Genomic DNA, 230,686 nt, shown 5'->3' with positions numbered 1-230,686 from the left:
TGGAATAGTCTTCCTCACCAAAGGCTGCTAAAAACAGCTTGTTATAGGCCGGGATAGCTTTCAATTTTGGAATCAATTTGGTCAGCTCCATATTCATTTCATGATGTGCTTCAATAGGACCGAGCGCCTGCTCTTCCAGCGACTTGGATCTTCCATCCCAGAACAATTCTTTCCGCGCATACACATTCAGTAGTGATGGTGTATTACGCGTCCCCTCCAAATGATCATTGCCAACCGGAACCGTCAATTTATCAGCCCATGATGTTTGGGGATTGTGACAGCTGCTACAGGAAATCTGATTACTACCTGACAGTATCGGATCAAAGAAAAGATATTTTCCCAACTTGACATCCGGCTTTTCCATCAAAGAAAAATAACTTGAGTCAACCTTGGGCAGTGACTTAAATTCCTTCCAGCTGACACCAGCATCAATCGTCGGTTTAGGCCACTCGCTTATCGGTCTTCGATAAAGCAACTGCAGTTCTTCATACAATGCTTTTTGTTGATCTTTCATAGATAATAAACCAACAAGTCCAATGATACTGACCAATACTGCAAAATGTTTTTTCATGATTATACAACCTTAAATATGCTCAAAAAATGCCTGCTGTTCCTTCACTTGGGGGTATGATTGCATCAGAAAATATACGCAACACCCAATTTGCCTAGAAACCTATCTTTACCGGGTAAGGCAGACAAGTCATAATTCAATGACATCAGATCGCCCCGGTGCTGATAATCCAACTGAAACTGTACACTCCAGTCTGTTTTGTCCCGATGGGTCATCCATACCCATGATGTTGTCCAAGTGCTGCTTGAAGCGCTCTCATAAAGGTAATCCCGATAAAGAATCTGCTTCGCAAAATTACCTGTATTCAAATCCGATACACTTAAATCGTTCGCGGGAGACCATTGCCTGAGATAATAGACAGAACCCAATAGATCAGATCGCTCATTTATCCGTAATCTGCGGTTTAGACCAATCCCTGCTTTGATCTGATCGACATCCATTGCATTGCCCGTCACTCCATCTTTTTTTCCAATATTTCGTAGCGCTATACTCCCTTCGGTCTGAAACTGACGAAAACCAAACAAGCCCTTGATTTGCATCTGATTTTGCTGATAGGTATAATTATTGGATAAATAGGTATAGTTAAAATCTTTCCCTTCTTCAATCCGCCCCGTTAATGCCAGTTTCAATGATTTTTGGTTCTGCATCTGACGGCTCCATAAAAAATCTATTGAGCTGATATCCTTTGTATAATCATTTAGCAATAAATAAGTCTGTTTAGAATTATCATTTCTTCTGAAAGATTGCTTTTCATTTATATAGCGTCCGTTTAGGTAGATCTTATCCGCTCCATTAGGTTTTAGCAGCAGATGTCCGCCAATTCCAGTCCGATTGATGATATCATTGTAGTTGATCTCGCTTATCCTTTCGTGAGCATTTCCAAAACCGTTCATTATCCAATTGACATACAATGGATCTTCGGTATTTTTGGTATATTTTTCATTTTTATAGCCTACATTTACCCGTTCAGAACCGTAGCCCCAAATACCCGAAAGATGATAAGAAATCTTTGAGAGATTGTGTCCTACACTCAGTTCAAACTGTAAATTCATGTCTTTAACATCACCCCTCGGATCATTATTGGAGTAATGAGAACCTAACCTATAATCAATCGCCAAGGAAATGGGTAGCCGATTATTTAAGAATGGATGCTGAATCCCGGCATCCAATTTATATGTTTCCCGATTATATTTGTTTTTTTTCAGGGAGCCAAAATAAACCGGAGCGTCTTCATTCCATCGGGATTGATGACGCATGGCAGTGCTATCCTCCGAACTCCGGTCGTAGGAAAATCGTCCCCAAAAATTAGTCTTTTGCCATTGTGTTTTCCCTTCTGTATAAATGCCGGTCTGTTTTAGTTCATTGGCGCCCTGAGCAGGCTGAAAACTTCCTTTAGCAACCATCTGTTGAATCCCCAGTATAGAAGACTTATTCTTCATTTCCTCAGAAATCCACACCCTATTTCGGGCGGCCATATCATGAGATAGAATAGATGAAGGTTGGTACCAGTAAAGTGTCGCTGTCAATGAATCCACCGCTGCACTTGATTTCATCTGTCCTTGCACAGCAAAGGAGCTAAGGAAAAATACGATAGCGGAAGTAATAGTTTGAATACTTTTCATCTATTTCATTGTTTTATTGATGACCTTTTCAAGCTATAAGTGAGCGTTTAGATGGAAAATCATCTGGAACGGTCATCAGCTATTAGTTCAAATTCCATCCGCTTGACAGTAAGCAGATGGAATAGAATTGCATCGCACATTTTAATCCCCAAATCCGAATGGGTTTGCTTTTATGACAACAAAATCCGCTGTAGAATTATTCGTATCCTTCAACTTTCGAACGCCATTAGTGGTTTTATCGGTTTTTCGAATCACGGATTGTGATGAGTAACCGCCGAGTGTTACGAATGTAAAGCCTGCATCTAAAGCTGGTGGTAGTTTTTTAGGGATTCTTTCATCTGTCGTATTGGGTTGCACATCCACAGCATCCATAATCCAATTGACAGGCAACTGTCTATATTTTTTTACTGTAGCACCTGGTGGATTTATGGACGGTTCAGGGTAGCTAGGAAGATTCGTTACTGCGGCGCGATCAGCATGTTTAAATATCACGTAAGCATCCCGTCCTAAATTATCTAAAATCCAATCGTTGCCCACATAATCTAAAATTTGCACATTAGGGACCTTTAGGTTGTCAATATCAGACGCGAATGGTTTATTCCCTGGAATATCACCATAATATACTTCGAAGCTTGCGTTGCTCAGATCAACTGTCAGTTCAGGTCTTTTAATGGTCACTTCTTTTCCGTTATTTCCGACAAACGGTACTTTATGGTTTAAAGCATTCTGCGCAATCACAATACTTTTACCAGGTTCTACAGGATAACTTTTCCCATTTCCCGGAATCATAAACAGATCTCTTAAATAGACATAGTCTGTATTCGCGGTTTCGCCGACAGTCATCCCCATTGATTTACTCCAATCCAATTGTCCATTGTTCTGATAGTAAACAGCTTCGTTTGTATTCCGTTGTCTTCCCCACAGACGGCCAAAATAAAGGCTATCAGCATATAAAACCCGGTCGGTATTATTATAAACTTCAAAAAACTGATCTCTATAAAGAGCACCATCTTTATTGTCTGATCCGGCATAATAGATCTGTTTTATAACAAAATTGCCCAGAAGGCCGGCAATTAGTTCAAGATCCAAACTCGAGGAGCTGGTTAGGTTCACTTTTTTTATCGCCGCATTAAATGTGACATCCTCAAAAATTGCTTCCCCCGTTGAGTTAAAATATTGGTCTTTTGGGATTGTAATGGAAGCATCTATATCGTATTCGCCTGGCATAATGGATACCAGATTAACCACCCCTTGGGTCGGCGAATAGGTCATACTGGTCTTTGTCGACAGATTGGTCACTTTAACAACCACCTTGCTCAGATCTAACTTGCCATTTAGTTCCGCTGATGCGTATTTTAAATTTAATTTAATATCTAAGGGTTGTACACCGGGTGTATTATCTTTTTTACAAGATATAAAAGGCAAAAATAAAAGAGGAATCAAATAACGTGTTTTCATATTGTTTAGTTTTTGAGTTTAGAATTTATAGGTAACCTGCGCGCCATAGTTCGGCGACGAATTGGGGGCCTTTACTCCGGTCGCCCCTTCTCTGTAAAACCTCGGCTGATAATCCAGGAAATTATACACATTAAAAGAGAGATAGATATTCTTGCCTATCTCCTTGGCCATATTGAGATTAAAGTTCCAATACACATAATTATTATCGGCATTGACACGATCCGCGTCGACTTTTCTTTTCTCATAGAGTTCGAAATGTTTTGGATTCGTTATATCAAATTGATCAATCACATGATATTCATAGTCGCGGGTATAATATCCTACGGGTATAATATCCCTATAGGCAGTTTTGCTATAATTATACAATTCACAGTCGGCACTCAATTCGATAATCAATCGCAGCGCCGGAAAATGCGTTGAGCTCCGGAGCTGCGCTCTGCTCAAATAACTTTTAGTAGATGTAGCCGGAAAAAAACCGATTACAATATCATCCAATGCTGTGCTTTCGGAATTAAACGGTACACTGTTTAATGTCGAAGAACTTGCATTCGCAAACGTAAATGCAGCTGTTGCCGAAAAAGTTGTCATGAGAGATGAAATGCGAGGAGTTGAATACATGACCTCAGCACCAAAGTTGGATGAACTATTCCTATTGTCAAAGTATAAATTGGACAACAGATACCGCTTTGTCCCGGTCTCCCTGATAATTGGTTTAGCGCCCGGAACCGGGGTTGCCGAATATGCAGGTAAGTCTTTCACTTCATATTCAGTAGCGGTATTGATACTACGTGCATTTTTTTTATAGAAAAGATTAGTTCGTAAATAATGTCCATTTTTGTTCCAGGACAAGGAAGACTCTAAGGTCTGTCCCATACTGCTTTTCAAGTTGCTATTATCTTTTTCATACCGTCTCAGATAAATCAAAGCGGTACTCTCATCCTCCCTTCCATTATAAGCATTCAACAGAACAATCTCATCAAATGTAGGTCCGGGATACAATTGAGCTAATCCAGGAGATTTAAAAGACAGACCATAAGCCAGTCCAATGTGCGTGGATTTGGAAAGCGCGTAATTGATATTCGTTCGGGGGGAAAATGAAGAATGCCCATTCATTAGGTCCCAGCGAAGCCCCGCTCTTATGGTTAGCTCTTTATCAAATAATTTCGTGCGTGTAGCATCCTCAGCATAGAAACCGAAATTTTGTAGGGCATGCAACAACGAGAAGTCGTAATATCGATCTGATCTGCTTCCTAGGTCCTTTTTTGGCATAGAAGGATCCGCCAGACGCCCCCTGCCCCGATTAATATCGTAGCTATAATTTGCCCCAAAATTTATTTTGTGTGTCATATGCCCTGTGATTGCAAAAGCATTCGCTTCGAGCCTCCCATTTAAATTTAAAGGTCTATTGTCCACAGCATCTACTGCAGTGTATTGCCCTGGTGCATATTGTCCTTCCACAATTCCTGTTCGGACAGAATCGGTATAGAGCACAATGGCATCATTATAATAATGTTCCCTATAGGTGTTCTGTTGGCTGGAACTTATGCCTGCATTAAAATTGATGTTTTTGAGAAATCCATCATCCAATTTGTAACTTGTACGGCTAGCTGCATTCCATCCCCAACCACCAAATGAAATTGCATTGGACTGTGGATCATCCGGATCTTTGTTCACCCGGTCAATCACTTTATTGTAAGATCCTGAAAAAGTTTGTTTTAACCTTTTTTCGGTCCCAAAGTAATTTGTCCAGATCAATGTCCCATTCACACGGTCATATTGCTTCAACTTATCCCTATTATCCGCATAGGATTTGACATAACCTATATCCGTATTGATCGTCCCCAAGTTCTTCCCGAGGCTCATACCTTTGGATAATCCATAGGAGGTGGCATTACTACGAACCTGAAGCCGGAAAAAAGCAGGGGTCTTTCCTGCCTGCCTTTCAATGATTACAGCTCCGTTGGATAAATCACCATAACGTGCCGGTGCGACCCCCGATATTACCTCTAGGCGCTCGATATTTTCTACAGGGATCTGACGTAGGTCCACACCGCCAAAAACATTCTCACCGGAATAAGATTTTGTCGTTCCCGGACGCCCTGTCAATCCATAATCTGAAGGTTTGATCGAATTGGTTGCTCCTGACATTCCAAATATACCGGGGTTACGTCCTTGTATATTTCCATTATTTCCAAGGGTAATATCATCCATAACGATTGCAACTCCAAAAGCATTATTGAGTTCATCTGCATTCCGTGTGCCGCCAATAGTTTCTTTAAAGGCACCACGCAAAGTCAGCATTTGCATGTCCTGTACGGAAGGTGCTGTGTTTTTGCGGTTAGGAAGGCGGTTTAATAAATCATTTACACTTAAGGCGGGATACCTTTCGATCATTTCGCGGTCAAATACTAAGGAAGAATTACTTAGTTCCCCCTTTTTCGCCTGTACAGCCACCTCATCGAGCGCAAGGCTCATGTCTTGCAAGACAAAATTCTCAACCTTTTTTACTGAGTCCAATAAAATTGTCCGCTCTATCCCCTTTTTCCCTAAATAAGAGACCGATAAAATAATCGATTTCCCAAACTGCTCGGTTGGAATTTTTAGACTATATTCGCCTCGATTATTAGTTATGCTAGACAGATCCAGTTGATTCAACATTACGGTGCTTCCCGATAATAGACTTTTCCTACTATCGGTAACTTTTCCCTGAATTAAAACGGATTGCCCATACACATCCATAACAAGACAAAGCGAGGCAAAAAGAGTCCAATATTCCTTTTTCATAAGCACGAACAAAAACGCATTCAAAAATACGCTTGTTTAAAATCGTTCTAAACAGATGCAAATATATGCTATTTAAACGCACTTATTCAAATTATTTTTAATAAATCTAAATTACATAACACAATTTAAACCACAAACAAATACAAAAACGCATAAAAACGAACACACCAGCTGAACTATTCACTAATAGTTTATAAATGGATAATCGAAGGGAAATTAACGGGGGAGATTCAGTATTAAAGAAAGTCTTTTTGATGACAAAAGCAATCCGAAAACTTTGGCAAGAAAAAAATACCATTAAAAACGGGGACATCACAGGAAAAACACGATATACTTATCATCAAGTTAAAAAATAGGGTTGCTGATCAGCAACCCTAAAATATGGATATTCTTAATTCCCCCAGCCTGGGTTCTGCTTTAAGTTTGTATTCAATTGAAGTTCCTGTACAGGTATCGGATATAAATAGTCCTTATTTTCATCAAATACCTTTTTAATCAGCGGGTTGACAATCACATTTCCGCTATTTCCAAATTCCAGCGAAATCTCTGACCCAAGTTTCAGCAATTGTACTCCCGGAGCAGTAGGCTTTTCCCCTTCATAGATCCAGATATCATCTTTGCCATCATTATCCAAATCAAATTTGCCTGTCCCCGGAAAGTACATTCCTTTAAACTGCCTTGTCACTAATTTTCCGCTTTTCCAACGTAAGATATCATCCCAACGAAAAGATTCCATGACCAATTCTATACGGCGTTCCCTTCTTATTTCAAGTATCACACCTTTCAGATTACCACTTACATTTTTGTAATCTTCTTCCAAAAATGGGTCCGGTTTTAAATTAGCCTGTTCCATGTTCATGTTAGGCATACCCACCCGGTCACGTAGCAACTTGATTGACATATCTAAGTCGCTTTGGTTCAATTTCCCCAGTTCCGCTTTAGCTTCAGCATAGTTTAACAGCACCTCTGCATATCGAAATATAGGCATATCGTTTTCAGACCGGTTAAAATTATCGTATTTGACATCCCCTACAAATTTAATCAGTTGATAACCCGTAACCGAATTTCCAAAACTAGGTGCGACTGGTGCCGCACCACCGATACGTTTATATCCCGGAGTACGTATAGTCTGGCTCAAACGAGGATCGCGATTTTGCACTTCCTCTTTAAAGGTCATCGTCCGATAATTTGGTTTATCGGTGAATCTACTTCCATCATTCATCAGATAGGAATCCACTAAATTTTTATCTAGTCCCGGCTTTCCATAGGAAGCAGTAATCGTATAATAGTTGACATTATGCCAAATCTGCAAAGCATCCGAAAACTTTCGAGCAAGGATGATTTCGCTGGGAATACTATTCACACTATTGAACAGTGCGCCATAAGAATTCGTACCGGCACCATTATAAATACTATATTGTCCGCTTTTTATCACCTCCAATGCGGCATCTGCAGCTATTTCCAGTAATCCATTCGCCCCGGGCAAATTAAATTCAGTATGGTATTTTCTAAAGGTACCTTCAAAAAGAGCTACCCGGGATTTTAATGCCAGCGCAGTCCACTTCGTTGCCCGTTCCGTATTTGAATCTTTCTTTTCAAAGGGTAAATATTTAATAGCGTAGTCTAAATCTGCAATAATATTGTCAACGATCAGTGCCCGGGGATCACGGGGTTTCTTGAGTTGTTCCTCATCATCTTTATCTATGACCTTATCATACCAGGGTACATCACCAAAACGCTTCAATTTATCGAAATAGAAATAAGCCCGAAAAAACCTAGCTTCTGCGGCATAAGGCGCTGCAGCAGCCTCAGGAACAGTATTAAAACAGTTTTCCAAAAAATAATTAATGTTGCGAAGATTAGTCCAGGTCCATCCGCCGCCACTGATAGGTACCTGCCTTTTTCCTGTCAATTCGTCGTCCAATGTTGTTTTAACAATATTATCAACCGACTCATTATAAACCCCTTCGGCCGATGGCAGTGCATCGTAAAATGATTTTGTAAATAATGCCAGATCTTTTTCTGTTTTAAACGAATCTTCGGGCCGCACAGCAGACTCGGGTAAACGTTGCAGATAATCTTTCGTACAGGCTGTCATGCCTATACCCAACAAGATGTATATAAAAAATATTTTTTTCATGATATTAAAAAGTTAAATCTAGACCAAAAGAAAATGTTTTAGAGACAGGATAGGATCTGCCATTTGCTTCCTGTGCAGACTGTTCAGGATCTATGTATTTGGAGCGAAGCTTAGTTGCAGTCCAGATATTTTCACCCGAGACATAGATTCGTGCGTTGGCTAATTTCACACGTTTCAACCAAGCTTGGGGTACGGTATACCCTACTGTTAAGTTCTTGAGACGGATATAAGCCAAATCCTGCAAGTAGCGATCTGATTTTACATTTAGAGAGCCGCGATCATTCAAAGCGATATAACCCCTTAACAATGGAAAGTACGCATCCGTATTCTCAGGCGTCCATACATCATTTTCAAAGTCTTTAGGCACAAAAGAGTAATAAGGCCTAGAATAGGGTCCCCAGAATTTGTCTGCATTGGCACCAGGCCACCAATGCTGCCTGCCGATTCCCTGAAAGAATGCCGACACATCAAAACCCTGCCAATTTGCTCCCAGATTAAAACCAAAATTATAACGTGCCCTGCTGTTACCTATGATCACCTGATCCCCTGGATTCATCAGGGTGTTGTCACCTGCATCCACTTTGCCATCCGGAACACCGTCTTTACCCGAGATATCCAAAAACCTCAGGTCCCCGGGATGTAATTTCACCCAGTCTCCCGGTGCTGCTAACCTTTGTTTATCAACGTAGTCTTGATTGACCTTCCAACTATCAATTTCTGATTGGGACTGGAAGAAACCATCTGTTTTATAGCCCCAAATATCACCCAATGTCTGACCAACATAATAATTGCTCAATAGCATTTCTTTATTATCAAAGCGTGTGATCTTTGCTTTGGAATCAGACAGACCGATTCCGATATTATATCCAAAAGGTTTACCATCCAGTTCAACCTGATCTCGCCAGGCCACGGCCAGCTCCCAGCCCTTATTCCTTAAATCTCCGGCATTTGTTTTTGGCGACGCGGAACCATACACCGCAGGCAACGTTTTGCCCGGAATTAACATATCCAATGTATTTCGGATAAAATAATCCGCAGAAACCGTCAGCTTACTTTTAAAGAACTCTAGATCGGTACCGAAATTCAATGTATTTGTTCGCTCCCATGTCAAATCTGGCGAGATCGGCGTAGGCGCACTCAGATACTGTGTTTTCGTACCATTGGTTATATAATTGGATAGCCCTGAATTCAACAACAAGATGTAACCATATTCTGCTGCCTCCTGCGCATTTCCAAGCGCTCCATAGGATACCCTAAATTTTGCTTCGTTCAAAACCGGCTTCAAACCCTCCATAAAACTCTCTTCTGACAAACGCCAACCGCCGGAAAAAGATGGAAAAAATCCGTAACGCTGATTCGAAGGAAATTTAGAGGTACCATCATAACGACCATTAACCTCCAGTAGATACTTTCCTTTATAATTATAATTTAACCGTCCAAAAAAACCACGTAATGCCCATGTATTTGCTCCGCCGAGTAATTGCATTTGCCCGGTTCCCAGCGCGAAATCATTCAAATCTTCCAAAAGCAAATTATTGTGCGTCCCACCAATGCGTTTATAACCGGTAGTCTCCTGATTAAAGCCCAATGTAGCACCCAACTGATGATCGCCCAATTGTTTATTATAATTGGCAAAAAGATTCAGCGAATGTTTGGGCTTGTTTATTATGGTTTCGGTATATGTATCATTACCCAAGTAATCAATTTTGCCGGGAAAAATTGACCATGGTGCCACTGTTCTTCTATTCCAATTATGAATGGGATTGTGGGTGAAGGTGTAGTTTCCGGTGACTGTCAAATCCCTTGTCAGCTGAAATACGGCTTCAAACATGTTGATAAACTCATATTTATCCTCTCCCCCTTTTGATTTCCCATGCAATAAGTCTGCATATATTCCATCACCGATATTATAATTATTCAACTCGGTCCGGTACGTTGCTGTACCATCCGGATTCATCGGCACATAGGATGGCAGCGCATGCACCGTCGTTGAAATAAAATTATTGTTATTATCCGGATTAGTAGCCCAGCCTGGATAAGTATAATTTTGATAATTAAGCTGTGTATTGGCACTGACCTTTAACCAAGGTGTAACTTGTGCATTTATTCTCGACCGCACGTTGTAGGCATCAAATTTATCCTGATTTATTTTCATCAGCCCACCTTTTTCATAGAGTCGTCCGGAAATGTAATAATCAATTTTTTCAGTACCGCCTGAGAAGTTTAACGAATGCTCCATCGACGCCTGTGTCTTACGGTACATCTCGTTCCACCAGTCTGTATTTCCGTAGTATACATATTGATCTTTGCCCTTTCTGTTCTGAATCACAACAGAAGGCAAGGATGGATCGGTTTTCCTCTTTAACAGTTCTGCATAATCCTCTTCGGTATATCCAGTATAGCTATTACCTGTAGCCCGGATGAAAGCCTCGTCATTTAATCTGGCAGCGTCGTATCCACTAGTGATAAAATCGGTCCTGACAGTAAGTCCCGACCAACCGAAATTATTGCTATAATTGATATTCATTTTCCCAGCCTTTCCTCTTTTCGTTGTCACCAGCATGACACCGAATGCGCCTCTTGCACCGTAAATTGCCGCTGCGGACGCATCCTTTAAGACGGAAATTGATTCGATGTCCCTGGGATTGATGGTGTTGATGTTACCCGGCACTCCATCAATAAGAATAAGTGGCTGTGCATTCGCCGAATTGATCGAAGCGAAACCACGGATATTTACATTTCCTTCACCACCAGGTCTTCCGTTCGTAAATGTAATGTTCAAATTCGGAATTGCCCCCTGCAAGGCTTGCGTTGCATTCGCAACAGGTCGATTTTCAAGTATCTTTGAATCAATTTGTGTCACAGCACCCGTGAGGTTGACTTTCTTCTGTCTACCGTAGCCCACAACGATCACTTCGTCTAGCGATTGATCCGTCGATACCATTTTTATCGTCAATGCCGTTGATTCGATTTTCAGTTGCTGCGTTTCAAATCCGACGATTGATACTTTTAAAAGTTGTCCAATTTTTCCTTGAATTATAAAGGCACCACTAGCGTCTGTCTGGGTAGATTTTCCCGTAGACGTGTTCAATATTGAAGCTCCAGCGATAGGTTCGCCCGCTCCATTTTGTACAAGTCCACGGATAGACTCTTGAAATTTAGTGGGAATTTCGGCCGGAGGAAAAGCTGTCAGGAGGAGAGGCCTGCTCTTCGCCCATCCACTCAAAGACATTCCGATCATTACCGGAAGTAATAAATGTTTCGTTTTCATGGTTTTGGTTTTGTTTTTCTTCGGTTACAAAGAAAGGTTATTTAATATTTGTAAATTATTAATAAAGTATTACTAAACAATTAAATGACAACTGGTTATGTAAATGTTAAGATAATATATTTTTAACACAAAAAAGAGTACTACTTTTTATTTATCTCGATAAAATTTACCTAAAACAGTTAATAAAAAATATAATCACCTTAAAAACAGACACATAATTAAAATAGAATTCACAACTTAATAGCCGATTGATTCAAAATAAAATGTAACATATTTGACACAAAAAGAAATAAATACAAATAAAAAACAAACAAACCCGAAGCTATTAAAAATATTAAACAGGAAATTTAATAACATATTTATTTATTAACTTAGAATAGATAATCAAATTATGGACAAGTTCTTATTTGTGTTTACTCTCCCGCTTCTTGCAATCAGCAATAATTATGGCCAAAATATTCGGTTAAAATTTAAAGTTTATGCGGATACCTTACCCACATATAGTTACCTATTGATGGATGAGGATGTCTTCAAAACGGGAATTAAAAATGAAACTGGCGAGTTTGTAATAAACAAGATTCTTGATGAAAGGCATTACAATTCTGCACAATTAGCTCCTTCGCACAGCAGTACGATCCAATTTTCAGATTGATCAACTGCGTGCTATCTTAAATACGTTGTAGCTATAGTTATAGGAAACAGTAAAAAATGGAAAGCAAACTATAATAAAGTAGATTATCAAAACAGACTATCCCGTAATCCATATTGCAAACACAGCGATTTAGCTTTTTCTGCAAAAGCTTGCCGATAATAGTCCGGTAAATGGCCATCTGCGCCAAATAGTCGCTGATATTTTGGCAATAAATGTGGATAATGCCTTTCAATTGCCCGCATGACCAAGGCTCTGTTGTCCACCGGATCACTTCCGTACAATGAAAGGGTGGCCGGAAAGATATAGCTGGCACCGATAGTCTGAAAAGTCTGAAATAGCAGTTCCAGGTTCGCTCCGGTATCCGATATATAGGGCAACAGTGGCATCAGACTAACTCCGCTATGGAGCCCCTGTTCACGTGCTTGCGCTAATGCTTTCAATCGCAGGGAGGGCGATGGAGCTCCAGGTTCAAAAATTCGCGCGACATGATCGTCTATTGTGGAAAATGAAAAGGTGACAAAGGTCTTATGTGTTAATTTTGAATGGAGATCTTCAGGAAGTATTGCTTCTGTATCAATCCGTTTCAACAAATCAAAATCTCGGGTAACTAAATCCGATTTCGTAATAATATGTACTGGGAAACGATAATATAGGATTACTTCCAATAATTGCCTGGTGAGCAATTCAGTACGTTCCATTTGGAGATAAGGATCTGTTACAGAAGAAAGAACAATAATGCCATACTGCTTTTTTCGCCCACGCAATGCGAGCTGTTTTTCCAGCAATTCGACAGCATTGCTCTTCATACTTAGCTTTTCAGCCATGTTGATCCCATACTTGCTTCCCCTGATATAGCAATATAAACAATTAAAAGAGCAACCACTATAAGGATTCAACGTATAATCGTCAAGAAACCAAGGATCTCTTCGTTTGGTCTTATTGAGGATTGATTTCGTAATTATACGGTGCATAATAGCCTATTCATTTTAAAACTTTCTACCCATACCTCTCGATGCGGGCCACACTTCTTTAAAACCATATTGCGCATAGAGCTTGAAAGCCGGACCATCAGCAATCAAACTGACAAAACAACTATCTGGCAGGTTCGAATTCATGTATTCATCAAGTTTCTGCATAATCAGTTTTCCAAGCCCCTTTTTCTGATGTTTGGGGAGCACACAGATGTCAACAACCTGACAATGGCAAGCCCCATCGCCAACAATCCTACCCATACCTACTATTTCATTATCGTTGTCCTCATCCAAAATAGCCACACAGCATAGGGAATTTTCCATTCCTAGACGTGCAGCTTCCTCCGTTTTTGGAGATAACCCTGACTGTTCTCTTAAAAATTGATAGCGTTTATAATCTATCTTCTGATATACGGCTTGATAAGGCATAGTAGAATGATGAGTTTATTTGTTATGAAATTATTCATAATAATACATTTTTCAAAACCACATTGATGATACACTAACAAAAGACACATACATAGCTTTTGTAAAACTCGAATTCCAGTCAGGGATCAACAAGCTATTTGTCCATAAATCAATCAATTGACTTGTTTTGCTGTATTCTAACCGCCAGAAAATCATTTTAGATGAGCTAATGCCCTAAAAAATCTCTTTATTCATCGGATAATCGCAAATATTTAATTTTCAATGCCTAATAAATATTTTTAATTCACTACCTTTATAACATTGAAACAAAACTCAACATCAGCCATGTTTATCGGCGCTGTCAAATGGTTCGACAATAACAAAGGATTTGGTACCCTTGCGTTACCTTCCGGAGAAGAACTCTTTGTGCATATACGCAGGTTTAAAATTCCTCCAGAGCATATTATCCAGCCCGGTGAGGTTATAGTCGGAGACAAGAAACCAGATCCCAAACGGAATGGTTACTTAGCCCATAACTGTAAAATCCTCAAAAGGCCTGAAGACTGGAAATTTGTCATCTCCCTTCTTGAACAGGATCATATCATACTCATCCCCGATAGCCACGGGCACGAACAAAAACACAACCTCACCTCATTAGCAGCAAGACAATTACTACGAACCCAAGGCAGAGACAACGTAGTTTCTATGTTGACTTCTCACTTTGATTTCCGATTCAACTGTTCCGTATTCATGGCTTACGCCGAATTACTTGACAAAAGCATTTCAGGTACCTTCGAAAAAGAAACAGCAGCTGTGCTTCTTTCTCAAGTATATAAATACTTCGGAGACCACGTCTCCCATCAGATTCTATTTCAGGTATGGAAGGAAAGAATGTTTAGATATATAGGCTATCCAGCTGATGGTGACTATGAGATCCCAGAAGAAGTGTTGAACCTGAATGCAACAGAAATCAACTATGATGATTTAGCACGAATCAAAGACTACAGTTTTGGTAAATCCTTCTGTAACGAATTTGTCGAAGCATTATTTGATGATTTAGAAACAATGGACAAAGAAGATATTGAGCCGCTGATTCCTTATATTGATTTTCTGGAAAACGAAGACTCTATTGAGAAGATCAATCTGATCTTGCAATAATAAAATTGAATTAAAGCAGCAATAATACGGCTATTCTAGCTGGCATTGGCCTAGGGTTTATTTTTTGGTACAGACTTAGGTTTACTTACCTTTAAAAACCATGGCTGGACTAATCCGGTCTTCGACGAGTAAGTACCGAAAGTAATACCCATCTCCGCCCTCTTCCTATTCTACATATTTAAACCGAAGCGCAGTCAGGCTCGCCTTATCACCATTGCCTTCGATCAACGAAACAGTTATTTTATATCTTCCAGCCTTCTCAAATTTCATCCAGCCCCAGGGATACCAGTTATAGACATGGGCCGACTCTTGTTGGTTTTGAACAAGCTCGCCCGCAGAATTTTCAATACGCCATACCATCCTTCCTTCGCCTGCATAATTCATGTCTACTTGATAATAGCCAGGCTTTTTGACAGCTATTTCATAGGAGAACTTACTTTTTTCTGTCCAATTACTGACCTGAACAACATGTTTCCATTCACCAAATTTCTCCATCCACGATTTTCCATCTTTATTACAGCCCTCCACCTCTCCAAAATCAACAGGGATAACGGTTTCCAGTGCTGGATCAACCCCCAGCATTTTTTCGACCTGAGGCGTACCGTTTAACTTAACCTCGATGACAGATACCATCTTTTCGGGGGCAATTTTCGGAATATCAATTTTAAGCCAGTCCTTTTCAAGTGTATAATTCAATTTTCCTTGCTCTTTCGAACCCCGGAGTTTAATCGACTGAACCCCTTTGGTCAAGCCCGGAACGTATAAGGTTCCATCTGCAGGCCAATGATAGACCAGTAAGGAAATGCGATCCCCTTGTATGGTAGCATCTCCCCAAGGCAAAGCATGCTTCCATGGTGAGGCTTGCGCACCATAAACCGTTTCGGGATAACGCTTGATCCAAGCACCTGCATTGCGCAGAGCCAAACCTGCCTGATCCGGAATAGAACCATCCGGCTTAGGTCCCACATTCAGCATATATGTTCCCCCACGTGCAACAGTTGACAGTGTGCGTTGCAGTATCTCCTGGCTACTCTTCCAATTGTTGTCATACCAGGCGTAGCCCCAGGAATCATTGGTCACATCAACAGTTTCCCAAATGCCATCCACATTCTCCCGAGGTACTTCCATGTCCCCGAGTGTAGAATAATCTCCCAACCCATGCCCTACCCTTCCAGATACATATGCTCCCGGTTGATTTTTATGCACCAGTTCAACAAGCTTCTGTGCATATTTTTTATCCATTCCACCCGGCGTATCAAACCATACCAGTTCGATAGGACCATAGCCTGTTGTAATTTGCTGTACCTCAGGATAGCATTTCTCCCAAAAGTAATCGTCAAAAGATTTCGCTTTACCCTGTGCATCAACCTTTGGCCCACCGTTTCCACCGGGATAAGTCCAATCCTGGTTTTGAGAATAATAAAATCCAAAACCGATGCCGCCTTCTTTACAAGCTTGCGCCAATTCAATCATTGGATCGCGTTTAAAATCCGTCGCATCGACAATATTGAAGGGGTTTACTTTCGAATGAAACATCGAAAATCCGTCATGGTGTTTACTGGTAATAACGATATAACGCATTCCGGCATCTTTTGCCAGCTTTACGACCGCTTTGGCATCAAAGTGATCCGGATGAAAGGAAGATGCTGCCAACTTATATTCTGTAGGTGGAATATTTGCCATGCTCTTGTTCATAAGCCATTCTCCGATTCCATAAAAGGTTTTTCCCTGCCATTTATTTGCTAATTGGGAATAGATCCCCCAATGAATAAATAGGGCATATTTTCCCTCTCGAAATAGCTTTCCCCTATTTTGTGAAACAGCACTTTTCCCGCCAGCACCATCCCACATCTCTTCCATGCCTTGCGCAAGGGCCTCATGCGCGCATAGCGCACTTATCACAGCCCCCAATACGACCGTTTTAAAACTCATTTATAAAAGCTTTTGATACATCCTGTTATGAGGTTACACTTTAGGCATGCTATACCCATTTTGATAACTTTTAGCCAGATAGCTGTCGGCATCCCTATCGTTGAAAGTTCGCTTATTTTTATCCCAGAATAATTTCTTCTTGCTGCGATAAGCTATATTACCCATTTGGGAGAAAATGGCAATGTGGGCACCTGCTTCGATCGGCGCGTGCAGCCCTTCACTGGATTTATTTCGAACTGCCGTTATAAAATTGACCATATGCTTATCGAGCCCATTATCTTTTGAAGGTTGGAAAGCAACAGCTTCCATACGTCCTTTTTCAGGAATGACCTCCCAACCTTCACGATTAACGACTAATGTACCGTTATTACCGATAAAAGCGACACCATGTGTTTTTTGATAGGGACCTAGATCTATTCCTGTTGCCTGCTCCCATTGCACATTGAATCCATCAAACTCATACACTGTGGTTAAACTATCCGGTGTTTCGGCTGCATCATCGGGATAAGCAAACTTTCCTCCGGCAGCCATAATGGATACCGGATCAGAAACCTTCATCCCGATCAAGGCATAATCCAACATATGGACTCCCCAATCTGTCATCAAGCCACCTGCGTAGTCCCAGTACCACCTAAAATTGAAATGAAAACGATTGGGATTGAAAGACCGCTTTGGTGCAGGTCCGAGCCACTTATCATAATGAACACCTGCAGGCACCGCAGCATCTGCCAACACAGGAATACTCTTCATCCAACCTTGATAAGCCCAAGCTTTGACCAAACGGATTTTACCCAGTTTTCCACCATGTACAAATGCCATTGCATCTCTGAAATGCTGTTGACTACGTTGCCATTGCCCCACCTGTACAACACGATTATATTTTTTCGCAGCGGCAACCATGACTTCACATTCCCGAATGGAGTTTCCAATAGGTTTTTCAACATATACGTCCTTGCCTGCTGCAACAGCATCTACCATCTGCAAGCAATGCCAATGGTCGGGTGTGGCTATGATCACAACATCCACATCATTCGCCCGGAGTAAATCTTTGTAATCAATATAGGTTTTGACTGTAATATTTCGTTTTTTTAATTCCTCCACTCGGTTGCTGAGTATATTTTCATCTACGTCACAAAGTGCTGTACATTGGACACCGGGGACTTTCAATATCGCATTTAGATTGGACCAGCCCATACCGTTTACACCAATCAGTCCAACACGGATAAGTTCAGATTGAAAACCGAAAACACGTGTATTGGCAAATAATGTTGAGGCAGTAAGAATCCCTGCATTACGGATAAAATCTTTTCTTTTCATTGCTTAGTTTGGTTTATTTTGATTTTGCTCTATTATCTTTTTAGTAAAGACGATTCATGCAGCACTTTCCCTAGAAATAACTAATATAAGATTTAATCTTGAAGATTAGGCAAAATAACGACAATCCTTGTTTCATCGTTAAGGTTTTGACGGCATTAACGAGAAACTACTGGGTTATGGGCGATTGGCTTTACCAGCAATATGTCTCCCCGCTTTCATGCCCGAAAAAATGCAACCACCTAAAAATGTCCCTTCCAGTGCTCTGTACCCGTGCATACCACCGCCTCCAAAACCTGCTACCTCGCCTACAGCATACAATCCCTTGATAGGATTGTCATCGACTGTCAAAACCTGCGCGTCAAGATTGGTTTTAAGTCCGCCTAACGTTTTACGCGTCAGCACATGGAGCCGTACGGCAATCAATGGTCCATTTTTCGGATCCAATATTTTGTGCGGAGCTGAAACCCGTCCGAGTCTATCGCCAAGATATTTCCGCGTACTACGGATATAATTGACCTGCGTATCTTTAGAGAATTTGTTATCCAATTCACTATCTCTCGCTACGATCTGTGATTCAATAGATTCATAATTTAACAGATCGTCACCGGAGAGGAGGTTCATCTTGCGTATCAATTCCGATAATGTGTCAGAAACGATAAAATCCACACCATTCTCCTTGAAGGCTTCAACTGGGCCTGGCGCCTTTTTACCAAAAATTCGTTTGAGGAAGAGTTTATAATCTCTATTGGTGATATCTGGGTTTTGTTCGGAGCCAGAAAGTGCAAATTCTTTTTTAATGATTTTTTGCGTCAGAATAAACCAAGAATAGGAATATCCACTATCTTGGATATGCTTTAGGGTACCTAATGTGTCAAACCCAGGTAAGAATGGTGCTGGAAGTCTATTTCCTTTTGCGTCAAACCAAAGTGAGGACGGCCCAGGCAGGATACGGATACCATGATTCGGCCAAATCGGATTCCAGTTCTCAATCCCCTCTGTATAATGCCACATCCGGTCTTTATTGATCATATGTGCACCGACTTCTTCGGCTATACCGATCATCTTTCCATCCACATAGGCTGGCACGCCTGAAATCATATGTGCGGGTGCTTTCCCCAATCGTTCCGGCCAGTTCTTCCGAACTAGCTCGTGATTGGCTCCAAGTCCGCCCGAAGCAATGATAACATCTGGAGCACGGTACTCAAATGTGTTGACCACATTTCTATTGGTCGCTGCTCCACGTTCCTGATCATCATCTTCGAGAATATCACCAGACACTCCTGTTACAGTGTTATTTTCCGTTATTAGCTTCATAACACGATGCCTGAATTTAAACTGTAATAGCCCTTTTTTTTCTGCTGCATAAGCCTTTTCTATAAATGGTTTAACAACACCTGTACCTGTTCCCCAACTGACATGAAATCTAGGCACCGAATTACCATGGCCATGAGCAGTACCATCTCCTCGCTCAGCCCAGCCAACCATAAACATGAATTTAATACCCAACCTGGTTACATAGGCGTATTTCTCATCAGCCGCGAATTTCAAATAGGCTTCTGCCCATTGACGGGGCCAATAGTCTTCGGTTCGATCGAATTCAGCAGTGCCAAACCAATCTTGTTGCGCCAACTCCAAAGAATCTTTGATTCCCATACGACGTTGTTGCGGTGAATTGATGAGAAATAAACCGCCAAAGGACCAGAATGCCTGTCCTCCGATATTTTTTTCAGTCTCTTGATCCAATAGAAGTACCTTTTTTCCAGCATTGGTAATTTCCATTGCCGCAGTTAACCCTGCCAGACCAGTCCCGATAATGATGGCATCAGGTTTAAATTCTTCTTCTATCCACATAATTTATTTAACAATGGGTTCGATTTTTCTTTACTGCTTCTTGTGCCTAAGTTCACTTTTGGTCCCTTTAATTTACCTTTTATCTTCTGATATACAAAGGGAAATAAAATTCAAGCTAAGAAAAAGGAGTGTAAACTATAATAATTATTATACATAAATGCAATTTAACTTATTTTAATAATAGAAAGAACACTTCTACCTTTGTTGCAATCATTCAAATCATTGGATTGGGGAAGTCACTCCTTTTTATTTTTATAAAATATGCGGAGGATAAACCAAAAATTAAAATAATAAGAAATGGAATACAGAAAATTAGGAAAAACAGATTTAGAATTATCAGCAATTACTTATGGCGCTTTTGCCATTGGTGGAAATATGTGGGGTGGCAATGAGAAAAAAGACTCTATCGAGTCGGTACGAGCTTCCATAGATCATGGTGTTACCACGCTCGATACAGCTCCTTTCTACGGTTTCGGTTTAAGTGAGGAGATGATAGGCGAAGCGATAAAGGGTTACGATCGTTCTAAAATTCAGTTGCTAACCAAATTCGGACTGGTATGGGACGGAAGTAATCAAGGTAAAGGTGAATTTTTCTTTGATGCTGAGGAAAATGGAAAAACGATCCCTATTTACAAGTATGCATCCAAAGCGAGCGTGATCAAGGAAGTGGAAGACAGTCTAAGACGGCTACAAACAGACTATATTGATCTATTACAAATCCATTGGCCAGACAATACTACAGCTATTTCTGAAACAATGGAGGCATTAGATCTCCTTTTACAACAGGGGAAAATTCGTGCTGCAGGTGTGAGCAACTACAGTGTTGAACAGGTTTCGGAAGCTCAGCATTCAATCCAAATCGCAAGCAATCAGGTCGGTTACAGCATGCTAAACCGTGGCATTGAGCAAGATCTTGTGCCTTATGCACAACAGCATGATTTAGGCATTATTGTGTATAGCCCAATGGAACGTGGCCTGCTTACAGGTAAATACTTTAGTGAAGGTAAATTGAAAGAAAATGATCATCGCAATGGCTATTTCCAGCAATTTGATCTCGCCAAAGTAAAAACATTCTTAGATACCATTAGCCCTATTGCTGTCGACAAAGGTGTCACTCTTTCACAGCTTGTATTACGATGGACTAGCCTGCAGCCAGCAATTACCGTTGTATTGGCCGGTGCCAGAAACGCAGAACAGGCCATAGCAAATGCACAGGCTGCAGCAATCGATCTGGCTCCAAATGAATTGTCATTGATCAACGACGCCCTATCAAAAATCTAAAAAACAAGATGAAAAAAATAAATCAGATCACAGCATTCCTTTTAGGAATGCTGTCCATAGCAGCCTTGCAAGGCAAAGCTCAAAAACGCTCACTTCTCATAGACCCCAATGATCATAGTTGGTATGAATCTTTCTATGGCAAAAGCGATGAAATAGGTGCGGCAAATTTAATAAGCAACGCTTCCGTTCTTCAAGCGGTTAAACTTGTTAAAAAAGGGATTACAGTACCTCTAGCTGTACCTGTTAGTAAACAACTACCCGCTTTTCGTCACCGTAGTTTCAATTTGTACAATATACAACCCGGAGAGCAGGCCGGCACGACATTGGGCCGCAATAAATTCAGTTTTAATGATGAATTGGTTAATGCCTGGACGGGAGTAGGAACCCAGCTAAACGGCATCGGACATATCGGTATCGACAATGTTTACTACAATGGAAATAAGGCCCAGGATTTTGTTTCAGTGGAAGGAGTGAAAAAACTAGGCATAGAAAAAGTTCCACCATTGGTGGCCCGCGCAGTTGTATTGGATATGACAACCTATTATGGACAGAAAATTGTGCCGGGTGGTACGGAATTTACAGTTTCTGATATTCAGGCCGTATTAAAAAAACAGGGAATCCGTATCGAAAGAGGTGATGTTGTGCTGTTCAATACAGGCTGGCTCGAACTCATCGGACATGACAATAAACAATTTTTGGAAACTGAACCGGGTATTGGCATGGAGGCAGCAAAATGGTTAGCGGATCAAGGCATAATAGCATTCGGCGGAGACACTTGGACATCGGAAGTATATCCTAACCCAAAAACCAATGAAGAATTTCCAATCAATCAATTCTTATTGGCCAAGTGCGGAATATACAATCTCGAGCTGATCGATACGAGGGCATTGGTAAAAGAAGGCGTATGGGAATTTCTATTTGTTTTGGGTCAGCCTCTTTATGTTGGTTCTACACAGGTAAACGTAAATCCCGTAGCCATCTATTAATTGTATCCTTGCATTTATTTGCGCGTATGAAATGGCTTAATTTCTTTCTTTGAGAAACAATCCATTATTTCCATTAGGGTCAAAGCCTCCTCCATTGAGGCAGGGTTTGGCCCTTTACCCTCAAAAAAGGCAACTGTACTTGCGATCATTGGATATTGGATATGATCAGGATGGTCAAATACGAATTCTTTTTCTCCCTGATCAGATCTTAACAAAATAGAATTGCCAAATATCGAAAAGGTGATTTTTCCCTCGCTACCCACAATTTCACAGCGATCTATGTTGTCTTCTGATCGGACATTAAAACACCAGCTCCCATTAAAGATGATCTGATTCTCAAACAAGATGGTTCCAGTCGTGTGATCAACAACATCACTTGCCCCGTCCTGAACTTGGCTAAATCCATCATAAGAAAGCGGGGTACCAAAGAAATACAGCATCAGATCCAATTGATGTGGAGCAAGATCAAAAAAATATCCGCCTCCAGAGATAGTTGGATCTGTACGCCAATCTGCTGCGCCTGTAGTCACCAGTTCTGGTGATCGGCTCTGCCATAGTCGAAGCTGAACAGTTCGGATCGCTCCAATCTGTCCGACCTTCAGCAATTCTTTTACTTTGAGAAACATGGGCAATTGTCTGCGGTAATGCGCAACAACGAGTTTGCCATTTGTTTTTCTAACAGCCTCCAATAGCAATCTAGCTTCCTCCGCATTTAATGTAACGGGTTTCTCAACATAGACATTTTTCCCAGCTTTTAGCGCCTTCAATGCATAGTCAAAATGCGAAGATGGTGGGGTCGCAACATAAATGGCATTCAACGATGGATTGTCCAACAAGTCTTCGACCTTCGAGTACCAATCAGGAACCTGATGCCTCTGGGCATAATCGGCGGCTTTAGCGGCGTCTCTGCGCATGACAGCAAGCAATTGACTATCTTTAACTTTATTGAACGCAGGTCCACTCTTTTTTTCTGTAACATCCCCACAGCCAATGATTCCCCATCTTACCTTTGCTTTTTCCATTTTATTTTTGTTGATCCAATCTTCCAATAAATTCTTTTTATCAAGGTTTTTCACGCCCAATAAATCTGTTGTTACCAAGCAAAAATCCGATTGCCTTTTCAATATTTTTACGTCGGCTGTCATCGGTCTTTAAAAAAGAAATATAACGGATAATCTCTTTTCTTTTAGATGGTGCCAAACGGTCAAAGACTGTTTTAGCTTCTTCATTTTCTACTAATGCCTGCTCTAGTTTGGGATGCGGAAGCAGACTTCGGTCTTCCGGATCAAAAACAACAGATAACTCCAAGATTTCACCGATTCGTTTAGGTGAATTTGGCAATATCTCCGTATTGATATACAATCGCCAAGCTCCCTGATAACGCAATAAAGTCTGTTTGTAATCTTTTCCATTTACTGTTCCTTTAATAGGGATATATCCCTTGTCGACCCCAGCTTCTTCAAAGAGCAGATGCAATACATCATCGGGGACAAAAACAAAAGGATTGATTCCTATTAGCTCCAGTTTAGCTTTAAACACCGACATACACGTTGAAATTTACCATCCATCAAAAAAAATTAAGTTGTAGTAAGAATAGCTTCTATCCGCTTAAGCTCCTCCGGACTAAAGCTCAAATTGTCGAGCGACTTTAATGAATCAGTCAACTGTTCACTGTTTCGTGCTCCAACCAGAACCGAAGTCAGGCGTTTATCCTTCAATAACCATGCAATTGCCATTTGAGCCAGCGATTGTCCGCGTTGCAATGCCAGTTCGTTCAAAGCAGACAATTTTGTTATCAGATCCGACGTAATTGCAGTACTCTTTAAAAAGTGTTCTTTTGAGGCCCGGGAATCGGTTGGAATATTACCTTGCAAATATTTATTGGTCAGTAATCCCTGTGCCAAAGGAGAGAAAGCAATCATGCCTACCCCTTCCTCGTCCAGCACGTCCAACAGGCCCTCTTCTGGGTTACGCACCAACATCGAGTACTTTGGTTGATGGATCAGACAAGGGCATCTAAGATCCTGCAATATAGCAATTGCCTTCTTTGCTAAATCCGCAGGATAGTTTGATAAACCGACATACAGGGCTTTCCCCTGCCGTACAATATCACTTAATGCACTCATCGTTTCTTCAAGTGCTGTATGTGGGTCAGGTCGATGATGATAGAAAATATCAATATAGTCAAGTTTTAGACGTTTTAAGCTCTGATGAAGGCTTGCCATCAAATATTTACGGCTTCCCCAATCGCCATAAGGACCATCCCACATGGTGTATCCCGCTTTGGTCGACAGCAAAAGTTCGTCGCGATGTCCAACAAAATCTGAGCTCAGTATAGCGCCAAAATTTCGCTCCGCACTACCGGGAGGTGGACCATAATTATTGGCGAGGTCAAAATGCGTGATACCATTGTCAAAAGCCGTACGTAGGGTCTGCCTAAACACTTCTGTTTGATCGATATCGCCAAAATTTTGCCATAATCCTAAGGAAATAGCCGGTAATAGGATCCCACTTTTCCCACATCGCCTATAAGGCATTATCGTATATCGGTTTGGATTGAATTTCACCTTATCAAGTTTATGTATGCAAAATACAAAACTATTTTGAAGAGTCTACACAAACGCAATAATCAATGTCCCTAAATATTTCGAGACATAACAATTTAAACTAAAATTTATACCATTCCCTGCCATCGATATCGTATTACTATCGCAAATATTTTTATACTTTTGATTACATTCCAATAATAGCACAAATTGAAGAGCGCATCATGATCAGTAAATTCTTAAGAAAATTCTATTTACACCTAGTGATATGGACCATCCTGCTATTACTCCCTTTTATTACTTATCTCTATCAGCCCGATAAAATTGCAGATTTCAAAATCTACTCAGCGCTATCACATCTCAGCAATATCGTCTTCCTCGCAAGCAACTTTTATCTGCATTGTTATGTTGTTGCACCGAAGTACTTCTTTGGTCACCGAAAGATTTTTATCCTATTCATCGCACTAGGTTTTGTGGCCTACGTCATGCTCAATTATGCCATCGTTTATTTCAACCCAAACGGAGAATTAGCACATTTTAAAAAAGAGAATATCCTATTTGTGCGACTTGTAGTAGGTCCAGGTATTATCTACTCTCTGTGTATGATCACTTCGTCCATGATCTTCCTTTATAATGAACAAGCTAGACAGAAGGAACTTAATAAGCAAATTGCATTAGAAAAGACAACAGCTGAACTGACTATTTTGAAACTCCAAATTAGTCCACATTTTTTATTCAACACGCTCAACAATATCCGCTGGCTGATCCGCAAACAATCTCCCGATTCCGAGGGCACAATCGTCAAATTATCCGAAATGCTGCGCTATATTCTTTATGAAGTTGATGGGCCAAAAATCGAACTATTCAAAGAAATTGACCACATGCACAACTTCATTGCCTTGCAGACATTAAGGCTTCCTATTGCTGGTGAAGTTGACCTGCAAACCGAAAGTACCCTTAAGAATAGAATGATCCCGCCTTTATTATTTATTCATTTTGTAGAAAATGCGTTCAAATATGGTGTGAATAGTAAAGATGCACCCTATATAAAGTTTCAATTCATCGATATTCAAGGTGGACTAGTTTTTAAATCGGTTAATAAAATATTACAGCATTCCAAGCCTCCAACCAATGAAGGTATTGGATTGGCAAACGTAAAACGACGTTTACAGCTGCTTTATCCCAATCGTCATGATCTCTCCATTAATAGGACAGCGGATGATTATTTTGAAGTTGCACTCAGACTAATGACAGATGAAGATTAGATGTATACTTATTGATGACGAACCATTCGCGCTTAATTTGCTGGAGGACGATCTATTGAGTTTTGATCAAATTGAAATTCTAAAGAAATTTAATGCCCCTGTGGATGTTGCTGACTACCTAAAAAATCATTCGGTCGATCTCATTTTTCTGGACATCCAGATGCCAGAACAACTAGGAACACAATTTGTCAGGGAGCTGAAAAACCCGCCTTTAATCATATTTACAACTGCCTACCATCAATATGCTGTTGAGGGGTTTGAATTAAATGCAGTAGATTATCTTTTGAAGCCTATTTCAAAAGAACGGCTCACGGCTGCGGTTCGAAAAGTAGAGGATATGATGACGCTACGAAACAAACACCATATCGAAAAAGACCATATTGTTGTGCATGTAGAGTATAAAAAAACCAAGATCTTTCTCCAGGAAATCAGTTATATCGAAGGTCTAAAAGATTACGTAAAAATCTATTTGATTGACCGGCCGGCTCCATTGTTAACCCGAAGCAATTTACGTGGCATGGAAAAATTGTTGCCAACGGGAAATTTCCTCCGAATACACAATTCCTTTATCGTCAACAAAAATAGGATCGAGCATTGCACAGTTGCAAAACTTATATTACCTGAAGTAGAACTGCCGATTGGCAAAAAATATGTCAAAAATATGGAGCAATTTCAGACAAAAGGGCCTGTGGGCAAAGATAACAGCATTCGATAACAGCCATTCGTCTACACATTAGGCCCGTCGGTCTACAGATAATTGTGTAGAATAAAAATCATTTACAAATTTGCTTGGGGTCAATTTGTCCAACACCAGCTATTGATCCGCATAGCAAAGAAAAAATGAAAAAAATTATATCAGCACTCTTATTGGCAACCGCTGTTGCCTCATTACATGCCCAAACAGCTCCCGGTGGCCGTCCCGGCAGTTTCTCCGTTGCAGAAGGTAAACTCTCAGGTCAACTGATAGACCTTCAGGGCAAACCAATCGCACAGGCTTCTGTCAATCTGCTACGGGTAATCCCGGAACAATCTACGGGCAAAGAGCGGGAAATCTTATTCAAAAGCACGAGTTCACTTGAAAATGGAAAATTTAGTTTTACCGCACTTTCCCCCAAAGACAAATGGAAATTAAAAATAAGCTCAGTAGGTTACACCCCTAAAGATATTGTGGTCGAGTATGGATCTGATAGCAAAGTGCTGGATAAGAACCTTGGCACAATCACCTTGGAGAATGATAATCGAAAGCTAGACGAAGTCACGGTCACTGGTCGTAAAGCTTTACTTGAAATGGATATCGACAAAAAAGTCTACAATGTAGAAAAGAATATTGTAGCAGCAGGTGGTACTGCTATCGATGTCATGCGCAATATGCCTTCTGTACAAGTTGATATAGATGGGAATGTCAAGCTCCGGAATGCCGCACCGACTATTTTTGTCGATGGCAAACCGACCACACTAACGCCAGACCAAATACCTACTGACGTGATCGAAAAGATCGAAATTATCACCAACCCTTCCGCTAAATACGATGCCTCGGGGAGTATGGCCGGAATTTTAAACATTATCCTGAAAAAGAATAAAAAAACAGGTTACAATGGTATGCTTACCCTTGGAGCGGATCGTTTTGGCGGAACCAATTTTATGGGAAGTCTAAATTTGCGTCAAAACAAATTCAACATATCCCTAACGGGAATGAATATGCGCATGCGGACGAATACCGAAGGTGATAGCTATCGGGAAAGCACAATTGATGGCGTTAAATCTACCGTTAATCAGGATATCGAAGGTAAAACAAAAGGAATGATCAGCTTCGGTAGGCTCGGGGTAGACTATGACCTTAGTCCCCGTACAACTGTGTCTGTTGCTGGTGTCCTAGTTCAGGGCAAATTTCGCCCCAATGAAAACACCATGATAAAGACGGAATCACAAGGCAATAGCAATAGAATTTCAGAATCCGAACGTAGTTTCAAACCTAGAGGTTTACAGGCGGGCCTTGTTCAGAAATTCAAAACCGAAGGTGAAGAGTTGACCGTAGACTTTAATTATTTCGGTGGAACAAACAAATCTAACGGAACCTACACGACTAATTATTTAGAAGATAATAATGGAATCATTGGTTCTCAGATCCAAAAGAACGTTGGATCTGGCGACAATAAATTTATGACCGTACAGGCTGATTATGTTAAACCATTCAAAAATGGGATGAAACTTGAGACGGGAGTTCGTGCACAGATCAACAAGCTCAAAAATCTGAATAGCAACACGCTTAAAGCCCGCGATGAAGATGAGTATAAAGATATCAGTGCTGCGTCAGCCAATTACGATAATAAAAATACGGTCTATGCCGCTTATGCCTCAATTGGTGGCGACCTCAAGGACTGGGTATCTTATAAAGTCGGTTTACGTGTAGAAAATTCCACCTATGACGGTGAGCTAATCAATACAAAGCAAAAATTTCATAATAAATACCCACTTAGTCTCTTTCCATCCCTATTCCTGAGTAAGAAACTGACGGAGAAAGATCAGCTACAGATGAGTGTAACACGTCGTGTCAATCGTCCTAACTTCTTTCAGCTAATTCCATTTGTTGATTATACTGACAGCTTAAATATTACACGTGGTAATCCTGACCTCGTTCCAGAGTTTACAACCTCGGGCGAATTGTCTTATAGCCGGACACAGGGCAAAGGCACCTTCTTAGCCTCAGTCTATTACAAAAAAACCACTAATCTGATCACCCGGTACCTGACACAGGAACTCAATCCCATTACAGATAAAATGGATTTCATCAACACCTATATTAATGCAAATTCTAGCAGGAACTATGGGGCTGAGTTTACCTATACCAATAATTTAAAAACATGGTGGGATCTGACAGCAGATCTCAATTTCTACAATTCAAAAATTGAAATCGACGACAAGACAGCAACAGAAGGTATGTGGACCGTATTTGGGAAATTGAATAATACGTTCAATCTCAAAAAGAACTGGAACCTCCAACTCGCTTTTGAATACCAAGGAAAAACAAATATGCCGGTCACACAAAATCAAACCTTTGGTCCACCGATGAATCAGGCCCAAAGTTCCTCTCAGGGGTACATTAAGCCTTTTTATGGAATCGATTTTGCCATCAAGAAAAGTTTCTTGAAAAACCAGGCCGCTTCCGTGACATTGGCAGTAAACGATATCTTTAGAACCCGTGGAAATACCATAATCTCTTCGGGCGATGGTTTCTACCAAGAGTATTACCGTCTCTCCAATCCGCAGCTTGTCAAATTGAACCTATCTTATCGTTTTGGCAAAATGGATATGAATATGTTCAAGAAAAATAAAAACCAGAATTCCATGGAAGGTATACAAATGCAATAGATGATCAAATTTGGATCGATCTATTGAAGCAGAAAGAGACCGGTTATCCGGTCTCTTTCTGCTTTATTTCATTTTATCCTTTCTTCATTTCCTTAAACCACCTGACTTGAGATATTGTATTTTTCTATAATGGGTACAATTTCCAATAGATCATCTATGATGTAATCCGGATTAGCTGACTTTAGCTGATCGGCATGATGGGCTCCTGTCGTAATACCGATACTTAAAGCACAACCAGCATTCTGGCCTTCCTTTATATCAATAATCGAGTCTCCTATTTTCACCACACCTGGGGAGTCTGCCATTGCAAAATTTGCTCTTGCAAGATCAATCATATCCGGATATGGTCTATTTTTAGGCACATCGGATGCCGTAATCAATGCATCAATATCTCGTCCGACAACCCAATTAAGCTTTTTCAAAAGGGATTCCGCTGTTTTGCGATCATATCCCGTGTTTAATACCCGAAGTATATTCATTTCCTTCAAAATCGCAAAAAGTTCATTGGCATTTGAATTCGGATAAATGTCTGCTACCTCATAGGCGTTTTCAAGTGCTTGCAAAAATGATTGGAACATCTGCTCCGCCAATCGGTCGTCAACAATATTGAGGCAATTTTTTAGAACGGTTTTAATGGCCTGTAATTTCTCTTTACCTGCCCCATGCTCCAACACTTCAGTCAATGTAAGTTGATAGCCACCGACCTTATTTATCGCCTGCTGAAGGGTTTTATAAACTATATTATCCTCATTTACAGTAGTACCTGCCATATCAAATACCACCATCTTAATCGCTTCTCTCATTATTCACCTTTAAATGTTTAGCAAAAATAAAACATTGTTAAATAAAACTAAACATTCTAATATTAATTTATTGCTATCTTTAGGTTAAGAGTAGCGTAAATTAACGTAAAACAAAATAACAAGTCCAGCCGATCAATAGCAATTGAAAAGGAATCCTAAACCATAGATAAGCCGGACCTCTCCCATCAAAAGTTGCAGTTTCATAGTTCAGGTGCCTCATAGTCGCATATATATTTGTCGGTAGTATCAATATAAAAAAGACAATTAAAAGCATCCCCGTAAGACGACTTAAAGATGGTATAAATAAACCGAAAGCTGCCATGACCTCCAATAATCCGGTCGCATAGATTAATTCCTTCTTTAACGGGATGAAATCAGGGAGCATCAACACCATACCCTTTGTGTAGATGAGGTGTCCAAGGGAAGTAAACAGCAATGTTATGGCAAGGGCTATTTTTCCAGCCAAATGGTAATCCATATCGCCCTTAGACTGTCGTATAGCGAAATTGCTGATGAGAAATACTGTAAGTAAAACAAAAAGTGGTTTCATAATCTTTTTTATTTAAAGTTATGAGCCTTTCTATTCCCTATCAATGAACAATTGTTAAGAAATTTCCTTCCTGATTCTACTCAGCGATTGTGGTCTGATTCCAATATATGAGGCGAGGTATTTTAATGGAATATTTTTAATCAGTTCAGGCTGCTCCCGCATTAGATTGAGATATCTTGTTTTAGCGGAATCCTCCAATAAGGTAAATTCGCGTTTCATTTTTTTCAAAAAGATATCTTCGATTGCCTTCCGCCCGATAAAATTTCCCACCTGTGTCGTTTTATATACCGTATCCAGGTCATCAAATGAAATCCGCCATAAAACACAATCTGTAATCGCTTCAAGATTATAAGACGACGCCGTTTGGGTAAGGAATGAATCATAGGCACTCACAAAAGAGTTCTCAAAAGCGAAGCCAAAGGTAAAATCGTAATCCAATTTGGGAATATTGAACCGCACAATACCACGTTCAATAAAAGACAGATAACGCTCTGTTTTACCCATTTCTAAAATTAATGAACGTTTTGGAAAAGCGACTTTGGTAAGTTTTGAAGAAAAAATATCCCAGTCCTTCTCCTCCATCGCAATAAGCGAAGCGAAGTACGTCTTGATTTTATCCATGCTGTTCATATTTCAAAAAAAGACAAAAATTTCCGACGAGGCAAGAAAAACAACTTAGAAATAGCCGTTCAAATTACAACTCATCAAATCAGGAATTCAAACTTTGATAATAATCAACTTTTTTATAGTACTAAAGTTAGAAAAAATAGTACAAAAGATGTTTTCTCATTTTTGTTATTCAACTTTTTCATATACTTGAACAACACATAACCATATTTAACCTCAAAAAAATGTTTGATAAAGATATCACCAGAAAAATTGGAGGTCCACGAAAGGATAACGAAACCTGCTATACTGAATGGGAGGGTTTATGCCATAGTACGAAAAAGCTCCAGAGCAATGACTTTATTATCACGCTGTCCAAATCAAAAGGCGGTGTTCACTGGATTGATTCGAATGAATATTTCATGCGGGGACATCAACTACATCTAGTTTTTCCGGGACAGCAAAGTCATTTCAGCATTTTGGACTATACCGTTATCTATCAACTAAGAATTTCCAAAATAAATTTTGACAAGATTTGTTCCGCCTTGCGTTTTAGACAACATTTTTACAGAAAACACCCCATACAAGACCTGACACCGACGGAATTTGAAATATTTCGTTATGAGCTATCAACTATTGGGAATGAATTAGGGATGGATCGACCGCTACTTGAAATTATTTGCTCAAGAGCAAGAATTATTTTACAGGAAATCAGTAGGATTTTAGAAAAACGTATTGAGGATATGAGCGTATTTAGAGTACTATCTGTTTTAGCTGATTTTTTGCGACTGGTAGAACTCAATTACAATCAGGAGCATACTGTTACTTACTATGCAAAAAAATTAAATGTATCTTCAGATTATCTCGCTATTCTGACGCGATACCATTTAAATATAACGCCAAAACAAATAATCAGAGATCACATATTGGTAGAATCCATGCGCCTACTGGCTGTTGTTCCCATGACAATCAAACAAGCCACCTACCAACTTGGATTTCAAGATCAGGTCGCCTTTACTCATTTCTTTAAAAGCTTGACAGGCATGTCTCCGGGTCAGTTTCAAAAGAGGCAATAACATTTTAACAAAAAAAGGCCCCTGTAGCGATTTCTATTCATCTACAGGAGCCTTTCGTTACTACCCAGTATATAAGCCACTGTCGCTCCTATTTTCTCTTTAAGGTAATATTGTCTAAATATGTCATCTCTTTACCTATGTTTGTAAAGGCGATTCGCAGTATTTTTTTATTCGGTTTGATTTCCTGACCGGTCACAAAGCTTATTTCGTGCTTTTTACCCTGCTTACCTAAATACTGGCTCTCTCGCTTTAGAGTTGACAGTTTCCCAGTCACTACTGTCACATCGTCCACTGCTACCGCTATACGATCACCTTTCCCCCAATAGGAAAGGTTAAATTGTTGCTGTGGATCTAGATAAACATATTGTTCTATCTTTTTTCCCGGAGCGAGCACGAGCGCCTTACTTCCCTTTTCACCTAAGCTGTCTCCAATCGTCCCTTCACCTTCCCAGGGTATAATACCAGATTTTCCTTCAAAATCCGGGTTCGGAAGTTCATTCCCTTCTCGCAAAGGCCAGTTATAGGCACGAATATAATCGACCTCCATATTCACTCCACCTTCCGATCCATATGCACCCAAAAACACATTCATAAAGTGATTGGGTGAGTAAATCTGGTTTTTATTGTTGTATTCTTTAATTAAATCACCATTGATATAATGCTTAATACTCGTTGGAGTCCACAGCACCCCATGGGTCACCCACTGACCGACATGTTCATAGCCCTCAGCAATATGAGTGGCCAGATTCCGTTGAAATACACCTTTCGCATCAACATGACCATGAATGACAAATTGTGCCGTGATATATTCAAACACATCTATTTCAAACAGTTGCCCTTTTGGACGTATTCCTTTTATTCCATCCACCTCAGTCCCTTCCTGCAGATAGTAACGAATATCAGGTCCTGGCGAGTCAAACCAAAATGCAGTATTTGTTCCTTTCGGATTGCCCTGACGATTGCGTCGCACTTTTACCTCAAAATAACCACCTTTACTATTGTCCAACAGATTTTCATTCGTTTTCCAATCATAAGTCTGAATAGACGAAATCTTTTGATTTCCACCTTCCGTAAAAATTCGCTTTGGAATGGTATCGTTTACGTAAAGATTAATTGCAGATCCATTGAGCGTATAGGCAGGTTGAGGTAATTTATCCTGCAACATCTCCTGCTTTGATTTATCATTTAAATAGTTAAGCGATGAAAAGTAATTGGTAGTCCATTTATTCCTGTTCAGCAACTGGTCATTAAACTCATCCTGCCAAAAAATTTCCATGCCAGGAGGAACAACGCCTGAACTTGGATTTCTTTTTACTTCTTGGAGTTCAGCCTCATCTAATACCCAGCTTTTGGAGGTATATGACTTTCCTTGAGCCAAAGGCTTCCCTGCTGCAGATTCTACCCAAACATAATAGGTTGTCTCAGGATCCACATGCTGTATATAATAACGCTCAACAACGTCGCTTACGACCTCATTGGCTACTGCAGGCTTTTTATTAGTTTTTGACCAAAAAATCCTCGCTCCCGCAAGACCCTTGTCTCCATCTTTCATATCAACCCGGATCCAACTTCTTGTACCCAACAATTGTAGGGATACATCAGATTTGGTCGTTTGTGCCGGCAATAATAGAACAGACAGCATTTGAGCCGCCGCAATTGATATATATCTTTTCACAGTTTATCTTATTTAATTACTCATTTACTATAGTATACGATAATAATGAGAATTATTAGCATTGACAACTCTGATCAAAACGCAACCGTTTGTTCAATTTATCACTCCATACATGTTTGCCCTTGTTTCAAAAGTAGGTTTGATTTTCATGCTTTTCGCCTTTATTGGGTCGCAACAGTATACTTTTATTCAAGGAAAATAGTTACTGTTGTAGGCTCATTGTCTACTTTCACCTGCTTTTCCACCGTTCCTTGTTTATTATTATATTTAAGCGTATATATTTTGTTTTTTTCCACTGCAAACTGCAACCTGTCGTTTGCATCTTGTCTTGCATCTTTGGTTGAACCTCCCCCTACTTGATCCTTTCCTTGAAAAATATCGACATTACACTTTTTCCTATCTTCCGGTGTCGTTTTGTCCTTACTCTCATAAGCTATAACATAAATTGCCGTATGCTTATTATCTATGTTGATTTGTTGTTGTTGCTCCTTATACAAAGCTTTATAAGTAGGTGTTACATTTACTCCATTCACATATTTCAATTTTGTATCCCAAGCTAATGGAAAGTACGTTTCTGCCGCTTTGAAAGAAGAGGCATAAATAGCATGCTCGCGGTTACTTGCATCCGCTTTACCAGCATCTGCCAAGAACCAAGAACGATTCAACTCTTTATCGGGGTAATATTCTGTAAAATACCATTTCCCATCTATCCAGACCTCACACCAGTTGTGGTTTCCACGATTGTCAAACCAATTTAGAGTTCCAGCCACCCGGGAAGGGATACCGACCGCGCGAAACGCGTCAGTCAACAGAATTGACAGGCCGCTACAGGAAGCCATTCCTTGGTCAATGGATTCGGAAGGAGATTGATCGGGTCGTTTTCTTTGCGTATTATAATCCACCCTGACTTCGTCCCGAATATTTTTATTAACAGCGGCAATAGCCTCACGGAGCGTCTTACAAGACTCCACATACTTCGAAAACCTATTAAAGAGTTCTTCACGCCATTCATCCCGGTTTTCGTTAAGTACAGCATACGGTAATACCTCATTTAAAAAAATCGAATCCGGCAGTTGTTTTGTCCAGGGGAACTTCTCCTTTGCCCGATAAGCGAATTCGATATTACGCAATAAGAAATCACTACTCAAGGATTCCAAATCGCGTTGTGGCATATAGGAAATTAAGAAGACTGCACCTTCCTTCATATTTTCGGGCACGTCTTTGAGCACTTTTTCCAAGGAAGCCCTATTTTTCCCCGCTTTGGAAAGGGCTATTTCAAGAGGTTTGTCATCCTGTTTAGCATAGTCACGCGTATCTGCAGGCTGGGCTAGACATAAGTTAAACAGCGATACCGATAAGGCAAAAAATAAAGCGCGTAGTTTCATCATGATTCAAAAAAATAAAGCTACTAATTTTTACGGAGCTATAGTAATTCACAAACGTTTTAAAAATGGAGCGAAATCTAAGTACGTTGTTGTCAACATCATAGGGAGGTAGTTCAGTATAACCAAGGAACGAAGACAGCAAAGCGGTCCAATAAATTATAAAAAAAACGATTCAGAAAAACAAGTAGAAGTACTCCAAATCAAAAGGATAACATTATGGGAAACTGGGCAAAATAAAATTTTTGGACTTCGCTTTACTAATTGCCTTTTTCCTCACGAACAAGAAAATCATAGGAATACCAAAATTTCAAAAGTGAAAAATCCGTTAAACTTCTGAGCGAATAGCTAATTGGGAAATCAAATGAATTACTTTGTTTTTCAAACTCTTTTTTAAATTCTGCTATCAGATTCGTTATTCCTTGCAGCCCACTTTCGCGTCTGATAAAACTTTCCCTTTTACCACCACGGAGGTAGATAAGCAGATCCGAGGCGCTCAAGATAGATTCTTCTTTTTCAGTCAATGGTTTACCGTCCAACAATTTATCGATCGCATTCTTGAAATCGATCCGAGGATAATCGCTTTCTCCCATCATAATCAAATGTGTACCGTAATTCACGATATTGGTATAATAGGGTTTAAACCCAGTTTGTTTTAGCTGCGCCAAATCTTTGCCATCAAAGGCAGAAGAAAACTCATTGAATTGTGCAGTTAATGAAAATGCTATATCTTCACTACGCATCAAACAGCTATATGTCCTTTTGATTGTTGTTGAATCATGATGTTCAACAAGCTTTAAAACACTATCTACGTCCGAGCTATTATTGAGATGATAACGGATAGATTCATAATCAAAGAAATCAGTTATGGAAAAACCTGACATCGTGCGTTCAGTACTTTTATTTTTACGGGCATACGAACGAATACCGTCAAAACTTGGAAGGATCTTCGTATTTGATACTGTGGAAGTAGTCGGTACAATTGTAATTTTAAACGGTCTATAATGCTTACGTAACGACATTAGTTGCACGGTAGGTAAAGTATCTTTTAATCCCCATACTGTCCCTAGATAAAAACTTTTGTCTATAGTTTGATCCACATAGATCTGATTGACCGAAAAACCTACGGAACGACCAATAAATTGAAACTTCTTCGCTGCTGCAGTACCATCCATCTCCAAAGCATCTGGATCAGCTTCTTCCTTGTCACAACTGGACAATAAGAGTAGACCGAGCAATAGTGCAAAAAGATATTTCATAATTCAAAAATTACCCGTTCCCCAAAAGTTGATATCTCCAAGTTAATGGTGGAAGGCTAAAGGCTTTTGGTTCTATATCAAAGATAAAGAAAAATACTTTTCCAACCTATATAAAATTCAGAATAACAACGCAATAAAATAAGATGATCATTATTGGAGCATCGGGGCAGTACTGGTACTGCGTGCTCGGTAATAAAAAGGTTGATTTGCTTATTAATTGATAAAAAGCAAAAGCCGTTGGAATGGGGAATTCCTAACGGCTTTCTTCTAACCTAATGAAAAACAGCTATAGCCTGATGGGTACATGTGTTGATCTCCTAATTCCAAATATATTAAGTCAATTTCTTCAGTATATCATCCATTTACAATCCGTACTTATAATTTACGATTCGTGAAGATATATAAAGCTGTAAAGGACCTAACGATACGCCCAAAATAACGTCATCTTGCAGTGACCTTAGTTCAACAAGGATTATATAAAAATTAAGGTGTTATTTTTTATTTTAAATGAGTCTAAATAACTGAAAATAATTGTATGTTTGCAGCGACAAATAATTTAGACTAATTCAATATTAACAATGAAAAGATCTTTTCTGGGACTTATTTTAAGTCTGGGATTGGTGGGAGCTACACATTTAGATGTTTCAGCTCAAAACAATGGGGTATATGGTCGTGTCAAAACCAAAGATGGCGCTGCAATCGAGTCAGCTACAGTAACGATTCCTACACTAGGTAGATCTACGTCAACTTCCCACGATGGCAGTTTTCATTTCTCCAATCTTCCCGATGGGACCTATACCATTCGAATCAAAAGCATAGGCAACGCTGTTGAAGAACAAACAATAACTGTTAAAGATGGTAAAGCGCAAACAGTTATCGTAGCGATGAATATTTCAGAGTCGCAATTGGAGCAGGTTGAAGTATTTGGGTATAATTCCCATAATAATAAAACAGTCAATGTTGGCAAAGCTGGCATTATAGATAAAGACTTGCCACAAAGCGTACAAATTATTAATAAACAGATTATCACAGATCAACAAGTCAACAGATTGAGCGATGCACTCAAAAATGCGAACGGTGTGGCGATGGGCGCAAATCGTGGTGGTGTAAATGAAAACTTCTATGCGAGAGGTTACAGCTTGGGGGCAAACAATATTTTTAAGAATGGTGCACGCACAAACAATGGCGGTTCTATAGAAGCAAGTACCTTGGAATCCGTTGAAATTCTTAAAGGAAGTGCTGCTTTACTATATGGTGGTGTATCCGGCGGTGCGGTAGTTAATCTGGTTACTAAAAAGCCAAAGTTCTACTACGGTGGAGAAGCTTCAATGCGTGTAGGCAGCTATGACTTCTACAAACCTACAGTCGATGTTTATGGACCGATTTCAAATAAAGTTGCATTTCGCATGATAGGCACTTATGAAAAAGCTGGAAGCTTTAGAGATCAGGTAAAGTCAAAACGAACCTATGTAAACCCATCGGTATTGTACAAAATTTCTGAGCAAACAGATCTAAACTTCACATTTGATTACCTGAAAAGTGATTTTACGCCAGACTTTGGAATAGGCACCGTAGATGGCAAATTAAATCAATCTGTCGGAAGAAATACATTCTTAAATGTACCTTGGGCTTATAATAATACAAATACTTCAAATGGGCAGGTCAATTTCAACCATAGATTTAACGAATCCTGGAATTTAAATGCGATCGCAAGTTATCAAACCTATGATCGTGACTATTACGGATCCGATCGGATCCAGGCTGACAAAAATGGTATTGCGCCAAGAAATTTGACAAGATCCAAATCAAACGAATTTACGGCCAACCAGCAGTTAAATCTAACAGGCACCGTAAAAACCGGTGCTATTAAACACAAGATTCTAGTCGGTGCCGATGCTGACCAATCACATGCAAATGCGTACGCATTTTTTATGGAAGGGATCAATTATTACGATAACAAAAATGTCTTAAAGGCGAATGCCTATGATTCGATTTACGTTTTCAATCCGGGCCAAACAGCACAGCATATGCCAACGGGCAAGGGATTGAGAACTGATATCCCTGAAGCTAATTTGTTGACAAAAACCACGACAGATATTTATCGGTACGGCGTGTTTTTGCAGGATTTAATTGAACTGAATGAGAAGTTTAAAGTTTTGGCCGGAATACGCTATTCGTACCAACGTACACCTAATTCAGAGCGGTTGACTTACGCGGAAAATAAAACCGAAGAAGTTATTACAAAAGATGGTCAAGGGAATCCAATGGCAGCCAAAGTTGATAAAGCATGGTCACCGAAATTCGGCTTGATTTATCAACCGATACCTTCATCCAGCATATACATAACTTATGCGAATAATTTTACCTCAAACGCCGGTTACGATAGCAACTATCAACCTTTGGCGCCGTCCATCATCGATCAATATGAAGCCGGTATAAAGAATGATTTTTTCAATGGTCGTCTATCAGCAAATCTTGCCTGGTATAGAATCAATAACAATAAATTCGCTCAGCAGCTGCTATTGAAACCCGACGGCAGCGAAAACGGTGATGCCAACATGAAGGAGTTCTCCGGAAAAACAGCTTCTGATGGTGTCGAAGCTGAGCTAACAGGAACTTTATTACCTGGCCTGAATGTGACAGCTGGTTATTCGTATAACTATATGCGCTATACACATACAAATCCCATTTCAAGCTATACAACAACAACTGGAAATGAAACAAAAGTTGTTGAAATTTCAGGAAATGAGGAAAACGTACGCTTGGTGGGAACCACTGCACATACCGCAAATGGAACAGTATTTTATACCTTTCAACATGGAACTGTCAAAGGATTAAAACTAGGCTTCTCTTCTTTTTACACAGGCAGACGTAACGCAGGATGGAACAATAGCAAAATTAATGTTCGAGACGGTGTAAATCGTCTGATTTCCGTCAGTCCATTTACCACAATTGACTTTTCGGCTGGATACAGCTATAAAAATTGGAGCATACTTGGAAAATTGTCCAATATCAACAATGCATTTAATTACTATATCCATGAAAACTATAGTGTAAACCCTATCCCACCCCGCAGTTTTATGGCAACGCTTTCGTATAAATTCGAAAAAAGATAAGGTGAATTGTCCTATTTACACCAAAAAAGGGAGCTTTTGGATAAGAAAGCTCCCTTTTTCGCTCCTTCTAAAACGGTCTAATTTACATCTATTTTGTATTACGCTTCATTTTTTCTATTTTTCGTCAGATCCCCCGATAGTAAAGCGGTAATAGTTGCTGCAATTAATGCCGAAATCCCCATATTCATCGTGCTAATTAACAGGTTATCAGCAAGGGAATGCTTGATGCTATAATAAGTAATCACGTAAGTAAGCAGATAAGTGATAAATGTTTTAATAATTTCCATAAATTAATACGTGGGATACAGCTAAAATAATTTCTATATACAAATATAAAGTACCGCTTATAGCTGTCTTTCTACCTCTTACAATTCGTCACAACTGATTTATGATTCGTTGTTCTATCAGTATTTATTGCATATAATTTTAACCATTCGAGTAAATAATATAAAATATAATACCTATTTTCAACTTAAATTAGAAACAAAACGATGACGTCATTCAAACAATATTCTCTTTTGTTACTGCTGCTAGCATTTGGTATGACAGCACTTTCTCAGAGCCGTTAGAGACAGGCCTATTTGTTGGCTGGCCAGAGAAAAAGGCAGGGAAATAAATTAATGAAAATGATAAGAAAAAAGTTACTTCTGCTTGCGCTGATATCATTGACAACTTTCTGCTATTGTCAACGACAGCTTGAAGATGGGGGATTAGATGTGGAAAAGGTAAATTTTAATAGCTTTAACACAAAAAGTTTTTATGGAACTGCCTTAAAAGCCGAATGGTCGGATTATCATAAAAAGAGAAATGCCGGTGTAAAACCGATTTATTTTTTTAGGGCGGAAACGGATACCATAGACCGGACAGGACAAAACTTTAACATTGACACGGCATTTGCTATTCAATATCGGCAAACTGGTGTTGGAAGAAATGAGTGGGAAAAGGATTATACTGTGGGTTTTTTCCGAAATTTAAAGTTCAAGGAAATAAATGCCATTACAGACCTCGACAATAAGCTGCTGCTTTTGTCCGGGACAACAGACAGGATAGAACCCGAAAAATTGAACAGCTTTATCGTCGAATTAAATAAAGCATTTGGAAACGCATATTTAACAGATTTGTCAAAGGGCCTTTCTTCCTATCAACTACGAAAATGGGAACTTGGAGATCGCATCATCGTATTGGCCTCTGCTGGTGTAATAGATTACAAAGGGCTTGTCTTAACAGAGAAAGAGAAGGCATTTATAAAAAGTATCGAAAATGACAACTTACTATCCGCTACCCTTTTCAGCTGTAGAAAAGATGTCTACGATACTTTCAAACAGATGAGTATGCGTACTGGATTTATGACTTCCTTTGAAAAATGAAGAAGATTAGCAAATACGTCTTTTATATTTTCGTTTGATCGTTTTGATAAAAAGACTTTAGGGATAAAATACCAAAGATAGCCATCTTAAGAGATGGCTATCTTTGGTATTGGGAGATTTAGGGAAAGCCCCCTTTCAATCGACTTTATTAGAAAAGGAAAATTATGCGAAAGCCAGAATATCTTCCCATGCAATATCTAATTGCATCTCAGAATAAAAATAAGTTCAACAAGATTATCAGATCAGTACTTCTCCTTCTATTCTTTTGGTCTGGGCTTATCTACGGGCAACAATCCTCAAAAATCACCATCAATCCCCTAGCGCTCGAGTACCGTTTCATGCCAGAAAGTCCAAGCCGACGTGAAGCAGCAGACCCTGTCGTCCAACTCTATAAAGGTCAATACTATCTATTTGCTTCCAAATCTGGTGGATATTGGCGCTCTTCAGACCTAAAAGACTGGATTTACATTTCATGTAAAACTATCAAAAGCATAGAAGCTTATGCACCAACGGTACTGAGTTATGATGGTGCGCTTTACTTTCTTGCGTCAGGAGGAAAACCTCAGATCTATAAAACAGTCAATCCGGATGAGGATCAATGGGAACCTGTACCCACCAAATTTACCATAGGAATGACTGACCCCGCCTTTTTCATGGATGACAACCAAAAAGTCTATCTATACTGGGGATGTTCCAACGTAGATCCCATTATGGGTGTGGAGGTCGATCCAAAAGATGGGTTCAAACCCATTGGTGAGCCAAAAGTATTGATCCAACATCATGAAAAACAATATGGATGGGAAGTACAGGGGGAGCATAACGAACTAGGGACTCCAGGCTGGAATGAAGGTCCCTCTGTAATTAAATACAAAGGCATATACTATCTCCAATATGCATCTCCTGGGACTCAATTCAGGAGTTATGCCGATGGTGTCTATACATCGACATCACCCTTAGGACCTTTTCGCTACGAAACGAATAGTCCCTTCTCCTATAAACCGGGGGGATTTATTGCTGGAGCAGGTCACGGTCATACATTTCAAGACAAACTTGGCAATTTTTGGCACGTTGCAACCATGAAAATTTCGGTACGGGACTGGTTCGAACGGCGTATCGGTCTTTTTCCGGCATTTTTTGACAAGGAAGGTAAACTTTACGCACAAACAGTATATACTGATCTCCCCTTTCAGATTCCCAATACTAAAGTTAATCTCGAAAAGAAGGACCTTTCTCTTCCGTATAACCTGTTATCTCGCAATAAGCCCATTATCGTATCCAGTGCATTAAGTAAATTTCCACAAGGCAATGCGAATGATGAGCGTGTAGAGAGTTGGTGGTCAGCAAGATCAGGAGCCATCGGTGAGTACCTTCAAATCGACCTCGAGAAGAAAATGGCCATCAACGCCCTTCAGGTTAATTTTGCCGATCAGGACTTCGAACTTAAAGCTCCACAATCTTATAGTTATCAATATTTGATCGAATACTCCCTAGATGGAAAAAAATGGTCTCCCCTCATTGACCAGCGAAAAAACACACAAGATCACCCACATGAATTGTTCTGCTTGGATCACAAAATTCTTGCACGTTACGTACGTATCACCAATAAGAAAAAGATCCCCGGAAAATTTTCACTCTATGATTTCCGCATTTTTGGCAATGGCCTTGGACAAAAACCAACAGCGATCAATGGCTTAGAAGGACAACGGGATACAAAGGATCCTCGTCGGATAACCTTACAATGGCAAGCAAGCCCAAATGCTAAAGGCTATATCCTACGTTGGGGCGTTACTGCCGAAAAATTATATAATGCCACCGTGATCTACGACAACAGATTTGAAGGACGTATTTTCAATAGCGCTCAGGACTACTATTTTTCAGTCGAGGCTTTCAATGAAAATGGGCATTCAAAGCAGAGTAAAAAATTGCTCCATATTGAATAACATATAGACCAAAATATCCCATTAAGTAGACGTCAAAAGAAATCCGAGAAGATAGGTGCTGGAATCTTTTCAATCATGCACAGGTACACAACAAGCAGCAAATAAGGCTGGGGGCAAAACAGGGAGTCTTCTCACCAGCATGACGAGAAGACTCCTTAAAAATTAAAATCTCGATCCGAGACCTTTACCAGACGGCTTACTTAATCACAAGCCAAGTTTGACTCTTCACCGGTATATGACCTCAAAATTGCTTCTGATGTGGCATTTAATGCTACTGTCCTACTATTTTGATCCTGTTCCAGCACTTCCACATTTCCTTTCGGGCTGCTATAGTATAAGTTGGGCTTGATTTTTCACTTTATCTGTCCTACCATCGGCTAGGCACAGGAAATAGATCTTCTTTTTAAGTATTTTGTCTTTTTATTTTGACAATACATTTACGGACGCGACTTTCAACCCCTTGCTTGATGCCTTGATCCGGATTGCACCCTGCTCTCCTTTTTTTGCCTTTACGATGACCAATGCCATTCCATTATATGCTTTACGCGAATGACTTTGGAACGAAGTAAAATCAATCGCATTCCCATTATCGGTAGAAACAATTTCACCCGCACCTTCGACCGAAAAATCAATCAACGCGTCCGATTGAGGCACTAAGGTTCCTTTTTTATCAGTCACTTTTACCGAGACAAAAACTAGCTCCGACCGTCCGCCATCGATTGTAGCACGATCCGCTTCCATCTGGAGCTTTTCGGCCTTTCCAGCGGTTTGAATTTCTGCTTTGGACCATTCCTTGCCGTCCTTATAAGCAATTACCTTTACCGTTCCCGGTTCGTAGCGCACACTATCCCATTGCAATCGAAAATCCTGTCCCGCAACCTTCTTCTTACGTCCTTGACTTTTTCCATTGACGAACAGTTCTGCTTCCGTACCCGAAGTATACACATGCACCGGTGTAATCTCCCCTTTTCTGCTTGCCCAGGTCCAATGTGGCAGGATATGCGTCACTGGCAATTCAGGTCGCCAATGGGATTGATATAGGTAGAACCGATCTTTTGGAAAACCGGCAAGGTCGATAATACCAAAATAGCTGCTTCTTGAAGGCGGATTCTTCTTCTTCAATTCTTCCAATGCAGCTTCCAGTTCAGCACGTTTTGCGGGATCCGTTCTAAAATTCAACAAATTGGTCTCCGCTGAATTATACGGTGTCGGTTCGCCCAGATAATCAAAACCTGTCCAAACGTATTCTCCCAGCAGATTTGGATATTGAGCCAATATCCGAAACTGTACATCCGGTGAGCAGCCCCATCCCGGAGCAGCACGATCGTAAGAGGTGACCTGCCAGCCATCGTAATCGGTTCCAAAAAAATATTCTCCACGGGAAGAAACACAGGAAGAAGTTTCGCTACCAATCGTCGGCATGTTCCGATAACGCGCATCTTTATCCCAACGACCTTGTTGACTGAAGAAATAATTTACACCCATGATATCCAAAGCAGTTGCAGCCCCCGATTCGCGGCCGCCATCCGGGTCATTATAACCATTGGAAACTGGTCGTGTTGGATCTGCCCGGCGAATAATATCGGCCAGATGCCGAGTCATGTTGACATCCTGTTGTTCAAGCACCTCATTACCAATGGACCAAATGAATACCGACGGATGATTTCGGTCGCGATGCACCATAGCCAATAGATCGCGCTCATGCCACTCATCGTATAATTTATTGTAATCTTTTGCGCGCTTACCTGTTTGCCAAGCGTCAAAAGCCTCGTCCCAAATCAAAATCCCCATTTTATCAGCCAATTCCAATAGTTCCGGTGCTGGTGGATTATGTGATGTACGCAGGGAATTCATCCCCATGGTCTGTAACATTTTGAGCTGACGTTCCAAGGCTGTTTTATTAAAAGCAGCCCCTAATGATCCTAAATCATGATGGTTACATACCCCCTTTATGTCTACACGACGGCCGTTTAACTTGAAGCCCTCGTTCGCTGTAAACTCGATTGTACGAACACCGAAAGGACTATAATAAGTATCGCTAAGTTGACCGTCAACGATGACTTCAATTTTTTCTACATAACGGTTGGGCGATAGAATATCCCAGTGCTTCGGTTGATTGATACGCGTTTCAAGATTGAGTTTGCCACTTGCATTGGCGTGCAGATCAACAAATCCACGGGCAGTAGCCACCTGTTTTCCAGGCTTATCTTGCGCATCCACCTCGAAATAAGTAGCTTTAACCTCAGCGTGTACCGGAAGAAAACGGAAGTTATCCAATGTTACTTCATTCTTAATCGTTGCGTATTGGTCGTTGATCACCGGAGTTGTAATCGAGGTTCCCCAATGTGCGACATGTACTGCAGAAGTACGAACCATCCATACATGACGATAAATTCCGGCTCCGCTATACCATCTTGATTCCCAATTTTCCGTATCCAAACGTACCGCCAAAACATTCTCAGCATCTTTTTTTAGATGGGGCGTCAAGTCCATACGAAAGGAACTATACCCATATGGCCAAGTGCCCACATAGCGGCCATTTAACCAAATTTTGGCATTCGCCATGGCGCCATCAAAATCCAGATAAACCCGTTCTCCGGCTTGAAGATTTTCCAGTTTAAAATGCTTTCTATACCAACCTATCCCTTTATAGGGCAGCTTTCCAGATTCACTGGCCAATTCAATACGGAATGGTCCCTCAATAGCCCAATCATGCGGCAGATCTAATTTACGCCAGGAATCATCAGTAAACTCGGTCTTATACACGTCATTCGGTTCAGCCAATTGATTACCGTCCGCTTGCAAACCAAAGCGGAAAAACTTCCAATCCCGATCAAAAAGTTCAACACGCGCATTTCCCATGCGTGTAATTTCCTGCTGTTGTCCAAATAAAGAGAGGGATAACATGGCTAGGATCATTCCAAAAAGTACTTTCATTTAGTATTGTTTATTCGTTGATTAAATAAAGTTATGAATCTATACAAGCCTTTTTCTATTTTGTCTTAATAAGGTCGATACGCTGTTCCATGCATTGTAATTTCACGCTCGACACCCACAGATTTCCCTGGCTGACCACCACCAACATATATTTTGACAGTCCCACCTTTTTGTATCAGCTCCCCCTTTTCACTCACTAGGGCAAGATCTTCAGGTGTCAGTGTAAAAGTTATCTTTTGAGAACGTCCTTTTTTAAAAAATACACGCTGAAAACCTTTTAATGCACTATTAGGCACCTTATAGTTTCCTTCTTTTGGATGAACAACATACAATTGAACGACCTCATCACCATCACGCTCGCCGCTATTTGTCACCTGTACCGTGACCTCAAAGTCAGTGCCTGTTTCGACGGTCGTAGGTGCCTGCAATTGTTTATATTCAAAATTTGTATAGCTTAGTCCATAACCAAATGGATAACGTACCTCACCCGTAAAATAACGATAAGTCCGGTTTGCCATGGAGTAATCCTCAAAATCGGGTAAGTCTGCATCCCGTTTATACGTTGTCAACGGCATACGTCCTGCAGGATTATAGCGACCAAATAGCACATCTGTAATAGCATCTCCAGCCGCCTGTCCGCCATACCATGCCTGTAATAGGGCATCTACATGCTGGGATTCCCAGTCGAAACTCATCACCGACCCCGACATATTGATCAAAACAAGTGGTTTCCCTACTTTTTTCAACTCTTTCAGCAATGCGGTCTGTACTTCCGGAGAGGCCATCGTCGAACGGTCGCCATTGACAAACGCACCATAACCTGCCGCTCCGGCATCGCCCGCTTCACCTTCGTAGTCTGCCGTTATCCCACCAACGAAAACAATAACATCTGCTACCGCAGCCTTTTTAACAATTTCTTCAAATGAAGGGCCGCCATCAATTTTTTTCATGATTTCTGTTCCCGGAAGATAGTCTATCGCGATTTGCTTTCCATAACGCTTTTGCAGACTACTCAGCGGTGTGACAATTTCTGAGGGCGTACCAAAATAATTTGCTAACTGCGCATGTCCATTATTGGCATTGGGGCCGATCAACGCAATTCTTTTTATTTTATTGGGATCCAGGGGCAGAATGGCATGCTCATTTTTCAACAGCACCATAGATTCCTGCGCCATTTTATAAGCATGGGCCTTATGCGATTTACTTTCGATCACTTCGCGACCTATCTTTGCATAAGGTACCAGTTCTTGTGGATCGAACATGCCCAATTGAAACCAGATTTGCAAAAGTCGGGCTAGCGAAACATCTATTTCCTTTTCGGATAATGTCCCTTGTTTTACCCCCTGTTCCAGCAATTGATAGAGATTACCACATTCCAGATCTGTTCCGGCCAAAACTGCCGCACCGACGGCCGCTGTATTATCCGGATGTGTATTATGTCCGCTAGCAAAATCATTGATACCCCCGCAGTCCGAAGTTACATAGCCTTTAAACCCCCATTGCTGCCTCAAAATATTATTAAGTAGCACATTATTCCCACAACATGGCATCCCTTCCAAACGGTTGTAGGCACACATGATCCCATGCACTTTAGCCTTGGTTACCAATTGCCGAAATGCAGGGAGATAGGTATCCCAAAGGTCATAAGCTGATACTTCCGCGTTAAAAGAATGTCGATTATGCTCGGGACCACTGTGCACAGCGTAGTGCTTGGCTGCTGCTACTGCTTTCAAATACTGCGGATCACCACCTTCTAGTCCGCGTACGATAGCTGTTCCAATCTGACCTGTCAAATAAGGGTCTTCACCATAAGTCTCCTGCCCCCTTCCCCAACGTGGATCGCGAAAGATATTGACATTCGGAGTCCAATAGGTCAGGCCCCGGTAACGTTTACCTGTTTTTCCAGCTTTGAGATCTTCATTGAATAATGCGCGACCTTCTGTTGCCGTGAAGTCCCCCATCTGTCTGACCGCAGCCGTATTAAAAGTAGCCGCCATTCCTATTGCCTGTGGATATACCGTGACTTTTTCTTCTGTCCTTGCAACACCATGCAGCGCTTCATTCCACCAATCGTATGCCGGAATGCCCAATCGTGGAATGCCCTTAAACTCGTGCTTCATCATCTGCACTTTCTCCGATAAGGTCAATCGCGCAATCAAATCTTGAATACGTTCTTCCCGGCTTCTTTTCACATCGCGAAAAGCGTAATCTTTATTTTGAGCTGTCCCCTGTTTTCCTCCACAAACAAACAGCAGAAGAAGAACATTCAGCCTCAAAAAACATCGGTTAACTTTCATTTCTATATTTATTTTTATCAGGTATATTTTCTATATCCAAACTTCATCTTGGCCAATAGCCTGTTATAATCTTTTAAACGCCAGCAACCAAGTAAACACGGTCGCCCTTTGTTGTCTTGATATGCAGACGATTTCCCTGCATTGTTTCCTTCATTTTACCATTCTTACGACAAGATACCTTTTGTCCAGGCCAAGGATTATCCAAGATCAAATTGCGGCCCTGTTCGCTTAAAATTTCAACATAAGCAACAGCTCCATTTTCAAGTTTTGAGGAGACTAAAAAAGCACCATCTACACGCAGATTGGCGAATTGTGCAGCTTGCTGTTTGTTCCATACCGGAAATAATTTTATCACCTGATGATGGACACCACACAGCATCTGGTTGATGGTTGTCGGTACAGTACTACAATTTTCTATACCATGTGGGTTATTCAGTTGAAATCCATTCGGGTAAGTATGCCGACTATATTGGTTCAAATGATACAAAATACTATCTACGTTATAACCTACGCGAACCGCTGCCGGGAAAAAACTATTGGTACCATTATTATCAGTCCAGCGCCCCATTTGACTGATCGTATTACGCGCAATGTCAATCCAATATTGGTCACTGCCGAGGTCAAGCTGCATCGCCGGAAAGATATGTTGTATACCCAGTGAATTATCGTTCCACCAAGCAGGCCCCTTTTCAGTATAACGGAAGACTGGTTGACCATCTCTTTCCTGAACCGGAAAAGTGGCAAGATTCTCCTTTACCTGTATCCAATTCGCCGCCAACTGACGGTCCAAATCCAAATAGTCACTCAAATCGGCAGCCAGCTGCAGTGTCTGCCTTACCAGTCCAAGACTTAGAATTGGATTACTATCCCCAACAGTACCTTCATGAATTGCATCGTTAAAAATCACATAACGCCCTTTTGCGTCTTTCTTTACATAATTGCTCCAAAACACAGCTGCGCCGCGCACATAAGGGTATATTTTTTGTGCATAATTGCGATCATAAGTCGTGTAAAACGCCGTTGCCATATTGGTTACACCATAAGACACATTACTTTTTTGACCAAAGAACAAACCTTTATGCTCCACCTGTCCTCCTTGGATATAACCACCAAATGCACTTTCCATGATGGCATTTTGACGGGTTGTTTCCATTCCTTTCGGACCTATTCCCACTGGATACAGCAATCCATCCGAAATCCCAGTTATTTCTTTTGAATAGAACTTTCCGCGTTCCATGAAATCGAGCAAAGGTTGCTCATACGAACCTGCTGCACCAAGATGATTGGAAGAGTAAAGTCCATAGTAAGGTGCCATATAGTTATAATTCAAATGATAATCACCATTCCAATTGGGAATCTCCTGGGTAATCCATGTTCCAAAAATGGGTGGGGCAAATTGCGGATCGCGGCTACAGGATCCCATCACATAGTGAGACAGGTAATATTGTTTTTCGATCACTTTATCAGGAATTTCAATATAAGACTCGGCCCAAAAATCTGCCCACCATTTTTTATGTTCGCGTTCGAGCAGTTTTACATTTTTTAGATCTAAACTAGCTATGGTCTTAAGCACCTTTTCTACACAATCTTTATTTTTGAAATTGGAAGATAAAGCACATACATAGGTTAGCGATTCGCCTGCATCTAAGTTGAAAGCAGGTTGCTGCTGTGTGATTATTTTTCCAGCGGCAGCAGCCTTTGTCGGAATATCTACCAACTCCTCAAAGCCCCTACTGATCAATATTGTTCCATTTCCTCTCGTCTCCTGCTGAGTGACAGCTGGAAACAGTGATTCAGCTGGTGGATTATTTTTAAATTGTTCATCGGCTGGGAGAAGCAGATTTATCTGCCCACTGATTTGTTGCTTCCCTTTGTTTTGAAATTGTAAAATCAAGCAGTCATCTTTCTCGGAAACAAATGATCGGATCTCCAGCGCCTTATCTCCCGTCTGAAAGGTTGAGGTTGCAACTGCTGTATAGAGATCTAAATCAACCTTGTAACTAGCCGTCTTTAACATTGGAATGGCGACTTCCACCTTACCCAATACAGCAGGATAAGATTCATTAAATCCAGATTTTAAACGCCAAAAATCATTTCTTGCCAGGTAGTAGGTCTGCCTATCGGAAGTACCACCAATGGCAACTCCTGTACTGCCGTTCCCCAACAAAGGGGCATCCACAGCTACTTGGGATGGTATCCGTACCGCTGGTCGATCGAATTTAGCAACATATTGCGACACAATAGCTTTACTTTTTTGCAATAATACTTGTTGTACGGCGTTTTGCTGAGCCTGACCTGGTAAATAAGAACTAAAACCAAGGAAACAGGTAAAAAAAACTAGCTTAAGATTTGGCGATTTCATCATGATGCTTTTATTAAAAGACGACTCACTACCACCGTTCCCTAGAACAATTGTAAGAAAATGATTCGGCCAGCTTTTTAGAAGAAATAAAAGTAATTCGGCTTAATCTACTACTGCACAACAGTTATTTTTTTGTTACATAAACGCAGTTCCTCCCTATTTCTCTTTTTAATTTTTAGTGGCAGCAAATTGAAATCAAAGAATAACTAAATTCGTTTTCTTGACATTACTTATTCAGTGCTCGTTCAGTGCTTGTTCAGTGATGACTCAGTAACAACTGAATAACTAGTGACTGATTACTGTCTAATAATTGATTGAATATTGTAATTAGATCAAAATTGGTATTAGGATGTTTCCCTTTTAATGTTTATCTTGATTATTTGTTATCTTCTGTTGGCCTATCTAACTGTCTTGCCCATATCCTGACAAAACGCAAAAAAGGATGCTCAACAGCATCCCACACGACTTTAATTGTATTATTAGATTTCTATTCATAAATCAACCTTATTTTTTTATTCTTTTTCCCAGTATATTCAAACGGACCTGGCGACGGATTGGATTTTTTTCGAGCATGACCGAAATAGTCCCGGTCAATCCGGAAAGGTTGCCCATTTCGATCTTCAAATGGCAGACTTGGTATAGCAGTAGCTTGCAATGATCGTGATGTCACCAAATCTCTACTATGTTGCAACCAATTTGCTTGAAACGGAAAGTCCAAATAGACCTTACCTAGCTTTTCCACTAAATTGACCAGAATAGCCTGGTTCGTATCAATCAATGCTTGTTGTTCCACCGCTCCTTTCACGACATAGGCTTTCATACGCTGTTCGGCATCGGCATGTACCTCGCCCATACGCGCATTCTCCTTGTGTGCTGAAATGCCGACACTACCTTTTAAGTAAACATTGCCATTCAACAATACCGGTAAATAGGCCTTACTATAATCACTAACATCCCCCCCTTTTGCAAAAATATTATTGATAAACTGTACATCTCCACCCGGATTATCCTTTAATGCCGTAATCCTCGTTCCATGCGGTTTCAAATAGGGTGTCAATCGGCTATCGTAGGCAACCACATCTATTTTTCCGGCAAAAAGGTTATGGGCAAAAGCAGCCCCCTGCGCGTTCATTAACAAACTTTTAGGAGAAAGCATAATATTATTGGCAACGAATGCCGGCCCATGTGTCACTTCAAGAAATACATCAAGATCGTTCTGATACAATAAGTTGCCCATAACCTCTGCTCCCTGAGCCATCCAGTCCAACCAGATTGCCTTATCTGTGCGAAAGATTCGATTATTTCGAATGCTAACATCTACAGCGCCATGAAATTTAATCCCTGCCATTTCCGCTCCTGTAAACAGGCGATCGATATGGATATCATGGATGGTATTCTTGTCTATCGTACTGAAAGAACAGCCCATACTGCCCACAATACCAGCCTGCTCACAATAAGCAACCTTATTGTTGCCCACATAATGACTACCGACGCTGTCCTTGTTCCATCCGAAAGCCAAGGCTCTTTTTATCGTACCGACATAACCTTCAGCCGACTCGGTATCTTTATTATCATAGGCATCACCATATTTTCCTAGCGCAATCCCGACACATTTGGAATATTGTATGGTATTATTAATAATCCGCCAGCCCTTACTCCAATGTGTACCGATAAGACCTTCCTGTTCGGCAGTGGGTGGTGCCCAATTGGTAGCGGCCTGTTCCATGACGAAACCATCGACCGTGATAAAATTGACAAATGGACGATCGGGATAGAAAACCCTGCGCCGTACATTGATTTCGACATTTTCCTGATTGGGGTTGACCTGTGGGAATCGCGCCCATATAACGGTATTTTCTTTGTCTACCGAAGCCCACCACCCTCCTTTTGGGGAACGGTCGGCCAACAACTGCTCTTTAGATGCAGCTTCCATTAGCCAATGACCATTTAGATAGACCGCGCCACGATGATATTTCCTTTCTTTAGGAGTCGGCCAAAACCAATCCCCACGGATCTCCTCAGCATAGGGATTAAATGTACCAAAAAATGTATTGGGTAAGTCCAATTGCCAAATATCGTCATGCACTAACTTCCAGCCCCTCACTTCTTCGGAGCCTTTAATAATTACTTTCTCACCCTTTGCTGCACGATAGGTAATGGGCTGTTTTACCGAAACGCCACCGCGTGGCGGAACAACACTTTCCCGGTATACCCCCTCATGGACTGTAATAATATCACCGGGCATCGCAAGCTTTGCTGCAGCCATAATGCTGCGGAGTGGTTTTGCTGGAGTGCCGGCCTGCGTATCACTTCCAGTGATCGCAACATGGTATTCCCTAGGCTTCGATTTAATCTGTGCCGACAAGGTTCCAAATCCCAAAAAGAAAATACAGGTTAGAAAAAAAGTAATTTTCATTTTAATCAATTTAATGCCATAAAAACTATATCCGGCCTAAATGGGCCGGATATAGTTTTTAATATTCTTTTGCTCTTGTCAATTTTGTTAATAGTTGCTTACCCGAACCATCTTTGTTGATCCGATAAAGATTCCAATGATCTTTATCCAATTCTTCGAGTCTAAAACTCTGCGTAGGATCCACTAGATTTTCTTTCACCCATCGCGGGAATGCATTTGCCGCACGGGCGTTCTCCCAAGTGCGAATTGCCTTAAAAATAGCATCTTTCTGCGGACAGCTTTCCACCTGTTTTTGATTCAGTTTTAAACTGTAGGTCGATCCCGTACCCACGGACATGGCCTGGATATGCTCATATTCTTCTACAGTAGACTTTTCTGTAATAGGGAAATTCCCACCCATTCCTACAGGAAAGAAATTGGCTTGGCACACATCCCTTAGATCCTTCCCTTGACTTGTTGTACTACCCCATTCTCTTGTTTGCGCATCATATAAATTTTTTCCCCCACCTACATTCCAGATACTTTGATAATGCCATGACCCCTCGGACAAAGTAGCCCCTGTAAATCGAATGTCAGCTAGGCCATGCTGCTTCGCGCGATCAAACATCCTGCGGAAAAAGCGTTTGGCCGAATAGTAACCATGACCATTATTGAACAAGAATTCCTGACCGTCAAAATCATAGTAGCCCAAACCATTGATTGCGCACACATCGGCATAATATTCGGCTATTTTATCCTGCAGCTGAATATTCGGAATCAGACCATCATAACCATAGTCAATGGTAACCTGTAGTTTGTACAAGGTATCCTGTGCTTTATGCGCAGTAGCTGTTGTTTTCCAGTAGCCTCGTTTCACATTGAGTAAACGATAAGGTTTGGTATCGCTCACACCTAAATAATGGATAAGCTCTTTCCCGATTTTAATAATATTCAGGCTTTTAACGTGTCCTTCCCAACTGCCTATTTCATCCAAATGCGTCGGATCATCCACATAGATGAGTGTATCTGTAGCACTAATAGCCTTTGCTAGCGGACGTTTTTGTTGATACCAGATACTATCGCTTGGAACCGGACTTGCATCTTTCGTGCCCGGAGCCAGGGCATTCGTTATCGGAGTACGACCGATAACAAGATTGTGCTTGGCTGCCAGGACCGCATATTCCTTATGAGAAAGTGCTTTCCCATCGGAGAATTTCAGCGGCTTATGCTCAAAGTTTTTACCGTCAATATAGCCTGCATTTCCGCGATCAGGCCGTAAAAATCCTTGGTCATACAAGCTGATAGCCTTAAATCCCAACCGGTCAGCATATCCTATCATATTGTCATATTGTCCACCCTCGGTCAATACATCTGGTACAAAGGCTGCTGGATCTTTGATCCATTTTCCATTGACGGTCGGATATGGCAAGCCCTCTTTTAGGACAATATCTTGAATCACATCCATCAAAGCCGTACTATCGGGACTTCCCCAAAGGGCTATCGACGAACCGATATAATCGATACCGGGCAAGGGTTGAACCTGCAAATGGTTGGGCTTGTTTGAAGGCATATTGGGAATCAACGAATAATACACCTCACGCGGACTTCTACGGTCCCGAGATTGGTAGGTAATGGATATCCGTCCATTTTTATCCACCTCAGCTGCATTGCCGTACATAATCCGATAATAAGGTTCTTTGTGCGCATAGAAGGCAACATCGCTGATACCATTTCCACCTAAAGTAAATATTTGACCTTCATGCAGGTCATTTGGCAATGGAAAACGCGCAGCGTCCGGTGAATGGATAATATACTGAAATGGTGCTGCATCGCCTTGAATATCTGCTGTTCCGCCCAATGTATTGTCATTGAGTGCCAGCATACCAATCGCGTAGTTGACTGCCTTGCTCGTATCCCGGCTGACACCAATAATCTCGCCCAGTAAATTGGTTATATTGGTATGATATGATCCCCATTGTATAGCCTCAATTTCTTTCGAGTTTGTCAAAGAAAGAAGTTTCATCTTGAAGTACTTCGACTGCGGTAAGATGCTGATGCGTGCGGTGGAACCGTTAGGATAAGCCAGAGTCATGATTTTATCGCTTGCAGAGTAGTTCGCCCGATTTGGATAGGTATAAAGCCTTTTCTTCGCATTATATAGTACCATCAACGGGGATGGTTTATCAGCGGGACTAAATTCCGGACTCGATTTTTTTGTAATGTTCTGCATGCTCGTGATGTAACCTTTTTGGTCGATCACAATTTTAAAATAATTGGTCTTTAATGTCGTTTGGCCATACCCCATCGTTGACAAGGCAGTCAATCCGAGACATAGCAGTTTAGCTTTTAGAAATTTCATTCCCTTTAATTTTAAACGTATCGTATTTAGTTCTCATTTATAGGTCAACAGCCAGGGATTCTCCAGCTTTTATGTTGACTTTGTTCTTCCAATCCCAAAAAGCATTCTCTCCCAGAGGCCGAGCCGCTTGGGCAGCATCTTCTGCCAATATTGTGATATGAGCGTCGTAGGCTGTTGGATTGTGAAGTGTCAAAGACAAGCCCCGAGCTGTTTTCTTTATCGTCTTGATAACAATATGATCAAAGGCATAAGCTGCCCCTTTGTCCTTGCGGACGTAAAGTCCTGGTATCTCTAGCGCCATCAATGCGCCATTGGTTTCATTCCATCCTGTTTTACCACCATCGCCACGTGATCCCCGACTATCTGCATCACAGTAGGTTAGACGTTCGGTGATCTTACCATTGGGTTGTACACCTTCGGCATGCGCATGGATAACGTCACGCATCAGGTCAGCATACAAGCTTACGCCGGTTTCCCGGAACAACTTGAAGAGGACATCGCCAGACTGCGTACAGAATCCCGGAGCACCATGTTTGTTTTGTGTACTCGCCCAAACTGCCCCTGTGAGGTTGGCACCCAATTTTGCCAAGGCTGTATTTTCAGGCAGCCGATACGGAAAAGAGACTGTCCAGGACGCCGTATAATTCGCTAGATTTCTAGCCTGTTCCAAGTATTCGCGTTGGCCTGTTTGTTCAAAAAGTGTCATTAACGAAGTCGTCAATGCAATTGCAGTTTCGGAATCTGCATTCTGCAAAATATCGCCACAGGCTCCCGAAGTAAATCCGACAAGCGCAAACTCATCGTAATATTTTTTTGCAGCCTGCTTTGCAATTGCTAGATAATTATCATTATGAAAATAGGAAGCGGCCAATGTCAAACCAGCAACAGCCATCGCTCCGCCTGTTGTATTATAAGCTGCAACTTTACCAGATTCAACAGCCAAATAATTACCCCAGGTTCCTTCTTCTTGCCAAGTCTTTACAAATGCATCCGCAAGTTGCCGGGTTGAGTTTCCCCATTCTTGGGAAATCAAAGAAGATTTGCCCTGTTTTTTCAATAACATAAACTGTTTCACCATCCAGTACAGTACATCAGCATTTTTACGCGTCAATCCGATCCCTGGATTTAGTTTGGCACCATCACGGTAAATAACCTGGCCATCTGCTCCCAATACATCATAGTAGTATCCGCTTGCTCCGCGCCCCTGTGGCAAAGCAAAGTTAAACGTATGACTTACGCGATTGAAATGGGCAGTATCTGCCAAAGCCAACATAGGATAGGTATTGATCAATCCGCCTACCCAACCATAAGACATCCAATCGGCATTTTCAGGACAGTAAAACCCAACCCCATCTTTTGCATAATAGCGTTCATCAATATTTTTTGCCATACGCTTAAAAACCTCGCTCATGGGCATCAGATTACGCGGAGTTGTTTCCATGACATGCGATTTTCGTTCTTGCATAAAACGTGCGTACAACTGTGAAACATCATCTGCTTGAAACTCAATTCTTGTCACTCGAATCTGTAATTCATCCCCCCTAGCTACAGATATCCCCCGATCGGGACTTTCACTAAAGCCAATAAACTCGGGCTTACGTGACCTTACTCCGGGAGCGCTAATGACAAAGCTTGCAAGACTCCGATCTCTGCTCTCTTCAATAATGAGTGCATGATCTTTCACTTCATTCTTCCATTTAATCCCTTGATCGGTAAAAAGAAAAACTCCCTTTTGTTGCTTCCGATCCAAATAGGCCATCAGTGGTGTGCTGGTATTACTGATGTTTACTTCTAATCGAGAATTAGCACCAAATTCCGGAGAAAGCTGTGGTATGGGGTTAGAGGTAAGGGCCAGATCTTTGCGGTAATAATCTGTTTTGTCCAAACCCGTTGCATATTCCCGATTAACGATCCGTTGGCGATTGCCATTATAAACAACCGCAGGAATCATCACGAAATTGTCGCTCGACCAATCATAAGCATCAAACGCAACCGCCGCCCCCACATCTTTCATGGCCTTTTTCGCCTTAAAGGTAAATCGGTAGGTCACCTCATTGGTCCCCTTCTTTTTTAGGATCTCCTGCTTAACATCCCAATTGTCCGAATACGCTCCTATAGCTGAACTCCGTACCAATTTCGCGCCCTCGTATTGGCAATCCAACAGACGGAATAGAGATTTCCTATCCCGACGCTCTGGGAGCCAATCCTGCGAAAAGCTATTCAAAGCCAGTACACAAAGTAGAAAACTTCCTACTATTTTTTTCATTCCTTTTATTTATTTTAGTTTGACAAACGATTCTTTTTTTTAAAAACTCAAAAAAATCTGTTCTCAAATATTATACTTACCCCTGTCCTTCAAATGTAATTACTTTATATAGCAAAAGAGTTGGACTGGCTATGCAGTCCAACTAAAAAACATTAATGGATACACCTAAACCACGCTATGTTAATTTTCAAATTGTAGTTATTTTAAAGGGTCAAAAGTTCCACCCCATTCTATATTTTGTTCAATTTTTGAGTTTCTATCTATAACTTCTTTATGGATTGGATAAAACCAATGCTGTAGATCCACCTTAAATTGATACTGGTTATCACCATCTAAATTTTCGACATATTCGAAACGGAATAGCTTACGCACCGCTGGATCATACATATCTTTGGTCCAATCGAAACCTACTAAACTGCTTTCATTTTTAATCACAGCATTTAATCCTGAGCGATATTTCAGATTATTCAAAATATCATACCGCTTCCACCGACGTAAATCTGCGAACCGCTTCCCCTCGTAAGCGAATTCAATAAAACGTTCATCCATATAGGCTTGACGAATATTTGCCTGCGAGCTGGCTGTTATACCATAATTTCCGCTGCCTGCTTCGATTCCGGCCCTTTTACGGATATCATACAGAACACCCAGCGCTTCCGCTGACTTTCCTGTTTCATTGGCACATTCACCATAATTCATTAGCACCTCCGCAAAACGAATTTCAATCCAGTCGGTTTTCCCTTCATAAACTGTAGGAATTGTCAAATCTCTATCCACTCCTTTTAATTGAAAATAACCTGATGAACTGCCGCCAACACCTTTTCCAAGCTCATTAAAGATCAAGGTTGAATACTTAAATCCAGTAGGTGAAGTTGGGTCTGCTATTTTTTTCCAGGCATTCCAATATTTCATTCCACCAGTCAATACATCTTTTGCGGGATATGCGGTACCTGGACTAAAAATAGTTGCGTAGAACCGTGGATCACGTCCAACGTAAAAATCAGTCATAAATTGCTCATTATATACTGGATCATTAACCAAGCGATTGAGATCCAATTTTAACGGCGTTCCGTCCTTTTTAGGATAGGCCATTAACAGAGGAAAAATCGTTTGATTATCATTTGCACCATCCTTCGTCAGTGGTTCGGGACGAATGTTTTTTTGATCAAGCTTATGATCAGGCATATAATATTGGTTTAGCATAATCACTTCTTTATTGCGTTCATTATACCAAATATCTTCAAATTTACCTTCATACAAGCCCTTACCCATTCTCTTTAAGAAATCAACAGCATCCTTATTCGCCTTATAGGCGGCTTCCCATCTCTTTTGATCGTTATTCGGGTTGAACAAAGGACTGGCATAACGTAATAGTACCCTGCCCTTAAATGCCATTGCCGTCCCTTTATCTATGCGACCATAGTCATTTCCCGTCCAAACATCAGGAAGATTTGCGATGGCATCATCAAGGTCCTTCAAAATCTGTGTCATACATTCCGTTGTTGAATTACGGCTTACAAATAACGAGGGTACATTCGTTACATCCTGAAAATGTAGAATTAAAGGAACTCCCCCTACGTTCCAAACCTTACCCCAATAATCCCAGGCTCGCCAAAAGAGGGCCTGACCGACCATTTGCTTCTTTTCAGCATCGGAAAGTACGCTTACAGTTTCCATTTTATCCAAGAAAAAGTTGATCCGGTCTATATTGGCATAATCCAATTTTTGTCCCTGGTTATCGACAGTAATCAATCCGCGTGCAAAATCGCCCATACTTGTCGGTCCGTTCATACCTTCGTCGGTACCGTTGGCCGAAGGAGACCATCCAGGCATCATTTTTCCGTAAACATCTGTCAAATAAGAATTAATCATGGTTTTATCCATCCAGACATTGTCCGGGTTGATTGCACCTGTATTTTTATAATCTAAACTACAGCTGGTCAAAAATGCCAGACAGAGTCCGTATATTAGTTTTTTAGATTTCATTTCTCAAACATTTAAAATTTAACATCGATACCAAAATTGTAGGAGCGCAGCACAGGGAATGCATTTCCACCCCCAATCTCCGGATCATAGTATTTATTAAAGGGACTGATCACAAAAAGATTCGTTCCCGTTGCGAAGACCCTTACGTTATCAAAAACTTTGCTGTAAAATTTTCCCTTCGGTAAATCATAACTCAAAGTCAAGTACTTCATCCGCATAAAGCTGCCATTTTTCAACCAGTATGAACTATTTGTTTGATAGGTATTAGAATTATTGGCACTTACGCGTTTTGGCAATGTCGCATTCGGATTCTCTGGTGTCCAGCTGTCCGAATACCATTGATCCCACATGCGGTTCCACTCTACCCCACCAGCAAGATCGTTCATCCATTTTTTCTCGCCTAAACGCCCGGAAAGCATCATGTCCAGATGAAATCCCTTCCAACTTCCGCCTAAATTAAGTCCATAGACGATGGGATAATTATTTGGTTTTAACATTACACGGTCCCAATCATCGATATTTCCATCAGGTTTGCCATTGGGTCCACTTAAATCCTTATAAACCATCATCCCCAATGCGGGTGATAATCCATTGTGTTTATAATTCGGATTGGCCCCAACAAACGCATCCACATCAGCCTGGGTACGCAAAATACGATCGAATTCCCAACCTTTGATTGTGCTTAGCGTCTTGCCCACCGGAATATCGATCCATTGCGCATTTTGCGCATAATCTTGTGTAATTACTTTATTCCAACCATAGGACATCGTTAAATTAGCATGATAAGAAAAGTCCGGCCGATCTTTACGGTACCCTAACTGCAGATCGAAACCTTGGGCCTTAACTTTTGCATAGTTTTCGGCTGGCATAGACAAACTAAATGTTGATGGCAAAGTCGTTTGACGATTCCTTAAAATATCATAGGAGTTGCGGTACCAATAATCCAGTGAAATATTCCAATTTTTCAAAAAGTTCATATCTACCCCCGCATTGTAGCTTAATGCTTTTTCCCAGGTCAGATTAGGATTAACTACGCTACCATAGCCAAGTCCAACGAATTGTGAAGGACTTGTGCCAAAATAAGCCGAACTTCCAGCTTGATAAGATTCTTGCCATTGCCAACCGCCAACGGCATCATTACCTGTTAAACCGACTGACCCCCTAAATTTTAAAAATTGGATCAATGATTTATTGAAGAATTTTTCTTCTGACGCTACCCAGCCCACTGATCCAGCAGGGAAGAATCCCCATCGCTTGTCGGGAGCAAAATTCATCGAACCATCTTCACGGAACGAGAAATTAAATAAGTATTTATTTGCATATGTGTAGTTAAACTGTCCAATATAAGACATCCGACCACTGACCCAATCAGTATCTCCATTGGCCCATCCATCGGCACGCGCGCTGCTGGCTGCCCAGAACTGGTCGGTTAAGTAAACTGGAAAAGTTTCTCTTCCTCCAGTAATACCAGATCCCGCGCCTTCATACCATTCTGTCACCAAAGCCCCAGAGACGCTATGCACATCATTAAATACATGGTCATAATTTAACTGGACATTGAATTGTTTGTCATCACTATAGGTTGATTTTCGCTCAATATAATCCTTCCCAACCCAGCTCGACTTTCTCATGCTAATGATGTCCGCGTCCGCTGTAGAAATAATACGGTTATTCGGACCGCTTCTTTTCATTGAAAACACGGGGTAATTCTTGTAAAACTTCCTATTTAGTTCGTTCGCCCAACTTCTTGCATAAGATACTTTAGCTTTTAATCCTTCCAAAAATGGAGCTTTATAGGTTCCGCTCAAGATTAATTGTGGTTTCAACATTTGAGATCTATTGTAACCTGCTGTACCGTCCACACTCGCTCCCATATTAGCGATCCATCCATAATCCACATATTGACCGTTATCTGTATACACTGGCTGATCGGGCTGCCAAACTCTCAACTTACCATAATTAGCCTGAGCATCTTCAAAGACAGCATTGCCCGTAAAATTATTGTATAATGCAAACCCCGAAAAGATTTCCAGATCTTTGGTAATATCTGCAGTTACGTTCATCCGAATATTATACTTATCGTACTTCAACGGATCCAAAAATCCCGTTTGCTTAACATAGGATGCCGCACCGAAATACCGAACCTTATCGCTACCACCATTTACACTGAGGTTATGTGTCTGTGTGGATGGATTACGCCAGACTGTTTCCAGTTGATCGTACCCCCAGCCATTATTAATCGTTTTATAATGATCTAACTCCTCCTGTGACCATGCCCACCCAGCAGGGTCAGCTGCCCCATTAATACGATTATAAAGTTCACCGGCCTGTACAGCACTCGTCAGGTTTACATTTTTAGTTCGCGTATCAACGCTATAGCCGGTAGAGTAATTAAATACTGGTTTGCCTTGATTCCCCTTTTTTGTAGTTACCAGGATTACCCCTCCAGCAGAACGTGAACCGTAGATCGCTGCCGATGCAGCATCCTTTAATACCGAGATCTCATCAATTTCATTTGGACTTAGGTTATTAAAATCGCCTGCACCTCGAACGACGCCATCAATCACATAAGTAACATTCTGGTCATTGAGTGAGGACCTAGTACGAATGCTAATACTTGGTTGTGATCCCGGAATAGCATTTACTGTACTCACATTCACTCCTGGCAATCTACCGATAAGAAGATTTCCAGCAGAAGTTGTTGGAATAGCATTCATCCGCTCATCGACCTTCATTGTCGAAATCGCCCCTGTGAGCAGTGATTTTTTCTGCGTGGTATATCCGACTACTACAACCTCATTCAGATCGCTCCTTCCTTCTTTCATTGAAACATCGTGCGTCCGTTGTCCTCCAACAGCTCGCTCCACTGTTTCATGTCCAACATAGGTAAAAACCAATACTCCGGATGAAGATACTTTGATCTGATAACGACCATTTTTATCCGTAGTCTGTTGATTTCGCTTCCCTTTTTCAGAAACGGATACACCGATCATAGGTTGTCCATCCTTGTCAACTACGCGACCATTTACAATGATGTCTTCTTGAGCATGATCAGATGCAACTATTTCCTGATGCTCACCCTCCATTAAAATTGCTCTTGCTTCCGCTTCCATGGGACTGGAGGCGACAGCCAAAGCACAAAAGAGCACGGCATTCTTTGTGCTTTTGTGCCAATTTTGAAACTGTGTTAATTTCGCTTTTTTCATAATTATCTGTATTCAGGGTCCCCTAGTCTCAAAAGAAAAGACAATAGTGAACTTGGTTATTTATAAGTCTTTATTTTTCATAATTGATGACAGGAATAAATCTCAGGATAATAAATAGCGAGAACCACCAGTAATTTGCTCTTTTGTAATGTTTTTTTGCATTAAACATTTTACATACAAGATGCGCTAATTTTATACTTTCATATTTTTTTTTCTTACCTTTAACTACATTATGCAACCGGTTGCTACAAATTATGATTTTTAAACCTATTTAAGGCTTTTATTATGATGCAGCATATTTATGAAAACTTTACTTTCCCCCCGGATCAGTCGTTTACTGTCCGTAGTGAAGAACTGGAAATCAAAAAATACACTTCATTAAAGTCGCATCTCAACTTTGAGATTGTCTTACTGGGCAACTGTATGGGGAAACGGTTTATAGGCGATCACATTGAGGATTTTGAAGGTGATGAATTGGTATTGTTAGGAAGCTATCTTCCGCATTGCTGGCAATATTACAATACAATCGATAAGGATAAACCCGCTACGGCATCCATCGTGCATTTTTATCCTGATTTTTTGGGTAAAGATTTTCTGACCAAGCCCGAAGCAATTCTTCTGAATCAATTGTTTATCAATGCTGCAAAAGGAGTGCTATTTTCTGGACCAATAGTTAGACAGGCAAAAGATATTCTCAATGAGATGTTGGTTGCCACAGGGCTGTCCCGCGCAGTATTGATGCTACAGCTCCTAGACAAACTTGCCTTATCCAATTCCTATAAGACATTATCTTCACCATCTTTCAATATCATTGAAAATTCGACAGATGCCAATCGTATTAACCGGGTTTTCGACTATATATTCAAGCATTTTAGAGAGGATATAACGCTACAAGATGTAGCCTCTATAGTGCCCATGTCTTCCTCAGCCTTTTGTAGGTTCTTCAAAATGCAAACCAACAGGACCTTAGTGGATTTTATCAAAGAGATACGCATTGGTCATGCGGCAAAATTATTGATGGAAGGAAAGTACAATATTACAGAGACCTGCTACAAAAGTGGTTACAATAATATTTCAAATTTCAACAAACATTTTAAAGATGTTAAGGGGAGTTCACCCCGGGATTTTCTAAAGCAATATCGCACACCGGAAGCTATTTATGTTTAAATTCATAAAATAGATTCGTTTCGGCCCATTTTTGTCCGGCTGCGGTACCGCTGACACCTTGTTGATAGGTATCCATCAACACGTTCCATTCGGCGCATTTAGGACTGTAGGATTCGGCAAGCTTACCCATCTGATCAAGGTTGGCACCCACTGGGACACGAACTGTCATGACAATGAGCTTATCGAAACGATATAATGCGATCCGTTCATAGCCTGCTTTCTTAAAACCTGCCTCTACTTCTGGCCAAACATGACTGTGGTAAGTCAGATATTCCTTTAATTTTTCTGAATTGTCGACAATATTGACAACAAAGACATGCTCTTCATATTGCGGCGGTACATTGAGTTTTGACCCCTCCCCTTTGCACCTAACAAATGCCATTGAAGTGCATAATATAATTAAGCGAACCAACATTTTCATCTTCACTTTCGTTTAATATTTTTACTAAATGAGCTTTCTTCCATTCAATCTTTACTTCGCCATGTTATTCATTGGCTAGTGATATTTTCCACGAATAAGGTCAATTAAAATAAATATAAATCATGATCATGACGAAGGCCAGTCCAGCCCAAGTCAACCAAACTGAGCGAGATTGACCAGACTCTTTTGCATTCGATCCATCGAATAAGGTCGGCAGCTCCGAATTTACAGTGGATTTGGTCAAGAAAGATACCACCACAATGATCAGACTCAAAGCTACAAAAATATAAAAAGAAAGCATCAGAAAATGTGGCCAGAAGCCTCGGTATGGATAATTTAGGACATGACAAACACCCAGAATCAAACAAATTAGACCACCTCCGTATAAGACAACTTCGGCTGCTGTCCCGTTAATTCCACGCCAGATCACTCCCCATAAAAAAACGACGGCCAAGGGTGGTGCCAAAATGGAAACCAAACCTTGCGTTAAGTCAAAAAAACCTTTTCCAGAATAAGAAAATAGCATCGCTATGCCAATTCCCACCAGCGCAACTAGGACCGTCACCCATTTTCCCATACGCCGCTGCTGATTATTATCTAACACTTTAAATTGCGGAACAACATCTAACGTAAACACGGTACAAAATGAATTCAGGCTTGATGATACCGTATCGACTAAAGACGCAATCAGCGCGGCTATGCTCAATCCCAAAAGACCATGTGGCATCAATTGTTTGATCATAGTAATGTAGGCATTATCCGGAGCAGTATCCTTAAATAATACGAAACACATGATACCAGGCAAAATAAATATAATCGGCATGATTATCTTAAGTGCGCCGATAAATAAAGCGCCATATTGCCCCTCTTTTAAATCTTTCGCAGCTAAAACCTTCTGTACGATCGTCTGGTCAGCACACCAATAATATATGGCAACGACAGGATAGCCCAAAACGATGCCAACCCATGAATATTCGGGATTTGAAGCAGGTAGAAATAATTTCCAATACGATGCCGGAGTTTGGTTGATCAACGCATCGAGATGACCAATCTTCTGAAAACCAAGGAAGGTCAAAATAATCGACGATACAATAATGATAATGGACTGGAAGACACCAGTACGGACAACAGCTTTCAATCCACCTATCGCAGTAAAACTTGTTGCGACAATACCAATAATGACGATTGCCGTAAATAACTGACATCCGAAAATACCTGAGATAAGCAGCCCTCCAGCATACAGGGCGCTGCCCAGCCACACGACTAAAATGGAAATCAGGCTATAGACGATCAGAAAATTATAAGACCTTTTGCCAAAACGAATCAGCAAAAACTGCGGTATGGTACTAATCTTGGTTTTTAGATAATAAGGCAAGAAAACCATGGCCAATAACATCAGAAAGATCCAAGCCAATAATTCAAAGTTACTCGCAACAATTCCATGCGAAAAACCAATGCTGGCAAATCCGATCAACATCGTTGGTCCGGCATTAGCTCCAAAAATAGAGAATCCAATCTGCCACCATTTTAAGGAACGCCCCCCCAGAAATATATCCTGTTGATTTTTCTCTTTTCTTGAAAAACGAAAACCTACATATAAAAGAACTAAAGCATATATTGTTAAAACCAGGTAATCAATATAATTAAATGTTAAATTCATAATCAGGTTCGCTTTTTATTGTATTACATACTGACCAAAGGATTGTATCCCGGGACATCCTGCTTTAACCAGACCTGCTCCCTAAGCACCTTATTTTCCTTTAGGCAATAATCCCAATTGATACGTACGGGCAATCCATCCGATTCTGGTAAATGGAACTGTCCATTTTCCAATGATGGTCGAATCAAAAAATACTTTTCCAAGCCATACATCAGTGAATACAGGTATTCTATCATGCCAGTTTCTTTGGCTGTAGTCATTAAAAAGCTCGAATATAAGGAATAACCGCCAGAAGATAACTGCAAATTGCGATCCGCACATAAATCCCTAACTTCCATCCATTCTTTTATTCCACCAAATTGGGTCGGAACGGGCTGTAAATGTTTAATGCCGCAATTGGCCAGCATCGGAAATATTTTAGAGGTCCGCTCAGATTCGCCATAAGCTACGGGAACTGACGTACGCTTGCAAAGCTCTTCAATCTGATCATAGGCCGCTGAATGTAACGGTTCTTCGAGCCAAGCCAATTCATCCTCACCAATAGCATCCAAAAATCTAAATACCTCTTTGCAAGACCATATCTGATTGACATCCACCGCTACCCGCATGTCTTTTCCCGCCATTTTGCGCACATGTTTTACACGTTCGATGTCAGCCGCCAAATTTGTACCGAAGTCCTTTCCAATCTTCATCTTATAGCAATCCACTCCAGCATCCAAAAAGAGCGCAACTTCCTTTTCCAGTTCCTGTAATGTATAGTTAGTTCCACCACCACTTCCATAGATTTTTACGCGGTTCCGATTGCCACCAATATAACGATATAATGGTAGATCACGACGCCTGGCTGCCAAATCATATAAAGCCATATCCACCTGTCCTAAAAGAGCTGATGCCGCACCTTTAAACCCTTCATTTCGAATAGACCAGTACAACTTAGGAAAGAATTCTGCATAGGTTAAACCCTCACAATGGAACAATATGGGAAATAGGCAGGTTTCCAAGATATTGGTATAACTATTATAAACAGGTGCTTCTCCTACAAATCCCTCAGCATCTTCGATGCGAATAACGGATATGCCAAAACTTGGAAACGGCCCCATCGTCGCATCCTGAAAAGGAGTTATGTTGGCAACAGGTTCCAAAACTCGAATACTGACTTTTTGGATATTAAAAATCTCCTGATCTATTCTATTCATTTATTATCATTAAACGTTTGAAGGATTTCGTTATAAATATTGACTGGCAGCACGCCTTGTTTGATTGCGTCTAAAGAATTCTGCAGTTGTTGCCTGTTAGCTGCCCCCAGGACTATTTTGAATACAGCATTCATATTCAATAAAAACCGTAATGCGAGCACTTCCAATGATAAATTATGCCGTTCTGCAATAGCCTGAATTCGTCGCGCTTGCTCAACCGTCCCAACGTCGAGCCATTCAGGTATGCGCTGTGAAAACTCCTGAAACTTACAGCCTAAAAGCCCCATATTCAGCGGACTCGCCGCATAATATTCCGTTTGGGTCTGTCCGCATATCGGTATACTATTTTGGAGCGCCTCTATACTACATGCGTTCAGCTTATTATACTCCATCAGAATATCAAATCGACCTTCTTTCAGAAATGGTAGGAACCAATTAGGGGGATTTCCGCCGATGCCAATTTTTTTGGTCAATCCTTGTTCTTTAAAATGCTCTATAGCTGAAATTACCCTTTCAGCGTTATCTACCGTCAATACCGCAGGTTCATGTAAAAAAAGCACATCAACAGTTGATACCCCAAGTGTCTTTAAACTTTCGTCAACACTACGCTGCATGCCAGCAGTGGAGTAATCGTATTTGGCTTCGGTAGCGACATAACTTTTTAATCGGCCAACTTTTGTGCTAATTAAAGGTCTTTCACCGGTCCATAGTTCCAGAGCCTGCCCAACTATGGACTCCGCATCTCCATAAGCCGGCGCAGTATCCAAAGCACGTATACCATGAGATAATGCTTCATGAATTGCCTGTATAGATTCTTCAGGATCTACGCCCCCCCATACACCACCCAATCCCGCTGTCCCTAATATTACTTTATCTATTCCCAGATTACCCATCGCATTTTAGTTGAATTATAAGATCTAAATTACTAAGAAGCAACCATATAATCTTTAAGATTTACAGTGAGCACTTTTAGTGCTTTCGTAATATGATATTCCACCCCTTTTAGCGAAATTCCCATTTGTCGAGCAATATCTTTACCACTGATGTATTGATGCCGGCTCAGTTCAAAGACTTCCCGGGTCTTAATAGGCATTGTGTCCAACGCCTGCTCCGTTATTTTCTTAATTTCTTTCAGAAAAATTCGCTCTTCATTTATTTCATTGAGATTATCGATCTGCAATTGCAGCTCCCATTCGTTCCAACTATCTAATGGTTCTATCAGTTGACGATGGATTCGTTGGTGTTTCAAATAGTCTAAGGCCTTATTTTTTATAACTTTTAACAAGAAACATCTCGGAGACAACAATGTTTCTTCTTGCATACGTTCCCATGTTGCCATTAAGGCATCAGCTGTAATATCTTCCGCAACAGCATCAATGCGAACAAAAGATTTGGCAAACAAAAAGGATCGTTGATGATACTCTTTAAATAATTGATCAAAATGCTGTACTATCTGTTTCATTACATAATTAGGTAATAGGAAAAGTCAAATCATTTCCCATCTATTTTTATGTAAAGTTTAAAATCTACCAGCGACACAACTAGTTCAAATTTGACCATTATCGGTGTTTTATTTGCAAGGCTATTCTTCCATACGACTTTCGATGAACAATACTCCTCCTACAAATATCACATTCATTCCAAAGAATAGGTAATGAAACAAAAACAGCTGCGAACAATAAAGTCCACAGCTGTTTTACATTGTTAAAGGTTGTAAGTTCTTATTTTATCTTATCCAGAATCAATACAGCACCTGCATTAGGCTCTAATGTTGTTGTAAAAACCTTGGACTTAAATCTAAATTCTTTCAAATCGACTACATTTTTTGCAAGTCCTTGTGCATCCTGACCCCACAACTGCGCTTTGAAACGATCAGCTGTCTCAATAAAGGAAAGGTCTATCTTGATATCCTGTTTTACTTTTGCCCCAAGCATGGCAATATACCAGCGATTACCCGATCGACGTGCAATAACACCGCATTCACCAATGTCCGATTTTAGTACCTTTGTTTCGTCCCAAGTGACAGGTAGACCACGATAGAATGCTGCCGCATTTTCAGACTCATCGATGAGCGTTTCGTGCTCTCCACCCGCTCCTCCGGCTTTATGTGGTGCATCCGCCGGACGATCGTACCAATAAATAAACTGCCATGGACTGTACAACATCACTGCTTTAGCCATTTGGGCAGCCTTCCCTCCCATTTTGGTATTTACACGAACGGCATGATAACAGTTGGTATAATCACCAGCACCTGCAATGGCACGTGTAAACATTGTGATCAGACTCTGTTCAGAGCTCGGCGATTCCTCATCGCCACGAATGCCCTCCTGTGTAATCAGATTTGGAAAGGTACGGGAATACCCCGTAGGCCGATATTCATCATGCACATCAACCATCAATTTATATTTAGCGGCCTTACGAACTGCCTCATGAAGCCATACTGTCGCTTGTTGGCTACCCACATTAACAAAACCAAATTTAAGCCCTTTGACGCCCCATTTCTGATAAATGGGTAGAATTTCATCCAACTGCTTTTCCAAGGCCTTTTTATTGACATAAAGTAAGATACCTACATTTTTTTTATTCGCATAATCAATAATATATTGCAGCTCCAAAGGCCCTTTGGAACGTGCAGGATCAACGTTTACCCGAGAGGCATCCGAAGTGGTCGACTCTTCAGGTCCATACCAGCCTGCATCAAATTCTACATAAGCAATCTGATTACGTGCTGCAAAATCAACTGCTGCAATCCCACCATCAGTGGTTAACGTCACCTCACGTAGCACTTTGCCGGGCTTTATCCATGAGGTATCTTTAATTGTGTTAGGCGTATTGAGGTTAAGAATAAAATAATTATTCTCAACCAACTTACCCGCGGACTTCCCCACCATAACATAACGCCAAGGGCTTTCATATCCAGCTTTGTCCAAATCAACCGTTCCGGATAGTGCGGATTGAATGACATGGCTTTGCTTTTCTGCCTGATAAGTAAATTTCATACGGGCATAATCCACCAAAGCTGCCTCCCCAATCGCCATAAATAAATTTGGTGCTGGATTAACCACTAAAGGTCTTTCAAACTCTCCTTTAAGCTGGCTTAATGTCGTTTTTGTGTAAGCGCTTTGCGCTGCGCCAGCGATCCAAGTTGTGGCGTCACTGCCAAATTGGAAAGCCGTTTGTTCAGAATTGATAACGGATCCAGCAAAATCATCGGCGTCAAAGCCGTATCTTAATGCAATTCCTTCGTCGTACAAGCGAATATAGAGCTGCATTTTTTTATGATTTCCACTGGACTGTAATTGTAACTCAAGTTCATTATAGTTGTCTTTGATAGCGTTGCGTTCACCAAAAAAAGGTTTCCATTGATGACTTACAGTCCGTTTATCGCTCTTGATGAGCTGCCAGTTACCTTGAACTATATCTTCGTTCCAGTCAAAATTTAAGATCTTGATGTCCGTCAACCTTTGAGAGACTGAAGATAAATGTATCTTATTGTTACCCAAAGCAAGATAGACCTCAGCCGATAGAACCTTATTCGGGCTTTCCAATCTTAATTTTTGACCTTGTACAATTATAGTACAAGATATAAATAAGGTTATTAAAATAAATCTAAACATACAATAGCATTGAATATATTGATGTACATTTCTAATAATAAAAGATTCTTCGTGTTAAGACATATTTACTTATTGGTAAATCTAAACCAATTAAAATCAGCATAACCATCTACTCCTTCTGCCGTTTTACTATAGTTGAACAATGCAAAACGATTTGCTGTCCAAGGTAGTCCTAACTGCATCTTTAAATCATTTCCAATAGCATAAAAGTTCTCTCCATCGGTGCTATAATAGAATTTTGCTATAAACCCCTTATCAGTAACACGTGCCCTTACCCACAGCTTATCACCTTCAAAGTTCTCTTTACTCTCGATAATCCTATCATCATTACTCATGATAATTTTACGTTTACCGTTGACCTGCTCCACAGCCACAAAAGCATATGGGAATTCAAAAACACCAAATCCAGCCACATTGCCATTTTTTAATCCTTTCAAATCGATTTCAACAGTGCCTTCGGAACTTGGTCCCTGCACCCGTTGTGACAAGGTATTGCGGGCAGTTTTTAAAGAATCTGCTCGAGAAGCGTGTAAACGCATATACCCTTTCCGTTCCTGAAGGGACCACTTGCTATTGTCAGGGTTGTGGTTCCATTGCCATTGTAAGCCCAGTTTTGTCCCATTGAACTCATCAGTCGTAGCCGGAGTTTTTATTGGGTAAGTCTTTCCGACATTTGGTTTCTTGTAGGTAATCACGTCCTTATTACCGGTTCCCAGCATTGGCCATCCATCCTCCCACTTGACAGGCAAAAGATGGGGAACCCGACCTATCGCACCACGATCTTGCATAATAATAAACCACCAGTCCCCGTTTTTCAGCTGTACCATACCACCCTGATGTAGACCGTTGTCAGGATAGGAACTGTTATCATTGAGAATCAATTTATGCTCATAAGGTCCATAGATATTATCTGAGCGCAAGCAGATCTGCCAGCCCTGTGTTCCACCCGCCGGACAGGTGATATAGTACTTGCCGTTGATCTTGTACATATGCGCTCCTTCCATTCCAAAATGACCACCAAGCTCGTTCGCATTCTTGAAGCTACCTTGCCAGATTTTGACTTTATCACTCTTGACCGATTTAACATCTGCATTCAGCTCTGTTAGGTATAATGTACCTTGACCATGTACCACATAAACTTTACCGTTATCATCAAAGAACAAACCCGGGTCATACAGATATTCAGGAAAGATTGTCCGCTTCCATGGCCCCTCAGGTTTATCCGCTTCGCAGATCGAGAAATTCCCCTTTTCACGTCCCCAACCATACGGCGTACAGAATCCAGCATAGAATTTCCGATTGTGATGCTTTAAAGTTGCAGCCCAAGAGCCATTCAAATACAATGTTCCGCCTTCCATATTGTAACGGGGGTCTTCCTCATAATGATCCACGGCATAGCCTACCATTTCCCAATTGACTAAATCTTTGGATTTCACAATCGGAGCTCCAGGCACATAATGCATACTCGTCGAGATCATATAAAAATCGTCCCCTACACGGATCACATCGGGATCCGGCCAATCACCCCAAAGCAAAGGGTTGGTAAATGTTCCATTGCCATTGTCAGGGCTCCATACCTGCTGTGCCGACACTTGTCCAAAAAGTGATAGTTGTCAAAGCCAAAGCAAGCCCCAGCTTCGTGGACGGCTTACCATAGCGTTTCGTTATAATCGTATTCATCTTAGAGTTATTCGCTTTTATCAAGTACAAAGCAACTTCAGTAATCTATACCATACTGCAATGCTCGCTATATTCATGATAACTATTTGTATTTTTATTTTTTAACTAAATTCAATGTTTCCCCTTTCATACGCGTATTATATCGCACAATAACTTCGGGTTTTTCATCGCTATTTGTGTCACAAGAAAATGCAACTGCAGAGCCACCTTTTGGTAAAACCGCCGTTCCCTCCACAGATAAAGCAGCTATTAAACGATAATTTTTATCCGTCAAAGTTGCTTTTCCCTTATGATCTAATAAGATGTATTGATCCTTTTCCAGTTTACCCAGGATTTTGACAATTCCCTTATCCGTTTTAAAAGATGGATTTTCAATGGTACCATCTCCTTCAATTTTCATACGTAAGGCAAAAGTGCTTTCTTCTGGCGACTCCCATGACCAATCTGCTCCCCCCGGTTGTCCCGGCTGCATCGAAGATAGGTCACAATGGTATTTTTTAGAGACAAATAATGGATATAACATAAATTTCGTCTCGTCAATCTTCTCCAAATGCCATTCGGTCTTTGGATCCTTCAACCTGAGTTTTTGTTCAGCCGTAAAAACATCGGCAAGCCGCAATTGATCCCAATTCTTCATGCTTTCTAATAACAGGTCTATCTGTCCATGTTGTTGCAAAGTCTTAATATCAATACTCATGGCGTATCCTGAGTCAAAACCTGCAGATTCGGAGAGTGCCCATTCGAGATCCTCGAGGGAAGTTGCCTCAAATTTACGATCCGCTAAACGTACCAAAAACCAACCCAGCATTCGCGGAAACAGATTCCGCTGAAAGTAATCCTGATTCTTGATTCGATTTTCCACCTGCCCTGCGCGCATTTCTTCTCCCCATGGCTCCCCCCAGTTCATTCGCGTATGAATATGCCATAGGTAATGATCGAGACGACTGGCATCGTTGATCAGATCAGCCTTGTTATCAAGTCCTCTATAAAAATCAGAAACAAATTTCCCCGTTGCATAGTAGTCCTGCCCCGTATACATACAACCTTCAAGACCATCAAACGAAATCTGTTTAATACCCGTTTTATTGAAAATAGCGGCTAATCGTTTAGCGTATTCATCTTGAAGCGTCAAATCAGGGAATAAAGTCTTATAGGGATAGTCCCATAATTTATAGACTATATTCTCCAGTCCATGACTCGCCCTTTGTGTGCCAAAAGCCCCACGCACACAGTTTGTCAATACCCATTGTTCCCCCTTTTTCTCGGCCTTATCATATGTAATCAGTTCGTCTTCAATCTGAAGCGTGTTGAGTGTAAGCGGTAGGGAAAATAATTCACTTTGCTGAACCGCAATTTCTTGTTGATTCGCATCCAATGCCCCAACAAGTTTCAATTCACCTTGTTTTAGCAAATGCTTACTCGGGATCGGTGTCACATAAGGATCGTTTGTTGTCGTAAAATTTGACAAAGTATGGATACCGATATTGATGCCCTGTTGCCCAGCCCTATCCACCAGCTTCTTCATACCTGCATCAGCCTCGGCACTCAATTCTTTGCGCCATTCGAAATGTCCCCAGTTAAGGAAAGGATCGGGGTGATATAGATTTTTAAATCCGGCACGTTTTGTTTTTTCCAATGCAAAATCCAGATTGGCAGCTGAGAAATTGGTGATCAAATACGAACGCATGGCATTACGAGATACCTTGGCCCATTCACCGGCAATCATTGGATGAGGTAAACCCTGCTCAACTTCTACTCTTCCTATACGTGTTAAGATCTGGCTTCTTTTATCTCCGAAAAGCGCCACTTTGGCCCCTGCGATCAACCCATCGGCACCTTCGACAGGCAAAGTTACCATATGATTTAGGCCTTTGACATTTTGCACTTCTTTGGTATTTCGGTTCTTGGCCGACAGCTGAAACACTGCTCCGTTCCCGGCATCCACAGCAGCAAAATGACCAAAAGAAATACTAGCTACCGAAAGATTACTATTTTGCCCTTGATAATTGAATGCTTTACTATATGCTCCAATATAATCCTCCGGTATACCCGCAACAGTCTTTACATGCAGCGCCTGCATACCAAATGCGAGATCCTCTCCCTGCGCGACACCCACCACTTCACCCACTACCTCATGAAGTTTGATCTTAACCGGTCCAAACACCAACAACTTATAGGCAGGAGACAACTTTAGGACTTCATATGTAATTGCTTCCTTCTTCTGGCCAACTCTCAGTTCCACAGCCTGGCCATCCTCCATCGTCAATGAAAAATGGTCCCCATTCACTTTTAATGCTTTCGGTTGTATAATTTTTTGCTCCTTATAGACTGATACGATGGGATATCGGCCCGATTCCAACAGCTCTTTGCCATCTACTTTGATCGAGGTATAAAAGCCTTGTTGATCAAAGCGCACTTGTGTTAAACTCGTTTTTAGATCCTGTGCCCATGTAGGGTTTCCAAATCCCGACATCAATAGGCCTACTATACAGGCAATAGTTTTCATTGGGTATAATTTGATTGTATTTAAATTGCTATTCATTTAATTTCGATTGGATGTATACTATCCTTTTACTTGATCTTTCTATGGAATCAACTCAACATCAAACCGATAGGTCACTGCACCACCAAACCACATGCTAAAGTTTGTTCCCCAAACATTGTTATATAGACAAAAATGCAGGCCTTCACGAAAATCAGGTTGATCTGTGGAATAATTCAACAAATCCCGTTTGCCGATTGCTACCAGCAGCGCATCTTTGCTACGGATACGAATTTTACCTGCGTTTGTCACAATATCCACATAGTGATCCAAGCCATGCAGCTGTCGATTACCACCTTCAACCACATCCAACACCCGAACGGGCTGCCCCAGCTTCTCAACAAGTATGTCCACAACCTGCTCCGGATAGAAACTTAACCAATAGGCTTCCGGAAGACGATTGGCCGGTTTATCCACCAAGGTATAACTTAACTGAATATGATTCGTTTTTTCATTAACGTGATAAGTGCTATAGACCTGTTTGGGTAGTACTGCCTGTTCAATCTTCCCTAGAGCAGTTAAGTCTAGCTGGCTATGGATTTCATTTTTGCTTTTAATATATTTAGACTTTTCAAGAGAGGCCACTAGCGTACGACTTTCGGACATTTGGGGTGTTAAACCAGGTTTACCAAAATCCCGAATTGCCCAGTCCACTTTTTGAGTGATATAGGAATCCCTAAAACGTTCAAAATCTGCTGTCGAAAAGCTTTGATAACTAAGTTCTCCCATTTTCATTCGAAAACCCTTTTTATTCAGTTGGAATGTCCCATCTTTACCAAGTTGTTGCGCAGCATCCACCCCTTCAAAATTAGGTTTAGGAATCGATGCCAATTGTTGTAAAACGTGCTCGGCCTCAGTACGAAGGTCTTTAGGCAGAAACTTTAACGATTCATTTATATGGGCTTCTTTTTCGGCCCATGACGCTTCTATTTTTTTAAATTCAGGTAAATTGAGGGCTTGATTGAAATCAGCAAAGCGATAAGTATCCCAATGTTGGAGGTGAGTTTTCACGTCCAGCCCCCAGGTATGTTCTGCCACCAGACCAAGATTAATGGCAAATCGAATAGCAGCATCGCTATTGGGATTGATACGTCCATCCTTAACCCAGGTTTCGTAACATCTAGACAACGCTCTAAAACGAGCCATCATCAAGGGTGAACTTCCAAAGCCATGAATCCATGTATCGCCAATTTCCTGTGTCATCAAAGGAAGTTTGTCCCTCATTGGACGCAATACATTAGCAACATCACTCAGGGTAGAAGCATGTAATGTAGCATTTGGATAACGCTTCTGAATCGATGCATAAATTTCCTTAACTTGTTGTACAGTATGTGGCCCATGATTATCTCCAGTAAAGGCAATGACCATGGCAGTCTTTCCGTCGGGCAGGATCATATCGCTACCATAATCTTTTTGGTACATTAATGTCACTTCACTGCCATCGGGACTCTTCCAACGACATAGTGCAGGGACATTCGGAACCTTACTTGCGGGGTTCACACCGACCTGTAAAAAATCGATGCCATTTTTTTGTAGTAAGGGAACGATTCCTCTAGTATGTCCCGGAACATCAGTCATCTTCGCGGCCTTGGTTTGTTTACCAAACTGACGATCCAATTTTCGCGACAGCTGTAGCATGGTTCCAAAAAGAGCTTTGTTTAAAGATTCCGATTCAACAGTGTAAGGGATTGCATTCCACACAATATCTCCACGGCGGATTGCAGCTTCCAATTTCATCTTATTTTCTGGACTCGCTCGCTCCAGATAGGTGGCGATCAACCAAGAGCCCGTTGTCCAGACATAACGTTCTTTGGCTCCTGAATTTCGAAGCTCCTCAGCAACTGCAATGGCCTTTGGAATAAATTCGTGGATATAACGTTGTTCCACAACGGAACTCAGTTCGGTAAATCCAATATCCAAGTGCGTTTTAAAGATCAGGTGTACCTTTTGGATAGCATCATTCTGTGTCTGTCCAATGGCAAAAAATGCGGTAAATACAAATAGACAAGAACAATAAAATTTTCTATGTTTCATGGATAATAGTAGGTTTATCTTCTGTCAAAAATCGTTTATTCTCCAATAATGACGATTGAAATGAAGTAATCCCTAGCGGGAAATCGAGATTAATAGAAAAAATATTCCTCTATCGAGAAGTACATAGCCGGCTTACATCAAATGAGGATAGAAAATAAAAAATCTTAATAAAAAAAAACACCCGATAGCATGGGGTACTCCGGGTGTTTTAGCCATATTATTAACCTATTTTATGAAAAGTGCCCTTGAATGGGCAACACTAAAATAGAAAATAATTTCATATAAACAAAATAAAAAATAAAAAAATCAGTTTTTTCCTTTAAGCTAAACCGGTTAAACATTGATTTATATGTACTACCTTTTAAACACTACTGGCTCTGCTAAGTACAGGTTATGACCTTATTCGCGTCAGCTCCTACATTAATAGGGAAATTACAGGGAGTTAACAGGGGGTTGACAGGAGTATAACAGGGGTAAATCCCTATTATACCCTTGTTAATACGGGGTAAAAATAGTCTTATATCAGTTTTAACGTAAAGGATGGTATTGACTTGGCCCTAAGATGGTCAATAGCGCTATTAACGAGACGAAAAAACTTTATTCATATAAACTGCACCAAAAAAAAATCCCTATGTTCAGTTATAAATGGATTTTCCTTAATTTTAGTCCATTAAATAAAGTAAACTATGACTGGTCGCGAAATTCTCAGGCAACATATTCATCAAACCGTTCAGTTGAATGATGAACAATTTGATTATTTCTTTTCCTTTTTCAGACCGGTATCTTTTAAAAAGAAACAATCGATTATCACTGTTGGTGATACCGTAGACTGCGAATATTTTGTCCTCAATGGTTGCTTAAAAACTTTTGTGGTAAACGATGAACAAAAAATGCATATCCTGCAGTTTGCGACTCAGACCTGGTGGGCATCTGATTATAATGCCTTACACAACAATACGAAAGCAACGGTCAACCTGGACTGTGTCAGCGACGCTGATGTATTCTGTCTATTTGGGGAAGATCGTGAACGTGTATGTAAGGAAATCCACGCGGTTGAAACATTTTTAAGATGGCGTTCGAATAGAGGTTATATCGGTTTACAGAAACGAATTCTCTCTCTGCTCAACAATGATGCCCGCAGTCGTTATGAGGAACTGATGCGGCAATATCCCCAACTTTATAATCTTGTTCCCAAACATTTGATCGCGGCTTACCTTGGGGTCTCCAGGGAAACGCTCAGCCGGCTTTATCACAGCAAATAATGTGACCTATATCACCAAAACAAACCATTCCTTAAAATGTGATGTATATCACATAGGGATCTTACGAATTATCCCCTACTTTGTACTATCGTGTTAAATGGTTAATTTTTTAATAGATGGAACTGATTGATGAAATAGCTTCATCGCCGCTTAGAACAAGTTAAGATATGAAAAAAGACAAATTAAAAGTGTTGGTTGTACTTACATCACATGATCAATTGGGAGATACAGGAGAAAAAACTGGCTTTTGGGTGGAGGAATTTGCTGCGCCCTACTACGTTTTGCATGACGCCGGAATCGAAGTAACAATCGCATCCCCAAAAGGTGGCCAACCACCTATAGATCCCAAAAGCGCACTTCCTGATTTCCAGACAGCAGCCACAAGACGTTTCGACGCAGATATGGAACTTCAGAACAAGCTTGCAAACAGCCTGGCCCTAAGCAACGTTAAAGAGCAAGATTATGATGCGATATTCTACCCCGGTGGCCATGGCCCACTTTGGGATCTTGCCAATGACAAAACTTCGATTGCCTTGATCGAATCATTCTGGAAACATGATAAGCCTGTAGCTGCCGTATGTCACGCACCAGGTGTTTTCCGGTTTGTCAAGGATACCGATGGCAGTCCATTGGTACAGGGCAAAAGGGTAACGGGCTTTTCAAATTCGGAGGAAGAAGCTGTACAGCTGACCGACGTGGTCCCTTTCCTAGTGGAAGATGAACTGGTCAAACTTGGTGGACACTACAGTAAAGGTGTAGATTGGAGCAGTCATGTGGTCAAAGATGGTAAATTGATCACCGGTCAAAATCCCGGTTCATCCGAAGAGACCGCAAAAGAACTGCTGGCTTTATTGGAACAATAGAGCACTGACAATTAAAACGATATTCCTTTTTGAGAGATACAAAGCTGCGTCAGGCTATAGCTGATACAGGCGACCTATTTGAAAATCCCATTTTTTTAGCTATTATGATAACTAAAAAATGGGATTTTTTAGTTATTGTGTTCCATCTCTCTCCCGACCAACGGTTAATACAATGGCTAAAATGCCTTAAAGACCATAAGGTTTGCTATTGTGGCACAACCTTTGTAATGGCAGAATTATATAAAGTATATGTAATAAGTTACTAACTATGAAATCAAATTCTATTTTTGTTGCTTTGGCAGCCATAGGGCTACTAGGCAGCTGCAGTAAAGACGACAATCAGTCTACACAAACAACCCCTGTAACTATCAAAATGACCGATGCCCCAGGTTATTATGATGCCATCCATCTAAATATTGATGAGATTGAAATTCGCACAAGCTCAGGTGTTGAGAGCCTGGACGTTGATGGCGACCCCTTTAACATTCTTGAATATACGATGGGAAAAGATACGGTGATTGCGGGGGATGATGTTCCTTCAGGTAGGATTCAGGAAATTAGACTGAAACTTGAAGATGAAGGAAATGAAATTTGGGTTGATGGCGTCCGTCATTCACTCAAAACACCGAGTGGTCAATCTTCGGGTGTGAAAATCAAGGTACAAGATGAGTTGATTCCGAATGTTGCCTACACCCTATTACTTGATTTTGATGCATCGAAATCGATTGTACAAACCGGTAATGGCCAATATTTACTTAAACCAGTTATTCGTGCAATTCCGGTAGCAACCTCAGGCGCAATTACAGGTACAGTTACCCCAGCAGCCTCATTGGCTCATGTATTCGCCATCAATGGCGTGGATACCGTTGGAACGTTGGCAAATTCCGTTGGAAAATTCTATTTCCCAGGTATGTCTGAAGGTACTTATAAAATACTTGTTCAACCTTCGGTTGCGGGTTACATGGAAAAAACCGTTGAAGACGTTCAGGTTGTAAAAGGAAGCGTTAAAGACGTGGGTTCCATCTCCGTACAATAACGATCTTTGGTAAAAGAAGGAGCATATTAGTAGACTGCCCCCAGAAAGTGTCTAACTTTTTTGAGGGCACTGCATGAGTATGCTTCTTTTTCATACCATCTTAAAGGTTGCGCACAGGCTCGCTATACCGAAATCTCAGATCCTCCTATTGAAAGCATATTGGCAAAAAGACGATAGGCACCAGACACCCCAGCAGGAAGCTGTCTGAACAAGGAGAGACTACTGTAAATGTAATATCCGTTTCCCTTTCTACGGACAAGCAATAAGCCATCTTCATCTCCTCTGTCGAAATTTTGGGTACGTAAGATGGGTTTAAATTCACTATTCCAGGCTTTAGGTAAAAACAGCGCACGATCCTGCACCCAATTAGCAAAATCATGCTGCCCTATTTTATTTGGATAATTCAAGATCCTATGATCGGGCTCTAGAAAGCTAACAGCAGATTCAACATCCGTAATCCGTTCGCCACTTACCGTTAAAGGATAAGCACCCAGCTCGTCTACGGATAGATCATAGGGTGTATTATATTGGCCGATAACGACCCCACCCGCTTCAATGTAATTACGCAATTGTGTATGGAAATTCACCAGTTGTGGATCAGTATTGTAAATCCGGATGCCCAATACCACAGCATCAAAAGTCAAAAGATCTGTATCTTTCAAGGCCGATACAGTTATAAGTTCGAGCTCATCCACCATCTGCTCCAGTCCAGCTACCAATTCATCCTTTTTATTGGCGATATAGGCAATTTTTCTGGCGGTGTTGACAACCGAACTATTTAAAACCCTTAAAACGGCTTTAGGAAAATATAAGATATCTTCAATATGGGGATAACTAAGTGATTTTGAACACCACTGTTGCATACCATAAGAACTTTCTATCTCAAAGCTAATCTGTTGTATTTGTTCAACGGGTCCTACGGATGTTAACTGAAAATGGATTTTTTCAGAAGCATTGCCCTGCAAAGTCAATGACTGTACTTCGGGAAATAGCTTTAATCCATCTGACCCCTTGATTCTGACGCTAATAGTCTCGGCAGAAGCCACATGGGATTGTAGGTCAACCGAGACGAGACGGCTGGAAGAATCAGTCAGAACAATAATGTCGGTATGAAAGGCTCCTGTAATAGCTGGAGAAATAGTAACCGGCCTATTGTTATTCAATACAGGTACATCGATCGCAAAGGATAAACCTCCAAACTGCAGTTGTAACTGTGCTCGGATGGGATTATCTTTTTGGGCAAGTACAATATCGCTGAATGATTGTGGGGAATAACTACCCGAGTCTCCTTCCTCCTTTAACCAGGCAGGAAATGAGGGTTCAATAGCCGGACTGAGCCGACCGGTAATCGCTATACGTTCTGTATGTGACACTTGATGCGCTTGCTGATATACTGTTTCAAAAAAGGGAATCGACACATGAGTCAATACCAGATCCGAATCCTGCGGTATATTTGCCTGCAAAAATAAGTGCACATCAGTACCTGGTACCCAACGATCGACCAGTGAATTGATTTCAAAGGATACGTCAAGCGAGCGAAGCAAAAGAAGTTCAAGATAGGCACGTTTCCCATGTATTATGCTACTTGTCGGCACCGTCCTCATCCAGATCAAAACTGTCGCGATCGCCAATGAAAATTCACGGCTCCCCCCTTGCGCCTGTCTCAGAAGCAAACCGTCAACAAGTTTCTTAAAAACAGGAATATACAGATCTTCGGTTTCAGACGAAGTATATAGCAGATCGGCAGTTTTGAGGTCAACAGGTTTTCCCTTCAATAATTCAAAATATTCAGGCGTAAGTCTATGTTGTGTTAAACTGGCCATCGCCTGGGATCGGTGTTTATTACGGCTTTCAGCTGCAATCTCACCATGATGTAAGCCCGAATAACGATTATATGTGGGGATATTTACCGAAAAATGATGCGGCAAAGGCCTTACTTGGCCACCGATATCTTTGACACCACTCTCCTGATAAACATTCCAAAACAGACGCTGTACCTGCCAAACAGCTAATTCCTCCAGCTGTTCAGGATAAGCCTGTGGATCTGCAGCGAGATCATAAGCCTTTTGTGCCAGGATTGCCGAACTCTGGTGATGTCCATGAAGATCGGGAATATCGGGTGAAAACCGCGTGATCATAATATCCGGACGAAAGTATCGGATGGCCCATACAATATCCCCAAGCACTGCCTGCTCATCCCAACGGAGCATAGTTTCAGTTGCAGACTCCACAAATCCAAAGTCTTTGGCGCGTGTAAAAAATTGTTTTGTTCCCTCCGTCTTCCGGGCAGATAAGGATTCCTGCACACGAAGGACACCCAAATCGGCACCTTTTTCTGTACCTATAAAATTCTGTCCCCCTTCACCCCGCGTAAGCGACAAATAAGCGGTATCAATAAGCCGATCCTGAGCAAAAAAGGTCAGTAGCTTATTGTTCTCATCATCCGGATGTGCACCTACGTACAAAATCCTGCCAAACACCTTCAGCTTGCATAGTTCACGCATGAAACCATTGTAATTTTTTTGCGAAGAGATGCCATTTATGGGTTGTGGTCGGGATGATTGTGCGAGAAATTCTAATGCCATATCCTTTATTTTTATATCCGTAACGGTCAAATATAGCAATAATATTTTAAAGACTACTAATTCTATAGATATTATTATAAGAATACTAATATTGACTTCACAATATTTCAGGCCGGCTAATATTCATCTGGAACGAACAGTTAAAGAGTCGAATCACTATTTCGTTACTTTGACTTTCTTGGGCAGCTTAGTCATAGCAGCAAAAGACTTGGAATATATGTTAAACTTTTGGAATTAACACTTTTTAACCGATATATACCGTAGCTTAGCACTTTATCAACAATTAGATCAACCCACAGAATGCCCTTTTTAGATCATGTACTCCAAAAACCCAGCTATGGCTGGAAAGACGACAATGGAGACCTTATTAAACCTAGCCCAAAACAAATATTAGGTGAATTTTTCAAAAGATTGAATGTTTTTAAGGACCAGCGCAACTGGTTACCTTTTTTTAGCTGGCTGAAAGTAGCTTGTCTTATTCCATTTTTCTTTGTCTTTCTCTTTGCTCACCTGAGCTGGTGGACAGTACTGGCAGCCTTTATCTATAGTATGATCATTATGGGGACGCATGGAACGATCTGGCACCATCGTTTTTCCACTCATGGGGCCTTTAAGTTCAGCAATCCCTTTTGGCGTTTTTTCACGCAAAACCTGACCATCAATGTAATACCGGAAGAGATATATGTCATTTCGCATCATGTACACCATGCAAAATCCGATCAGCCGGGAGATCCTTATAACGCGCAGGCTGGATTTCTATATTGTTTTTTGGCCGATGTCAACCATCAACCGATCGCCAAAGATCTGAATGAAAACTCTTATAACCGCGTTAAGTTACTCATGAAGCACACCGGCGTTACAGCCAATACCTATGCACAATATCAAAAATGGGGTTCTTATGTCAATCCGACCCATGCCATCCTATCCTGGGTATTGAACTGGTCATTTTGGTATGTTGTATTCTTTCTGATCGGTGGTCATGCCCTAGCCTGCTGCCTATTTGGTGCGGCTGGTTTCTGGGCCATCGGTGTACGTACCTTTAACTATGAAGGCCATGCCAAGGGTGAAGATAAACAACGGGAAGGAATAGATTTTAATGAAAAAGATAAATCCATCAATCAACTATGGCCGGGTATTGTCGCCGGAGAATGGCACAACAACCACCATCTCTACCCCAAAAGTGCGCGAAGTGGTTTCAAACCCTATCAGATCGACCTCGCCTGGTGTTACATCAAAATGATGCATCGATTAGGCGCTGTCAGCAGTTATCGCGATGATAAAAAACGCTTTAATGAACAATACCATAAGCCTTATCTTGATGCTAAAAAATAAATCTGATTATAAATATCAGATCCATTGGATTTACAAAAAACGCTCTTCGGGCGTTTTTTTTTGAGACGAGCTATTTTTAGCTGAGTTTTCAAAAGGAACAGCCTTCTTTTGGAGCTTTAAATAGTAAAAATTCGACAGCAAATACGATATAATTCACCTATTGTTACTATTAAGTAGAAGAATATAACAAATATTTTCTTTGCATATTATGCAACAATAGGCAAATCTAAATATGAAAACTGGTAATACCATCAATCAAATAATGGCATCTTGACAGTGCCAATCATATTCCAATTTACGTAAAAATGCGGCAAATTGGGTATTACTTCGGTCAACCTTAAGTCTATTCGTTCGGTTCTATCTAAAAATTCAATGGTATGAAAACACGCAACAAACACAAAGATTTACGGTCCAGAATACTTCTCTTCGTTATTACCGCTATTCCCAATCCAGATCCACGAGAACCGAGTCCCGATCTTACCAGATCGGATGAGGATTCCTTTTCCGCTGATGAAGACGATCGACCATTGGATACGGATCAGGATAATGAAGATCCCAATACGGACCTCTCAGGTATTAAAGATGACCGTACCCATGATGTTGAAGAAGCGCAGGCTGAGCAGCGAAAAAAAGACGATGATAAACCCGACCTCTCAGGTGAAATTAATGTTTAACACAGCTGCTTAGGGCCTAAATAACATTATCGAATTCTGAATAGTGGTTTGCAATTTTAAAGTCCCGCGGCATTTCAATTGGTAAAAATACGCAACGCGGATTAAATACCTAAATCACATTTTTTGTAAACGAAGCAATCCAACGGAATGTTTCTTTTTAGAAAACAAATCAAATTTAATATGGAACATAACATCAATGACCCCGCAGTTATCAATGACATTATCAAAATCAATAACGATAGAATCGAAGGCTATCAAAAAGCTATCGAACTTGCACACAACCACGGCCTGCATGAATTGGAAGCGGATTTTAGAAAATATATTGAACAATCCGAATCCTTCATTACCGAATTGACCCCTTACCTGAAATTGGAGGGAGAAGAGCCCACAGACAGCACCATGCTTAGTGGTAAACTATTTCGAGCATGGATGGGCATCAAGGTAAATGTCACCGGCAACGATAAAAAGAGTCTGCTGGAAAGCTGTGAGAAAGGTGAAGATGCTTTTAAAGCTACCTATAAAAAGATTTTGGAGGACGATATTGATACACTCTCGCCCAGTGTTAAAAATGTTTTAACCATTCAACTTAACAAACAGTTGGAAGCGCATGATACTATAAAAATGCTGCGCGACAATGCTTAATATAAGCGCAAATCATACTCCATTGGCATGTAGATTCTTGATGATTTCAAAACCGGGCGCTTTCGGGTTCCCGGTTTTGTTTTCAAGGAGCAAAAGCTATTTTTCGTTCAGATTTCTGGATTTCAACTCGTTGTCCAGCGCTTCATCCGATTTCCTCCAGCGAATAAAGGCCCAAGCGCCCATAACAATAAGCATAAACGTAAAAATAGTAATCCCCTTATTTACGACACCATAAACAATAACACCGGCACAAAATCCGACAAGTATGGCATTGATCAATTTGCTACTTTTTTGCTGCTTTTTTCTATCCAACAGTTCCTGATCGGTTAACTCGGTTAGTTCCTTTTCTTTCATAGTTTTAATGTTTTGGCCAATATTATCTGAATCAAAATTAGACAATTTGCTTTTTATAAGCAATTTAATTATGTACCATACAAAAACAATTTGCCGATCTCTCCTCAGCCATTGAATACTTTTCATATACAAACTGAAAAAGTAACTCGTCCGCCAGAAGGGGAAATGCATGTTGAAAACGATTGGCTATATAATCATGGCGATTTTAATAAAACATAGCAGCTACTTTAGCCCGTTCAAACATATTTTTGGGATCGAACGAACCGGAATTCATATACTTAAGCAATGATTTTTTCATCTGTTTTATTTCCAGCCGATTTGCCGAATCATGAAGCAGGTCTGCAGTTGAAATAATCAGTTTTCCAGCACCGACTCTGCCCTCTACAATTAATCCAAGTGACCTATTGCTAAACCAGTCATCTATTACACGTACAATAGGTTGTATATTTTCTCCAAGTTCATCCATTAACATCACGTTCGCATGAGAGACCAATCCCCACCATTGAAAATCTGAATGATAATCCGTAGGGAACAATGAAAACGCAGGATGTTTTGGATCGACCATGACACCCATCACATGGGGGGCTAACTTTTTCGTCCATGCCGTATTCCAGAAGATCGGCGAATACCCCATTACGATTTCACCACCTTTTTCCGGTTTGATAGTCCCTTTACGGGGTGAAAAGAGTACTTTTCCACCTTTCTCCAAGACCAGATGAGCTTTGCTATCCAAGGTATCGGTTATGTAAACATCTCCAGGATCAACTTCAGCCGTATGTGGATATACCCAAATCTTCCATTGATTACTATACTGGCCAACCTTTACAGTCAACAACAAAGCTTCAGGCTCGCTAATGTCAGCCAGATCATACTGAATGTTGCCAAGCATGGTTCCATTACCCAAAGGTATGGCTGTCCGCTCCAATACGCCACGACCAATCAAACTACCGTCATCTTTGGTGATTTCCCATACTGGTAAAATATCCTTTATTTCTTCCCGGCCAAAATGTGCAATTTCTACAGTGGCATTCAAAACCTCGGTGTTTTCGTAAACCATTTTCGGAAGCCTCACCAAGGGCACCGTCCCACCAGAGAAAGATTTAAATTCGTCAGGAGAAATATATCCCTTTTCTTCCCAGAATGCGTCAAGTACACCTACTAATGCTGTCCCTTGCCCTGGAAAATCACTCAGCCCCAACAGTTGAAACCCAGCGAATCCTGGCGTTCGTAAGGCAGCTTCGATATCGGCTTTGTAGGTCAGTGCCTGGTGCCGTCCACTTGCCATCAGAAAGTCATCCGCGAGATCCCCTAATTTAGCGTCTTGTAGTGTTTCCTGAAAAACTTCAAAATTATGCGCCTTCAAAACACCATCATACTTACGGATTTCCTTGAAATTGGGATAGGCACACCATTGCCCCACTTCATGAGAAATATACGGCACTTTATATTTGCCGATAATTTTAGCCCAATCGAAATCTGTTGATGGCGGATTTGCGTTGTTGTGACTTTTCAAGCCATCCCCCCACACATATAAGCGCGGATACATCGCATCATAGAATTCATTGGCTTTTATATCTGGCCAGCCTGCCCCCGCTGTGTAAAGATGCCTATTATCATATTTCTTCAAATAGTCGGTCAAACGACCAAGAAATTCACCTTGGCGATCACCATCAGGCTCATTACCATAGGTATATAAAATAAAAGAAGGATGATTGCCATAAGTATCTAAAATTAGCTCCGATTCCTGATAGATCCATTTATCAAATCTATTTCCCTCCCCAACCTTTGTCCATCCACCACCTTCTACCTGCAGATAGACACCCAATTCATCTGCTGCCTCAAAGGCTGCTTTTGGCGGACACCAGGAATGAAATCGAACATGGTTCAGACCATGATTTTTAACAACTTGAAAAATACGTTTCCACTCCCCGATAGCTGTCGGAGGATAGCCCGTTTTAGGAAACACAGCACAGTCCAATGTCCCGCGGAGAAAAGTCAAACGATCATTGATCTCAAATTGCGTCCCTTTAACTGATAACTTTCTCATTCCAAAAGTCGCATCATAGGATTTTTTGTCTTTTCCATCAACTGTACTTATTGTTAGATTATACAAAAAGGGTGTAAACTCGTCCCATTTATAGAAAGTCTCCCCCATTGGATAAATCAATTCTAATCGGCCTTTGCCAACAGGAACAGGATGTTTTTCATGTATTGGTTTGATTTGATGAACTTTCGGTGCTAATTTGGAAGAAGCATTTAGCATAAAGTTTATATTTTTTTGTGTTTCAGTCCTATTGTTAGTCTTCATGACCACGCGGATCTGCTTGTTGTCGACGTCCGGATAAACAGCAATATGCTCGATCGAAACTAGCGGAACAGCCCTCAACCCCATTTGGCCGATAATACCATTCCAATTCGTTTGTGTATGGTCAGAAACACTATGTGCATTGGCACCAACATCAATATCTTTAATTCGGTTATCTACCCGGATTGTAATCCGATGTGTACCTGATTTGAGCCGCCCGATAGCATATTCATGGGCAGTAGCCAAAGAATTTCGCATACCTATTTTCCTGCCATCAATCCAAACGGTCGTTTCCCAATGTGGTCTTTCCAAAGTAAGTAGCATCTGCTCGGTGCTCATGGACTGAGTGATCGTGAATTTACGGCTATACCATGCCGAACCAACAAAATTTTTATTAGGTTGCAGCCAAAAAATTGTCTTATAATTATCCGCTGTACGAAATTTGGCATAACGCTCGGACTTGAACCAGGTAGAATCAACGATGGCTCCAGTCCATTTGGTATGTGCGCCTATCCGATAGCCCTGATTGTTAGAAGCTAAAGATCCCGGCAAGGTTAATGACTCCTTAAAATCACTCAGCTGCCAATTGTTTTTTTCCCCTTCGTCTTCCGGATCCAACCTAAATTGCCAACGGCCCCGTAAGTCAATTTCCTGTGCATAAATAGGGCACAGACAAAAACTAAACATGACAAAAAACAATATTCTATTCATTGGGATTCTGTTTTATTTGTGTATGAAATCTGGTAGATATAGAATCAACGGGTTATAACCAATAACCCTGAAAACCGACAATCCGCAACAGTTTACAATTGTAGCTTTACGTGACATCATTAACAAAAAAACAAATATTTACTCAATTAGGCATGTAGAAAACTATTAAAACCATGTAAATAACAACTCGCTGAAAACAAAACGAGGTGTCCATTTTTTTTGGACACCTCTATTTCTCTTTGACTGTATCAATCGCCTTCGATCACCTTTCAAATATTCGATTCTTAGCGGATTTACTGATACATTTTTATAGCCTTTGTTTCAATCTATACGGTCATACCCTAGCTTGGCTATCTTCCTCAACTTCCTCTTTAGTCAGCTGCCCGTTTAAAGATTTAAGTCACCTTCCTTGCCAATATCTTCGGTATTTCCTGTTATCGTAGCTTTCAGCATTTGAAAAAGATTGACAATCATATTCGAATTCGAATCCCAATAATGAGCATCCCTGGGACTTACCCGCAATAATCTAATGTTAGGATCTTCTTTCCCTTTTTCAAACCAGCCTTCCATCATTTTGTTCCAGTAGCGATCTATTCTATCCTGATCTCTAGATAAGCTAGCCGTACCATTGATACTTAAGAAAGTATAATTTTTGGGATCAGCGTAAAAAACCGAAACTTTTGGATCCTTCTCAATATTCTTATATGTCTCGCTCTCCGCAGAGCAGATATACCAGATATTCCCCTCATTGTCCACCTCCTGCCTACTCATCGGCACACCATGTGGGTACGGTGATTCCTGACTAAAAGAACAAATTGTACCAATGTCGATCTGATCAACGATCGACTTTAACTTATCTAATGCTTCTTGGTTGTGCATATTTTTCTCTGCCATAATCTATTGTTTACTACTAAACAACTGTTCTTTTCAAATAGTTCAATTGAGTTTACATTTTGGCTGGATTCCTTGCAAGCATGTAATGGGTAACGGTTATAACGACAGTTTCACTGTATTACTTAAGTATTGTTAGTCGCTCGGCAGACATGATCGCGCTAAATCTTGTCAAGTGCCAGCATAAGCGCTTTGAGATCCTGCTTCATAAGTGTAATGCTGGATTCCAGCTGATCATACATATCCGCCCGGTTCTCCAGTTCGTCCGTTGAGTACTTGCCTCCTTCACCAAAAAAGAGTGGTGCAGAAGACTTCTTGGGATCCAGGTTGATCTGCCCCAGGTTGGTCCATTTTTCTACAATCTGTTCTCTTAGCGATTTATCCTGCCCGATAGACGGATTCTTGTATTTGAGGTAATACCAGACCAGCGGCGGAAAGATTGCCGAAGTCTCCACATTGTCCCATACATCTTTTAAGGCATTTCGTTTGTGATAAAATTCGACAGATTCCTTATTAAAAAGCATCATCAAACCCAGGCCTGCCTCACCAATACCCGCGGTAATACCAATGGTATTGCTTACCCCTTCATTTTTAATCGCGCCACCGGCAAGGATAGCACCCAAAGCCCCGACGACAATGGCTCCTTTTGTCAATTTGGACTCGCGATCCCCCTGTCTTCCTTTGAGGTAGTTAGCGACCTGACTCACTCTTTCCTCTTCACAGTCCATCTCCGAAGAGACGGCAGAAATCTCGATTGAGGCCGCATTTATCCGATGGTCGATATCCTGCTTGAGCTCTAACATACGGACCCGGGCATCCATACTGGTACTGTCTCCCCTGGTTCGCAGCTGCATATATTTATCCATCAGATCCAATATACCTATGGCATTGGCCATATTAAGCGTATTGTGATCAAATTTTTCCGTCAAACGCTTTGACAGCTGCTGCTGATGCAGTGCTACCGGAAGCTGATCAGCGGTATAGCTATAGAGGTTTCGTTGATTGCAAGTGCTATTGTATAGTGCATCCCGTATACCGGGATCTTTGATAGTCCGACAGGAGCTCATCAAAACCGCTCCGACCAGCAATATCCAACTGACCGATTTATGGTCTATAGCCAGAAAGTTAAAATAGTCCCGATGAAGTACCTTGTTCATATATTTAAGTTATCATGGTATAAAATTAGCCTGGCTTACTTTTGCAGTGCCAAACTGATCCCTGTCATCTAATTTATGAAAAAATATGGTTGTCCTGACATAAATTCAACACATTATCCAGGAGACTTTGGATAAAAACAATTTCGCTCAGATCGTATTATTTTTAGCAATATTTACTAAGAAAAATAGTAATTTTACACAAATTACTAAGATATTGATCATGATTGGATTTGATGATAAGTTGAAGATCTTAGCTGATGCAGCAAAATATGACGTCAGCTGTAGCTCAAGTGGCGGAAAACGAAAAAATACGCATGGCATTGGTGATGCATCAGCGAGTGGGATTTGCCATACCTATACAGAAGATGGTCGATGTGTCTCTTTGCTAAAAATTTTAATGACCAACTATTGCATCTATGATTGTTCATTTTGTGTCAGCAGACGCAGCAATGATGTTCAACGAGCGGCATTTTCAGTGAAGGAAGTCGTTGATCTAACGATGAACTTTTATCGCCGTAATTATATCGAAGGTTTATTTTTAAGTTCCGGGATTTTTAAATCCGCAGATTATACGATGGAAAGGTTGATGCTCGTCGTAAAAAAGCTTCGCACCGAAGAAAGATTTAATGGCTATATTCATTTAAAAGCTATCCCCGGGGCCAGCGAGTCGCTATTAAAGCAAGCCGGCCTATACGTTGATAGGATGAGTGTCAATCTGGAGATCCCTACGGAGCAAGGCTTAAAACTTGTTGCACCAGAAAAAGACCATCAATCCGTCCGCGAACCTTTGGCGATTATCAAAAATGAAATCCTTAACGTTCAGCAGCATAAAAAGATTGTTAAAAACGTTCCGCTCTTTGTCCCCGCAGGCCAAAGTACACAGATGGTCATTGGAGCCACACCGGAGACAGACCTACAGATTATGCAGACCGCTCATGAATTTTACAAAGATTATAAGCTCAAGCGCGTTTACTATTCAGGTTACATTCCCATAAACGCCACCGATAGCATGCTTCCACAAATCGGTACCACTCCACCTCTTGTGCGTGAAAATAGACTTTATCAAACAGACTGGTTATTGCGGTTCTACGGGTTCTCCCTGCATGAAATCCTAAATACACAACATCAACAGCTTGAACTGGATATAGACCCCAAACTCGCCTGGGCTTTACGTAATCCTCAGTTCTTTCCGATCGATATCAATACAGCGGATTACAATTCAATTATTCGAATTCCCGGGATTGGTAGACAGTCCGCAAACAAAATCGTGCAGGCACGTCAATACGGAAAATTAAAGGAATACCAATTGCGTAAGCTGGGAATCGCATTTAACAGGGCAAAATACTTTATGATTTGCCAAGATACCGTCATCAGTGCCGGATTCCATTATCCGGAACAGATTCGGAAATCTCTTCTTGGACATCAGTCCAGCACCAACTCGAACAGCATTCAAACGCAGTTAACATTATTCTGATGAACTATATTTTCGACGGGAGTTATCAGGGTTATTTATGTTGCGTTTTCGAAGCCTTTGAACGAAAAGAATTTGACGCTATTCCAACAACTGCACAGCAGCTGGAAATCAATATATTTTCGCAGAAACGTCAGATCCATACGAATGAACTTAAAGCCATACGTATTCTGACCGCGATGAATAAGTTAATTGGATTACAAAATACCAAGATCTTTTACCACAATTTTCTCAGCGACAGTCCATCCGAATGGACCAACGGATTCCGGCTGATCGTGGAACTTTTCAAATCCGGAAAGATGGATATGCAGAATTATGGGCGGCCGGATCTGTTGCGTATACATCAGACGATAAAGAAAGTGAGCCGGGAAAGACACCGGATGAAAGCCTTTATACGCTTTGTTAAATCCGATAATGGTCTGTATACAGCTATTGTGGAGCCCGATTTTAATGTTCTGCCATTGGTCATTGATTTTTTTAAGAATCGCTTTACTGACCAACAGTGGCTGATCTATGATATACGACGAAATTACGGGTTTTATTATAATTGCCACCACGTAGAGGAAGTAGCTAGCTGTGCTGAAAATGAAATTCAGACCCCTAATCGTTTGGAAATAGATCTGGATCCAAAGGAAAGAGAATTCCAGCATCTCTGGAAAACCTATTTTAAAAGCACGACGATCGAATCCCGGAAGAATTTAAAACTTCACTTGCGACATGTTCCCAAGCGATATTGGAAATACTTGACCGAAAAACAATAGGTGATCAATACCATGGCTCATCTTCATGTTTACTTTCGTCACCGCCAGTATACCGTTCGTCAAAGACTTTTCTGTATCAGCGCCGGCCTTCGTTTTTTTGTGCATATCAAAACAATAAAAATGAACAGAAAAGCAATTTTATCATGCGTTGTACTCTTCGCGATGATGTTAAGTAAAATGGTATTTGCACAGGAGCAGCCCCTTATTCAGATCGGTATCAAAGGTGGAAGCAGCATCAACAAGCTCAACACCGAATTGGCAGACCTGGACGACAAATATGCACTGGGGCTCCACTTGGGCGGTATGGCACGTTTCAACCTCGGAAGAGCGTACATTCAGGGCGAGGCACTTTTCAGTAAACGTAAAGCAGCACTTAAACCACAGGGACAGACCGAAACCAAACTCAAATGGAATGCAATTGATATTCCTGTGATGGTCGGTTATAAAATCTACCAACAACAGGACATGAACTTTCGGGTATTTGCCGGTGCGGTGTATAATTATACACTGAATGACAACTTATCACCTTTAAAGGCCATCAAAGAGGGAGTCAAACATTTCGATAAGTCCAATGTACAATTTACAGGTGGTCTTGGGGTCGATATCCAAAAATTCAGTATCGATGTTCGCTATGAAAGAGGTTTTTCGGATATGTCCAAATCTTTTAAATCCAAGCCACAGGCGTTTTCCATCGGCGTAGGTTACTTTATATTCTAATACAGCCCTTAACGCAAAAAACCTTTGAAGGCAATCCCGTATTCGCTTTCAAAGGTTTTGTTATATATTTGATTATTTTTGTTCCATGTTTCTCAAAAAAAACTATGTCCATCGGCACCTTTTTCTCACACTCTTCTGGCTTGTCCTCTGGTTTGCCGTGTGGATACAGGTGAAACAGGATTCGGACTCCTATAGCGCATTGGCCCATACTTCATTGGTCATGATTTGTTCCATCGTTATCTCGCAATTCCTGAGTGACAGCATTTTACCCAAAGCCATTAAGACACAAAAAATGAAGCCCTTTGTCCTCAAAGCTATCTTTTTCGTGCTTATTTTAGCGCTCCTGATCAGCGCAGTGGATGTTTATTTTATTCTGCATAGTCAAGTGCTAACGAAGGAAGATCGGGCCACACTTTTATTTGTTCAATGCTATAAATCTATCCCCTCTTCGCTGCTGATCAATGGCACAGCTTGTGGTATCCGGTTTTATCAGGAACATGCCAATATTCAGCAGGACCATAGCCAGCTGCAGCAAAACTTTCTGGAAAGCCAGCTCAAAGTTTTACAGGATCAGGTCAATCCGCACTTTATGTTCAATGTATTGAACCACATCCATATCCTGATGAAAAAAGATGTCGATATGGCTGATTTTTTATTGCTGAAATTTTCCGATATCCTACGTTACCAACTCTATGAATGCAACCAATCCTTTGTGCTGTTAAGCCGTGAACTTCAATATTTACAAAATTTTATCACAATTGAACAGATGCGCTGGGGTGATGAACTGGAGGTGGACTGTACCTGGTCCCAGGCAACAGAAGATTTACATATTGCACCACTTATGTTGATCTGCTTTGTGGAAAATGCCTTCAAACATGTGGATAGGCTTCCGGACCAAAAAGGTAAGATTAGTGTCAACTGCACCGAAAAAGACGGCTATTTTCAGTTTCATATCAGAAACAGCTATCGGAACTATCCCCTGCAAGTTTCGAACAAACATTCCGGCATTGGACTGGAAAATGTCAAAAAGCGCTTGGAGCTACAATATGAAAATCAGTATTCACTGAAAATCGACAAGCAGGACACCAGCTTCTGCGTCGATCTGACAATCAATCTTAACTGCTAAACATTTATGGAACAGACAAAGATGAAATGTATCATCGTAGACGATGAACCGCTGTTACGGCAGCATATTGCCGAGATGACCGAACAGGTCGATTTTCTGGATCTCGTGGCGACTTTTCCGTCAGCATTAGCGGCAACCTCCAGATTGCAACAAGGCGATATTGATCTTATTTTTTTAGATATCAATATGCCCTATCTCAATGGTATCGATTTTTTGGAATCACTGGAAAACCCTCCCTTATGCATTTTCATTACAGCTTATTCGGAGTATGCCCTGGAAGGATTCCGTCTCCAGGCGGTGGATTATCTGCTAAAACCTATCGTATTCCCGCGTTTTTTTCAGGCCGCAACCAAAGCCTTCCAGCAATTTGTACAGCGTAATAAATCGACACAGGAACCCAGTAGCAATGATACCATGCTTTTTGTTCGACAGGGGGACGCTTTCGTCAAAATCTCCTGGACGGATCTGCTCTATGCCGAAAGTATGCAAAATTATACGAAACTTCATTTTAAAGAACGGATTCTCACCATTCACCAGACCATGCTTGCGCTGGAAATAGCTTTACCGGATAGCCATTTTTTTCGTATCCACAAATCCTATCTGGTCAACGTCAATCACATCGATATGATCTCGGGAGGAAGAGTATATATTGCAGCGCAAGAATTGCCCATATCACGGACAAAAAGAGAAGAGCTTCTTCAAAACGTGGTTTTTAAGAAGCTCCTGAGCCGCTAGTAGGGCATATTCCATTTAAACGCTACTGATGTATAGAAGGTCGGTGAAAAGCGCGGGTCGGCCTGTTTCTTATCTTTGAAGAGACTCTTTAAGGATCGATCGTTTTCCACATACATCCTTGCGAGTGTGCTTCCGCCTGTCAACTGTAATTTAAGATTTTTACCGAGGTTAAATTGGGGCTGGAGACCGGCCGTCAACAACATAAATCCACCGAGCGTGGACTTGCCGTCCTTTTCCCTTTCAGCCGTCATACCATCCAGATTGACAACTGCACGGAGGTCCATGAACTTGTTGACCTGATAAGCAGCTGCAAGGCCTTGTGGGAAGTTTACATTGAATTTGACTTTTCCATTGGTCTTCCAGTCAAAATACAATCCCGGCAGGATCATAGGCACACCAAAACTATTGCTCAATACTGGTCCAAAGCCGAAAGCCAGATTTGGTTTAAACCGTTTGATAAAAAGTGCTCCCCCCTGCCCCAGCACATCCTTACCGTTGACTCTGACCAGATCCGAATAGATACCGACCGAAGCAAAAGTCAGCAGCGACCAGTTTTTCTTCAAGGAGGTCAAATATTGTAAACCGACCTCGGCGTTCAACATCTCAGTCGGAAAAAGCTGTTGTTCATAACCGCGGTTTTGCATCTTGGCATAAGCAGCTCCCATTTTCCAGGACCAGCGTTTGATATTACCCGTGGAATCCACTTTGGTTGATAAAGGTATTTCAAGATTGAATTGTATCCTTTTGAAATCACTTTTAGCCCCAGTCTTTACACTGTCTTCAGGCCGGATATAATTTGACAGGGGGACGTAATCGACAACAACCTGTCCGGATACTGCATTTTGGGCTTGTACCGTCAGCGTTGCTAAGCTACTGAGCAACATTGCACATAAAACTTGTTTCTTCATGTTTTTTCTGCAAAGGAAGCCCTTGGTTTCCTCAAACAGCAAACATTTTGACGTACCGCTGCTTTCCATTGACCAAATGCAAAGCTATTGCGATCTCAAAAAATCGGGACAACTTTTCTTCGGATTATAAAACATCTTAGGCGGATTGTAAATAGGCCTATTTTTCTTTATTTAATGAGTAATTTAGCGGTCTATTACGCTATCCAGCTGAAATTGACTCGATTGCATTGCTCGACTTCACCAATTGCGTAATCCCTTGTTCGCAAGAAATAGTCTCATGCTCTGTAACTACGGCTGCAGTTCCGACGGTGCCAGCCCTGAGTTGTGCCCTATTACTGTTCGATTGCGCTCCGCACGAGAAAAGTGCTAATTTGCACGGGGATCTCTAATGCTGATCGGCAATACGTTTAAAAAATGTTGTTGCTACATTGCCTTTTTGCACAACATTTCCGTCGTTATCCCAAGTAATCCGTCTCGCCCTTAAATTCAATTTTCCCTTGATGATTTCCAGTTCTATCTCGTCATTAATCCCCTGCTTAGCCGGAATAAACAATACCTTTCCTTTCACCTGTGCCTGAAAAGTTCGTGCTGGAGCTTCTCCGCTGCCGATGTCTTTAAAACTTGCATAATCTTTACCAGGTTCAAACCAAATGACGACAGTATTGGTTTGAAAGCGAGTCTTATACCCCCAGGTCCCAGTAAAAGTAGATTTGATACGATCCGGGATCTCCTGGACCTGCGCTTCCGAATGTCCGATGAAGAGCAGGAATATGATAAATAAAATCGGTCTCATGTCTTGTTGCAGGCTAATTTAGTTTTCTTTAGTTATATGGTATCTCTACCGCAAGATCAATTTGATACTGACCTTGGCTGCTGTGTAATCTTATGGCGCATACGCCCCCTTTGATTTCGTAATCCGCATTACCTTAACAAAATTTTTGCCAAAAAAAGACAGCTTACAAACTATCGAATGTTCCGGCTCCCTACCGATCCCAGCAAGACCCTTGCAAGGTATGTACGGACAAATTCGTTCACGCTTTTTATTTTTCTGAACAGATTTTTACAATACGTTCTACTAGCTTTGGAAAGGATAACAATGCATGTGTTGTCACCGGGACATTTGAAAACTTTCCAACAGCATGATTTGGTTCATGGATGATCCCTCCATATTTAGGTTCCCATACAGTTACCTGTATATTATGTCTGATTGAAAATTTTACACTGGTATTTGGATATTCAAAATTATCATCGTAATATTGCAATATAATATTACATCAATATGGGACTTACAAAGACAGAAATTTTCGCCGATGAACAGAATAAGCTTGCTGTAGCATTTAAAGTGCTAGGACATCCTGCCCGCATAGCTATCCTTCAATATATCATCGACAAGAAGGCATGTATTTGCAATGACCTGGTTGATGAATTGGGTCTTGCACAGGCGACCATTTCCCAACACCTCAAGGAACTAAAAAATACAGGGATCATCCAGGGTACCATTGAAGGCAAATCCGTCTGTTACTGCATTAATGAAATGGTCTGGAAACAAATGCAACAGGAATTTAATGCATTTTTCAATCAGGATGTAAACATATCGAGTTGTTGTAAGTAGTTTTTTTTACACATACCAATCGTAATATTGCAATATATAGTTACATACAAATAATAAAAATTAGTTTTTTATGAAATTATCAGAAATCAAAGAAATTTTAGCAACACTGGATCGTGTTGAGTTTCAATTGGAGAATGGTATATCTGTTCCCGAGCACTTTCATGTCACTGAGGTAGGTCAGATCTCAAAAAGTTTCATTGACTGCGGCGGGGTGATCCGGCACGAGAAAGTCGTCAACTTTCAGCTCTGGAATGCCGATGACCATGAACACAGACTAAAACCGGGCAAGCTATTACATATCATTAATTTGTCCGAAGAGAAATTGGGCATAGAAGACGGGGAAATAGAAGTGGAATATCAAAGCAATACAATCGGCAAATATGAGCTAGATTTTAATGGTAAGACCTTTGTATTGAAAAACAAGACCACGGCTTGCCTTGCTCAGGATGCCTGTGGAATACCATCCCAAAAACCGAAGATCAATCTGTCAACATTGCCAGTCAACGGATCCTCTTGTTGTACCCCGGGTTCTGGATGCTGCTAATCATTTAAGATCAATACCATGTATCAAAAAATAAAAGAAATATTCAGCGCGATTACCAATGAACAGGATTTGACGGAGGAACGTAAGACGCTATTGCTACCGCTGATTCAATTTATTCAGGATAAGGTAGACCGTGGTCAGGCGGTGAACCTCAATTTTATCTGTACGCACAATTCCCGAAGAAGCCATTTAGCCCAGATTTGGGCTCAGGTGGCAGCATCCTACCACAAGACTCCAGCAGTGAACTGTTACTCAGGGGGTACAGAAGAGACTGCTTTGTTCCCCAAGGTAGCCGAAACACTGGCTGCACAGGGATTTGATATTTTTAAAATCGCAGATACTGCCAATCCCATCTATGCGATCAAATATGGCGACAATATCACCCCGCTTATCGGTTTTTCAAAAAAATACGATAGCCCATTCAATCCAACCTCGGAATTTGCTGCCGTGATGACCTGCTCCCAGGCCGATAGCGGATGTCCTTTTATTTCCGGTGCTGAAAAAAGAATACCACTTCCTTTTGAGGATCCCAAGATTACAGATGGTAGCGCCCAACAGACAAGGGTATATAACGAACGTAGTTTAGAAATCGCAGCAGAAATGTTTTATGTTTTTTCACATATTAAGAAATAGCACATGCAATCGAAATTAAAATTTCTCGACCGCTACCTCACTTTATGGATATTTCTGGCAATGGTTCTTGGTATCTCTTTCGGCAATTTCTTTCCTTCTTCTGCAATTTGGATCAATAGCTATAGCAGCGGTACAACAAATATACCGCTTGCTGTCGGGTTGATTCTCATGATGTATCCACCATTGGCCAAGGTACGGTATGAACAGATTGGAAAGGTTTTCCGAAATTTAAAAGTTCTCGGCACCTCCTTAGTCCTCAACTGGATCATAGGCCCAATTTTAATGTTTGTTCTGGCGCTTTTATTTCTGAACGGTTACCCTGAATATATGACCGGATTGATCTTGATTGGACTTGCCCGCTGCATTGCAATGGTAGTTGTATGGAATGAACTCGCCGACGGCAATAGAGAATATGCGGCCGGGTTAATCGCATTGAACAGTATCTTTCAAGTGCTACTGTACAGTGTTTACGCCTATATTTTTATCACAGTATTACCGCCCCTTTTTGGTGTAACCGGACTTTCGGTAAACATTTCCATTGCTGAGATCGCAAAAAGTGTAGCTATTTATCTAGGCATTCCTTTCCTTGCCGGGGTACTGAGCAGATATGGACTAACCGCGTTAATGGGTGAAAGCTGGTTTCAGAACCGTTTTATACCTTTGATCTCCCCGCTGACTTTGATAGCGCTACTCTTTACCATTACGGTGATGTTCAGTCTCAAGGGCGAAATGATCCTGCAATTGCCTATGGATGTATTACGTATAGCAGTTCCTTTGGTTATCTATTTCGCATTGATGTTCATTGTCAGCTTTTTTGCAGGCAAACGCGTTGGTGCAGACTATACGCAAAGTACGGCCATTGCTTTTACTGCGGCAGGCAATAATTTTGAACTTGCGATCGCTGTTGCGATAGGTGTATTCGGCATCAATAGTGGACAGGCTTTTGTTGGAGTGATCGGCCCCTTGGTTGAGGTACCCGCACTGATCGCACTGGTCAATCTGGCATTCTGGATTAGAAAAAAATATTACCTAAAAGAACTTTCAGCTTCAATGTAGCTTGACAAGTAGTGCAAAAAGCCATGTTAAACAGCATGGCTTTTTGCATATCCGACAGATTCACACGAAAAATAGCTGCCGCCACAATTCTTCTTAATAATTTCCAAGCAGATCCAATGCCCTTTCTTGGCTATATTTAGCTTGTCACCGATCAGTACAGATCTTACGTTCAAAATATCCCTCCACTTTTCATCATTGAAGGAGCAAATTTACTAGCTCGAGGTCCGAGCCGATCCCCGGCAGCGGCCCAAACCCTGTATTCGGTGCTGTTCGGCTCCACATTTGATAGAAACACTAACCTCTCATTTTGATAATCCACCTTATCAAAATGAGAGGTTATTTGGTTCCCAGCCACATGAATAAAATAAGAAAAACACTTAAAATCAATCAATTACAATCTTAAAAAAGCTATTGGAATACATTTTGGCATATCGGGTATAAAATAAATAAACATGAGCAAGACAGCTTTTAAATCGCAACAGGAACAAGAGACACGATCCTTTCCAAAATGGTTAAAGCCCTATCACCTATTGTTCTTTGCAACAACGGTGGTATTGATTTTCGGTGCAATGATAAAACACTTTAGTACAATCTAATACATAGGAAAATGGTAACATTCATATTAACACTGGCCGGCGTAGCCTGCTTTGGCCTATTCATCAAATCAATAGACTTTTTTGATAAAATCTGATCGCAATGAATAAAATAAATGAACAGTCGGCAAGTCAATATCTTGCCGGTCATTATGGTGAAATAAAAGAAGAAATCAACGAGCTATCATCGCGAAGAAATTTTGCCGGAATCTTTCAGGCTATTGTAAATCACATCAATTATTTGCTTTCCAATGGTCAGGTCGAAAAAATCGGCAGCCGATTAAAATATATGGGATGGCTTTACAGAAGGGGAAATGAACAGGTACGCAATATTATTGAAAATCTCTTTGTACGTTCCTTTCGGGGAATGAAAAGAAGATGCACCTCCGAAGAATGGATCTATATGTATCAGCAGATTCCTAAAAATCTTAAACAGATTTATCTGTTACAGAGCAACAATTATATCACTCAACAATCCTTTATATGACAGCACTATTTGTGGTAGCAATCGGTGTATTTATTTACATCTGCTACGTACTGCTAAAACCCGAGAAATTTTAAATCACTAGAGTCGATGAAAGATATTCCGACCTATAGAGCAAGGAGGATTTCATCAGACGGTTTTTAGAGACATTAAGTAATAATCAACAGAAATGAATACAGAAATTTTAGGAATAATCGTAATGTTCGTCTTAACAGTATTGCTTGCAATACCCTTGGGCAAATACATTGCAAAAGTCTATGGCGGTGAAAAAACACTGCTTGATCCGATATTTAATCCCCTGGAACGGATCTTTTATAAAGTCAGCGGTATCAATCCACAGACGGAAATGAACTGGAAGCAACAGATGGTAGCGATGATCAGTATCAATATGATCTGGTTTTTGCTGGGCATGCTCATTCTAATGACACAGGGTAGCCTGCCCTTGAACCCCGACAACAATCCGAGTATGTCGGCAGACCTTGCATTCAACACGGTCATTTCATTTGTCGTTAACTGTAACCTACAACACTATTCTGGTGAGACCGGGCTCAGTTACCTGGGACAATATTGGCTGATGTTCCTACAATTTGTAAGTGCAGGTATCGGTATGGCCGCCGCTGTACTTGTATTCAGGGCATTCCGCGATCGTACAGCAAACACATTGGGAAATTTTTACAACTATTTTGTAAAATCATGTACACGTATTTTGCTTCCCCTTTCCTTGGTGGTGGCCATTATCCTTGCTTTCGAGGGGACACCAATGACCTTCGAAGGAAAAGATACCCTTACAACATTGCAAGGTGATACTGTGGCTGTGTCACGGGGCCCTGCAGCGGCCTTTGTAGCGATCAAACATATCGGAACAAATGGGGGTGGATTTTTTGGTGCAAATTCTGTCCACCCTTTTGAAAATCCTTCCTATCTATCCAACATGGTCGAAATGGTCGCACAGATGATCATCCCCATAGCCATGATCTTCGCGCTTGGTATTTTTATTAAGCGGCGCAAGCTCTCATGGATGATATTTGGTGTCATGACAGCCGGTTTCCTTTTGCTCGTTATCCCTAATATTATAATGGAAACAAAAGGTAATCCTGCGATCACAGCAATGGGAGTTGACCATACGCTCGGAGCGATGGAAGGAAAAGAAATCCGCTTCGGAGCAGCTGCATCCGGTTTTTGGAGCATCGTGACCACGGTGATTTCAACAGGTTCGATCAATGCCATGCACGACAGTACCATGCCCCTATCGGGTATGAACGAATTGCTTGCCATGATGATAAATGCCTTCTATGGGGGCTGTGGTGTCGGTATATTGAACTTCTTTATCTTCATCATCCTCGCCGTATTCATCAGTGGACTTATGGTCGGCCGTACACCCGAATTTTTAGGAAAGAAAGTCGAAGCCAGAGAAATGAAAATTGCCATGATCATCGCGCTGCTACATCCTTTTCTCATCCTTGTGGGAACAGCGTTGGCAGCAGCAGTTCCGCAATATACAAGCGCTACACTCAACAATCCCGGATTTCACGGCTTTACTGAAATGCTTTACGAATACACTTCATCGGCAGCAAATAATGGTAGCGGTTTTGAAGGCTTAGGAGACAACACCATATGGTGGAATATCAGCACCGGTTTCGTGCTCATACTGTCCCGATTCCTACCGATTATTGGCCCTGTGGCCATAGCAGGCCTGCTCGCAGAAAAGAAATATATTCCAGAGGGAGATGGAACGTTGAAAACAGATACCGCAACTTTCGGCCTTATGGTATTTGCCGTGATCGCCATAGTAGCCGCATTATCTTTTTTCCCGGCACTGGCTCTGGGTCCTATTGCAGAATACTTTTCCCTTTATTAAACATTGATTAAAGACATTAGAAATGAATAAAAATACATCACTGTTTCAAAAAGACATGGTACAGGAAGCACTGAAACAGTCTTTTGTGAAACTAAACCCGAAAACAATGTTCCGCAATCCGGTGATGTTTACCGTCTGGATCGGAACCATGGTCATGCTCATCGTCAGTTTATGGACCTTGGCTGGGGCAAAAGGACAGGGAAGTTTTGCCTATAATTTCGTTGTATTCGTTATACTATTGCTCACCCTGTTGTTTGCCAACTTTGCTGAGGCTATTGCCGAAGCAAGGGGAAAAGCGCAGGCGGATAGCCTCCGCAAAACAAGAGAAGAAACTCCGGCCAAACTTAAAACTGGCCAGACCATCTCTTCGGCCCAGTTAAAAAAGGGCGATATTTTCGTCTGCGAAGCCGGCGACATTATCCCTTCAGATGGTGAAATCGTGGAAGGACTTGCTACAATTGATGAAAGTGCCATCACCGGCGAATCGGCCCCCGTCATTCGGGAAGCAGGAGGTGACAAAAGCTCCGTGACGGGTGGTACCAAGGTACTTTCCGACAAAATTGTTGTGCAGGTCACCACACAACCCGGTGAGAGTTTTCTCGATAAAATGATTGCGCTAGTCGAAGGTGCTTCAAGACAAAAGACCCCAAATGAAATCGCGCTAACCATCTTACTGGCCGGCTTTACATTGGTATTTATTATTGTCTGTGTGACATTAAAACCATTTGCAGATCATGCCAATGTCGGTATCACCATAGCGTCCTTTATTTCTCTCTTTGTCTGCCTCATCCCGACCACCATTGGTGGATTGCTTTCAGCAATAGGCATCGCCGGTATGGATCGCGCTCTACGTGCAAACGTCATTACCAAAAGTGGTAAAGCCGTAGAAACCGCAGGCGATATAGATGTATTGTTATTGGATAAAACAGGGACAATAACGATAGGTAACCGAAAGGCTACCCAGTTTCACCCTGCACATGGTATTGATGAACAAAAATTAATAAAAGCTGCCGTACTGAGCTCCATGGCTGATGAAACGCCAGAAGGGAAATCTATTATAGAACTGGCCGGTGTCAACCCGATGAGCTATGAAGTAAAGAATCCCGAATTCATCAAGTTCACCGCAGAAACACGAAGTTCAGGTATAGATTATGACAACGTGCGTATTCGAAAAGGCGCCACTGATGCGATTAAAAATCTTGTTACAGGAGCGGGTAACAGATTTCCGGAAGAAGTCGAAGAAAGTGTTAAGGCCATCTCCCAAAACGGAGGAACCCCCTTAGTGGTTTCTGAAAATGATATTGCACTGGGTGTAATCGAACTTCAGGACATCATCAAACCCGGTATCCATGAACGTTTTGAACGTCTTCGCAAAATGGGGATCAAAACAGTGATGGTAACGGGCGACAATCCCCTGACCGCCAAATTTATTGCTGATAAAGCTGGTGTAGATGATTTTATCGCTGAAGCCAAACCCGAAGATAAAATGAATTATATCAAAAAAGAGCAATCCGAAGGCCGTTTGGTAGCCATGATGGGAGACGGAACAAATGATGCTCCGGCTTTAGCCCAAGCCGATGTGGGAGTCGCCATGAATTCAGGTACACAGGCTGCAAAAGAAGCGGGAAATATGGTGGATCTGGATAATGATCCGACAAAATTGATCGAGGTGGTTGAAATCGGTAAGCAATTATTAATGACCAGAGGAACATTGACAACCTTTAGTATCGCCAACGACGTCGCTAAATATTTTGCGATTATTCCGGCTCTTTTTATCAGTGCTATCCCAGCATTACAGGGGCTCAATATCATGAAATTGCACAGCCCGGAAAGTGCTATTCTATCAGCCGTAATTTTCAATGCCATCATAATTCCAATGCTGATTCCGTTGGCACTCAAAGGTGTGGCCTATAAACCGATCGGAGCAAGTGCTTTGCTGCGCCGAAATCTATTCATATTTGGATTAGGTGGAGTTGTCGTTCCTTTCTTAGGTATCAAGGTAATCGACATGTTCGTTGCTATATTCTTTTAATCCATAAATCAAAGGCACTGGAATTCGGTGGAACTTATTTTCGCCCGATTTTATCGCCATAAAATATAAATAAAATGAAAAAACACATTCTGCCAGCAATAAAGCTGACGCTCATCCTTATTCTGTTCTTTACGGTTATCTATCCATTAACTGTCTGGGGACTAGCCCAATTTTCCGCCAACGCGGGGAAGGGAAAAATAGTTGCGTATAATGGTAAAAAATACTACGCAAATATCGGTCAGGCATTTACGGCCGACAAATATTTTTGGTCGAGGCCCTCTGCTGTAAATTACAATGCGGCCGGTTCGGGAGGCAGCAATAAAGGACCTTCAAACGAAGAATACCTGAGCCAGGTGCAGGCGCGTATTGATACTTTTTTGGTCCACAACCCCGGTATCAAAAAGTCTGAAATACCTGTCGATTTGATTACAGCAAGCGGAAGCGGATTAGATCCAAATTTTTCTGTACAGGCGGCCAAAGTTCAGGTCAAACGTATAGCAGCGGCGCGGAGTCTCGAAGAACAGAAAATAAATCAATTGATCGAAGACAATACCGAAGGCCCTTTATGGGGAATTTTTGGTCCTCAAAAAATCAATGTATTAAAACTCAACATCGCTCTGGACAAGATGTCTAGCAAATAAAAGTGTCAGCTATCAAGTACTGTTTAAGGGCTATTTTGACTTAACAGAGCGAATAGATAATAATTCCCCTTGGCAATTTGTTTAAGGGGAATTTGTAAGTTTATAAAAGTTATCACATATTATGGATGAAAGAAAAAGTGCAGAACATTTTTTAAAGCTGATTCAGAAATCCCGGAGAGGTAAATTTAAGCTTTATATCGGGATGAGTGCCGGAGTGGGTAAGACATTCCGGATGCTTCAGGAGGCACATGCGCTTTTAAATAGTGGTATCGATGTCAAGATCGGCTATATCGAAACCCATCAGCGTATCGACACCCATGCCTTGTTGGCTGGCCTGCCTCTTATCCCCAGGAGAACTTTGTTTTATAAAGGCAAGGAGCTTGAAGAAATGGATGTACAGGCCATTTTAAATCTTAGTCCAGAAGTGGTTATTGTCGATGAACTGGCCCATACAAATATCGAAGGTAGCAAAAACGAAAAAAGGTGGCAGGATGTAATGGATATCCTTGATGCTGGCATCAATGTGATCAGCGCAGTAAATATCCAACATATTGAGAGCCTCAATGATGAAGTCAGCGCTATCACGGGTATTGATGTGCAGGAACGTGTTCCGGACAGCGTGCTGGCCCAAGCCGATGAAGTGGTCAATATAGACTTGACGGCAGAAGAACTCATCAATAGACTAAAAGAAGGTAAGATTTACGAACGCTCAAAAGTAGCTGCCGCCCTCAACAATTTCTTCAAAAGCGAACATATTCTGCAGCTACGGGAACTCGCGTTAAAGGAAGTGGCCTCGCAGGTGCAAAGAAAGGTCGAAACGGAAGTTGTCCTCAGTCGGAATGTGCGAAAAGAACGTTTCCTGGCCTGTATCAGTTCAAACGAACAAACGGCCAGAAATGTCATCCGGAAAACCGCCCGGCTGGCCAACTATTATAACAGCAAGTGGTATGTCATGTATGTACAGGTTCCCAAAGAAAGTGTAGACCGGATCGCCCTGGACAAACAGCGGCATCTCATCAATAACTTTAAACTGGCCACTGAGCTGGGGGCTGAAATTATTAAAGTGAAAGCCAAGAACACCACCAAAGCCATTATTAAAGAGTGTGAAGAACGTATGATCACAACAGTTTGTATCGGTAAACCACATATCAATCTAATAAAAATCATACTCGCAACGGATACATTCAATACCTTGTTGAATAAATTGTCCCGGGAAAATATTGATCTCGTAATATTGTCATAAAATGAAAATCAAAGCAAAATTAACATTTGGTGTGGGGCTCCTATTTATCTTGATAGTTGCCTTAGCTGTTATCAGCGGGTGGTATGTTAATCAGCTCAAAAGAGACACGAATAATATACTTGTCGCAAATTACAACACCCTGCTCTATTCACGGAATATGTTGCTCGCACTCGAAGATATCGGCAAGGATGCTGCGGCAATTGATACCTTTCAGCATAATTTGACATTGCAAATGGGCAACGTCACTGAAATCGGCGAGATCGAAACGACAAACCTGATTGTCAAACACTTCGGTTCACTTAAAAATAAACCCGATGATGCCCAGCTAAGCTCATCCATCCGTAGAGATATCACCGAATTGATGCGGTTAAATATGGATGCGATCAGCAGAAAAAGTAATATTGCGGATGATACCGCCCGCAGGGCAATACTCATTATCTCCTTTACAGGAGCATTGTGTTTTCTGATCGCCGTCATTTTGCTGATCAATCTGCCATCCAATATTGCCAACCCCATCCGCGAACTGACCGATAGTATCAAGGAAATTGCCAGTCAAAATTATTCAAAACGTGTCAACTTCGGTGGCCACAATGAATTTGGGGATCTGGCCCGATCATTTAATACCATGGCAGAGAAGCTGGAAGAATATTCGGATAGCAAATTAGAAAAAATCCTCAAAGGGAAAAAGCGGATCGAGACCTTGATCGATAACATGCATGACCCCGTTATCGGAATCGATGAAAATAAAAAGATACTGTTTGCTAACGACGAAGCCCTGAACATCTCAGGACTAAGAAAAGAGGATTTCATTGGAAAAGCTGTTCAGGATATCGCAGTAACCAATGATCTGATTCGGGATATTATCAAAGACATTTTTCTACCGCAGACAAAAACGAACAAAGCAGAACAGCTAAAAATCTATGCCGATGGCAAAGAAAGTTATTTTGAAAAGGAAGTCATCGACATTAATATCGTCCCCACCGGCGAAACAGCAACAAAATTTATTGGTCAGGTGATCCTATTGCGTAATATCACTCCTTTCAAAGAACTTGATCTCGCCAAAACAAATTTCATGGGGACGGTATCCCACGAATTTAAAACACCTATTTCATCCATTCAGATGGGGGTACAACTCTTAGAAAATGAAAAGCTAGGGCTGTTGAATGGGGAACAAAAAGAATTGGTCAATGGGATAAAAGATGACACACAGCGCTTACTGAAAATAACGGGCGAACTGCTCAACATTACACAGGTCGAAAGCGGCTCCATACAGATCAATCTGCTGCCTGCTGCCATCAAACCGATCATCGAATATGCGGTCAACGCCAATAAGTCTGCCGCTGACAATAAAAATATACAGATCGAGATTGAAATGTCCGATGAAGCTTTAACTGCTGTGACCGACAGCGAAAAATCAGCCTGGGTATTGACCAACCTCATTTCCAATGCCATACGTTATTCCTATGAGCATGCTAAAATACAGATCAAAACAGAACAGGAGAATAATAGGGTCAAATTTTCAGTTTCGGATACCGGACAGGGAATACAACCCCAATATCTAAAAAAGATTTTTGAACGATATTTTCGCATTCCGGGCACAAAGAAGGAAGGTACAGGCTTAGGCCTGAGTATCAGTAAAGAATTCATTGAAGCACAAGGCGGAGAAATTTGGGTCGAAAGCGAATACGGAGCCGGAAGTACCTTCTACTTTACACTTAATATGGATAAAAAAACGGTATAATCATACAAATCCGCCTTTGCACGACCTGTAACAGCAGTCTTATGTTAGATAAACGGGGCAGTCCAATCTTTTTGAACCGCCCCGTTTATCATTTATCTTGTTTGTCTCCCGGGCCACTCATTTTAGCTTAGCGATATACCTCGCAGGGGTTCACTCCTGTCTTTCACAAGCTTTATTTTGTGCTTGCCTGCTATTGAAGTTTTTTAGATCGGCCTACTTATTCCTCGATAAGCGTTATTCCCGTTAAATTTGCTTCGTTATTCTTCAGGAAAGCATAGGTTAGTCTATCTACTTTACAGTCGGAGAACTCCACTTTTTTAAATTTTCTATTGTATTTAAAAAAGGTATTCAAGATGATGGCGCCCTGAAATTTGACTTTATAAAAACCGCAGCCCTCAAAATGACAGTCTTCGATCCTGCCTTCAAAGATGACGTCACTGATCCCAGTATTTTTAAATGAGGTGCGTTTTAGCACGGTATTGGTCATCTCATTGCTCTCAAAACAGCCGGTATCAAATCTGGCACCTGTAAAATCCGCACCAGAGAAATTACACTTTCCGATATTGCTTCTCGAAAAATCAGTATCGATAAACGAGCAATGGTCAAATTGGTTTTTGAGTAGATTCGAAGACTGTATCCTACTGCTTTTCAGGTCTGAATAGGAGAAGTCACATAATTCAATATTGTTTTTACCAAGTATCAGCCCCGATAGATCTGCGTTTGTAAACTTGCAATTTTTGATATTGGAAGAACTGAACTGCTCACTCAGATTCTTTAAACCGGAGAAATCAGCATTTTCCCAATTGCCTTTTGACATATCCCAGCTGCGGCCAGCCTGATTTTCGGACTTCGGCTCCCTATCTGCCGGATAGGCTTGTCCATCGGCTTCGACTGACTCATACAGCATAGTATCAACAGTCCCCCGCTGAAAACTTTCAGAAAAATAATTGAGATCTACGGCGAGTATTTCCGCAAGCCTGTTTAAGGTCATGATATCCGGCAGGGATTCGCCCCGCTCCCATTTACCTACCGCCTGTGGACTGATGGAAACCTGCTGGGCAAGTTCGGCCTGTGAAAGATTTGTTTTCTTTCTTGCTTCAGCAATTTTATTGCCGATCGATTTAGAATTTAGCATCATGTTTTTATATTTTTTTTGATACCACAAAGTTATTTTGAAGGCCCACTTCGCTGCAAATAAACCGCGCTACCCCTAGTTGTATTTCCACTACTTATTGTTGTATTTGACAACAGCTGGTTGTATTTCATTATTTTAATATAATACACGTCCTATTTTCCTGAAATACTGCCCCTGCAGATCAGCGATGCTGTGTTTAATTGTCTGCATTTGAAATGTACAGATATGATTATCGTTGTCTTATGCTACCCGATACCCTAGCGAATAATAAGCCATGAGCCACGGATAATGAACCAGCTGATACGGATAACAAGTCACTATTTAACGAATTAAAACTGTCCGCTATTTTTACTGGCATACAATAACAGCATGCTTCAAAAACATGCTATGGTTTAACACAAAATAATAAAAAAACAATGAAAAAATTAATGATGAGTCTGGTAGCACTGGCGGTGCTAACTACTGCAGCTTCTGCTAAGACAACGGAAAATGCATCCCACAAAAATGCAACAGTCAAAACGTCCACTTACCGTTTGGCCAAAACAAACACCACCGTAAAGATTACCGAAGAGGTAACAGAAATGCAGGGTGGACTTACCCGCTGTGTTTTTGTGCTGACTTTTTTAAGTTCTGACGATCTACACGTTGTGGGTACGCATACTTCAGAGACCTATACCAATGGTAGCTGTGGTGAATTCTTCAGAGCTTGCCGTCAGTGGTGGGGTGTTTAACGGTGGTTTTAAGGTGTAATCAGTGTTGATAAACAGCAACTGAAGCGGAGGCCAGTCCTCCGCTTCTCCAAAACAAAATAACATGCATAAAAATTATATATTCTTTCTGTTTTTGTTCCTTTCAGGATCTTCTTTTGCGCAACGGCTTCATGCGGTATATGAATATATACCATCGGCTATGGCTACTTTTAAGGAACAGGTTTATTATGACGGAACGGTAAAGATAGCGGTCCGTGATTCGCTGCCCAAACGCAATCAGGATATCAACCAGGATATCGATGGTGAGGTTGCATCTACATTTTCGATGACTATTGGTTCGGGCAAGCTCTATAACAAAGTTGTGATACAACAAAATAATGCTGCGCAGCAACTCGAGACCGGCTCTATCGAAGGGGTCAATTACCTGATAACGGACAAATTTCCACCACTGGTCTGGAATACCGACTACAATGATGTTGATACCTTGGGCAAATATGTGTGTCACAAAGCGACAGCAGCTTACCGCGGCACCACCTTAATTGCTTATTATACCAACGATATTCCTGTGCCGGTGGGACCATCAAAATTTGGTGGATTGCCTGGACTTATCGTGATGCTTTACAACGAAAGTGCCAACCCCAACTACTGGTACCTGAAAGAGGTAAACTATCCATACGCAGGCAATTCACCCATCAATGACACCTATATCCATTCCCTGCCCAAACTTACACTGGAGGAATTTATCAAGAAAAATGACCGTATTACCGAAGAGCAAATGCGCGTTTTATATAGCAAAATACCGGTGATGGAAGGTGTGCATGTAGAAGGGAAAAAAGTCCGCGGTAGTGTAGAACAAGTGTATGAATGGGAACATCAATAAGCGGATACTAACCCTGTTGGGGTTCTGTCTGCTCTGTATAGCTGCTCAGGCACAGGTTGCGGTCCATGGAAAAGTCAGCTCAAATGGAAAAGCATTGGGCGGTGTGCGGATTGAATTGCAGCGCGATGCCGATGCCAAAATGCTGGCCTATACCTTTAGCGATGGCGAAGGAAAATATCGTTTGCAAACAGCGCAGGGAGGCAGATTTACCTTATTGTACAAAGCACTCAGCTTTGAGCCGGTCTCCCTGCCGCTGACAGCTACACAGACCGATACCCTGATCAATGTACAATTGATGGCTGGTGGTGTCGAACGATTGCAGGAAGTCATTGTCCATTCCAAACAGCCCTACCGTCGCGGTAGAGACACCATTGAATTGAGCGTGAAATCCTTTTTACAAGGCGACGAGCGCTCGGTAGAAGATCTGCTCCGCAAGATTCCCGGCATCAATGTCGGTACTGACGGGAGCATCAAAATAGGCGATAAGGAAGTCGAAAAGGTCATGGTGGAAGGAGATGATTTTTTCGAAAAAGGTTATCGATTACTGACGCAGAATATGTCTGTTCAGCCCCTGGAAAAAATTCAAGTACTGCAACGCTATTCCAACAACAAACAATTGAAAGGCATCGAAAACTCAAACAAGGTCGCCCTAAATCTGCAATTGAAGGAAGACAGCAAAGCACAGTGGCTAGGCTCGGTCGATCTACAGGGCTCTCCCGTAGGTGGCAACAAATATTATCAGGCCAATGCCAACCTCATGAATTTCGGAAAGAAAAACAAATATTATCTATTGGGAAGCGCCAATAACAATGGGCTTGACGCCGTTAGCAGCATCAATCACCTAATCCAGTCCGGTTCAGCGGATGAGCCCGGACAGATTGGAGTGGGAATAAGCACCCCCAAATTGATTGACAATACCCCGAGCCTGCCCGGATTTGACTACAGGAGGACAAACTTCAATAACGACAAATTACTGTCTCTCAACAGCATTTTAAATCCAACTTCAACATTTAAAATCAAATGGCTGGGTTTTGCGAATCCAACAAAAAAATCATTCTACCGCAATACAATACAAAACTATCAGCTGCAGGATATTCAATTTACGAATACCGAAGACTATCATTTTACCCGCAGTATTGATAATTATTTCACGAAATTGGAATTGCAGTTCGAACCTGATACGTACAACACACTGAGCTATACCGGGACATTGGGTTCACTTGGGCAAAATGACCTAGGTAGCTTACTCTTTAATGGTGACCGGAGTCAGGAGCTGGCCAAAAGCAAGGGCCGCCTGACCAACCACAACCTCAGCTATAGCCGTAAATTTTCGGAGCGGGAGGCGCTGGTCAGTTCCATCCGTTGGATAGATCAACAGTCCCCGGTAGACTACAGTATCGACCGGTACTATTACGAAGATCTGTTCGGGAAGAAAGATTTCGCAGCCGTAAAACAGCATATCGAAAATGATCTACGCTACCTCGGTGCTACAACCCATTATCTAAACCGGCAAAAAAATGGTAATTATTTTGAGCTCGCCCTGACGGCGGCCTATCAACAGCAGCAACTGAACAGTCGATTGATGCTACAGGCCGAGCAAGGAAAGACTGGGGAAAGGGACAGCTATCCTGAGAAATTTGCCAATGAAATGGACCTCTCGGTATTCCAGACCAATCTTATTTCCAAATATACTTTTAAGGGGAAGAAATGGGAATGGACACCCCGCTTGCAGATCGGTGTTGTTCAAAACAGGCTAACAGATTTTGGCAAACGCAGCCGCAAAAACAGCCTGCAGTTTTCTCCGGGTCTAATAGGCAGATGGGCCGTGCACCGTAAGGGACGCATCGAAACGGAACTTTACTTTCAGCAACAGAATGCTACACTCACCGAACTTGTCCCCCATTATTATAGCACAGGTATTCGAAATTTCATTAAAGGAATGGCGGATATGGCCACTTTAAACAGTTCTGGCGCAACGCTGACATACACCTATGGCAGTATGACGGACCGTTTTTTTGCCAACCTCTATATCGGACATCAGATTCTATTCGATTATGTAGGCATGGAGAGCAGTCCAAATCCTAATTTCAATCTCGCGCAGCAGGTATTGCTTAAAAACAAAAAAAGCAGCTTTTATAAAACCGACCTGAATTATTACCTGAAAGTAGTCAGCGGAAATTTCCGGCTGGACCTAGCTGCAAATAGCGCGGATTATGAAACGGTCGTGACCGGATTGGGCAACCGACAGATCCATACAGACACCTACGATTATGGATTGTCGTTCCGGAGTGCGTGGAAATCCCGGTTAAATATTTATACCGGATATACAATACAGTCGGTTACTTACCGCTCAGAAAACAAGAATACCCTAAAAAATAGCCGTGGATTTCTGAATATATTTGTGAACATGGGCCAAAATCTACAGTGCAATCTAAAGAACGAGTCTTATCGCTTTGGCAGTTTTCTGGGGCAAGATTCCAGGACCTATTATTTTTCGGATTTCTCCCTCTTTTATGAACTTCAAAAGCAACGTATGAGATTTAACATGACTACAAAAAATATATTTAATACCCGTTTTTTCAGAAATACTGAACTGACTGACCTTTACAATAGCAGTACGGAATACAAATTGTTGCCAGGTTACGTCAGCTTTGGAGTAGATTATAGCTTCTAGGATTTTCTCCAGAGGCTATATCATTTTTTTCACTTTCCGACCACAGGATGCAATCTATCGTTTTTACACCGCTTGTTTCCGGAACTGAATAAAATCTTTCGGATAAAATCCGGATTCTCTTTTGAAAAAATTTGAGAAATTTGCTGTATTTGCAAACCCCAGATAGAACGCAATTTCTTTGATAGACTGATCCGTTCCCAGAAGTTGGCGTTTGGCCTCAGCAATTATTTTGTTTTTTATAAACTGTTTTGCATTCACTTTAAAGGTCCTTTTACAAAGCTTATTGAGATAATTCGGTGACACATGTATCGCATTTGCATAATACACAACTGCTTTTTCGTGTCGATAGGAATCTTCCAAAATCTGGATAAATTTTTTGAGAAATGGACTTTTGATATCATCAGCGTGATATCTTCGCATAGTCATACATCTGGATTTTAAGATCAGATAGATGGTTCTGAAACGGTTTGAGACAATCTCTGTTCCTTCTTGCTCATAATTTTTCAGCAGCTTTTTGATTTCCAGAAATTCCTGAAGTAAGGAATAAAAATTACTTTCATTCAATTTGAAGGCTGTAATGGGTTTGGATCTTCCGATAGGAATGCTGCTGGCTGAAGCCATGGCTTCATATAATTCGCGTGTACACGAGACATAATGTCCCAATGTTGTTTTCTTTAAATGACAGATGACAATCTGCCCGGGAAAGACCACAATGGCCATCCGCCTGCTCAGTCTATGACGTTCATCATCAATCTTGATATAACCATTTGCTTGCTCAAACAAGATAATACTAAAAGACGCTGCAGTTTTGGGACTTGTGATTTCAATTGGACAGGTAAGCGGACTATATTGGATTTCACGGATTTTTTTGTTCTTTATAACGTCATCGAGCAAAAACAGATTAGTTATTTTCACCTCACAGTCCCGAAGATTGAATTTATGCATGTGATTTGATTTTCAAAGTTGTCAGTCCCTATTCACAGAACTTTATATCAGCACTGTTACCACCTAGGTTGCTAAGATTCTTTAGGAACCCAGGGTAATAATTTTCGCAAATAATAATGGATCGAACAGTATCTAGACCCAGAGATAATAACTAAAAATTATCTTGCTAAAGATAAGCTCCCTTTACAAATCCGAGGTTACTAAAATCATTAAAACGGTTGTTAAAATCGTGACAAAACTGTATGTTTCATTCATTATTCCGGACCAATCAGTTCAAGGGAGGCGAGAAGCAAAGGTCAATAAATTTCCTCGGTGTTAATCCCGTTTTTTCCCTAAAAAATCGTGTAAAATAAGATACATCGTCAAAACCTAAAGAGGATCCAACCTCTTTGATCGACATATTTCCAATACTAAATTTACGCTTTGCTTCCTGGATAACACGGTCCTGGATCACCTGAGTTGCAGTACAGGAAAGATATTTTTTACAGCATACATTCAGATAATTGACCGTTACATTCAGAATTTTCGCGTAGAAGGCAACCTGCTTATGTTCAGCGAAATAGTTATCGACCAGCTTCACATATTCCGACAGACGGTGATTCCTTACTTTTTCTTCCACCCGAAAATATCTAAATACCTCCCGATTAATGATTTCACCAATGATCATCAGGTGGAGTTTAAGAATTTCGGGATTAAGTTCAACTAAAATCAGTTCGTTTTTAATTCCATGAATCTCGTGCAGCATATTTCCGTAACCCCGTACGCTCAATTTGATGACCGGATAATTCTGATATAGTAAAAAAGTAAATTTAAAATGATCGGTAAACGAATTGAATAATGTATTATTTACATATAAGGTATAAACCCGAGCATCTTGCTCCAAAACGACTTCATGTTGCTGACGCGGAAATACCAGATGCAGATTTCCGGCCATGATCGGATATTTAATGGATTCGATCGTATGAATACCCCCTCCAGCGATAACAAGCATAATAATAAAAAAGTCCACTTTATGGACCCCGACTCCATCTTCGCCAAACAAATCGTAGCCTTCATCAAAAAGTACGGGTTTTGTGGGGGTATCGACGATTTGTTTAGGCGTGTAAACGGGAAAATCTGCTTTCATTTGCTTTGAATACTAATTTAGATCTCTCAAGCTTTTATCCGTTTTTATCTTCCAATAAATTGAGTTTAAAAGCACTTTCTTCATACGAATATATTATATCAAAAACATTTTTACTAACCTGCAAACGAAGCCATTTTTGCTCCAAAAAGCAAAATAAAAAGACGAAAAATAAATATAAAATATTGACAAACAACTACATAATTAAAGAATAAATTTGATACACGAAGTTTACCCCTAACGATAATAGTCATGAATTTTGTAATAAATATCCCGTATTTAACAACAATTTTAAATTGGTGAAATTGGATTATGTTACAGAAATTCTTGGATATCCGGAGACTTTCCTTCCACTTCTATTTGATAAAAACCGACCTTCATCCAAGCCACAAGCCAGATTCATTATGCACGATTATGAAAAAAAATACATCAAGCATCAGGAACAGGCTATTTGATAACGAGAAGTAATGCTTATACCGGAAATAATACCAACTATGTTCTTTTTGCACAGGTTGATAACGGAACAATCGGCAACACTTCAGTGCCCACTCGCGCACATAACGAAGGTCTTCCAATCCGCTGTGTGAGAAATATTAACAATAATTAATATTCTAATAAAACAGAGGGCAGGCCAAATAGCCTGCCCTCTGTTTTATTAGAATATATAAAGGCTATGGGCGCATCCTCCCGACGATAATAGATCTTCAATCCTCGCATAGCAATTTATTCCTAGCCGATGAGCTAGGCTTGTTCTGACGTATCGACCAGTCCACGCATCCAATTATTGAAGTCCGCATCCGAAGGGATATCAAACTTCTTACGCAACCTGTTTTTGCGGACCTGTACCGCCCTGACGGTCACAAAGGTATATTCAGCAATATTTTTTGTTGAAAAGTTGAGAAAGGCCATCGCGCAAAACTCCAGTTCGGTGCTTCTGAGATTTGAATCACGTGATTTTAAGGCTTGGATAAACTGTGGATACAGTTCGGTAAATAATGTCAGGAATTCCGGATTATTGCTTTTGGCCAGCTCCACTAGCGTATTGAATTTATTTTCACCAATTTGCTCAGTCAGTTCCCTATTCACGGATTCTGTCTCCTGCAAAGCCTCTTCTTTCTGCAACAAAGCCTTACGATTATGTCTGGTCCGCCATATAAAAAATGAGATCGCACCCACCAACAATACCAACACCAGAATTGCGATTGTAGCTACTTTTGAAACCTTAGTCTCGGATTCCTGGTCTTTTAGTTGCAAAATCTGATTGAGCACCTGATCCACAACCTGGCGATTTTCATTCTCCAAGGAATCATTGAGTCGACTAAAGGCCATTTCATAGTGATCAGCCCTGGCTTTATCCAGGTTGTTCTTCCGGTAAAAATCAGCCAACTCGCGGTATGAACTCTTTATTCCAATTCTGCTACCCGCCACCCGCTTTTTTTTGAGACTTTCTTCATAAAAGGCCGCCGCCTTTTTAAGATTACCCCGCTTCTCCTCCAATGATCCTAATACTCCATAGGTATTCAGCACAATAGGAATCTTATATTTTTCAATCAGCGCTAAAGATTTGTCAAGGTATAGCTGCGCTTTTGCTAACTCGCCTTTCTGGACATATAACTTGCCTAAATTTTCATAAACAATCTGATAGCGCATAGCTGCATCTTTTTCTGCAAACACTTTCAGATTGTCCAATTGTAGTTCAGTATATTTTTGCATCGAATCCAGTTGCCCCAGACGCTGAAACACAACGGCTAAATTCTCATAGTTAAACTGGTAGGATTTTATTTGTTTTTCACCGGTCAGCTTTCTGATCAGTCCCTGCTGCATACGTAACTCCCGAAGGGCCTGTTGATAAAGCATAAGCCCTCCATAAGCTCTTCCCCGCAACCGATGCACTTCGGATTGCATGAAAATTTCATTCTTATAAAAGTCTGTGGTTTCAATACGATCCAGCTGCTTCAATCCTTCCTTAAATAACCCTACAGTAATAAGACCTTCAGCTATATAAGAGCCGGATTTCGCCTTTCCTACATCATAGTTGACCGCACTAGCCAAATTAAGCGCTTTTATCGCCATCTCGATATAGGTGACCAGATCTCCTTTACCACCGAATTCCATCGACTTCGCTAAAAGTGAATCCACCTCCTGCTTCCGTCCATCGCCAGCAACTGCTTTAAGCGTAAATAATATTAAAATTAAAAAAAGAAGTTGTTTTTTCATTTAGTAGGTTATCATTTATTATAAATCGTTATATGGAACGAGAATTTAAGGCATTTTTTGGACCCAAATCCGCGCTGCAAAACTAACAATTTTAAATCATTATATAGATATAAAAATCATTTCCAAGGGATAGCTTCTTGTCAAATAATTTCTTTTGGCAGGACAACAATATATCAGATAACAAGATCTCTATCAATATGTTCCAGCATCCAAAACACGATTCACAACAGCTAATAGTTCATTTATCTCGAAAGGTTTAGGGAGGAAATAGTCGGCACCCGCACGGATTGCGATATCTTTACCCCCATAGAAAGCAGAAATGCATAGGATAAAGAGGTTATCTAATTCTTTATGCGAACGAACCTGTTTGATAAGGCCTTCACCATTTAGTTCGGGCATCTGCAAATCACAGATAAAAATATCAGGCTTTTCATTTATAATGTAGAATAGGGCTTTAGAACTTTTGCTTTCACTGACAACCTTCGCATCGGTCATACTCAGTATCATTTCTAAAGCCTCCAAAATGACCAGATTGTCATCACATAAAAAAATCTTTTTATTCATATAACCTAAAATCTAATGCAAAAGTCTATCAAAGATTTTTTCTGCTATTCTGCGCATCAAAACATATCTCTTCTCTCCAAAGACCACTTGAACTTTCTTGAATATCCAATATTATGAATATGTAGATAAAGTGAAACAGCAACGCTTTATCCTTAGGTAATTTTATTTGGGCTTTGCTCCTGTTCAACTGGTGGTTTTCGTTGTATCTGTTCGCGCATCCAATTGTTAAAATCGATGTCGGAAGCGATATTCAGTTTTTTGCGCAATCTATTTTTACGTACTTGTACAGCACGCACCGTTACAAAGGTGTATTGAGCAATATTTTTGGTCGAAAAATTCAGAAAGGTCATCGCACAAAATTCCAGTTCGCTGCTCCGGATTTTAGGATTTATTGTCTTCAATGAGGTGACAAACTCGGGATAAATTTCATTGAACAAAGCCAAAAATTCAGCATTATTATTCTTCGCTAAAGCTATTAAATGATTAAAGTCATTCCTTTCCATTGTACATCGTATTTCAATAAGTTTTATTCTTATATTCCGTTCCTTGAGCGAAATATTTTCACCCAAAAGCCGACAATTATTTTCGTTTTCCAGAGGAAATAGGCCGTCTTAATAATTTAAACTCGACAGGGCTCCATCTGCCCTATCGAGTAAATCCAAATATATTATCACGGACTTTCACGCATTAATCCGAGCGATAATTCAATACGGCCAAAAGTTAAAGGTGGTAAGACTGCAGATTTGTGCTGTACTTTTATCTGGTAGCTTCGCTGCTGGAATGTCCGACCTAATTCTGTTTGACAAATATTTACATTAAAAGAAAGAAACAAAAAAAAGCACCTTTCACATTGATATCACACTTTATAAAAAACTGAAAAACAAGACATTAGTATTACAAAAAAACACCTTAACTGAAAACCTACGAAGGGGACACAATTCATGCGCACTTAAAATAAAAGACAATATTGTAGAAAAAGATCGCTTATTTTTCTGTTTTCAATCGATGGTACCTCTAATCTGAAAGGAATCTATGTCACATGCTGCGTGCAAACTCTTCCTCAGAACGTATATTGTTTCCCTTGCTTAGGAAAGTGAAATCTATAATTTAACTCCTGTATCCAGTAAAGTAATCGATGCCACAAAAAACCCGACAGGAATAATTTAAACCTGTCGGGCGAACTCAGATGAATCAACCAATTTTGAACTGGAGGGATTACCAATTGATTAAACGGTTGTCATCATCGGCATTATCCCAGGATTCCTGTGGGTCATTACTAATCGTATTTCCAGGAGCAGCAGAACCTGCTGCAATACCTTGCTCCAATTCGACATTCATCGCCTCTATCTTTGGGCTGACATATATATTTTTTGACTGATTTGTTTTCATATCTTATATTCTTATTAAATACGATTGTTATGCATTTAAAATTTGGTGCTGACTATTGCGTACAGGCAACTTTCTTTCTACCGCTTCCGGCGCCCACCATTTTGGTTGCACCTTGAACCACTTGTGTAATTTTGACATTATTGGTTGTAGAGCTCCAAGGCACCGTGTTGAAAGAACCTTGCGTCAATACTAAAGGATACAATTCACCACCATTGGCTTTGCTACCATACATAGACACTTCACCTGAGCGGCTAATCACTACACGAATTACTGGGTTTGCTGAAGTACCGGTCAAACTGTAAACCTGAGGAACGGTGCCACCTTCTGTATTGGTTCCACCATAGAGACTGCCGTCCGCAAATTGAACGTTTCGTGGCGCGATGGCAATGCCTGCTTCAAACTGAATCTCCTGCGTTGCCAATTTAACGCCGTTTACCTCCATGTTAAAGGAGTTGTCCAGTTGTTGGATATCAAACACGAATCCATAGTCAGCTCCCGGAGCAGTAAGATCTTTGGTTACGACATATCCTGCCGGCCGGGTCACTCCATCAACAACAGCGCCGGATCCTGAAGCAGGATAGCTCCAGTTTAGATCTGCTCCACCTGTTACAGGTTGTGTACAGGTTTTGAAGTTCAGGTTGAGGTTGTAACGTTGTCCAGGGACGATCTTTAAGCCTGCTACAGATACATTGTTCTTGGTTTCGCCGTCAATCGTAATTGATCCAAAGCTAAATACCCCATTTGTTGCACCCGGATGGATCAATAGCGTCGGATTACTTGAAACCGTACGTAAACCTGCACCCAAAGCTGGGAATTGCACCGCAGTACTTGTGGTATTGCCATTATACGTTATTGTACCATCCGCCAGTTTTAGATTTGCACTGGCATGCGTCGGATCAATGGAGGTCGTACCCAGATTGGTAATCGCTCCTGTCATCTCAGTTGCCATGCTCAGATTAGTGGTCACTTCACTATACTGATGTTTTAATACCACAGCCAAATTGTTGTCCCCCGACTGAACCGCTAAATCCTTCTTAAAATACATCAGATCCGCGCTGATATTATCTAGGCTGGCATTTGCGATATCAGCTTGTGCTGTTACTGCAGGCACTGTTGAAGTACTATTGACCGAATAAGCGACAAACGTATAAGTCTGTCCCGCATCCAATGCGATTGCCACACTATTGTCAACCGTATTGGTATAAGTTTTTTCGGTTACATAATCACCGTCGGCATTGTACACCACGATTTTATACTTGATGTTCGCTGCCAATGGCGTTCTTTCTTCGGTCACCGCAGCACGGCTTCCGGACGAGGCCCGTAACTGGTTGCCACTCGTTACGGACGGCTCGTTCGTTAATGTCGCTTCAAAAGAACTTGAGTTTGTCAAAGGAACCACTACAGTCTGGGCTACGCCAGTAGCATTACCGCCCTTACCTGCTTTCTTTGTGGTCACGATTGGATTTTCTACCCCCAATAGCTGAATATTCACACTTGCCTTACCGCTCGCAGCTACACTGTCTTTGCTTTCCTTACAGGAATACAACGATCCACACACTAAAGCTGATAGAACGAATGCTCTCCAGCTTACCTTTGTCTGTGTTTGTAAAATCATTTTTTTAATTGTTTTTGTGATGATTAATAAACATTTTAATTAATTCGCTGCAAATATTGAAATATTTTCCTGAAAAGAAACAATAAGTATATATCACACATATATCACATATTAAAATCCCTTTCAAAATCTTATAATGTATTAAAGTGAAATATATTATCATTATAGAACAACAATGTTACAACACACAAAAACAACCTAGATGGCGGCAGTTTATTTGGCTAATAATTTTGACAAACACTCAAAAAAAATAACGCAAGAAACTGTTTACCAGAAAATTAAAAATAAAAGTGAAATATAAGTGATACTTGTGTGATAGATATGTGGTATAGCTATTCTTTTTTTCTCAATTATCTTTGAAGCAACAATTAGGATCTATTTCGATGGATCAAGCTATATATCCTGAAATGAAAGTCTTTGTTCAGCTAATTATTTAAATGAAGAGAAATTACATAAACAACAATAATACATCAAATAGACATTAACAGTACTAGCAATTGAAATCCGACTAACAAAAAGCATTTATCAACTGTAGGCAGCTGCTTCTATCCATGATTTAACCTGCCTTGTACAATAAGTGCTAAGCATAAACCAAATAATAAATAAGATAACATGAAAAAGAGAACTGAAAAAAAGATTTACGTGCAACCCGTAATCGAGCAGTTACAGGTGGTTATGGAGGAAGGGATAGCTGCAGGATCGGTTGGATCAGGCCAGCCCGGAGGCGGAAGTGGCGTCAACGAAAATGAATGGAATAATGGTGGAACAGAAACCAAAGATCCAGATGGCGGAGAATGGTGGAACTAGCAACAATCAAAATTTATTTATGACAATGATGAAAAAAATAACACAGATCACAACGATAAAACTAGCCCTGATTGTTCTTGTATCCTTCGTCGCTTCCTGTAGTAAGGAGAAGGCTGAACTTATTACTGAAGCAAATCGAGGTGGTGTAAAACTGGCTTTAACAGAAGCCCAATTTAGTGGAGATGACATTACTACAGCGAAAGCCTCTACAAAGGCCAGCGCGGCTCAACCCCTTACGTTAACGCAGGAAGTTCAGGCCGGACCATTTACCGTTACAGCAGAACTGACTGAAAATACAGCAGGTGGTACCGGGCTTAAAGCATCCAGCAGCAAAAAGGCAACCTCAAAATTGCTCTCATTGAGAGGTGCTGTAACTTATCGGGTAGTCGCTTATGAAACAGATGGTACTTATATTGACCAAGCTGTCGGTGACGCTGCTGATTCGACCCAAGTATTTTTTGGGGATAAATTGATTGCAGGCAATAAATATACCTTTGTCATCTATTCCTTGGGGTCTACGACTACTGCCCCTCCTGCTGCGCCAACAACGAACCTATACACGGCAGGTACAGTTAATTTCGCTTTTACCAGCTTTGCAGAGAATGGCGGAGACCTGATGTACGTCATCGAAAAAGATGTCACGATCCTGGGCAACAATACACCAACTCCATTGACGGCTCCCTTGCAGCATCTGTTTACCCGTGTGACGCTTCAAGTCGACAATAGTGATGCGACAGGAACCTTTGGTACAGCGAACTATAAAAAGGGCGGCTATCTTTCAGAGGTTCCGGTACAGGCAGAATGGGTTTCAGCTTTCGCTAACGCCACTGTTGACCTGAGCACTGGTGCGACTGTATCCTCCAGCAATGTAACGAATGTTCCACCGGTTTCGAACCTCAATGCGACTGGCCAGACCTTTATTGTCAACCAGAATCAGTCGTCTACTTTTTCAATTGCCTTAACTATACCAAGCGGCCAGATCAAAATCGGCCACGACGTCAATGCGCAAGCGGTTAACTTTAATTTCTCCAATGCGGGCTTAGGTTTAAAACCGGGCTATTCCTATACGATGAAATTGCGTTTTAACAGTGACCGTTATGTCAACGCATCGAATGTAACCCGAAGCAGTTCTGATGCAGATGCACGCTATGCGGTCATTTCTGGTCACCGTTGGGACCGTTATAATCTTGGTGTAACCAATGTAAACCCTGCGAGCAATAATCCGGATGCCAATCCTTCGGTACAGGCGCTATATGGTAATTACTACCAATGGGGCCGTCAATTGCCTGTCGCAAATGCTTATAGCGGCGATGGCGCGATCGCTGGCTGGAACACAACGCCTGCTGCAGATGGATCCTGGAATAACGGTACTGCGACAGCGCCTATAAAAGCAGCATTGGATCCATGTGGTACGGGAGACCGGGTACCTAGCCAAGCTGAATTCAACCGTTTGGGCAACGCTACCCGCCATACATCGATTGGAAACTGGATTCCGTTTTCCGGAAATGGAACAGGACCTGGATTATCAGATTTTACGGCTGCACATATTATGACCAGTAAAAAAAGCAGCGATATTAAATTAAGCTTTCCGGCTGCAGCGCACAGAAGCTCGACCAATGGAGCACAGCTTATTCGACAAAGTTCGGCCATTTATTGGTTAAATACGGCAGTAGGTGGTAACGACAGAGCTTATCAGGGCCGTGGATTTGAAAACGGTGGTTGGGATACCTCGAATTATTTTAAAAGAGCTGGTTATCCCGTACGTTGTATCCAGGATAAATAGCTGATAACGTATACTTTTATTTTATAGTTTTTATAAGTATCCCTACTTACTTAACAACACCTATAGAAAATAATAGGTATCTAAAGCTCGGCATGATTTCCATCGCCGGGCTTTTTCACCCTCCCATCAATTCGGATAGTATTGCCCGATCGGGATGAGGTTCGATTCTTCACACGCCACATCCTGGATAAATAAGACAGCATCCACTAAAACAATATCAGCCTCAGCATAAATCCCCCCATAAGGTATGAAACCAGAAAACCGTGCCGCTCAGATCACCAATCAATATTTATTGTTTTTGGACCGACACATTGAGGATGTAGTACAAGGCCGTACGATGGCGTTTATGGAGATCAACCTGATCGCCAGTGAACTGGCCATCTCACACAAACATCTTATTTATGCCGTCCGAAAGGAAAAAGGAAACCATCCCAGTTATTTTTACAACCAGAAAATCATCGCCAGAGCAAAAGAACTCATGGCCTATTCATCCCTGTCCATCGCAAAAATTGCATTTCTGCTGACCTATGATGCTTCCAATTTCGCCAAGTTCTTTAAAAAATGGACGGGAGATACACCGGGAAACTTTAGAAAGAAAATAAAAAAAGACTAATCTCACGACTAGTCTTTTTATTTCAGGAGGTCCTTTCTGTCCCTTTACAGAACAGCGCTATTCCCATTATCCACCAAATAGTTCCGCCAGCTTCTTGTCCAATGCGGTGTCATCTTCAGCACCACTGCCATATCTGCCCACAATAATGCCCTCCGGGTTGATCAGGATCTTGGTCGGTAAGGTACTGATCCCAAAGTGGACAGAGATGGATTTGGACCGATCAAATTCGCCATTTTCATATTTCAGTCCGTTCAGTACATGTCTCCAGATACCGATTTTATCCTGGTCCACAGCTTTGCGCCAGGCCGCTTCACTCCGGTCGTCGTCCGCAACGCCGATAATTTCGAAACCCTTATTTTTATATTTACCGTATAAGTCGATCAGATGCGGATTCCCTTTACGGCAGGGCACACACCAGCTTGCCCAGAAATCCAGCAGCACATATTTACCTTTGAATGCCGCGAGTTCAAGCGGTGTACCGTTGATGTCAGCCGACTGAAATTCAAATGCTTTGCTGCCGGGCGAACCGTTTTTTAAGCCCTGGATCTTTTCCGCGATTTCCCGGCCATAGCCGCTGTTCTTGATCCGCTCAGATAAACCATTGTATAGTCCTTCAATTTGATTCAGGTCGCCTCCGGTTGTCATAAATTGCATTAGATAAGAACTTGCATATGAATCTGGATTTTTCTTGATAAATTCCACATCCAATTTGCTCATACGATCATTAAATGGTGTAAAATTTTCACGGTAATCATAGGCTTCTTCTTTCAGCTTTTTTACTTTGGCTTCCAACAGTTTCAGTTCGGCATCCGCATCCATGTAGCCCTTATTTAAACGGCTATATTCTTCCAGTACAGGTTCCATTTCTTTACGAATATTTTTTTTCTCCACATCGAGCTTTGCCCATTCGTCCTGCGTCTTTGATCCTTTGATCAGGGCATCTTTAAATTTATCCTTTTCGAGACGGATGCTCATATTCTTGGGCTCGAGATATAAACTCAGTGAATTCGGATCATCCACGCTCCTGCTTTTTCGGTCCAGATACAGATAGGCCATCACCGGCTCCTCGATTTTCCCCTTAAAAACAAACCTGTTATTTTCAATTTTTGCACTGTCCAGGATAGATTTACCTGCACCCTGGCTGCGATAAGCCAGGTAGACATGGGACGATGTGACGTTTACGGTTTCCCCCTTCAGTACAAAAGGCTGCTGCGCCAGGGCAAGCGATGATAAACCGGTCAACAAGACGATGCTTAAAATATATTTTTTCATTTGCTATTCAATTTTAGAAAGATTAAAACCTCTATTTATTAGCTTAATTCTGAACCAGGTTAGGATTTGCTATGATCTCTTCCTCTGGTATCTGCATGATTATTTTTTTGTCGTTCGGGCTGATATTCAATTCGGCAGAACTACCTGATTTATAATTTCGGATCATCGGTAGCCCGTTTCGGAATTCGTCGTAACTGGCATGTCCTTCAAAGGCCAATTCCAGCTTGCGCTGTTTGAGGATTTCATCCATTAGCGCCTTACCTACCAATCCCGATAAGGCAGTCAAACCCGCACGCTGGCGGATCACATTGATATCACTTAATGCTTCAGCGTCCTTATTAAGCTTGGCATAAGCCTCTGCCCGGTTGAGGTACATCTCGGCCAGACGCAGGTAGCGGAAAGGTGAAAAACCATAAAGTGACTGATAACCGATCATGTATTTTGAAACCGCCCGGGTATCGTCCGGATATCCTGGCGTTACATTGTTGAAATAGAAGCTATTTCGCTTATCATCGGCCTCCAACAAATTGAGAAGATAGGGCGATGGACGATATAACCCCCCGGTGTAGTTGATCTGTGCGGGCATCACAAAATAATTGCTGATCAGCCCCTGCGAATAGTCCGTATTCACCGCAAAGATATCCTCTTTGTTGTTGATATTGTTGGTCTTATAATAATCAAGATAGGCTTGATCCCGTAACAGCTGATAACCGCCTTCTTTGATCACTTTGTCCGCGTATTCCGCAGCCTTCTGATTGAAATTTGCTACCGGGTTTTCCACTGTGCCACCCATATACAGGTACACCCGCGACAGCAATGCATAAGCGGCGTATTTGCTGCCATAGCTATTCGATTTCTTTTGCGTAAATAGTGGCGCTGCTGTCTCCAGATCCTTTAAGATCTGTGCATACACCTCCTGTACAGTGGCTCTCTTCGGAGCCAGTTCAGGGCTGACTTTATCATCCAGCACAAGCATTACCCCCAGCGATTCGCCCGGAGATTGATGGTAGGGTTTACTGTACAGACGTACCAGGTTAAAATAGACGTAAGCCCGCAGAAATAGGGCTTCAGCTTTTGCCTGCAAGATTTCAGCATTCGTTTCGCCCGCTTTCACATGGCCCAATATCTTGTTGAGGTGCAGCAATACCGTGTAGCTGCCCCGCCAAAACTCGTAGGTATGGGAGCGGTCTTTGGTACTGGAATTGATATAATTAAATACATCCGTATTCTTGTTGACCTCTGCATCCAGCGCCCTAATGGTGTTGCCTTTTGCCTCTGAGAGGAAGATTAGCATATCGTTATAATTAAAGGAAGATGCTACCGCACCGCCGGCGACCAGGTTATAGGTACCTACCACCGCTTTGCTATAGCCTTCGGGACGGTCAAACTGGATATCTTCAAAAATAACATTATGCGGACGAAGCTCATCCAGCTGCTTATTGCAGCTGCTTGTCAATCCCGCGACAAGCATAGTCGCTAGAAAATAAAGACTTCTACTACTATGATATCGGTATATAGATCTGATTTTCATATGTAAATAATTAAAACGTAACTTGAATGCCCATTAAAAAACGTCGCGGATTGGCGAACCCAGTGCCTACACCGCCATAGGAAGTGGCACCGAGTACAGCCCCCTCCGGATCTGCACCAACAAAATCCTTGTCTTTAATGAGCAGCAGGTTGTCGCCACTGATATAGACCGCCGCATTTGCCAGTTTTACGGTTTTGAGGATGTGCTCTGGTAATTTATAGGCCAATCGCACATTACGCAGGCGGGCATGACTGCCATTTCCCCATAACCTGGATGAGCGGTAACTTAATGCAGACCAGGCATTGGGATCCGTACTGAATACATCCGGATAGTTTGCCTCCGTATCGCCCGGTCCTTTCCAGACATGCTGGTTCTCGCCAAACACGATATTGTTACGGCCCAGTCTTGGTAAAGTCGGACTCTGGAAATTATTGACAATACTCATCATCAGATAATTGCCATACTGAAACCACCATTCGGCACTGAGCGTAAAGGCCTTGTATTGAAACGTATTGGTAAAACCGCCAAAAAACTTCGGTGTTGCCGAACCAACGGTCTGCCAGTTGCGCAGATCACTTGTGGTTCCGAGCCCTTCAACGATTGTTTTTTCACCATTGACAAAGTTGTAATGCTGCATATTACCATTATCCGGATTGATACCAGCGTATTCCACCGCCTTGATGACGTTAATATCCTCACCGATCTTGCGGTAATAGGCACCTGAATAGCTATCCAATAGCGAATCCTGATACAGCTTGGTGAGCCTATTTTTATTAAAGCTAAAATTAAGGCTGCTATGCCAGTTAAAATCTTTTGATTTGATTACATGCGCGTTGAGGATCAATTCCAGCCCTTTGTTGATAATCTGCCCTACATTCTGATATTGGGCCAGAGATCCCTGAGCAGAGGGCAAAAGTACATTCTGTAGCAGTCCATCGCTCCGCTTATGATAGATATCAAAGGTAATTCCCAGACGGCTAAATAATAGGGCATCCACTCCTATATTGGTATTGTATAACGTTTCCCAGGAGATCAGGGGATTTGCCAGTTGCGAAATGCGGACCCCAGTATTGCCCTCCTGTTCGTAACGGAAGAGCCCCGCTGGGGTTCCTGTCGCATAGAAGGTTGTATTCAAATAGCCATCGCCCAGATCGCGCCCCGATGTTCCATACGAAGCGCGCAATTTAAGAGAATTGATCGCTTTGACATCTTTTAGAAAATCTTCCGATGACAGCAGCCAGCCTGCGCTCAGGGAATAGAAGGTACCATAGCGTTTGTCGCGCCCGAAATTGGTGGTCGCATCCGTACGCACCGAAGCCGAAGCCAGGTATTTCTGCCGATAATTATAATCGGCCTGCCCAAATACCGAAAATGTGGCTCTTTCCTGATAGCCTCCCGTTGGCGAATAGGGCTGCGAATATGCTAAATTTATTGCCGTGCCAAACCTTTTTGCCGCTCCCATGTTCCGTTCGCCGGCCAGCATATCGTTCAGGCTGACACTGGATATCTCCGTGGTCCGTTTGCCCCACTCCTGTCCAACCAGCACCGACAGGTTGTGCGCTCCAAAGTTTTTCCGGTAGTTCAATGTATTGGAAGTCAGATAATCGACCATTTTCCTATCGTCCAGGTCCAGGGTTCCATTGGGTACTGGCATCCCCGGCCGGAATAAATATGGGAAGCCGCCATACCGCCCCGAAAATGATCTTGGATCATAATAGGAATTGATATTGGTGCCCATATAATTGATTGAATTGGTACTCTGAATACTCAATTCCGGCAAGATATCATAACGAAGGCGCAGGTTACCAAGGTGATTTTGCACATTCGTCAGGCGCGTGTTGTCATAGTCCGTTTCGGCCAGGAAATTTTGCGTCCAGCTTATCGTAGCAGGGCCATAATTGTTGGATTGCCGCACTTGCAGACTGTCCAGCAAATTGCCGTTATCATCATAAGGAAACATAAAAGGCTGGATCATATACAGTTCGGGAATACCGTTACGTTTGGAGGTTCGGTCCACGATTGTACTGAGGCTTAGGCTCGTATGAAATTTACGCGATACCGCATGATCAATATTCACCCGTAGGCTCTTCCGGTCGAAGGAATTGTCGTATAAGGCACCGTTCTCTTTAAACCAGCCTATGCCGGCATAGAATTTTGTCTTATCGTTGCCGTTGCGGACACTGACCTCCGTATTCCGCAGATTACCCTTGCTATAAATTGCATCTTCCCAGTTAAAATTGCGCGAACGGTCTGCATCGGTATAGATTCGGCGTTCTTTGATAAAGTCGTTCACGTCCGGAAATGTCTTGCGGACAGATTCTGTCTGTTCCCAATAGCGTCGCATCTGCTGATCCATAAAACCAATCAGCTCGGTGGTATTCATAAAGCGCAAATCACGTTTGGGCTGGATAATCCCATATTGGATATGCGCGTCTACAGCACTTTTGCCTGATACTCCCCGCTTGGTCGTAATGACGATCACCCCTTGCGCCGCACGTGAACCATATATGGCCGTTGAGGAAGCGTCTTTCAAAATGGAAATATTTTCGACATCAGCCGGATTGACGGCATCCTGCACGGCCTGATAATTGGTTATCACCCCGTCCACCACAATCAGCGGCCCCAGATAGTTGTTGGTAGGCGTAGTCATCGACGACTGCCCCCGCTCGACCACCTGCCCTTTGGCACCCGACTCGCCCGATGTCTCGGTAATATACAGGCCCGCGGTTTTACCTTTTAACATGGACAGGACATTGGACGAGGTGACACTGCTGCGCAGAACATCCCCGCTGACCTGCTGTACAGCACCCGTTACTTCCGAAGCTTTCTTATTTAGATAGCCCACCACGACAAGCTCATCCAGGTATTGACTCTGCTGCCGCAAGCGCAGCGTTCCAATATTTTCGGCTGCTTTAATCCGTTGGGGCAGATAGCCCAGCAAAGAAAATTCCAGATAACTCTGCTCGGGTACATGCTCGATGTAAATATCCCCGTTGCCGTTGCTGCTGGCGTATTTCAGCATTTTCAGATCCGCCGAAAGCACTTTAACGGTCACCCCCAAAAGACCATTATTCAACGAATCGGTCACCCGTCCCCTAACGGTAATGCCCTCCTGCACCAGCACAGTTTTTTGACCGGCTGCGACCGGCTGTTCTTTAATAATGATCAACTTGTCCTCAAGTTCATAAGTCAGCGGCAATCCCTTTATAATGGATTGTATAGCTTCGCGGAGTGGTTGATTTTTAATGTTGACGGTGATGCTCCTGTTACTTTCCACCTTCTCCGCAGACCAGATATAGTGGTAGCCGGTCTGCTTGTTGATGTCTCTAAAAGCGTCTTTGAGCGTAATTTTTGTTTGCCTGAGCGTCACCATCTGCGCCACGGTCCTCGCGCTGATATGGACCAAAAACAGACTGCAAATCATAGCGGTAATTGCTGTTTTCATAATACACGTTCTGGTTAGGTTAGGTAACCAATGTACATCTTTCCTGTTTATTTTATACATTTGTGTTGGTTGGTTAGGTATTAAAATGTGTTGTTCAAGAGCGTTTTGATCACGACTGACAATTGGATCGGGGGCGCCGCAAACGCCCCTGATTATTGCCTTTTTTCGTTCTCGCATCATTTTTCTGCTGTCGTTTTATTTCATAGGCCAGTTGTTTTTTAAGGTTTCTTTTCTATTTGGGTTTATTTTTTCCTGACATGCAGCAGTTTTCCCTGGAGCTCAAACCTGACCGCACCAGTCTTTTCCAAAATTTTCAACAACGATTCCAGCCGCTCATACCGGGGAATAATGCCCTCAAATTTCAACTTCTTCAGACGAGGTTCTTCAAAGTCAACCTCAATATCGTACCAGCGTGCGGCCTCGTTCAGGATCAACTCAAGCGATTCATCCGAAAAATTAAATGTTCCATCTTTCCAGGAGACGTAAGCCGCGCTTTCGACATCCGCGATGCTGATCGCTCCCCCGCTGACGAGGGCCTGTTGATTCGGTTTCAGGTACTGCCTGTTTGATCCGTCAGGGAGAGACAGTTCGACCCGCCCCTCGATCAGCGTAGTCCGGTCCGGCTCGCCTTTATAAGCCGTTACGTTAAATGAGGTACCCAATACCTTTATGATCTGATCGGCAGTATGTACCACAAAGGGCTGCCGCATTTTTTCCTTACCTTTGGTAATATAGCGATGTGCTACCTCGAAATAAGCCTCTCCTTCCAGTTTTAGGTTTCTCGCTTCATCAGCCAGGCTCAAGTTATACCGCAGGCGCGAATCGGCGTTTAACCAGACCCTCGTGCCATCGGGAAGCGCGACTTTGTAGGTTCCGCCTTTAGGAACATCAATAGCCAGCTCTTGACCGTCCACATTTCCGAGCGCCAATCCCCGCACCGGCGAACCGTCCCCATAGGCGATATGCTGTCCCAGTACGATTTCCGATTGACTTTCGCTCAGATCTACGACCGTGCCATCCCCCAGCCTGATCGTTGCCTTATTTCCGCCCGGCATAATACGGGCCTGTTTCGCTGCCCGTCCATCTTCATTGGCGAGATAACGTACCGAAAGTACCAATCCCACCAGAAGGACAGCTACCGCCGCTATGCGGATCCATTTATTGTACAGGATCACGCGCGCCCTGGCTTTCGGTTTCCGAATGGTCTGCAATACTTTTTTCTCCAGTTCCGGCAAATCGCCGTCCAGGCCATCAAGCTGCTGTGCGGCCGTAGCCAGGCTTGACAACTCCAGCCCGATCAGCTGCCGTAGACCCGCGTCGTTTTTTTCATCCGCCATCAAGGTCTCTAGCTCCAACATCTCCTTTGGAGTCAGTTTATTCGTCAGATAGCCTTCAAACAATTCGGAAAAACGGGAAGATTGCATAGCTCTTTTTATTAGTAATACGAACGCAATGAAAAAACCAATGAAGCGATCTGAAAAAAAAGTAAAAAAAATTAAAACACCACGCTTAGGAAGTGGCTGGGGGCCGATGAGCCTATTCTAAAAAAGATTAGGCCATTAGAAAATAAAATTAAAACGGGGAAGCCGCGAAAGTATCCGGACTGATATTCGCGAATAAAAATGTGAGCAGGACCATTGAGGCCAGCTCAGGGTGCTGTCTGAAATAAGCTTTGATAGAAGCGTTAGCGTTGGTGATATGGGAATTGACTGTTGCGACCGAAATGGACAAGAGCTGGCTGACCTCTTCGTAGCTCCTACCTTCTATTTTGCAGAGCTCAAACACCCTTCGGCGCTGTTCGGGCAATTGTTGGATACCCCGTTGCAGCACATCGAGTATCTCCTTTCCAAAGATTCCCTCTTCAATATGGGAATAGGCTTCTATAATATGGGTGAAATAGTCTACCGACAGCCTTTTTTCGCGTGCAGCTTTGCGCAATCGGTCGTAAACCAAATTTTCAGCAATCTTATACATATAGGCCAGGTAACGTTCGGTATCGAGGTTGGCCCTATTTTTCCAGATCCGCAAAAATAATTCCTGTAGCAGCTCTTCGATATCCTCGCGCGACTTGATCAAACGCGACATGGAGAGAGCCAAGGGACCTTTATATTTCCTCATCAGCTGCTCCAAAGCCAGTTCATCACCTGCTTTTAGGCGAATCAGTAGTTCTGATTCTGTTGTATAATATGCGTTTTTCAAGTAAATGATCAAGTTACAATTGCCTGCCCTAAAGTTAGCAATAACAAGTTGAAACGCAAAGCCTAACCCTGGATCTTAAAAGCCTAGCTTCGGATCTTAAACCTGCCGCTCAGATAGACCACACAAACGCCAACATACCTGGATATTGTTACACACACTCCAATGAGTAGCTACAAGAAGTGTTTAATAGATGGTCTAAAGATCCCAATCCGGGACATAATCTATTTTTTTAGTGGCATTCGTTTCGCCAAAGTTTTTAGTGCCCCTTTGTAAGAGTCTAAACTTCCAAAAAACGGTGATCGCGAGTCCGAAAACAATTGACGTCCAGTATTATCATAGATCGTCAAATGTACCTTTGTATCGTAATTTATTACGGTATACGAATTATTTGAAGTCACCGCTGTACCTTTTTCTTTATCTCCTTTTTGTTTTGCATCGTACGTCGAAACTGAAGATCCATAGGTTGAAGCACCTTTATTCTCGATGTCGTAAACGCCCATGACGACGTAATCGACATTTAAGATCTTGGCTAAATCATCTGGCGTGTGATGCTCAATATCTGAAAAGTTTATTCCATTTTTCGCCAAGATGGCATTTGTCGTACGCGGATCCTGCAACTGCACTGCCAGTTTTTGGCCCTGAATTGCTTCCACACAGGATTCTTGTATTTTTTTTCGCATTGCATCGGTCATAATGCTTTGGTCATTACTCGCAATTTCAAATGGAATGACTGCCAAGGTATTACCGCTTGGACTTAGCGATGTATTTGAAGTCGTACTTTCTGAAGTGGCAATCTGTTCAAATACCTCCTCGCGACCATTTGCAAATACAATTTTGTTAATTTTATCTTTCTTTAACTCATATAAGACGCTTTCACCCGGATAGGAAAACTTGATTAGATCATCAGCAATCGTTACGATTTTTCCTTTTTTTTGTTGTCCATCCCTGAGATAGATAATATCATCTTTTTGCTGCGCGGATAGCACGTTCTTCCCGCCCCATAAAAAGAGCTGTACAAGTAGTAAAAATTTAATTAAATTCATCGCTAGTATATTTAAGTTTAATATTATGTGTCTGCTGCATTTTAATACATCCTCTATTTATAAGCGGTTCATTTGGCCAGAAACAGCAATCTGCTATCTATAGCTATAGTCCCTCATTATCAAGTTTAACTTCCTGAATGGGCATGGCTAATTCAATCTTTTCATTTCGAAATACGGCATGGATGCTGGAAAAAATGTCGCTCTTTACTTGGGCACCATCCACTCCTGACCTTAGCCAAAAATAAATGTCTACGGCGACAGCTTGCGAACTCACCGATGCATACTGTATTACGACGCCGGGCGAATGTAATATGCTGTTATTTTGTTCAAATACCTCCTTTACCACGCTGGACATGTTGTCCAAATCAGTACCATACCTTACCTCGAGTCGCATACTGAATCGCTTTCGTGAAGCGCCAGAACTCCAATTGATGACATGCGCATTGAGAAGATCGCCATTTGGCATAATCAAATCAGCACCCTCTGCAGTACCAATGACGCTGCTGCGGAACCCAATGGATTTAACTTTTCCGGTTTTACCCCCTATTTCGATCAGATCATCCACGTTAACCGGTTTCTCAAAAGCGAGAATTAGGCCACTGACCAGGTTGTTGACCAAGGTCTGTAAGCCGAAGCCGATACCGACACCTAAGGCGCCTATCACCAAACCGATTTGCTCAACGGGGATGCCAAGTGCCGAAAAAGCCAAAAAGAATCCAATAACAACAATTGCAATACGGATCAAAAGAATCCAGCTTCCCAGCCGAAACTGCTTTTCCTGCGAATTGTCTTTTTTCACCCACTGCGAATCCGCAGCAAAAAAAGATACGATTTTAGACAGCACCGTAGCACAGCTAATGATGATAAAAAAAAGAATCAGATTAAAAACAGAAAATTGATATGTCCCAAGGCGATAGTTGCTATTCAGAAATTCATTCAGCGGGTCCGACAAAAAACGGAATTCATAAAAGTTTCGACCAAATATCACAAACCATCCCAGCACCAATAAAGCATAAAAAAATAATGGTGCGCGTTGTCCGACCCGATTGTAATTTAAGTAAAAAAGTCTCCGCTCTTTATTCTTATAATAAGCCGAAGCACATTGCAAGCCTTCGTTGACCAATCGAACCACCCATAAAAATAATATACACACCACCACATTGACCAGACCGGCAATCATAAAGACTTTACTAAAGTTAAATCGGCCAAAGGAATTGAGCACAATGGACAGTATTTCGAGCAAGACCATAAATCCGATGGGATATAAAATCCATTTTTCTTTAAGATCTGATTTCGGTTTTTTATGGATCAGTGCAGTTATACCAGCTGTTGCTGCTAGGCATGCGATAACAATCATTGCCCAGCGCTCTATCCGTGAAGGCTGTAGAATAAGATTGTCCAAACCGGCAAATATAAAAAGGATGAAAAACGTTAGCCAAATGCCCATCCAATAGGCAGTAATATATCCTCGCATCACCACTGAAAGAAATATACCACTGGCTATCAAAAATAGATAAGTCAAGATGAAAGGTGGCGCAGGAAACAGGAATTGCGAGATACATAGGGCGATCAACAACCCGCTAAAAACAGGACGTTTTAATAATAAAAAAGAGGAAGCTATGGTTTTGTCCTCAATTTTCTTTTGAAGCGAATTGATGTAAGTTAAAATAACTACGGTTAGCACTAAAAACAGAAATATGGCTACCCAATGGCCTTTCAAATAATAAGATAGCAGAAGTTTAGCCTTAACCGCTGAAAAATATAAAATGGTCTGTATTGATCTGTCGAACTTCCTTGGTTCCCAAATATTGACAAAATTACGCTGGCTGGACTGAATAGACAATTCCTTTTGATAAAACTCTATCTCAGCTTTGTCGGCAGCTATCTTCAGCATTTCCATATTGATGTTATTCTGGATTTCCTGAATGTAATTTATCGCTTCTTCTAATTGTAACGTTAAAGGGGATATCTCAACGGCCACGACCCGAAGCTTTTTCATATAGTGCGCAACTTCAGCAGAATCACGGGAGAAAACAAAAAGCGAGGGATCATTGCTCAACGAGTCCAGTTCAAGCCTATACTTGCGCAGCCTGTCCTGATAATTGTCGATGTTTTTTTTATTCGCTAGCAATTCGACAGATAATGCATTTAAAATGTTGTAAGTAACGGTAAGGTTTCTGGACGATTGGGCAGATCCTTTATGACTAAAAACGCCATCTTTTGCAATATTGTGCAAAACGATCAACTTATCCAATTCCTTGTTAACACGTGCAGAATCATAGCCCTTTTTCAAAAAAGTATGCGATTGACTCGCCAACAGTTTGATCTCTTCCAACACTTTATTCTGTCGGATAGCAGCCCTATCTACTTTCAAATCCTGTATACTCTGCTTTTCTGATTCCTTAAAAAAACGTTCCATTTTTGCCATATAGCTCTCCTGGACCGAATCCGCCTGCTGGGCAAATACCGTGTTGGAAAATAACAGCAAAAAAAACAGCGACAGGTTTTGGATCATAGATTTAATATATACCATATAGCTAACAATATCGATTAGAATTAGTTTACCAAAAATACATATTATTGGAATGGAAAGAACATTTATTGTTAGCCCTCAGGTTACTCGTGTATCGGCCTTCTCCTATCAAAATACGCGCTATTCAAAATTCCCAATCTACCCTAAAAGGAAAGATAGGATGCTTCCCATCCTTTGGAAGATCCTATCTTTACCTTTACTGTCAAAAAAAATCGACCAATTACCAGAAATTTGTCTGCACCAATTTGCTGCCATCCAGTACCATTTGGCTATTGGCGACCGGATAATAGTAATATTTAGGTTTTTCAAATGTCTTCTTCTTGTCTCGTGCTACGGTAAACATGATATGTCCACTATTTCCATTTTCAAGATAGATGGACGTATTGTTACCATTGGCATCCTTTAAATAATACAGGGAAATATTCTTCTTTTCCTCTTCGGTCAGATCTTTGATCGGGGCGGTATCTTTTGCGGATTCGAGTATGGCGATATCCACTTTTCCGTCGCCTGTCACGTCCATTGCTCCCAGCGCTTTTACATACATTCCTTGCTGTTGATCAGCTAGGCGTTCGCCCACTTCCCAGCGAAAGACATCTCTATATCGCTGGCCTTCACAAGCCAGTTCGACACGTCTTTCTCTACGGATCTCGAGGATAAGTCCCACATTGCCACCTTTTACATTTGGGTAGTAAGCTTGCAATACCGGATCAACATTGGCATTCGCCTCTCCGAGCTGCATGGCCGGCATCCCCACGCGTGCCCGCAGGAGGTTGATTGATTTGTCGAGATCTGCCTGGCTCGTGAGTGTCCCAAGCTCAGCTTTGGCCTCCGCAAAGATTAACAGGATTTCGGCATAACGGAATACAAAAGCATCTGTATAGGCAGCTTCCCAGCTGATCATATCCGCTATTTCAGGGTAAAACTTGATCTGATTGTATCCCCCCAGTGTTGGTTTAAGACGCTGCGGAGCTGATGCATTAACCGGCTGAAATCCGGGTTTCATAAAAGTCTGTTCAAGACGCGGATCGCGGTCAACGAATACCTGGTCAATATTTTTCGTTTTATAACCCGCCTGTGCTGTAAAACGCTTTCCGTCTTTCATCAGATAACTTTCCATCAGCGTTTGGCTAAGCGCCCATTCATAGTCCAATACCGTATGCGCATTACGTCTTCGGCCTAAATCCTTATCATAATCTATAAACAAGATGGTCTCGGGATTGCTCTGCAGATTGAGGCTGATAAATAGATCCCGATAGGCACGGTTGACACCGCCCGCAGTACTGATCGAAAATTTGGACGATTTCATAATTTCTTCGGCAGCAGAAACAGCACGCTGAAGAAATGTATTGGCCGATCCGCTTAGGTTCAAATACGTATGATATTTACGGAACGTTCCCTCCTGCAAGGCGAACTGCGCCAATTGGGCTAAAGCTCCCCACTTGGTGACTGTCGATTTGTGGCCGTCAGCTTTGATGTTGGCCGCAGCAAATTCGAGATCAGCCATAATGGAATCTACCACAAGCGTGCGGCTATCCTGCTTTTTGTGCAGCAGCTCGATATCCGAAGTTCCCATAGTCTGACCATACCAAGGCACATCACTATACTGATTGACCTTATCCATGTAAAATCGGGCACGAAAGAACCTGGCGATACCGATATAGTGGTTTACATCGGTGGCGCTAGCGCCTTTCACACGACCTGCATTTTCTAGAAAGAAATTGATATTTCGCAGGGTAGACCAGCTCCATACCGCTGCATTCTGAGGATTTACACCGCCACGCATAATCTCATCAATCGTACTTCCCGAATTGTGATGTGCCAGATTATCTGTTCCGATATCCGCTATCGGTGCACTCAAACTACCATAAAAACCATCTGTATATGTTTTCAGATCGTTGATATTGCTAAAAAACACTTCCGGTGTAACCGATGTAGTGGGATACCGCTCCATGAAATCATCGTTGCAGCTCATGATAAGAAATAAGATCCCCAACAACGCTCCAATCTTGCCAATTTGTCTTTTTATATTTTGCATGATAATAGTCATTTTAGAAATTAAAGTTTAAGCCAAACGAATAGGTCCTTTGGAAAGGATATGCCGTCCGGTCGCCGACAATTTCAGGATCGAGATAATCCATGAGTTTAGTAAACTCAAAGAGGTTTTCACCGCTGACGAACAGTCGTAACCGGTCTATTCCCCATCTATCGGTGATCAGTTTTGGAAGGGTGTAACCCAGGGTCACATTCTTTACCCTTAAATAACCTGCGTTCTGCAGATATTTTGTCTGTGTCGCAGCCAGTTCGATACCGCTCTGTTCGGCCACATAAGATTTTGGCCTTGGCAAATAGGCATTTGGATTCTCGGGTGTCCAATGGTCCAGATTGAACTTGGTCAAGCTCGCCCATGGCTGTGCATAGATACCCCAAAAATAATGGTCGCCACCCGGAGGGTAGTAATTTCTTTTTGCGACGCCTTGCAGGAATACGCGCAGATCAATGCCGTTCCAGCTCGAATTCAGATCTATCCCGTAGCTGTAACGCTGTCTGGAGTTACCGATAATCTTGTAATCCCCATGATTGTCCAGGGTCCAGTCGCCACGGTTGATTTTTCCGTCGCCATTGATATCGGCAAACTTGAGGTCACCCGGTTCCAAGCCTCTCGTGCCGGGATACGAAGTAACATCATTTTGATTGGCGTGAGCCTTGATTTCTTCCTGCGACTGGAAGAATCCCAAGGTCGTCAGTCCCCACATTTCGCCCAATTCCTGGCCAACATAATAGTCGTTTAAGTTGTTTTTAGGATTACTGTATTTGGTAATATAGGCCCTACTATCGGCTAGATTGACTCTTGCGGAGAATGAAAATGGCTTACTGGCTACCATAAATTCTTTATTATAGCCGAGTGTCAGCTCCCAGCCATTGGTTTTCAGGTTGGCTGCATTTTCCAGTGGTACACCTGTACCAAGTACAATTGGCAAAGTACGGCCAGCGGTTAGCATATCTTTTGTATCGCGGCGATAGATGTCAAATGAACCAAAAAACTGATTTTTAAACAAACCGATATCCACCCCAAAATTGGACTGTGTAATGGTCTCCCAGGTCAGGGTCGAGGACACTAAACCCGGACTGCCTACAATGGGAACGATCTTTCCATCCAGGATCGCCCCGCTGCCCTTGGACATATTGGCAATGTAAGGGTAATAGTTGTCCCTTAAATCCTGGTTTGCCAATGAGCCGTACGATCCCCGTAGTTTAAAATTGGATACTGTTTCCTTCAGCGGCTGAAAGAAGTTTTCCTGCGAAACTACCCAGGCAGCGGATACCGAAGGATTGAATGCGAATCTATCTTTTTTAGGGAATCTTGAGGATCCGTCGTAGCGGAGGTTAGACTCAAGAATATACCTATCTTTATACGAATAATTCAATCTGGCGAAAGCCCCCCGTACAGACCAGGCATAGTCAGATGCCCCTACAGAAGGTGTTTGACCTGTCGCGAGTCCTATTGTTGGCAGCGAATTGGAAATCAACTGATCCCGGGATGCCGAAAAAGACTCATAGATCCGTTCTTCCTGGTTGAAGCCCAGCATCACTGAAAAATAATGATCGTTAAGTGTCCGTTGATATTGCGAGTAGATGTTGTACACATTATAACGTGTTTCGTTACTCCCATTGGAGGCATAACTATTAAAGTTTTGCTTGTTCATCACATTTGGACCTGTACTATAGGCAAGTGGCAGCTGAAAGAAATGCGATTTTCCAGAAACCCTTCTGAAGGTTGCATCTCCGTTTAAGGTCCATACATTTTTGATGAAGTCGATCTTTGCGCCGAAGCTCGTCTGAAAATCGTTATTTCGGCTGATGCTGCGGCCACCTTCGGCAACAGCGCCGATCATGTTTACCCCGGCTTCGGTATAGGTACCGTCAGGATTATAAACTGTATTTAGTGAAGGCTGGCGGTTGACATTATGCCAATAGAGGTAGCCCTGATCGATTGCCGAAGGCTGATCATATTTATTATTTGTAAAAGTGGTGTTATTGGACAGGGTAAACCAGTCCGTGATTTTATAATCACCCTTTACCCTAAAGTTATAGCGGTCATAAGTATCCGGACTAATGCGCAGCATACCATTTTGTCTATAATATTCGCCCGAGAGATAAAACGAGGAACGTTCATTCTTTTGTGAAATGCTGATATTGTTGGTATACGAAGGCTGTATATCTTTATAAACTTCCTTAAACCAATCCGTAGATCCCAGATAGATATACGCATTTGGATTTTGTGGATCGACAATCACACGCGGCAATGATGGATTTTCACTCAGCTGTTTGCCATATTCGAGCATTTTCTCATCATAAAGGTTGTACCAGGGAGCGGACATGATATTTCTGTATTTCATGACCTGATAAGGATCGTCCTCGATTTCTACTGTTCGTGTGATAGCCTTGGCACCAAAAATCGAGTTGGCAGTCACCTTGATATCTTTTGTTGTACCCGATTTGGTGGTTACCAATACAACACCAAAAGCGGCGCGGCTGCCGTAAATAGCTGCCGAAGCGGCATCTTTTAGCACCGTCACACTGGCAATATCCATGGGGTTCATCCGGTTAAGTTCATCGTTGGTCGCTGGCACCCCATCGATTACGATAAGCGGCCCGCCACCCGATAGTGAGGTATAACCACGCACATTGATTCCCGGCGAGCTGTTCGCTCTTCCTGATGTCGGTGTAATGTTCAGATTCGCCATGGCTCCCTGCAAAGCCGTCCCTACATTTGTAATGGGTCTGCTTTCTAAAAACTTTTCTCCGATTTGGTCTACAGCACCCGAGAGATTGATCTTCTTCTGTGTACCGTAGCCGACCACGATAACCTCCTCCAGGTGAGACTCCGCGGTTTCCATCAGTACATCAGCCCTATTTTTGTCGGAGACATTGACTTCAGCATCCTTATACCCCATAAAACGAAACAGTAGGATGGCCTTATCCGGAACACGAATGCTGTACCGCCCATCCCGATCTGTCCTTGTGGATATTCCAGCTACCCCCAATACAGTCACATTCACTCCCGCCATTGGTCCGGTAGCATCCCTGACAATACCTGTGATCTCCCGGTCTGTCTGCTTCTTTTCTTTAATGACAATGGTACTTCCCATGATATCAAAGACCAGATTGCGCCCGCGCAATGTTTTTGCCAAGGCAGCCCGTACATCGGATCCAGCCACGGAAATATCTACGCGCGAAGCATTTTCAAATAATCTTTCGTCGTAAAACAGACGTAACCTTGTTTGATTGGAAATCTCCTTAAGAACAGTTTCAATCGTAGCATTTTTCAAGGATAGATTTACTTGTTGCGCATATCCTGATGCTCTAGCACCAATTGTAAATGCCAGCAGCAGTACACAAATCAACTTCATAGTCAATACGACTTTAATGCTTAGGGTATAAGAATGACTTCTCCGGTCCCCCCATGCTATTAATGGAGAAAAAAATTTCATAACTTTGAATTGTTAAGGGTTTAATAATCTATAGAATTCGCACTTCAATAAATTTGGCTCTTTACAACAGGGGATGCGTCAACATCCCCTTTACTATTGTATTGGACCTTTTGGTTAATTCGTCTGGTTATATCATATTTTATAAATTTTAATTGGTAAAAAATTAAGTGTATTAATGAATGACGATACGCCGTCCATCGATCTCAAACTTTCGGTTTGTTGTGTACGACAGAATTTTCAAGACCTCCGAAAGTCTGGATTCCCTACTGAGTGTTCCATTAAACCGATTGTCCAGGCTAATGCTCTCGGCATTGACAAAATCCACATTATACCATCGCGAAATCTGGTTGATAATCTCTTCGAAGCTACTTCCATCCAATAAAAATTCACCACGTTGCCAGGCCGTGTTCTTTTGTATATCAGCAGGCTGTACCCGTATTTTATCGACACTGATGATCGCTTCATTTCCTGGAGAAAGATAAGCCTCGTGCCCTTGGCTCATAATTTTCACCTTACCTTCCACCAAGGAGGTACTGATTTCCTTTTGGTAAGCATTTACATTAAAGCTGGTACCGAGTACTTCGATAACGGATTTTTCGACTTCGATGCGGAAAGGTCTGCTGGCATCTTTGGCCACCTGGAAAAAGGCCTCACCTACCAGCTTCACCCTGCGTTCGTCACCAACAAATTGATCCGGATATTCTAATTTAGAAGCAGCGTTCAACCAAACTGTTGTTCCATCGCTCAGCACGACACTATAAGTGCCTGCAGCCGGAACTTCCAATGTGAGATTACCTTTAAATAAGTCGGGTTTTACATTTTCGGGTTGAGTTTCCTTTCCCAATAACTGCGTTTCTCCACGTTCATTGGATAGTTTAGCAAAGCGCTCCCCCGGGAGGATATCATTCTTAAACATGCCTGAAGTATCTGCGGTAATTGCGGCAAGCTGTGGTACAGTGCTTTTCTGTTTTTGATGCAGCAGTAAAAACGTTGTCGTTAATGCAAAAAGAACTGAAGCAGCTATGGCTATCCGTTTAAGGGTAAACACATTGCTTTTGGGTTTTACCTTATTTATCTCACCTTCAAATTTGTGCATCAGCACATTTTTGGCGCGTGCCAATGCCGCCTCCTTTTCCATGGCTGGAACTGCAGGTTCTTCATCAAGTGAAAAGAACCATTCGCTTACCATCCTTTCTTCATCCGGATTACATTCTCCGTTGAGATATTTTTTCAGTAATTTTTGAGCCTGCTCTCTTTGATTATCTTCTGTCATATATTTATATAACCCCAGATAAACTTTAGAAGTACCGAAAAAAAATGATTTTTATTTTGTTTTCAGCTTTAAGCGACTTAAAGCCAGGGAGATATTATTTTTGACAGTCTGCTCAGAGATGGATAGACGGAAAGCGATTTCCTTAATGCTCAGGCCTTCCACACGGCTGAGATTGAATGCCGACTGCATGGTTGTAGGCATTTTGGCGATTTCATGATCCAGCATCAATGATAGTTCCTGCACCATGAGTTTCTCATCGCTATTGCTTTCGCCGAGGGGTTCATTTTCCAATGGAAGCACAAGTCGCTCGAAATGCGTGATCCGCTTTTGATCCTTGATCATCCAGTCAATTACCTCATATTTAGCCGCTTTGAAAAGGTAAGGATAGATTGAATCCTCAATTTCGATTTTATGGCGCCGGTTCCACAAAGAGGCAAAAACGTCCTGAAGGATATCTTCCGCATCTGTAATTGAGCCAATCCGTTTTAAGATAAAGCTTAGCAATGTATTTCCATGGCGATCAAACAACACCGAAAATGCCTGGGTATTGTTATCTTTTACAATATCAAACAGTTCCTTATCAGACAGTTCTTTCATGACGCATTGATTATATGTACGCGATATCGGATTTCCAAAGGATTTTTGCAAAGTTATAATTGTGATGTTAATATAACATTAAATTGTACATCGTGCAAGATCAAGGAAAAATCTATTTTTCCACAGGACAGGGCTTTTAACAAAACCTTCGGGTTGCATGGCATTGAATTGAATGCGCAGTTATATCCGTTGATCAAGTCCGACGTTGAGAGTACAGTTCACGAAACAGCCTTCGTATGCAATAGAAAAAGGCCGGAGCAATTTTGCTCCGGCCTCCAAAAAAACTATCCTTTAATTAACCTACGAATTCTTATCCATCTTTATATCTATTCAATCTACGAACAAGGCTGATCGGAAAATAGTTTTAATTATTTTTCTCCGGATAATATTCCAGTCGCAAGTTCTTCAGTTGGCCTACCAGCACTTTCAAAACGCTCCAACTCAAAATCAAGGCTTGAAAAAATCAAACTCCGCTATGGCTAAGGATTTACCGTTTCCGGCAATCACCGTAGATGCTATTTTTACAAAACGTGCATTTTTTACACTTTTAAACCGGTATGTGCGTGTAGACGGATCATTGATCAAATTACCAAACTCGAAGCTCTCTGTATCTTCCCAATGCGTACCATCCCGGCTAACCGATATCGCTCCCGATTGCATCATACCTTCGGCATTTTTGCGTTGCGGTGTATAGCTAAATGCAGCTATGGAATAATCAGCCCCCAAATCGACCACCAGTTCTTGTGAGGGGCCAGTCGCGTTTGACAGCCAATAGGTATCGTCCTGCTCGTCAAAGGCTTCACGACCGTTCTTGCCATCCATTGTACTACTTACCGACTGCAGTTGCCAAGCTAGTTTGGGAATCCCAAGTTCTTTCTGTGCAATTGCTCCTTTTTCTCCATCCTTATCAATTGCGACAGCTTTAATTAGATGACCATTGCTTTCAAATTCAGCCATATATTTATGCGAAGCTGCTGAAGGCACCGTACCATCCTCTGTATAGTAAATCTCAAAGGTGCTATTGAGGTTTTTGAGAACGTCCTCATGATGTGGTTTCCAGCCAAATTCACTTTTCGCAGGTGTTATAGCTATTTTGCCTGCCTTATTCCTTGCGATGTGCAGTTCGGGCGGTCGTGTAGGCACATAATAAGCCCCTAGACTGCCCAACACTGGATTGGCGCGGCTCCCTAGCACGCGGAGTCGGATCCGACTTGTCTCTTGTGTCGGAAACCGCAAAATTCGTTTATATCCGACATTCGTGGCCGTCACGATCTGCTGCCAATGACCATCTTGCCAGATATCAAGCGCATGCTGTTCTATCCGTTCGCCACTGCTATGTACAGCCTCTTGAATCACAAACCGATTCAATTTAATTTGATGTGGCAACGAAATTATAAGCTCCCCAGTCGCCGCATGAAATATTTTATTTGTTTTATCGTTATTATCCAAAAGAGATTTGTCGAGGTCGCTCCCCCGGAGCAAGTTGTCTTTATAGCTCGATTGAATTCGCTCGCCCACGGCTTTCAATACGTTTACATCTTCATCCGAGAAACGTCCCTCACGATTGGGTGGAATATTTAGGAGAAAAGTCGAATTGCCACCTACCGAACGTTCATAGATATCAAATACATCATCTGCCGATCGTACTTTCTGAAAAACATCATCGCGATAAAACCACCCCTCTCGGATCGATGTATTGGTTTCGGCTTGTTGGTAATGTAAAAACTTCGCGTCAAACAATTTTTCCCTACTGCCCAGATCCTCCTCTGTCAGATCACGAAAACCTTCCATTTTAATGGGGTCTGCATCAAATGGAATCACATTCCATTCGGTACTTCGCGTTTTACCGGATTCATTGCCACACCAACGAATATCTTCTTTACCAAAAACAACCGCTTTAGGTGCCAAATTGGAAATCAAATCTCGCCAAGCCGCATAATTATATTGTTGACCACCCTTTGTTTTTGGATGCGCACCATCAAACCAGACTTCATGAATAGGTCCATATTCAGTTAATAATTCAAAGAGTTGATTCAGAAAATAAGCATTATAATCGTCCGCCTTATAGCGAAATGTTCGCTTGTCTTTAAAGGGCCTGCCCGCTACCGGAGTTGGAAAAGTACGCTCCGTATAAGCACTTTGATTACCATAGAGCCCTTTCGCATCTTCAATCTGATAAAGATCGGCAGGAGAAAGATATACGCCCAGTTTAAGCCCATATTTTTTGCATGATTGTGAAAGCTCCCTTAAAATATCACCCCTACCATGCTGAAATCCCGTAGACATAATACCGTGCTTTGTATAGCGGCTTTGCCAAAGAACAAATCCATCATGGTGCTTAGCTGTGAAGATCACTTTCTTCATGCCAGCAGATTTCATAGCAGCGCACCATTGATCCGTATCCAGATTTTTGAGATCAAATATCTTGGGATCTTCCTTTCCACTCCCCCATTCCATTTTCGTAAATGTATTGGGGCCAAAATGTATGAAGGCGATAAATTCATCTTTCAACGCCTCATATTGTTTATCCGTCGGCACAATATGCACCGCCTTGGCGATAATATCGTTGGGACCATCATGGGGATTTATAGCATAAGTATTTTTAAACACTAGCGCAGGCGATTCGACTTGTTTCTGTGCGAAGACAGGTGTAAGAAAGCTACTTACACAAATTGCAAACATCAATTTCTCTTTCATAATTCAGTAATTAAATCATATCATCTTCAAAAACAACCAATTGCCTATTGAAAAACCATAAAGTAGTCAATATTTTAAAGATTACTATATGTTTAAAATAAATAAACTTTTGTTTACAGCTATACTAATTGGCGTAAAAATTTAGGTGTAGCACAAAAAGAGAATTAGCGACTAATAATTGAACATTATCAACATTTATTAGACTATTTCCCCTCGCTTAAATTAAAATGAAATACTTTTCCACTGTCAGGAAAGGATTCCAATTGTTCGTTAGTCAGCCCCTCTCTAGCCGTGCTTATAAACACATCGCTACCTGTAGGGCCGCCAAAACAACAGGAAGTCACATGAGGTGCATCCACCTCTATTTTATTCAGCAATTCGCCCGTCTCAATATGCCATTTGCAGACTGCGAAACCGCCCCAATGCGCTACCCAAAGATGTCCATCAGGGCCTATACACATGCCATCCGGCATGCCTAACTCCTCGGGCACCCGTAGTAAGGTGCTGAATGTGTTGCCGGCTTTCCTAATCGTGTCAAGTGCGGCAGGCCGAGCATAACGACGTATTTCTCGCGTATAGGTATCTATAAAGTAAAAATAAGGGCTATTGTTGGGCCATACGATGCCGTTGGGAATCGTAACTTCCGGAATAACAGTCTCCAAGATACCGTTGCGGAAACGCATCAGTTTTCCCTGACCGGACAGCGCTTGCATATGCATCGTTCCGAACCAAAAATTGCCCTCGGGATCTATTCCACCGTCGTTGGTACGAATTTGACCGTCCCTTGAATCCAGCTCGGCTACGACTGTCAAATCTTGCGTTTCCTTTGTCCAAACAGCCAGTCCCCGCTGCATGGCCACAAGAAACTTACCCGATCCGTCCGGCCAGGGTACAATCTTACTCACATAACTGGGCAAATCCCAACAGGCCGACTCTTTACTTTTCAAATGATAAGAATGGATGCGCTTGTCCAAAATATCCACCCAATACAAACATCTTTCCCTCTTACTCCACATCATTCCTTCTCCCAGCTGGCAGGGAATATCCAATAAGACCCGTGCTTCTTTTAAATTCTTTTCCATCACCATTCTATTATGCCTGACCTGATCGGCAATTTCTTCTTGAGGTTTATCTTCTTATATCAAAGTATCGCCCACCATTTATAAGATCGGCGAGTTCACTTGGAGTTAATCTTCCTGCATCAATGCACTTCGTCCACCATCAATTAAATAGGTAGTTCCATTTGCAAAGGAAGCATAGGTACTGGAAAGGAAAACACACCAGCCGCCAATCTCCTCGGGCGTTCCGAGTCTCTTGACGGGATGTCTACCCACCGTCTTTTGTCTTTCGACATCAGCATCAGGAAAGCTGTCAAACCATTTTTGATTGCCGGGAGTGTCTATAAAGCCCGGCGCAAGCCCTACGGTACGAATAGTTGGGGCCCATTCGATCGCCATAGCCCTAACAAGTGAAAGGAGCGCTCCTTTGGTTACGTTATAAGGAAAACAACCTGGGATGGAGGCGTAAGCATGGTTGGAAGCCATGACAATAATCACTCCCGGTGAAGCTTGTGCCAGTAACGGTTTTAGCGCTCTCGCCAACAACCAATGAGATGCAAGGTTCAAACTGCTGTTCTGGTTCCAATCCGCTAGCGTGCAATTATCCAGGCCCTTAAAGATATTCTGTCCGGCATTCGATACCAGTATATCCAAACGGTCGTGCTCCTGTTGAAGGAGCACGACCAGTTCTTTAAGAGTTGTCTCGTTGGACACATCGGCTTTATAATAAAATGTACGTTGCCGATAAGGTTCCATTGCCGAAACAAATGAAACCACAGCCTGATCATCTGACGCCAATTCAGCACAGGCTATGACGGTCGCACCTGCCGCTGCAAATTGCAGGCTCGCCCCCAGCCCAATGCCCGAAATCCCACCTGTGATCAGGACAACCTTGCCTGTTAAATCAATTGTAAATGCCATTTAACATTAAATTTACACATAAAACCCCGGTCTATGTTCCAATACTCCAGGATGTTTTAACATTTCTTCTTCGATCAAATCTACCCCCAATCCCGGTCTTTCGCTCAAGACCAGATGGCCATTTTTCACCATATCTTTAATCGAATGATCAATGACTTCATCGCGCCAGGGCACATCATTGAACATAAATTCCTGTCTGAAGAAATTTGGTACTGAAGCACAGACATGCGCACTGGCCAAGGTGGAAAGTGGCCCATTGGGGTTATGTGGTGCCAATAATACATTATATGCTTCCATCATTGTTGCCATACGCTTCATTTCCGAAGGCCCACCGCAACGCGTAATATCAGGCATCATAATGTCACAGATATTTTTTTCCAATACCGGCCTAATCCCATGGCGGGTATAATGTCTTTCTCCTACGCAAATTGACACATTCGAGGGAATACGCTCCCTCATGGCGCGCAAGTTATCGGCATTTTCGGGTCCTGCTGGTTCCTCATACCAGGTAATATTCAGCTCCGAGAGGCGCTGCGCCATTTGTACAGCGACACGGTAATTTAACATGGCATGTGTCTCGATCATAATGTCAAAATTGGGGCCTACCCCCTCGCGAACAGCTTTACTCACTTCAAAAGCGAGATCTTGCTGTTCGGCAGTCAGGGTCAGATTTGCTGCCAGATCTTCCCCATAAAGGTAGTTTGTATGCGCAAAAGGATCAAATTTTAATCCTGTAAAACCGGCTTCTTTGACTGCTCGTGCTTGTCGCGCATAGTCTTCGGGATTATGTCCACCACCAGTAAACCAATAGTTGGCATACAACAAAATCTCTTTACGGAAAGCGCCCCCTAACAGTTCGTAACAAGGTACCCCAAGCACCTTACCTTTCAAATCCAATAAGGCCATGTCAATACCCGAAATGGCACACATACTTGCACCATAGGGTCCGATCCAATTGAGATCGCGGTAGAGTTTGGTCCAGATAAAATCTGTTTTCATCGGATCCAAGCCTATAATCCGCTGCCCCACATGTTTGGCCGCTTCATAAACTATTGGACTACCAGGCCAGTTGGTCGCTTCACCAACACCAGTATGCCCTGTATCGGTATAAATCTTTACTAAAGTCCAATTGTATTTTACGCCTTCAACCAACCAGACTTTAACGTCTATAATCTTCATTGCTCTACTATTTTATTTTATCTTAAGAATAATCTGTCCGCTTAACTTGTCGCCTTTTTTTAGCTTTTTACGTCCATAACTGTGCGGTGAGCCATAAAAAGGCTCTGAGCCATTATTCGAATAATCAGCTATCAACCATTGAATATGCTGATCCTGCTTCCAGGCCCGTGTATGCTGATGTCCATTAGATATCACTTTGATCTCTGCCATAGGGCTTTTCAAACTTGCCCAGTAAATATTGATTTTAGTCGACCTAAAGTCGTTTGAACCCAATATATTGGCATCATCTTTCCAATCTTTCGCCTGAGGCTTGCCGTGCTCTTCCACTTCATACAGCGCTGCTGCGTGCAATGTCGCTTCGCCTTCATTACGTCCGATATGGTTGGCAGGATAGGTCGAAAATGTTCCATTCCGAGCCCAGGCGAGATTACCGTAAGATAAAGGCAGTTCCATCATCAATCCGGATTGATATAGATCCATTTCTTTCCCCTGTTGATAGTTCATCTCATATTCCACCCGTAAAAGGCCATTTTTAAGGAAAATAAATTTTTGCTTTCCTGTTCCATTTTGGTAGGTTAGATCCACAACAACACTTACACTGTCGCCTGCCTGTTTGGCCTCTATGGCATTCGCAAATAATGTATATTGCTCATATTGTTTCAATGGGGCTATGTTATTTTGATACGTTTCCCCCGCCACGTTTGGTTTACCACCATCCTCGGCATTGGATTCAATAAGTGCAACCGAAGGCCCTTTTGTCAGAATCAGCTCCCCATTTTTTCGGACAGCGAGCAATTTGCCATAGGTTCGGCTGAATGTATAATCTACCATACCTTGCTTGACATAAATATACGCCGAATCTTGTTTGAGCTGTAGTTCCGTAGCCGAAAACTTTTCCTGACATTTAGCAACTTTCTCAAATAGCTCATTTTCAACCTCATTTTGCTGATTGTCCATAGCAATAATCCGCAATGAACTATAATCAGCTTGAATCGGTAATATTACCTCTCCACTTGTTCGCGGTTTGATTGGGGCCTTAAAAGGAATCTGTTTGCCATCCACGATGGCAAACAGATTGAGCTGATCAAGCGAAAGAAAATCGTATCTGTTTTCAATAGCGACCACTACTTTCCCATCCTTCAGTTTCGGCGTGCTGATCTTGACGGGCGAAAAGGCCTTTTTCATGCCAAAATATTCAGGTTTAGGTCTACGCCAACCATCGATTGGACCCCAAGGGCCATACCCAACAATACGTCCGTCGGGAAGGTGAAAGCTATCATCAATACCGCTCCATATTGCGCCACCCAAGTTGGCCGAATGTTTATAGATTGAATCAACAAAAGTGACCAGGGGTGCATTATAAGCCTCACGGATACCGGGGTCGGTCAGCAGTTCACGCCTGTTGTAAGTGGACAAATGAGCGTATTCACCAAATAAAGTCGGTCTTGTCATGGTATCTGTCGCCTTAGGTCCGTTAATGCCGGGATAGTGGTAATTGGCGATATCAGCTTTACTCCCACCATTGTTAAATCCGCCCCAAGTCTGGTCATGAAAACTCGTCGGACGCGTTGGATCTAAGGCTTTCACACGCGCATTGACTTCCGCCCATAATGGGCTCCAATGCGATTCATTGCCCAAAGACCAAAATAATATCGAGGGATGATTGCGGTTGCCCAGCACATTATCGATATTTGCGCCAAGCATGACAGGCAAGAAACGCTTGTCTTTATAATCCCATTTGCGCCAGATTGGTGAGGCATGATGCTGGATCCAGCTCAAAGCCGCCTCACTCTCCACATACATACCTAACTCGTCCGCTGCATTCAAAAACTCTTCCGATGGTGGATAGTGCGAGGTGCGGATATAGTTGACATTGGCTTGTTTAAATAAAACAACATCCTGCCGATCAATTGCTGGATCAGAAGCCCTACCGTTCAACGGATGTACAGCATGCCTATTCACTCCTTTCAATTTGACAGGTTTACCATTCACCATCAACTGATTTTTGAGCACTTCAATTTCCCGAAATCCAACTTTTTGTATGTTGATCTGTACGGTCTTGCCATCCACCATCAGCGCTGTTTCCAACACATAGAGGTAAGGCGTTTCGGCCGACCAGTGCATCGGCTTTTTCACCGTCAATAGACTTTCGATCTGCTTATGACTCCCTCCCCCAAGCTGAATCTGGTCGGATGATTTTTCAACAACTATTTTTCCATTGCTATCTTTAAGCACATAACGCAGTGAAACCTGTTGCTTCTGGTTAGAACTGTTTTGAACCAAGCCTGCAAGTTTGAGCGTTGCATGAATATATTTTGAGTCAAAATCTGTGACGGCCTGCGCATCCGAAATATGCACCTTAGGCACGGTAAACAAAGTCGCTTTGCGCAAAATTCCACCCACAGTATGTGCCGCATACTGAGATACACAGGAGAGAATATCACTGATAGTATTGGCCTGAATTTCTACAGTCAGTTTATTTTTACCCTTCTTAACTTTTCCGGTCAGATCGACCTGAAAAGCTACAAATCCCCCTTCATGTTCACCGACCAGCTGATCGTTAACTTTCACAAGCGCATGTGAACTGACACCGTCAAAGCGGATATATACTGGATTGCCTTCCCAATCATCAGGCATGTCAAATGAGCGTTCATACACTGCGGTTTCGCCCGGAGCAACATGTTGGCCTTGCATTTCCCATTCTCCAGGTACTTGAATGGCCACGGGTTTAGCGTCGGCCACCTTAAAATTCCATTGTCCATTCAAAGGAATGCGGCTGGTTTTAGTCATAACCAATTGATCAGGCAAGGGCGTCAAAAATTGTCCACCTTGTTGCGCAGATAGATTTCCTAAGCTGGAACAGGCCAACAACAGCGCCAACCAGCTTCCTTTGGATAATTTGACCTTACATAATTCCATATTTTTCAAATGCTTCTTTGGCACCCATGCCTTCCATAACCTTGTTCAATACTACTTTTTCAGCTCTGGCTTTTTCAAATGCCCGAGCGAAAACCTCCTGTTCATATTCGCGCGGTACTACGCAGACACCATCAATATCGCCGATCAGCATATCGCCATCCTTGATCAGGACATTTCCAAATCGGATTGGTACACGCCAGTCAATAACCTTGCCTCTCGGTGCCTGATCCTGCGCATAACAGCCCATGGAAAAACAAGGAAAATCCAACGCCAAGATCCCGACGGTGTCTCTTGAGTAGCCATTGACAATCGCGCCATGCGCACCCAATGCTTTTGCTCTTGCACTCATGATTTCACCCCAAAGCGCATAGTCCGGCGAAGAGCCGCTGCAAATGTAAACCTCGCCCGGGCGCAGATCATCCAAGGCTTCAAGCATAAATCCAAATGATTTTGACAGCACCGGATTTTTCGATTGCTCTTCAGCATTCCCGCAGACATCAGCTTCCAATACCGTCATTGCTCTGCCTATTAAAAACAGATCGGATTTTAGCGGTCTTATACTCGGTGGTAGAAATTGATGGAACAATCCCATTTTATCCATGACGTCCCCAATGACAGCTGTAAAAAGTTCCTTACGGATCAGCTCAAAGAGCTCCTCATCATTTGCCCATTCCACCAGATAGTTTTCTTTCATTTTTTATATCAATTAAATCATGTTACCACAAAAAGACATACAGGGCTACCAATACGCCCAGGATGAATAAACTCACTAATTTGAAACCACTGGAGGTCACAAAAAGATTTCTATTCACGATTACTGTATCATTACGATAGTTTCGATTGCCCAGCAGGCTGACCAATACCATCGTTGCTATGGTACATATAAACACCACAAGAATGCGATTCATAAAGGGACTTTGATCTAACCAGAAATTTTTAAAGAGCAAAGAATAGGCAAATGTAGAAATGGCACCAGCAAATGCTGCGTTAGGTGTTGTCCAAGTTGTAAAGATACCCATCAGAAAAATCGCCAATACGCCCGGTGTGATAAAACCTGTAAACTCCTGAATAAACTGAAAGCCCTGATCCAGATGCTGCAATAGCGGAGCCAAGGAGGCACCAATGACCAAGGCAATCAGTACAGTTACTTTGCCCAGCTTCACCAAAGCTGTATCGCTCACGGCATCGCCTTTTATATTTTTATAAATATCCAAAGACACAATCGTTGCGATACTATTAACCTTTCCAGCCAGCGAGGCCACGATAGCAGCCGTTAAAGCTGCAAAAGCCAATCCTTTGAAGCCCGTCGGTAAAATCGAGAGTAGCAGCGGATAAGCTTTATCGGGCTTCACGGTACTGTCTTCAAGCATTCCCTGGGCAAAATTCAAATTTGAGCCTTCTTTGTATAAATAATAAGCGGCAATGCCGGGCAGCACCACAATTAAGGGCATAAACAGCTTCATCACGGCTGCAAACAACATCCCATTTTGGGCTGTTTTTAGATTTTTGGCTCCCAGTGCACGCTGGGTAATATATTGATTACATCCCCAATACGATAGATTGATCACCCACATGCCACCCAATAGAACCGACCATCCGGGCAGATCCATATAAGCATCGGTACCATCGGGTTTTATCATCTGTCCTTTTTCGATAAAGAGATGAAAATGCTGTGGCACCTCCGTTTTCAAGATAAGGAGTCCGTCCATCCAATGTCCCATGCCCTTTGTATGCGCCACGAGATCGAGGGCGATATAGGTCGTCGTGAGCCCGCCTATAATCAACAAGACCACCTGAATCACGTCGGTGTAGCCAATTACCTTCATCCCGCCCAGGGCGATGATCAAGGCCAATACCGCCAGTGACCAAACCGCTATAACCATGGGAATCCCCGCAATCGACTGAATGGCCAAACCACCCAGATAAAGTATCGAGGTCAAATTGACAAACACATAGACCAAGACCCAGAATACAGCCATCACCATACTCACCCGTGGATCGAAACGCTTACGCAGAAACCCAGGCATGGTAAAAATCTTATTCTTCAGATAAATGGGTAAAAACACGACCGCCACAATAATTAGTCCGATAGCAGCCATCCATTCATAGGATGCAATGGCCAGTCCCAGCGCAAAACCCGAGCCCGACATCCCTATAAATTGCTCCGCAGAGATATTCGAAGCAATAATAGAAGCCCCGATTGCCCACCAGCTTAAGGAACTTTCCGCCAGAAAATAGTCGTGCGTTAGTGAACCCGAACTCTGTTTGCGTCGATAAATGTAATAGCCATAGCCGCCGACAACAATAAAATACAGCAGATAAATGATTTGATCAATCCAAGCCAACATAGCGATATCATTAGAATTTTAATGTGATAGCTCCCTGACAGGGTGAAGCTTCCAAGGTCTTGCAATAATTGCCCCAGGCAATTTCCGGATAATCCCATTTGTTGTTTACATACAAAACCAACTGTTCATTTTCCAGGCGATCCATACGACAAGCATTGTCGCCCAATGGAGAAACCACATGCATGAGGTCCTTTGTCCCTCTACCCAAGGAGTAGTAGTATATATTCTCTTTCATTCCCTTTGCTTGCTGCGTTAGTGGATGCTGACTGCGTGCACCTTTATCTGCCCAATAATAATAGTTGTGCGTATCCATGTACCATGGCTGCTTAGGCTCTTGGCCATACTGTGCGTTACCTACATAAGACAAGCTAGCCGCCCCTTCATTGCCCGCAAATGATTCTTGGGGATAATCGTTCCAATAACCATTTCTGCTCCAGGTAATACGATCGAGTTCATTGCTGAGATAATACTTAATTCCGATCTCGCGCAGGTAGCCATTGGGCTCCCCCTGGGTATGATATAAAGTCTTCATTTCTCCTTTACCATCTATAGTTAGATCGAACTGGATGGATAAACTGCCATTTTTTCCCGTAATCGAGACCAGGGCCAAATTGTCTTTGATGCGTACATCCAACTTGCTCAATTGCCAATTTTTATCTTCGAGCAGGTATTTGCTTGCACTTTTGCGGACTTCAGCACCAGTCAGATGATTGAGGTTAATATCCATGTTTAAGAAAGGACCTTTTTGTATAACTACTTTACCGCCAATTGTTGCATTTTCAATCAAACCTGTTGTTTTTGAAATCGGGAAGTTAAAATCCTCGCCTTTAATCAGATAATGACCAGAATCTTCAATAAGCTGAATACCTCCATTCTGAGTCGATTCAGGCATTTTAATAGTACGCTCTCCCAAATGATAACGGTAGCTATCCAGTATCATCCCTTTGCTATCCACAAAGCGCAAAGCCAGTTGTTCCCCCCGTTGCCAAGCTAAACCAGGTAGTTGAATATATCCTTTCTCATGCGGTGCGATATTGGGTAATCCTAGGGTATAGGTCTTTCCGTCATAGGTGTATTCCAATTTAATTTCCTCGAGCGAAGTATGATCAAATCGATTGTATACGGGAATCGTCAGTGGCTGAAAGCGGGCAAAATCAGGTATTATCTTTCCTTTCAACGTGACCAATACAGGAGACTGCGCTTTTTTTGTGGACCAAAATTCAGGTTTCTTGCGCCGCCAAACATCGACGATCCCCCATTCACCGTAACCTACCGCCTGTCCCTGAAAATCTTCAGGTTTGGCGGTACGGGAAAATTCCTTCCAAAAAGCAGTCCCCTTCTTCAGCTGCTGTGGAATCATAAATACCTCATCCACATAGCCCCATATTGCACCACCAAGGCCCCCTTGCTTCGGAAACAACCCACCCCACATCATGTCCATGGAGATTCCCCAAAATTCACGGATATTCGGATCATCCTGTAAGGTTTTATACGTGTAACAGGCCGGATGAGCCCATTCATCGAATAAAGCCGGGATGCCATGTCCCTCAAAGTTACGCGTGGTCTTGCCATACTGTGTCAAGTTACCATACACGTCCTGATAATGCATGCTCAGAAGTTCATAAATCTTAGGTTCGGTGGTTTGAGAGCCCGGATAACTCCAGATAAGGGGTCTTGTCGGATCCATGCGCTTCACCAAGTCGTGACTTTGCTTAAAGTTGTCGCCGTAGATTGATTCATTGCCGATGGACCAGAAAAGTACAGCTGGATGGCTTTTAAAGGTATTGACCATCTCACGCGATTGACTTAGGTATTGATCCGTCTTTTTCGGATCGTTTTGTGAGGCGCCGGGTGCATAATTTTTTTGCCTATAAGTATCCACAAAACAGATCGCAGTCTCTACTTCCACATAGATACCGTACTGGTTGCAATATTCGACGAAACGTTCTGTGGGCGGATAATGCGAGGTACGGATAAAATTAATATTGGCTTCTTTAAACAATTGAACGTCTAAGCTATCGTAATAGGCCGAAGCACTGCGTCCTAAGGTCGGGTGCATATCGTGCCTATTGGCGCCACGTAGCTTGACAGGTTTGCCGTTTACCATAAGCTGGTCTTTAACCACTTTTACTTCGCGGAACCCAACCGATTTATGAAAGGCATACGTAGACCTCCCCTGCTCTTTCACTTCCACATCCAACCGATAAAGATTTGGATGCTCGGCATCCCATTTTAGCGGTGCAGCTACACGGAACACATGGCTGTTGGCCCCCGCTACAATTGGTTTTTCAGGATTATCCAAGATAATACTTTTGCCGTTCGGATCAGTCAATGTATACGTAATCGTAGCCCCTTTGGCCACAAAACCGCCAAAATCCAATTTTAGCTGCGCGTCGGTATACGACGCGTCAAAGGCTGTTTCGATGTTAAAGTCGGTCACAGGATGTGCCGCTGTTGCAAATAAAGTCACATCCCGCAAGATCCCACCTATCGGATGGTGTGCATAGCCCGATGCATAAGAAATATCATCCAGTTGATCCTGTACTTCAAGCTCAATTTCATTCTGCTTTCCGAAAATCACATAAGGTGTAATATCTACTTCCCAACGTGTAAATCCACCATGATGACTTGTCACCGCTTTACCATTGATGCTCAGTTTGGTAAAGCTATACACACCATCAAAACGAATGATCGTCTTTTTTCCCTCATACTGGCTGGGTACTAAAAATTTGCGTCTATAAAAAATAGATTGGTCGTGTTGAATACCATAGCCCTGCATGACAGCTTCCCCGGGAACCTGAATATTTTCCCAAGCCGAACCGCGATCAAATTTGAAATTCCATTGGCCATTTAAGGATTGTACAGGAGCTTTCAGACCAGTCACTTTGGCCGGCAACTGATAAGCCGCCTGCTGCGCCATTGCCCAGCTCCCCATTACCCCCCACAAAGCCAACACCACCAGTTTTTTTAGTTTTTTCATATCATAATAGGTTGTAATTCCACCCGATTAGAATGCAATACAACGTTGTTACATTCTTTGTCAAAGATAGCTGCTCTCACACGGCAATACTACAACTGGTTATACAAAAACTAAAACTATTTACACACTATTGATAACATACTTCATATTATTAAGCGAATATTGTTTGAAATACCAGTAAATACCGTATTTTTGCATTAACCAATGTAGCTATGTATGAACAAATTATCCAAACCTCAATTTATTGAACTTACGCCACCCAGCGAAAAGACAATCCATGTCAAATTGGTCGATCAGGAATTTTTGAGCAATCCGCTGCACTTTCACGAGCTCTGTGAGTTGGTGCTGATCGTGGAAAGTTTCGGCAAGCGCATAGTCGGCAACAACGTAGCAACGTTTACAGAAGGTGATCTTGTACTGATGGGACCAAATATTCCACATATCTGGCGTAATGATGATTCATTTCTACAACAGGGAAATCAGTTACGTGCCCGTGCAATTGTTGTCTATTTTCCTGCCGATTTTTTACTTCGATTGACCGATGAACATCAGACAATTCAGGCTATGCAGCATTTTATCCGCAAGGCTCAACGTGGACTTCGTTTTTATGGTGAAACACTCGATAAGGCACAGCGCTTAATGGAAAAACTCAGTGATAAAGAAGGATTTCCAAAAATCATCGAATTTCTCAGCCTTATTCAGTTGCTACAGGAAACAGCTGAATTTGAAAGTTTAGCTTCCGACGGTTATCGCCCAACCTTTGGAGAACAGGAGACCCAACGCATTAATAAGGTTTACCTTTATGTGATAAGCAACTTTAAAGAGGAAGTTAATCTTCAAGTTGCCAGCGATATGCTCAATATGACGCCCAATGCCTTCTGTCGTTTTTTCAAACGTCATACCCAGAAAACATTTTCTCGCTTTGTCAATGAGATGCGCATTGGCCATGCCTGTAAACTGCTCATGGACCGGACGCTTAGCATATCGGAGATTTGCTACGAATGTGGTTATCAAAATCTGACCAACTTCAATAAGTTTTTTAAATCCATTATGAACAAAACACCACGCGAGTTTCGAAAAGAAATGGATCTGTAGCCACAACTAACAAGAGAGGCTGTAACAAAGTACAGCCCACTCCTACCAATTTAGTGAAACTAACACCTATTTAAAACCCCTTTATTGTTCTTAAAGTATAATCTTGGGCGTCACCATTCGCTGCTGTCACCCGATACATTCTATCCTGTGAAAAATCGCCCGGTTTACCTAATACTGGAGCTCCATTGAGCGGCGAAACCACCGAAACGTCCGACACAGTGATCGTAACCCACAGGTTAGCAAGTTGGTCTTTTTGAATCCGTTTTTTAAACTCATCAAATAACATCTGCTTGGTGACGGATCCCAAAGGTCCCGCCTTCTTAACTGAGTTGATATCGTACGAAATCGTAGACGTATATCCTTTTTGTCCATTCGTATCAAAAGCTACCGCCGTATTCTTAAAAACGACCTCACAGACCCGGTCAAGCTCAATCTCCTGCATGGGAGTTCCTTTTTGTATGGTATCATTATATAGAAAGCGGTATGAATAACTTACTGCAGTCAGTTTGTTGTCTGGCGAATTTGGCAGCTCTTCATAGCCCTTTTTTAAACAGCTCCCCATTGCAATGAGCGTTAGTGGGCCGAGCAAAATACGCCCTATTTTGTGATTTATTCTATGCATAATCAATTTCATTATATCTGTATTCCAATTTTTATTCCCATCCCGGATTTTGCTTCACGCCTGATTTCAAGCGGAAAGATTCGTTGATTGGCATCAAGTACCTTTTGGCAGAGAATCGAGCTTCCCCAACGACATTATTGTCTTCAAAAAAAGAATAAGATTTACCATCTCTCGAAATTCGAATTCCCCGTAAGCTGCCCTGCAATTCAGGAATAACAAATCCTGATCCTACATAAGCTCCATCGCGCAGACCACCCGATGTGCGCATGCCCCAGCGTAACAGCGACCAATACCGATCGTTATTTTCGTAAACCATCTCCACATTCCGTTCTCTTTTATAAGCTTCAAAAAGTGAGTTTCCCCAGTTGTTGCCCGAAAGTGTATTTAGATATTGGTTGACGATACTTTCAGAAAAACCACCATGACGTACCATGGTCGGCAGCATGTATTTTTTTGCATTGGCAAAGTCCCCCTTCATGAGATAAGCCTCAGCCATATTGAGATAAGCCTCCCCATAACGGAGCACCGAAAATACATAGTCCAATTTTTGGTCAGATGGTGAAGGCAGGCTTACAATATTATCATAAAAATACTTCACCATCGCATAGCCCGTACTGGAATTATAATTTTCGGTATTTCCTGACTGGTACCCATATTCCTGTACCGAACCTTCGTTAATCTTGCTATTGGCATTGCTCACATTTCCGTCCCTTCTAAAAAACACACGTACCTGATTATTGAAATACATACAGCTATCATAGAGTATCGTTGCATAAAAGCGTTGGTCTCTTTTCTTGCTGTTGGAGAAATACATTTTCTCGTCCACATTTTTACCTGTCGTGACATAACTGGCATTATTCCAGGTTTTCAACTGTCCATCTACATCCGAGACCAAATAGTCATCGACCAAGTCTTGCGTCGGCCATGAACCGCCATCCATTCCCCAAAAATTCATCGTGACATTGATTGGAAAGTTAGCTTTCGCAAAGGCCGAAAACTTACCTGTGGACCAAAGTCCCTGATATTGCATAGGCACATCATAGAGGGAAGTATTTGTTTTGTTACGCTCACGGGTGAGAATAAACTCAGTGGCCGCAACTGCAGTTTCATAGGATCTAAACATGTTGTAGTAAGGACTTAGTTGCGTTCCACCATTATTGAGTCCCAATGCCTCACCCGACTGAATTACTTTGTCGTAATATCCGCTATTTGCAGCCCCTCCATCCACATAGGCCGCAGCCTGCAACCCTACGCGCATGATCATAGCATTTGCAGCTTTGGCGGTAGCCCGTCCCCTTTCGGCAGTTGCCGGAAGAACCGTTGCGGCTTTTTGAAGATCGGCCAGCATAAAATCGTAAGTTTCCTTGGCTGAACTTCTCGGAATCTGAAGATCATCATCCAGTGTCAACACTTTGTCAATCAGTTGCAGTCCTCCATACAGTTTGGCATACACGAAGTAGTGTGCAGCTCTTAAAAAATATAACTCCCCTAAACTCCTGTTCTTAAATTCACTCGAAAAAGTCGTGCTCGTTTCAATATTGGCAATTGCCGAATTAATACGCCATAAAAGTGAATAATTTAACCAGCCATAATTATCTGATTTTAGCATGAGCTCGGCTCTTTCTTTTGTCCAAAAGGCACCGTTCAGCGTACCCACCATCACATTTTTAGTGGTTCCTTCCGACCTTGCCGAATAAGGATGTGCATATCCCGACATCCAGGCATCGGTACCCAATACATCAGCATATACCTGGTAAATATAGGCTGTTGTCAAATTTTCACTATTCCAGGTCTGCTCACCAGTAATCTTATCGTATGGTGTCGTTTCTAAAAACTTTTTACAGGAAGAAAAGAACATCACCGTCATGCCCAGCATTCCTATTATCAAACGTTTTTTCATAAATTTTCTTTGTTAATTAAAATCCCAATAAAAATCCCGCGGAGTAGGTTCGCATCATTGGATATGCGTAACCATCAAAAGTATTGGATTCTGGATCAGCATATTTGACTGATGGCCCAAATGCCAACAAGTTTACACCCGACACAAAAAGGGTCAAGTTGTTCATCCATTGCTGCGACTTCATGATCGAATGTTTAAAATCATATGATAGCGTTAAGGATTTCAATCGAACATAATAGGTATTGCGGGCCCAGAAGTCTGAGGACGAATAGTTATTGTTATTGTTCAAACTCGCGTTGCCCGGTCTTGGCATCGTCGCATTAGGATTAGATGGCGACCAATTGTCGTTCTGAAACTGAAAGTCCAGGCGTCGTTCGCCTTCGGAGCCCATGGCCACATTGGAAAAGTAATTTTGTTTCATCCCTGTTCCCTGTATGGTAGATTGTACACTGAAGCCTTTGTAGCTTGCACCCAAGTCTACGCCATAAACAAATGTCGGGCTCGAATTATGTCCATAGCGCACTTGATCCTGCCCATCAATCTTACCGTCACCATTGACATCCTGGTACCAGAGATCTCCAGGTCTGAGGTCTGTAGAAGTTTCTCGTTTGGGATTATTCAGAATATCCTGTGGATTCGTATAGAACTGAGCCCCCACATAACCAGTACCCACGTAGCCATAGTAATTACCCTGTTGACGAATCCGCGGATTAGCCAGAGTGACACTGTCTTCATTGGTTTTAAAGGCAAACGATTTATAGTAGGTAAAGTTAAAACCAGCATTAAAATCGACGTTGCCAATCTTGTCTTTGTATTTGATAAAACCATCAAGTCCTTCTTTCCGGTCCTCGGCATCGGTCACCACCAGCGGAAGCGTATACCCGATGGGATCTGTATAGCGATAGGAATTATGGGCGGCGAGATAACCTTTGGTCTTTTCAAAGAAATAGTCCAATGCTCCATCGACCTTATTTCCAAATAGGGCAAAATCTGCTCCTATATTGTATTTCGAACGCGTATACCAGGTCATATTGATACTTGGCTGTGCACCAGGAGTAACCGTATTGACCAACTTCCCGTCCACCACATAACCATTTGTATTGTAGTTGTAGGTGGCGAGATAAGCATATGCCCAGTGATCCGCATCATTGAGACCAATTTGCCCGTAAGAGCCCCTTAGTTTCAAATAAGTCAAGACATTTTTGGCCTTTATATCTTTAAAGAAGTTTTCCTCAGACAAAGCCCAACCGGCAGAGAATGAAGGGAAGAAGCCCCATCTTTTGGTTGATATAAAATTGTCTGAGCCGTCATAACGTCCTGCAAAATCAAAAATATAACGCTGTTTATAGTCATAATGAAACTTACCCACATAACCCATCCATGCCTGTTTGCCTTCGGTATTGCTCGCTGTAATCAACTCCGCATCACCTTTTTGGATCTGCTTGATCGCTGTGGTGTAAAAGCCCCGAGAGCCCGCATTCAGGGCATTACTATAATACTGACGCATGTTTTGAACCAGGGTTGCTTCCACATTGTGGCCATCACCAAATGTCCGCCGATAATCGGCTCTGAAATTGACGTCAAAGTTTTGTGTCATGTAAGAAGAACGTCCGACACTTATGTTTGTAGGATCTTCTTTTGTTGCATTTCCCTGTTCATCGTAATAGGTAGCCGTTTCGACCCAGTCTACACGATCCTGAGATTCGATGTTAAAATTCCCATTAAATCCGAGGCTCAATCCTTCGACCCATGGCACGTTCCAATTGAGTGCCCCCGATAGTTGATTATACACCGTCTTTAACTTGATATAACCCGGGCTCAGCAAGGCCAATGCAGGGTTGTCAAACTGGTTTGATATCTGGCCGCTGGATGTAAAAGGTTTTTCAAATGGATTACGATCGCGCAGCCTACTATAGATCGTATAGGCACTTGCCGGTGGATAATCCTCATTTCGGATGTAGCCATTGACATTGAAATCTAGTTTCAGTCCGATTTTATCGAAGTTGCTCGACACATTGCTCCGATAGGTATACCGGTGATAATTCAGTGATTTGGCTTTATAAATACCCTCTTGACTAAATGCATTCAGGCTACCAAAGAAACGCAGTTTTTCACTCCCCCCGTTCAGTGAAAGCGTATGGTCCTGTTGCGGCACAAACCTACGGGTCAACTCTTTTTCCCAGTTGGTAAAGTTACTGAGATTGTTTTTGATATCCTCCATTTCTTCAGTCGTCTTGAAGGAGTTAATTCCCATTCCCAAAGCCTGGTTAAGGTTGTTGATCGCTGTGGCATACTGATCGGCATCCATGCGCTTGGTTTGGTATGAAGGCGTATTAAAGCCAAAGTTTGCCTGATAGTTGACATTGAGTTTACCCGAATCGCCCTGTTTGGTGGTAATCAGCACAACTCCGTTTCCGGCATTCATCCCATACACCGCAGTTGAAGCCGCATCTTTCAAAATCGTCATCGATTTGATATCCGCTTTATTGAGGCTAAAAAACTGCTGTTGTGTAGAGATAAACCCATCAATGACATAAAGCGGTGTGCCATTGCCACGAATGGAAATACTGGCGCCATTTTGCCCCGGTTCGGCCGAGCCTTGCTGCACGATCACTCCGGGAATTCTTCCCTGCAAAGCTGACCCCATGTCTCCAAAGGGCAAATTTTCAATTGTTTTCGCATCAAAAGAAGCGATGGCAGTAGAGTTTTTCTTCACACTGGTCGTACCAAAACCAACCACAACGACCTGATCCAAGGCGATATCATTATCATCCAGAACAATTTCTACGTTCTTTTGCGTCCCATGGACAGTGAATTCCTGATTTCTATAATTTACATGGCGAACAATCAAGGTCGAATGGTCAGCCACCTGGATGGAAAAATGGCCCTCATCGTCAGTCTTTGTTCCGATTTTACTATCCTCTTTGGACAATATCGTTACGCTGGCTAGTCGCTCACCTTTTTTATTCCGAACGGTTCCTTCGATCAGGACCGGTTCCGCCTTTTGTGTTTTGCTATTAAGTCCGCCTTTGTAAGACCATTGGATGGTAAACATCTTTTCACTTTCGGGCCGCCCCTTGGCAAATGAATCCTGTCCATAGCAAATAGACATGGCAAGTATCCCTACTCCCATTCCAGCCTTCAACAGGTCAAAATTGCCCATACGATCCCTAGGCTTTTTATTGGTCAACAGTTCTTTCATAAATAATAATAAGTTAGTTTATAATTCAGCATCCGTAAACGACGGCACCATGGATTCGCCTCTGTCTACAGCGCTATTATTAACCAAAATTATTACAGATCGAATCGAGAAACTAAAACTTGGAAATCAATTATTAAAACTATTTTATCCTATTTAAGATTCAGGTATCCAATAAAATACAGCAACAAAAAGCCACATCAACAGAGCTTGATGTGGCTTTTTGTTTAGCCAAAGGAAGCGATGACTCTAGCCGCTATTTACTGTTTGCTTTCAGTATAAAATCTATAATCGGACTAGGATCTACCAGACAATGCGGATGATGTCCGACCTCGGGTTTATGGATGATCTCAATGCTCCCACCCGCGCGACGAATCTCCTCCGCAAATGGCAAGGTGTTTTCGGCGATAGGAACTACATCGTCCTTATCCCCGACAACATGGAGCAATGGTATCTTGAAACTGGCAATGATTTTGGCTTTATCAATAGGTGCATCTGCAAATGCCCAAGCCTGCGTTTCGGTCAATCCGTAGTCTTTCTTAAAAGTTTCCCAATCAGATTTGCTTCCTTTTCCTGTTGTTTTGCCACCAGGCCAACTTTTAAAATCCAGCACGGGAGCATCGGCATATATGGCATTTATCCGATCAGGATAACGCAGGCACCAATTGTAGATATAGACACCTCCCCTGCTCATTCCTTCCATAGCCGATTTTTTGTTGAGCCCACCATCCTGTAACTTTCGGTAAAATCCATCCCAGATTGTCAATGCTTCTTCATTTCCAAAAAGCTCGGCGACATCACAGTATACCACGTGGTAGCCATGCTCGAGCAGACCTATGTCTACCTGCGGTTCATGGCCCCAAAAGCGGGCGCGCCATACCCAGGGGTGGCCAATTGCTGTGACTTTTGGACGGATAATCTTGGCCTCACGTCCATGAAACGAAAAACTATAGCCCTCAAATCCGTGAAAATCTAAGTTTGAAGCACCCAATTTCATATTTTGAGCTAGGTTAAAATCACTAGCTCCATTTTTTTCCAAGGTGCCCCGGTCGGTACTCGCTTTGCGCTGCCCCATACCTGGCCCAGCGATAGTCGATAATAAGATTAATAAGCCGTACTGTAGGATACAGCTTAGGTAAGAAATTTTATATTTCATTTTTTTTCCAGGCTTATTTTAGGTTCCTAAAAAGTTCAATACCGTTAATTCCCTAAATTTAATTAAATTTGAGCGTTATCGATCCGTTCACCTGATCATTTCTTTTAAGCGGCCTATAATCTAATTCGGTATGCAAACTCAAAAAACCTTCTCTACCTGCAAGAACATGATCGGCAACCAAGCGTTTATTGGCGTCCGCATGGACATCCAGCCATGTACGAAGATGCTATTAGATGTCAAGGGCTAGCATTTTTTAGAACTTCAACACATAACTTTTCCCCACTTGTGTACGGACTGTTTTCACTTGATCCTTATACTTGAGTTTGCAGGTTCCTCCTTTCCGGGCAAACAGTTTTACCTCTTTTAACTGCCCCTTGTCCCAAGTAAAGTCAAGCACAAAATTACCTCGTGCCACAAATCCTTTGACTGCACCTATCTTCCATTCCTCAGAAAGTGCCGGCAACAGTTCAATATAACCCTGATGACTTTGAAGTAACATCTCAGAGATACCTGCTCCGCCACCAAAATTTCCGTCAATCTGGAAAGGTGGATGTGCACCAAATAAATTAGCATAAACGCCCCCACCCCCGTATTTAATGGCGGCATCTTTACCAACAAAGCGCATCAGCTTTTTAACAGCATCATAAGCACGTTCGCTATTCTGCATCCTCGCCCACAAATTAATTCTCCAGGTGATTGCCCAGCCCGTTCCTTCGTTGGTCCTTAATTCAAGGGATTTACGTACCGCATCGGCTAACTTAGGCGTTTCCGCTGTTGTCCCTTACATTAAACTGTTATTCATGTTAAAATTAAAATATGCTTTCCTAACAGCCTCCTTAGGAATTTTTGTAAGTTGCGGTAATGTCAATAAATCAGATGTTCAACAAAACTGAGATAGCAAGCGCGACTCCGGTCCAACCGATTCGACAAACTCGATTTCTTCAAAACCGCAGGATACCGCCTATCTGAAGGAGACAAGCAATGCCATATCTGCCAAAAATTTAGCAGCTGTTTTACAGTCCTACCTTAAAGATGACATCAAAACTTTGCAAGCAGCTGACCGCAGCTTTTCATTCTATGAAATTGACCTCAATGGCGACAAGCAGAATGAGTATTTGATCAAGCTTCCGGATAAGTAACTTAACCACCGATCTACGTTGGCACAGCTGGCGATAGCGGCTGGAAAACACTGATTCTAAAAGGGAAGAACGCAAATAAATTTATTCTATCCAACCCATCCTTGTGGCGGAAAGTAATGAAGCTCCTACCCGAGATGCCTATATTATGTGGCAAGATGTAAAAAAGCTTTATGACGCTCATCCCGCCCATATTCTTCACAAAAACTTAATACCAAAAAAATATAGTATAAATAAACTTTGTTTAGTATTGTAAAACAAATGTATATTTATATCTGATGAAAAAGCTGGCAACATACTATGTATTTAACAGTGCTAATACTCCGCTGACTAAAGTGGATAAACTTCTCCCTGCATTAGGTGAAGGTGAAATTTTGGTAAACATCCGCTACACCACATTATGCGGTAGCGACCTTCATACATACTGTGGTTTACGTAACGAACCTTGTCCCACCATTCTTGGCCATGAAATTGTAGGTACAATTGAAGAAATATCCCCTAGTCATTGCGGCTTGGATGCGCAGGGCAACGAACTTCGTATTGGAGATCTGGTTACTTGGACCGTGTTTTCAAGCGATCCAAGTACTCCAAGCTATCAGCCTGAAACTCCACAAAAAAACGAGCGGCTATACAAATACGGACATCGGAAGATTACAGCGCAGGACGACTTTCACGGTGGTTTGGCCACACATATTATCCTGCGTCCACATACATGTATCCGCATACTTCCAAAGAATATTTCCTTAGCCGTAGCAGCGACAATCAATTGTGCGGTTGCGACCTCGGCAGGTGCGCTTCGGCTTGCGGAAACGATAACAGCTAAAAATGTTCACATCGCAGGTATCGGACTATTGGGCCTAGTAACCATTGCGATGTGCCGCGAATTAGGTGCCAAGGACATTATTGCATCAGATATCAATCCCATACGTTTGCAATTGGCGAAGAGCTTCGGAGCAACACATGTACTCAACCTTCGCGAGACCAAAAAGAATACTTTGCTCCAAGATATCGTAATCGACAGATTCATCGATATGAGCGGCTCACCCGAAGCGATGGAACTTGGCATCGAGACTTTGGGGTTGCATGGACACGCTGTCCTTGTAGGCGCAGTATTTAATCAGCGCCTTACGGGTATAGATGCAGAAAAAGTGATCCGTAAAATGCTCTCTATAAAAGGGCTCCACAATTACAACTATACAGACTTTTCGACCGCTGTAGATTTTATCATTACCAATTGGCAGAAATATCCTTTCGAATCCTTGATTGAATATGAATTTCCACTGGATGAAGTAAATACAGCAATAGACTACGCTGTTGCCCAGAAACCTATCCGGGCAGGTCTTTATACACACCCCCCAATGCAATAGGTTCATGGAAAAACAATTCAGAAGAGATCAGTGGAAGATGTTGTTTGTCACCATGTTTTGCTACCTATTTTTTTACACGGGTCGTCACAATTTTGGGTGGGCTGCAAGGGGAATCGCTACCGAACTTGGTATTAGTTTTCAGCAGGTAGGCTGGATTAGTTTTGCCATGTTGATGGGCTATGCCATCGGTCAGCTGATCAACGGAAACCTTGCAGATCGTTGGAGCCCCAAAATGATGATTGTCACCGGCGGCGGATTTTCTATTTTATGTAATCTATCTATCAGCTTTGCGAATTCCTATATCGCTATTCTTGTCCTTTGGACATTAAACGGTTATTTTCAATCCATGGCCTGGGGCTCTGGCGGCAAGCTGATTGCCAACTGGTGGAACAGTTCTGAACGCGGTAAAGCCTTTGGATTTTATACCATGGCCGCAGGGAGCTCTTCGGTCTTAACCTTTTTCATGGCGTTGATCCTCGTCCAACAGGAGCAAAGCTGGCGTACACTATTCAGATATCCCATTTTATTTCTCGCCTTCGCCTTGCTGATTTTTCTGCTTGTTGCCTATAGCTCACCAGTAAAAAAAGGGTATGCAAACCAGGATGAGGAGGTATCTCCCCAAAAACAAAATAACTGGAAAAAATCCTATCAACAGGTCTTTCAGAACCGCAACTTTATGATCGCGTCTTTTGCCATCGGATTCCAAAGCATGGCACGTTATGGTCTGATCTTTTGGGTACCCATCCACTTTCTAGGCAACAACTACAAAGACTCTGCTGGCAATATGTGGCTTACGCTCCTTATTCCAATAGGTATGGCTTTGGGTGCGGTTTCTTTTGGCTACATCTCCGATCTCCTTTTCAATAAAAACAGAAGTAAGTCCATTGCCACAGGTATGATCACCAGTAGCTTTATTGCCATCCTAATCTATTGCATACCTATTCATAACCATCTTTTGATTGGTGTACTCATGTTTATTTCAGGTTTCGTTGTGTATGGTCCGCAAGCCAATTTCTGGACTTTATGTCCAGACCTATTGGGAACAAAACTCGTGGGAACAGGCATTGGCGTGATGAATATGTTTGCTTATGTATTTGCAGCCATCGGCGAACCCCTATTCGGTAAACTAATCGATTACACCGGCAATACAGCCAATATATTTCTATTTGTTGCCTTGATATGCGCCATATGTGCAACAATCATAAGCTTTGTCAAAACAAACAATCCTATAATTAATTGTAATGAGTAAAATTAAATTAGCCATTTTCGATATGGCCGGGACAACCGTCCAAGATAACGGTGAAGTTGAAAAGTGTTTTTACGAAGCAATAGTCGCCACCAACCTAAGTATTTCTTCAGAGAAGATCAATAGTATGATGGGCTGGTCCAAAATATTGGTATTCGAAACGATCTGGAAAGAAGAAATTGGCGAAAGCCATCCTTATTATCAAAATAAAGTGCAAGAGTCTTATCAATATTTCTGCAAGATATTAGAGGACCATTATCGTGCGTATGGAGCCAAACCTTACGAAGGTGTATTGGATGTTTTTGAATTTTGTAGATCAAATGATATCAAAGTAGCGCTGACAACAGGCTTTTATCGCAAAGTAACGGATATCATCCTCCATAAACTGGGTTGGGATAATGGACTAAACAGCGATTATGTCAATCTGGATAAAACAGGAAACCATATCATCAACTGCTCTGTAACAAGTTCAGATGTTATCAACGGCCGTCCATCACCGGAAATGATTCATCTCGCCATGCAAAAGTGTGGTATCTCGGACTCTAAAGAGGTAATCAATTTAGGGGATACCCCTTCTGATCTGCAATCGGGGTACAGCGCAAATGTGTATTGCAACGTCGGGTCATTATATGGTTCACACAATGAACAGGAATTGAGCGTATTGCCGCACGACAAATTGATCAAAGAGCCGAAAGAAATTATCGAAATTATCCAACATATCAATTTATAAAAATTAAATAACAAAGCTACTGATCCTACGCAGATATAGTCTTCGACTAGGCTATATGTATGCATGGGTTTCAACAAAAAAATCAACTTAAACTATCCATTGAAATATTAAAAACAAACATTTAATAACCTAAAAATGATAAAACTAAAATCTCTACTCTCGCTATTCTTGCTCGCTGTATGCTTGCATGTAAACGCCCAACGTATTATTGTCATCGGTTTGGATGGTTTCAGTACAGAAGGGTTTAATGGATCCAAACATCCCAATATTGATAGGCTTTTTGAAAAGGGACTGATCACCCTCAGCAGTAGACCTGTGATCCCCTCAGTGACCTTGCCCAACTGGACAAGTCATCTTACGGGACAAGGTCCCGAAGAGCATGGAATCACAGCCAACAATTGGACCTTGACGAAGCATCCCCTCAAAGCAATAGAAACAGACGTCAATGGTTATACCCCTTCGATATTTAAGGTACTGAAAGATAAACAGCCAAAAGCCAAGACTGCATTCTATTACAATTGGGCAGAACTCATCAATCCAATTAACAAAAAATATCTTGACGAAGTTTCCTTTGAAGAAAATGACAAATATCAAAGCAACTACGCAAAAGCATTAAAATTTATCAGCGACAATAAGAATGATCCCACTTTGGTATTCTTATACAGTGTTCACGTCGACCACGCTGGCCACCAGCATGGTTGGATGTCACCGCAATACATTGCCGCGATAGAAGAAGTTGATGTCGAAATTGGTCGTTTTGTCCAACAGCTAAAAGACGATGATCTGTATGAGGACAGTTATTTCCTCTTGCTTTCAGATCATGGCGGTATTGCCAAAGGCCACGGCGGAGTGACTATGAACGAGATGCAAGTCCCTTTTGGTATCACTGGCAAAAAGATAAAAAACCTGGGCAATACAGCTGCTTTTTTTAACAGTAACCGAAATACCTCGTGGATCTTAGCTAAAATCTTTGGCCTTAAAAATATCCCTAAATCATGGACTGGTATCGCCCCTCCTGAAATTTTCAAATAAAAATAGCGCGAACAAATTGTTGTCGTACATATTTTTAATATTTCTACCGTTGCTGTGAACGGTAGAAATATTAAATTCTTGCCAGATCTATATATTTTCTTAATCTACTTCCTCCGTCAAGGCTATCTTCGAAATCATTGTATTGGGTCCTTTTAAGGTACTCACTTTTAACTTTAATACCCCATCATTGGAGTCTTCACGCATCACATGCAATTTGATCCACTGACCATCTTTGTCGTGTCGGCCTAAGGTATACGGCCGTCCTTCAAATTCAATATCTGCCTGACGTCCCAAGTTATTCCAGTCATGGAAAAAGACGTAAAAAGTACCGATCATGCCTTGTGGCACATGCATGGTCACTTCCATTTGTTTGCCCTGCCATGCTGAAGAAACCTCGTCTTTCCACACACCTTCTGCTTTTACGCTATAAGTCGCCGATTTATTCGCTTCATTCAAATCCACGACAGAGGACCAATCGACATTTCGGTCAGTAGCTTGGGATTTTTTGCCGGCTTCGACATACAGCAATGAATTTTTAAAGACTTTTGGTACAACACTTTTTAGAGGCTCCACGAAGACAAACATTTTTCGTAATGAATCCAAATTTGGTTGGTAATCGGGATCGAAGTCATCAGAAACCATATACTTTTGGAGACTTGCTTTCAACTGCTGGCTTACTGGATTTTTCTCATCTTGTATGTTAAAACCAGTCACTAATAACTTGCCTTTTCCAACCTTTAATTCAAAAATAGAAGCCAGCTTGTTGTTGCGATGAAAATCGTCTATTGGCTGTGCTATGGGCCTATAGACCGCCGGAAAATTATTAATATAAAAGCCTTTTGCACCTTTGTAGATTGCTTGCCATTGCCAGTTGCTGTATGCATCTGTTGGAAATTCCTTAAATGCCGGATGTTTGTCGCGCAGTAATAGGCCTATCGTATTGATTCCCTGCCCCGGAAAAAAAGTAAGTGACCAATACAGTGGGTAAAAGCTGATCACATCTGCCGTTTTCACATTGCCCAGATCAGAAGCATCCAACAAGACCTTTCCGCCGGCATTTAAAACTTGCTCTGCCTTAGCGTCAAACCGCTCTGTTACATACACCTCTTTTTCATGAACATTGACTGGTGGATATACCCAGATCTCCCAGCGATTTTTATTGGGTCGATCTTTCAATCCAACCTCCACGGTTAGCTTTGTAGCTCTTTTGACCTTGGAAAAATCACTGGTAAAGGATCCTATAATTTCTGAGCTCCCGGCCTGAAAAGTTTGGTTCGTAAAATCACCAGCGGAGAGCACTGTTGCTGTTTCATCATAAATCTTCCAGTACACCCCATCTTGGATATCAGCCTTACCGTAATGGGCAACCTGCACTTTGGCCTGGAAAGGCTCTTCTGTTTTCCATACAAATTTTGGAAGACGTAACAGCATCACTGTGGTATCATGGTGCATCTTGAATTTTTCCGGGGTAGTAATCCCTTTGCTATCATAAAAAGCATCCAGCCAACCTATTAGCGCTTCCCCTTGCCCTTGATAGTCCTGCATGCTTAACAGTTGTATGCCTGCTGCTGAAGGTGTTCGAAGAAAGGATTCTATCTCATTTTTATACATCAGCTGGTTGAGTGCGCCAGAAGCCTGCACGAAAGCTTCATTTTGTGATTCGAGCTTGTTTTTTCTGGCTTGTTCGCGAAAAAGTTCAAGGTTTCTGGCTTTCAGTACGCCAGTGTATTTTTTTATTTCATCCCATCTTGGGTATACGGGCCATTGCCCAATTTCATGTGCGATAACGGGGATATTGGATTGACTATACACCTTTTCAAAATCCCAATCCGTTGTCGCACCACGTAGCCCTCTGGTCCCTCCTAATTTGTCAATATAATGTGTTGCGATAAACTGATCCAGCGCTGTTATCTTCCGTGCTGAAGAAACAGCATATAATCTTCTTGAATCTTTTGCTTTATAAGGTTTTAGCCAGGATTCCATGACGTCAAAGTCTGAATTCCCCAATTCATTGCCGATGGCCATTGTTATAAAAGAAGCATGGTTTCCATAACTGGCCAACATGGTAGCAATCTCTTTTTGTGCAAATGAATCCGCCGACGCATTGTGACCTAGCCCCTTCGGCCTGCCCTTTGTGTTCATTTCTTCACGTCCCGGATTGTCAACTGCCATCCACCAATCCAGCCAGATGACTTCAGGCTGTAGATAAAGCCCTATTCGATCTGCGGCAACAAATGCCGCTTCCGGTGGACACCAGGAATGAAAGCGCACATGGTTTAACCCATAAGCTTTATAGATACGGAAGATCCGTTCCCATTCTTCAACATCCATCGCCGGATAACCGGTTAATGGAAAATGGACGCAATCCAAATTTCCACGTAGAAAAACGGGGCGTTTGTTTACTAAAATCTTCGATTTGGAAGCGCTGATTTCACGAAAACCTATTTCCATCTCCTTCACTTCCAATTCGCGATCCTTATCATCCAGTAACCTCAGCGTCAATGTATATAGATTCGGATTGATATCGTCCCACAATTGAACTAAATCAGGTACATTTTCAGTAATATCAATAGGTTGTTTTGCTGATAATACAGTAAACTTCCGCTTTCCAAGAAACAGCTCGTTCCCACTCTTACGTTCCCGTAAGGAATAGGCTAGCGTTACGGAGATTTTCTTGCCACTATTATTCAATAAAGTATCTTTGAGCTGAAAAGCCTTGGGTGCAATTGATGTGAAAACTTGTGGATTAAAAAAATGGATTGGATTCTTTGCTATGAGTTCAATTTTGCCGACTATACCATTCCAGATACTCTGAGTGTACTCTGTGTAAGCATGACCTTTGTCACCAATGTTGTAGATCATGTCATTGTTAATACGGATTGTCAGCCGATGTTTGCCCGGACTAAGCGTCCCAAGTGCATACAGATGTGGCGAGTTTAATGCATCCTGCGGCGTAAATTGTCGACCATCCACGAAAAGCATAGATTGCCACATCACCCGTTCCAGGTTCAGAAAAATCTGTTTACCTTTCCAGTTGGTTGGCACCGTAATTTCCCGCTGGTACCAAGCAGGCCCATAATATTTATATGCTCGGGTTAGGATACCAAAGTCAGATCCATTTGTTTTTGTCCCGTATCTGGCTTCATCTGTCGTCCCCGGTAATTGGATTGTTTGGGCAAGATCACGTTCAAACCACTTTTCTTTCAGTCCCCGGTTTTTCTCGTCCAGACTAAAGCGCCAGGTTCCGTCTAACATATGTTTGTTCTGTGCAAATGAATAAGTTGAGATAATCCAAAAGAAAACTCCGATAGAAAAGGATAACAGCTTCATAAATAATGTGGTATTAAAGTGTTATTCAAAGAAACTCTTATTAACGGTATCCAAGATGTAGAAAAATAGTAAAAACATGTAAAATATGCCTTTTTGCTTTAACAAAAACAGGAGAACCCAACGTTCGCAAGAGCTATCTGTTTAGTTAGCGGCATTTTTTTGCAACAGCACTATTGCGGGTAATAGTGCTGCTGTATTGCCTTTAGCTGATCGACGATCAGCATTGAGCTTCTCTCATTGGCAATGGTCAGCATTTTCTGAAAGAAAAGCTGCGTCGGGCGAAATTCGTATCCCAGCTCGGCCGAAACTCTATCAAAATGCTGGCGAATGGCTGCTGGATCTTTTAGGGCATCCCGAAAGTTCCAGCGATAAGCTCCAAAGATAAAGCGCAGGCCGTCGTTGTTGCCCGGCAGCGGCACGGTACCGTGGTCATCCTCTTCGTAGAAAGCATATTTCCATTGGAGATTTTTGAGCTGTTCATTTTCCAACAAGGTTCTGAATTTGGCAATCGCGATTTCATGTTCATCATCGCTCACATTTCGAAGGCGGGCGTTATTGGCCTGCGCCAGAAAGAGGCGGATGTCCTTAAAGTCCCGTCCTGACGCTTCGCCTTTTTTGATCAGCAGTTCATTATCCCACCAGAGGCTGGGATCATTGGCAATGTAGGCATTAAACAAAGGATTTGTCAATAAGTTATTGATGGCAGTCAGCCCGCCAAAGGAATGGCCTACCAGCACTTTGTAGCCATTGGAACGATAGTTTTTTTCGATATAGGGAAACAGCTCCTTGCCGATAAAATCCATAAAAGCAGCATTTCCACCTGATCGTTCAAAGCCCCGGGTGCGTTTCCCGGAGAGCGCTTTCGGTCCCGAAACTGCGGTCGGAGTCAGGTCCCGCGTACGGTCCGTATTGGCAATGCCCACCAAAATAGCGGGTGGCAGAATACCCGAGGGTTCACGGCTCAGATAATGATATAGGCTGGCAAGGTACTTAAAATTGGTCTCCCCATCCAATATATAGATGACGGGATAACTGGTTTTGGAATAGGTTTGGTAACCTTCGGGCACCGATATCAAGATGGAACGGTCCTCGTTGACAATCTGCGATCTGATACTGGCCTCGACTCCGATAGTTACTTGTTGACCCGCAACTGGGCCAATTGATAATAGCAACAATAAACAAACGATAAATGGATTAAATTTCATGTGATGAGCTAATAAATGATTAAGAACAGTAAATACCTTTCAACGCGCTATTAAGTTCGCTGTCAAAGATACTATTATTTATATTAATTCTAAATAATAAACACCTGAATTCTGTACTTCGAAGGCATGTGAACCGTTTATTAATAGTATCAAAACATTAAAATATAGTACAGAATACAACGGGTAACACCCGACACCAAGCCGAAGCGTCCCGATCTGAAACCGCACAAACACAAACCTGAGGATTCGAAGTAAAAGAATAAGGGCTCAGTTATCAAATATAACTGAGCTCTTATATATCGATATGAACCTTCCTTGAGCAAGATTTCAAGAATTTGATCGAAGCTCTATTACATTAAACTTCAATTAAAATTATGTTATTTAAATATTTGCTGAAGTGCATTGATAAAAGAAAATACACCAAACAAACATGAATAAAGCAGTAAATATTTGATTTTCATTTTTTTTTCGATAGTAATTTATTATCTAAGTTAGCTCTCATACGGTGTCAATTCAACTACTGTTATCCGATTACCATATAAATCGGCACAATGAAAATATTTACTTCCTGTTGTCGTTTCTATCGGCTCAAGGATAGTCACATGATTTAATCGAACATGCTCATACAGTGCATAACAATCATCATTATAAATCACCAACAATGGCTGCCCCCCTGTCTGTTTACCGACCAGTGTTTGCTGCGCCTCTGTCTTGGCTTCTAAAAACCAAATTCCGTTATTATGATCTCCATTAAATTTAATATGCAAGAAACGGAGACTATCATATACTTTTTCGTCATAAAGCTTTTCGCAATAAAAATTTTTCTCATAAAAAGCGAATGCTTCATCATAATCGTCTACCTAAACGATACTTCTTCCTAAGCTGATTTTCATAATTGATTGAATTAGATCACTGATTTAAAACTCCATTAATGTCCTCCCAATGCTGCCGCCGTCGGAGAAACAACGGAAAGATGCCGTGAAGAATAGAGCCCAAAAAGCGCAATCACGATATAACAACATGTAGGCAACAAAAATGAGGACTGTACTCCTACTCTATCTGCGATATATCCCTGCAAGACTGGAACCAAAGCCCCCCCGAGTATTGCCATGACGACCAGCGAAGAACCTTGGCTTGTATATTTCCCTAAGCCTGAAATAGATAATGTATAAATATTTGAGAACATAATCGAATTAAAAATTCCTATCCCCAATATGCTATACATCGCCATAAAGCCCTGATTTAGAATAGCCGATAGTAATAAAAGAATATTTACCGTAGCAAATATCATCAATGTACGAGCCGGCAATGACTGCCCAATAAAAAAAGCCACAAAGTTTAACAATACAAATAATAAGAAAAAACTTATCTGTGAAAAATTTAAGTCGACTACCGCATATATTACCCCAAATACCGCTATGGCTGTAATGAACATATATACAAATCGTCTATTTGTTGGAATTTTAGTACTGAGTGAGATCGAACCTAAAAAACGTCCCATCATTGCACCTCCCCAATAAAGGGCTAGATAATTTTTGGCAGCTGCTTCCGATAAGCCCACAATGGAGGGCAATTCCAAAAAGCTAATGATGAAGCTGCCTACTGCAACTTCCCCGCCGACATAACAAAACATTGTGAGCATGCCATATCGTAAGTTCGGAAACTTTAACGCTGTCAGGCCGCGAACGGGTTCAGAACCTGATTCTGCATTAAAAGAAGGGAGCTTAACCCTTGAAATAAATATAGCCACTAGAATCAGAACTACACCAAAGGCCACATAGGGTACGCGTGTGGATAATGCACTAAAAGAACCATCCGCGGTTGAAAAAAGCTCAAAGATAAGATGTCCCCCTAGGATAGGCGCTATTGTAGTACCGAAAGCATTAAAAGCCTGTGTCATATTCAGCCTGCTGGAAGCTGACTCCTGACTGCCCAATAACGAGACATAGGCATTTGCCGTAATCTGTAAGACAGTGAACCCCAAACCAAGGATAAAAAGCGCCGCTAAAAATAGAGGGTAAGAAGAAATGGTCGCCGCTGGATAGAATAAAAAACAGCCCAATGCAGCAATCATAATTCCTGCAATAATTCCTTTTTTGTAGCCTATTTTATGAATAGGATCACCCATTGTTGCTGAATAAATGAAATAAAGCAAAGAACCGATAAAATAAGCTCCAAAGAAACAGAACTGGACCAACATAGCCTCGAAGAATTTCAGATTAAAGAGCTGTTTCAAATAGGGAATTAGGATATCGTTCATGCAGGTTATAAACCCCCACATAAAAAATAGGACTGTAATAGTGATGAGGGAAAATGTGTAGTTGGATTTAGGTTGGTTTTTCATAAAATTGATATTGCTAATAGACAGGATTAAGGCTTCTTTTTAAAAAAGAAGCCTTATTTTAATCCATTAAATGGCCTTTATTTTTCAATTGGAACAATCGAAATGGCATATCCGCCAGCTGCAGCACAGAATTGCGCCAAATTGTCTTTGTGGGTTACCTTCATTTTTTTAACCGTATAAGCTTGCGGTTTTGTTTTAAAGTTAGCATCTGGTGCATCGGCATAAATAGTAGCCAAATAGGTCTTTCCTACTTCCAGAAAATCAAATTTTATATGGGATGTTCTACTATCATTTCCATTGACACTTCCCAGAAACCATTTGTTAGTATTTTTTTCTTTGCGTGCCACCGTAATATACTGCCCCGGCTCCGCTTCCAAATATTTACTGTCATCCCAATCGATCCCCACATCTTTAATAAATTGAAAAGCATCCGGAAAACGATCGTAGTTTTCTGGAAAATCTGCCGCCATTTGCAGTGGGCTATACATCGTCACATACAAGGCTAATTGATTTGCCAAGGTACTATTTACATGGGCACCATTCGGTAAATTCATTTCAAAAATACCTGGTGTATAATCCATCGGCCCACCGATTAATCTCGTGAAAGGCAGGATAGTGACATGATTAAGTGCATTACCGCCAAAGGCTTGATATTCTGTTCCACGAGCGGACTCGTTACCGATCATATTGGGCCAGGTACGGGCAATACCAGTAGGACGAACCGCTTCATGAGCATTGACCATAATGTGGTATCCAGCAGCTTTTTCGATCACAAATTGATAGTGATTATTGGTTGATTGACTATAATGATGATCTCCTAGGGGTAATATCTGACCAACATATCCGCTTTTAACAGCATTATAACCATATTGTTTCATCAATTTAAACGCAGTATCAATATGACGTTCGTAATTACGAACCGCCCCTGATGTCTCATGATGCATGATAAGTTTTACCCCTTTTGAATGCGCATATTCATTCAAGTCTTTCAGATTAAAATCCGGATAGGGTGTTACAAAATCAAACACATAATCCTTACCATGGCCAAACCAATCTTCCCACCCTACATTCCATCCTTCTACCAGTACGCCATCAAATCCATGCTTGGCGGCAAAATCGATATATTTCTTGACATTGTCTGTCGTAGCACCATGTGTACCATTAGGTTTTGATTTTGTAAAATCAGTTTTTCCTAGCTGTACTGAAGGGAAATCATTGGTATATGACCAGCTATTTTTACCTGTAATCATCTCCCACCATACACCAACATATTTGGTGGGCTTGATCCAAGACGTATTTTTAATCTTGTTAGGTTCATTCAGATTGTAGGTCATTTTTGAAGCTAGTATCTCACGTGCATCATCACTAACAATAATTGTTCTCCAGGGCGATGTACAAGGTGCCTGCAAACGTCCTTTATCACCGTGCGCATCAGGTGTTAACCATGATTGAAAAGTGAAATTTTTGTCATCCAAATTCAAATGCATAGTAGGATAATCTATACAAGCTGCTTCGTGAAGGTTGATATAGAGTCCTTCTTTGCTTTTTAACATCAACGAGGTTTGAACTCCAGTCGGCGAAAATAACGTTTGAGAAACATTACCCTCTTCGTAAGCACTTTTCATCAAACCTTTTATCTCCGAAAGTTTTGATGTTGTATAATTATACTCCTGTGTATCGTAATCACCTGGAATCCAATAAGCCGTATGATCTCCTGTCATTGCAAATTGGGAATACTCCTCCTGAATGGTGAAATAAATCAGATTTTTCTGTTGTGGAAATTCGTAGCGAAAACCTAATCCATCATCAAAAAGGCGAAACCGAATCTTCATGGTCCGATCTGTTGCTTTTTGATTTAATGTAATCTCTAATTCATTATAATGATTCCTGACCCGTTTAGTCTCGCCCCAAACCGGGTGCCAAGTCTCATCAAAAGTAGTTCTTTCCATTCCTACCACTTCAAAACCGCTGGATAATGACTCATATTGTTTTTTCTTTGCTACACTATCTGGTCCGCTAAACGTAGCGGTAGTATTCATGTCAGTTTTTAACGCAAGTCCCAATCGGCTGGGATTAATCACACTTTTACCTTTGTATCGCAGTTCATAGCTTGGTTCACCTTTTGGGGTCAACACAAAATCCATTATAAAATTACCATTTGGAGATCGTAGCTGCTGGGCATTTACTTGAATACCTAAACAAGCTAGAAAAACAAAGAATAAGAAATTTATTTTTTTCATTAGCTGTATGTTTGTACTATTTTAAAATTCGAATTGATTGGTGAAATCAGTTGAATGATCGAAGCAAGATAAAATGGGATATCCATTCCAGCCGTTTGGCGCAGCATCTCCTACCACCAAAGTATGATGCATACGCCAGACAAACCGGACTACTTGCATATCTTAAATTATCAATGCTTGATATTCTCAACTAATTGGTCATTCTTTAAGCGTCTTGAACATTTCCAAATCTAGAGAAACATTCATATAAGGGAAAGACTACTAAGACAAAATATAAATAAGAAAATCATTCAACAAGCTGACAAACAAAACATTAACCAAACACCCGACATCGAAAAATATAAACACCTTTCGGGAATTTATTAAAGAAAACGAGTCATTCAGAAGCTAATCGCGTCAGAAAATCTGCTACGTCACTATGATAAAATCTTCCAATAGGCAATTGTTTATCTCGGATATTTATATGTTTGGCACCGAAACTTGTAATTTTCTTTATAGCTACTGAGAATGAACGATGGATTCTAAGGAATGTACCCTCTGGCAGACGGTCTTGTATGTCAGTAATAGATTGATAAATTTTATAAGGGCCATTTGATGTATAGATTATAACATAGTTACCCTGAGATTCTAGGTATTCTATTTCATCTAAAAAAAATTTCATCATTTTCCGATCACATTTTACAAAAATAAAAGCGCGATCTTCCACATAGTTAACTGGAACCGTTATCGTGGAACTTATCTGCTTGGTCTTACTGTATTTATTCACGGCTTTTGTAAAGCGTTCTAAAGAAATAGGTTTTAAGATATAATCGATGGCATCCAGTTCAAATCCTTCAACAGCATAATTAGGGTAAGCCGTTGTGAAAATAATGGCTATTTCTTTGGAAAGACTCTTGGCAAATTCAATTCCGGACTTCCCTGGTAGATTTATATCTAAAAAGAGAAGGTCTATTTTCTCGGTAGCCAATAGCTGTTGTAATCCGACAATGTGCGTGTACTTACCTTTTAAATCCAAGAAATCGAACTTGGAAATATGAAGTTCAAGTAAATCCGAAGCTGGCAATTCGTCTTCAACAATAGCACACTTAATTTTTATCATCTTTGATCTTCAATTTTAATGAGACAAAAAAACTCGAGTCATCCCGTTTGATCTGCAGCACATGTCGATGCGGATAAAGTAACTCCAATCTACGCTTTACATTTGCCAAACCAATTCCTTCTGCATTCTTTATTTTAGAAGCAGTCCTGCCGGAAAGACTGTTTTCAATCTTTACAACTAACCACTCTTCATTGACTGTAATTGCAATGGTGATCCAACCTTTATTGGTCTCATTTAGGCAATGTTTATAACTATTCTCTATAAATGGTAAAATCAAAAACGGTTCGATAACAGCATCCTTATTTTCGCCATACATACTAAAGCTGATCTGCAAATCATGACCAAAGCGCAGACGCTGTAACGCGATATAATTAGTAAGATGGTCAATTTCGCTTGAAAGAGGAATATTTTTGCGATCTGCCTCATACAAGGAAAAACGAAGCAGATCCGATATTTTTAGAACAATCTCAGCTGAATCATTAGATTGATTCAATATCTTACTATACAATCCATTTAATACATTAAATAAAAAATGCGGGTGAAATTGATTGCGAAGAGCAGACAATTCAGCTTGCAATTTCTCAGACATGATTGCCTGCACTTTACTCTTTTCTTCTGCTAAATAATAAAAAAGCCGACATGCTACGGGGATACTGACCACAAATTGTAGTTTACTGATATTGTACAAATAGACTGGAACTGAAAAGAGGGATTCGGCCTTCCAAAAAGTTAGATAATAACGTATGATAATATAATTATCGATTATCCGCTGCACAAAAGCAAAAAACAGAATCATCCCGATGTAGCCAAAAGCAAAGACGACATATTTTTTTTTGAATAATAATCGAGGCATCATCAACTCCACAACAATCGTTACAAATATAATTTTAGGAAGAAGGCTATAAAACTCGTTGCGTAATACGGTAATAAAATCGCCAGTAGGTATACTCTGGATAACGCTAAATAGTAAAATATAGCCCAGCCAATATAAACTATACATTTTTATCAGCAGCAATTTATTTTGCCTATTGGAATTTCTTATGTGCATAATGTGTTTCTAGGTTTATAAAAATAAGGCTATTCTTTCAAACGCAAGTTGTTGTTTATAATATAAATAATGTCGTCTGCATAAGTTGTTTTTTAAGCATCCCTGAGAAGGGTATATTCGATTTTACGATCAATTAAACATCAATTCACATGAGAAAAACAATCTTATTGTATGTTGCTTTACTTTGCAGCATATGTACCGTCAATGCCCAAAATATTGACATTTACCCAACCAACTGGTGGGTCAACATGAAAACGAATACAGTGCAACTTCTAATTCGAAGCACAGGAGAATCATTTTCATCCGATAGCATACGTATAAACTACCCAGGAGTTACGTTGGTAAAAACACACCGATTTTCTAATAAAAGATATCTTGCTGCTGATATCTCTATCGCATCGCAGGCCCAACCCGGCAATGTCACCATCGAGGTCTTTCAAAATGGGAAGAAAAGGAAGATCTACTGGCCACTAAATCGCCGCAGATCGGGCAATGGCAGTACTTACGCACAAGGGGTGAATTCATCCGATTTTATCGATTTGATTATGGTAGACCGATTCAGTAATGGTGATCCCGATAACGATCAAGTTAAAGGAATGAAAGATCAGTCCTTAGATAGAAATGATATGTATGCACGCCATGGCGGAGACTTCCAGGGTATTATCAATAACCTGGATTATTTGCAAGGACTGGGTATTACTGCCCTATGGTTTACTCCCGTAATGGAAAATGATATGCCCAACAGAACTGAACACGGTTACGCTATTACCAACCATTATAAAATCGATAAGAGATACGGTGGTGATGAGTTATACAAGAAATTAAGTGATGAACTCCACAAAAGAGGAATGAAACTGATATTTGATGCCGTGTATAACCATTTTGGTTTATACCATTTTTTAGAACAGGATCCCCCAGAAAACAACTGGGTACATCGCTGGTCGGAATATACCCAGACCTCTTTTCGGGAACAGCCCCTATTTGATCCTTATGCTTCAAAATCGGATCGGAAGAAAATGAGTGATGGCTGGTTTGATAGCACTATGCCTGATATTAATCAGGATAATCCCTATATGGCTAATTTCTTAATTCAGAACTGCATATGGCATATCGAGACATTTGGTATTGACGGTGTCCGTTTGGATACATATACTTACAACGATTTAGACTTTGCCAACCGTTGCAACCAAGCAATCTTAAATGAATTTCCTCAAATTACGGCTTTTGGAGAAATTATGGTTCATGGTGTAGCCAATCAGACGTATTTCGAACAGAACAACATCGCGACACCTTTTAAAAGTAACTTACCTTCGGTGGTCGATTTTCAAAGTTTATACTATGGCATTATTCCCGCACTGACGGAGCCTTTAAGCTGGACATCTGGAGTAAATAAACTCTATTATACCGCGAGTACAGATTTCTTGAGCAAAAACCCCATGCAAAAGGTATTGCTATTGGACAACCACGATGAACCTAGATTTTTCTCTTTAGTAGGTGAAGATGCCGAGAAGCAGAAGATTGGCTATCAGTGGCTCCTGACCTACCGAGGAATTCCGCAATTATATTATGGTTCAGAAGTGCTCTTGAAAGGTCTTAAGGCACCTGATGGTCTCCTTCGGTCAGATTTTCCAGGTGGCTGGAAAACAGACAAAAAAAATGCTTTCACAGGGAAAGGGCTCAGCGAAGATGAAAAGTCCACACAGGACCTTGTTCGTAAATTGGCAAATTTCAGAAAAACGTCATCAGCGATTACGACAGGTAAAATGATGCATTATGTTCCTGTAGAAGGGTTATATGTATACTTCAGATACGATGGCAATCAAACAATTATGTGTGCTATGAATACAAGTGATACCGAGAAGGAAATTGACTTCAAAAAATATGAGGAGCGTACCTCGGACTTTAAATTAGCACAGAATGTGCTTACCGAAGAGGTCTATTCAACAAAAAGCAAGACAACAATTCCACCTATGAAAATGTGGATACTAGAACTAAAAAAATAAGTTAAATCAATACTATATATCCTCTCTTAATAAATCAAAGGCCCGGCATAACTGCCGGGCCTTTTAATTTTAAACTTGAAGCGTGATGAGCTACTTTTCGTTTTTTTGCAGGCTGACCTTGATTGCAGTAGGATTTCCCTGCGCATCTGTTTTGGTTACGTTCAACTTCACTGTATAGTTGCCTGCTGCGACAGCAACATTTCCACCGTTCAGGACAAAATCATTGATGCTACCACCAAAATTTATGCCCCAGTCGTGTCCATATCTTATTTTAATATCTCCAGCAGCTAGATCTTGTGTTAAAGTAAATGTACCTGTACCGTCGTTTACAAATTTTAGATCCGTATCCCCATCCCAGCCTTTAGGAGTTGCACTACCGATCAGGGACCATATCTTGGCATCAGAAATCTCCCATTTCATTTTGTTCATATCAATCATGACTTTCTTCGCTCCTGGCGTGAGCACATTAAAATTATCGCCTCCCAATCGAAACGTGCCACTACCGGCATCTCCATAATTTATGGTCCAGTTCTTTTTGGGTGTAATTTTAAAATCTAGCTTACCTACAGGAAAATTAATAATGCCCTCATAAATGCCGTTACTTGTTGAAGAGAGGAGGCTATCTGCAGTTTCTGGAGACCAATTTTGATACGCTCCAGGCATATAGATCCAACTTGAAGCCTTGAACGGTCTACCTGTCAATAAGATTATGTTCGAATAACTCACTGCATTAGCAGCAGGTTCGGATTTCAGCCGGACTTCAAGCTGCCCTTGCTCACCAATTTTCATTCCCAATTTCAACATAAGTTCATTCATTTGATTGACAGTGGGCGAAAAAGTATAGGCCTTTTGAACAAATTCCAGCGGATTCGCAAAATTGTTTCCCTTGACATCAAATTGGATAGTCGAAGTAACTGGAATTTCGGTTTCCGTTACCTCCACCTTCGAAAACGAGAGAGTTAACGCTGGCTTCTCCCCATCCGCTAAAGATAATTTCAGATCCGTCGTGGAAGTATTCAATGTCCCGACGGGACCTATATGTGCAATCATTTGATTTTCTGATTTGTTGCAACTAGCGAGGCCAAGACTAAGTAGGCCGATCAGACTCCCCTTAATGATTAAATTTCTCATTGTTAAGCTTATTTATCGTGTTAGTAACCTTTATTTTGAACTAAGTTTGTATTTGAAATAATGTCTGCTGTCGGCAACGGAAACAACCTTCGGCTCCCATCAACACCAGCACCGGACTTAACACCGCCTTTATATGGCCAGACATAAGTTGATTCTGTGAACTTATTGTACCGAATCAGATCCGTACGTCTGAATCCTTCCCAATACAACTCCCTAACACGCTCATCAAGAAAAAAATCAAGGTTGATATTCGGAACATTTCCCGAGGTATTACCATAGGCGCGTTTACGCAACTCATTTACATAAGTAATAGCTTGACTGACAGAACCACCGCTTCCACCACGTAATACAGCCTCCCCATAAATCAGATATTGTTCGGCCAAACGGAAGATAGCAAAATCCAAAGAGCAAAAGGTACCACTGTTAATATCTAATGAAGGTACACCTTGAGAGCTCACGTTACGAAATTTAATAGCTTTAAGACCGTCTCCAAACTCGGACATGTTATCATTCTGTATTTTATTACCAAAAAACATGGCTCTTTTATCGGTAGCACCACTATAGTCTCCGAAAATCGCCGGAATAGTGCTTCTTACCCTGTTACCGGACCATCCTCCATTGGGAATACCAAAAGACGCTGGTTGCATCGTACCGGGATCCACAGCAGCATTGATTATATAAGTTGTTCCTCCATTATTCTGCGTTTTATTCGCGTCGTAATTGATGGTCAATATCATTTCGTCTTTACTCGTCACATTGTTATCTGTTAAAAAAAGATTTTTATATTCGGCGGCCAATTTATAACCCGCGTTAATGACTTTTTGAGAGTAAGTAATAGCCTCTGTGTATCTCGCTGTACCTGTATAAACTTCCGCATTTAAATATAATCTAGAAAGTAATGCCCAGGCTGCACCTTTATCGGCGCGGCCATATTCGTTTGTCCGTGGTTCCATTAGGTCATCGTTAATAGCTATTAACTCGGCTTCCACATACTTGAATAATTCTGATCGCTGAATCTGTTTAGGTGCTTGTTTCCCAATAGCGTCCTGTTCCGTTACAAAAGGCGGGTTACCAAAAGCATCCAACAAGACCCAATATTGATACGCACGTAGAAAGCGTGCTTCAGCACGGAAGTGCTTAATCTCTTCTGCTGCTGAAATATTTCTAGCAGCTAATTTTTCGGGTGAACTTTCCCGCAAAAACTCATTACAGATGGTAATCTGATAGAGTGCGCGAGAGTATAATCCCCTAAGAAATTGATTATCAGCGGTCCATTTCATCTGAACCAAATCTGGAACTCCTGTATCTCCCCAACCGCATATCGCTTCATCTGTTGTTAATTCCTGCGACATCCAGAACAAACGCAAGAAATCCGCGAAACTGACGTTAAGCCCGCCTATATCACTGGATGCTGTAGCGCCACTGGAATGAACGAGACCAAAGCTGGCATACATTTTTACCAGTCCTGCTTTATAAGCCTCTAACGAAGTATACACTGTTGCGCCAACCTTATCATTGGTCGGATAAAGGTTTAAGTCTGATTGTTTGCACGACGAACAATAAATCGACAAAAGAATCAGAAAGGATAATATTCTATAAAGATTTTTCATTTTTTATTTCTTATTTTAAAAACCAACACTAAAGCCTAAGTTATAGATACGCGGACGCGGGTAAAGGTTGAAATCTATTCCTGAAAAGACTTCTGGATCAAGCCCTTTATATTTTGTGATGACAAACACATTTTGGCAGCCAGCTGATATTCTCAAATTATTACTTTGCCCCTTAATTATTTTGCCAGCGTCAAATACCAGCGTCAGATTGTCCATCTTTAAGAATGAAGCGTTTTTTATATAATAATCGCTTAGATATTGATTGCTTATAAACTGCGTATTAAAAATATCACGGCTGGCATTATTGACAAATCCCTGGCTGCTCATGATGCTATTCTGCACGGCAAAGTTGGAAGAAACATTATCATAGACATAATTGCCTATATTTGACCGCATCACCGTTGATACGGTCCATCTTCTAAAGTTAAACGACGTGCTGAAACCTAAGGTAAAAGCGGGATCAGGAGACTTATAGAAGTATTGATCATCCGTATTAACTACGCCATCGTGGTTAATATCTGCATAGACATTTTCAAGAGGTTTACCATTTTGGTCATAGATCTGTTTATACACAAAGAATGATTGGGGTGTTTTTCCAATGCCATTATATTTGATGTTTACCCCTGTCCCTCCAGTGATTGTTCCAGCACTGATCTTGAATCTCGGATCAGGATTTAACGACAGATTCGTTACTTCTCTTTTATTATAGGAAGCATTAAAACCGATGGTCCAATGAAGTTCTTTCCTTTGAAGCAGATCGAGATTGATATTCAATTCGCCCCCTTTAACTTTCATATTTCCAACATTTGTCAACAGAATGTTATTGAAATTCGTACCGGAAGGAATATCTATTGCCGATAATAGGTTTTTGGTCTTTTTGTTGTAAACATCTAACGATCCGCTGATCTTTCCTCCAAAAAAGCCAAAATCCAATCCCGCATTATAGGTAGTTGTTGACTCCCAGGTCAAATCTGGATCGTAATCCGAAGGCGAATAGTAATCATAGAAATGATCACCAATTTGATACTGTCCTGCTGGAGCATTTAAGTAATATTTTGCCAGATAGTTATAATTACCAATACCATCTTGATTCCCCGTTTGTCCATAACTTAATCTGATCTTTAGATCCGACAGATAATCGCTTTTTTTAAGGAAACACTCTTCCTTCAACCGCCAAGTGAAACCCACCGAAGGAAAGTATCCCCATCGATTTGTCTCTGAAAACCGGGAAGAAGCATCAGCACGCATGGTACTCGATAAAATATATTTATCCGCAAAAGTATAAACAAATCGTCCATAATAGGACATCAATTTATTTCTCGGAATATCAAATGGAAAAGCTGGTATAAACTGTGCTGTAGTCCCATCGGCGTTATAATTCTCAAAATTATAATTAGTAGCCTTATTGTCGTAATATCCATACCCAGTAGTCACATCAAGCTTACTTTCTATGGACTGAAGATTCGTTGCATAATTTAAATAGAATTCAGCAACTTTGTTATTCTGAGTCGAGTGTGACTGCGTCTGGAAACCTCCCGAGGCAAAATTAAGCGCTGCATTTGCCGGAACAAAAATATTACCCCTTCCAGTGGACACATCGTAACCTAGATTTAAATTCGCATGCAGTTCCGGCAGAAAATGAAAAGAATAATCGAGCTGCACATTACCGAAGCTACGTTTTGTTTTTCCATTGTTGTCTTGCATCAAGATCATTGCTACAGGATTCCGGGCCGCATTCCGATTAAGCACCTCACCAGCTATCCATTCAAAATATCCGCCATATTCGTCGTTTTCAGTTCTAACGGGCTGTGTTGGATCAAATTGTATTGCGTTGGCTATTGCGCCCTGGTTGGCAAAATGGGCCTTTGTAAGCGTACCTTTGAGGTTTAAATCTATTTTTAGGTGGCCATCGAACAATCTTGGCTGTACGGTAAAACCTCCAGTAGCCCGTTTAAAACGGTCTGTAATCAACATACCTTTTTGATCCAAATAGCCTCCTGACAGACGATAAGGTGTTCCCTTAAATGCACCTGAAAAGGTTAAATTATTATCCGTTGAAAATGCATTTTCATAAATTTCATCCTGCCAATCGGTATTTGCATCTCCCAATAGGTTTTTGAAAGGGGCATTGGCATAAGTAGCGTTAGGATGAGCATCAAAGTACGTACGAATTTCATCTGCAGAAAGCACATCTACTTTTTTAGCAATCGTCGAATATGAATTATTGGTATTGAATTCGATTAACGGTTTCCCTGTCCCGCCTCTTTTTGTTGTAATCAGAATTACACCATTTGATGCCCTAGAACCATAGATTGCTGTAGCATTAGCATCTTTCAACACTGTAAAGGTTGCGATATCTGCTGGATTGATTAATGCTAATGGGTTGGGTGCGTTATTGATTCCATTGCCACTAAAAGGCACCCCATCAATGACAATCAAGGGGTCGTTACTGGCATTCAATGATGCTCCACCTCGAATACGGATCATACTGCCCCCGCCGGGCTGTCCTCCATTGGATACGATATTGACTCCGGCAACCTTTCCCTGTATAAGCTGCTCCGGTGTCGTGATCGTTCCTTTTTGAAAGTCCTTTGTCGTAACTGTGGTTATAGCCCCCGTAAGATCTTGCTTCTTCTGCGTTCCATATCCAATAACAACAACTTCATTTAAAACCTCTTCGGCACGTTGCAATTGAAAATTTATCACTGTAGCTTCCTGACTCAGGTTGACGGTATTTTTCTGTGAACCGTAACCTACGAAACTAACGACAAGCGTAATCTGACCTTTCTTGATCCCATTGAGAGCGTACTTTCCATCGGAGCCTGTCCGACTTGCCTGTTTTGTTCCCTCTATCCGAATGACTGCTCCAGCAATCGGATGATTGATTTCGTCTACTACGAGACCATTGATGCTACCTAACTGTGCATAAGCCGAAAATATTCCGACAAAGCAAAGCATGAGTAGCATGCTACTTCTTAAATAAAGGATTTTCATTGTATTTATTTTGGTTAATGATTATGTAAAGTCAAAGCGTATAACCGACCATTCGCCGTATTTAAATAAAGGATATGATCTTGAATAATGGGTTTTCCAATAATGGGATCCAATTGCTGTACAAGCTTTAAGATGTCAACAGTTGTTGCATATAAAGATGGATCTCTTTTGTCGACCAAATATTGAAATTCAAGAATACCGTCCGGGTTGAGCAATCGTTTTTTATTTTCTTTTCGGCCATCTGTTTCAAAAAATGTCATGCAATTGCCAGTAATACTGTTCAGGACATGCAGTTTACCTGTAAAATCACCGATGTATAATTTATCTTCGTCGATTAAAACAGATGAAAAATTGTATCCTTTTGTCTGATATTTTAATTTTTCTGTTCCTGTGGCAGCATCCAGACCAATGAGTAATCGAGAATCTGAGCTTGTTAGAAATATGTTACCCTTTCTATCAGCCGATGTGGTTGTAATCCAAGATGGCCAGGTACTGTATTGCCAGGCTAACTCTCCTTTTTTGGCATCCAAAGCGTAGAGGTACCCGTCTCGCGATCCTATAAATACCATTCCGTTTGCGGCAGATATCGATGCTTGTATCCCTTCCAATAAATGATTTTCGTCATCGGACTTCGTCTTAAATTTCCAATGCAGATTTCCTGATTGCGCATCAATTGCGTAAACGTATTGATTCCAGCTCCCAATATAAATATTACCCTCATACAGCAACGGTGTGGTTCTTATAGCTGCACCAGTAAGATACTTCCACCTCAGGTTTCCATTATCTGCATCCAATGCATAGAGATTACCATCACTACTTCCGAAATAAATAGTTTTCGACACTCCATCATCTTGTGCGATTGGAGAAGATATGAAGAAATCAAAGGGATCTTCCATATAAAACATATAAGGTTGCATACCCCATAATCCATTTCTTCCGATCTTATGTTCTCCCCCAGTTTTGTATTTCCAAATGAGCTTACCTGTTTGAGCATCAAGTGCATAATAATAGCCATCCATACTACCAAAATAGATCCGTTGACCAAATACAATAGGTGAAGAATTTACAGCGCCAGCAGTTTTAAATTTCCACGCTATTTTTCCAGTTTCGAGATAAATAGCATAAAGGAAATGATCCTCGCTTCCGACGTATATTTTATCCTGAAATATTACCGGTGAAGAATAGCTTTCCGCTTTACCCTCAAATTTCCATTTGAGTCCATCAATCCGTAGGCTATCCATCTCTCTTGCCGAAGCAGATCCTATGATCATTAAGTAGCTTAAATGGATAATCATTCTAATGATGCTGCTCAAAAATTGCGTCCTGAAAATTTGGCGCACACATACGAAATAATATACATAAGGTGATATCATATTCTGGCTTTTTAAGTTGAAAATCTAATTGGTTTATAGTTTTCAAATGTAAAGCACAAACGAATTAAAATATCCTATCCAAAATCAAATTGTAAACCAAAAAACAATACAACAATCTAAAAAACAACAACTTAACACACAGACAAAAGGAGTAAATTGTAGAAATGGATAGATAATTGGAAGGAAAATATCAGCGAAACAGACTAAATCCGCTCATTGTAATTCGTAGACATGAATCCCCTAAATAAAAATCCAGCTTAAAATTTTCCAAGCATAGGAATAAAGAAAAAAATATTATTTGTCGTCAACCGGAATTCAAGGAAAAATGGTATAAATAGTCTAGTAGCGTTTTGAGAATACAAGGTCAATACAATCCAAGTGAGTGTATGCTGAATGTTGCACACTCGAGCAAAATGAGCAAGTATTAAGTTGTTATGGGAGGTGATTAATACGTATTGGCGAAAGTTCCTATTTCAAGGACAAACTGATCGAATTCGCCTCTAGGAACAGCAGCTTTATTTCTGATCTTCGTCCGATAATTATAAACGGTACTCATCGAACAGCGTAAAAAATTTGCGATTTTACCGGTGTCGTATATCCCTAATCGTATCAAGGCAAAGATTCGCAGCTCGGTATTTAATTCCCCCGGCTTTATTAAAAATTGCTCTCCATCAACTAATAATTTATTAAACTCTTCAACAAAATCGGGATATAAATGGAGGAAGATATTGTCGAAATTTTTATAAAGTTGTTTGAGCTCTTCATCGACCAAACGACCAGAACGCAACATTTTCAATAATTCTTCCATCTTACCGGAAGAAGCCGTTTTATTGAGTGTTTTCCTATAGTCCTCCAATTTATTTATATAATCGGAGCAGAGATCCAAGAAATTACCGATATACTCCTCTTTGATCCGGTTAGCCTCGACCAATTTATTATTGACCCCGATGACCTTTTCATTCCCAACCTTTAAATCAAAATTGAGCTTTTCTAAAAGTTCGTTTGCTTTGCCGATTTCAATTCGTCCCTGTTGCAATTTTTTCATCTGCCGGAGTACATATATTACTGCAATTGCCAAACAAACCGAAAGAACACTAATAACAATAAGATAGAACCACAATTGTTCACGTTGTTTATTTATTTTTGCTTGATGGGCAGCATCAATAATTGGAAACATTTTAGAAATTATCAATGTACGTAAAGGCGCATTACAAAAAATAGCATCATCCATAGAATATTTGATATAGCTATAGGCATGATCTAAATCCCCTCTCTGATAAAGTGCTATAGCTAAAGCCTGAAGAGATGTATTTTCCTTAACAGCATTTTCAATATCTGAAATCGCCGAAAGTGCAAAGTATATACATTCCTTTTCGGTATTACCTTCGTACCGATATACGTTTCCTATCGCGGAGGTTACCATTGCATGTTCATGACTTCTGGCAGTCACACTTTCCAGTTGTTTTAACAAAATCTGACGCGCTTCGGAAAATCGCCCCATTAGTCCTAGTTTTTCAGCATAAATAGCTTGGTAGCGCTTCGAATGTTTGTCGAGTATACTTAATAAAGAATCTCTATATAAACCACTCAATTGCACATATTTGCCTGTCAATGATCTGTTGTAGGTTGATATATTATTATAGAGATCTTTTCCAAGTTGATAGTAATCTGTTTTTAGACGATAATTAAGTGTATTACTGGGAATGGATTTAAGCATCTTTTCAGCTTCAAGATACATTCCAGAAATTGCGTGTAGAGAAATCCGCTGTAATTTTGTTTCTGTAATCATTTCTGTATCTCCTATCGAATCTGCGATTCTCATATTGTGTTCAACATAACGTACAGCGGAATCGGTTTTATATGATCGATATTCATCACACAAAGCTTTATTAACTTCATACACATCTTGTATACGCTGGTCCTGACTTATCAAGCGAGCTTTTAGCTGATTAATCTTCCGCTCTTTACGGTCCAGGTACAATTTATTATTTTGTATGGTCTGATCAAGTTTCTTTACTAATGACTTCAACTCTGACTGCGCAAAAACACACATAGACAGACTCGAGAATAAGAGAAGAAGAAGAGATTTAATCATTTTTAGTCAATTTAAACAGCAGCACCGATAATCTCCATTATCATTGTACCAAAATTGTATGAATGTGACCAAATAATTTGGCAAAATAATTTGATAACGAACAAATTTCCCAATTGGTTAATTTACCTGAACAAGCTATAATATAACTATGTTCTTGTGGCCTACTTAATCCAAATATATCATTGATTATAATTAAATAAAAACTACCTTTAAAAAAAAGTAGTCAAACAGAAGCGCAATTGATTGATTAAAAACATATTACACAAATAAAAAACAGTAAAATTGTAGTTAGTTTGATTCTGCACACGTGTAGTGTAATGCTTATAAAACAGCATTCCTACTTTGTCAACAAATAGCAATAGTCAAAGGAACTGCAAACCCGATATGGAACATATCGCGATTGGGATCTTAACAAGACAAGACAACGATCATAAATAACGGTCGAATATCTTTACTAAAAGATCGACAATACCGCCAGTTCTTTTGTTAAAAAATCTTCTTCGGACTTGGACAATAGGAATGTTCCCTGAAAACGAGTCAGCAATATTTCGGCTCGGACAATTTTCCTTTGCTCATTTACAATCCATTCTATAACCTTGATTTTGGCTATTTTAAATAAGTAGCGGTATAGTGGTAATTCAAGCGTAATTTTTTGCCGTTGATTCCATACATAAACAAATATTTCTTGTAAAATATTCTCACTTTCTTCCACACAAGAAACCCGACGGTGAACAAATTGAAAAAGTATCTCCGAATAGCTATTGACCAATTCAGAAAATGCATTTCGGTCACCTGCTTGAATTCTGTTCCATAGCTCGATGTCACCTAAATGTTTCATAGGAATAAATAGAAAGACCGAAAAAAGTGCAATATGCTAGAAATTATCTAATATTAAGGTAGGATGATTAGTTTATTCCCTTCTATCCGATATCTTACTTTGGTATCAGCAAGACCTTTCATAACCTGAGTTAAAGTCAAGTTTCTGTCAATTTCACCCGAAAACAAATCCTTAGGATATCCCTCATAGATCACTTCAATATCATACCATCTTGATAACTCCTTCATCAGTCCTTTTATATCAACGCCATCAAACGAGAAGAATCCATTTTTCCATGCCACTGCTGCAGCCAAATCAATATTTGATAACATCTTAATATTCCCATTTGAAACCTGAGCTTGTTGTCCTGGCTTTATAAGCTGTCTTTTCCCTGCAACAGAAACTTTAATACTACCTTGCAATAAGGTAGTATTAATACTGCCCTGATCTCCATAGCTGTTAATGTTAAAATGTGTTCCCAACACCTGCACATTCATCCCATTCACAGTTACCATAAATGGTTTTTTCGAATCATGTGCCACTTCAAAATAAGCTTCACCTGTCATGTTTATTTTCCTTTCCGCACCAACAAAAGCAGTAGGAAAAGTAATAGAGCTAGCTGCATTCAACCAGACTTTGGTTCCATCGCCTAGTATTAAGGAAAATTGTCTTCCTTTTGGTGTCGTCATGGTGTTCAATTCGACCTTTCTTTCACTACCATCAACATAGGAAACTTGGTTATGATCCTTTACCGCAACATCGGTCAATTTTCCGTCCTGCTCATCATCCAAAAAAATTTTCTTTCCATTTCCTAAAGTCAAAATCGCACCATCGTGTCCGGGGGCCACAGCTGTTCTGGAATTAACATTCGCACTGGGTACAGGACTTGCTTTATCCTTTAACATATTAATAGTTAATGTAATGACACTGAACCCTATAACTACGGCAGCGGCGATCCAGCCCCATGATCGCTTGTACCTGTTTATGGGAACTACCTTATTTTCATTCGCTAACTGCATAAAAAACTCTTTTTTTGCAGCCTCTTTTTTGTCTTTTTCGATGCTGTAAAAAGCGCGGACCTTGCTTTGAAGCACATCTTTGTTTGTTAATTCATCAAACAGTATTTTGTTTTTATCGTCTTCGTCTAGCCACTGTTGTAATAACCTTTCTTCGTCAGGACTTATTTCGTTCTTTAGAAACTTTAGTATCAAATCCTCTATGCCTTGAAATTGTGCCATCTTATGATTTTTGTTTGTTATTAGCTATAGTAAGTATGAATTGTGTTATATATATCTAAACGACACCCGACTTCTGGATGTCAAAAGAAAATGAAAATATCTTTTGTAAAGAGCTAAGTTTTTACATTTAGGGTTAAAAGAAAAAAATAAAGAAGCAGATTATTCTTATCTAAAAGAGCTATTTTAAGCAATTGTATAGCTCTGGTTCTTTGGCTGGTTACATTAGAAATGGATATATTGAGCCGCTCCGCGATTTCACCGGAGGTCAACCCTTCCATATAAGTTAGTTCAAATACGGCCCTACATTTATCAGGAAGATTAGCCGTTTCCTCGTAAATTTTTCTCAACAACTCCGATTCAATCTGCCTTATTTCAAAGTCCGCTTCAAATTTCTCTGCCAGCATTGAAAAACTATATTCGTGTGCCAAACGACGGTCGTTGGCTTTCAGAAGATCCAAGCACGAATTCTTTGTAGCAAGATATAGCCATGACTTAATATGTTCCTCCGTATGAAAATTCTCCCTGTTTTTCCAAAGTTTATTAAAGGTTACCAGAACAATGTCTTTAGCATCATCGCTGTCCTGAACGAAATGGAGGGCGAAATGACATAAAGGTGTAAAATATTGGTCAAATAAGATGCTAAGGGAGCGGGTTTCTCCCTGCCGCAAACCACTAACTATATCTATATGCTCCGATGGGTTTGACATTGCAAGAATTTAAAATATAATAAACATACAAATATACATCATTGCACCAATTCATGGAATGAGCCTGATTACAAGGCTTCCTAAGGCACTCCGATTAAAGAATAACAACTTTTTCGTTCTTTGATCCGAACCGGGCTAAATCTATACAAATAACGAAGCTTACCGAATTCGCTGTTGCGAAACTTTCGGTAAGCCTTTCATTGTGTAGAAAACAGAAACTCGTAAACTACATCGTATTTAATTAACTCACTATAGTCAACTAATAAATTGGATGACTAACAGATACTAGTAGTTTACCTAAGTCATTAGACCTTCTTATTTATGATGTCTCTCTTTCCATTTTCGAGCTTCTTGATTATTCGGTCTTTGTTTTTGATAACCGTTTTATTAAATAATGTGATGGTTTCGTCCAATAATTCCAATGCTCTTTTTTTATCACCGGTCCTGTTTATCAGGATGGCCGCGTCTACTACTAATTCGGACTGTAATGGGTTGAGCTCTCCAGCAAAAAATGCCCAGTTAGAAACGAGTTGTTTTGTCTTTTTATCGGACGGGGAGTTTTTCCAGAAATAATCTACCCAATCGATAGTACTCTTCATAGCGATATCTTTATGACCTTTGAAGAGCATATACAACATGTCATTGAAACCGCCTTTTTGATCAGGACGATTCAAAAGGGTATTCAGCTTTTTGTTTGCGCTATACGAGCTAGAATCCTGCATTAAACGATCCATGTAAGGTACTAGCATCTGTGTAAACATCGCCGGATTATCATCGTTGACAAACATATACTGGAGTTTCAGAAAGTCCGAAGATGCAAATCCGATCCCTCTGCCATTTTGTAGGTTGGCATCGCCGTCCCGATTTTTATAAGCGTGATTTGGCCATTTTTCCTGATAAGTCACCAGATCCTCAAACAATTGTTTATTAGGTTTTGAAATTGCGGCATTTAAGAAGTCGCGTATTTTCAGTTGAACACTAAATACAACTCCCAGACTATAACTTTTAGAGATTTTCATGCCACCGTCAACACGTTTTCCAAGTTCTTCTGCATAATGGTAAAAAAACTTTTTATCAAACATATTCACAACATCAAGCATATCACTGATATTGGCAATAGTCTTCTCATTCTCCTGGTCAAAAAGCTGATTGTCAGGCAAACTATTCAGATATTGAAGGGCAACTTTAGCCCTCATTGGATCCTTTTCAGGCAACATATTGTAAAAGTTCAACAAGAAAACAGGATCGCTCGCCCCATTTCTAAATTGCTGCGTCATTGCTTCCAGCCCACCAAATTCCGAGGATTTATCAATACGCTCAATTTCCTTCAGGAAGTCAGCTTCATTTCTATACCCGACAACGGTATAAGCAATTTTGCCATCTGGGTTTAACCAGAACATCGTAGGGTAACCGCTTACCTTGTATTTTTTAGCGAGCTCGATCCCCTCTCCTTTTTCCGCATTTACTTTAATTGCGACAAAACGGTCATTGAATATTGATGTGATTGAAGGAAGTGTGAAAACTTCAGCAGCCATTCTTTTACAGGGTGCACACCAGTCTGTATAAAAATCGACAAACAGCAACTTATTTTCGGTTTTGGCTTTCGTTAAGGCCTCGGAAAATGTACCGTGCTCAAATGAAATGTTCTGCGCACGCAATGTGCCGGTCATCACAAAAATAAGCGCAATGAAGAAAAAGACTTTTTTCATGTTAATTAAATTATATTGCATTGTATATTAAATTGATATATCATTTTGTTATGGCTGAAGGGTTTTTCCAAGCCTGCCTTCCCGGCGCATTTTCCAGGACCCAGTTGATCCGTGCTGTCTGTTGCAGGCTTATGGATGTGCAATTCGAACTTACCTCCATAATATTAGAAGAGGTATAAACTTGCGGACTACCGGTGATCTGGCCATACTTGAGCGTCGGGCTGCCCGAACCTACTGGCTCAAATCCACCATTTTCAACTGTTGCATACCACAGGTTATACTGCCAAGTATCCGCACATAAATCGTCATACCATTTACGGACCGATCCTGTCGGTGGCAAAAGATAATTGGCTGTGGACAATAGCGGTGCGTTCGGTATTAGTCCAAGGAATGCGCCCATCGGCTGAACCACATTGACACGATCCTTGATTGTCAAAAGAGAAGAATCAAACAATAATCCAACTTGCTCAAGCTCACCAGTACCCGCTGTCCCTCCAGGATTTAGTTTCCATGCATTTAGTTCTGTAGCGTTAAGCTGCTTTACAGCTCCCTGATAATCGGATGGCAAAGGAAACACAGCATTACTCCAAACGCCTTGAGGAAAAACAAGCGGCATTGATTTTTTAATATAGTTTTGCCACACCGTTGTTGGAAGTTTGGAAGAATTGTAGGATATCCAAACGTTCAGATACCGATCACAGTCCCAGTAAAAAGTGCTTGTATTGGACCATATATGGGATAGCGGCGAAGCTTCAAATGTAGTCACTTGCGCGTCTGTCAAGATCACTTTATGAATACCAGGTTTATCAAGTAATCTTCCAGCGGGGTCTTTTATCGCAGGAACAAATTCAATATTTGGATTCCCCCCATTGGGTGACCGATCGTTTTTACGGCCAAATACATTGTTCCACTGATTAATCATATCGTAGAGAACAGCCTCATCCAAACGTTGATAAGCATCCTCGTAGCGCTTTGGATTAATTACATGAAATATGACCGGTATCTTTTTGACAGTCCCGACCGCAAGGGGCTCTTTGACTGTTACGTCAAAAAATGAGGGTTCATTTTGTGGCGCTATTGGTGTAACCTTACTGCCAAAAGGTGGAAACTCACTCAGATATGCGGCTACAGATTTTGTGGAACGCATACCGTCAACAGTTGCATAAAACTGTAACTTATTCACTGCAGCGGTCGCAATTTTGAATGGGGGAACAACCGGCGTTCCATCGGCAAGAAAAAATTTGATATCGTGATCTCTCCATCGTTCCTTTGGAACTTCTTTATAAGCGGTACGCTCCACAGAATTGATATCCGTATAGGTTCCGTTTTCTATATAGAGCTTTACATTTAAATCTAATTCTGATATTCTATCAGCAACTAAAATAGGACTGCTCGCCTGACAAGTGACCTTTGCCAAACTGTAATCGTTCAACTTGTAGTCAAATGGCTTTTCTTTCTTGCATGAGCAAAACGAAAGAGCAATGATCACCGACATGAATAATTTTATATATCTCATTTCAATTGACTTAAAATTTATTGAATAATAATAACATCGCTCCAACCCGGATTCTGCTTGATTCCAGGGTTTTTCTCAGTCTCAGAATCTGGGATCATAAACTGGTATCTCCAATCATTGCCTTCTAATTTGGATTGATTTCCTTGAACGGTTCTTATTTCCGAAGTGTGGGAACGTTTCATATCCAGCCAAAGAATGTCTCCTTCCAAGATAAATTCTCTTTTGCGTTCTTTTAAAACTTCAGCAACCAACTCCTGCGCCGTTCCAGGGCTGTAATAACCATTGGCATCACCACTATAACGTCGAGACTGCCATACTTTCAAAATCTCTTTTGCCTTATCAAGGTTAGTATGGGCCAACGCTTCGATCCATATCAGATATTGCTCCGAAAGACGAAATGCCGGGAATTTGCGATAAGGCCCCAAAGCAGCCAGCTTATTGGATATGGGATTTATGTCAGCTGGAGTAAGATCAGCAATAGGCGTTGTTTGTTTATTAGCGGAGAGAAACCAAGCTCTCTTACGCAGATCATTATCATGATATAAAGAATTCCATAAGTCAAATTTATACCCATAATTGGTATAACTTGCAGTAATCTCATTCATGTTAAAAATAGACTCTGGGTAACCTTCAGTACCTATAGCCCCGGTCACAACAGAACCCGTGAAACAAAGACGTTTCAAATTTGGCAGATCCAATGGCAATGCCCCAGCAGCAGCTTTTTGATCATTAATAGCCAGATCGGCATATTTCTCAGCCTGTGTCCAATATTCAGTAGATCCCGAGACACTTGCATACCAGTGATACACTTGCGCCAACAAGCGATATATAACATTATAATTATAAAATATATTATAGGAAGCTCTAGGCGAAGTTTTATTGATCCGCGCCTCGGCATCAGTCAGATCACTGATAATCCGGTCGAATACTTCTTTTTGTGATTTCCTTGATAAATCGAGATCTTTGTAATTTGCATCAATGCTCGTATTCAATGGAATACCCAATGCAGGATCATCAACGGGGCTATAATATTGCAACAACTTGAATAAAGAATATCCCCTGTGCACCAAAGCCTCTCCCACCACATAATTCTTCATTTCTTCATTATCCGTGGTTTTTAAGCCCTCGGCGATGATAAGGTTCATGAAACCGACTATAGCATAGTGGGACGCCCATTCAGGGTTATTTAGCTTTGTTCGATCAACAAGCCTTTTCTCAACCTCGGTTAATGCAGATGGTTTTGTATCTAAATTATAAAAAGACCAAACATCAGCATATTCAAGATATGTGGTACTATAATAGCAGTCCCGTAACCAAGGTCCTGGTGCATCCCCTAGAAATTTTGCATTACGCTGGAAATTATACAAGTAAGATGCAAGCGTTTGTTTTATGGATTGCATATCAATCAGAAACCTTGTATCAGCAGGGGTATATTGCAAGTATTTTTTACAACCCTGTGTTAAAGAGGTTGCAAGTAATACCATGGTGATTAGTATGTATCTTTTCATCTTAAAATGATAATAGCAGGTTTAATAAATACATTTTCGTTCTGGGATAGCCAAAAGCATTACGTGTCGTGACATCCACAGCTTCCGCTCCGGTTAGCACAAATAAGTTTTGCGCCTGTAATCCGATCTGCGCAGATTGAGCGCCAATCTTTCGCACAAAAGATTTATTCAGATTGTACGTAAGGGCTATTTCTCTTAGATCAAGATAATCACCTTTCTGAAATTTGTCAGATGTCAAATAATAAGTATAAGCATCCTCATTGGTCGTAATCGCAGGAACATTGGTGATATCCCCTGGTACAAGCCATCGGTTGAGCACATCCATCCGTCTGTTTAAACGCGATGTATATATCCCAGCTGCTTGACCCGGGCTATTGGAAATCGTAAAATCTCTTTCATCAAATTTCCGGATCAAATGTCCCACAGCGTAAGAAAAGCTCGTGCGCAATTCAAGTTTCTTCCAGTTGAATGTTGATGTAAAACCTCCAGTATAACTAGGAGAAGAAGAGCCCAATTTCACCATTGAACGGTTCAGCCATTGGGTCCGGTAATCTGTAAAACCTCCAGGATTCACATTCAGACCCCATACTGTTGGGACTTCATCAATAGGTATATTCTTTACTTCGGCATACATATTCCGTGATTCCTCTGACAAGACGACTTCTACATTGCCAGTCGAAGGATTTACACCGGCGTACTGATAGCCGAATATGGTACCGAGAGGATACCCCTGGATATTCGTCGCACTTGGGATACCCCCAAAAATATTACGGGTAGAATTGGAGGGGTCATTCCAGTCTAACGGTGAAGGGTAAGGACCGCTCAAAATACGATTGGTGTTTCTTGCAGCATTAAATGAGGCAATCCACAACAAATCTTTTTTGAATTTGACACGAAAATTTAAATTCAACTCCACACCTTCATTTTTGATGGAATGTATGTTCATCGCTAGATGTGGAACGCCATATGAATTTGGTAAGTTAAACACATCACCGAGTACATCATGGGTAACATTATTATAGTAGTTGATCATACCACCAAACCTATTACGGAAGAATGAAAAATCAAGTCCTACCGACCGTTCCTCTTTTTTCTCCCATTTTATGCTTGGATTGGGATAGCTGACCATCCCTGCGGTATACTCGTTATCATAAGATCGGTTAGTTAACCTGATATACGCATAGGGTAATGCTGATTTATTGATATTGCCCGTAAAGCCATATACTCCACGAAAAGCAAATTCAGATACAAAATCAGGAATCCAGTTTTTTATAAATTTTTCGTTGTGAAGATTCCATCGACCACTAACAGACCATAATGGTACAAACCTATTTTTGGGGTCAATTGTAGAACTTCCATCAAAACGCAGATTCGCATTTATTACATACCTATCGTCATAAGTATATGAAAAAGCGCCAAAGAGACTTCCGGTACGATCCTGTCCACCATACAAATAACTAGAAAGCGAACCAATATTTTGAGTCAGTCCGGAATTCAGGATCGGATTCCATGGAAAATCCGGAAAACCACCAAGGTTGTTGTTAAAATCATACATTGGTAACTTGAACGAAGAATTCCAGTTTCTTTTGTCTGTAATTTCAGCTCCTAAGTAGACATCAAAGAAGTGAAGATTACTGATATCTTTTTTATAGTCAAAGCCTGCTCTTAATGAATAAGCGGGGGAACGTCCAAACCCTGATTTCAGATAACCTTTATTATACTCGGCCGGCACTTCATATGGTGGAGCAAATGCGGTAGCGAAAGGAAAATTTATATACGACGCATAGGTATTTGGCGAAGCCCCGGTCTCGTTATTTAATGTAGAATACGTGAAACTCCCATATACTTCTCCTTTAAGCTCGGGGGTGATCCGCCAGGTTAAATCCAACTGGGAACTCAGATCAGAAGCAATATCTTTTTTATAGCTTTCTTTTAACTCCCTGATGATGTTGAAGGTATTGTACTCGTTGCTATTATGGTTTAAATGACTTTTGTTCAAAGACAACCAGGTCTGATCCCATGCGTAAGAACCATCGTCGTTGTACGCTTTTTCATAAGGATTGGCAAATACTGCATATTTAAATGGATCAACTTCCGACGAATGGTTTTTTGACTCTCGATAAGACCCACGAATGGTAAAGTTCACAGTGACATTCTTATGCGGACGATAGCCTATTTTTGATGAGATATTGTACTGATTATATTGGTTTGAAATTAACGCACCTTTTTGATTTGTTATTCCCATAGAACCATAGAACGATAATTTATCACTGCCACCTCTCAATGAAAGATTGTGATTTTGATTAAAACCTACCCGGTATATTTCATCAAACCAGTTTGTATTTACATTCTTTAGTTCCTGTATCCTAGCCCGGTAGTCTTCTGTCGAAATAAGTCCTTTCTTCCAGTCGCTCCTTAGCCATGCTGGTTGTCCAAGCTCACTTGAAAGATTGAATTGCTCCGCCAGAGCAAGCTCGTGATCCACCTTCTGCTCGGCATTCATAAAATTAAATGCTTTCATCTTAGGTGCTGAACTCACAGCAAAATTACCTTGGTAGTTAACCACTACTTTTCCAGCAGTGCCGGATTTCGTTTTGATAACAATCACACCATTTGCGGCACGCGAACCATAGATAGCGGTAGATGCCGCATCGCGAAGGACAGTAATGGATTCGATATCCGTAGGAGCTAATGCACCTATACCATGATCCAGTATGGATTGCTGGATATTACCAGAATTGATCCCCTGGATAGACATTACCCCACTTTGCAAAGGTAACCCATCAACCACCCATAAAGGCTCTAAATTTCCGGAGATGGAATTACTCCCCCTGATACGAATATCGGCAGCGGCCCCTGGCGCACCATTTGTCGTGATCGCGTCCATACCAGCTACCTTTCCAGCAAGCATTGACGTAATACTTGTAAAAGGAGTTTTATCAACATCTTTTATGGTCGTTGCTGATCCCCCGGTTCTGTCTTTGATAAGCTCCTGATACCCGGTTGAGACAACTGCAACCTGGACTTCATCCAAACTATTGATTTTTGTTTTCACCCCCACAATAGACAAATTCTTTTGCCCATTTACCTTGACCTCCAACGTTTCGATATTACCTGCTGAAATTACCAATGTGGCATCATCATCTACACCCTGCAATGTAAAATAACCATCCTTGTTGGTAGGCGTCCCTTTTTTTGTACCCTTTACCACAACACTGGCCAAAACAGGTTCACCGGCTTCATTGGTTATACGGCCCTTGGTATCGATGAAAAGCGAAGAATTAAGCCCTTTCGTTTCTTTAGGCTTTTCATTGGCCTCTTTGCTTTTTTCCTTAATAAATACCGTCCGGCCATTAATGCTAAATGTTAGATTCTGGTCTTTCAATACTATTTTCAAGGCCTCCTCCAAGGGAATGTTCTTTAGATCAACAGACGCTAACAGCTTGTTTTCCAAATCGCTCAGATTGTAGAAAAAAGACATTCCCGACTGTTTCTTAATTTCCCTAAAGACTGTTTCGAGTTTTACCTTTTTCCCCGAATAGGTGACTTTGCTCTGAGCTATGCCCTGTGCATTTACTTCTAAAAACACAACCGTTAAAAGCGCAAAAGTCAACTTCGAAACTTTCCATGTATGCGATGTGGATTTCCTCCTACCGCAGTTAATTAATTTCATAATTTTACTTAATTTTTGGTTATGATAATGCCTTGTGAGTGGAAGGCCTGCATTTAGTTTGTCTTTTCTTCATAGATTCATGTCTGCAATCATTTCTCTTCGTTAGGATTTATTTTTTTCTCTACAACTCCTCTATCAGATCCCCTAAATCTGCTAATACAAGTTGTAATATGTATATATACGACGCTCAAGAATGTAATGTCAAAAAGAAATTGAAAATATTTTTGTGACCTCTATTTTTTGTCCTTTTTAAGGTTAAAGTATATAAAAAAAAGAAGCCTTATCGACTTCCTTTTTGTTTTTGAAATTATTTTACTTTATGTTGTATTGCCTTGTACAGGTATTTTCGAAATTCTTGTTCCACTTCAAAAAACTGGGAGGCTCGGGCATGGCCAATAATCTTTGCAAATTTTAGCCGATATTCCTTTTTTATCTGAAGTTCCCTGGCGTCATATTTTAATATATCCCTGGAACTGCCTCTTACACCTTTCCGCGGTATACCACTCAATTTTTCTTTCCGGATATCCCAAAGCATTTCGTTATATTCATTATACAATGGGAGAAACCGCTGTACTTCCGTATGAGTCAAATGCAATTCATTAGTAATATAAGTTATCTTTTCATTTTCGATTGCCTGAAATCTATTTTTGTCCTGAGCGACACATAGGGCAATAGAAATTATACTAAAAAACAATGTTATCCATATATTTTTTTTGTTGAACATCTTTTGTAATGGTATAGTTAAAAAAATATTTTAGCTGCTTTTAAATATTTTACTATTAAAAGCTCATGTTGAAGTTTTGTTTCATCCATATTTAGGGGATATGGACTATGTTATACATTAGATAAGATCAACCTCGTCAGTATATTTAAATCATGTGAATTGCGCTAAACTTCTTATCATTAAAGAAGGATTTTTACGCAACACTTTAAAATTCTGACTAAATTTAAGCTCACAATGGTACATGACATTTTCCTTCATAGCGCTTTTTTGAATATACTTTTGTGAAAAGGTTTAATCTTGATTGTAAAATTAAGATTCTCTTTACTTTCAAATAGAGGACCGTTACAGTCAAAATTTATAAATATATCTTTTCAGATTTTTTTATTGAAATTTCTTCGCCAGCAGTGCAAGTCATTCATGAGCACACCGGGATTATAGTCTACCCGATTAAGGTGGAATATCTGGTTGAAGGTGAGAAAACAATATTTAATTGTGTCTGTACCTCTGCCTTGATCAATGAAGATAGCCACTGGGTATGTGCCATGCATACAGAGACAGAATCGAAAATATAAGTTGACAACCGATCTTTGACCGGTTATAAATGCGATATTGGAGTGACGGGACTAAAATTTGAAACCTTCAGCCTCCGAAGTTTTGACGGATTTCCCCTTTCTTTTCCGACGCTGACCTAGGGCAATAAAATTATACACAAAAGCAGACAAATCTCAATTTTAAAAGAGTTGCCTGCTAAAGTGCCTAGGAGCGGGACCAAAAATCATTTGCCTACCCCCTTCTTTCAATGGGTTTTTAGAGGAACCGACGGGTTCTGCTCCATCTCCAGAGGAACAGCAAGACCAGGACAACGCCTACCAGCCAGAGTTTAGTAGCAAATGGTTGCTTTTTGCTACTCCGTTCACGCTCGGTTTCCTTTAGCTTTCCCTGTTCATTTTTGCGGGTAAGGTTTTGCATATGCCTGCTCGTGCTGCCTGTCGACTGATGTCCTAGTAAGCGTCCTGACTGTGCGAACAGTCCACTGTCCGCATGAAAGCGAAAAACGGTGTCCGTCCAAAAGTACCATGAGCGGGAAAGTGTATCCTGCCGAAAGGTATATAGCCGCTGTCGCTGTTCAAGATTCTGCCATTGTAATTCTGCTACCTTCTGTCTGTCGCGCTTTTTATTTTCATAGATCTTACAAGAAGAGATCGTGAGCAAGACAATGTGTATAGACAAAATATGAGTTCTTTTTATTTCCATAACCTCCCTCCCCTCAGTCCAGCCAATTTGAAAAAGCATAAATAGTAGCCAACGGACGACGCTTGCACAATACCCGATTGTGTACATTTCCTTCCACCGTAAATACCCAGCGGTTGTTGCTCTCGCGAACGATCCCCACGTGGTCTATCCGCCCCAGCCTCTGGTTATAAATGGCAAAAAGATCTGCCTTTTGGACGCCGCCCTGTCTGATCTGCTGCTGCGTATACCGTCTAACCAGCGGAAAAAGCGCCGTACTCCAGGCATTCCGCGGCGCAGTAAGCCCAGCCTGTCCGTAACACCAAGACACAAAAGCTGCACACCAGGCATGTCCCTTACCAAGGCCCGTGTAGGCCAGATATTCTTCGACACGAGCACCATCGTTTTTGCCTGCTGCTTCCCTGACACCGATCTCCTGTACAGCAATCTGGACAATACGTTTGCGAAGAGCGATCCTGCGATCCTGATGCCCAGGTCTGGCCCCAATAGCCATAGACCTGGGCTGAACTTCTGCTATTTCTCGCTCTATAGCACAATGGCCAACACTGCCAAGAAAGAGAACAGCGACAAAAAGAACACCGAGAAGTAAATAATGCATTGTTGCCATGATGTCAATTGATTAAAGTGATAACTAAATTGCTGATGAAAGATTTTAAAAGGTTGCCAGAGTATTTCCTGCAACCAGCAGCAGCAGTATATAGCGAGCAAACCGGCCAGTATTGCAAAGACCAATACCGAAAGTATACCGATATCCAGTACGCCAGCTGTGGGATCTATCGCCTGGAGCAGAAGACCTGCTGAAATAAATAATATGCAAAGACAGGCTAGCACAATTCCGAGCAGCTGCCGATTTGTTAAAGGCCAATAGATATCCTCGATATCCGAGACCAGTTGTTTTTGTAATGTTTTCATTTTTTTGCTATAAAAATTAATTAATCTGATAGGTACCCAAATACTGACTCCGGGCATACTTTATACCATCTCTTTCATTGCAGAGCATATACAGCAGGAGCTCTTTCCCGATCAGCGATTCAGGTATGTCAAGGAAAACTTGCTTTTCACTCCGCAAAGCGAGGGACTGACTCCGTATAGCCACACCTTCCTTTACCTGATAAGCGATGAGCTTGACATGGTCATCCCATGCGCAAAAAGAAGCAAAGCTAGTATAGGATACACATATCCTACTTCCTTCTATTATCACGTCCAAGACCAGCAGCCCAGGTAGATTACCATCGGCGAGCCAAGCTTTCTCCGGATCCAGACTGGGTACACCTGATTGGTCGGAAATCGCAACCTTCAAAACCTGTGACATGGCTAGATTAAATGGATAGACAAACCGTTTCTTACGTTTGGCTACAAATCTGAAACCCTCGTCGATGATCTCTTTCAATGGTCTCAAAAAACTGACTGCCAGTGCAAATCGTTTTTGCTGTGCCAATTGCGCAGGTGTTTTTTTATTTTTTCTATTTTTCTTCATGATGTATTTTGATAAGAATGGAATACCGTCCCTAACGGACGGCATTCCAACATTAAAACCTAGCTGAGCTGTATCAGTCCTAAATAACTGCTTTTGGATACTCGCTTTTTCTTGCGGTCAGCCATAAATATCCACATATGCAGCTCGCCTCCGAGCAGGTGGGCCGGCACACCAAAGGTGACCGTTCCCGCACTTCGTGTCGGGACTGAAGCCGGTGCCAAAAATTCATCCTGCTCCGGATGATAACAGATGATGTAGACACCGTCATCATCTGCGGTCTTGTAGACATCATTGTTGGTCATCTCCCAACTTACGGTAAGCTCCTCATCAGCGTAGACCGGCGCTTGCGGCGGCCCTAAATAGAAAGCACCGTCCGCAATACGTATTTTACTGTAGTCCAGTGTAAAACTTGGATAAGCACCCTGGATTACCAGCGGCAGATTAAACTGAAATGCCGCATTGAGTGGCGTCAGCCGATCGGCCTTTTTCTGACCGAATCCCACCTGTAAATAGGAGGTGATCGGTAATAAAAATCGCATCACCAGCTTGAATTTCGCCTGCGTGATCAGCTGCTCTTCGGTAGCTGGTTTGTTGCTCTTTTTGTAGAGCCCTTTGAGGTAGTTGATACTCTTCCAGCTTGACCCTATCACGGAGCCGGTTTTACCACTTATTCCCCCATTTATTCCATTTACAATTGTTCCCATTTTTTTTCTTTTTTTTAAAATTTAACCATCGTCAAGGGCTAAGACATACCGGTATTTAAGCCTGACAACACAAACGTAAAAACTTAAAAATCAAAAATATACACACAAAATCAGCTTGACAGAGTATTGGCAGGACGACTTCGACAGATTAGCAGGAGTATGGCAGGGCATCCAGAAACAACTGCCTAAATCACAGCATGACCTGACCAAGACCAGTCCAATTCCTGCCGCTTTACCAGGCCGCGACAGTCGTGCCATAAGATGGTTTCGGGTCTAGCCTGAACAGCAGTATTGACTCACCCGAAGAGCCCCGAAGGAACAGTAAAAGAAAGGCAGGTAATAGGCAAAAAATAGGAAGGTATTGGTCAGGTATTGATGCAAATAAAAAAGGCCCTTCAAAAACGAAAGACCCCTAATGCTATAATCTCAATTTTACGGGGAACTCACAGGTTCCAGTAAGCACGTTTAAAACGTTCGACCGCTGTGGCGAGAAAAAGACGTTTTCCATTGTGCTTCCTTACGGTTCCCAGCATCCCCTTATGCTGATAGCGATACAATGTCCGTTCACTGACACCCACATAATCCTGCACATGGGCAGCGTCCCACCAGACCGCTTCTGTGTCCCCCGCTTCGCTCTGGTTATGTTTCATGTTATGCAGCTGCTTGTAGAGCATATGCAACGCAAATAAAATAGCTCCTTCATTCCCCCTGCGGATGCTATTTCTGGTTTTGTTTAAAATAATCCTCATAAATCAGTTTTAATCCGTTAATTATTTTTATTTTTTCTCACCTGCCCTCGCTATCACGGACAATACCATGCCTGCTGTGTTTGCCTGTGATTGTGTTTTGTTCGATCCACTCATCAAAATAGGTATACTTCCCTTTTTCACCTCTTTTTATTTCTATCCCTGATAGGATCACAAGCTTGGGCGTAATCGCGGTAATATGCTTGAGTGACACTGCAAAACTCCTATGTACCTGAGCAAAGCTGGCCTTAGGTAAGCACAAGACCATATCACCAAAACTTTCGTTGACTTCGATATAGGTTTTGTCTTCGATCCAGATCCGGGTCTGATCATTTTTAGCTTCGATATAGATGATATCATCATAATTGAGCCGTTGTTTTTCCGTCCCCCGGGTCCCATAAAAAAAACACTTATTCTCCTGGTCAAGGTCATTCAGTCCACGTCCCTGAATTTTGTCTTTTGCTTTGGCTATCGCTTTATAATAGCGCTCCTGTTCAAAAGGTTTAAGAAAGTAATCGGTCACCCCATAATGGAACATTTTATCGCCCACCTCTCTATTGGTACTACAGACGATGACCTGAAGATTGGCAATTCCCGGATTGATACGCTGCAAACTTTCCAGCTGGCCCAACACATCCAACCCACTCACGATAGGCATCTCAATGTCCAGAAATAAGATATCCAATTTGAGACGTCGCAAGGCTACCAGCGCTTCTTTCGGATTGGTCGTTGCATAGGCACATTCGACGCCGTCCGTTAGATCTACGTATCTTTTTAATTCTGCGACAATGTCAGGGTCGTCATCTACTATGGCGATGCGGATTTTTCGCAGCCGCCCCTCCTGTTTTAATATTTTCTTTATCGTATCCATGTTTAAAAATTTATTTCCAGATTCAAATAAAATATGCCTTCATTCGTCTTTTGGACCAACGAGAATGCCTCACCATATTCGAGACGAAGCAATTGCATCAATTTTTCCAATCCTGTACCGCCATCCTCAAAGATCCATGCCGATTCGGCGGCCACTTTATTTGTGCAACTAATTAATACCTTATCTGTATCGCTAATTACACTAATAATACCCAGCTGTGCAAGATCACTAAAATCACCATGTTTGATCATATTTTTATACAGACTCAGGAGCATAATGGGAATAATTGGCTTATTCAATTCTCGAATGTCGGTAATAAGCTCAATCCCTCGCTCGTCATACAAACGCATAAGCTGTTGAAGGTAAAATAGCTCATCTTCCAGCTTCCCCAGCATGCTTTTCCCAAAATTTAGCTTACGCATCGCATAAGCCTGTATGCCAAAAAACAGATCGATTCGAATCAATGCTGCACTTCTTTTCCTTGCCAGCCGGGTGAAGCTCTGTGTCAGATTGCCCATAAAATGAACAGCCCAGTCGCGAAAGAGCTGCGTTTTTCGATTTTCTGCCGATTGTCCCCTCAACAAGCCCAAATGCCGGAATAGGCCAATTGTCAAATTATACCCGACTTCCATGGCCACGATGATCAGCCCTTTAAGCGCAAATGAAATATAAAAGGTCAGCACATCAATGACAAAATCAACAGACTTGAAAAGATGAGGATTCTTTAGTACCCGCCGGCTCAATTCCGTTGGGAACTGATAAAGCAATAAAAATACAGCCAGCGCCGTTACCAAAAAATAACTGAGCAGGGTTAATATGGTACTTATCGAAAACTTCCTGAATAGCATACGTCTTAGCCAAGCCCGATTGAGATAGCTAATAATCAACATGACCAGCCCTACTGGAAACATGAGTGGCAGATGTCCCCATCCATATTTGTAAACGTTCACTGTGCTGATCCAGATAAAGTAAATTGTCCAGCAAATCGCATGAATACGGTACGGTAATGGTTTTAGAATATTGCCCTTGGTCATCATTGGATTAGGTTACAAGTCAAACAAATCTTAATTTAAACAGATTTAAAATTATTTAAAAAGACAATTTATAAATTAAAAGGGATTTCCACAAAACTGTAACAAGACTGGGACATTAAGTAATGACCCCGATTTCCTTAAATTTCTGGCAGGCAATTTCGAATTCCTTTGGCCCGATACTCGCCGAAAATCCAGTGGCTATATCAAAGAGCATCCCTGTATCACCAGCCAGAAATGGTAGCCAGATCGCATCCCTGAGTTTCATTTCGGCTGGATCAGCCTGTCCTTCAAAAATTGCCGGTAAGCACTCCCATTGGAGCAGTTCCTCCACATCTAAGTCCCGCAGCAACTCAATTATATATTGCATGGCTACGGAATAATCTGCCTTACTTTTCACACAAAAATCTTCGGTAATCCGCAGCTTGATTTGTCCGGCTATCGTAGTCACTATAAGTGGTCTAATGGGCATACCCGTCCAATGGGCTAAAGCAGTGACACCCTCACGTAGCAGTAAATCAGTGTCATGCAGTTTTATCCTGGCCCATCCCCTACTAAGATCACCAATACGCAGTTGCCCGTCAATGAATATGATTACATCATAGCCCCTACGGAGAGCTTCCCGGAGTTTTAACAATGGATTGCCGCGATCGGCTTTAATAAACAGCAGTTCAGCTGCAGTAGCTTCACGGCCAAAGGACAGTTTGTATTGCTGCCGATAGATCTGACCCTGTTTTTCATAGACATCTTCACGGAGCAGTATAGCCAACTTTCGGCCCAGTACCATGAGCGCTCTGGCAACCATCCCATATGGGCCAATATGCATGCAGGACCAGATACGAGGCTGCCGATCGAGCAGCGGCAAGGAACTGGTCAACTGATCCAATAAAGTGTCATCTGTCCGATAATGCTGTTGCGCCAGCCAACTTTGCTGCATCTGCAGTAGTCTGATCAGATTATCTTTGCTATGGATCAATTCCCAGCGGTATAAAAGAGAAATGCTTTTGAGGATCCGGTACCATCGATCGGTACGAAGGAATAATTTTTCGCTTGTTATTTCAGGACTTTTTTCCTGCTGTTTAGATATAGTATTCATGGTTGTTCGAATAAATTGGTTATTAAAAAGAGGGTGTCCGGATCACCCAGTATTTTTTTTGCTGAAGCGTTATAAGTAGTATAAACTACATTTTTCTTCCGCAGATTCGATCATGAGCTTTACCGTTTCCGAATTGGAAAATGTATAAAGTGCCTGATCAGCCAAAAGCTGCATTTTCATAAAAAGCTCTTCCATAGCTATTGCATCTCTTTTTATCCATACTTAGCACCAAACTTGCCTTGTTCGGTCACTTTGCTTCCGGGCCAGAAAAGCGAGGTGATCACTTGGCTAATTTGGCAGAAATGCAAGAGTTAAGGATCATTTTTGGATGCATAGGTGCTGCGAACCTGTGAATCCTAAATTTGGCTAACCGTCAAATTCCACCGTATCTCACAACCGGTTCAACAGCTCTCCAGTACCATGCACAGTTTTTTTTGGTCGTATTCCCTGTTTTTATTAGAATCTATGATTCAGGCCATTACCAACAGTAAACCAAACAGTTAAGAAAACGTATGTTAAAACCGATCATTTTATGGAAAGAAGTTATGACTTTAACCTACCCGAGGAATATCAGCTCGTCGAGCTGCAAAAGTATGAATTGAGTTATCCCATTCGCCACGCTCAAGAGCGGCATTGGATATCGCCCGACAATTGCATCAGCGAACAGACCTTTGACGGTCGCTATGGCTATCTCTATTACTATGAGTTTTGGATAGAAAAAGAAGCAACTATCCCAGTGTACATTACATTGGGTGACCTACATCTTAGCTATTCACTACAAAGCAGCAAGCCGATCCGACAGCATCACGACATCGATAATTTTGTGATGGATTTTATCGAAGGGCAAGGCGCTTATCTCTATCTGGCCAAAGGCGAATATAAGGTTAGCTTACCACAAGGTCATCATATCTTAGTCGGTTTTATATTAGATGCAGGGCTGTTCAGACCACCTGCCAACCGGCATTTTAATTTTTTACAACATCTCGTCAATGCCAAAAAGGAGCAGTCCATCCGATCGGATAAAAGTGTTACATTTCGTGTAGGCGAGGTGACCAAGCGTCAATTGCAATTACTTTTTAGCAAGATCAATCCCCACATTCTTGATAATGAATATATGCTCTTAAAGCACCTGATCTTTCTGATCCAGCTGAGCAGGTTTAAGATAAGCGAGGATGGTGAGGAACAACTGATTGACCAAGCACGTAATTTATTACAGATTATGATTTTGCATCAAGGGGCTAAAGTCAGGTTATCGGATGTTGCCGCAGTGCTTTTAAAGTCCAGAGATCGTATCAACGAAGAACATAAAAAACAGTATGCTTATACATTTCATGACTACCGCAATCAGTTGCTCCTGGACTATATTGCTTCCATTATTGTGGGCAATGAAAAATTAGCTACCACTGCTGAGGAATGTGGCTTCAGCAGTATCAATGAGCTTCATAAATTTATCAAAAACCAGACTGGACTTACTCCACTGACCTTTAAGCAACAGCAGGAAAATGTGGGCAATGACCCATCGTCTAAAAATGATCTTCAAGAACCGCCCTCCTAGCCAACCCTATTTTCTACCAATCGACAGCTTGTTTTCTGCTTAACGCTCGGCCTTTTATCATTGTAATTTAGCCTAATAAAAGGTAGTAAGAGATTGAACAAAACAAAAGATGAAACAACACGAAAAATACAATCAAAACGATGGGATTGGGGCAGAAGCTAGAGCGCCAAATAATACCCGAAGAAATAGATGGGAAACATTTATAGAAGTCTACATCCTATTTGCATTAGTGATGTTTATCTTATTGTTTTTCGTGACAGGGCTAGGTAAAGTGTTTAATCATTTGGTTTTTGTAAGTCAGCTGAATAAGCAGCCTCTTCCTGACTGGTCAACAGCCATTTTAAGTTATCTATTGCCGATACTGGAACTGGGAACAGTAGCATTGTTATGTATTCCCAAATTAAGATTTTGGGGATTGGGACTTGCTATTTTGCTGATGACAGCATATACAGTTTATGCATATTTAGCTTTCATCGAAATCTATGGTTATGTTCCCTGTGCCTGCGGTAAAGTATTTGAAAAGATGAGCTGGAAGCAGCATTTCTTTTTCAATCTGGGCATTACATTACTAGGCTCTCCAGCATTCTTGATGGAGTATAAATTAAAAAGGAGATTAAAAAAACTATGCATAGTGAACTCTGACGGGAGTTCAACCAACAGGACACTGGTCAATAACTGATCTAGATCTTCGCTCGGGATTGCGACAATTCAGATATATCATAAGCATAACCTAAGGCAAGTCACCGGGACAAGATTTGGAATAATTAGAAACCAATGATCTGTATTTATAAACATTAAAATATTATCAACATGAAAAGAGTAAAATTATTTGTTCCAATTTTGGGAGCAATCTTAGGAATGGGTGTCTATGTTGGACACGCCAATGAAATGAGTAAAAAAGCAGCTAGTACTGCCGAACAATCATGGGAAGTTATTGATCCTACAGGAGATTTGACTGATCCTAACAACTATCAATCGTATTCGGGCGATATCGCAGATTTATGTCCGGAGGATGATGTTTTTTGTGGCATCAAAGCTGAAAATAATGCTGGCAAACCACAAATGACTCCACAATTGGAAGCTGAAATCAATAGTGGAGTGCCGACATCACATGTATTTTATCGAGGTGAATAGGGGCGATTAAGAAAAGAGAGGGCATTTTGCCCTCTCCTCTTACTATGGATTTTGCAGCAGATCGCCTTCGACAATAATCGTTGGCGGAATCCACATGGCAAAACGTTTATCATTCGGCTCCAGCACATACTCTTTTCCATCGACAATCCGTTTTATGCTTATGCCAGCATCATAAAGCTTATTCAATCGCTTAATATCAGCCCATCTGATCCCAAATCGAAAAGCCAGTTCTTTTTCACGTTCACCCAATATAAAATTGGTCAGTCCAGATTTATCTTTGGGTATGATAGGTAGCTTACCTGATTCAAAGCGTACTTTCAATAAATCCGTCATGGTATTGTTTGCATCAAGCAACTTATTTGATCTCGCTTCACATTCCGCTTTTATCAGATAAATTTCATCTGTGGCCAGGCCCGCAAACTCAGCCGTTCCTGTTGGTCCGCCATAGCTTCCCTTGAAATTAAAGAATCCATTTGTACTCTTTTTAAAGTATAGTGATTTCCTCAGATCGCCCTCAGGGTAACTTTCGAACAATAGCGTGTCAACATAAGATTTTGTTCCACCAAATATTTTGTCTGAAGCGGCCAAGCTACAGTGGAAGATCACTTCGCTATTCATGAGTTCAAAAGGTGTCGCAGCATTCGGCGGGATAAGATTATAGTTGATCAGATCAGGTTGGATCTGCAGGCAAAGGGTCGCGTACTTTAAAGCTTCATCCAAATTCCCCATATAGAGCAGTGTCCTTGCCAAAAGAGCGTAGACCGCAGCTTTGGAAGGTCTTGTTTTTTTGAGCGGCAAATCGGGAAGCAATGAAATTGCTTCTTTCAGATCGCTGATGATCTGTACAAATGTTTGTTCTAAGGTGGCCCGCTGGAAACTGACATTGATATCCGATGTATTACGAAGTGGTATCCCTAGTTCAAGCTTTGCTGTACCACCGTCATAAGCAGGTGAAAACTGCTGTACAAGCCAAAAGAAATTCCAGCTGCGATGAAACAATGCCGTTCCTTTTGTCAAGTTTTTATCTGCAACCGTTAATCCATCAAGCGCGGCCCTGTCAATATTGTCAAGGACAATATTGGCATACATAATCTTTTTATAACTTTCAGACCAGTCAGAAAGTTTCGTCTCTTTATTGTTCAATAAGTATATGTCGCTGAGCTCGCTCCCTAGGCTTTTCACATCATTATCATTCATGAAATAATAGTCAGCGGCCACATCCATCCCAACGGGAAAACTACGAATGGTATACAGTTCATAGTCCATTAGAGCCTGCAAGTCTTTGACCGTTTTGGGAATTGCCAAAGAGGTCTTGGATTTCTCCTCCAAAAATTTATTACATCCAGCCGTAGCTACCAACATGCAGCCTAAGATCAGCCAAGTTAAATATCTGTTCATAATTTTAAAATTGAGCGTTAAGACCTAAGGAAAATTGTGCTGGAATGCGTATCGTGATGCCATTGGGGTCCAGGTCCGTCATTGTCGCTTTCCATATAATACCAAGATTACGGGCATAGGCCTGCAGTGAAATACGTTTAAAATAAGTCGACTTGGCAGGAATCGAATAACTCAAACTTACATCCTGAAGCGCAATGTTATCCCCCTTTTCGACCAGGATATCCGAATTGGTGTAAAACTGATCCCTATTCGAGTTCAACGGATAGATAAATGCAGGCACATTGGTCGCGGCTTCGTCCCCCGATTTTTGCCAGCGTTTGTAATAATCACTATGCAGCGGCGTATTGGATGACAGAGACGAATAGTTGACCGATTCCCTTCTGAAAAAATAGTTGAAGCGATAGGCAATGTTTACACCTAGCTCCCAGGCTCCATAAGTAAAAATATTCCTTAGGTTGCCAAACTGCTCCGGTACTGCCTGACCATGAAATACCAGGTCTTCGAGCGTTACCTTTGATTTTAGGTTCGCATAGTTCATATAAGGCTCACCGCCCACGCTAAATTGTGGACTGCCAGTATCCGAAGTGAGCCCCATAAAGCGATAACTGACGAGATTATAAGCTGAGTACCCCTCTATTGGCGACAGGTTTTGTCCCGAAGCCACCAAATTGGCGATCACATTCGATTTATAGCTATACTTGGTAATCTTTGTTTTATTAGATGAAAGCAAAAGGCTTGTTCGCCACTTCAGAGCCGCATCAATATTCAGGGAATTGAGCTGGAGTTCCCAGCCCTGTGTTCGCAAACTCGCTGCATTTCTATTGAGCAAATCGACACCTAGGGTCGGGTCCACATTGACAATAGCAATTAAATCTGTTGCATTTTTTCTGAAATAAGAAAACGATCCCGTTATACGATTCTTGAAAGCTGCAAAATCCAATGCGCTATTTAGTTGGCTCACGTTTTCCCAACGCAGATCAGGATTGGGAGGATTATTCACATAAGCGTTGGTAAACCCTCCCAATGAGCTCGCGCCGGAACTGTATGTTATAGTCGTCTGGGCAGGAATGGTATTATTGACATTTCCGCTTTTTCCATAGGTAGCCCGCAGAGAAAGGCGCGGCATCCATGTCCAGCTATAAAAACTTTCCCGGTCAATATTCCAAAGACCACCGACTGACCAGAGCGGTTTCCATCTATTATTGGTATTCACCCCAAATAAGTTGGACGCATCCCGGCGGGCACTTGCAGAAATTGTATATTTCTTTAATAGATTATACGAGCCGTTAAAATAGACAGATACAAAACGGTCGACATTACGTTCATTATTGAAATTATACCAAATCCGCCCCCTTCCCAGCCCGGCATAATAATCATAAATGTTTCCATAATCAACAGGCTGGGATATTTCAAGATCCGGGTCATAACCATATTGCCGATAGGTATTCCCAAGTCCTCTATTATCCCTAATCTCCATACCAACCAGCATGTTGATATCTCCGAGGTGAGCCTGCTTATCGTAAGAAAGCTGCGCCCTTACATTGTGTCCATATTGCCGGCTCGAAGTTCGATCCATGATATCACCCAGTGGAATGGGACGTTCGGGTAAATTTCCCTTCAATTGCGTGTATTTATTGACCAGGTCCCGTACATAAAATGAATTCCGATCCATGCGGTCCTGGTCGAGTCCATTTGACGTAAAATATTGATACCGCCACTCCGAGCGAAGTCCTTTACCCCATTCATATTGTGCCGCAAAGTCAAATTTGAGCACATTTGAATTATTGACTTTATCCAAAAGCCTCTGATCCACCAACGGATAATAAGACCAGTCCAAGAGTTTACCTGTACCCAATGTATCCAGAAACCGACTTCTATAGTTCTGTTCCACACGGTTTGGATTCCCCTCCGTGTCTACTAGACGTGTATAAGGATATGCTGCACCAACGCTTCCGATCCGAACGGAAGTAATTCCATTGTCTGAGGTTTTATTCGCATTGAATTGTAAGCCACCGGTCAGCAACAGTCGTGGTACCGGTCGCCACGTCTGTTGCGTGCGCAGCGTAAAACGGCTATTGCCATTTCCTACGATATTGCTTCGTACCTGATCAAAGCCCAGCGACCATATGGATGCCAGCTTCTCGTTTCCGCTACTCAGCTGCATATTATACTGCTGGTTGATTCCTTTTTGACGGAGGTATCTTGAGATGTCTCCCCGCAGATCACCCTGAGCAATTGAATTAAGCTTCGCATTAAGAGACGCATCATCTATGAAATTATTGCGGTGATCATTTAGCAGCTCCACGACGGGACTGATTACTGGATAATTGTTCCGGTTATTGAGCAGATTGTTGTAATAGCCCTGATCGAATAAAAAACGCTCTGTATTGATATAGGTCATATTGTCAACCTGTGAACGATAGTAAGGATCTTCTTTACTGACTACGGATAAATTGCTGGTCACCGAAAGGCGTATCGGCACATTAAATTTTCCTCTTTTTAGCGTAATGACTACTACCCCATTCCCCGCTTTGGCTCCCCAGATAGAGGTAGCTGCAGCATCTTTGAGTACCGTAATATTTTCGACGTCATTTGGATTGATATCATTGATATCGCCTTCGTAGGGGAAATTGTCTACCACGATCAGCGGTCCCTTGATCGCAGCTGTAACAGTACTCAGCCCTCTGACCATAAAATCATTCTGCGCATTCCCTCGCTTTTCAAATAATATCGCATTACTTAAGCCATCGAGCCTACCTAGGATATTCGTGCCTATCTGTCTATCGAGTTCCTTCTGCGCGATCACATCAAAAGCACCTGTTGCCCGTTCTTTTGGAACGGTCTGATAACCCGTTGAGACCTGTACCTCTTCCAGCTCATTCACTTTAGGACTTAGGTACACTAACCATTTGTATTGCTTTAAAAGTTCCAAAGACAGGGTATCAGGTAAATAACCCAGCCTGTGAAAAGTAAGACAGGTGACCTCTCCTTTGATGGACAGCTCCCCTTGTGCATCTGTAGCACCCAGCAGCTTGCCGCCACAGTCTTTTATTGACACAGCAGCTAGCGGTAATCTTGTATCAGTATCTTGAATTCGGATGACTTCTCCCTGCGCCCATGTTTTTAAGTAGGTAAGGACACAGCTGATTATTATGAGCAGAAAACTTTTCATCGTGCCCCCTCCTTTCCCTGAACTGTGACATAACCCTGCTCTGTCAGTTGCAGTACAGTGCTGTCGCCCCGATATCCATCTTCTCTAAGTACCAGCATGACCAGATCTCGGTTTTCAAGCGACAAGGTCATTCCCCGGGCAGCAAATGCTTGTTTTAATTGCTCCAGGTCATTGATATTATCCGGCAATGTGATACTGACCTGATCGCTGAGCCCCGTCTCATCAATCATAAACGGCAATGTGGCAATCTTCCTTCGGTTGAAAAGGTTGGGGATATGCTTGACCGCAATACCTATAATGGCGTTTTTTACCTGCTTGTAATCATTCTCCGCTTTTTGCAAAAATTTTCCGTTTGCAGTGCCGTCACTCTCCACCAAGCCATTTAAGATCACTTTTGGAGATTGAGTGGATTCCTTGTTTATGATCAGCTTCCTAGGGTCTGCAACACGTATCACCAGGCAGTTTACATTCCGCTTCTGATATGATGCTGTCATGCCCAGATAGAAATTAAGGTCACGTTCCATTTTCCTATAAATCGCTTTATCCTCATAAGTGATCGGGCTCACAGACTCGTAGGTATACTCCCAAAAATGCTGAATAGTGCTCAGCTTATTGACTATACTATCGGGATCACTCACTTCCAATATACATCTGGAAGGAACCCTGGCTATACCCGGACTATAATTCGAGCTATACTGAAGGGCGACTGCATATTGCTTAAAAACATTGAGATTAGGTACGACCAATTGTTTATAACCCTGTAGGGAATCCACATTAAACACAGAAGCCTGGGAAATTCCCCTACCGTAAGGCAAAAGTGTACTGTAATAATAATTGTGGATTTTATTATCATAATATGGGCCAAGCAGCGGTCTCTTAAATTCGATGACCTGGGCTGCTACCGGTACAGCATTAGTATCCCGGATCATTTGCCGCAGCGCAGGAGCATTCAGCTCACTGGGCTCCGACAAAGAGCGTACTACCCCCCTATTATCAATACATACTGTGAATGGGATACCACTCTTCTCAAAATATTTGGTCAACAGCTTATCACTTACGACAGAGGAAAATGTGTTTTTCAGCCCCTGCGACCGAATAAATTCACTTTTATTGATGAATTTTCCGATCGCTGCACGATCCTGATAAGTAACTGAAAGTACTTTTACCTGATCACCAAGATCATTCTGCAACCTATAAAGGCCTGGAAACGCAGCTATACAGCTCGAGCACCAAGTGGCCCAGAAATCAAGGATGATTAACTTTTTACTACCATAATCACGCAGTGTCATCTGCTTTGCTCCAGCCGGGTGTCCTACGACATCAAGTTTCAAATCCCAAAGGGCCTGAGGGATGGTATCGCCTATTTTGAGATATTTGCTTGAAAGCCCATCGGCCCCGCTGTCCTTGCGGGGCGTCTGAGCCGATAAACTAAACATAGAAACTAGAAGGTATAAGATCACAAGTACCGTAATTTTTAGTATTTGAATATATAGTAGTGCGCTGCTATTGGATTGTAGTTTTAATTTTTTCATCATTTTAGGAGTTGGTATTGGATGGGGGTACACGATTAAAGAAATCGGAGATTGCTTTAGAAGTATCTATCGCTTCTTTGTTTACCTCTAGTGAAATAGATACCTTACCAAGATCCAATTGAGTCGTGTGAATCATAAAATAGGCTATCAATATACGGAGAAGATCAACTGAGAATTCTGTCAATTGTTGATTACCCTTTTCCTTATCACTCGTATCTGAGTGTAAAACAACAATATAGTCTTGAATTGCGCTTAAGAGATACTTATCCCAAAAATCTTGAACATTCTTAACAGGATCATATCCTGATCGATGTGTCTCACAAATCACCAAATCCAATAGGATTAAGTGAGCATAATTAGATCTCATTTTTTTAATTTTTAATCGCAAGCTTAGGGCATAGCTATCCCAGTCCGACTGAATCAGCTACTTTTTCAGGCCATAAGCCAATTTGTAATAAAATTGGTTAATTGGGATAGCTAGAATTCTTTTTTGAATGGGTATGACTCGGTATATAATTGGGCATCTCGAATTCCATAGCTGATGTGACCAGATCATTGCTGGCCGAATCGCACCGAGCTACTCGGGAGACTTAAAGATGTTTTTTGTGGTTTGTTTTTTTGTCATAATTCTATTGTTTATTTCTTTGAGGAGAAACTGGCAGAAACAATAGAATTATAATAGATCACCCTATTGCTTGCTCTGCCGAGAAGGCGTAGGACAGCCACCGTCTTTCGACGGCCGAACACAGAGCAAGCAGGGTGACCAAGTCTTATGACTATGCAAAGATAGCATAAGACAAAGGTCTTTCCTACTCCTTGTGTTCGAATGTCCTACTTTTCTCCACAAGATCTTCGGATAAAACATCCTTATCTTTTCACATCGTTCCCAGAAGGGAAACTAATTACCACAAATTTATACATTATGTATCAATAATAAAACAAAATGTATAAAAAATAATTGTAGAAATACTTTTGAGATAAACCAATATCTCTCAAAATGCAAAAAAACACTAAACAGAAAAAGCAATTAACACCATTCGGAGAATATCTTGCAAAACGCTCTGTAAATAAGTCTGAAGTATGTAGAAAGGTTGGAATAAGTATTACTAGACTAAATCGGCTCTGTTATAACAGTAATAATTTCTTGAGATGTTATGAATTACAGCTCATTTCGTTAGCTATCAATGAAGATGCCTGCAAAATGCAACAAGAACTATATGGCAAGCTTCAATTACAGGAGGAGTTTACTTATTCTGAACAGATAATCAATAATTTTTCAAGAGTACTGAACGATAAAGGCCTAATAACAACATATGAGATTACGCAAAAAGACATAGAACGAATAGCCTCGATTCTTCCTTTTTGTGTAGAGGCGAAAAGTGAAACTGAGATATTAGAATTAATAGGTCTCAAACGTAGAAGTTCTAAATTAGTTGCATCGATCAAAGCATGCGTTGAAGCCGGCTTATTGAGTTTACATATGAAAAATTTAGAGGGAAACATTGTTTCTGAGTATATACTAACTGATCTCGGAAAACAGATTATTGAGGTTGATCTAAAATAAATTCTGATATTTTAAAATGATTTGGCAATATAAATTATTATCCTTAGATTAGTATTGCCGGTTAGATAACTAGCATTTAGCCAAGCGCTCTAATTTAATTAGAGCGCTTTATTTTTAATCTTTTTTCAGAATATTTAATGATATAGTTAGAAATTCCCATTTAAATCAAAAAAATAATTAGATTAAAAAAATAGAGTTTCGAAGACATGGATTTTATGAAATAAGGTTTTAATACAAAATATATCCGTAAATTAAAATTAAAGTAACTTTTATGTATCTCGCAACGATAAATATAAAAAATTACAAAGGGATCTCCTCGCTCTCTATAAGTTTTGATCCAAAATTAAATATTATCATTGGGGAGAATGGATGCCATAAAACCGCCGTTATAGATGCTATCAGATTAATGTATAGCTTAGGAAATCATAAAAGGGAATTATATGTTAATCACGAAGATTTTTTCTTCGATACCAAAACATCCAGCCAAAGTAAAAGAATTGAACTCCAATATATTTTTAAAGGACTCTCATCAGCCGAAAAAGGAGCGCTTTATGAATATTTGGTTATAAGTCCATCTAATTCTTTAGAGGAGCTTGCGCAAATAACATTAATTTATGAGCTACAAAACAAGAGTTATCCAAAATTTTCTTATTTCACTGGAGCCACGGAAGAACAAAAGGCGGACCAAGGAACTTTTGACATCTTTCAACATTACTATTTAGGCGCTTTACGTGACAGTACTACAGATTTATTAAACGTCAAAACTAATATGCTTGGGTCAGTAATTAAACGATTAGTTGAACGAGCGAGTTCCGAAGAACATTTCAAAGAAATAATTCAAACAGCCAATTCCAGCCTGTTAAGTAGACCAGAAGTAAAAAATACTAGACAAAGTATCAATATACATCTAAATGAAATTTTTAAAATTTCGAATGACAACTCGATTGGATTAAGAATAGAAGAATCGTCAAGAATTGAAAGCATTGTCAATGTGATTAAACCATATTTACCTCATGATAAAAGCTCATTAATTGATGAAGGTTTTAATCTTTGGCAAAATAGTTTAGGATTTAATAATTTGATATATATTGCCATTATCTTGGGGGATATCAAAGAAAGGATCTCGGACAATCCAAATCAACATTTCACCTTGTTAATAGAAGAACCCGAAGCACATCTTCATCCCCAATTGCAACTCAACCTTTATAATTTCTTAAGATCTGCAAGCGCGCCAAATAACTGTCAACTATTTATTACCTCGCATTCACCAACTTTAACGTCAAAAGCTAAGTTGGACAATTTAATTATTCTAAAAGACAGTGCAATAAATATAAGTAACTGTTTTCGAGATAGAGATATTGAAAACATTGTCGAGCAATCGGTTAAAAAAAGGGTAATGACCAGCGACGACTTCTTACTGAGAAAAAAACAACTAGAACGTTATCTCGATGTGACTAAGAGTCAACTATTTTTTGCTCGTGGAATTTTATTTATTGAGGGCATATCTGAAAAATTATTGATTAGGGTTTTTGCTGACTATGTTAACTTAAATCTTGAAGATCGTCGAATAGAATTAATAAGTGTTGAGGGCGTATCTTTTTATGCCTTTTTACATCTCTTTAATTCATCTAACCCCGAAAAAAAATTAGGACACCCATCAGCAGTGATTACTGATGATGATCGCTATGCAAAACAAGACAGAACTTTTAGAAATTTAACTGTAAAGAACTTTAAAGCGTTAAATGACTTCCATAACGGCTTATATAATTCTAGCCCTAACAATCGTCATAAAAATATATCTTCGGTTATACAATCAGGAACCAATATTAAACTATTACTCGCATTTAAAACATTAGAGTATGAAATTTCATTAGCCAATATAGAAGTACGTAAGGCGGATTTTTCAAAAAATTTTCTAATTCAATATCTTTCATTAAATGTTACAGATAAATATCTGATAATTGAAAAATACTTAAACACTCTACCCTATGAACAACTTTCATTGGTTGATAGACAGAAGCTAGCAATTTTAGTATGGAAAGCATTACCTCAAAAAGCTGTTTTTGCTCAAGATTTTTCATATGCTTTAGAAACGGAGATACAGAACGGAAATTCTATCATTTTCCATGTACCGGAATATATATTAAAGGCGATAAAATATGTTACTAAAGAAAAATGATATTTGAGATAACTGATGATAATCGACCATATCTTGAAGCAAGGGGTCGAATAATCCTTAATGCGTGTCCAGGCAGCGGTAAAACAAGTGCTATAGCGTATAAGCTAACCAAATTAACAGAGGAATGTATAAGAGCTCATGACAATTATTCTGGTGTAGCATGTCTCTCTTTCACAAACGTCGCCAAAGAAGAAATTTTAAACAAGTTTGAAAACATTTCAAATAGAAGACTTACATACCCTCATCTTAATTCGACAATAGATAGTTTTATAAATCAATATATTACTTTACCGTTCTATTATCTATTCAATGTTAGCTCACGTCGTCCGACGATCTTAAATACAGTCAACTTTCTAGATAATATGCATCTTGGCTGGTTTAAAAATAAAAAAGGACAACCTTTGTCCGTTTCATATCCTCCATCAAAATTGAAACTTGAGTTTGATGGAACAATTAGCTGGAATGGAAGTAGACCTAATAGTTCAATAGTTGATCCAACAGAATTTACTAAGTATTCAAGAAAATTTAAGGAATGGCAATTTGACAATGGTTATCTCAATAATGATGACTCAACATATTTTGCATACAAACTTTTAGAAAAATTCCCTCAAATTGCGAAAAGTTTAGTGATGCGTTTCCCCTATATTATTGTAGATGAAGCTCAAGACACATCAGCCTTACAGTATAAGATTTTTGACAAACTCTTAGAGGCAGGATTAAAAAACTTTGAACTCGTTGGTGACCCCTACCAGAGTCTATATGAATTTCGCGAAGCGCAACCCAAATTATTTATGAGCAGATTTGAAGATTCATTAAACTGGCAAGCATTAAGATTTAATAATTGCCGACGCTCTTCCCAAAAAATTATAAATGCATATAGCTTATTTAGAAATTCTAAGGAGTCATTGGTTATTGCTTCGGAACATCACGAAACCAACCATAACATAAAAGTAATTCGATATGAAGACAATAATTTATCTACCTTGATTGAAAAGTATAGCTCAATAGTTAAAGAAGGTAAAGAAAATTACATCCTCGTACGTGGAAGTACACACTTAGAATTGTTTGGTGCCAAAGCTATATCCGAAGCTCCATGGAAAAATGGTTTATCGAAAATGTTAATCGATGCTCAGCTAAATTTCAAAGCAGGAAAAACTAAAATCTGCATTGATATATTAAGAAAATTTTTTGTAGAAATTACCAATGAAGCTACTGATCACAAAGCGAAAAATGATGAGGTCAATAGACTGAAAGAAAACATAGACCTTAATATTTTCTTTTTTGATTTTATCTCAGGATTACCGTCAATAGATGATACAATAGCAGATTGGACAATAAATTGCACTGAATATATTAAGACAAAATTTGATAGAGATGTAGATTTAGAATTAAAGCAAAAAGGAAAAAAATATCTTTCGCAAAATTTGCAGGATTTGCTTTATCCTTCTGTTGATTTACCCTACCCGATTTCAACAATACATAAAGTAAAAGGGATGACTTTTGACTCAATTATGATAATATTAAGTAAGGATAGTAAAGGAGCGAATTTTTCCTTACAGGATTTCACAAAGCCAAAACATTTACCAAACGAAAAGCAAAGAATGTTATATGTTGCTCTATCTCGCCCTAGAAATCTGGCATGTATAGCAATACCTAGTAGTTTTACAGAAGAACAAATTAGAGCCCATCTTGGACTTGACATCGAGTTTATATAGAGATAGTTTGAAATAATAAAAGAGTAATTAAATTATAAAAACCTAGTACAGAAAAAACTAATTCGTTATTATGGGACATATTAACTTTCCTCTACGAGAATTTTATAATGGTGCCGCTGAACTAGTAGCAATTAAATCTGGAATCATACTTAACAGATTTAAAATTGGAGATTATCTAAGAGAAAAATTCGACGAAGATTATTTACAAATTGATCAGCTTGATAAAAATATTCGGATCGCCTCAAGCACCATGACAGACATGGTAATTTATTTACGACAGAGATTAGGAAATCTTCCTCCTCAATTACCTATAATGAATGATTATCACATTCTCAATGAATATACAATTAGAGAAAAAGATATCTTGATCACAGGCATCCCTTCTATTGCTTATCACTTAATTAAAAGTTCACAAGACGAAAATAAGGAGGGAATAATTGAACAATTGATGGTGCAAGAAAATATAGATAAAAAACTTGCCACGGCATGTTTTAACATCGGGGCACACACGCTAGATACTTCAATTAGTATAGACTCAGGGAAAGTGTGGGATAACGCAACACCTTTATCAGAACTTTTTAAAATAGAAATAAAACCCAAAAATAACGAGGACTTTATTGAACAAAAATTTATTGATTATTTGGCTCTGAACGGACACGAAATCGAAATTATTCATTGGCGAAATTTTGAACGACTGTGTGCAGAATATTTTAGAAGGTTAGGTTATCATGCTGTTCTTGGACCAGGCACAAATGATGGTGGTGTTGACATTCGTGTTTACCCTAATTCTGATAATCTAGCCACAGCACTTTTATTAATTCAATGCAAAAGATATTCTGGTGAACATAAAGTAACAATCGAAACTGTGAAATCCTTCTATACTGATGTTTTTTTTGAAGGTGCTAAAGAAGGGATAATTGCAACCACTGGATATATCGCTGAAGGAGGAAAAAAAATAGTAAAAGCGAGAAAGTATAATATAAAATTTAGTGAGAAAGAAAATGTAAAACAGTGGACGAACCAAATGAAATCTTGGAAAACATAAAAAAGCACTGAATATTCAGTGCTTTTCCGACACCGTCTCATAAAGTGTGTAAGTTATAAAAATGCGGAGTTGGAAAGGACTTCGCATTTTTTATTTACTTAACTTTATAAGAGTATGATTGACAAAGAGTCACTATTAAACGCAAGGAGTTCTTAAAGAGTTTTAAGGACGGTGTAGAGCTGCAATCATTTTTCCGGGAATTACAGGCACGTGCAGTATCACAGATGCTTGAAGGAGAAATGGACGGCCACCTTGGCTATGAAAAGCATGAGCGCAGTGGTCAGGGCAATTCCCGAAACGGACATACGAGCAAAAAGGTCCGTGGGGATCAGGGAGATCTGGAAATTCAGGTCCCCCGGGATCGCGATGGTACATTTAATCCCATTATCGTTCCCAAGCGCAAGAACATGATTGACGGAGTTGAGAACGTGATCGTTTCGCTATATGCCAAAGGCATGAGTGTTTCGGATATAGAAAATATGATGCGCGATGTGTACGGATTTGATCTTTCTGAATCGACGATTTCCCGGATTACTGATCGTGTGGCGGGCGATGTGATTGCCTGGCAAAACCGTCCCCTGGACAACGTGTATCTGATTGTCTGGATGGATGGCATTGTCTTTAAGGTCAGAGAGAACTCCAAAGTGGTCAATAAGACCATTTATCTTGCTGTTGGCCTGAACAGGGATGGTTATAAAGAAGTTTTGGGCATGTGGCTGGGCAAGAATGAAAGCGCGAGTTTTTGGATGGGAATCCTGACAGACCTGAAGTCCCGGGGCGTAGAGGATATGCTGATTACAGCGACCGATAATCTCAACGGTTTCTCCGCTACCATACGGAGTGTATTTCCTGAATGTAGTACCCAGGTCTATGTTGTCCATCAGATCCGAAATGCCTGCAGATATGTTGTATGGAAGGATAAAAAGGCGTTTACAACAGATATGAGACCTATCTATGATGCTCCCAATAAACAGGCTGC

166 protein-coding genes and 2 pseudogenes (2 of these 168 running past the window's edge) are annotated in these 230,686 nt (G+C 41.2%); 56 read left to right on the top strand and 112 right to left on the bottom strand.

From position 1 onward, the window contains the following. The 6 genes from BWD42_RS12505 to BWD42_RS12480 form a co-directional block, all read right to left on the bottom strand. On the bottom strand, positions 1 to 571 hold the 5' portion of the coding sequence (locus BWD42_RS12505; RefSeq protein ID WP_139351139.1) for a cytochrome-c peroxidase. The gene continues 560 nt to the left of window position 1, outside the view; the window shows 571 of its 1,131 coding nt (coding positions 1-571); its start codon is at positions 569 to 571; the stop codon falls past the left edge of the window. A 65-nt stretch (positions 572 to 636) separates the two neighbouring features. After that, positions 637 to 2,193 carry a DUF6850 family outer membrane beta-barrel protein gene (locus BWD42_RS12500; protein ID WP_077436717.1) on the bottom strand — a complete coding sequence of 519 codons (1,557 nt, stop codon included), beginning with the start codon at positions 2,191 to 2,193 and terminating at the stop codon, positions 637 to 639. Positions 2,194 to 2,334: 141 nt separating this feature from the next. After that, positions 2,335 to 3,651 (bottom strand): DUF4876 domain-containing protein, encoded by a 1,317-nt coding sequence (locus tag BWD42_RS12495; protein ID WP_077436716.1) that lies wholly within the window; start codon positions 3,649 to 3,651, stop codon positions 2,335 to 2,337. An 18-nt stretch (positions 3,652 to 3,669) separates the two neighbouring features. Then, positions 3,670 to 6,435 (bottom strand): TonB-dependent receptor domain-containing protein, encoded by a 2,766-nt coding sequence (locus BWD42_RS12490; protein ID WP_077436715.1) that lies wholly within the window; start codon positions 6,433 to 6,435, stop codon positions 3,670 to 3,672. Positions 6,436 to 6,826: 391 nt separating this feature from the next. Further along, positions 6,827 to 8,575, bottom strand: a complete 1,749-nt coding sequence (locus BWD42_RS12485) for a RagB/SusD family nutrient uptake outer membrane protein (protein WP_077436714.1) — start codon at positions 8,573 to 8,575, stop codon at positions 6,827 to 6,829. Between the two features lie 4 nt (positions 8,576 to 8,579). Further along, positions 8,580 to 11,846: a SusC/RagA family TonB-linked outer membrane protein gene (locus tag BWD42_RS12480; protein WP_077436713.1), complete on the bottom strand. Its 3,267-nt coding sequence runs from the start codon at positions 11,844 to 11,846 to the stop codon at positions 8,580 to 8,582. Between the two features lie 391 nt (positions 11,847 to 12,237). Here BWD42_RS12480 and BWD42_RS12475 point away from each other — a divergent pair, with 391 nt between their 5' ends. Beyond that, a complete protein-coding gene (locus BWD42_RS12475) occupies positions 12,238 to 12,498 on the top strand; it encodes a hypothetical protein (protein WP_077436712.1) in 261 nt (86 codons plus the stop codon). An 86-nt stretch (positions 12,499 to 12,584) separates the two neighbouring features. Here the strand turns inward: BWD42_RS12475 and BWD42_RS12470 are convergent, their stop codons facing one another. Beyond that, entirely contained in the window at positions 12,585 to 13,469 is an 885-nt protein-coding gene (locus BWD42_RS12470; protein ID WP_077436711.1) for an SPL family radical SAM protein, read from the bottom strand. A gap of 15 nt (positions 13,470 to 13,484) precedes the next feature. Beyond that, on the bottom strand, positions 13,485 to 13,898 hold the full coding sequence (locus tag BWD42_RS12465; protein WP_077436710.1) for a GNAT family N-acetyltransferase: 414 nt from the start codon (positions 13,896 to 13,898) through the stop codon (positions 13,485 to 13,487). A gap of 300 nt (positions 13,899 to 14,198) precedes the next feature. Between BWD42_RS12465 and BWD42_RS12460 the strand changes: the two genes are divergently transcribed. Further along, positions 14,199 to 15,035: a cold-shock protein gene (locus BWD42_RS12460; protein ID WP_139351138.1), complete on the top strand. Its 837-nt coding sequence runs from the start codon at positions 14,199 to 14,201 to the stop codon at positions 15,033 to 15,035. Between the two features lie 165 nt (positions 15,036 to 15,200). Here the strand turns inward: BWD42_RS12460 and BWD42_RS12455 are convergent, their stop codons facing one another. The 3 genes from BWD42_RS12455 to BWD42_RS12445 form a co-directional block, all read right to left on the bottom strand. Continuing rightward, a complete protein-coding gene (locus BWD42_RS12455) occupies positions 15,201 to 16,967 on the bottom strand; it encodes an alpha-L-fucosidase (protein ID WP_217700069.1) in 1,767 nt (588 codons plus the stop codon). Positions 16,968 to 17,000: 33 nt separating this feature from the next. Then, complete coding sequence (locus BWD42_RS12450; RefSeq protein ID WP_077436708.1) at positions 17,001 to 18,284, bottom strand: Gfo/Idh/MocA family protein; 1,284 nt, start codon at positions 18,282 to 18,284, stop codon at positions 17,001 to 17,003. 174 nt (positions 18,285 to 18,458) lie between these two features. Next, positions 18,459 to 20,135, bottom strand: a complete 1,677-nt coding sequence (locus BWD42_RS12445; protein ID WP_077436707.1) for an FAD-binding dehydrogenase — start codon at positions 20,133 to 20,135, stop codon at positions 18,459 to 18,461. Positions 20,136 to 20,432: 297 nt separating this feature from the next. Between BWD42_RS12445 and BWD42_RS12440 the strand changes: the two genes are divergently transcribed. Beyond that, the gene (locus tag BWD42_RS12440; RefSeq protein ID WP_077436706.1) at positions 20,433 to 21,416 is read left to right on the top strand and encodes an aldo/keto reductase; all 984 of its coding nucleotides are present in this window, start codon (positions 20,433 to 20,435) and stop codon (positions 21,414 to 21,416) included. Between the two features lie 8 nt (positions 21,417 to 21,424). Then, positions 21,425 to 22,402 (top strand): cyclase family protein, encoded by a 978-nt coding sequence (locus BWD42_RS12435; RefSeq protein ID WP_077436705.1) that lies wholly within the window; start codon positions 21,425 to 21,427, stop codon positions 22,400 to 22,402. A gap of 14 nt (positions 22,403 to 22,416) precedes the next feature. Here the strand turns inward: BWD42_RS12435 and BWD42_RS12430 are convergent, their stop codons facing one another. From BWD42_RS12430 to BWD42_RS12420, 3 genes are read right to left on the bottom strand one after another with little or no spacing between them, the layout of a single operon-like run. Further along, the gene (locus BWD42_RS12430) at positions 22,417 to 23,478 is read right to left on the bottom strand and encodes a Gfo/Idh/MocA family protein (protein WP_254846228.1); all 1,062 of its coding nucleotides are present in this window, start codon (positions 23,476 to 23,478) and stop codon (positions 22,417 to 22,419) included. After that, positions 23,465 to 23,947, bottom strand: coding sequence for a YdeI/OmpD-associated family protein (locus BWD42_RS12425; protein ID WP_077436704.1), 483 nt, complete (start codon positions 23,945 to 23,947; stop codon positions 23,465 to 23,467). The genes BWD42_RS12430 and BWD42_RS12425 overlap by 14 nt, the downstream gene beginning before the upstream one ends. 32 nt (positions 23,948 to 23,979) lie before the next feature. Continuing rightward, the gene (locus BWD42_RS12420) at positions 23,980 to 24,939 is read right to left on the bottom strand and encodes an aldo/keto reductase (RefSeq protein WP_139351163.1); all 960 of its coding nucleotides are present in this window, start codon (positions 24,937 to 24,939) and stop codon (positions 23,980 to 23,982) included. A gap of 233 nt (positions 24,940 to 25,172) precedes the next feature. Here BWD42_RS12420 and BWD42_RS12415 point away from each other — a divergent pair, with 233 nt between their 5' ends. From BWD42_RS12415 to BWD42_RS12405, 3 genes are all read left to right on the top strand, one after another. After that, positions 25,173 to 26,213 (top strand): sensor histidine kinase, encoded by a 1,041-nt coding sequence (locus tag BWD42_RS12415; RefSeq protein WP_077436702.1) that lies wholly within the window; start codon positions 25,173 to 25,175, stop codon positions 26,211 to 26,213. Then, a complete protein-coding gene (locus tag BWD42_RS12410; protein WP_077436701.1) occupies positions 26,203 to 26,928 on the top strand; it encodes a LytR/AlgR family response regulator transcription factor in 726 nt (241 codons plus the stop codon). Before BWD42_RS12415 ends, BWD42_RS12410 begins: the two co-directional genes overlap by 11 nt. 125 nt (positions 26,929 to 27,053) lie before the next feature. Next, positions 27,054 to 29,582: a TonB-dependent receptor domain-containing protein gene (locus BWD42_RS12405; protein ID WP_077436700.1), complete on the top strand. Its 2,529-nt coding sequence runs from the start codon at positions 27,054 to 27,056 to the stop codon at positions 29,580 to 29,582. Between the two features lie 92 nt (positions 29,583 to 29,674). On the opposite strand, the gene BWD42_RS12400 is transcribed toward BWD42_RS12405, so the two are convergent. The 3 genes from BWD42_RS12400 to BWD42_RS12390 all read right to left on the bottom strand — a co-directional run bounded on the left by BWD42_RS12400 (position 29,675) and on the right by BWD42_RS12390 (position 31,556). Further along, positions 29,675 to 30,385, bottom strand: coding sequence for an HAD hydrolase-like protein (locus tag BWD42_RS12400; RefSeq protein WP_077436699.1), 711 nt, complete (start codon positions 30,383 to 30,385; stop codon positions 29,675 to 29,677). 100 nt (positions 30,386 to 30,485) lie between these two features. After that, entirely contained in the window at positions 30,486 to 30,935 is a 450-nt protein-coding gene (locus BWD42_RS12395) for a hypothetical protein (RefSeq protein WP_077436698.1), read from the bottom strand. A 54-nt stretch (positions 30,936 to 30,989) separates the two neighbouring features. Then, positions 30,990 to 31,556, bottom strand: a complete 567-nt coding sequence (locus BWD42_RS12390; RefSeq protein ID WP_077437004.1) for a Crp/Fnr family transcriptional regulator — start codon at positions 31,554 to 31,556, stop codon at positions 30,990 to 30,992. Positions 31,557 to 31,786: 230 nt separating this feature from the next. Between BWD42_RS12390 and BWD42_RS12385 the strand changes: the two genes are divergently transcribed. Beyond that, positions 31,787 to 32,617, top strand: a complete 831-nt coding sequence (locus tag BWD42_RS12385) for a helix-turn-helix domain-containing protein (protein ID WP_077436697.1) — start codon at positions 31,787 to 31,789, stop codon at positions 32,615 to 32,617. 88 nt (positions 32,618 to 32,705) lie between these two features. Here the strand turns inward: BWD42_RS12385 and BWD42_RS12380 are convergent, their stop codons facing one another. From BWD42_RS12380 to BWD42_RS12370, 3 genes are all read right to left on the bottom strand, one after another. After that, positions 32,706 to 34,292: a glycoside hydrolase family 16 protein gene (locus tag BWD42_RS12380; protein ID WP_217700068.1), complete on the bottom strand. Its 1,587-nt coding sequence runs from the start codon at positions 34,290 to 34,292 to the stop codon at positions 32,706 to 32,708. A gap of 185 nt (positions 34,293 to 34,477) precedes the next feature. Then, on the bottom strand, positions 34,478 to 35,680 hold the full coding sequence (locus tag BWD42_RS12375) for a transglutaminase-like domain-containing protein (RefSeq protein ID WP_217700067.1): 1,203 nt from the start codon (positions 35,678 to 35,680) through the stop codon (positions 34,478 to 34,480). 254 nt (positions 35,681 to 35,934) lie between these two features. After that, positions 35,935 to 36,933: a hypothetical protein gene (locus BWD42_RS12370; protein WP_077436695.1), complete on the bottom strand. Its 999-nt coding sequence runs from the start codon at positions 36,931 to 36,933 to the stop codon at positions 35,935 to 35,937. Positions 36,934 to 37,511: 578 nt separating this feature from the next. On the opposite strand from BWD42_RS12370, the gene BWD42_RS12365 reads away from it, so the two are divergent. Continuing rightward, entirely contained in the window at positions 37,512 to 40,049 is a 2,538-nt protein-coding gene (locus tag BWD42_RS12365) for a TonB-dependent siderophore receptor (RefSeq protein ID WP_077436694.1), read from the top strand. A 98-nt stretch (positions 40,050 to 40,147) separates the two neighbouring features. Here the strand turns inward: BWD42_RS12365 and BWD42_RS12360 are convergent, their stop codons facing one another. Continuing rightward, entirely contained in the window at positions 40,148 to 40,336 is a 189-nt protein-coding gene (locus BWD42_RS12360) for a hypothetical protein (protein ID WP_077436693.1), read from the bottom strand. Positions 40,337 to 40,675: 339 nt separating this feature from the next. Here BWD42_RS12360 and BWD42_RS12355 point away from each other — a divergent pair, with 339 nt between their 5' ends. Then, a complete protein-coding gene (locus BWD42_RS12355; protein WP_139351137.1) occupies positions 40,676 to 41,416 on the top strand; it encodes a hypothetical protein in 741 nt (246 codons plus the stop codon). 164 nt (positions 41,417 to 41,580) lie between these two features. Next, entirely contained in the window at positions 41,581 to 43,356 is a 1,776-nt protein-coding gene (locus BWD42_RS12350) for a family 43 glycosylhydrolase (protein WP_139351136.1), read from the top strand. 420 nt (positions 43,357 to 43,776) lie between these two features. Here BWD42_RS12350 and galB read toward each other — a convergent pair whose 3' ends face one another. The 8 genes from galB to BWD42_RS12310 all read right to left on the bottom strand — a co-directional run bounded on the left by galB (position 43,777) and on the right by BWD42_RS12310 (position 63,164). Beyond that, on the bottom strand, positions 43,777 to 46,293 hold the full coding sequence (gene galB, locus BWD42_RS12345) for a beta-galactosidase GalB (protein WP_077436691.1): 2,517 nt from the start codon (positions 46,291 to 46,293) through the stop codon (positions 43,777 to 43,779). A gap of 65 nt (positions 46,294 to 46,358) precedes the next feature. Further along, on the bottom strand, positions 46,359 to 48,590 hold the full coding sequence (locus BWD42_RS12340; protein ID WP_077436690.1) for a glycoside hydrolase family 3 C-terminal domain-containing protein: 2,232 nt from the start codon (positions 48,588 to 48,590) through the stop codon (positions 46,359 to 46,361). A gap of 73 nt (positions 48,591 to 48,663) precedes the next feature. Beyond that, positions 48,664 to 50,955, bottom strand: a complete 2,292-nt coding sequence (locus BWD42_RS12335) for a glycosyl hydrolase family 95 catalytic domain-containing protein (RefSeq protein ID WP_139351135.1) — start codon at positions 50,953 to 50,955, stop codon at positions 48,664 to 48,666. A gap of 484 nt (positions 50,956 to 51,439) precedes the next feature. Next, on the bottom strand, positions 51,440 to 53,368 hold the full coding sequence (locus BWD42_RS12330) for a right-handed parallel beta-helix repeat-containing protein (protein ID WP_077436688.1): 1,929 nt from the start codon (positions 53,366 to 53,368) through the stop codon (positions 51,440 to 51,442). Between the two features lie 58 nt (positions 53,369 to 53,426). Beyond that, positions 53,427 to 55,706, bottom strand: a complete 2,280-nt coding sequence (locus BWD42_RS12325; protein WP_077436687.1) for a hypothetical protein — start codon at positions 55,704 to 55,706, stop codon at positions 53,427 to 53,429. A 37-nt stretch (positions 55,707 to 55,743) separates the two neighbouring features. Beyond that, positions 55,744 to 57,972 carry a hypothetical protein gene (locus BWD42_RS12320; RefSeq protein WP_077436686.1) on the bottom strand — a complete coding sequence of 743 codons (2,229 nt, stop codon included), beginning with the start codon at positions 57,970 to 57,972 and terminating at the stop codon, positions 55,744 to 55,746. 198 nt (positions 57,973 to 58,170) lie between these two features. After that, positions 58,171 to 59,958, bottom strand: coding sequence for a RagB/SusD family nutrient uptake outer membrane protein (locus BWD42_RS12315; RefSeq protein ID WP_077436685.1), 1,788 nt, complete (start codon positions 59,956 to 59,958; stop codon positions 58,171 to 58,173). 11 nt (positions 59,959 to 59,969) lie between these two features. Continuing rightward, positions 59,970 to 63,164 (bottom strand): SusC/RagA family TonB-linked outer membrane protein, encoded by a 3,195-nt coding sequence (locus BWD42_RS12310; protein WP_217700066.1) that lies wholly within the window; start codon positions 63,162 to 63,164, stop codon positions 59,970 to 59,972. Positions 63,165 to 63,449: 285 nt separating this feature from the next. Between BWD42_RS12310 and BWD42_RS12305 the strand changes: the two genes are divergently transcribed. Continuing rightward, a complete protein-coding gene (locus tag BWD42_RS12305) occupies positions 63,450 to 64,331 on the top strand; it encodes an AraC family transcriptional regulator (RefSeq protein ID WP_077436684.1) in 882 nt (293 codons plus the stop codon). On the opposite strand, the gene BWD42_RS12300 is transcribed toward BWD42_RS12305, so the two are convergent. From BWD42_RS12300 to BWD42_RS12260, 9 genes are all read right to left on the bottom strand, one after another. Continuing rightward, the gene (locus BWD42_RS12300; RefSeq protein ID WP_175992050.1) at positions 64,318 to 64,713 is read right to left on the bottom strand and encodes an L-rhamnose mutarotase; all 396 of its coding nucleotides are present in this window, start codon (positions 64,711 to 64,713) and stop codon (positions 64,318 to 64,320) included. The two genes, BWD42_RS12305 and BWD42_RS12300, sit on opposite strands and share 14 nt — an antisense overlap. A gap of 139 nt (positions 64,714 to 64,852) precedes the next feature. Next, a complete protein-coding gene (locus BWD42_RS12295) occupies positions 64,853 to 66,412 on the bottom strand; it encodes an SLC5 family protein (protein WP_077436682.1) in 1,560 nt (519 codons plus the stop codon). Between the two features lie 23 nt (positions 66,413 to 66,435). Further along, positions 66,436 to 67,608, bottom strand: a complete 1,173-nt coding sequence (locus tag BWD42_RS12290) for an enolase C-terminal domain-like protein (RefSeq protein ID WP_077436681.1) — start codon at positions 67,606 to 67,608, stop codon at positions 66,436 to 66,438. Then, positions 67,605 to 68,501 (bottom strand): aldo/keto reductase, encoded by an 897-nt coding sequence (locus tag BWD42_RS12285; RefSeq protein ID WP_077436680.1) that lies wholly within the window; start codon positions 68,499 to 68,501, stop codon positions 67,605 to 67,607. Before BWD42_RS12285 ends, BWD42_RS12290 begins: the two co-directional genes overlap by 4 nt. 32 nt (positions 68,502 to 68,533) lie before the next feature. Beyond that, complete coding sequence (locus BWD42_RS12280) at positions 68,534 to 69,070, bottom strand: RNA polymerase sigma-70 factor (RefSeq protein ID WP_077436679.1); 537 nt, start codon at positions 69,068 to 69,070, stop codon at positions 68,534 to 68,536. Positions 69,071 to 69,329: 259 nt separating this feature from the next. Then, positions 69,330 to 71,156, bottom strand: coding sequence for a glycoside hydrolase family 97 protein (locus BWD42_RS24870; protein ID WP_217700065.1), 1,827 nt, complete (start codon positions 71,154 to 71,156; stop codon positions 69,330 to 69,332). Positions 71,157 to 71,290: 134 nt separating this feature from the next. Beyond that, positions 71,291 to 72,817 carry a glycoside hydrolase 43 family protein gene (locus BWD42_RS12270; RefSeq protein ID WP_077436677.1) on the bottom strand — a complete coding sequence of 509 codons (1,527 nt, stop codon included), beginning with the start codon at positions 72,815 to 72,817 and terminating at the stop codon, positions 71,291 to 71,293. A 182-nt stretch (positions 72,818 to 72,999) separates the two neighbouring features. Beyond that, complete coding sequence (locus BWD42_RS12265) at positions 73,000 to 75,447, bottom strand: hypothetical protein (protein WP_217700064.1); 2,448 nt, start codon at positions 75,445 to 75,447, stop codon at positions 73,000 to 73,002. 42 nt (positions 75,448 to 75,489) lie between these two features. Continuing rightward, the gene (locus BWD42_RS12260) at positions 75,490 to 77,481 is read right to left on the bottom strand and encodes a DUF5054 domain-containing protein (protein ID WP_077436676.1); all 1,992 of its coding nucleotides are present in this window, start codon (positions 77,479 to 77,481) and stop codon (positions 75,490 to 75,492) included. A 686-nt stretch (positions 77,482 to 78,167) separates the two neighbouring features. Here BWD42_RS12260 and BWD42_RS12255 point away from each other — a divergent pair. The 3 genes from BWD42_RS12255 (at position 78,168) to BWD42_RS12240 (ending at position 80,642) form a co-directional block, all read left to right on the top strand. Continuing rightward, positions 78,168 to 78,743, top strand: coding sequence for a Crp/Fnr family transcriptional regulator (locus BWD42_RS12255; protein ID WP_077436675.1), 576 nt, complete (start codon positions 78,168 to 78,170; stop codon positions 78,741 to 78,743). 167 nt (positions 78,744 to 78,910) lie between these two features. Next, positions 78,911 to 79,606 carry a type 1 glutamine amidotransferase domain-containing protein gene (locus tag BWD42_RS12250; protein ID WP_077436674.1) on the top strand — a complete coding sequence of 232 codons (696 nt, stop codon included), beginning with the start codon at positions 78,911 to 78,913 and terminating at the stop codon, positions 79,604 to 79,606. A 268-nt stretch (positions 79,607 to 79,874) separates the two neighbouring features. Further along, positions 79,875 to 80,642 carry a DUF4382 domain-containing protein gene (locus BWD42_RS12240; protein WP_077436672.1) on the top strand — a complete coding sequence of 256 codons (768 nt, stop codon included), beginning with the start codon at positions 79,875 to 79,877 and terminating at the stop codon, positions 80,640 to 80,642. A gap of 122 nt (positions 80,643 to 80,764) precedes the next feature. Here BWD42_RS12240 and BWD42_RS12235 read toward each other — a convergent pair whose 3' ends face one another. Next, the gene (locus tag BWD42_RS12235; protein WP_077436671.1) at positions 80,765 to 83,227 is read right to left on the bottom strand and encodes a PIG-L family deacetylase; all 2,463 of its coding nucleotides are present in this window, start codon (positions 83,225 to 83,227) and stop codon (positions 80,765 to 80,767) included. 300 nt (positions 83,228 to 83,527) lie between these two features. On the opposite strand from BWD42_RS12235, the gene BWD42_RS12230 reads away from it, so the two are divergent. The 3 genes from BWD42_RS12230 (at position 83,528) to BWD42_RS12220 (ending at position 85,875) form a co-directional block, all read left to right on the top strand. Further along, a complete protein-coding gene (locus BWD42_RS12230; RefSeq protein ID WP_077436669.1) occupies positions 83,528 to 84,559 on the top strand; it encodes a fatty acid desaturase in 1,032 nt (343 codons plus the stop codon). Positions 84,560 to 84,936: 377 nt separating this feature from the next. Then, positions 84,937 to 85,233 carry a hypothetical protein gene (locus BWD42_RS12225; protein WP_077436667.1) on the top strand — a complete coding sequence of 99 codons (297 nt, stop codon included), beginning with the start codon at positions 84,937 to 84,939 and terminating at the stop codon, positions 85,231 to 85,233. Between the two features lie 180 nt (positions 85,234 to 85,413). Continuing rightward, entirely contained in the window at positions 85,414 to 85,875 is a 462-nt protein-coding gene (locus BWD42_RS12220; protein ID WP_175992049.1) for a ferritin-like domain-containing protein, read from the top strand. A gap of 96 nt (positions 85,876 to 85,971) precedes the next feature. Here BWD42_RS12220 and BWD42_RS12215 read toward each other — a convergent pair whose 3' ends face one another. The 4 genes from BWD42_RS12215 to BWD42_RS12200 all read right to left on the bottom strand — a co-directional run bounded on the left by BWD42_RS12215 (position 85,972) and on the right by BWD42_RS12200 (position 91,293). Then, complete coding sequence (locus BWD42_RS12215) at positions 85,972 to 86,229, bottom strand: hypothetical protein (protein ID WP_139351134.1); 258 nt, start codon at positions 86,227 to 86,229, stop codon at positions 85,972 to 85,974. Between the two features lie 205 nt (positions 86,230 to 86,434). Continuing rightward, positions 86,435 to 89,245: a glycoside hydrolase family 2 gene (locus BWD42_RS12210; protein WP_077436661.1), complete on the bottom strand. Its 2,811-nt coding sequence runs from the start codon at positions 89,243 to 89,245 to the stop codon at positions 86,435 to 86,437. A gap of 387 nt (positions 89,246 to 89,632) precedes the next feature. Then, the gene (locus tag BWD42_RS12205) at positions 89,633 to 90,139 is read right to left on the bottom strand and encodes a pyridoxamine 5'-phosphate oxidase family protein (RefSeq protein WP_077436659.1); all 507 of its coding nucleotides are present in this window, start codon (positions 90,137 to 90,139) and stop codon (positions 89,633 to 89,635) included. Positions 90,140 to 90,297: 158 nt separating this feature from the next. Continuing rightward, positions 90,298 to 91,293, bottom strand: coding sequence for a hypothetical protein (locus tag BWD42_RS12200; RefSeq protein ID WP_077436657.1), 996 nt, complete (start codon positions 91,291 to 91,293; stop codon positions 90,298 to 90,300). A gap of 220 nt (positions 91,294 to 91,513) precedes the next feature. On the opposite strand from BWD42_RS12200, the gene BWD42_RS12195 reads away from it, so the two are divergent. The 5 genes from BWD42_RS12195 (at position 91,514) to BWD42_RS12175 (ending at position 96,103) form a co-directional block, all read left to right on the top strand. Then, positions 91,514 to 92,767: a putative DNA modification/repair radical SAM protein gene (locus BWD42_RS12195; RefSeq protein WP_077436655.1), complete on the top strand. Its 1,254-nt coding sequence runs from the start codon at positions 91,514 to 91,516 to the stop codon at positions 92,765 to 92,767. After that, positions 92,767 to 93,525, top strand: a complete 759-nt coding sequence (locus BWD42_RS12190) for a TIGR03915 family putative DNA repair protein (RefSeq protein ID WP_077436653.1) — start codon at positions 92,767 to 92,769, stop codon at positions 93,523 to 93,525. The genes BWD42_RS12195 and BWD42_RS12190 overlap by 1 nt, the downstream gene beginning before the upstream one ends. 120 nt (positions 93,526 to 93,645) lie before the next feature. After that, positions 93,646 to 94,242: a porin family protein gene (locus tag BWD42_RS12185; RefSeq protein WP_077436651.1), complete on the top strand. Its 597-nt coding sequence runs from the start codon at positions 93,646 to 93,648 to the stop codon at positions 94,240 to 94,242. An 85-nt stretch (positions 94,243 to 94,327) separates the two neighbouring features. Further along, on the top strand, positions 94,328 to 95,368 hold the full coding sequence (locus BWD42_RS12180; protein ID WP_077436649.1) for a sensor histidine kinase: 1,041 nt from the start codon (positions 94,328 to 94,330) through the stop codon (positions 95,366 to 95,368). 6 nt (positions 95,369 to 95,374) lie between these two features. Beyond that, complete coding sequence (locus tag BWD42_RS12175) at positions 95,375 to 96,103, top strand: LytR/AlgR family response regulator transcription factor (protein ID WP_077436647.1); 729 nt, start codon at positions 95,375 to 95,377, stop codon at positions 96,101 to 96,103. On the opposite strand, the gene BWD42_RS12170 is transcribed toward BWD42_RS12175, so the two are convergent. Next, positions 96,100 to 97,011: a DUF6268 family outer membrane beta-barrel protein gene (locus BWD42_RS12170; protein WP_077436999.1), complete on the bottom strand. Its 912-nt coding sequence runs from the start codon at positions 97,009 to 97,011 to the stop codon at positions 96,100 to 96,102. The two genes, BWD42_RS12175 and BWD42_RS12170, sit on opposite strands and share 4 nt — an antisense overlap. A 385-nt stretch (positions 97,012 to 97,396) precedes the next feature. Further along, positions 97,397 to 97,804 carry a hypothetical protein gene (locus BWD42_RS12165; RefSeq protein WP_077436645.1) on the bottom strand — a complete coding sequence of 136 codons (408 nt, stop codon included), beginning with the start codon at positions 97,802 to 97,804 and terminating at the stop codon, positions 97,397 to 97,399. A gap of 486 nt (positions 97,805 to 98,290) precedes the next feature. Here BWD42_RS12165 and BWD42_RS12155 point away from each other — a divergent pair, with 486 nt between their 5' ends. The 12 genes from BWD42_RS12155 (at position 98,291) to BWD42_RS12100 (ending at position 109,448) form a co-directional block, all read left to right on the top strand. Continuing rightward, complete coding sequence (locus BWD42_RS12155; protein ID WP_077436641.1) at positions 98,291 to 98,623, top strand: ArsR/SmtB family transcription factor; 333 nt, start codon at positions 98,291 to 98,293, stop codon at positions 98,621 to 98,623. Between the two features lie 70 nt (positions 98,624 to 98,693). Further along, complete coding sequence (locus BWD42_RS12150) at positions 98,694 to 99,167, top strand: DUF6428 family protein (protein ID WP_077436639.1); 474 nt, start codon at positions 98,694 to 98,696, stop codon at positions 99,165 to 99,167. 18 nt (positions 99,168 to 99,185) lie between these two features. Further along, positions 99,186 to 99,800 carry a low molecular weight phosphatase family protein gene (locus tag BWD42_RS12145; RefSeq protein ID WP_077436637.1) on the top strand — a complete coding sequence of 205 codons (615 nt, stop codon included), beginning with the start codon at positions 99,186 to 99,188 and terminating at the stop codon, positions 99,798 to 99,800. 3 nt (positions 99,801 to 99,803) lie between these two features. After that, positions 99,804 to 100,856 carry an ACR3 family arsenite efflux transporter gene (gene arsB, locus BWD42_RS12140; RefSeq protein ID WP_077436635.1) on the top strand — a complete coding sequence of 351 codons (1,053 nt, stop codon included), beginning with the start codon at positions 99,804 to 99,806 and terminating at the stop codon, positions 100,854 to 100,856. Positions 100,857 to 101,308: 452 nt separating this feature from the next. After that, entirely contained in the window at positions 101,309 to 101,452 is a 144-nt protein-coding gene (locus BWD42_RS24740) for a hypothetical protein (RefSeq protein ID WP_175992048.1), read from the top strand. A gap of 100 nt (positions 101,453 to 101,552) precedes the next feature. Next, positions 101,553 to 101,936: a hypothetical protein gene (locus BWD42_RS12130; RefSeq protein ID WP_077436631.1), complete on the top strand. Its 384-nt coding sequence runs from the start codon at positions 101,553 to 101,555 to the stop codon at positions 101,934 to 101,936. Then, positions 101,933 to 102,010, top strand: coding sequence for a K(+)-transporting ATPase subunit F (gene kdpF / locus BWD42_RS25220; protein ID WP_077436998.1), 78 nt, complete (start codon positions 101,933 to 101,935; stop codon positions 102,008 to 102,010). The genes BWD42_RS12130 and kdpF overlap by 4 nt, the downstream gene beginning before the upstream one ends. Positions 102,011 to 102,102: 92 nt before the next feature. Next, a complete protein-coding gene (kdpA, locus tag BWD42_RS12120; protein ID WP_077436629.1) occupies positions 102,103 to 103,791 on the top strand; it encodes a potassium-transporting ATPase subunit KdpA in 1,689 nt (562 codons plus the stop codon). Positions 103,792 to 103,813: 22 nt separating this feature from the next. After that, positions 103,814 to 105,823: a potassium-transporting ATPase subunit KdpB gene (gene kdpB / locus BWD42_RS12115; protein ID WP_077436627.1), complete on the top strand. Its 2,010-nt coding sequence runs from the start codon at positions 103,814 to 103,816 to the stop codon at positions 105,821 to 105,823. A 74-nt stretch (positions 105,824 to 105,897) separates the two neighbouring features. Then, the gene (locus BWD42_RS12110; RefSeq protein ID WP_077436625.1) at positions 105,898 to 106,464 is read left to right on the top strand and encodes a K(+)-transporting ATPase subunit C; all 567 of its coding nucleotides are present in this window, start codon (positions 105,898 to 105,900) and stop codon (positions 106,462 to 106,464) included. 121 nt (positions 106,465 to 106,585) lie between these two features. Beyond that, on the top strand, positions 106,586 to 107,707 hold the full coding sequence (locus tag BWD42_RS12105) for a sensor protein KdpD (protein WP_175992047.1): 1,122 nt from the start codon (positions 106,586 to 106,588) through the stop codon (positions 107,705 to 107,707). Between the two features lies 1 nt (position 107,708). Further along, positions 107,709 to 109,448, top strand: a complete 1,740-nt coding sequence (locus BWD42_RS12100) for a sensor histidine kinase (protein ID WP_077436621.1) — start codon at positions 107,709 to 107,711, stop codon at positions 109,446 to 109,448. Positions 109,449 to 109,665: 217 nt separating this feature from the next. Here the strand turns inward: BWD42_RS12100 and BWD42_RS12095 are convergent, their stop codons facing one another. Next, entirely contained in the window at positions 109,666 to 110,586 is a 921-nt protein-coding gene (locus BWD42_RS12095; protein WP_254846227.1) for a pentapeptide repeat-containing protein, read from the bottom strand. Between the two features lie 413 nt (positions 110,587 to 110,999). Between BWD42_RS12095 and BWD42_RS12090 the strand changes: the two genes are divergently transcribed. The 3 genes from BWD42_RS12090 to BWD42_RS12080 all read left to right on the top strand — a co-directional run bounded on the left by BWD42_RS12090 (position 111,000) and on the right by BWD42_RS12080 (position 114,847). Further along, on the top strand, positions 111,000 to 111,314 hold the full coding sequence (locus BWD42_RS12090; RefSeq protein WP_077436619.1) for a hypothetical protein: 315 nt from the start codon (positions 111,000 to 111,002) through the stop codon (positions 111,312 to 111,314). Positions 111,315 to 111,396: 82 nt separating this feature from the next. Further along, on the top strand, positions 111,397 to 112,173 hold the full coding sequence (locus BWD42_RS12085) for a GLPGLI family protein (RefSeq protein WP_077436617.1): 777 nt from the start codon (positions 111,397 to 111,399) through the stop codon (positions 112,171 to 112,173). Further along, the gene (locus BWD42_RS12080) at positions 112,154 to 114,847 is read left to right on the top strand and encodes a TonB-dependent receptor (protein WP_077436615.1); all 2,694 of its coding nucleotides are present in this window, start codon (positions 112,154 to 112,156) and stop codon (positions 114,845 to 114,847) included. The genes BWD42_RS12085 and BWD42_RS12080 overlap by 20 nt, the downstream gene beginning before the upstream one ends. Positions 114,848 to 114,910: 63 nt before the next feature. Here BWD42_RS12080 and BWD42_RS12075 read toward each other — a convergent pair whose 3' ends face one another. The 7 genes from BWD42_RS12075 to BWD42_RS12050 form a co-directional block, all read right to left on the bottom strand. Beyond that, a complete protein-coding gene (locus BWD42_RS12075) occupies positions 114,911 to 115,792 on the bottom strand; it encodes a helix-turn-helix domain-containing protein (protein ID WP_077436613.1) in 882 nt (293 codons plus the stop codon). Between the two features lie 268 nt (positions 115,793 to 116,060). After that, on the bottom strand, positions 116,061 to 116,918 hold the full coding sequence (locus BWD42_RS12070; protein ID WP_077436611.1) for a helix-turn-helix domain-containing protein: 858 nt from the start codon (positions 116,916 to 116,918) through the stop codon (positions 116,061 to 116,063). A gap of 738 nt (positions 116,919 to 117,656) precedes the next feature. Then, entirely contained in the window at positions 117,657 to 119,132 is a 1,476-nt protein-coding gene (locus tag BWD42_RS12065; RefSeq protein ID WP_077436609.1) for a tetratricopeptide repeat protein, read from the bottom strand. A gap of 192 nt (positions 119,133 to 119,324) precedes the next feature. After that, complete coding sequence (locus BWD42_RS12060) at positions 119,325 to 119,696, bottom strand: response regulator (protein WP_077436607.1); 372 nt, start codon at positions 119,694 to 119,696, stop codon at positions 119,325 to 119,327. A gap of 152 nt (positions 119,697 to 119,848) precedes the next feature. Further along, on the bottom strand, positions 119,849 to 120,199 hold the full coding sequence (locus BWD42_RS12055; RefSeq protein WP_077436605.1) for a helix-turn-helix transcriptional regulator: 351 nt from the start codon (positions 120,197 to 120,199) through the stop codon (positions 119,849 to 119,851). A 712-nt stretch (positions 120,200 to 120,911) separates the two neighbouring features. Continuing rightward, entirely contained in the window at positions 120,912 to 121,085 is a 174-nt protein-coding gene (locus BWD42_RS24735) for a hypothetical protein (protein WP_175992046.1), read from the bottom strand. A 52-nt stretch (positions 121,086 to 121,137) separates the two neighbouring features. Beyond that, the gene (locus BWD42_RS12050; protein WP_077436603.1) at positions 121,138 to 122,700 is read right to left on the bottom strand and encodes a hypothetical protein; all 1,563 of its coding nucleotides are present in this window, start codon (positions 122,698 to 122,700) and stop codon (positions 121,138 to 121,140) included. Positions 122,701 to 123,312: 612 nt separating this feature from the next. Here BWD42_RS12050 and BWD42_RS12045 point away from each other — a divergent pair. The 3 genes from BWD42_RS12045 to BWD42_RS12035 all read left to right on the top strand — a co-directional run bounded on the left by BWD42_RS12045 (position 123,313) and on the right by BWD42_RS12035 (position 125,903). Then, positions 123,313 to 123,507, top strand: coding sequence for a hypothetical protein (locus BWD42_RS12045; protein ID WP_077436601.1), 195 nt, complete (start codon positions 123,313 to 123,315; stop codon positions 123,505 to 123,507). Between the two features lie 25 nt (positions 123,508 to 123,532). Further along, a complete protein-coding gene (locus BWD42_RS12040) occupies positions 123,533 to 125,290 on the top strand; it encodes a hypothetical protein (RefSeq protein WP_217700063.1) in 1,758 nt (585 codons plus the stop codon). 247 nt (positions 125,291 to 125,537) lie between these two features. After that, complete coding sequence (locus BWD42_RS12035) at positions 125,538 to 125,903, top strand: helix-turn-helix domain-containing protein (RefSeq protein ID WP_077436599.1); 366 nt, start codon at positions 125,538 to 125,540, stop codon at positions 125,901 to 125,903. Between the two features lie 66 nt (positions 125,904 to 125,969). Here BWD42_RS12035 and BWD42_RS12030 read toward each other — a convergent pair whose 3' ends face one another. From BWD42_RS12030 to BWD42_RS11940, 19 genes are all read right to left on the bottom strand, one after another. Then, complete coding sequence (locus BWD42_RS12030) at positions 125,970 to 127,175, bottom strand: TlpA disulfide reductase family protein (protein ID WP_077436597.1); 1,206 nt, start codon at positions 127,173 to 127,175, stop codon at positions 125,970 to 125,972. A 43-nt stretch (positions 127,176 to 127,218) separates the two neighbouring features. Beyond that, positions 127,219 to 128,706 (bottom strand): RagB/SusD family nutrient uptake outer membrane protein, encoded by a 1,488-nt coding sequence (locus BWD42_RS12025; RefSeq protein WP_077436595.1) that lies wholly within the window; start codon positions 128,704 to 128,706, stop codon positions 127,219 to 127,221. 10 nt (positions 128,707 to 128,716) lie between these two features. Further along, the gene (locus tag BWD42_RS12020) at positions 128,717 to 132,151 is read right to left on the bottom strand and encodes a SusC/RagA family TonB-linked outer membrane protein (protein ID WP_175992045.1); all 3,435 of its coding nucleotides are present in this window, start codon (positions 132,149 to 132,151) and stop codon (positions 128,717 to 128,719) included. Positions 132,152 to 132,393: 242 nt separating this feature from the next. After that, positions 132,394 to 133,575, bottom strand: coding sequence for a FecR family protein (locus BWD42_RS12015; protein WP_077436591.1), 1,182 nt, complete (start codon positions 133,573 to 133,575; stop codon positions 132,394 to 132,396). 148 nt (positions 133,576 to 133,723) lie between these two features. Next, positions 133,724 to 134,350: an RNA polymerase sigma factor gene (locus BWD42_RS12010; RefSeq protein ID WP_175992044.1), complete on the bottom strand. Its 627-nt coding sequence runs from the start codon at positions 134,348 to 134,350 to the stop codon at positions 133,724 to 133,726. 221 nt (positions 134,351 to 134,571) lie between these two features. Then, entirely contained in the window at positions 134,572 to 135,393 is an 822-nt protein-coding gene (locus tag BWD42_RS12005) for a hypothetical protein (protein WP_077436587.1), read from the bottom strand. Positions 135,394 to 135,496: 103 nt separating this feature from the next. Then, a complete protein-coding gene (locus BWD42_RS12000) occupies positions 135,497 to 137,908 on the bottom strand; it encodes a mechanosensitive ion channel family protein (RefSeq protein WP_175992043.1) in 2,412 nt (803 codons plus the stop codon). A gap of 238 nt (positions 137,909 to 138,146) precedes the next feature. Then, positions 138,147 to 139,961: a RagB/SusD family nutrient uptake outer membrane protein gene (locus BWD42_RS11995; protein WP_077436994.1), complete on the bottom strand. Its 1,815-nt coding sequence runs from the start codon at positions 139,959 to 139,961 to the stop codon at positions 138,147 to 138,149. Between the two features lie 13 nt (positions 139,962 to 139,974). Then, positions 139,975 to 143,337, bottom strand: a complete 3,363-nt coding sequence (locus BWD42_RS11990) for a TonB-dependent receptor (protein ID WP_254846226.1) — start codon at positions 143,335 to 143,337, stop codon at positions 139,975 to 139,977. Between the two features lie 253 nt (positions 143,338 to 143,590). Further along, complete coding sequence (locus tag BWD42_RS11985) at positions 143,591 to 144,691, bottom strand: FecR family protein (RefSeq protein ID WP_077436583.1); 1,101 nt, start codon at positions 144,689 to 144,691, stop codon at positions 143,591 to 143,593. 51 nt (positions 144,692 to 144,742) lie between these two features. After that, positions 144,743 to 145,288, bottom strand: a complete 546-nt coding sequence (locus BWD42_RS11980) for an RNA polymerase sigma factor (RefSeq protein WP_077436581.1) — start codon at positions 145,286 to 145,288, stop codon at positions 144,743 to 144,745. A gap of 447 nt (positions 145,289 to 145,735) precedes the next feature. Then, complete coding sequence (locus BWD42_RS11975; RefSeq protein WP_077436579.1) at positions 145,736 to 147,985, bottom strand: alpha-L-fucosidase; 2,250 nt, start codon at positions 147,983 to 147,985, stop codon at positions 145,736 to 145,738. Positions 147,986 to 148,188: 203 nt separating this feature from the next. Further along, on the bottom strand, positions 148,189 to 149,067 hold the full coding sequence (locus BWD42_RS11970; RefSeq protein WP_175992042.1) for an SMP-30/gluconolactonase/LRE family protein: 879 nt from the start codon (positions 149,065 to 149,067) through the stop codon (positions 148,189 to 148,191). 105 nt (positions 149,068 to 149,172) lie between these two features. Then, positions 149,173 to 149,964, bottom strand: a complete 792-nt coding sequence (locus tag BWD42_RS11965) for an SDR family NAD(P)-dependent oxidoreductase (RefSeq protein ID WP_077436575.1) — start codon at positions 149,962 to 149,964, stop codon at positions 149,173 to 149,175. A gap of 12 nt (positions 149,965 to 149,976) precedes the next feature. Then, positions 149,977 to 151,143, bottom strand: a complete 1,167-nt coding sequence (locus BWD42_RS11960) for a mandelate racemase/muconate lactonizing enzyme family protein (protein WP_077436573.1) — start codon at positions 151,141 to 151,143, stop codon at positions 149,977 to 149,979. A 12-nt stretch (positions 151,144 to 151,155) separates the two neighbouring features. Further along, positions 151,156 to 154,062 (bottom strand): glycoside hydrolase family 2 protein, encoded by a 2,907-nt coding sequence (locus tag BWD42_RS11955; RefSeq protein ID WP_077436571.1) that lies wholly within the window; start codon positions 154,060 to 154,062, stop codon positions 151,156 to 151,158. Further along, positions 154,049 to 154,756, bottom strand: a complete 708-nt coding sequence (locus BWD42_RS11950) for an RraA family protein (RefSeq protein ID WP_217700062.1) — start codon at positions 154,754 to 154,756, stop codon at positions 154,049 to 154,051. The genes BWD42_RS11955 and BWD42_RS11950 overlap by 14 nt, the downstream gene beginning before the upstream one ends. 22 nt (positions 154,757 to 154,778) lie before the next feature. Further along, positions 154,779 to 156,410, bottom strand: coding sequence for a sodium:solute symporter family transporter (locus BWD42_RS11945; RefSeq protein WP_077436569.1), 1,632 nt, complete (start codon positions 156,408 to 156,410; stop codon positions 154,779 to 154,781). A 10-nt stretch (positions 156,411 to 156,420) separates the two neighbouring features. Further along, positions 156,421 to 159,390: a glycoside hydrolase family 2 protein gene (locus BWD42_RS11940; RefSeq protein WP_077436567.1), complete on the bottom strand. Its 2,970-nt coding sequence runs from the start codon at positions 159,388 to 159,390 to the stop codon at positions 156,421 to 156,423. A gap of 216 nt (positions 159,391 to 159,606) precedes the next feature. Between BWD42_RS11940 and BWD42_RS11935 the strand changes: the two genes are divergently transcribed. Then, positions 159,607 to 160,485: an AraC family transcriptional regulator gene (locus BWD42_RS11935; protein ID WP_077436565.1), complete on the top strand. Its 879-nt coding sequence runs from the start codon at positions 159,607 to 159,609 to the stop codon at positions 160,483 to 160,485. A gap of 70 nt (positions 160,486 to 160,555) precedes the next feature. Here the strand turns inward: BWD42_RS11935 and BWD42_RS11930 are convergent, their stop codons facing one another. From BWD42_RS11930 to BWD42_RS25210, 6 genes and pseudogenes are all read right to left on the bottom strand, one after another. Continuing rightward, entirely contained in the window at positions 160,556 to 161,107 is a 552-nt protein-coding gene (locus tag BWD42_RS11930) for a DUF5018-related domain-containing protein (protein ID WP_077436992.1), read from the bottom strand. A gap of 31 nt (positions 161,108 to 161,138) precedes the next feature. Continuing rightward, a complete protein-coding gene (locus BWD42_RS11925; RefSeq protein WP_077436564.1) occupies positions 161,139 to 163,007 on the bottom strand; it encodes a RagB/SusD family nutrient uptake outer membrane protein in 1,869 nt (622 codons plus the stop codon). Between the two features lie 16 nt (positions 163,008 to 163,023). Next, positions 163,024 to 166,209 (bottom strand): SusC/RagA family TonB-linked outer membrane protein, encoded by a 3,186-nt coding sequence (locus tag BWD42_RS11920; protein WP_217700061.1) that lies wholly within the window; start codon positions 166,207 to 166,209, stop codon positions 163,024 to 163,026. A gap of 253 nt (positions 166,210 to 166,462) precedes the next feature. Continuing rightward, positions 166,463 to 167,362: an alpha/beta hydrolase family protein gene (locus BWD42_RS11915; protein ID WP_077436562.1), complete on the bottom strand. Its 900-nt coding sequence runs from the start codon at positions 167,360 to 167,362 to the stop codon at positions 166,463 to 166,465. A gap of 253 nt (positions 167,363 to 167,615) precedes the next feature. Beyond that, complete coding sequence (locus BWD42_RS25215) at positions 167,616 to 167,861, bottom strand: glycoside hydrolase family 95-like protein (protein ID WP_410528288.1); 246 nt, start codon at positions 167,859 to 167,861, stop codon at positions 167,616 to 167,618. 6 nt (positions 167,862 to 167,867) lie between these two features. Further along, a pseudogene (locus tag BWD42_RS25210) lies at positions 167,868 to 168,122 on the bottom strand (glycosyl hydrolase family 95 catalytic domain-containing protein); the annotation flags it as partial. A gap of 654 nt (positions 168,123 to 168,776) precedes the next feature. Here BWD42_RS25210 and BWD42_RS11905 point away from each other — a divergent pair. From BWD42_RS11905 to BWD42_RS11890, 4 genes are all read left to right on the top strand, one after another. Then, the gene (locus BWD42_RS11905; protein ID WP_077436558.1) at positions 168,777 to 169,865 is read left to right on the top strand and encodes a zinc-binding dehydrogenase; all 1,089 of its coding nucleotides are present in this window, start codon (positions 168,777 to 168,779) and stop codon (positions 169,863 to 169,865) included. Between the two features lie 4 nt (positions 169,866 to 169,869). Beyond that, the gene (locus BWD42_RS11900; protein WP_254846225.1) at positions 169,870 to 171,114 is read left to right on the top strand and encodes an MFS transporter; all 1,245 of its coding nucleotides are present in this window, start codon (positions 169,870 to 169,872) and stop codon (positions 171,112 to 171,114) included. After that, positions 171,107 to 171,841 carry an HAD hydrolase-like protein gene (locus tag BWD42_RS11895; RefSeq protein WP_077436556.1) on the top strand — a complete coding sequence of 245 codons (735 nt, stop codon included), beginning with the start codon at positions 171,107 to 171,109 and terminating at the stop codon, positions 171,839 to 171,841. The genes BWD42_RS11900 and BWD42_RS11895 overlap by 8 nt, the downstream gene beginning before the upstream one ends. Before the next feature lie 135 nt (positions 171,842 to 171,976). Continuing rightward, positions 171,977 to 172,873, top strand: a complete 897-nt coding sequence (locus BWD42_RS11890; RefSeq protein ID WP_077436554.1) for an alkaline phosphatase family protein — start codon at positions 171,977 to 171,979, stop codon at positions 172,871 to 172,873. A 99-nt stretch (positions 172,874 to 172,972) separates the two neighbouring features. Here the strand turns inward: BWD42_RS11890 and BWD42_RS11885 are convergent, their stop codons facing one another. From BWD42_RS11885 to BWD42_RS11855, 7 genes and pseudogenes are all read right to left on the bottom strand, one after another. Beyond that, positions 172,973 to 176,203 (bottom strand): glycoside hydrolase family 2, encoded by a 3,231-nt coding sequence (locus BWD42_RS11885; protein ID WP_077436552.1) that lies wholly within the window; start codon positions 176,201 to 176,203, stop codon positions 172,973 to 172,975. 170 nt (positions 176,204 to 176,373) lie between these two features. After that, on the bottom strand, positions 176,374 to 177,408 hold the full coding sequence (locus BWD42_RS11880; RefSeq protein ID WP_077436550.1) for an alpha/beta hydrolase: 1,035 nt from the start codon (positions 177,406 to 177,408) through the stop codon (positions 176,374 to 176,376). A 491-nt stretch (positions 177,409 to 177,899) separates the two neighbouring features. After that, positions 177,900 to 178,256, bottom strand: a pseudogene (locus BWD42_RS11875) (VOC family protein); the annotation flags it as partial. 80 nt (positions 178,257 to 178,336) lie between these two features. Beyond that, the gene (locus BWD42_RS11870; RefSeq protein WP_077436546.1) at positions 178,337 to 179,752 is read right to left on the bottom strand and encodes a sugar MFS transporter; all 1,416 of its coding nucleotides are present in this window, start codon (positions 179,750 to 179,752) and stop codon (positions 178,337 to 178,339) included. A 77-nt stretch (positions 179,753 to 179,829) separates the two neighbouring features. Further along, positions 179,830 to 181,992, bottom strand: a complete 2,163-nt coding sequence (locus tag BWD42_RS11865; protein WP_077436544.1) for a glycoside hydrolase family 97 protein — start codon at positions 181,990 to 181,992, stop codon at positions 179,830 to 179,832. Positions 181,993 to 182,368: 376 nt separating this feature from the next. Then, positions 182,369 to 183,091, bottom strand: a complete 723-nt coding sequence (locus BWD42_RS11860; RefSeq protein WP_077436542.1) for a LytR/AlgR family response regulator transcription factor — start codon at positions 183,089 to 183,091, stop codon at positions 182,369 to 182,371. After that, on the bottom strand, positions 183,078 to 184,139 hold the full coding sequence (locus BWD42_RS11855) for a sensor histidine kinase (protein WP_077436540.1): 1,062 nt from the start codon (positions 184,137 to 184,139) through the stop codon (positions 183,078 to 183,080). Before BWD42_RS11855 ends, BWD42_RS11860 begins: the two co-directional genes overlap by 14 nt. Positions 184,140 to 184,288: 149 nt before the next feature. On the opposite strand from BWD42_RS11855, the gene BWD42_RS11850 reads away from it, so the two are divergent. Continuing rightward, entirely contained in the window at positions 184,289 to 186,142 is a 1,854-nt protein-coding gene (locus BWD42_RS11850; protein ID WP_077436538.1) for an alpha-amylase family glycosyl hydrolase, read from the top strand. Positions 186,143 to 186,232: 90 nt separating this feature from the next. Here the strand turns inward: BWD42_RS11850 and BWD42_RS11845 are convergent, their stop codons facing one another. From BWD42_RS11845 to BWD42_RS11765, 18 genes are all read right to left on the bottom strand, one after another. Then, positions 186,233 to 187,273, bottom strand: a complete 1,041-nt coding sequence (locus BWD42_RS11845) for a SusE domain-containing protein (protein WP_077436536.1) — start codon at positions 187,271 to 187,273, stop codon at positions 186,233 to 186,235. 20 nt (positions 187,274 to 187,293) lie between these two features. Then, entirely contained in the window at positions 187,294 to 188,883 is a 1,590-nt protein-coding gene (locus BWD42_RS11840) for a RagB/SusD family nutrient uptake outer membrane protein (RefSeq protein ID WP_077436534.1), read from the bottom strand. Between the two features lie 15 nt (positions 188,884 to 188,898). Then, complete coding sequence (locus BWD42_RS11835) at positions 188,899 to 191,877, bottom strand: SusC/RagA family TonB-linked outer membrane protein (RefSeq protein WP_077436532.1); 2,979 nt, start codon at positions 191,875 to 191,877, stop codon at positions 188,899 to 188,901. A 14-nt stretch (positions 191,878 to 191,891) separates the two neighbouring features. After that, positions 191,892 to 193,148, bottom strand: a complete 1,257-nt coding sequence (locus tag BWD42_RS11830) for a PQQ-binding-like beta-propeller repeat protein (RefSeq protein WP_175992041.1) — start codon at positions 193,146 to 193,148, stop codon at positions 191,892 to 191,894. A 547-nt stretch (positions 193,149 to 193,695) separates the two neighbouring features. Beyond that, positions 193,696 to 195,345 (bottom strand): DUF6377 domain-containing protein, encoded by a 1,650-nt coding sequence (locus BWD42_RS11825; protein WP_139351131.1) that lies wholly within the window; start codon positions 195,343 to 195,345, stop codon positions 193,696 to 193,698. Positions 195,346 to 195,799: 454 nt separating this feature from the next. Beyond that, positions 195,800 to 196,183 (bottom strand): RNA polymerase sigma factor, encoded by a 384-nt coding sequence (locus tag BWD42_RS11820; RefSeq protein ID WP_077436528.1) that lies wholly within the window; start codon positions 196,181 to 196,183, stop codon positions 195,800 to 195,802. Positions 196,184 to 196,236: 53 nt separating this feature from the next. Beyond that, complete coding sequence (locus BWD42_RS11815) at positions 196,237 to 197,400, bottom strand: FecR family protein (protein ID WP_077436526.1); 1,164 nt, start codon at positions 197,398 to 197,400, stop codon at positions 196,237 to 196,239. Positions 197,401 to 197,513: 113 nt separating this feature from the next. After that, positions 197,514 to 198,107: an RNA polymerase sigma factor gene (locus BWD42_RS11810; RefSeq protein ID WP_077436524.1), complete on the bottom strand. Its 594-nt coding sequence runs from the start codon at positions 198,105 to 198,107 to the stop codon at positions 197,514 to 197,516. 305 nt (positions 198,108 to 198,412) lie between these two features. Continuing rightward, positions 198,413 to 199,816 carry a thioredoxin fold domain-containing protein gene (locus tag BWD42_RS11805; protein WP_175992040.1) on the bottom strand — a complete coding sequence of 468 codons (1,404 nt, stop codon included), beginning with the start codon at positions 199,814 to 199,816 and terminating at the stop codon, positions 198,413 to 198,415. Between the two features lie 40 nt (positions 199,817 to 199,856). Further along, positions 199,857 to 201,332, bottom strand: coding sequence for a hypothetical protein (locus BWD42_RS11800; protein ID WP_139351130.1), 1,476 nt, complete (start codon positions 201,330 to 201,332; stop codon positions 199,857 to 199,859). Between the two features lie 17 nt (positions 201,333 to 201,349). Beyond that, positions 201,350 to 202,840 carry a RagB/SusD family nutrient uptake outer membrane protein gene (locus BWD42_RS11795; RefSeq protein WP_077436518.1) on the bottom strand — a complete coding sequence of 497 codons (1,491 nt, stop codon included), beginning with the start codon at positions 202,838 to 202,840 and terminating at the stop codon, positions 201,350 to 201,352. Between the two features lies 1 nt (position 202,841). Continuing rightward, a complete protein-coding gene (locus tag BWD42_RS11790; protein ID WP_077436516.1) occupies positions 202,842 to 206,513 on the bottom strand; it encodes a SusC/RagA family TonB-linked outer membrane protein in 3,672 nt (1,223 codons plus the stop codon). A gap of 307 nt (positions 206,514 to 206,820) precedes the next feature. Further along, positions 206,821 to 207,207 carry a hypothetical protein gene (locus tag BWD42_RS11785; protein WP_254846223.1) on the bottom strand — a complete coding sequence of 129 codons (387 nt, stop codon included), beginning with the start codon at positions 207,205 to 207,207 and terminating at the stop codon, positions 206,821 to 206,823. A gap of 837 nt (positions 207,208 to 208,044) precedes the next feature. Further along, on the bottom strand, positions 208,045 to 208,467 hold the full coding sequence (locus BWD42_RS11780; protein ID WP_139351129.1) for a hypothetical protein: 423 nt from the start codon (positions 208,465 to 208,467) through the stop codon (positions 208,045 to 208,047). 37 nt (positions 208,468 to 208,504) lie between these two features. Further along, positions 208,505 to 209,095 carry a CHAP domain-containing protein gene (locus BWD42_RS11775; protein WP_077436510.1) on the bottom strand — a complete coding sequence of 197 codons (591 nt, stop codon included), beginning with the start codon at positions 209,093 to 209,095 and terminating at the stop codon, positions 208,505 to 208,507. Continuing rightward, entirely contained in the window at positions 209,014 to 209,400 is a 387-nt protein-coding gene (locus tag BWD42_RS24500; protein ID WP_139351128.1) for a hypothetical protein, read from the bottom strand. The genes BWD42_RS11775 and BWD42_RS24500 overlap by 82 nt, the downstream gene beginning before the upstream one ends. Positions 209,401 to 209,416: 16 nt before the next feature. Continuing rightward, positions 209,417 to 210,010: a DUF6266 family protein gene (locus BWD42_RS11770; RefSeq protein ID WP_262507828.1), complete on the bottom strand. Its 594-nt coding sequence runs from the start codon at positions 210,008 to 210,010 to the stop codon at positions 209,417 to 209,419. A 14-nt stretch (positions 210,011 to 210,024) separates the two neighbouring features. Beyond that, on the bottom strand, positions 210,025 to 210,669 hold the full coding sequence (locus tag BWD42_RS11765) for a DUF6266 family protein (RefSeq protein ID WP_077436505.1): 645 nt from the start codon (positions 210,667 to 210,669) through the stop codon (positions 210,025 to 210,027). A gap of 115 nt (positions 210,670 to 210,784) precedes the next feature. On the opposite strand from BWD42_RS11765, the gene BWD42_RS24730 reads away from it, so the two are divergent. After that, the gene (locus tag BWD42_RS24730) at positions 210,785 to 210,946 is read left to right on the top strand and encodes a hypothetical protein (RefSeq protein WP_175992039.1); all 162 of its coding nucleotides are present in this window, start codon (positions 210,785 to 210,787) and stop codon (positions 210,944 to 210,946) included. Positions 210,947 to 211,112: 166 nt separating this feature from the next. On the opposite strand, the gene BWD42_RS11760 is transcribed toward BWD42_RS24730, so the two are convergent. The 5 genes from BWD42_RS11760 to BWD42_RS25090 all read right to left on the bottom strand — a co-directional run bounded on the left by BWD42_RS11760 (position 211,113) and on the right by BWD42_RS25090 (position 214,608). Further along, positions 211,113 to 211,418 carry a hypothetical protein gene (locus BWD42_RS11760; RefSeq protein ID WP_077436503.1) on the bottom strand — a complete coding sequence of 102 codons (306 nt, stop codon included), beginning with the start codon at positions 211,416 to 211,418 and terminating at the stop codon, positions 211,113 to 211,115. Positions 211,419 to 211,455: 37 nt separating this feature from the next. Further along, a complete protein-coding gene (locus BWD42_RS11755; RefSeq protein ID WP_077436501.1) occupies positions 211,456 to 212,286 on the bottom strand; it encodes a LytR/AlgR family response regulator transcription factor in 831 nt (276 codons plus the stop codon). A 2-nt stretch (positions 212,287 to 212,288) separates the two neighbouring features. Further along, on the bottom strand, positions 212,289 to 213,323 hold the full coding sequence (locus BWD42_RS11750; RefSeq protein ID WP_077436499.1) for a hypothetical protein: 1,035 nt from the start codon (positions 213,321 to 213,323) through the stop codon (positions 212,289 to 212,291). 112 nt (positions 213,324 to 213,435) lie between these two features. Then, entirely contained in the window at positions 213,436 to 214,413 is a 978-nt protein-coding gene (locus BWD42_RS11745; RefSeq protein ID WP_077436497.1) for a hypothetical protein, read from the bottom strand. A gap of 69 nt (positions 214,414 to 214,482) precedes the next feature. Beyond that, on the bottom strand, positions 214,483 to 214,608 hold the full coding sequence (locus tag BWD42_RS25090) for a hypothetical protein (RefSeq protein ID WP_262507827.1): 126 nt from the start codon (positions 214,606 to 214,608) through the stop codon (positions 214,483 to 214,485). Between the two features lie 337 nt (positions 214,609 to 214,945). Here BWD42_RS25090 and BWD42_RS11740 point away from each other — a divergent pair, with 337 nt between their 5' ends. The 3 genes from BWD42_RS11740 to BWD42_RS11730 all read left to right on the top strand — a co-directional run bounded on the left by BWD42_RS11740 (position 214,946) and on the right by BWD42_RS11730 (position 217,102). Next, the gene (locus BWD42_RS11740; RefSeq protein WP_077436495.1) at positions 214,946 to 215,968 is read left to right on the top strand and encodes a helix-turn-helix domain-containing protein; all 1,023 of its coding nucleotides are present in this window, start codon (positions 214,946 to 214,948) and stop codon (positions 215,966 to 215,968) included. 109 nt (positions 215,969 to 216,077) lie between these two features. Continuing rightward, a complete protein-coding gene (locus tag BWD42_RS11735) occupies positions 216,078 to 216,647 on the top strand; it encodes a MauE/DoxX family redox-associated membrane protein (RefSeq protein WP_077436493.1) in 570 nt (189 codons plus the stop codon). Positions 216,648 to 216,778: 131 nt separating this feature from the next. Then, positions 216,779 to 217,102, top strand: a complete 324-nt coding sequence (locus tag BWD42_RS11730; RefSeq protein WP_077436492.1) for a hypothetical protein — start codon at positions 216,779 to 216,781, stop codon at positions 217,100 to 217,102. 42 nt (positions 217,103 to 217,144) lie between these two features. Here the strand turns inward: BWD42_RS11730 and BWD42_RS11725 are convergent, their stop codons facing one another. From BWD42_RS11725 to BWD42_RS11710, 4 genes are read right to left on the bottom strand one after another with little or no spacing between them, the layout of a single operon-like run. Then, complete coding sequence (locus BWD42_RS11725) at positions 217,145 to 218,500, bottom strand: RagB/SusD family nutrient uptake outer membrane protein (RefSeq protein ID WP_077436490.1); 1,356 nt, start codon at positions 218,498 to 218,500, stop codon at positions 217,145 to 217,147. Between the two features lie 4 nt (positions 218,501 to 218,504). Further along, entirely contained in the window at positions 218,505 to 221,672 is a 3,168-nt protein-coding gene (locus tag BWD42_RS11720; RefSeq protein ID WP_077436488.1) for a SusC/RagA family TonB-linked outer membrane protein, read from the bottom strand. Further along, the gene (locus tag BWD42_RS11715; RefSeq protein WP_077436486.1) at positions 221,669 to 223,207 is read right to left on the bottom strand and encodes a TlpA family protein disulfide reductase; all 1,539 of its coding nucleotides are present in this window, start codon (positions 223,205 to 223,207) and stop codon (positions 221,669 to 221,671) included. Before BWD42_RS11715 ends, BWD42_RS11720 begins: the two co-directional genes overlap by 4 nt. Position 223,208: 1 nt before the next feature. Further along, on the bottom strand, positions 223,209 to 223,571 hold the full coding sequence (locus BWD42_RS11710) for a hypothetical protein (protein WP_077436484.1): 363 nt from the start codon (positions 223,569 to 223,571) through the stop codon (positions 223,209 to 223,211). 630 nt (positions 223,572 to 224,201) lie between these two features. Here BWD42_RS11710 and BWD42_RS24725 point away from each other — a divergent pair. The 5 genes from BWD42_RS24725 to BWD42_RS11685 all read left to right on the top strand — a co-directional run. After that, on the top strand, positions 224,202 to 224,768 hold the full coding sequence (locus BWD42_RS24725; RefSeq protein ID WP_175992038.1) for a hypothetical protein: 567 nt from the start codon (positions 224,202 to 224,204) through the stop codon (positions 224,766 to 224,768). A gap of 271 nt (positions 224,769 to 225,039) precedes the next feature. Then, a complete protein-coding gene (locus tag BWD42_RS11700; protein ID WP_077436482.1) occupies positions 225,040 to 226,947 on the top strand; it encodes an ATP-dependent nuclease in 1,908 nt (635 codons plus the stop codon). Beyond that, on the top strand, positions 226,944 to 228,662 hold the full coding sequence (locus BWD42_RS11695) for an ATP-dependent helicase (protein ID WP_077436480.1): 1,719 nt from the start codon (positions 226,944 to 226,946) through the stop codon (positions 228,660 to 228,662). The genes BWD42_RS11700 and BWD42_RS11695 overlap by 4 nt, the downstream gene beginning before the upstream one ends. 70 nt (positions 228,663 to 228,732) lie before the next feature. Continuing rightward, a complete protein-coding gene (locus BWD42_RS11690) occupies positions 228,733 to 229,707 on the top strand; it encodes a restriction endonuclease (RefSeq protein ID WP_077436478.1) in 975 nt (324 codons plus the stop codon). Positions 229,708 to 229,841: 134 nt separating this feature from the next. Then, positions 229,842 to 230,686, top strand: the 5' portion of a protein-coding gene (locus tag BWD42_RS11685; protein ID WP_077436476.1) for an IS256 family transposase. 337 nt of this gene lie beyond the right edge of the window; the window shows 845 of its 1,182 coding nt (coding positions 1-845); the start codon lies at positions 229,842 to 229,844; the stop codon falls past the right edge of the window.

Source organism: Sphingobacterium sp. CZ-UAM, assembly GCF_002000245.1.
Taxonomy (GTDB): domain Bacteria; phylum Bacteroidota; class Bacteroidia; order Sphingobacteriales; family Sphingobacteriaceae; genus Sphingobacterium.
Note: the sequence above shows the minus strand (reverse complement) of the source record. Positions and strands in the feature narration are given on the sequence as shown.

What these genes read in the sequence shown, in the direction of transcription:
- BWD42_RS12500 (WP_077436717.1), bottom strand. Translation starts at nt 2,193, where the DNA reads ATGAAAAGTATTCAAACTATTACTTCCGCTATCGTATTTTTCCTTAGC.
- BWD42_RS12495 (WP_077436716.1), bottom strand. Translation starts at nt 3,651, where the DNA reads ATGAAAACACGTTATTTGATTCCTCTTTTATTTTTGCCTTTTATATCT.
- BWD42_RS12490 (WP_077436715.1), bottom strand. Translation starts at nt 6,435, where the DNA reads ATGAAAAAGGAATATTGGACTCTTTTTGCCTCGCTTTGTCTTGTTATG.
- BWD42_RS12485 (WP_077436714.1), bottom strand. Translation starts at nt 8,575, where the DNA reads ATGAAAAAAATATTTTTTATATACATCTTGTTGGGTATAGGCATGACA.
- BWD42_RS12480 (WP_077436713.1), bottom strand. Translation starts at nt 11,846, where the DNA reads ATGAAAACGAAACATTTATTACTTCCGGTAATGATCGGAATGTCTTTG.
- BWD42_RS12475 (WP_077436712.1), top strand. Translation starts at nt 12,238, where the DNA reads ATGGACAAGTTCTTATTTGTGTTTACTCTCCCGCTTCTTGCAATCAGC.
- BWD42_RS12470 (WP_077436711.1), bottom strand. Translation starts at nt 13,469, where the DNA reads ATGCACCGTATAATTACGAAATCAATCCTCAATAAGACCAAACGAAGA.
- BWD42_RS12465 (WP_077436710.1), bottom strand. Translation starts at nt 13,898, where the DNA reads ATGCCTTATCAAGCCGTATATCAGAAGATAGATTATAAACGCTATCAA.
- BWD42_RS12455 (WP_217700069.1), bottom strand. Translation starts at nt 16,967, where the DNA reads ATGAGTTTTAAAACGGTCGTATTGGGGGCTGTGATAAGTGCGCTATGC.
- BWD42_RS12450 (WP_077436708.1), bottom strand. Translation starts at nt 18,284, where the DNA reads ATGAAAAGAAAAGATTTTATCCGTAATGCAGGGATTCTTACTGCCTCA.
- BWD42_RS12445 (WP_077436707.1), bottom strand. Translation starts at nt 20,135, where the DNA reads ATGTGGATAGAAGAAGAATTTAAACCTGATGCCATCATTATCGGGACT.
- BWD42_RS12440 (WP_077436706.1), top strand. Translation starts at nt 20,433, where the DNA reads ATGGAATACAGAAAATTAGGAAAAACAGATTTAGAATTATCAGCAATT.
- BWD42_RS12435 (WP_077436705.1), top strand. Translation starts at nt 21,425, where the DNA reads ATGAAAAAAATAAATCAGATCACAGCATTCCTTTTAGGAATGCTGTCC.
- BWD42_RS12425 (WP_077436704.1), bottom strand. Translation starts at nt 23,947, where the DNA reads ATGTCGGTGTTTAAAGCTAAACTGGAGCTAATAGGAATCAATCCTTTT.
- BWD42_RS12420 (WP_139351163.1), bottom strand. Translation starts at nt 24,939, where the DNA reads ATGCCTTATAGGCGATGTGGGAAAAGTGGGATCCTATTACCGGCTATT.
- BWD42_RS12415 (WP_077436702.1), top strand. Translation starts at nt 25,173, where the DNA reads ATGATCAGTAAATTCTTAAGAAAATTCTATTTACACCTAGTGATATGG.
- BWD42_RS12410 (WP_077436701.1), top strand. Translation starts at nt 26,203, where the DNA reads ATGAAGATTAGATGTATACTTATTGATGACGAACCATTCGCGCTTAAT.
- BWD42_RS12405 (WP_077436700.1), top strand. Translation starts at nt 27,054, where the DNA reads ATGAAAAAAATTATATCAGCACTCTTATTGGCAACCGCTGTTGCCTCA.
- BWD42_RS12400 (WP_077436699.1), bottom strand. Translation starts at nt 30,385, where the DNA reads ATGAGAGAAGCGATTAAGATGGTGGTATTTGATATGGCAGGTACTACT.
- BWD42_RS12395 (WP_077436698.1), bottom strand. Translation starts at nt 30,935, where the DNA reads ATGAAACCACTTTTTGTTTTACTTACAGTATTTCTCATCAGCAATTTC.
- BWD42_RS12390 (WP_077437004.1), bottom strand. Translation starts at nt 31,556, where the DNA reads ATGGATAAAATCAAGACGTACTTCGCTTCGCTTATTGCGATGGAGGAG.
- BWD42_RS12385 (WP_077436697.1), top strand. Translation starts at nt 31,787, where the DNA reads ATGTTTGATAAAGATATCACCAGAAAAATTGGAGGTCCACGAAAGGAT.
- BWD42_RS12375 (WP_217700067.1), bottom strand. Translation starts at nt 35,680, where the DNA reads ATGATGAAACTACGCGCTTTATTTTTTGCCTTATCGGTATCGCTGTTT.
- BWD42_RS12370 (WP_077436695.1), bottom strand. Translation starts at nt 36,933, where the DNA reads ATGAAATATCTTTTTGCACTATTGCTCGGTCTACTCTTATTGTCCAGT.
- BWD42_RS12365 (WP_077436694.1), top strand. Translation starts at nt 37,512, where the DNA reads ATGAAAAGATCTTTTCTGGGACTTATTTTAAGTCTGGGATTGGTGGGA.
- BWD42_RS12360 (WP_077436693.1), bottom strand. Translation starts at nt 40,336, where the DNA reads ATGGAAATTATTAAAACATTTATCACTTATCTGCTTACTTACGTGATT.
- BWD42_RS12355 (WP_139351137.1), top strand. Translation starts at nt 40,676, where the DNA reads ATGATAAGAAAAAAGTTACTTCTGCTTGCGCTGATATCATTGACAACT.
- BWD42_RS12350 (WP_139351136.1), top strand. Translation starts at nt 41,581, where the DNA reads ATGCGAAAGCCAGAATATCTTCCCATGCAATATCTAATTGCATCTCAG.
- galB (WP_077436691.1), bottom strand. Translation starts at nt 46,293, where the DNA reads ATGAAAGTACTTTTTGGAATGATCCTAGCCATGTTATCCCTCTCTTTA.
- BWD42_RS12340 (WP_077436690.1), bottom strand. Translation starts at nt 48,590, where the DNA reads ATGAAAGTTAACCGATGTTTTTTGAGGCTGAATGTTCTTCTTCTGCTG.
- BWD42_RS12335 (WP_139351135.1), bottom strand. Translation starts at nt 50,955, where the DNA reads ATGATGAAATCGCCAAATCTTAAGCTAGTTTTTTTTACCTGTTTCCTT.
- BWD42_RS12330 (WP_077436688.1), bottom strand. Translation starts at nt 53,368, where the DNA reads ATGAAAATTACTTTTTTTCTAACCTGTATTTTCTTTTTGGGATTTGGA.
- BWD42_RS12325 (WP_077436687.1), bottom strand. Translation starts at nt 55,706, where the DNA reads ATGAAATTTCTAAAAGCTAAACTGCTATGTCTCGGATTGACTGCCTTG.
- BWD42_RS12320 (WP_077436686.1), bottom strand. Translation starts at nt 57,972, where the DNA reads ATGAAAAAAATAGTAGGAAGTTTTCTACTTTGTGTACTGGCTTTGAAT.
- BWD42_RS12315 (WP_077436685.1), bottom strand. Translation starts at nt 59,958, where the DNA reads ATGAAATCTAAAAAACTAATATACGGACTCTGTCTGGCATTTTTGACC.
- BWD42_RS12310 (WP_217700066.1), bottom strand. Translation starts at nt 63,164, where the DNA reads ATGAAAAAAGCGAAATTAACACAGTTTCAAAATTGGCACAAAAGCACA.
- BWD42_RS12305 (WP_077436684.1), top strand. Translation starts at nt 63,450, where the DNA reads ATGATGCAGCATATTTATGAAAACTTTACTTTCCCCCCGGATCAGTCG.
- BWD42_RS12300 (WP_175992050.1), bottom strand. Translation starts at nt 64,713, where the DNA reads ATGGCATTTGTTAGGTGCAAAGGGGAGGGGTCAAAACTCAATGTACCG.
- BWD42_RS12295 (WP_077436682.1), bottom strand. Translation starts at nt 66,412, where the DNA reads ATGAATTTAACATTTAATTATATTGATTACCTGGTTTTAACAATATAT.
- BWD42_RS12290 (WP_077436681.1), bottom strand. Translation starts at nt 67,608, where the DNA reads ATGAATAGAATAGATCAGGAGATTTTTAATATCCAAAAAGTCAGTATT.
- BWD42_RS12285 (WP_077436680.1), bottom strand. Translation starts at nt 68,501, where the DNA reads ATGGGTAATCTGGGAATAGATAAAGTAATATTAGGGACAGCGGGATTG.
- BWD42_RS12280 (WP_077436679.1), bottom strand. Translation starts at nt 69,070, where the DNA reads ATGAAACAGATAGTACAGCATTTTGATCAATTATTTAAAGAGTATCAT.
- BWD42_RS12265 (WP_217700064.1), bottom strand. Translation starts at nt 75,447, where the DNA reads ATGAATAGCAATTTAAATACAATCAAATTATACCCAATGAAAACTATT.
- BWD42_RS12260 (WP_077436676.1), bottom strand. Translation starts at nt 77,481, where the DNA reads ATGAAACATAGAAAATTTTATTGTTCTTGTCTATTTGTATTTACCGCA.
- BWD42_RS12255 (WP_077436675.1), top strand. Translation starts at nt 78,168, where the DNA reads ATGACTGGTCGCGAAATTCTCAGGCAACATATTCATCAAACCGTTCAG.
- BWD42_RS12250 (WP_077436674.1), top strand. Translation starts at nt 78,911, where the DNA reads ATGAAAAAAGACAAATTAAAAGTGTTGGTTGTACTTACATCACATGAT.
- BWD42_RS12240 (WP_077436672.1), top strand. Translation starts at nt 79,875, where the DNA reads ATGAAATCAAATTCTATTTTTGTTGCTTTGGCAGCCATAGGGCTACTA.
- BWD42_RS12235 (WP_077436671.1), bottom strand. Translation starts at nt 83,227, where the DNA reads ATGGCATTAGAATTTCTCGCACAATCATCCCGACCACAACCCATAAAT.
- BWD42_RS12230 (WP_077436669.1), top strand. Translation starts at nt 83,528, where the DNA reads ATGCCCTTTTTAGATCATGTACTCCAAAAACCCAGCTATGGCTGGAAA.
- BWD42_RS12225 (WP_077436667.1), top strand. Translation starts at nt 84,937, where the DNA reads ATGAAAACACGCAACAAACACAAAGATTTACGGTCCAGAATACTTCTC.
- BWD42_RS12220 (WP_175992049.1), top strand. Translation starts at nt 85,414, where the DNA reads ATGGAACATAACATCAATGACCCCGCAGTTATCAATGACATTATCAAA.
- BWD42_RS12215 (WP_139351134.1), bottom strand. Translation starts at nt 86,229, where the DNA reads ATGAAAGAAAAGGAACTAACCGAGTTAACCGATCAGGAACTGTTGGAT.
- BWD42_RS12210 (WP_077436661.1), bottom strand. Translation starts at nt 89,245, where the DNA reads ATGAATAGAATATTGTTTTTTGTCATGTTTAGTTTTTGTCTGTGCCCT.
- BWD42_RS12205 (WP_077436659.1), bottom strand. Translation starts at nt 90,139, where the DNA reads ATGGCAGAGAAAAATATGCACAACCAAGAAGCATTAGATAAGTTAAAG.
- BWD42_RS12200 (WP_077436657.1), bottom strand. Translation starts at nt 91,293, where the DNA reads ATGAACAAGGTACTTCATCGGGACTATTTTAACTTTCTGGCTATAGAC.
- BWD42_RS12195 (WP_077436655.1), top strand. Translation starts at nt 91,514, where the DNA reads ATGATTGGATTTGATGATAAGTTGAAGATCTTAGCTGATGCAGCAAAA.
- BWD42_RS12190 (WP_077436653.1), top strand. Translation starts at nt 92,767, where the DNA reads ATGAACTATATTTTCGACGGGAGTTATCAGGGTTATTTATGTTGCGTT.
- BWD42_RS12185 (WP_077436651.1), top strand. Translation starts at nt 93,646, where the DNA reads ATGAACAGAAAAGCAATTTTATCATGCGTTGTACTCTTCGCGATGATG.
- BWD42_RS12180 (WP_077436649.1), top strand. Translation starts at nt 94,328, where the DNA reads ATGTTTCTCAAAAAAAACTATGTCCATCGGCACCTTTTTCTCACACTC.
- BWD42_RS12175 (WP_077436647.1), top strand. Translation starts at nt 95,375, where the DNA reads ATGGAACAGACAAAGATGAAATGTATCATCGTAGACGATGAACCGCTG.
- BWD42_RS12170 (WP_077436999.1), bottom strand. Translation starts at nt 97,011, where the DNA reads ATGAAGAAACAAGTTTTATGTGCAATGTTGCTCAGTAGCTTAGCAACG.
- BWD42_RS12165 (WP_077436645.1), bottom strand. Translation starts at nt 97,804, where the DNA reads ATGAGACCGATTTTATTTATCATATTCCTGCTCTTCATCGGACATTCG.
- BWD42_RS12155 (WP_077436641.1), top strand. Translation starts at nt 98,291, where the DNA reads ATGGGACTTACAAAGACAGAAATTTTCGCCGATGAACAGAATAAGCTT.
- BWD42_RS12150 (WP_077436639.1), top strand. Translation starts at nt 98,694, where the DNA reads ATGAAATTATCAGAAATCAAAGAAATTTTAGCAACACTGGATCGTGTT.
- BWD42_RS12145 (WP_077436637.1), top strand. Translation starts at nt 99,186, where the DNA reads ATGTATCAAAAAATAAAAGAAATATTCAGCGCGATTACCAATGAACAG.
- arsB (WP_077436635.1), top strand. Translation starts at nt 99,804, where the DNA reads ATGCAATCGAAATTAAAATTTCTCGACCGCTACCTCACTTTATGGATA.
- BWD42_RS24740 (WP_175992048.1), top strand. Translation starts at nt 101,309, where the DNA reads ATGAGCAAGACAGCTTTTAAATCGCAACAGGAACAAGAGACACGATCC.
- BWD42_RS12130 (WP_077436631.1), top strand. Translation starts at nt 101,553, where the DNA reads ATGAATAAAATAAATGAACAGTCGGCAAGTCAATATCTTGCCGGTCAT.
- kdpF (WP_077436998.1), top strand. Translation starts at nt 101,933, where the DNA reads ATGACAGCACTATTTGTGGTAGCAATCGGTGTATTTATTTACATCTGC.
- kdpA (WP_077436629.1), top strand. Translation starts at nt 102,103, where the DNA reads ATGAATACAGAAATTTTAGGAATAATCGTAATGTTCGTCTTAACAGTA.
- kdpB (WP_077436627.1), top strand. Translation starts at nt 103,814, where the DNA reads ATGAATAAAAATACATCACTGTTTCAAAAAGACATGGTACAGGAAGCA.
- BWD42_RS12110 (WP_077436625.1), top strand. Translation starts at nt 105,898, where the DNA reads ATGAAAAAACACATTCTGCCAGCAATAAAGCTGACGCTCATCCTTATT.
- BWD42_RS12105 (WP_175992047.1), top strand. Translation starts at nt 106,586, where the DNA reads ATGGATGAAAGAAAAAGTGCAGAACATTTTTTAAAGCTGATTCAGAAA.
- BWD42_RS12100 (WP_077436621.1), top strand. Translation starts at nt 107,709, where the DNA reads ATGAAAATCAAAGCAAAATTAACATTTGGTGTGGGGCTCCTATTTATC.
- BWD42_RS12095 (WP_254846227.1), bottom strand. Translation starts at nt 110,586, where the DNA reads ATGATGCTAAATTCTAAATCGATCGGCAATAAAATTGCTGAAGCAAGA.
- BWD42_RS12090 (WP_077436619.1), top strand. Translation starts at nt 111,000, where the DNA reads ATGAAAAAATTAATGATGAGTCTGGTAGCACTGGCGGTGCTAACTACT.
- BWD42_RS12085 (WP_077436617.1), top strand. Translation starts at nt 111,397, where the DNA reads ATGCATAAAAATTATATATTCTTTCTGTTTTTGTTCCTTTCAGGATCT.
- BWD42_RS12080 (WP_077436615.1), top strand. Translation starts at nt 112,154, where the DNA reads ATGAATGGGAACATCAATAAGCGGATACTAACCCTGTTGGGGTTCTGT.
- BWD42_RS12075 (WP_077436613.1), bottom strand. Translation starts at nt 115,792, where the DNA reads ATGCATAAATTCAATCTTCGGGACTGTGAGGTGAAAATAACTAATCTG.
- BWD42_RS12070 (WP_077436611.1), bottom strand. Translation starts at nt 116,918, where the DNA reads ATGAAAGCAGATTTTCCCGTTTACACGCCTAAACAAATCGTCGATACC.
- BWD42_RS12065 (WP_077436609.1), bottom strand. Translation starts at nt 119,132, where the DNA reads ATGAAAAAACAACTTCTTTTTTTAATTTTAATATTATTTACGCTTAAA.
- BWD42_RS12060 (WP_077436607.1), bottom strand. Translation starts at nt 119,696, where the DNA reads ATGAATAAAAAGATTTTTTTATGTGATGACAATCTGGTCATTTTGGAG.
- BWD42_RS12055 (WP_077436605.1), bottom strand. Translation starts at nt 120,199, where the DNA reads ATGGAAAGGAATGACTTTAATCATTTAATAGCTTTAGCGAAGAATAAT.
- BWD42_RS24735 (WP_175992046.1), bottom strand. Translation starts at nt 121,085, where the DNA reads ATGAAAACAAATCAGTCAAAAAATATATATGTCAGCCCAAAGATAGAG.
- BWD42_RS12050 (WP_077436603.1), bottom strand. Translation starts at nt 122,700, where the DNA reads ATGATTTTACAAACACAGACAAAGGTAAGCTGGAGAGCATTCGTTCTA.
- BWD42_RS12045 (WP_077436601.1), top strand. Translation starts at nt 123,313, where the DNA reads ATGAAAAAGAGAACTGAAAAAAAGATTTACGTGCAACCCGTAATCGAG.
- BWD42_RS12040 (WP_217700063.1), top strand. Translation starts at nt 123,533, where the DNA reads ATGATGAAAAAAATAACACAGATCACAACGATAAAACTAGCCCTGATT.
- BWD42_RS12035 (WP_077436599.1), top strand. Translation starts at nt 125,538, where the DNA reads ATGAAACCAGAAAACCGTGCCGCTCAGATCACCAATCAATATTTATTG.
- BWD42_RS12030 (WP_077436597.1), bottom strand. Translation starts at nt 127,175, where the DNA reads ATGAAAAAATATATTTTAAGCATCGTCTTGTTGACCGGTTTATCATCG.
- BWD42_RS12025 (WP_077436595.1), bottom strand. Translation starts at nt 128,706, where the DNA reads ATGAAAATCAGATCTATATACCGATATCATAGTAGTAGAAGTCTTTAT.
- BWD42_RS12020 (WP_175992045.1), bottom strand. Translation starts at nt 132,151, where the DNA reads ATGAAAACAGCAATTACCGCTATGATTTGCAGTCTGTTTTTGGTCCAT.
- BWD42_RS12015 (WP_077436591.1), bottom strand. Translation starts at nt 133,575, where the DNA reads ATGCAATCTTCCCGTTTTTCCGAATTGTTTGAAGGCTATCTGACGAAT.
- BWD42_RS12005 (WP_077436587.1), bottom strand. Translation starts at nt 135,393, where the DNA reads ATGAATTTAATTAAATTTTTACTACTTGTACAGCTCTTTTTATGGGGC.
- BWD42_RS12000 (WP_175992043.1), bottom strand. Translation starts at nt 137,908, where the DNA reads ATGATCCAAAACCTGTCGCTGTTTTTTTTGCTGTTATTTTCCAACACG.
- BWD42_RS11995 (WP_077436994.1), bottom strand. Translation starts at nt 139,961, where the DNA reads ATGCAAAATATAAAAAGACAAATTGGCAAGATTGGAGCGTTGTTGGGG.
- BWD42_RS11990 (WP_254846226.1), bottom strand. Translation starts at nt 143,337, where the DNA reads ATGAAGTTGATTTGTGTACTGCTGCTGGCATTTACAATTGGTGCTAGA.
- BWD42_RS11985 (WP_077436583.1), bottom strand. Translation starts at nt 144,691, where the DNA reads ATGACAGAAGATAATCAAAGAGAGCAGGCTCAAAAATTACTGAAAAAA.
- BWD42_RS11980 (WP_077436581.1), bottom strand. Translation starts at nt 145,288, where the DNA reads ATGAAAGAACTGTCTGATAAGGAACTGTTTGATATTGTAAAAGATAAC.
- BWD42_RS11975 (WP_077436579.1), bottom strand. Translation starts at nt 147,985, where the DNA reads ATGAAAGAGAAATTGATGTTTGCAATTTGTGTAAGTAGCTTTCTTACA.
- BWD42_RS11970 (WP_175992042.1), bottom strand. Translation starts at nt 149,067, where the DNA reads ATGGAAAAGAATTTAAAAGAAGCACGGGTCTTATTGGATATTCCCTGC.
- BWD42_RS11965 (WP_077436575.1), bottom strand. Translation starts at nt 149,964, where the DNA reads ATGGCATTTACAATTGATTTAACAGGCAAGGTTGTCCTGATCACAGGT.
- BWD42_RS11960 (WP_077436573.1), bottom strand. Translation starts at nt 151,143, where the DNA reads ATGAAGATTATAGACGTTAAAGTCTGGTTGGTTGAAGGCGTAAAATAC.
- BWD42_RS11955 (WP_077436571.1), bottom strand. Translation starts at nt 154,062, where the DNA reads ATGGAATTATGTAAGGTCAAATTATCCAAAGGAAGCTGGTTGGCGCTG.
- BWD42_RS11950 (WP_217700062.1), bottom strand. Translation starts at nt 154,756, where the DNA reads ATGAAAGAAAACTATCTGGTGGAATGGGCAAATGATGAGGAGCTCTTT.
- BWD42_RS11945 (WP_077436569.1), bottom strand. Translation starts at nt 156,410, where the DNA reads ATGTTGGCTTGGATTGATCAAATCATTTATCTGCTGTATTTTATTGTT.
- BWD42_RS11940 (WP_077436567.1), bottom strand. Translation starts at nt 159,390, where the DNA reads ATGAAAAAACTAAAAAAACTGGTGGTGTTGGCTTTGTGGGGGGTAATG.
- BWD42_RS11935 (WP_077436565.1), top strand. Translation starts at nt 159,607, where the DNA reads ATGAACAAATTATCCAAACCTCAATTTATTGAACTTACGCCACCCAGC.
- BWD42_RS11930 (WP_077436992.1), bottom strand. Translation starts at nt 161,107, where the DNA reads ATGCATAGAATAAATCACAAAATAGGGCGTATTTTGCTCGGCCCACTA.
- BWD42_RS11925 (WP_077436564.1), bottom strand. Translation starts at nt 163,007, where the DNA reads ATGAAAAAACGTTTGATAATAGGAATGCTGGGCATGACGGTGATGTTC.
- BWD42_RS11920 (WP_217700061.1), bottom strand. Translation starts at nt 166,209, where the DNA reads ATGAAAGAACTGTTGACCAATAAAAAGCCTAGGGATCGTATGGGCAAT.
- BWD42_RS11915 (WP_077436562.1), bottom strand. Translation starts at nt 167,362, where the DNA reads ATGAAATATAAAATTTCTTACCTAAGCTGTATCCTACAGTACGGCTTA.
- BWD42_RS25215 (WP_410528288.1), bottom strand. Translation starts at nt 167,861, where the DNA reads ATGTTACTTCAAAGTCATCAGGGTTATATTGAACTGTTGCCGGCACTT.
- BWD42_RS11905 (WP_077436558.1), top strand. Translation starts at nt 168,777, where the DNA reads ATGAAAAAGCTGGCAACATACTATGTATTTAACAGTGCTAATACTCCG.
- BWD42_RS11900 (WP_254846225.1), top strand. Translation starts at nt 169,870, where the DNA reads ATGGAAAAACAATTCAGAAGAGATCAGTGGAAGATGTTGTTTGTCACC.
- BWD42_RS11895 (WP_077436556.1), top strand. Translation starts at nt 171,107, where the DNA reads ATGAGTAAAATTAAATTAGCCATTTTCGATATGGCCGGGACAACCGTC.
- BWD42_RS11890 (WP_077436554.1), top strand. Translation starts at nt 171,977, where the DNA reads ATGATAAAACTAAAATCTCTACTCTCGCTATTCTTGCTCGCTGTATGC.
- BWD42_RS11885 (WP_077436552.1), bottom strand. Translation starts at nt 176,203, where the DNA reads ATGAAGCTGTTATCCTTTTCTATCGGAGTTTTCTTTTGGATTATCTCA.
- BWD42_RS11880 (WP_077436550.1), bottom strand. Translation starts at nt 177,408, where the DNA reads ATGAAATTTAATCCATTTATCGTTTGTTTATTGTTGCTATTATCAATT.
- BWD42_RS11870 (WP_077436546.1), bottom strand. Translation starts at nt 179,752, where the DNA reads ATGAAAAACCAACCTAAATCCAACTACACATTTTCCCTCATCACTATT.
- BWD42_RS11865 (WP_077436544.1), bottom strand. Translation starts at nt 181,992, where the DNA reads ATGAAAAAAATAAATTTCTTATTCTTTGTTTTTCTAGCTTGTTTAGGT.
- BWD42_RS11860 (WP_077436542.1), bottom strand. Translation starts at nt 183,091, where the DNA reads ATGATAAAAATTAAGTGTGCTATTGTTGAAGACGAATTGCCAGCTTCG.
- BWD42_RS11855 (WP_077436540.1), bottom strand. Translation starts at nt 184,139, where the DNA reads ATGCACATAAGAAATTCCAATAGGCAAAATAAATTGCTGCTGATAAAA.
- BWD42_RS11850 (WP_077436538.1), top strand. Translation starts at nt 184,289, where the DNA reads ATGAGAAAAACAATCTTATTGTATGTTGCTTTACTTTGCAGCATATGT.
- BWD42_RS11845 (WP_077436536.1), bottom strand. Translation starts at nt 187,273, where the DNA reads ATGAGAAATTTAATCATTAAGGGGAGTCTGATCGGCCTACTTAGTCTT.
- BWD42_RS11840 (WP_077436534.1), bottom strand. Translation starts at nt 188,883, where the DNA reads ATGAAAAATCTTTATAGAATATTATCCTTTCTGATTCTTTTGTCGATT.
- BWD42_RS11835 (WP_077436532.1), bottom strand. Translation starts at nt 191,877, where the DNA reads ATGAAAATCCTTTATTTAAGAAGTAGCATGCTACTCATGCTTTGCTTT.
- BWD42_RS11830 (WP_175992041.1), bottom strand. Translation starts at nt 193,148, where the DNA reads ATGATCATAGGATCTGCTTCGGCAAGAGAGATGGATAGCCTACGGATT.
- BWD42_RS11825 (WP_139351131.1), bottom strand. Translation starts at nt 195,345, where the DNA reads ATGATTAAATCTCTTCTTCTTCTCTTATTCTCGAGTCTGTCTATGTGT.
- BWD42_RS11820 (WP_077436528.1), bottom strand. Translation starts at nt 196,183, where the DNA reads ATGAAACATTTAGGTGACATCGAGCTATGGAACAGAATTCAAGCAGGT.
- BWD42_RS11815 (WP_077436526.1), bottom strand. Translation starts at nt 197,400, where the DNA reads ATGGCACAATTTCAAGGCATAGAGGATTTGATACTAAAGTTTCTAAAG.
- BWD42_RS11810 (WP_077436524.1), bottom strand. Translation starts at nt 198,107, where the DNA reads ATGTCAAACCCATCGGAGCATATAGATATAGTTAGTGGTTTGCGGCAG.
- BWD42_RS11805 (WP_175992040.1), bottom strand. Translation starts at nt 199,816, where the DNA reads ATGAAAAAAGTCTTTTTCTTCATTGCGCTTATTTTTGTGATGACCGGC.
- BWD42_RS11800 (WP_139351130.1), bottom strand. Translation starts at nt 201,332, where the DNA reads ATGAGATATATAAAATTATTCATGTCGGTGATCATTGCTCTTTCGTTT.
- BWD42_RS11795 (WP_077436518.1), bottom strand. Translation starts at nt 202,840, where the DNA reads ATGAAAAGATACATACTAATCACCATGGTATTACTTGCAACCTCTTTA.
- BWD42_RS11790 (WP_077436516.1), bottom strand. Translation starts at nt 206,513, where the DNA reads ATGAAATTAATTAACTGCGGTAGGAGGAAATCCACATCGCATACATGG.
- BWD42_RS11775 (WP_077436510.1), bottom strand. Translation starts at nt 209,095, where the DNA reads ATGGCAACAATGCATTATTTACTTCTCGGTGTTCTTTTTGTCGCTGTT.
- BWD42_RS24500 (WP_139351128.1), bottom strand. Translation starts at nt 209,400, where the DNA reads ATGAAAACATTACAAAAACAACTGGTCTCGGATATCGAGGATATCTAT.
- BWD42_RS11770 (WP_262507828.1), bottom strand. Translation starts at nt 210,010, where the DNA reads ATGCCGTCCGTTAGGGACGGTATTCCATTCTTATCAAAATACATCATG.
- BWD42_RS11765 (WP_077436505.1), bottom strand. Translation starts at nt 210,669, where the DNA reads ATGGGAACAATTGTAAATGGAATAAATGGGGGAATAAGTGGTAAAACC.
- BWD42_RS11760 (WP_077436503.1), bottom strand. Translation starts at nt 211,418, where the DNA reads ATGAGGATTATTTTAAACAAAACCAGAAATAGCATCCGCAGGGGGAAT.
- BWD42_RS11755 (WP_077436501.1), bottom strand. Translation starts at nt 212,286, where the DNA reads ATGGATACGATAAAGAAAATATTAAAACAGGAGGGGCGGCTGCGAAAA.
- BWD42_RS11750 (WP_077436499.1), bottom strand. Translation starts at nt 213,323, where the DNA reads ATGATGACCAAGGGCAATATTCTAAAACCATTACCGTACCGTATTCAT.
- BWD42_RS11745 (WP_077436497.1), bottom strand. Translation starts at nt 214,413, where the DNA reads ATGAATACTATATCTAAACAGCAGGAAAAAAGTCCTGAAATAACAAGC.
- BWD42_RS25090 (WP_262507827.1), bottom strand. Translation starts at nt 214,608, where the DNA reads ATGGAAGAGCTTTTTATGAAAATGCAGCTTTTGGCTGATCAGGCACTT.
- BWD42_RS11740 (WP_077436495.1), top strand. Translation starts at nt 214,946, where the DNA reads ATGGAAAGAAGTTATGACTTTAACCTACCCGAGGAATATCAGCTCGTC.
- BWD42_RS11735 (WP_077436493.1), top strand. Translation starts at nt 216,078, where the DNA reads ATGAAACAACACGAAAAATACAATCAAAACGATGGGATTGGGGCAGAA.
- BWD42_RS11730 (WP_077436492.1), top strand. Translation starts at nt 216,779, where the DNA reads ATGAAAAGAGTAAAATTATTTGTTCCAATTTTGGGAGCAATCTTAGGA.
- BWD42_RS11725 (WP_077436490.1), bottom strand. Translation starts at nt 218,500, where the DNA reads ATGAACAGATATTTAACTTGGCTGATCTTAGGCTGCATGTTGGTAGCT.
- BWD42_RS11720 (WP_077436488.1), bottom strand. Translation starts at nt 221,672, where the DNA reads ATGAAAAGTTTTCTGCTCATAATAATCAGCTGTGTCCTTACCTACTTA.
- BWD42_RS11715 (WP_077436486.1), bottom strand. Translation starts at nt 223,207, where the DNA reads ATGATGAAAAAATTAAAACTACAATCCAATAGCAGCGCACTACTATAT.
- BWD42_RS11710 (WP_077436484.1), bottom strand. Translation starts at nt 223,571, where the DNA reads ATGAGATCTAATTATGCTCACTTAATCCTATTGGATTTGGTGATTTGT.
- BWD42_RS24725 (WP_175992038.1), top strand. Translation starts at nt 224,202, where the DNA reads ATGCAAAAAAACACTAAACAGAAAAAGCAATTAACACCATTCGGAGAA.
- BWD42_RS11700 (WP_077436482.1), top strand. Translation starts at nt 225,040, where the DNA reads ATGTATCTCGCAACGATAAATATAAAAAATTACAAAGGGATCTCCTCG.
- BWD42_RS11695 (WP_077436480.1), top strand. Translation starts at nt 226,944, where the DNA reads ATGATATTTGAGATAACTGATGATAATCGACCATATCTTGAAGCAAGG.
- BWD42_RS11690 (WP_077436478.1), top strand. Translation starts at nt 228,733, where the DNA reads ATGGGACATATTAACTTTCCTCTACGAGAATTTTATAATGGTGCCGCT.